Origin of the sequence: Curtobacterium sp. C1, assembly GCF_021049325.1 — a bacterium.
GTDB classification, from domain to species: Bacteria; Actinomycetota; Actinomycetes; order Actinomycetales; family Microbacteriaceae; genus Curtobacterium; species Curtobacterium citreum.
Genome location: NZ_CP088076.1, coordinates 3229382 through 3454366, shown reverse-complemented (window position 1 = coordinate 3454366; position 224985 = coordinate 3229382). Strand labels below are relative to the sequence as shown.

The 224985-nt window shown below is 72.4% G+C and carries 233 protein-coding genes and 1 pseudogene (1 of these 234 running past the window's edge); 154 read left to right on the top strand and 80 right to left on the bottom strand.

All coding sequences use genetic code 11. The features are described 5' to 3' along the window. Positions 1-123 precede the first annotated feature (123 nt). A complete protein-coding gene (gene dnaB / locus LQK89_RS16630; RefSeq protein ID WP_411914184.1) occupies positions 124-1488 on the top strand; it encodes a replicative DNA helicase in 1365 nt (454 codons plus the stop codon). Between the two features lie 159 nt (positions 1489-1647). Next, positions 1648-1770, top strand: coding sequence for a hypothetical protein (locus LQK89_RS18075; protein ID WP_269145907.1), 123 nt, complete (start codon positions 1648-1650; stop codon positions 1768-1770). 32 nt (positions 1771-1802) lie between these two features. On the opposite strand, the gene LQK89_RS16625 is transcribed toward LQK89_RS18075, so the two are convergent. Then, on the bottom strand, positions 1803-2438 hold the full coding sequence (locus LQK89_RS16625) for a helix-turn-helix domain-containing protein (protein WP_231049754.1): 636 nt from the start codon (positions 2436-2438) through the stop codon (positions 1803-1805). A gap of 144 nt (positions 2439-2582) precedes the next feature. Between LQK89_RS16625 and LQK89_RS16620 the strand changes: the two genes are divergently transcribed. The 7 genes from LQK89_RS16620 to LQK89_RS16590 all read left to right on the top strand — a co-directional run bounded on the left by LQK89_RS16620 (position 2583) and on the right by LQK89_RS16590 (position 8263). Further along, a complete protein-coding gene (locus LQK89_RS16620; RefSeq protein WP_231049753.1) occupies positions 2583-4001 on the top strand; it encodes a uracil-xanthine permease family protein in 1419 nt (472 codons plus the stop codon). Further along, entirely contained in the window at positions 3998-4714 is a 717-nt protein-coding gene (locus LQK89_RS16615; RefSeq protein ID WP_231049752.1) for a cysteine hydrolase family protein, read from the top strand. The genes LQK89_RS16620 and LQK89_RS16615 overlap by 4 nt, the downstream gene beginning before the upstream one ends. After that, positions 4669-5943: an MFS transporter gene (locus tag LQK89_RS16610; RefSeq protein ID WP_231049751.1), complete on the top strand. Its 1275-nt coding sequence runs from the start codon at positions 4669-4671 to the stop codon at positions 5941-5943. The genes LQK89_RS16615 and LQK89_RS16610 overlap by 46 nt, the downstream gene beginning before the upstream one ends. 84 nt (positions 5944-6027) lie before the next feature. Continuing rightward, positions 6028-6654, top strand: coding sequence for a TetR/AcrR family transcriptional regulator (locus LQK89_RS16605; RefSeq protein WP_231049750.1), 627 nt, complete (start codon positions 6028-6030; stop codon positions 6652-6654). Beyond that, positions 6651-7286 carry a zinc ribbon domain-containing protein gene (locus LQK89_RS16600; protein WP_058742836.1) on the top strand — a complete coding sequence of 212 codons (636 nt, stop codon included), beginning with the start codon at positions 6651-6653 and terminating at the stop codon, positions 7284-7286. Before LQK89_RS16605 ends, LQK89_RS16600 begins: the two co-directional genes overlap by 4 nt. A gap of 2 nt (positions 7287-7288) precedes the next feature. Then, positions 7289-7813, top strand: a complete 525-nt coding sequence (locus tag LQK89_RS16595; RefSeq protein WP_231049749.1) for a hypothetical protein — start codon at positions 7289-7291, stop codon at positions 7811-7813. A 243-nt stretch (positions 7814-8056) separates the two neighbouring features. Continuing rightward, the gene (locus tag LQK89_RS16590) at positions 8057-8263 is read left to right on the top strand and encodes a hypothetical protein (protein WP_231049748.1); all 207 of its coding nucleotides are present in this window, start codon (positions 8057-8059) and stop codon (positions 8261-8263) included. A gap of 10 nt (positions 8264-8273) precedes the next feature. Here LQK89_RS16590 and LQK89_RS16585 read toward each other — a convergent pair whose 3' ends face one another. The 7 genes from LQK89_RS16585 to LQK89_RS16555 all read right to left on the bottom strand — a co-directional run bounded on the left by LQK89_RS16585 (position 8274) and on the right by LQK89_RS16555 (position 13777). Beyond that, positions 8274-8492, bottom strand: coding sequence for a hypothetical protein (locus tag LQK89_RS16585; protein ID WP_231049747.1), 219 nt, complete (start codon positions 8490-8492; stop codon positions 8274-8276). Beyond that, a complete protein-coding gene (locus LQK89_RS16580) occupies positions 8489-9331 on the bottom strand; it encodes a hypothetical protein (protein ID WP_231049746.1) in 843 nt (280 codons plus the stop codon). Before LQK89_RS16580 ends, LQK89_RS16585 begins: the two co-directional genes overlap by 4 nt. Further along, positions 9328-10146 carry a heavy metal-binding domain-containing protein gene (locus LQK89_RS16575; protein WP_114849237.1) on the bottom strand — a complete coding sequence of 273 codons (819 nt, stop codon included), beginning with the start codon at positions 10144-10146 and terminating at the stop codon, positions 9328-9330. Before LQK89_RS16575 ends, LQK89_RS16580 begins: the two co-directional genes overlap by 4 nt. A gap of 24 nt (positions 10147-10170) precedes the next feature. Continuing rightward, a complete protein-coding gene (locus tag LQK89_RS16570; RefSeq protein WP_231049745.1) occupies positions 10171-11181 on the bottom strand; it encodes a heavy metal-binding domain-containing protein in 1011 nt (336 codons plus the stop codon). Positions 11182-11276: 95 nt separating this feature from the next. Next, positions 11277-12242: a helix-turn-helix transcriptional regulator gene (locus LQK89_RS16565; protein ID WP_231049744.1), complete on the bottom strand. Its 966-nt coding sequence runs from the start codon at positions 12240-12242 to the stop codon at positions 11277-11279. Positions 12243-12249: 7 nt separating this feature from the next. Further along, positions 12250-13179: an NADP-dependent oxidoreductase gene (locus LQK89_RS16560; protein ID WP_231049743.1), complete on the bottom strand. Its 930-nt coding sequence runs from the start codon at positions 13177-13179 to the stop codon at positions 12250-12252. 151 nt (positions 13180-13330) lie between these two features. After that, positions 13331-13777 carry a MarR family winged helix-turn-helix transcriptional regulator gene (locus LQK89_RS16555; protein WP_114849241.1) on the bottom strand — a complete coding sequence of 149 codons (447 nt, stop codon included), beginning with the start codon at positions 13775-13777 and terminating at the stop codon, positions 13331-13333. 151 nt (positions 13778-13928) lie between these two features. Between LQK89_RS16555 and LQK89_RS16550 the strand changes: the two genes are divergently transcribed. The 7 genes from LQK89_RS16550 (at position 13929) to LQK89_RS16520 (ending at position 19038) form a co-directional block, all read left to right on the top strand. Continuing rightward, complete coding sequence (locus LQK89_RS16550; protein WP_058742826.1) at positions 13929-14591, top strand: hypothetical protein; 663 nt, start codon at positions 13929-13931, stop codon at positions 14589-14591. A gap of 296 nt (positions 14592-14887) precedes the next feature. Continuing rightward, positions 14888-15772 carry a S26 family signal peptidase gene (locus LQK89_RS16545; RefSeq protein WP_175326790.1) on the top strand — a complete coding sequence of 295 codons (885 nt, stop codon included), beginning with the start codon at positions 14888-14890 and terminating at the stop codon, positions 15770-15772. Next, complete coding sequence (locus tag LQK89_RS16540) at positions 15769-16635, top strand: LamG domain-containing protein (protein WP_231049742.1); 867 nt, start codon at positions 15769-15771, stop codon at positions 16633-16635. The genes LQK89_RS16545 and LQK89_RS16540 overlap by 4 nt, the downstream gene beginning before the upstream one ends. Positions 16636-16828: 193 nt before the next feature. Next, the gene (locus LQK89_RS16535) at positions 16829-17266 is read left to right on the top strand and encodes an ester cyclase (RefSeq protein WP_175326792.1); all 438 of its coding nucleotides are present in this window, start codon (positions 16829-16831) and stop codon (positions 17264-17266) included. A 25-nt stretch (positions 17267-17291) separates the two neighbouring features. Next, entirely contained in the window at positions 17292-17927 is a 636-nt protein-coding gene (locus LQK89_RS16530; RefSeq protein ID WP_231049741.1) for a copper resistance CopC family protein, read from the top strand. Then, complete coding sequence (locus LQK89_RS16525; RefSeq protein WP_442874051.1) at positions 17924-18619, top strand: NUDIX hydrolase; 696 nt, start codon at positions 17924-17926, stop codon at positions 18617-18619. Before LQK89_RS16530 ends, LQK89_RS16525 begins: the two co-directional genes overlap by 4 nt. Positions 18620-18651: 32 nt before the next feature. Further along, positions 18652-19038 (top strand): DUF1304 domain-containing protein, encoded by a 387-nt coding sequence (locus LQK89_RS16520; RefSeq protein WP_058740640.1) that lies wholly within the window; start codon positions 18652-18654, stop codon positions 19036-19038. A gap of 25 nt (positions 19039-19063) precedes the next feature. Here LQK89_RS16520 and LQK89_RS16515 read toward each other — a convergent pair whose 3' ends face one another. After that, a complete protein-coding gene (locus tag LQK89_RS16515; RefSeq protein ID WP_058740639.1) occupies positions 19064-19465 on the bottom strand; it encodes an arsenate reductase ArsC in 402 nt (133 codons plus the stop codon). Positions 19466-19543: 78 nt separating this feature from the next. Between LQK89_RS16515 and LQK89_RS16510 the strand changes: the two genes are divergently transcribed. Next, entirely contained in the window at positions 19544-20068 is a 525-nt protein-coding gene (locus tag LQK89_RS16510) for an AAA family ATPase (RefSeq protein ID WP_175326795.1), read from the top strand. Positions 20069-20147: 79 nt separating this feature from the next. On the opposite strand, the gene LQK89_RS16505 is transcribed toward LQK89_RS16510, so the two are convergent. Continuing rightward, the gene (locus LQK89_RS16505) at positions 20148-20951 is read right to left on the bottom strand and encodes a DNA-formamidopyrimidine glycosylase family protein (RefSeq protein WP_231049740.1); all 804 of its coding nucleotides are present in this window, start codon (positions 20949-20951) and stop codon (positions 20148-20150) included. Between the two features lie 137 nt (positions 20952-21088). Next, the gene (locus LQK89_RS16500) at positions 21089-21478 is read right to left on the bottom strand and encodes a MerR family transcriptional regulator (protein ID WP_231049739.1); all 390 of its coding nucleotides are present in this window, start codon (positions 21476-21478) and stop codon (positions 21089-21091) included. Positions 21479-21571: 93 nt separating this feature from the next. Between LQK89_RS16500 and LQK89_RS16495 the strand changes: the two genes are divergently transcribed. Further along, a complete protein-coding gene (locus tag LQK89_RS16495) occupies positions 21572-22267 on the top strand; it encodes an SDR family oxidoreductase (protein WP_231049738.1) in 696 nt (231 codons plus the stop codon). Between the two features lie 79 nt (positions 22268-22346). Here the strand turns inward: LQK89_RS16495 and LQK89_RS16490 are convergent, their stop codons facing one another. Then, a complete protein-coding gene (locus LQK89_RS16490; RefSeq protein ID WP_231049737.1) occupies positions 22347-23048 on the bottom strand; it encodes an alpha/beta hydrolase in 702 nt (233 codons plus the stop codon). A gap of 85 nt (positions 23049-23133) precedes the next feature. After that, positions 23134-23775, bottom strand: a complete 642-nt coding sequence (locus LQK89_RS16485) for an SDR family oxidoreductase (RefSeq protein ID WP_231049736.1) — start codon at positions 23773-23775, stop codon at positions 23134-23136. Between the two features lie 98 nt (positions 23776-23873). Here LQK89_RS16485 and LQK89_RS16480 point away from each other — a divergent pair, with 98 nt between their 5' ends. Further along, entirely contained in the window at positions 23874-24362 is a 489-nt protein-coding gene (locus LQK89_RS16480; protein WP_231049735.1) for a DUF4126 family protein, read from the top strand. Between the two features lie 119 nt (positions 24363-24481). Next, entirely contained in the window at positions 24482-25453 is a 972-nt protein-coding gene (locus LQK89_RS16475) for an NAD-dependent epimerase/dehydratase family protein (RefSeq protein WP_231049734.1), read from the top strand. A gap of 136 nt (positions 25454-25589) precedes the next feature. Here LQK89_RS16475 and LQK89_RS16470 read toward each other — a convergent pair whose 3' ends face one another. The 4 genes from LQK89_RS16470 to LQK89_RS16455 all read right to left on the bottom strand — a co-directional run bounded on the left by LQK89_RS16470 (position 25590) and on the right by LQK89_RS16455 (position 29177). Then, entirely contained in the window at positions 25590-26783 is a 1194-nt protein-coding gene (locus LQK89_RS16470) for an MFS transporter (RefSeq protein WP_231049733.1), read from the bottom strand. After that, complete coding sequence (locus LQK89_RS16465; protein ID WP_231049732.1) at positions 26780-26998, bottom strand: hypothetical protein; 219 nt, start codon at positions 26996-26998, stop codon at positions 26780-26782. The genes LQK89_RS16470 and LQK89_RS16465 overlap by 4 nt, the downstream gene beginning before the upstream one ends. Continuing rightward, entirely contained in the window at positions 26995-27900 is a 906-nt protein-coding gene (locus tag LQK89_RS16460) for a helix-turn-helix transcriptional regulator (protein ID WP_231049731.1), read from the bottom strand. The genes LQK89_RS16465 and LQK89_RS16460 overlap by 4 nt, the downstream gene beginning before the upstream one ends. 71 nt (positions 27901-27971) lie before the next feature. After that, the gene (locus LQK89_RS16455; protein WP_231049730.1) at positions 27972-29177 is read right to left on the bottom strand and encodes a PQQ-dependent sugar dehydrogenase; all 1206 of its coding nucleotides are present in this window, start codon (positions 29175-29177) and stop codon (positions 27972-27974) included. Between the two features lie 133 nt (positions 29178-29310). Here LQK89_RS16455 and LQK89_RS16450 point away from each other — a divergent pair, with 133 nt between their 5' ends. Then, complete coding sequence (locus LQK89_RS16450; protein ID WP_231049729.1) at positions 29311-29976, top strand: SDR family NAD(P)-dependent oxidoreductase; 666 nt, start codon at positions 29311-29313, stop codon at positions 29974-29976. Positions 29977-30006: 30 nt separating this feature from the next. On the opposite strand, the gene LQK89_RS16445 is transcribed toward LQK89_RS16450, so the two are convergent. The 6 genes from LQK89_RS16445 to LQK89_RS16420 all read right to left on the bottom strand — a co-directional run bounded on the left by LQK89_RS16445 (position 30007) and on the right by LQK89_RS16420 (position 35127). Next, a complete protein-coding gene (locus LQK89_RS16445) occupies positions 30007-30762 on the bottom strand; it encodes an SGNH/GDSL hydrolase family protein (RefSeq protein ID WP_231049728.1) in 756 nt (251 codons plus the stop codon). 86 nt (positions 30763-30848) lie between these two features. Then, the gene (locus LQK89_RS16440; RefSeq protein WP_231049727.1) at positions 30849-31403 is read right to left on the bottom strand and encodes an ATP-binding cassette domain-containing protein; all 555 of its coding nucleotides are present in this window, start codon (positions 31401-31403) and stop codon (positions 30849-30851) included. A 249-nt stretch (positions 31404-31652) separates the two neighbouring features. Continuing rightward, positions 31653-32534, bottom strand: coding sequence for an aldo/keto reductase (locus LQK89_RS16435; protein ID WP_058740627.1), 882 nt, complete (start codon positions 32532-32534; stop codon positions 31653-31655). A gap of 166 nt (positions 32535-32700) precedes the next feature. Beyond that, positions 32701-34248: an FAD-binding oxidoreductase gene (locus LQK89_RS16430; RefSeq protein WP_231049726.1), complete on the bottom strand. Its 1548-nt coding sequence runs from the start codon at positions 34246-34248 to the stop codon at positions 32701-32703. Positions 34249-34257: 9 nt separating this feature from the next. Continuing rightward, the gene (locus LQK89_RS16425; RefSeq protein ID WP_231049725.1) at positions 34258-34827 is read right to left on the bottom strand and encodes an acyl-CoA thioesterase; all 570 of its coding nucleotides are present in this window, start codon (positions 34825-34827) and stop codon (positions 34258-34260) included. Between the two features lie 66 nt (positions 34828-34893). Then, complete coding sequence (locus tag LQK89_RS16420; protein ID WP_175326808.1) at positions 34894-35127, bottom strand: hypothetical protein; 234 nt, start codon at positions 35125-35127, stop codon at positions 34894-34896. Positions 35128-35224: 97 nt separating this feature from the next. Here LQK89_RS16420 and LQK89_RS16415 point away from each other — a divergent pair, with 97 nt between their 5' ends. Next, positions 35225-36211, top strand: coding sequence for an aldo/keto reductase (locus LQK89_RS16415; RefSeq protein ID WP_175326809.1), 987 nt, complete (start codon positions 35225-35227; stop codon positions 36209-36211). Between the two features lie 191 nt (positions 36212-36402). Further along, positions 36403-37800: a nucleobase:cation symporter-2 family protein gene (locus LQK89_RS16410; protein ID WP_231049724.1), complete on the top strand. Its 1398-nt coding sequence runs from the start codon at positions 36403-36405 to the stop codon at positions 37798-37800. A gap of 25 nt (positions 37801-37825) precedes the next feature. Here LQK89_RS16410 and uraH read toward each other — a convergent pair whose 3' ends face one another. From uraH to LQK89_RS16375, 7 genes and pseudogenes are all read right to left on the bottom strand, one after another. After that, the gene (gene uraH / locus LQK89_RS16405; RefSeq protein WP_058741990.1) at positions 37826-38146 is read right to left on the bottom strand and encodes a hydroxyisourate hydrolase; all 321 of its coding nucleotides are present in this window, start codon (positions 38144-38146) and stop codon (positions 37826-37828) included. Between the two features lie 18 nt (positions 38147-38164). Further along, positions 38165-38623 (bottom strand): annotated as a pseudogene (gene uraD / locus LQK89_RS16400) (2-oxo-4-hydroxy-4-carboxy-5-ureidoimidazoline decarboxylase); the annotation flags it as partial. A gap of 182 nt (positions 38624-38805) precedes the next feature. Next, entirely contained in the window at positions 38806-39288 is a 483-nt protein-coding gene (locus LQK89_RS16395; protein ID WP_204622033.1) for an FBP domain-containing protein, read from the bottom strand. A 181-nt stretch (positions 39289-39469) separates the two neighbouring features. Further along, positions 39470-40120 carry an SAM-dependent methyltransferase gene (locus LQK89_RS16390; RefSeq protein WP_231049723.1) on the bottom strand — a complete coding sequence of 217 codons (651 nt, stop codon included), beginning with the start codon at positions 40118-40120 and terminating at the stop codon, positions 39470-39472. A gap of 73 nt (positions 40121-40193) precedes the next feature. Next, positions 40194-41108, bottom strand: a complete 915-nt coding sequence (locus LQK89_RS16385; RefSeq protein ID WP_175326813.1) for a helix-turn-helix transcriptional regulator — start codon at positions 41106-41108, stop codon at positions 40194-40196. Between the two features lie 149 nt (positions 41109-41257). After that, positions 41258-42565 carry a hemolysin family protein gene (locus LQK89_RS16380; RefSeq protein ID WP_231049722.1) on the bottom strand — a complete coding sequence of 436 codons (1308 nt, stop codon included), beginning with the start codon at positions 42563-42565 and terminating at the stop codon, positions 41258-41260. Between the two features lie 138 nt (positions 42566-42703). Beyond that, positions 42704-43717, bottom strand: a complete 1014-nt coding sequence (locus LQK89_RS16375; protein WP_231049721.1) for a M23 family metallopeptidase — start codon at positions 43715-43717, stop codon at positions 42704-42706. Between the two features lie 162 nt (positions 43718-43879). Between LQK89_RS16375 and LQK89_RS16370 the strand changes: the two genes are divergently transcribed. Continuing rightward, a complete protein-coding gene (locus LQK89_RS16370; RefSeq protein ID WP_231049720.1) occupies positions 43880-44368 on the top strand; it encodes a hypothetical protein in 489 nt (162 codons plus the stop codon). Positions 44369-44415: 47 nt separating this feature from the next. Here the strand turns inward: LQK89_RS16370 and LQK89_RS16365 are convergent, their stop codons facing one another. Beyond that, entirely contained in the window at positions 44416-44781 is a 366-nt protein-coding gene (locus LQK89_RS16365; RefSeq protein ID WP_231049719.1) for a hypothetical protein, read from the bottom strand. 209 nt (positions 44782-44990) lie between these two features. Between LQK89_RS16365 and LQK89_RS16360 the strand changes: the two genes are divergently transcribed. Then, positions 44991-47201, top strand: coding sequence for an NADP-dependent isocitrate dehydrogenase (locus LQK89_RS16360; protein ID WP_231049718.1), 2211 nt, complete (start codon positions 44991-44993; stop codon positions 47199-47201). 237 nt (positions 47202-47438) lie between these two features. Here the strand turns inward: LQK89_RS16360 and LQK89_RS16355 are convergent, their stop codons facing one another. Beyond that, a complete protein-coding gene (locus LQK89_RS16355) occupies positions 47439-47894 on the bottom strand; it encodes a DUF3817 domain-containing protein (protein ID WP_175326818.1) in 456 nt (151 codons plus the stop codon). A gap of 61 nt (positions 47895-47955) precedes the next feature. Between LQK89_RS16355 and LQK89_RS16350 the strand changes: the two genes are divergently transcribed. Together LQK89_RS16350 and LQK89_RS16345 are read left to right on the top strand one after the other, a co-directional pair. Further along, on the top strand, positions 47956-48732 hold the full coding sequence (locus LQK89_RS16350; protein ID WP_231049717.1) for a ThuA domain-containing protein: 777 nt from the start codon (positions 47956-47958) through the stop codon (positions 48730-48732). Beyond that, positions 48729-49880: a GAF domain-containing protein gene (locus LQK89_RS16345; RefSeq protein ID WP_231049716.1), complete on the top strand. Its 1152-nt coding sequence runs from the start codon at positions 48729-48731 to the stop codon at positions 49878-49880. Before LQK89_RS16350 ends, LQK89_RS16345 begins: the two co-directional genes overlap by 4 nt. Before the next feature lie 15 nt (positions 49881-49895). Here LQK89_RS16345 and LQK89_RS16340 read toward each other — a convergent pair whose 3' ends face one another. The 6 genes from LQK89_RS16340 to LQK89_RS16315 are packed head-to-tail and all read right to left on the bottom strand — an operon-like array spanning position 49896 to position 56838. Further along, complete coding sequence (locus LQK89_RS16340; RefSeq protein ID WP_175326821.1) at positions 49896-50339, bottom strand: hypothetical protein; 444 nt, start codon at positions 50337-50339, stop codon at positions 49896-49898. 5 nt (positions 50340-50344) lie between these two features. Further along, complete coding sequence (locus LQK89_RS16335) at positions 50345-50971, bottom strand: hypothetical protein (RefSeq protein ID WP_231049715.1); 627 nt, start codon at positions 50969-50971, stop codon at positions 50345-50347. After that, the gene (locus LQK89_RS16330) at positions 50968-51975 is read right to left on the bottom strand and encodes an alpha/beta hydrolase (protein WP_231049714.1); all 1008 of its coding nucleotides are present in this window, start codon (positions 51973-51975) and stop codon (positions 50968-50970) included. Before LQK89_RS16330 ends, LQK89_RS16335 begins: the two co-directional genes overlap by 4 nt. After that, on the bottom strand, positions 51972-53636 hold the full coding sequence (locus LQK89_RS16325; RefSeq protein WP_231049713.1) for a GMC oxidoreductase: 1665 nt from the start codon (positions 53634-53636) through the stop codon (positions 51972-51974). The genes LQK89_RS16330 and LQK89_RS16325 overlap by 4 nt, the downstream gene beginning before the upstream one ends. Then, positions 53633-55636, bottom strand: coding sequence for a GMC family oxidoreductase (locus LQK89_RS16320; protein ID WP_058742926.1), 2004 nt, complete (start codon positions 55634-55636; stop codon positions 53633-53635). The genes LQK89_RS16325 and LQK89_RS16320 overlap by 4 nt, the downstream gene beginning before the upstream one ends. Further along, positions 55633-56838 carry a hypothetical protein gene (locus LQK89_RS16315; RefSeq protein ID WP_231049712.1) on the bottom strand — a complete coding sequence of 402 codons (1206 nt, stop codon included), beginning with the start codon at positions 56836-56838 and terminating at the stop codon, positions 55633-55635. Before LQK89_RS16315 ends, LQK89_RS16320 begins: the two co-directional genes overlap by 4 nt. 66 nt (positions 56839-56904) lie before the next feature. On the opposite strand from LQK89_RS16315, the gene LQK89_RS16310 reads away from it, so the two are divergent. From LQK89_RS16310 to LQK89_RS16275, 8 genes are all read left to right on the top strand, one after another. Then, complete coding sequence (locus tag LQK89_RS16310) at positions 56905-57570, top strand: ScbR family autoregulator-binding transcription factor (protein WP_083519857.1); 666 nt, start codon at positions 56905-56907, stop codon at positions 57568-57570. 118 nt (positions 57571-57688) lie between these two features. Then, on the top strand, positions 57689-58567 hold the full coding sequence (locus LQK89_RS16305; RefSeq protein ID WP_231049711.1) for an aminoglycoside phosphotransferase family protein: 879 nt from the start codon (positions 57689-57691) through the stop codon (positions 58565-58567). 58 nt (positions 58568-58625) lie between these two features. After that, the gene (locus LQK89_RS16300) at positions 58626-59249 is read left to right on the top strand and encodes a DUF6197 family protein (protein WP_231049710.1); all 624 of its coding nucleotides are present in this window, start codon (positions 58626-58628) and stop codon (positions 59247-59249) included. Continuing rightward, positions 59246-59941 (top strand): DinB family protein, encoded by a 696-nt coding sequence (locus LQK89_RS16295; protein WP_083519858.1) that lies wholly within the window; start codon positions 59246-59248, stop codon positions 59939-59941. The genes LQK89_RS16300 and LQK89_RS16295 overlap by 4 nt, the downstream gene beginning before the upstream one ends. A 207-nt stretch (positions 59942-60148) precedes the next feature. Beyond that, on the top strand, positions 60149-60796 hold the full coding sequence (locus LQK89_RS16290) for an ABC transporter permease (protein ID WP_058741302.1): 648 nt from the start codon (positions 60149-60151) through the stop codon (positions 60794-60796). Further along, positions 60783-62075 carry an ABC transporter ATP-binding protein gene (locus LQK89_RS16285; protein WP_114849277.1) on the top strand — a complete coding sequence of 431 codons (1293 nt, stop codon included), beginning with the start codon at positions 60783-60785 and terminating at the stop codon, positions 62073-62075. Before LQK89_RS16290 ends, LQK89_RS16285 begins: the two co-directional genes overlap by 14 nt. Next, positions 62072-62845 (top strand): ABC transporter permease, encoded by a 774-nt coding sequence (locus LQK89_RS16280; protein WP_174777277.1) that lies wholly within the window; start codon positions 62072-62074, stop codon positions 62843-62845. Before LQK89_RS16285 ends, LQK89_RS16280 begins: the two co-directional genes overlap by 4 nt. Then, positions 62842-63942, top strand: coding sequence for a glycine betaine ABC transporter substrate-binding protein (locus LQK89_RS16275; protein WP_231049709.1), 1101 nt, complete (start codon positions 62842-62844; stop codon positions 63940-63942). Before LQK89_RS16280 ends, LQK89_RS16275 begins: the two co-directional genes overlap by 4 nt. Positions 63943-64074: 132 nt before the next feature. On the opposite strand, the gene LQK89_RS16270 is transcribed toward LQK89_RS16275, so the two are convergent. Continuing rightward, the gene (locus LQK89_RS16270; protein WP_058741306.1) at positions 64075-64698 is read right to left on the bottom strand and encodes a TetR/AcrR family transcriptional regulator; all 624 of its coding nucleotides are present in this window, start codon (positions 64696-64698) and stop codon (positions 64075-64077) included. A 139-nt stretch (positions 64699-64837) separates the two neighbouring features. Between LQK89_RS16270 and LQK89_RS16265 the strand changes: the two genes are divergently transcribed. After that, positions 64838-65365: a GNAT family N-acetyltransferase gene (locus LQK89_RS16265; RefSeq protein WP_231049708.1), complete on the top strand. Its 528-nt coding sequence runs from the start codon at positions 64838-64840 to the stop codon at positions 65363-65365. Between the two features lie 74 nt (positions 65366-65439). On the opposite strand, the gene LQK89_RS16260 is transcribed toward LQK89_RS16265, so the two are convergent. Continuing rightward, positions 65440-65715 (bottom strand): hypothetical protein, encoded by a 276-nt coding sequence (locus LQK89_RS16260; RefSeq protein WP_231049707.1) that lies wholly within the window; start codon positions 65713-65715, stop codon positions 65440-65442. Between the two features lie 101 nt (positions 65716-65816). On the opposite strand from LQK89_RS16260, the gene LQK89_RS16255 reads away from it, so the two are divergent. From LQK89_RS16255 to LQK89_RS16245, 3 genes are read left to right on the top strand one after another with little or no spacing between them, the layout of a single operon-like run. Further along, positions 65817-66500 carry a hypothetical protein gene (locus tag LQK89_RS16255; RefSeq protein ID WP_175326833.1) on the top strand — a complete coding sequence of 228 codons (684 nt, stop codon included), beginning with the start codon at positions 65817-65819 and terminating at the stop codon, positions 66498-66500. Between the two features lie 35 nt (positions 66501-66535). After that, positions 66536-67981, top strand: coding sequence for a phytoene desaturase family protein (locus LQK89_RS16250; RefSeq protein WP_231049706.1), 1446 nt, complete (start codon positions 66536-66538; stop codon positions 67979-67981). 2 nt (positions 67982-67983) lie between these two features. Beyond that, a complete protein-coding gene (locus tag LQK89_RS16245) occupies positions 67984-68427 on the top strand; it encodes an SRPBCC family protein (RefSeq protein WP_231049705.1) in 444 nt (147 codons plus the stop codon). Between the two features lie 58 nt (positions 68428-68485). Here the strand turns inward: LQK89_RS16245 and LQK89_RS16240 are convergent, their stop codons facing one another. Continuing rightward, on the bottom strand, positions 68486-69304 hold the full coding sequence (locus LQK89_RS16240) for a shikimate 5-dehydrogenase (RefSeq protein ID WP_231049704.1): 819 nt from the start codon (positions 69302-69304) through the stop codon (positions 68486-68488). 86 nt (positions 69305-69390) lie between these two features. On the opposite strand from LQK89_RS16240, the gene LQK89_RS16235 reads away from it, so the two are divergent. Continuing rightward, positions 69391-70764 (top strand): L-serine ammonia-lyase, encoded by a 1374-nt coding sequence (locus tag LQK89_RS16235; RefSeq protein WP_141859447.1) that lies wholly within the window; start codon positions 69391-69393, stop codon positions 70762-70764. Between the two features lie 133 nt (positions 70765-70897). Here the strand turns inward: LQK89_RS16235 and LQK89_RS16230 are convergent, their stop codons facing one another. From LQK89_RS16230 to LQK89_RS16205, 6 genes are all read right to left on the bottom strand, one after another. Further along, positions 70898-71167: a GlsB/YeaQ/YmgE family stress response membrane protein gene (locus LQK89_RS16230; RefSeq protein WP_058741314.1), complete on the bottom strand. Its 270-nt coding sequence runs from the start codon at positions 71165-71167 to the stop codon at positions 70898-70900. Positions 71168-71487: 320 nt separating this feature from the next. Next, the gene (locus LQK89_RS16225) at positions 71488-72324 is read right to left on the bottom strand and encodes a class II fructose-bisphosphate aldolase (protein WP_231049703.1); all 837 of its coding nucleotides are present in this window, start codon (positions 72322-72324) and stop codon (positions 71488-71490) included. Next, positions 72321-73322: a 1-phosphofructokinase family hexose kinase gene (locus LQK89_RS16220; protein ID WP_231049702.1), complete on the bottom strand. Its 1002-nt coding sequence runs from the start codon at positions 73320-73322 to the stop codon at positions 72321-72323. The genes LQK89_RS16225 and LQK89_RS16220 overlap by 4 nt, the downstream gene beginning before the upstream one ends. Continuing rightward, on the bottom strand, positions 73319-74476 hold the full coding sequence (locus LQK89_RS16215; RefSeq protein WP_231049701.1) for an N-acetylglucosamine-6-phosphate deacetylase: 1158 nt from the start codon (positions 74474-74476) through the stop codon (positions 73319-73321). The genes LQK89_RS16220 and LQK89_RS16215 overlap by 4 nt, the downstream gene beginning before the upstream one ends. Next, entirely contained in the window at positions 74473-75453 is a 981-nt protein-coding gene (locus LQK89_RS16210; protein ID WP_269145906.1) for an ROK family protein, read from the bottom strand. The genes LQK89_RS16215 and LQK89_RS16210 overlap by 4 nt, the downstream gene beginning before the upstream one ends. After that, entirely contained in the window at positions 75453-76331 is an 879-nt protein-coding gene (locus LQK89_RS16205) for an SIS domain-containing protein (protein WP_231049700.1), read from the bottom strand. Before LQK89_RS16205 ends, LQK89_RS16210 begins: the two co-directional genes overlap by 1 nt. Before the next feature lie 131 nt (positions 76332-76462). On the opposite strand from LQK89_RS16205, the gene LQK89_RS16200 reads away from it, so the two are divergent. The 6 genes from LQK89_RS16200 to LQK89_RS16175 all read left to right on the top strand — a co-directional run bounded on the left by LQK89_RS16200 (position 76463) and on the right by LQK89_RS16175 (position 82598). Further along, positions 76463-77251, top strand: coding sequence for a DeoR/GlpR family DNA-binding transcription regulator (locus LQK89_RS16200; protein ID WP_231049699.1), 789 nt, complete (start codon positions 76463-76465; stop codon positions 77249-77251). Between the two features lie 142 nt (positions 77252-77393). After that, complete coding sequence (locus tag LQK89_RS16195) at positions 77394-78605, top strand: Gfo/Idh/MocA family protein (RefSeq protein ID WP_231049698.1); 1212 nt, start codon at positions 77394-77396, stop codon at positions 78603-78605. Between the two features lie 23 nt (positions 78606-78628). Then, positions 78629-79954, top strand: coding sequence for an ABC transporter substrate-binding protein (locus tag LQK89_RS16190; protein ID WP_231049697.1), 1326 nt, complete (start codon positions 78629-78631; stop codon positions 79952-79954). Positions 79955-79964: 10 nt separating this feature from the next. Next, a complete protein-coding gene (locus LQK89_RS16185) occupies positions 79965-80957 on the top strand; it encodes a carbohydrate ABC transporter permease (protein WP_231049696.1) in 993 nt (330 codons plus the stop codon). Next, positions 80954-81808 (top strand): carbohydrate ABC transporter permease, encoded by an 855-nt coding sequence (locus LQK89_RS16180; RefSeq protein WP_231049695.1) that lies wholly within the window; start codon positions 80954-80956, stop codon positions 81806-81808. The genes LQK89_RS16185 and LQK89_RS16180 overlap by 4 nt, the downstream gene beginning before the upstream one ends. A 40-nt stretch (positions 81809-81848) precedes the next feature. Continuing rightward, positions 81849-82598 (top strand): hypothetical protein, encoded by a 750-nt coding sequence (locus LQK89_RS16175; RefSeq protein ID WP_231049694.1) that lies wholly within the window; start codon positions 81849-81851, stop codon positions 82596-82598. Between the two features lie 40 nt (positions 82599-82638). Here the strand turns inward: LQK89_RS16175 and LQK89_RS16170 are convergent, their stop codons facing one another. Further along, positions 82639-82860: a hypothetical protein gene (locus LQK89_RS16170; protein WP_174777283.1), complete on the bottom strand. Its 222-nt coding sequence runs from the start codon at positions 82858-82860 to the stop codon at positions 82639-82641. 130 nt (positions 82861-82990) lie between these two features. On the opposite strand from LQK89_RS16170, the gene LQK89_RS16165 reads away from it, so the two are divergent. From LQK89_RS16165 to LQK89_RS16135, 7 genes are all read left to right on the top strand, one after another. Further along, positions 82991-83212, top strand: coding sequence for a hypothetical protein (locus LQK89_RS16165; protein ID WP_058741316.1), 222 nt, complete (start codon positions 82991-82993; stop codon positions 83210-83212). A 156-nt stretch (positions 83213-83368) separates the two neighbouring features. Further along, positions 83369-85054, top strand: a complete 1686-nt coding sequence (locus LQK89_RS16160; protein ID WP_231049693.1) for a bifunctional 3'-5' exonuclease/DNA polymerase — start codon at positions 83369-83371, stop codon at positions 85052-85054. A 96-nt stretch (positions 85055-85150) separates the two neighbouring features. Beyond that, entirely contained in the window at positions 85151-86041 is an 891-nt protein-coding gene (locus tag LQK89_RS16155; RefSeq protein ID WP_231049692.1) for a phosphatase PAP2 family protein, read from the top strand. Between the two features lie 10 nt (positions 86042-86051). Continuing rightward, positions 86052-87728 (top strand): serine/threonine-protein kinase, encoded by a 1677-nt coding sequence (locus LQK89_RS16150; RefSeq protein ID WP_231049691.1) that lies wholly within the window; start codon positions 86052-86054, stop codon positions 87726-87728. Positions 87729-87780: 52 nt separating this feature from the next. Continuing rightward, entirely contained in the window at positions 87781-90945 is a 3165-nt protein-coding gene (locus tag LQK89_RS16145) for a GH92 family glycosyl hydrolase (RefSeq protein ID WP_231049690.1), read from the top strand. A gap of 34 nt (positions 90946-90979) precedes the next feature. Then, positions 90980-91210 (top strand): hypothetical protein, encoded by a 231-nt coding sequence (locus LQK89_RS16140; RefSeq protein ID WP_231049689.1) that lies wholly within the window; start codon positions 90980-90982, stop codon positions 91208-91210. A 55-nt stretch (positions 91211-91265) separates the two neighbouring features. Continuing rightward, positions 91266-91469, top strand: a complete 204-nt coding sequence (locus LQK89_RS16135) for a hypothetical protein (RefSeq protein ID WP_141859439.1) — start codon at positions 91266-91268, stop codon at positions 91467-91469. Positions 91470-91600: 131 nt separating this feature from the next. Here the strand turns inward: LQK89_RS16135 and LQK89_RS16130 are convergent, their stop codons facing one another. From LQK89_RS16130 to LQK89_RS16110, 5 genes are all read right to left on the bottom strand, one after another. Further along, the gene (locus tag LQK89_RS16130; RefSeq protein WP_231049688.1) at positions 91601-92527 is read right to left on the bottom strand and encodes an aldo/keto reductase; all 927 of its coding nucleotides are present in this window, start codon (positions 92525-92527) and stop codon (positions 91601-91603) included. 208 nt (positions 92528-92735) lie between these two features. Further along, positions 92736-96152 carry a thioester reductase domain-containing protein gene (locus tag LQK89_RS16125; RefSeq protein WP_231049687.1) on the bottom strand — a complete coding sequence of 1139 codons (3417 nt, stop codon included), beginning with the start codon at positions 96150-96152 and terminating at the stop codon, positions 92736-92738. 46 nt (positions 96153-96198) lie between these two features. Continuing rightward, the gene (locus tag LQK89_RS16120; protein ID WP_141859433.1) at positions 96199-96873 is read right to left on the bottom strand and encodes a 4-phosphopantetheinyl transferase; all 675 of its coding nucleotides are present in this window, start codon (positions 96871-96873) and stop codon (positions 96199-96201) included. 82 nt (positions 96874-96955) lie between these two features. Continuing rightward, positions 96956-97567: a CG0192-related protein gene (locus LQK89_RS16115; protein ID WP_231049686.1), complete on the bottom strand. Its 612-nt coding sequence runs from the start codon at positions 97565-97567 to the stop codon at positions 96956-96958. Positions 97568-97592: 25 nt separating this feature from the next. After that, entirely contained in the window at positions 97593-98348 is a 756-nt protein-coding gene (locus LQK89_RS16110) for an SDR family NAD(P)-dependent oxidoreductase (protein WP_058740718.1), read from the bottom strand. Positions 98349-98383: 35 nt separating this feature from the next. Between LQK89_RS16110 and LQK89_RS16105 the strand changes: the two genes are divergently transcribed. Continuing rightward, entirely contained in the window at positions 98384-99202 is an 819-nt protein-coding gene (locus tag LQK89_RS16105) for a putative RNA methyltransferase (RefSeq protein WP_231049685.1), read from the top strand. Positions 99203-99338: 136 nt separating this feature from the next. Here LQK89_RS16105 and LQK89_RS16100 read toward each other — a convergent pair whose 3' ends face one another. Continuing rightward, positions 99339-99758, bottom strand: coding sequence for a VOC family protein (locus tag LQK89_RS16100; RefSeq protein ID WP_175326851.1), 420 nt, complete (start codon positions 99756-99758; stop codon positions 99339-99341). A 32-nt stretch (positions 99759-99790) separates the two neighbouring features. On the opposite strand from LQK89_RS16100, the gene LQK89_RS16095 reads away from it, so the two are divergent. The 15 genes from LQK89_RS16095 to LQK89_RS16025 all read left to right on the top strand — a co-directional run bounded on the left by LQK89_RS16095 (position 99791) and on the right by LQK89_RS16025 (position 118063). Continuing rightward, on the top strand, positions 99791-100774 hold the full coding sequence (locus tag LQK89_RS16095) for a helix-turn-helix transcriptional regulator (protein ID WP_231049684.1): 984 nt from the start codon (positions 99791-99793) through the stop codon (positions 100772-100774). Between the two features lie 93 nt (positions 100775-100867). Further along, the gene (locus LQK89_RS16090; RefSeq protein ID WP_167509948.1) at positions 100868-101005 is read left to right on the top strand and encodes a hypothetical protein; all 138 of its coding nucleotides are present in this window, start codon (positions 100868-100870) and stop codon (positions 101003-101005) included. Then, positions 101002-101091, top strand: coding sequence for a potassium-transporting ATPase subunit F (locus tag LQK89_RS16085; protein ID WP_058729515.1), 90 nt, complete (start codon positions 101002-101004; stop codon positions 101089-101091). The genes LQK89_RS16090 and LQK89_RS16085 overlap by 4 nt, the downstream gene beginning before the upstream one ends. Then, positions 101091-102800, top strand: coding sequence for a potassium-transporting ATPase subunit KdpA (gene kdpA, locus LQK89_RS16080; RefSeq protein ID WP_231049683.1), 1710 nt, complete (start codon positions 101091-101093; stop codon positions 102798-102800). Before LQK89_RS16085 ends, kdpA begins: the two co-directional genes overlap by 1 nt. Positions 102801-102829: 29 nt before the next feature. Continuing rightward, positions 102830-104926 carry a potassium-transporting ATPase subunit KdpB gene (gene kdpB / locus LQK89_RS16075; RefSeq protein WP_231049682.1) on the top strand — a complete coding sequence of 699 codons (2097 nt, stop codon included), beginning with the start codon at positions 102830-102832 and terminating at the stop codon, positions 104924-104926. A 4-nt stretch (positions 104927-104930) separates the two neighbouring features. Then, on the top strand, positions 104931-105533 hold the full coding sequence (kdpC, locus tag LQK89_RS16070; RefSeq protein WP_175326854.1) for a potassium-transporting ATPase subunit KdpC: 603 nt from the start codon (positions 104931-104933) through the stop codon (positions 105531-105533). 61 nt (positions 105534-105594) lie between these two features. Then, on the top strand, positions 105595-108087 hold the full coding sequence (locus LQK89_RS16065) for an ATP-binding protein (protein ID WP_231049681.1): 2493 nt from the start codon (positions 105595-105597) through the stop codon (positions 108085-108087). Further along, a complete protein-coding gene (locus LQK89_RS16060) occupies positions 108084-108800 on the top strand; it encodes a response regulator (protein ID WP_058740724.1) in 717 nt (238 codons plus the stop codon). The genes LQK89_RS16065 and LQK89_RS16060 overlap by 4 nt, the downstream gene beginning before the upstream one ends. Further along, positions 108781-109170, top strand: a complete 390-nt coding sequence (locus LQK89_RS16055; protein WP_231049680.1) for a GNAT family N-acetyltransferase — start codon at positions 108781-108783, stop codon at positions 109168-109170. The genes LQK89_RS16060 and LQK89_RS16055 overlap by 20 nt, the downstream gene beginning before the upstream one ends. A 102-nt stretch (positions 109171-109272) precedes the next feature. Beyond that, positions 109273-111408, top strand: a complete 2136-nt coding sequence (locus tag LQK89_RS16050) for a glycosyltransferase family 39 protein (protein ID WP_231049679.1) — start codon at positions 109273-109275, stop codon at positions 111406-111408. Positions 111409-111569: 161 nt separating this feature from the next. Then, positions 111570-112730: a GNAT family N-acetyltransferase gene (locus LQK89_RS16045; protein WP_231049678.1), complete on the top strand. Its 1161-nt coding sequence runs from the start codon at positions 111570-111572 to the stop codon at positions 112728-112730. Positions 112731-112732: 2 nt separating this feature from the next. Continuing rightward, positions 112733-113470, top strand: coding sequence for an alpha/beta hydrolase (locus tag LQK89_RS16040; RefSeq protein ID WP_231049677.1), 738 nt, complete (start codon positions 112733-112735; stop codon positions 113468-113470). A 320-nt stretch (positions 113471-113790) separates the two neighbouring features. Further along, positions 113791-114540, top strand: a complete 750-nt coding sequence (locus LQK89_RS16035) for an HAD family hydrolase (protein ID WP_144803805.1) — start codon at positions 113791-113793, stop codon at positions 114538-114540. Between the two features lie 63 nt (positions 114541-114603). After that, a complete protein-coding gene (locus LQK89_RS16030; protein WP_058740729.1) occupies positions 114604-117114 on the top strand; it encodes a glycoside hydrolase family 65 protein in 2511 nt (836 codons plus the stop codon). Between the two features lie 181 nt (positions 117115-117295). Next, positions 117296-118063 (top strand): SDR family NAD(P)-dependent oxidoreductase, encoded by a 768-nt coding sequence (locus LQK89_RS16025; protein ID WP_058740730.1) that lies wholly within the window; start codon positions 117296-117298, stop codon positions 118061-118063. A 10-nt stretch (positions 118064-118073) separates the two neighbouring features. On the opposite strand, the gene LQK89_RS16020 is transcribed toward LQK89_RS16025, so the two are convergent. Further along, entirely contained in the window at positions 118074-118469 is a 396-nt protein-coding gene (locus tag LQK89_RS16020; RefSeq protein WP_231049676.1) for a VOC family protein, read from the bottom strand. Next, positions 118466-118981, bottom strand: coding sequence for a DUF1697 domain-containing protein (locus tag LQK89_RS16015; protein WP_174777303.1), 516 nt, complete (start codon positions 118979-118981; stop codon positions 118466-118468). The genes LQK89_RS16020 and LQK89_RS16015 overlap by 4 nt, the downstream gene beginning before the upstream one ends. Before the next feature lie 97 nt (positions 118982-119078). Between LQK89_RS16015 and LQK89_RS16010 the strand changes: the two genes are divergently transcribed. The 5 genes from LQK89_RS16010 (at position 119079) to LQK89_RS15990 (ending at position 122300) form a co-directional block, all read left to right on the top strand. Next, the gene (locus LQK89_RS16010) at positions 119079-119651 is read left to right on the top strand and encodes an ArsR/SmtB family transcription factor (RefSeq protein WP_058740733.1); all 573 of its coding nucleotides are present in this window, start codon (positions 119079-119081) and stop codon (positions 119649-119651) included. Then, a complete protein-coding gene (locus tag LQK89_RS16005) occupies positions 119648-120910 on the top strand; it encodes an MFS transporter (RefSeq protein WP_231049675.1) in 1263 nt (420 codons plus the stop codon). The genes LQK89_RS16010 and LQK89_RS16005 overlap by 4 nt, the downstream gene beginning before the upstream one ends. A gap of 72 nt (positions 120911-120982) precedes the next feature. After that, a complete protein-coding gene (locus LQK89_RS16000; RefSeq protein ID WP_175326865.1) occupies positions 120983-121447 on the top strand; it encodes a prevent-host-death protein in 465 nt (154 codons plus the stop codon). 3 nt (positions 121448-121450) lie between these two features. Then, complete coding sequence (locus LQK89_RS15995) at positions 121451-121792, top strand: hypothetical protein (RefSeq protein ID WP_231049674.1); 342 nt, start codon at positions 121451-121453, stop codon at positions 121790-121792. A 43-nt stretch (positions 121793-121835) separates the two neighbouring features. Further along, on the top strand, positions 121836-122300 hold the full coding sequence (locus LQK89_RS15990; protein WP_058740737.1) for a hypothetical protein: 465 nt from the start codon (positions 121836-121838) through the stop codon (positions 122298-122300). A gap of 144 nt (positions 122301-122444) precedes the next feature. On the opposite strand, the gene LQK89_RS15985 is transcribed toward LQK89_RS15990, so the two are convergent. Continuing rightward, positions 122445-123917 carry an NCS2 family permease gene (locus LQK89_RS15985; RefSeq protein ID WP_174777305.1) on the bottom strand — a complete coding sequence of 491 codons (1473 nt, stop codon included), beginning with the start codon at positions 123915-123917 and terminating at the stop codon, positions 122445-122447. 150 nt (positions 123918-124067) lie between these two features. On the opposite strand from LQK89_RS15985, the gene folE reads away from it, so the two are divergent. The 5 genes from folE (at position 124068) to LQK89_RS15960 (ending at position 127806) form a co-directional block, all read left to right on the top strand. Next, a complete protein-coding gene (folE, locus tag LQK89_RS15980; RefSeq protein ID WP_231049673.1) occupies positions 124068-124691 on the top strand; it encodes a GTP cyclohydrolase I in 624 nt (207 codons plus the stop codon). After that, positions 124688-125626, top strand: a complete 939-nt coding sequence (gene folP / locus LQK89_RS15975; protein WP_114849312.1) for a dihydropteroate synthase — start codon at positions 124688-124690, stop codon at positions 125624-125626. The genes folE and folP overlap by 4 nt, the downstream gene beginning before the upstream one ends. Then, positions 125623-126366 (top strand): pyrimidine reductase family protein, encoded by a 744-nt coding sequence (locus LQK89_RS15970; protein ID WP_231049672.1) that lies wholly within the window; start codon positions 125623-125625, stop codon positions 126364-126366. The genes folP and LQK89_RS15970 overlap by 4 nt, the downstream gene beginning before the upstream one ends. A gap of 127 nt (positions 126367-126493) precedes the next feature. Beyond that, the gene (locus LQK89_RS15965; protein WP_231049671.1) at positions 126494-127147 is read left to right on the top strand and encodes an HAD-IA family hydrolase; all 654 of its coding nucleotides are present in this window, start codon (positions 126494-126496) and stop codon (positions 127145-127147) included. A gap of 113 nt (positions 127148-127260) precedes the next feature. Beyond that, complete coding sequence (locus tag LQK89_RS15960) at positions 127261-127806, top strand: type 1 glutamine amidotransferase domain-containing protein (RefSeq protein WP_231049670.1); 546 nt, start codon at positions 127261-127263, stop codon at positions 127804-127806. Between the two features lie 46 nt (positions 127807-127852). Here the strand turns inward: LQK89_RS15960 and LQK89_RS15955 are convergent, their stop codons facing one another. After that, the gene (locus LQK89_RS15955) at positions 127853-128404 is read right to left on the bottom strand and encodes a molybdenum cofactor biosysynthesis protein (protein ID WP_231049669.1); all 552 of its coding nucleotides are present in this window, start codon (positions 128402-128404) and stop codon (positions 127853-127855) included. Positions 128405-128508: 104 nt separating this feature from the next. Between LQK89_RS15955 and LQK89_RS15950 the strand changes: the two genes are divergently transcribed. From LQK89_RS15950 to LQK89_RS15930, 5 genes are all read left to right on the top strand, one after another. After that, positions 128509-130074, top strand: a complete 1566-nt coding sequence (locus LQK89_RS15950) for a DNA-3-methyladenine glycosylase 2 family protein (protein WP_231049668.1) — start codon at positions 128509-128511, stop codon at positions 130072-130074. A gap of 42 nt (positions 130075-130116) precedes the next feature. Continuing rightward, a complete protein-coding gene (locus tag LQK89_RS15945) occupies positions 130117-130629 on the top strand; it encodes a methylated-DNA--[protein]-cysteine S-methyltransferase (protein ID WP_231049667.1) in 513 nt (170 codons plus the stop codon). Positions 130630-130764: 135 nt separating this feature from the next. Next, complete coding sequence (locus tag LQK89_RS15940; protein WP_231049666.1) at positions 130765-131790, top strand: alpha/beta fold hydrolase; 1026 nt, start codon at positions 130765-130767, stop codon at positions 131788-131790. A 29-nt stretch (positions 131791-131819) separates the two neighbouring features. After that, entirely contained in the window at positions 131820-132692 is an 873-nt protein-coding gene (locus tag LQK89_RS15935) for a hypothetical protein (RefSeq protein ID WP_174777311.1), read from the top strand. Positions 132693-133016: 324 nt separating this feature from the next. Then, on the top strand, positions 133017-134486 hold the full coding sequence (locus tag LQK89_RS15930) for an APC family permease (RefSeq protein WP_231049665.1): 1470 nt from the start codon (positions 133017-133019) through the stop codon (positions 134484-134486). A 135-nt stretch (positions 134487-134621) separates the two neighbouring features. Here the strand turns inward: LQK89_RS15930 and LQK89_RS15925 are convergent, their stop codons facing one another. Then, positions 134622-135464, bottom strand: a complete 843-nt coding sequence (locus LQK89_RS15925; RefSeq protein ID WP_231049664.1) for a LysE/ArgO family amino acid transporter — start codon at positions 135462-135464, stop codon at positions 134622-134624. A gap of 70 nt (positions 135465-135534) precedes the next feature. Here LQK89_RS15925 and LQK89_RS15920 point away from each other — a divergent pair, with 70 nt between their 5' ends. Then, positions 135535-136461, top strand: coding sequence for a LysR family transcriptional regulator ArgP (locus LQK89_RS15920; protein ID WP_231049663.1), 927 nt, complete (start codon positions 135535-135537; stop codon positions 136459-136461). Between the two features lie 6 nt (positions 136462-136467). On the opposite strand, the gene LQK89_RS15915 is transcribed toward LQK89_RS15920, so the two are convergent. Further along, positions 136468-137013 carry a TetR/AcrR family transcriptional regulator gene (locus LQK89_RS15915; RefSeq protein ID WP_175326874.1) on the bottom strand — a complete coding sequence of 182 codons (546 nt, stop codon included), beginning with the start codon at positions 137011-137013 and terminating at the stop codon, positions 136468-136470. Between the two features lie 153 nt (positions 137014-137166). On the opposite strand from LQK89_RS15915, the gene LQK89_RS15910 reads away from it, so the two are divergent. The 4 genes from LQK89_RS15910 to LQK89_RS15895 all read left to right on the top strand — a co-directional run bounded on the left by LQK89_RS15910 (position 137167) and on the right by LQK89_RS15895 (position 143399). Beyond that, positions 137167-138201 (top strand): aldo/keto reductase, encoded by a 1035-nt coding sequence (locus LQK89_RS15910; protein ID WP_114849323.1) that lies wholly within the window; start codon positions 137167-137169, stop codon positions 138199-138201. A 441-nt stretch (positions 138202-138642) separates the two neighbouring features. Then, on the top strand, positions 138643-140601 hold the full coding sequence (locus tag LQK89_RS15905; protein ID WP_231049662.1) for a glycosyltransferase family 2 protein: 1959 nt from the start codon (positions 138643-138645) through the stop codon (positions 140599-140601). After that, complete coding sequence (locus tag LQK89_RS15900; protein WP_141859364.1) at positions 140598-141338, top strand: HlyD family efflux transporter periplasmic adaptor subunit; 741 nt, start codon at positions 140598-140600, stop codon at positions 141336-141338. The genes LQK89_RS15905 and LQK89_RS15900 overlap by 4 nt, the downstream gene beginning before the upstream one ends. Before the next feature lie 75 nt (positions 141339-141413). Continuing rightward, on the top strand, positions 141414-143399 hold the full coding sequence (locus tag LQK89_RS15895; protein WP_231049661.1) for a glycosyl hydrolase: 1986 nt from the start codon (positions 141414-141416) through the stop codon (positions 143397-143399). 119 nt (positions 143400-143518) lie between these two features. Here the strand turns inward: LQK89_RS15895 and LQK89_RS15890 are convergent, their stop codons facing one another. Continuing rightward, entirely contained in the window at positions 143519-144298 is a 780-nt protein-coding gene (locus LQK89_RS15890) for an Fpg/Nei family DNA glycosylase (protein ID WP_231049660.1), read from the bottom strand. A 41-nt stretch (positions 144299-144339) separates the two neighbouring features. Further along, positions 144340-149136, bottom strand: coding sequence for an ATP-dependent helicase (locus LQK89_RS15885; protein ID WP_231049659.1), 4797 nt, complete (start codon positions 149134-149136; stop codon positions 144340-144342). Positions 149137-149296: 160 nt separating this feature from the next. Between LQK89_RS15885 and LQK89_RS15880 the strand changes: the two genes are divergently transcribed. After that, entirely contained in the window at positions 149297-149959 is a 663-nt protein-coding gene (locus tag LQK89_RS15880; RefSeq protein ID WP_442874070.1) for a PadR family transcriptional regulator, read from the top strand. 237 nt (positions 149960-150196) lie between these two features. On the opposite strand, the gene LQK89_RS15875 is transcribed toward LQK89_RS15880, so the two are convergent. Further along, positions 150197-150817 (bottom strand): alpha/beta hydrolase, encoded by a 621-nt coding sequence (locus tag LQK89_RS15875; RefSeq protein WP_231049657.1) that lies wholly within the window; start codon positions 150815-150817, stop codon positions 150197-150199. A gap of 73 nt (positions 150818-150890) precedes the next feature. Between LQK89_RS15875 and LQK89_RS15870 the strand changes: the two genes are divergently transcribed. Then, a complete protein-coding gene (locus LQK89_RS15870) occupies positions 150891-151433 on the top strand; it encodes an NUDIX hydrolase family protein (protein ID WP_058742808.1) in 543 nt (180 codons plus the stop codon). 110 nt (positions 151434-151543) lie between these two features. Here LQK89_RS15870 and LQK89_RS15865 read toward each other — a convergent pair whose 3' ends face one another. Both LQK89_RS15865 and LQK89_RS15860 read right to left on the bottom strand, forming a co-directional pair. Further along, positions 151544-151747, bottom strand: coding sequence for a CsbD family protein (locus LQK89_RS15865; RefSeq protein ID WP_058742809.1), 204 nt, complete (start codon positions 151745-151747; stop codon positions 151544-151546). A gap of 140 nt (positions 151748-151887) precedes the next feature. Then, positions 151888-153510 carry a DEAD/DEAH box helicase gene (locus LQK89_RS15860; RefSeq protein WP_058742810.1) on the bottom strand — a complete coding sequence of 541 codons (1623 nt, stop codon included), beginning with the start codon at positions 153508-153510 and terminating at the stop codon, positions 151888-151890. A 271-nt stretch (positions 153511-153781) separates the two neighbouring features. On the opposite strand from LQK89_RS15860, the gene LQK89_RS15855 reads away from it, so the two are divergent. Continuing rightward, positions 153782-154675: an endo alpha-1,4 polygalactosaminidase gene (locus LQK89_RS15855; protein WP_231049656.1), complete on the top strand. Its 894-nt coding sequence runs from the start codon at positions 153782-153784 to the stop codon at positions 154673-154675. A gap of 157 nt (positions 154676-154832) precedes the next feature. On the opposite strand, the gene LQK89_RS15850 is transcribed toward LQK89_RS15855, so the two are convergent. From LQK89_RS15850 to LQK89_RS15835, 4 genes are all read right to left on the bottom strand, one after another. Continuing rightward, complete coding sequence (locus LQK89_RS15850) at positions 154833-155192, bottom strand: GntR family transcriptional regulator (RefSeq protein WP_058742823.1); 360 nt, start codon at positions 155190-155192, stop codon at positions 154833-154835. A gap of 34 nt (positions 155193-155226) precedes the next feature. Further along, positions 155227-155868 (bottom strand): DUF1684 domain-containing protein, encoded by a 642-nt coding sequence (locus LQK89_RS15845; protein ID WP_231049655.1) that lies wholly within the window; start codon positions 155866-155868, stop codon positions 155227-155229. A 64-nt stretch (positions 155869-155932) separates the two neighbouring features. Beyond that, a complete protein-coding gene (locus LQK89_RS15840) occupies positions 155933-156412 on the bottom strand; it encodes a hypothetical protein (RefSeq protein WP_058742811.1) in 480 nt (159 codons plus the stop codon). Between the two features lie 70 nt (positions 156413-156482). Then, on the bottom strand, positions 156483-157115 hold the full coding sequence (locus LQK89_RS15835) for a GNAT family N-acetyltransferase (protein ID WP_058742812.1): 633 nt from the start codon (positions 157113-157115) through the stop codon (positions 156483-156485). A gap of 110 nt (positions 157116-157225) precedes the next feature. Between LQK89_RS15835 and LQK89_RS15830 the strand changes: the two genes are divergently transcribed. Together LQK89_RS15830 and LQK89_RS15825 are read left to right on the top strand one after the other, a co-directional pair. Continuing rightward, positions 157226-157846, top strand: coding sequence for a hypothetical protein (locus LQK89_RS15830; protein ID WP_174777322.1), 621 nt, complete (start codon positions 157226-157228; stop codon positions 157844-157846). Between the two features lie 50 nt (positions 157847-157896). Next, positions 157897-158199, top strand: coding sequence for a DUF427 domain-containing protein (locus LQK89_RS15825; RefSeq protein WP_058742825.1), 303 nt, complete (start codon positions 157897-157899; stop codon positions 158197-158199). 26 nt (positions 158200-158225) lie between these two features. Here LQK89_RS15825 and LQK89_RS15820 read toward each other — a convergent pair whose 3' ends face one another. The 6 genes from LQK89_RS15820 to LQK89_RS15795 form a co-directional block, all read right to left on the bottom strand. Beyond that, a complete protein-coding gene (locus LQK89_RS15820) occupies positions 158226-159479 on the bottom strand; it encodes an Nramp family divalent metal transporter (protein ID WP_231049654.1) in 1254 nt (417 codons plus the stop codon). Between the two features lie 73 nt (positions 159480-159552). Next, positions 159553-160248 carry a CGNR zinc finger domain-containing protein gene (locus tag LQK89_RS15815; RefSeq protein WP_058742815.1) on the bottom strand — a complete coding sequence of 232 codons (696 nt, stop codon included), beginning with the start codon at positions 160246-160248 and terminating at the stop codon, positions 159553-159555. Positions 160249-160295: 47 nt separating this feature from the next. Next, a complete protein-coding gene (locus tag LQK89_RS15810; protein WP_058742816.1) occupies positions 160296-160757 on the bottom strand; it encodes a SprT-like domain-containing protein in 462 nt (153 codons plus the stop codon). Continuing rightward, the gene (locus tag LQK89_RS15805; protein WP_058742817.1) at positions 160754-161596 is read right to left on the bottom strand and encodes a hypothetical protein; all 843 of its coding nucleotides are present in this window, start codon (positions 161594-161596) and stop codon (positions 160754-160756) included. The genes LQK89_RS15810 and LQK89_RS15805 overlap by 4 nt, the downstream gene beginning before the upstream one ends. A 118-nt stretch (positions 161597-161714) precedes the next feature. Further along, the gene (locus tag LQK89_RS15800) at positions 161715-162461 is read right to left on the bottom strand and encodes a hypothetical protein (RefSeq protein WP_174777325.1); all 747 of its coding nucleotides are present in this window, start codon (positions 162459-162461) and stop codon (positions 161715-161717) included. A gap of 210 nt (positions 162462-162671) precedes the next feature. Continuing rightward, positions 162672-163514 carry a spermidine synthase gene (locus LQK89_RS15795; RefSeq protein WP_231049653.1) on the bottom strand — a complete coding sequence of 281 codons (843 nt, stop codon included), beginning with the start codon at positions 163512-163514 and terminating at the stop codon, positions 162672-162674. Between the two features lie 132 nt (positions 163515-163646). Here LQK89_RS15795 and LQK89_RS15790 point away from each other — a divergent pair, with 132 nt between their 5' ends. From LQK89_RS15790 to LQK89_RS15765, 6 genes are all read left to right on the top strand, one after another. Then, a complete protein-coding gene (locus LQK89_RS15790) occupies positions 163647-164147 on the top strand; it encodes a hypothetical protein (RefSeq protein ID WP_231049652.1) in 501 nt (166 codons plus the stop codon). Further along, complete coding sequence (locus LQK89_RS15785) at positions 164144-165313, top strand: sensor histidine kinase (RefSeq protein ID WP_231049651.1); 1170 nt, start codon at positions 164144-164146, stop codon at positions 165311-165313. Before LQK89_RS15790 ends, LQK89_RS15785 begins: the two co-directional genes overlap by 4 nt. Further along, entirely contained in the window at positions 165310-165963 is a 654-nt protein-coding gene (locus LQK89_RS15780) for a response regulator transcription factor (RefSeq protein WP_231049650.1), read from the top strand. Before LQK89_RS15785 ends, LQK89_RS15780 begins: the two co-directional genes overlap by 4 nt. Before the next feature lie 297 nt (positions 165964-166260). Continuing rightward, the gene (locus LQK89_RS15775) at positions 166261-166806 is read left to right on the top strand and encodes a hypothetical protein (RefSeq protein ID WP_231049649.1); all 546 of its coding nucleotides are present in this window, start codon (positions 166261-166263) and stop codon (positions 166804-166806) included. A gap of 336 nt (positions 166807-167142) precedes the next feature. Next, positions 167143-170631 (top strand): DNA-directed RNA polymerase subunit beta, encoded by a 3489-nt coding sequence (gene rpoB, locus LQK89_RS15770; protein WP_058741132.1) that lies wholly within the window; start codon positions 167143-167145, stop codon positions 170629-170631. 47 nt (positions 170632-170678) lie between these two features. Continuing rightward, positions 170679-174560: a DNA-directed RNA polymerase subunit beta' gene (locus LQK89_RS15765; RefSeq protein WP_058741131.1), complete on the top strand. Its 3882-nt coding sequence runs from the start codon at positions 170679-170681 to the stop codon at positions 174558-174560. A gap of 139 nt (positions 174561-174699) precedes the next feature. Here LQK89_RS15765 and LQK89_RS15760 read toward each other — a convergent pair whose 3' ends face one another. Then, positions 174700-175065: a VOC family protein gene (locus LQK89_RS15760; protein ID WP_058741130.1), complete on the bottom strand. Its 366-nt coding sequence runs from the start codon at positions 175063-175065 to the stop codon at positions 174700-174702. A gap of 317 nt (positions 175066-175382) precedes the next feature. On the opposite strand from LQK89_RS15760, the gene LQK89_RS15755 reads away from it, so the two are divergent. The 43 genes from LQK89_RS15755 to map all read left to right on the top strand — a co-directional run bounded on the left by LQK89_RS15755 (position 175383) and on the right by map (position 210272). Further along, entirely contained in the window at positions 175383-177053 is a 1671-nt protein-coding gene (locus LQK89_RS15755; protein WP_144804159.1) for a GspE/PulE family protein, read from the top strand. A 22-nt stretch (positions 177054-177075) separates the two neighbouring features. Continuing rightward, positions 177076-178752, top strand: a complete 1677-nt coding sequence (locus tag LQK89_RS15750) for a type IV pilus twitching motility protein PilT (RefSeq protein WP_331000559.1) — start codon at positions 177076-177078, stop codon at positions 178750-178752. Beyond that, positions 178752-179984: a type II secretion system F family protein gene (locus LQK89_RS15745; protein WP_231049648.1), complete on the top strand. Its 1233-nt coding sequence runs from the start codon at positions 178752-178754 to the stop codon at positions 179982-179984. Before LQK89_RS15750 ends, LQK89_RS15745 begins: the two co-directional genes overlap by 1 nt. Positions 179985-180182: 198 nt before the next feature. After that, positions 180183-180629, top strand: a complete 447-nt coding sequence (locus LQK89_RS18135; protein WP_204622126.1) for a type II secretion system protein — start codon at positions 180183-180185, stop codon at positions 180627-180629. A gap of 74 nt (positions 180630-180703) precedes the next feature. Continuing rightward, the gene (locus tag LQK89_RS15735) at positions 180704-182101 is read left to right on the top strand and encodes a type IV pilus modification PilV family protein (RefSeq protein ID WP_231049647.1); all 1398 of its coding nucleotides are present in this window, start codon (positions 180704-180706) and stop codon (positions 182099-182101) included. Further along, entirely contained in the window at positions 182098-182826 is a 729-nt protein-coding gene (locus tag LQK89_RS15730; protein WP_231049646.1) for a PulJ/GspJ family protein, read from the top strand. Before LQK89_RS15735 ends, LQK89_RS15730 begins: the two co-directional genes overlap by 4 nt. Before the next feature lie 44 nt (positions 182827-182870). Then, entirely contained in the window at positions 182871-184577 is a 1707-nt protein-coding gene (locus LQK89_RS15725) for a hypothetical protein (protein WP_231049645.1), read from the top strand. 5 nt (positions 184578-184582) lie between these two features. Further along, positions 184583-185401: a prepilin peptidase gene (locus tag LQK89_RS15720; protein ID WP_231050817.1), complete on the top strand. Its 819-nt coding sequence runs from the start codon at positions 184583-184585 to the stop codon at positions 185399-185401. A 23-nt stretch (positions 185402-185424) separates the two neighbouring features. Beyond that, positions 185425-186480 (top strand): type IV pilus assembly protein PilM, encoded by a 1056-nt coding sequence (gene pilM, locus LQK89_RS15715; protein ID WP_231049644.1) that lies wholly within the window; start codon positions 185425-185427, stop codon positions 186478-186480. Next, on the top strand, positions 186477-187256 hold the full coding sequence (locus LQK89_RS15710; protein ID WP_231049643.1) for a hypothetical protein: 780 nt from the start codon (positions 186477-186479) through the stop codon (positions 187254-187256). Before pilM ends, LQK89_RS15710 begins: the two co-directional genes overlap by 4 nt. 1 nt (position 187257) lies before the next feature. Then, complete coding sequence (locus LQK89_RS15705; RefSeq protein WP_231049642.1) at positions 187258-188013, top strand: hypothetical protein; 756 nt, start codon at positions 187258-187260, stop codon at positions 188011-188013. 172 nt (positions 188014-188185) lie between these two features. Beyond that, positions 188186-188812 carry a CBU_0592 family membrane protein gene (locus LQK89_RS15700; protein WP_231049641.1) on the top strand — a complete coding sequence of 209 codons (627 nt, stop codon included), beginning with the start codon at positions 188186-188188 and terminating at the stop codon, positions 188810-188812. Positions 188813-188870: 58 nt separating this feature from the next. Further along, entirely contained in the window at positions 188871-189323 is a 453-nt protein-coding gene (locus tag LQK89_RS15695) for a DUF6121 family protein (RefSeq protein WP_058742330.1), read from the top strand. Between the two features lie 100 nt (positions 189324-189423). Continuing rightward, entirely contained in the window at positions 189424-190554 is a 1131-nt protein-coding gene (locus LQK89_RS15690) for a hypothetical protein (protein ID WP_231049640.1), read from the top strand. A 337-nt stretch (positions 190555-190891) separates the two neighbouring features. Next, complete coding sequence (gene rpsL, locus LQK89_RS15685) at positions 190892-191260, top strand: 30S ribosomal protein S12 (RefSeq protein WP_058728453.1); 369 nt, start codon at positions 190892-190894, stop codon at positions 191258-191260. 5 nt (positions 191261-191265) lie between these two features. Beyond that, complete coding sequence (rpsG, locus tag LQK89_RS15680) at positions 191266-191736, top strand: 30S ribosomal protein S7 (RefSeq protein ID WP_058742332.1); 471 nt, start codon at positions 191266-191268, stop codon at positions 191734-191736. Between the two features lie 100 nt (positions 191737-191836). Beyond that, positions 191837-193951, top strand: a complete 2115-nt coding sequence (fusA, locus tag LQK89_RS15675; protein ID WP_058742333.1) for an elongation factor G — start codon at positions 191837-191839, stop codon at positions 193949-193951. Positions 193952-194088: 137 nt separating this feature from the next. After that, positions 194089-195276, top strand: a complete 1188-nt coding sequence (gene tuf, locus LQK89_RS15670) for an elongation factor Tu (protein ID WP_058742334.1) — start codon at positions 194089-194091, stop codon at positions 195274-195276. A gap of 136 nt (positions 195277-195412) precedes the next feature. Continuing rightward, complete coding sequence (locus tag LQK89_RS15665; RefSeq protein WP_058742335.1) at positions 195413-196390, top strand: DNA topoisomerase IB; 978 nt, start codon at positions 195413-195415, stop codon at positions 196388-196390. Positions 196391-196503: 113 nt separating this feature from the next. Further along, a complete protein-coding gene (locus LQK89_RS15660) occupies positions 196504-197319 on the top strand; it encodes a DarT ssDNA thymidine ADP-ribosyltransferase family protein (RefSeq protein ID WP_231049639.1) in 816 nt (271 codons plus the stop codon). A 517-nt stretch (positions 197320-197836) separates the two neighbouring features. Beyond that, positions 197837-198145: a 30S ribosomal protein S10 gene (gene rpsJ, locus LQK89_RS15655; protein ID WP_022903286.1), complete on the top strand. Its 309-nt coding sequence runs from the start codon at positions 197837-197839 to the stop codon at positions 198143-198145. A 13-nt stretch (positions 198146-198158) separates the two neighbouring features. Beyond that, entirely contained in the window at positions 198159-198812 is a 654-nt protein-coding gene (rplC, locus tag LQK89_RS15650) for a 50S ribosomal protein L3 (RefSeq protein WP_231049638.1), read from the top strand. Positions 198813-198814: 2 nt separating this feature from the next. Further along, on the top strand, positions 198815-199474 hold the full coding sequence (gene rplD, locus LQK89_RS15645) for a 50S ribosomal protein L4 (protein ID WP_058742337.1): 660 nt from the start codon (positions 198815-198817) through the stop codon (positions 199472-199474). Next, positions 199471-199770: a 50S ribosomal protein L23 gene (gene rplW, locus LQK89_RS15640; protein WP_058742338.1), complete on the top strand. Its 300-nt coding sequence runs from the start codon at positions 199471-199473 to the stop codon at positions 199768-199770. Before rplD ends, rplW begins: the two co-directional genes overlap by 4 nt. 18 nt (positions 199771-199788) lie before the next feature. Beyond that, positions 199789-200628 carry a 50S ribosomal protein L2 gene (gene rplB / locus LQK89_RS15635; RefSeq protein ID WP_022903282.1) on the top strand — a complete coding sequence of 280 codons (840 nt, stop codon included), beginning with the start codon at positions 199789-199791 and terminating at the stop codon, positions 200626-200628. 11 nt (positions 200629-200639) lie between these two features. Then, positions 200640-200921 carry a 30S ribosomal protein S19 gene (gene rpsS, locus LQK89_RS15630; protein WP_017885529.1) on the top strand — a complete coding sequence of 94 codons (282 nt, stop codon included), beginning with the start codon at positions 200640-200642 and terminating at the stop codon, positions 200919-200921. Positions 200922-200946: 25 nt separating this feature from the next. Beyond that, on the top strand, positions 200947-201339 hold the full coding sequence (gene rplV, locus LQK89_RS15625; RefSeq protein WP_058742339.1) for a 50S ribosomal protein L22: 393 nt from the start codon (positions 200947-200949) through the stop codon (positions 201337-201339). Further along, positions 201339-202136, top strand: a complete 798-nt coding sequence (rpsC, locus tag LQK89_RS15620) for a 30S ribosomal protein S3 (RefSeq protein ID WP_058742340.1) — start codon at positions 201339-201341, stop codon at positions 202134-202136. Before rplV ends, rpsC begins: the two co-directional genes overlap by 1 nt. 2 nt (positions 202137-202138) lie before the next feature. Next, positions 202139-202558, top strand: a complete 420-nt coding sequence (gene rplP / locus LQK89_RS15615) for a 50S ribosomal protein L16 (protein WP_022903279.1) — start codon at positions 202139-202141, stop codon at positions 202556-202558. Beyond that, positions 202558-202878 carry a 50S ribosomal protein L29 gene (gene rpmC, locus LQK89_RS15610; protein WP_058742341.1) on the top strand — a complete coding sequence of 107 codons (321 nt, stop codon included), beginning with the start codon at positions 202558-202560 and terminating at the stop codon, positions 202876-202878. Before rplP ends, rpmC begins: the two co-directional genes overlap by 1 nt. After that, on the top strand, positions 202878-203162 hold the full coding sequence (rpsQ, locus tag LQK89_RS15605; protein ID WP_058728266.1) for a 30S ribosomal protein S17: 285 nt from the start codon (positions 202878-202880) through the stop codon (positions 203160-203162). Before rpmC ends, rpsQ begins: the two co-directional genes overlap by 1 nt. 31 nt (positions 203163-203193) lie before the next feature. Then, positions 203194-203562 (top strand): 50S ribosomal protein L14, encoded by a 369-nt coding sequence (rplN, locus tag LQK89_RS15600; protein WP_017885523.1) that lies wholly within the window; start codon positions 203194-203196, stop codon positions 203560-203562. Between the two features lie 3 nt (positions 203563-203565). After that, positions 203566-203925 (top strand): 50S ribosomal protein L24, encoded by a 360-nt coding sequence (rplX, locus tag LQK89_RS15595; protein WP_058742342.1) that lies wholly within the window; start codon positions 203566-203568, stop codon positions 203923-203925. Beyond that, positions 203925-204515, top strand: coding sequence for a 50S ribosomal protein L5 (gene rplE / locus LQK89_RS15590; protein ID WP_058742343.1), 591 nt, complete (start codon positions 203925-203927; stop codon positions 204513-204515). Before rplX ends, rplE begins: the two co-directional genes overlap by 1 nt. Before the next feature lie 154 nt (positions 204516-204669). Continuing rightward, positions 204670-205068 (top strand): 30S ribosomal protein S8, encoded by a 399-nt coding sequence (gene rpsH / locus LQK89_RS15585; RefSeq protein ID WP_058725384.1) that lies wholly within the window; start codon positions 204670-204672, stop codon positions 205066-205068. Between the two features lie 6 nt (positions 205069-205074). Further along, complete coding sequence (rplF, locus tag LQK89_RS15580; protein ID WP_058742344.1) at positions 205075-205611, top strand: 50S ribosomal protein L6; 537 nt, start codon at positions 205075-205077, stop codon at positions 205609-205611. 2 nt (positions 205612-205613) lie between these two features. Next, positions 205614-205985, top strand: a complete 372-nt coding sequence (rplR, locus tag LQK89_RS15575; protein WP_231049637.1) for a 50S ribosomal protein L18 — start codon at positions 205614-205616, stop codon at positions 205983-205985. A gap of 5 nt (positions 205986-205990) precedes the next feature. Beyond that, positions 205991-206716 (top strand): 30S ribosomal protein S5, encoded by a 726-nt coding sequence (rpsE, locus tag LQK89_RS15570; protein ID WP_058742352.1) that lies wholly within the window; start codon positions 205991-205993, stop codon positions 206714-206716. Beyond that, entirely contained in the window at positions 206716-206901 is a 186-nt protein-coding gene (rpmD, locus tag LQK89_RS15565; protein WP_031273241.1) for a 50S ribosomal protein L30, read from the top strand. The genes rpsE and rpmD overlap by 1 nt, the downstream gene beginning before the upstream one ends. Further along, complete coding sequence (gene rplO / locus LQK89_RS15560; RefSeq protein ID WP_058728270.1) at positions 206898-207362, top strand: 50S ribosomal protein L15; 465 nt, start codon at positions 206898-206900, stop codon at positions 207360-207362. The genes rpmD and rplO overlap by 4 nt, the downstream gene beginning before the upstream one ends. A gap of 146 nt (positions 207363-207508) precedes the next feature. Continuing rightward, positions 207509-208831: a preprotein translocase subunit SecY gene (secY, locus tag LQK89_RS15555; RefSeq protein ID WP_058742353.1), complete on the top strand. Its 1323-nt coding sequence runs from the start codon at positions 207509-207511 to the stop codon at positions 208829-208831. Further along, entirely contained in the window at positions 208828-209418 is a 591-nt protein-coding gene (locus tag LQK89_RS15550; RefSeq protein ID WP_058742345.1) for an adenylate kinase, read from the top strand. Before secY ends, LQK89_RS15550 begins: the two co-directional genes overlap by 4 nt. Positions 209419-209441: 23 nt before the next feature. Further along, positions 209442-210272: a type I methionyl aminopeptidase gene (gene map, locus LQK89_RS15545; RefSeq protein WP_269145905.1), complete on the top strand. Its 831-nt coding sequence runs from the start codon at positions 209442-209444 to the stop codon at positions 210270-210272. A gap of 234 nt (positions 210273-210506) precedes the next feature. Here map and LQK89_RS15540 read toward each other — a convergent pair whose 3' ends face one another. Beyond that, on the bottom strand, positions 210507-211787 hold the full coding sequence (locus tag LQK89_RS15540; RefSeq protein WP_058742346.1) for an LCP family protein: 1281 nt from the start codon (positions 211785-211787) through the stop codon (positions 210507-210509). A gap of 303 nt (positions 211788-212090) precedes the next feature. Here LQK89_RS15540 and infA point away from each other — a divergent pair, with 303 nt between their 5' ends. From infA to LQK89_RS15505, 7 genes are all read left to right on the top strand, one after another. Beyond that, the gene (gene infA / locus LQK89_RS15535) at positions 212091-212312 is read left to right on the top strand and encodes a translation initiation factor IF-1 (protein ID WP_017885509.1); all 222 of its coding nucleotides are present in this window, start codon (positions 212091-212093) and stop codon (positions 212310-212312) included. Between the two features lie 70 nt (positions 212313-212382). Further along, positions 212383-212499 carry a 50S ribosomal protein L36 gene (gene rpmJ / locus LQK89_RS15530; RefSeq protein WP_022903266.1) on the top strand — a complete coding sequence of 39 codons (117 nt, stop codon included), beginning with the start codon at positions 212383-212385 and terminating at the stop codon, positions 212497-212499. Positions 212500-212638: 139 nt separating this feature from the next. Beyond that, positions 212639-213013 (top strand): 30S ribosomal protein S13, encoded by a 375-nt coding sequence (gene rpsM, locus LQK89_RS15525; protein ID WP_058742347.1) that lies wholly within the window; start codon positions 212639-212641, stop codon positions 213011-213013. Positions 213014-213022: 9 nt separating this feature from the next. Continuing rightward, positions 213023-213421 carry a 30S ribosomal protein S11 gene (gene rpsK / locus LQK89_RS15520; RefSeq protein WP_017885507.1) on the top strand — a complete coding sequence of 133 codons (399 nt, stop codon included), beginning with the start codon at positions 213023-213025 and terminating at the stop codon, positions 213419-213421. Positions 213422-213627: 206 nt separating this feature from the next. Further along, a complete protein-coding gene (locus LQK89_RS15515; protein WP_058742348.1) occupies positions 213628-214620 on the top strand; it encodes a DNA-directed RNA polymerase subunit alpha in 993 nt (330 codons plus the stop codon). A 60-nt stretch (positions 214621-214680) separates the two neighbouring features. Continuing rightward, positions 214681-215256 (top strand): 50S ribosomal protein L17, encoded by a 576-nt coding sequence (gene rplQ, locus LQK89_RS15510; RefSeq protein WP_144803868.1) that lies wholly within the window; start codon positions 214681-214683, stop codon positions 215254-215256. Positions 215257-215416: 160 nt separating this feature from the next. Then, complete coding sequence (locus LQK89_RS15505; protein ID WP_231049636.1) at positions 215417-216529, top strand: FUSC family protein; 1113 nt, start codon at positions 215417-215419, stop codon at positions 216527-216529. Positions 216530-216538: 9 nt separating this feature from the next. Here LQK89_RS15505 and LQK89_RS15500 read toward each other — a convergent pair whose 3' ends face one another. Beyond that, positions 216539-217693: a hypothetical protein gene (locus tag LQK89_RS15500; RefSeq protein ID WP_231049635.1), complete on the bottom strand. Its 1155-nt coding sequence runs from the start codon at positions 217691-217693 to the stop codon at positions 216539-216541. Positions 217694-217773: 80 nt separating this feature from the next. Here LQK89_RS15500 and LQK89_RS15495 point away from each other — a divergent pair, with 80 nt between their 5' ends. Next, complete coding sequence (locus LQK89_RS15495) at positions 217774-221046, top strand: BTAD domain-containing putative transcriptional regulator (protein ID WP_231049634.1); 3273 nt, start codon at positions 217774-217776, stop codon at positions 221044-221046. Between the two features lie 22 nt (positions 221047-221068). Here LQK89_RS15495 and LQK89_RS15490 read toward each other — a convergent pair whose 3' ends face one another. Further along, positions 221069-221902: an ABC transporter permease gene (locus LQK89_RS15490; RefSeq protein ID WP_231049633.1), complete on the bottom strand. Its 834-nt coding sequence runs from the start codon at positions 221900-221902 to the stop codon at positions 221069-221071. Further along, positions 221899-222900 (bottom strand): ATP-binding cassette domain-containing protein, encoded by a 1002-nt coding sequence (locus LQK89_RS15485; protein WP_231049632.1) that lies wholly within the window; start codon positions 222898-222900, stop codon positions 221899-221901. The genes LQK89_RS15490 and LQK89_RS15485 overlap by 4 nt, the downstream gene beginning before the upstream one ends. A 166-nt stretch (positions 222901-223066) precedes the next feature. Here LQK89_RS15485 and LQK89_RS15480 point away from each other — a divergent pair, with 166 nt between their 5' ends. The 3 genes from LQK89_RS15480 to LQK89_RS15470 form a co-directional block, all read left to right on the top strand. Further along, positions 223067-223984 (top strand): tRNA pseudouridine synthase A, encoded by a 918-nt coding sequence (locus tag LQK89_RS15480; RefSeq protein ID WP_058743223.1) that lies wholly within the window; start codon positions 223067-223069, stop codon positions 223982-223984. Further along, positions 223981-224727: an MBL fold metallo-hydrolase gene (locus tag LQK89_RS15475; RefSeq protein WP_058743224.1), complete on the top strand. Its 747-nt coding sequence runs from the start codon at positions 223981-223983 to the stop codon at positions 224725-224727. The genes LQK89_RS15480 and LQK89_RS15475 overlap by 4 nt, the downstream gene beginning before the upstream one ends. Positions 224728-224845: 118 nt before the next feature. Then, positions 224846-224985 carry the 5' portion of an ExeM/NucH family extracellular endonuclease gene (locus tag LQK89_RS15470; protein ID WP_231049631.1) on the top strand. It continues 2920 nt past the right edge of the window, so only the first 140 of its 3060 coding nucleotides appear in the window; the start codon lies at positions 224846-224848; the stop codon falls past the right edge of the window.

The window sequence follows — 224985 nt, the reverse complement described above, 5'->3', positions numbered from 1 at the left end:
GATAACTCTGTCCCCGTAGCTTGGCCCAGCGACTCGGCGATCCCGGGGGATGTCGGTCGCTCGGGGTAGGAAACCAGTGGGGCGGGCACGTCCCGAACCGTCGCAGACCAACAGGGAGTCCGTGTGTCGATCGCGCACCTCGATCCGTCCCCGCAGGACATGGCCGACCGTGGGATGGAGCGGACTCCGCCGCACGACCTCCTCGCCGAGCAGTCGACGATCGGTGGCATGCTGCTGTCGAAGGACGCCGTCGCGGACGTCATCGAGACCGCTCGCGGGGTCGACTTCTACATCCCGAAGCACGAGGTCATCTTCGACGCGATCCTGTCGCTGTACTCGCACGGCGAACCGACCGACGTCATCGCCGTCACCGACGAGCTGACGAAGACCGGTCTGCTGTCCCGAGCCGGCGGCGCCGAGTACCTGCACAGCGTCACGAGCATGGTGCCGACCGCGGCGAACGCCGGGTACTACGCCGCGATCGTCGCCGAGAAGGCCGTCCTGCGCCGCCTGGTCGACGCCGGGACCCGGATCGTGCAGATGGGCTACGCGTCCGAGGGTGAGGTCACCGACCTCGTCAACAGCGCGCAGGCCGAGGTCTACAACGTCGCCGGCGGCGTGCAGACCGAGGACTACGTCCCGCTCACCGACGCCATCGGCGCCGCGATCGACGAGATCGAGGCCGCGAAGGGCCGCGACGGGCAGATGACCGGCGTCCCGACCGGGTTCAGCGGGCTCGACGCCCTGACGAACGGCTTCCACCCCGGGCAGCTCATCATCGTCGCCGCACGACCCGCACTCGGCAAGTCGACGCTCGCGCTCGACCTGTGCCGTGCGGCCGCGCTCAAGCACGACCAGACGGCCGCGTTCTTCTCGCTCGAGATGGGTCGCGCCGAGATCGCGATGCGTCTGCTCTCCGCCGAGTCGAGCGTGCCGCTGCAGAACATGCGCAAGGGCACCGTGGACTCCCGCGACTGGACGACCATCGCGCAGACCCGCGGGCGGATCAACGATGCACCGTTCTTCATCGACGACTCCCCCAACATGACCCTCGTCGAGATCCGGGCGAAGTGCCGCCGGCTCAAGCAGCAGCACAACCTGAAGCTCGTCGTCATCGACTACCTGCAGCTGATGACCTCGGGCAAGAAGGTTGAGAGCCGCCAGCAGGAGGTCTCGGAGTTCTCGCGTGCGCTGAAGCTCATGGCGAAGGAGCTCGGCGTGCCGGTCATCGCACTGTCGCAGCTGAACCGTGGTCCCGAGCAGCGTGCGGACAAGAAGCCGATGATCTCGGACCTGCGTGAGTCCGGGTCGATCGAGCAGGACGCCGACATGGTGATCCTGCTGCACCGCGAGTCGGCGTACGAGAAGGACAACCCGCGCCAGGGTGAGGCGGACCTCATCGTGGCGAAACACCGCAACGGGCCGACGGACACGATCACGGTGGCGTTCCACGGGATGTTCTCGCGGTTCGTGGACATGCCGCAGTAGGGGTCGGGATCAGTCGCCGAGGGAGGACTCCGGTACCGCGACGATGAGCGACCGCTTCGGTTGGCGCGCGACCGGTCCGCGGAGGTGCGCTGGGCAGTACTGTTCCGCCCCGACCGCCCCAGGCGCGCCATCGAACTCATCGCCGAGGACAGCGACGAGATGAACCGACACCACGCTCGGATCGCCCTCGACGACGAGCGGAACATCAACGCGCCGGCGGTGACGCAGTGGACCCGCGAGGAACGTCGACGGGCGCAGCGTGTTCGCTCCTTCGGCGTCTGAAGGCAGGATGCGGACACCCTCGCGTCGAGGGGTCAGAGCCGGCGGAGGTTGATCCACACCGCCCGGGCGGGCCGATCGGACACGTTGCTCACGAGGTGCGCCCGACGAGCACTGAACTGGGCGACGTCCCCGGCGGCGGCGGAGAAGATCTCGCCGCCGAGCTGCAGCTCGAGCTCACCCTCGAGCACGACCCCGATCTCGTCGCCCGGGTGCTGCGACGGGGTCCGCGCGTGCGAGGTGTGCGGGTCGAAGTCGTCGACGTAGACCTCGATGCCGAGGTCGGCGCGGTAGGCCGCGGTCCGCCGGTGCAGGCCGCCGTCGGTGACGTCTCGGATCTGGTCGCGGAACTCGACGATCGGTGAGTCGTCCGCGCCGCTCTGCGCGAAGAGCGTCGTGATCTGGACCCCGAGGGCCCGTGCGATGGCGTGCAGGGTCCCGAGCGACGCGGTGGTCCGACCGCGCTCGACGGTGCTGAGCATCGACAGGCTCAGCGACGTGCGCTCGGCGAGGTCCTGGAGCGTGAGTTCGTTCTTCTGCCGCAGGGCCCGGATCCGCTCGCCGATGCCGACCACGACCGCGTCGAGGTCGTCGCCGTCCGGCACCGGGGCCGCGTCCGGTCCGGCACTGGTGGCGGACGCGTCCGCGCTGGTCGAGGTCGATGCCTGCATGCACCCATCATCGTCGGCGCGGCACCCCCGGAGCGACGGGTGCGTCAGTGTTCACACGCGGAAACACGGTTGCAACAATGTGAATGTAACTTTTCGCATCAGAGTGAAACACCCTGCTCGATCCCGATCCGCAGAGGACACCTGATGACCACCCACGCCGCTCCCCCGTCGCCGCCCAACAGCGCGCCCGCGCCCACCGTGCTCTCCGTAGGATTCGGTGAGCGACTGCCCGCCGGACGCAATGCGCTCTTCGCCGTCCAGCACCTGCTCGCCCTGACCGGCATCTGGGTGTTCCCGAACGTGATCGGCAGCGCGCTGAAGCTGTCGTCCGACGAGGTCGCCCTGATGATCCAGGCGTGCTTCCTGTTCACCGGCGTCGTGACGATCCTGCAGTCCAGCCGCGTGCTGAAGCTCCCGATCGTGCAGGGCCCGACGGCGGCGTTCATGGTCGCGATCATCTCGTCGGGCGCCGCCTACGGACTCGGGACGGCCTTCGGGTCGATGGCGGTCGCAGGGCTCGTCTTCATGCTGCTCACCGTCCCGCTCAAGCGCTTCGGACTGTTCGGGCACGTCAGCGCCTTCGTCTCCTCGCCCATCGTCCTCGGCACGCTGTTCGTCATCATCGGGGCGCAGCTCGCGTCCATCGGGGCCGGCGGCTGGTTCGGCACGGCCGGGACGCCGTCCTACGGGGTGCTCGCGCTCGTCGTGACGGTCGCCACCGGGCTGATCGTCCTGCTGTGCCTGGTCGTCGGCACCGGGATCCTCAAGCGGGGCGCGATCTTCTGGGGGATCGTCGGCGGAAGCATCGTCGCGCTCCTGGTGGGGCAGTGGTCGTTCCCCGACCTGTCCGCTGCGCCCCTGGTCGGGGCGCCGCACCTGCTGCCGTACGGCTTCGGGGTCTCCCTGCCCGTCGTGGTCCTGATGCTCGTCGCGTTCCTGCAGGCGGGCACCGAGTCCATGGGGATGTACACGATGATCGCCAGCTGGGGCGGTGAGACCGTCGACACCGCCCGGGTCAACCGCGGGCTGTTCGCCGAGTTCGCCGGCACGGTCCTGGGGGCGCTCTTCGGCGGCATCGGCACGACGTCGTACCCGGAGAACGCCGGCATCGTCCGGGTGTCCGGCGTCGGCAGCCGGTTCGTCACGATGACCGCCGGGGGCGTCGCCGTCGCCCTGGCCTTCTTCCCCCCGGTCAGCCTGTTCCTGGCGGGGATCTCCGGGCCGGTCCTGTCCGCGGCGACGACGATCCTGTTCGGGATCATCGCGGTCAGCGGCATCCAGATGCTCGCCGCGGTGCGCTGGGACGACCTGAACCTCGCCGTCGGCGCGACCGCGTTCATCGTCGCCCTCGGCGCACAGTTCATCCCGACCGCGATCTCGTCGGCGCTGCCGTCCTCGGTCGCCACGGTCGTGACCAGCCCGATGATGATGGGCATGTTCCTGCTGCTCGGGCTGCACGGGGCGGTGAACCACGGGCTGCGACCACTCCTCGCTCGTCGGGGTCAGCCCCGCCGGGTCGTCACCCCGCTCGTCCCCCGCACCGAAGGGAACACCCCCGCATGACCACGATCACCGTCCACGGCACTCAACGCACAGCCGACCCGAGCGGCCAGCTCCGTGACTGGTTCGACCCCGCCCACACCGCGATCGTGTCGATCGACATGCACGAGGGACACCTGTCCGAGGACCCGGCGTGCCCGTGCCCGGCTCCTCGCGGCCGTGCGATCGTCGGACCGATCGACGCGTTCCACCGTGCGGCCCGCGCGCTGGGGATCCCGGTCGTGCACGTCCGGTCCGAGCTCCGTGCCTCCGGCATCGACGACGTCCGCGGCACGTCGGACAGCGCGTGGCGCACGACCTTCCCGCAGCACGTCGGTCCGATCCCCGGTGCGGCGGACCACGCGCTCGCCGGGAGCCGGTGGACCCGGTTCGTCACCGAGGTCGAGCCGCAGGACGAGATCGTGACCGGCAAGAAGCGCCTCTCGGCGTTCTACCCGACCGACCTCGACTTCCTGCTCCGCCAGATGGGCGTCCGAGCGGTGGTCCTCGACGGGATCATGGCCGACTGCTGCGTGCTCAACAGCGCGTTCGACGCGTCGAACCTGGGGTACCGCGTGTCCGTGCCGGCCGACCTGGTGCGCGGCACCGACGAAGGGCTCGAGCGCGCTGCGCTGTCGATGGTGTCGCTGCACCTGGGGGTGGTGACCGAGTCGGCCGAGCTCCTCGCTGCGTGGACGTCCGCGACGGTGGGCAGCTCCGGGCACCCGACCGCGTGACGACGACCGAGGAGCACACCGCCCGCCCGGTGACCGGTCGGACCGTCCGCGGGGCGTCCCCCGTGCCCGCCGCGGTCGTCACAGTCGGCACGATGGCACTGGCGACCGTGCCCACGCCGCTCTACCCGGCGTACGCACGGGCGTTCGGCATCGACGAGACCGGCACCACGGTGCTCTTCGCGGTCTTCGCCCTGGGCGCCGTGGCCGGGCTGTCGATCGTCCGCACGCGGCGTTGCGCACGCTGGCCGGTCCGCGGGCGCATCGTCGCCGCCGCGCTGCTCGGGGCCGCGGCAGCCGTCGTGCTCGCGGTCGTCCCCGGTCTGCCCGCCTTCGCCGTCGGTCGGCTGCTGAGCGGCCTCGGTGTGGGGATCGCCGCCGCGAGCGCGGTCACCTTCGTGACCGACCGAGCCCGCGCGGCCGGACGGCACGTCCGGTTCTGGGCGACCGTGACGCCGGGGCTCGCGATGGCCGGTCTGGCCCTCGGCCCCGCGGTAGCGGGGCTCCTGGTCGGGACCGGCGCCCTCCCGCGGTGGGCGCTGTACGTCGCGGTGGCGACCGTCCTGACGACGAGCGCTGCCCTGCTCGCACCCCGTGCCTCCCGTCCGGTCGTGCCGGAGGCGACACACGGCGGACCGCCGCCGACGTCGGGTGCCGACACCCGGTCACGCGTCCCGCGGTGGCCTGATCGTCTCGGCGCGTGCGCGGCCTTCGCCGTCACCGGTTGCTTCGGCGCGTTGACGCCACACCTGCTCGCCGGCGGCGACCGTCAGCCCAGCGTGACGGAGGTCGGTGTCGTCGCCGCCCTGCCGTTCCTCGCGGGTGCGATCGGGGCCACCGTGCTGTCCGGACACGGTCGGTGGGCGTTCCCCTTCGTCGTGACCGGTTTCGTCCTGGTCGCGGTGTCGACCGCGACGGTCCCGGGGACGGTCACCGGTACCGCCACGTTCGCCGTCGGGGCCGCGATCGCCGGTGCCGGCGCGGGGATCGTGTTCAGCCGAGCGCTCGGGTCCGCGCTTCGGAACGCGAGCCCGGATCGGCGTGGTGCCGCTGCGTCCGACACGTTCACCTGCGCGTACCTCGGGCTCGCGGTTCCCGTCGTCGCGGTGGGGTCGCTCCTCGGCATCGTGCCGCAGACCGTCGTGATCGTCGGGTTCACCGTCGTCCTCGCCGGCGTCGGGACGGTCCTGGTGCTGCGGCCCGGCTCGGACCTCCGGGGCGCAGGACGGTAGCCGGTCGGTCGGACCCCTCGACAGCGCGCGTCCGTTCTGCCATCGTGTTATCGACCGATAACCAGACGGGAGGGCCGCCCCAGCATGAACGCGCGGCGTCTCCCTGCTCGGAACGACGAACTGCTCGCCGCCGCGGTGTCGGCGTTCGCCGCTCGTGGGTACTTCGGCACGACCACCGCGCAGGTCGCTGCGGAGATGGGCGTCTCGCAGCCGTACGTCATCCAGGCCTTCGGCTCGAAGCGGGAGCTGTTCCTCCGTGCACACGCGCACGCCGGTGCGCGCATCGTGGCCGCGTTCCGCGCCGCCGGTCGTGACGGCTTCGACCCGGCGCGGCTCGGCGCGGCGTACCTGCAGCTCGTCCGCACCGACCTGTCGGCCGTGCTCGTGCACGCCCACGCGTTCTCCGCGGCACCGGCGGAACCCGCGATCGCCGAGGAGGCGCGGCGCCTGTTCCGGGAGATCACCGCAGCCGTCAGGGCCTCCGGTGCGTCGGTGCCGGAGGCCGCCGCGTTCCTCAGCCGCGGGATGCTCATCAACAACCTGCTCCTGATGGACGCCGCCGGCTCATCCGAGGACGCCGACGTCCTGGCCGTCGCCGCGGCGATCCTCGGCCCGACGCCACCAACGGCACCGACTGCACCGACCGCACCGAAGGCACCGACCGCACCGACCGATCCCACCCGTCCACCGATCGAAGCAGGACCGAGATGACCGAACACGTCCCGTTCACCGACAACGTCACCGACCTCTCCAACGAGGACGGCTTCCAGTTCGAGTTCCGCTGCGAGCGCTGCGGCAACGGCTTCCGGTCCGCCTTCCAGCGTGACCTGCGCTCGACCGGGCAGAAGCTCGCGCGCGGACTCAGCGGGTTCCTGGGCGGCCCGCTCGCCCAGGCCGGATACATGGCGGACCGGCTGCTCGACCGCGGGACGAACTCGCCGGCGAAGGACGCGGCGCTCCGCACGGCGACCGCCGAGATCGCGCCCCGCTTCCACCAGTGCCGCGGCTGCGGTGACTGGGTCTGCGGTGACGGCTGCTGGAACACCGACGTCGGACAGTGCGTCCGGTGCTCGCCGGTCGTCGTCGAGGAGCTCGCCCGGCTGCAGGCGGAGGCCCGACGGAGCCAGATGCAGCAGCGGCTCGAGTCCGTCGACCTGGTCGGGAGCACCCCGCTGTCCCAGCAGGCGCAGCCGCGGTGCCCGTCGTGCGGTGCGCAGTCCCGCGGCGGGAAGTTCTGTGTCGAGTGCGGCGCATCCCTGGTGACCACCCGCGCCTGCTCCGGCTGCGGCACGGACCTGGCGCCGAACGCGCGGTTCTGCGCGGAGTGCGGGACGGCCGCCTGACGATGGATCTGCGAAGCGCGAGCCTGCTCGTCGTCGCGGTCGGTCTGGTCGTCGGACTGTCGGGGTGCGCCGGGACTGGTGCGGACGACGGGCCGACCGCCGGCACCACGCACGGCGCCTCGACGAGTGCGTCGCCCGAACCGTCTGCCGCTGGTTCCTCGGCCACCGCTGCCTCGGACGACGAGCGCGTCGCGTCCTTCTGCGCCGCGAACGCCGCGGCAGCGGAAGCCGTGCAGGGCGACGTCGCCGGGGACATCACGGCTCGACAGCGGCAGGCCGAGGCGACCCGGGCGCTCCTCCCGGTCCCCGGTGCCAATTCCGATGTCTCCGCCGGAGCCGAGAAGTTCGCCGCTGCGGCCGACGAGACGGTCGCGATCCTCCGGACCTTCCCGCCCGAGAGCAAGGTGTCCGACGTCGGGACCGATCCGCGGTTCCTGCAGTCCGACGCGATGCGGGCCGCCGCGAGCGACGCCGAGTACCGGGCGTTCCTGGCGTGGGTGCTGCAGACGTGCATGACGACGCAGTGAAGCGGGACCGGTCGATGCCCCCGGTTCTGGCTCCGATCTCAGTCCCTTCCTTCGAGAGGCATCAGCTCCCGGCGCCGTCACACGGGCGGTCGCCAGCTCCGCCCCGATCGTTCCGGTACTGTTCAGGACGTACGAGGGGCGCGTCCCTATCGGGGGACCTCGTCTGGTTCGATTTCCGGAGCGCTCCACCATTCCTCGAACGCTGTCGATCGCGTTCACCACCGCTCCGGCACACTCGAACCCATGCGTGAACTGGCTCTGTCGCTCTTCGTGATCGGCGCCGTGCCCTTCGCGACCGGGATCGTCTACTACCTCGTCGATGGTCATCGGACCGGCGTGCTGTTCCGGAAGAAACTGCCGTGGTTCCCGATCATCGCCGCCGGTTGGGCGCTCGCTGCCACCGGTGTCATCATCGGCATGGTGAGCTCCGGGCAACTCGGCCCGCGCTGACCGCGCTGCGTCAGTACCCGCGCCGGTACAGCACCCGGAACACGACGACCCACACGACCAGCACGACGAGCCCGCTCCCGCCGACCCACGCCCCGGCCGAGCTCCCGGCGAACAGCCCGACGAAGCAGCACCCCGCCAGGAGCCCGGTCACGACGGCGAGCGGGATCCTGTAGCGCACGGTCCAGGTCCGCTCCCCGACCCGTCGCAGGTCGTCGTCGTCCCCGCTCACCGCAGCTCCAACCCCTGGTCCGCAGCCCGGAACCGGTCCGCCAGGAACCGCCCGTTCACGACGACCGCCGCCGCGTCCCGCTCGACGGCCGCGTCGCGCATCCCCCTGGCGGCGGTCTCGAGCGCGTCGAGCTGCCGCCGGAGCGCCTCGAGCGGCGTGGAACCGTCGGACAGCCGGTGGGTGGCCGCCCAGTCCGCGGGCAGCGCCGCGTACGCCCGGAGCGTGTCCGGCAGGTAGACGGTCGCGGTGCGCGTGACGACGACCTCCGCGTCGCTCGCCAGGTCGCCGGCGACGCGCGTCAGCGCGTCGGTGAGCAGCTCCGCGATGCGGCCCACGGTGGCAGCGGCATCGGCCGGGAGGCGCGTGGCGACCGCCGCCGACAGCGCGGCCAGGCCGCGTGGGATGTCCGCATCCGCGACACGGAACGCGTCGACGGTCCGGATGCCGAGCCTCCCGAGTGATGCGGCGACCGCCGCGGTGTCGCCGGCCGCGTCCGCGGCGACCGCCGCGACCTCACCGGCGAACAGACCCAACCAGGTCCCGAGGGGCGGCTGCCGCCGGGCGATGGTGACCCCGCCGGACACCTGGGCGGCCTCGGTGACGAGTCGTCGGCCGTCGAGCCGCAGGGTGAGCGTCTCGCTCGCGCCCGTCAGGCGGAGCGAGCGGACGGCGCCGGGTCGACCGGCCAGGCGGTCGCCGAGTGACCGGGTGCGGTCGATCGCCAGGACCCGGTCGACGACCGCCGGCGGCAGGGCACGGACGGCTGCGGCGGCGAGTCCGTCGAGCAGTGCCTGCGGGTCGTCACCGGCATCGAGGGGTGCGATCGGTCCGTCGGTCATCGATCGGTGAGGGGCAGCACGAGCGTGGGGGTCTCGATGACGTGGTCGGGACGGAGCGAGCGCACGGCGGTGCCGATGGCGAAGAACTCTGTCGTGTGGCCACCCCAGCGGTGTGGGAGCGACAGGAGCTGCACGCCGACGATGCCCTCGGCGGCCAGGTGCTCGGCCTCGCTCTGCATCCGGCCCATCGCGAGCTCCCGCGCGTCGTAGAGCGCCTCGGTGTACTGCGGGATCTCGGTGTTCATCCCGAAGGTCGTCATCGACGCCATCATCCCGCGGTGGGCGATGTGGTAGACGCAGGTGCCCATCGTCAGGCCGAGCGGGGCGTAGCCGGCCTGGATCAGCGTCCAGAAGTCCTGCCCGGACAGGTCGGACGTGAACGGCAGGCGCTTCGCGTTCCGCCACGTGCCCGTGGGCGGCGGGGCGTCCGCGACGACGGCGGTGCCGACGGCGATGAACTCGGCGAGGTCGTTGCCGTACTCCTTGAACTCGATCTCGAGCCGGACCCCGACGATGCCGTCCGCGCCGAGCCGGTCGGCCTCGGCCTCCATCCGGGTCATCGCGAGCTCACGGGCGTGGTACATCGCCTGGCTGAGCTTGTCGAGCTCCATGTTCTTGGTCCAGCGCCCGGTCTGGATGCCCACGTGGTAGACGCTCGAGCCCAGGACGAGGCCGACCGGGCGGAAGCCGGCCTGGCGGACGAGCAGGAACTCGTTCACGGACAGGTCCGAGGTGAAGAGCCGTCCCGCGCCGTCGGCGAGCCGGGCGGTGGCGTCCGCGGGGAGCGGCACGCTGCCGAGGTCTGGGGTGCTCATGGTCGGGCCTCTCGTGGGTCGGGTTCAGCGGTGTCGGGATGCGGAGCGGACGCCGGGGTCGGTCAGCGGGATGACGGACGTGACGTCGCGCCGGGTGACGGCCTGCGCGGAGCGGTCGCGGAACGCGTGCATCGGCCCGGGGGCGATCGCCGTGCCGATGAACAGCGCCTCGGCGTGCAGGTCGACCTCCTCCCCGCACGAGGTCTCGAACTCGCCGATCGAGCTGCCGGTGACGACCAGGTCCGAGGCGCGGAGGGTGCCCGCGCGACGGCTGAGCTGTTGCCGGGCGTCGTCCCGGGCGGCCTCGAGCAGGTGGGTCAGGCCGTCGACCTCGGTGTTGCCGGCCCACGTCGAGCGCTGCTGCTGCAGGAGCGCGTCCTCGTGCTTCGTCGACACCGAGAGACCCAGGGCCATGCCGCGCGGGACGTACCCGGACTGCAGCAGGGCCGTGGTGTGCTCGGCCGAGAAGCCCGCGGTCCACGGACCGGTTGTTCCGGTCCGCGCGCCGCGTCCTCCCGCTCGTGGGCTGACGGACGTGTCGAGCGTCCGGACGGCGGTGCCGACGGCGGTGAACTCCCAGATCTGCCCGTCGAGCCGGCGGCGCCGGACCTGCACGCCGACCACGCCGTCGGCGGCGAGCAACCCGGCCTCGGCGACCATCCGGTCGTGGGCGCCGTGCCACGCCCGCGCGAAGGCCTGCACGTACGCGCCGAAGCCCGCGTTCCGCCCGCCGCGGCCACCCGTGGTGAGCACCGGCGACGTCCAGCCACCGAGCATCGCGCGGCCGAGAGCGCCCATCCCGCCCCCGCTGCCGGGTCCGAACGGGGACGACGTGGCCCAGACGCCGCAGCCGCCGCCGGCCCAGCCGAGCTGCACGACCAGGGACCCGAAGACCTCGCCGACGGGCTGCAGGGCGACGGAGCCGATCGCCGCGGCACCGGGAGCGGACAGCAGCGAGCCGGCGACACCGCTCTCCCGCTGGCGGGCGGCGCGGGCGTGCGCGGCCGGTGGGAGTCCGTCGGACCACGTCGCCATGCGCACCACCCCCGGGAGGCCGTCGTGCGTCGGATGCCGCACGTCGCTCAGCCTGGCACCGCCGGGGCCGGGTCAGGCGGTGGCTGTCGACAGTCTCAGTCGGCGCTGCGCTGTCGGGCCCGGCGCAGGGTCTCGCTCGGCTGCTCGCCGTACCGCTCGGCGTAGGACGCCGCGAACCGACCGAGGTGCGTCAGGTGCCACCGCCGGGCGGTCTCCGCGACCCGGACGCCGTCGCCCCCGGCCACGAGGTCGCGGTGCGCTCCCTCGAGGCGCTCGGTCCGGAGCCGTTCCATCGGGGACTCCCCGTAGGCCCGGCGCATCGCGCTCTGCACCCCGCGTTCGCTGAGGCCGACGGCGTCCGCGACGTCCCGCAGCGTCACCGCCTGCTGTGCGTGGTCGCGCAGCCAGGCGGCGGCCCGCGCGGCACTCGTGGTGGGCTCGGGCTCCTCGGCGTCGACGAGGGGGAAGGCGTCGATGACCGCGTCGGCGATCTCGGCGTTCAGGGCGAGGCGCTGGTCCTCGTCGATGCGGCCGTCCATGACCTGGGGCGCCCGGGTCCGGATGATCGCCCGGAGCGGTCCGAGGGCGACCTCGATGTCCGGCTGCTGGCCGAACACGAGCGGGCCCCGGACGAACCGGCCGCGGCGGGCGAGCGCCGCCCGGAGCACCCGGTCGGACAGGTGGAGGATCGTGATCTTGCGGGTGTCGGTCTCGAACGCGTACGACGACGAGGCGGAGAGCACGTAGGGGTGTCCGGGGACGGGGTGGAGCCGGGACCCGTCGCCCAGGTCCTCCACCACGGCGCTGCCATCGCCGATCCAGAACACGATGTGCTCGGCGCGAGCGTCCATGCGTCCGGCCCGGGTCCCCTCGACCTCGGCGCCCCGCATGGACACGTCGGCGTCCCCCGCCCCGACGTAGCGGAAGGTCTCGAGCGCACTGTCGACCCCGCCGCTGATCCCGTAGATGCCGTCGAGCTCGTCCCCGCGGTCCTCGCTGATCGCCTCGACGTGGAAGCGACGGAAGGACCGGGGCTCCCCCTGCTCCGGCATCGTGGACATGACGGCATCATGACAGCACGACGACCTTGCCCGCGATCCGACCCGCGGCGCCCTCGGCGTGCAGGGCGGGGAGTTCGTCGAGCGGGATGCGCCGCGTGACCTCGACGTCGAGCTCCCCGGCGTCGACGAGGGACACCAGCTCGGTCAGGCGACCGCGGTCCGGCCGGACGAACACCGTCGCCGCGCGGACGTCGCGGTCGTCGTCGCCCGGGGTGGCCATGAACGCCGTGGTGCTGACGACGGTGCCGCCGTCGCGGACGAGCGCGACGAGCGCCGCGAAGTCCTGCGGGTCGATCGGCGCGAGGTTGAGGAGCACGTCCACCGGCTGGTCGACCGCGTCGTGCAGGTCGGTGGTGGTGTGGTCGACGACCTGGTCGGCGCCGGCGGCACGGACGGCCGCTCCGCTCCGCGGGCTCGCGGTCGCGACGACGTGCGCCCCGAGGTGCTTCGCGAGCCGGACGGCGTACTTGCCGACGACCCCGCCGGCACCGACGACGAGCAGGCGCTGTCCGGCCGTGACGTGCCCGTCGTCGACGAGGGCCTGCCACGCGGTGAGTGCCACGGACGGCAGGGCCGCGGCGTCGACGAGCGGGATGCTGGTCGGGGCGGGGACCAGGGCCTCGGCCGGGGCGACGACGTACTCCGCGGCACCGCCGTCGCGCTCCATCGGGAGGAACCCGACGACCGCGTCGCCGACGGTGAGCCCGGTGACGCCGTCGCCGAGCGCGTCGACCGTGCCGGAGACGTCGTAGCCGGGGACGTGCGGCAGGACGACGGGGATCGGGAGGAACCCGCCCCGCATGCCGTTGTCCGCGGCGTTGTACGCCGATGCTGCGACCCGTACGCGGACCTCGCCCGCGGCGGGCTGCGGGACGGGGACGTCCTCGATCCGCAGGACCTCGGGTCCGCCGACCTCGTGGAACCGGACTGCCTTCATGGTGGTGCCTTCCGTCGTGTGCTTCGATTTCGAAGCATCTGACGATGACGGTACACCTGCTTCGAGTTCGAAGCAACAGGCGACCAAAAAAGGACGGGAGGCGCGAGGCGATGCCGCCACGCGCCTCCCGTCCGGACCTGGACCGGACCGCCTACCCGCGGTCGCCCATCGCGTGTGCCGCCTGGTCGTACAGGCCGGTCGCCAGGTCGTTGAGGACCTGGTGGAGCTCGCCGCCGTGTGACCCGTCGACGGTGCGGAGCATCGCGCCGTAGCGCGCTCGGTAGTCGTCGACGACGGCCTCGCCGTCGGGGAGCAGTCGCAGGAGCGACCCGCGCCGGTCCGAGGGGTTCGGTGCGCGCTCGACCAGCCCGGCCGCGCTCATCCGGTCGATCATGTTCGTCACCGCACCGGACGTGAGTCCGAGGTAGCCCGCGACCTCGGTCGGGGTCGAGTAGCCGGTGTCGCTGACGAGCACGAGCGCCCGGAGGGCGTTCTCGTGGATCCCGGCCCGTGCGCTCAGTTCGCCGACCAGGCTCGTGTTCGCGCGGACGACGGCGGCGAAGGCGGCCATCAGGTCGGCGTCCGTGGAGGGTGCCACTCGGGTCTCGTTCCGTCGGAGGGGGACGGCGTCCCCCGCTCTGGGGTAAGTGTACGACTGGCCAAGTTGGTCAACGGTTGATTATCTTGACGAGTGAAGCAAGTGGGCCCGAACCTCGTGCTTCACCGACTTCCGAACAGCAACCGAACCGATGAGGTACACCGTGTCCAAGCTCCGCACCTCCGCGATGAAGCGGGTCCGTTTCGCCCCCGTGGCCCTCGTCGCGGGCATCTTCGCCGCCGTCCTGCTCTCCCTCTCGCTCACCGGCACCCTCTCCGGGTTCGCCGCGAGCATCACGAACAGCGGGAACTCCGCCGCCTCCGGCACGCTCGTCATGCAGGAGCAGAACGCCGGCGCCACCGTCACGTGTCTCAGCACCGACGGCGGTTCGGTCTCCACCAACGCCGCGACCTGCTCGACGATCAACAAGTTCGGTGGCAGCACGACGATGACGCCGGGCAACACCGTCAACACCGCGATCTCGATCAAGAACACCGGCACCGCGAACGCCGCGACCTTCACGCTCACCCCCGGCGCGACCTGCACGCAGTCCGCGAACGGCGCCCAGAACGGCACCGCGACCGACCTCTGCGCCAAGATGAACCTCGTCATCACCTCGGGCTCGACCACCGTCTTCAGCGGCACCCTCGCCAGCTTCAAGGGCGCAGCTGCCTCCGCCTTCACGATGCCGCCGGCCCCGGCCGCCGGTGCCTCGGTGCCCTTCAACTTCGCGGTCACGCTCGACAGCAGCGCCGGCAACACCTACCAGGGCCTCGCGGCGTCCGTCCCGATGACCTGGACGTTCACGGCCTGATCCGGCTCCGGTCCGGTCCCGCCCTGATCCCGGGCCCGGGCCTGGTCCCCGGCCCGACCAGATCGCAGTTCCGGCCCGACCAGCATCCCGACCCGACCAGCATCCCGACCCCGGGAGCGGCGCACGACACCCGGCGCCGCGACCGGCCTCCCGGTCCCCCACCGGGACCCACCCCCGGCGGTGTCCGACCGATCCCCCCATCCGGTCGGGCACCGCCTCCCCCGTCCACCACCGCCGCGTGACACCACGCCACCTCGCACCACGTCACGCCACGTCTCGTCCGATCGGAGCAGCGCATGAGCCAGACCGCAGCCCTCCCGCTCAGCGGGACGCTCGACCGCCCGTTCCTGCGCGGTCGGCAGACCAGCCGCTCGGAGACGGTCGCCGCCTGGACGGTCGCGGTCGTCGCGGCCCTGCTGCTCGGCGCCGCGGTCCTGTTCCTCGCCGCCGGCGGTCGCTGGTTCGTCGTCGAGACCCCCTCGATGGGCGAGGCCGCGCCGGTCGGCACCCTCGTGCTCGACCTTCCGGTGGACGTGTCGACCCTGCGCGTCGGCGACGTCGTGTCCTTCGAGACCGCGGCGAACCGTGGTGTCGTCTACACGCACCGCATCATCGCGATCGACGCCGACGGCGGGCTCCACACCCGCGGCGACATCAACGGTGCGACCGACCCGTGGACGCTCCGCCAGGCCGACGTGATCGGCACCCCGGCGCTCCTCGTCCCGCACCTCGGCTGGCTCTTCCGCGCCGCGCCGATCCTGCTCATCGGCACCCTGCTCGTGTGGACCGTCACGAGCGTCTTCACCGACCGCGTAACCCGGAGCAGCCTGCGCATCGCCGGCGGCGCGCTCACCGCGTCTTACGCGGCGTTCGTCCTCAAGCCCTTCGTCAACGTGACGACGATCACGAACACGTCCAGCCCCACCGGGGTCGAGGCGACCATCGTCTCCTCCGGTGTCTTCCCCGTCCGGGTCGAGGCGCACGGCGGCAACACCCTGCACCTCGTCGACGGGCAGGTCGGCCGCGTGGTCATCCACGAGCTCACGGAGAACGGGCACTACCAGATGACGTCGAACATCGACCTCGACCCGGTCGGCTGGGCCGCGCTCATCGCCGTGTGCCTCGTCCCGCTCGTCCTCTGCCTGGCCGTGGGCCGCGTCGAGACGGTGCGTGCATCGTGACCGGCCTGCCCGCGCTCCGGCGCCTGCGCGACGGTCGGCTCGTCGCGGTGCTGCTCGTGGTGGCGCTCGCGGCCGTGGTGCTCCTCAACCAGTTCGCGCCGACCCGCTCGGCGTACAGCGCGGTCGTCACGGACTCCACGAACACCGCGGGTACGGCGCCGTACTTCACCTGCGCGGGAGCGGTCAGCGCGGACGCCTCCGGCGCGCTCTTCGCCTACCGCCTCGGCGAGGCCTCCGGGTCGCGGACGGCGGCCGACGCGTCGGGCAAGGCCGCGAACGGCACCTACCAGGGCAGCATGGTCGCGGCGACGCCGAACCCGAACGGGTGCGTCCGGGACACCGGGAGCGCGTACGTGCTCAACGGCTCGACGAGCTTCGTCTCGACGCCGCGCGCGTACGTCAACCCGACGACCTTCAGTGAGGAGGTCTGGTTCCGCACCACGGTCGCCGGGGGCCTGCTCATCGGCTTCGGCAGCAGCCAGACCGGGACCTCCGGCCAGCACGACCGCCAGACCTGGATCAACCCCTCGGGCCAGCTGATGTTCGGCGCCTACAACGGGACCACGCAGACGATCACGTCGCCACAGTCGGTCACCGACGGCGCGTGGCACCACGTCGTGTCGACGATGTCGCCCGGGAACGGGATGCGGCTGTACCTGGACGGATCGCTCGTCGCGTCGAACGCCGCCTACACGCAGCCCGAGAACGCCACCGGGTACTTCAAGATCGGGTACGACACGATCGCGTACTGGCCCGGTTCGCCGTCCAACTACTTCTTCACCGGTTCGATGCGCTTCGCCGCCGTCTACGGCACGGAGCTGACCGCGGCGCAGGTCGCCGCGCACGCGGCAGCCGGACGCTGACGTCGCGGCGGTCGCCGACCGGGCCACGACCGGACGGGAGGCGAGTGGCGGCAGCGCCCCGCGCCTCCCGTCCGTCCGCCGCTACCACCGACGGCCGGTGCGCCGACCGGACAGCCGTCCCGCGGACACTCCGTGTCCTCCGGGGCGGCGCGCGTACCAAGGACCCTCACCGATCCACACGGAGGGACCACGCATGAGCAAGGAAGCGAACGCCGCCACGCAGGAGACGCTCGGGGGCATCCTCGAGGCACGAGACTGGGGTCGGATGGCCGAGGCGTGGCACGAGGACGTCGTCGACCACGATCCCGCGCCGGGTCAGGCGCCTGGCCTGCAGGGGATCGTCGACTTCTGGCAGGAGTTCACGACCGCCTTCCCCGACGTCACGCTCGAGGCCGACCCGCTCGTCGTGACCGACGACTTCGTGACCGCGGTCTTCACGATCCGCGGGACCCACACCGGACCGTTCCAGGGGCACGAGCCGACCGGCCGCTCCTTCGAGGTCCGCGGCATCCAGGTGTCGAAGTTCGTCGACGGTCGCATCGCGGAGCGGTGGGGCTCGACGGACCAGCAGGGCATCGAGGAGCAGCTGCAGCTCGGTGCGTCCGACGTCGAGTTCGTCAGCAAGGACTGACGAGCACTCGGGTACGCTCGCGCTCGTGCGTCTCCGGGTCCTCCTCGCCTCCGTCCTCGTCGCTGCGACCCTGCCGGTGGTGCTCGTCGCGGGGCCCGCGTCGGCGCACGACGTCCTGGTGTCCTCGGACCCCGCGGCGGACTCGTCCGTGTCCGGCGACCTGGACCGGGTGACCCTGACCCTGTCGGAGCCGCCGCTGTCCGGCCTGCAGAGCGGGATCGTGATCAGCGTGACCGACGCCGGCGGGACCGAGCACGCGCGGGGGGACGTCAGCACCGACGGGAACACCATCGGCACCGCGGTGGACCTGACGGACGCCGGGTCGTACCAGGTGCGCTGGCGGAGCGTGTCCGTCGACGGGCACCCGATCTCGGGCGAGTACGCCTTCACGTCGACCGGGGCGACGGCGACGGCGCCGGCGCCGTCCGCGTCGGCGCCGTCTTCGTCGGCCACGGCCGGTACTCCCGCCGTCGGCCCGTCACCGTCGGCCACCGCCACGGAGGTCGCGGAGGCGCAGGCCCCCGCGACGCACCAGCACGGCGCCGCCACGACTATCTGGCTGCTCGCCGGACTCGTCGTCGTCGCCCTGCTCGCCGTGCTCGTCACCCGCCTGTCGCAGCGCCGGCGCGGCCAGGCGCCCACCGCCGAGGACGACCGGTGACGGCAGGCGCCGCCCGCGCCGCCCGCGCCGCGCTCGCCGCTCTCGCTGCGGACCCGGCGCCGATCGCCCCGGTCATGCCGACGACGGCCGACCCGCGCGCAGCGGCCGTGCTCATGCTCTTCGGCGAGCTCGACCACGTCCCGAGCACCCGTCCGGCGCGGGCCGCGGCAGTGCACCGGGACCTCGACGTCCTGCTCCTCGCCCGCGCCTCGACACTCCGGTCGCACCCCGGCGAGGTCGCCTTCCCCGGCGGACGGCTCGACCCCGGGGACGCGGACGCCCCCGCAGCGGCACTGCGCGAAGCCCGCGAGGAGACCGGGCTCGACCCCGCGGGTGTCGAGGTCCTCGGGACCCTGCCCGCCGTCCCGCTCGCGCACTCGAACCACCTGGTGCGGCCGGTGCTCGGCTGGTGGCGCGCACCGTCGCCGGTGCGGGTCGTCGACGAACGGGAGTCCGCAGCGGTCTTCCGGACACCCGTCGCGGACCTGCTCGACCCGGCGGTCCGTGGGGTGACGGTCCTGCGCCGCGACGGCCGGGAGTGGCGCGGGCCGGCGTTCGCGGTGCACTCGGAGCAGGGCGTCCACACGCTGTGGGGCTTCACGGCGATGCTGCTCGACGGGCTGTTCGACCGTCTCGGCTGGACCGAGCCGTGGGACCGGTCGCGCGAGCTGCCGCTGCCGACGGAGCGCTGACCCGCCGCGCCCCGAGGTCGTAGGGTCGTGGCATGACCGTCGTCGCGCTCGTGTTCGCCGCCCTCGCAGCGCTCCTACACGTGTACATCTTCGTGCTCGAGTCCGTCCTCTGGACCACGCCCCGTGCCCGGAACACCTTCGGCACCACCGCCGAGGAGGCCCAGGCCACCCGGCAGCTCGCCTACAACCAGGGCTTCTACAACCTGTTCCTCGCGGTGCTCGCGATCGTCGGCGTCGTCGTGGTCGCCGCCGGCGGCACCGCGGTCGGTCTCACGCTCGTGGTCGCGGGCACGGCGAGCATGCTCGGGGCCGCCCTCGTGCTGTTCGCGAGCGACGCCTCGAAGCGCCGCGCGGCGAGCACCCAGGGGGCCTTCCCGCTCCTCGCGCTGCTGTCGCTCGGCGTCGCCGCACTCGTCTGAACGAGCGCAGCCCGGGCGGCCCCGCTCAGTCCAGCGACGCGAGCAGCGCCTCGACCCGGCCCCGGATCTCGTCCCGCACCGGGCGCACCTGCTCGAGCGGCAGCCCGGCGGGGTCGGTCAGCGCCCAGTCCTCGTAGCGCTTCCCGGGGAACACCGGGCACGCGTCCCCGCACCCCATCGTCACGACGACGTCCGCCTGCCGCACGGCGTCGGTCGTCAGGACCGCCGGCTCGGCCCCGGCGATGTCGATGCCCTGCTCCGCCATCGCCTGCACGGCGACGGGGTTCAGCCGGTCCGCGGGCTCCGACCCGGCCGAGAACACGTCCACCCGGTCGCCCGCCAGGTGCCGCAGCCACCCGGCGGCCATCTGGGAGCGGCCCGCGTTGTGGACGCAGACGAACAGGACGGCTGGCTTGGTGTCGGTCACGTGACCATCCTGCCGCGGAAGCGGCGGGGCGGGGGTGCGCCGTGCCTCCCGGCAGGAGGGTGCGGTAGCGTCCGCGACGTGATCGTCTGGATCAACGGCACCCACGGGGCGGGCAAGACCACGACGGCGCGGCTGCTGCAGCCGCTCCTGCCGGACGCGCGCGTGCTCGACCCGGAGAAGATCGGCGAGGTCCTGATGGACGTCCGGCCGCCGCTGCCCGACCACGGCGACTTCCAGCACTGGGCCCCGTGGCGACCGCTCGTCGTCGAGACCGCGACCCGGCTGCTGGACCACGTCGGGGGCACGCTCGTGCTGCCGCAGACGGTCCTGGTCGAGGCGTACTGGCGGGAGATCGCGGACGGCTTCGCGGCGCGTGGGGTGCCCGTCCGGCACGTGGTCCTGGACGCCGACCAGGACACGCTGCGGGCGCGGATCGAGGGCGACACCGTCGTGGGCTACTCGCTGTTCCGGATGAGCCGGCTCGCGCCGTACGCCGAGGCGGCGCGCACCTGGCTGCACGACGCGGCCCAGGTCGTGTCGACGGTGGGGCGCGCACCGGAGGAGGTCGCGCGCGAGATCGCGCGCAGCGTCACGACTGGCTGATCGGCCTGTCGGTCCGGCCGGCCGTCGGTCCGGCCGTCGGTCCGTCGGTCCGGCCGTCGGCCTGGAGGATCGGGGCCGGTCAGGTGGACACGGCCGGCTGGCAGCGTGGGCACCACCACACGCGCCGTGGCGGGGAGCCGACCACCTCGACGTCGTCGCGTGCCCGGACGCGCGTGCCGCAGCGGAGGCACGGTCGTCCCGCCCGGCCGACCACCCAGTGCCGCTCGCCGCGGCGGAGGACACCCGTCGTCACCTGGTACGCGTCCGGCACCGTCGCGGAGTGCCGGAGCATCCGCTGCGCCGTGTCCACCAACGTCGGGACGTCGACGGTGCCGATCGGGCGGTCCGGGTGCAGACCCCGGACGAAGCCGAGCTCGTTCGCCCAGAGGTTCCCGAGCCCGGCGACCCGACGTTGGTCGAGCAGGGCACGGCGCACCGGCAGCCCCGGATCGGCGGTCAGGCGGCGGACGGCCTCGGCGCGGTCGAGGTCGTCGTGCAGCAGGTCCGGCCCGAGGTGCCCGACGGCGTGGTGCTCATCGCGGGTGGGCAGCAGCTCGACCACGGGCAGGTCGAGGCCCCAGACGGTCCGGCCGTCATCGAGGGCCATCCGCACCCGGGCCTGCTGCGCGGCGTGCACGGGGAGCCGGCGCCCTGCGGCGGTCACGGTCCACGAACCGGTCATCCGCATGTGGGTGTGCAGTGTCGTGCCGTCGTCGAACCGGGTGAGCAGGTGCTTGCCGTGGGTCGCGTGCCCGGTGATCCGGCGGCCGGTCAGCGGGGTGCCGGCCGCGTCGCCCCCGCGGAGCTCGCCCGAGCGGACACGGGCGCCGTCGACCGCGCGGAGGCGTGCCGCGAGTCGGTGGACGGAGTCACCCTCGGGCATGCGGCGACGGTAGCCCCGGCCGCCGACACCGGGACCGCGTGCGGTAGGTCGGTTCGTCCTGCCCGCGATGGAGCAGGAGACGTCGGGTGCTCGACCGGCGCCCGACGTCTTCTGCTCCACCGAGACGGCGGCGGGTCTCAGGCGGCGGTGGTCTGCGGGGTCCGGAGTGTCGGGCAGTGCTCCGGGGTGGGGTGCTCGGTGATCGCGATGACCTCGTCCAACCGGGCGCGCGCGGCCTCGAGCTCGGCGAGCTGCGCCGTGATCCGGTCCCGCTCGGCGACGAGCAGGGCGAAGGTCTCCGGCGTCGCCCGCCCCGCGTCGACGCACGGCAGCAGCTGCACCACGGTCCGACTGGGCAGGCCGGCGGCGAACAGCTGCTGGACCAGGCGCACGCGGTCGACCGACGACTCCGTGTAGGTGCGCTGACCGCCCGCCGTGCGGACCGCGGTCAGCAGGCCCTGCTCCTCGTAGTACCGCAGGGAGCGGACGCTCACCCCGGTCGCCGCCGCGAGGTCACCGATGCGCACGTCTTCTCCGATCCGGGCTTGCACCTGACACTGATGTGAGGTCTTAGCGTAGCCGAGCCGCCGCGGGAAGTGCCCGCCCGGCAGGAGGACACCATGGACATCGCCGGATCCGTCGCACTCGTCACGGGCTCGAACCGGGGCATCGGCCGCCGCTTCGTCGAACAGCTGCTCGAGCGCGGCGCGGCCAAGGTCTACGCGACCGCCCGCCGCCCCGAGCTGGTCGACGTCCCGGGCGTCGAGGTGCTGCCGCTCGACATCACCGACGAGGCGTCGGTCGCCGCCGCGGCCGCTGCGGCACCGGACGTCACCCTGCTCGTGAACAACGCGGGCATCGCCACGACCGGGTCGCTGCTGCGCGGGGACCTCGCCGACGCCCGCCGCGAGATGGACACGCACTACTGGGGCACGCTCTCGGTGCTGCGGGCGTTCGCGCCGGTGGTCGAGCGGAACGGCGGCGGGGCGATCGTCAACGTGCTGTCCGCCCTGTCGTGGTTCGTGTACCCGGGGTCCGGGGCGTACGCGGCCGCGAAGGCCGCGGAGTGGAACCTCACCAACGCCGTCCGACTCGAGCTCGCCGGCTCGGGCGTCACCGTGCAGGGCTGCACCTCGGGGCGGCGGACACCGACATCATGGCCGGGTACGAGGGGCCTCGACCCGGCCGAGGTCGCACGGGCGTCCCTGGACGGGGTCGAGCGCGGCGTCGCCGAGGTCCTGGTCGACGAGTGGAGCAGGGGCGTCAAGGCGTCGCTGCAGCACGAGCCGGAGGCGTTCTACCAGCAGTTCGCCTGAGCACGAGCCGGCCGAGCCCCGCCCGGCCGAGCCCCCGTCGGCCGGCGGTGCCTCCGGCACCGCTTCCGGCACCGCGGAGTCAGGCCACCAGCGGTGCGAGCACGTCGACGACCAGATCGGGACGGGTGACGAACGGGTGGTGTCCGGTCGGGAGCTCGACCACGTCCGAGGCCCGGGCGGCGTGCTCGCGCTGCAGCCCGGGGGTGGTGCTTCGGTCCTCGGTGCACACGACCGCCGTCGAGGGGACGTCCGCCCAACCGGTCCGGGTGGTCGGCGTCCCGAAGGCGGCGGCCGCCTGGGTCGTGGTCCGGGCGAACGCCTCGCGCTGGGTCGCCGCGTCCCCGTCCTGCAGGAAGCGTGCGCCGAACGAGTCGACGTCGTACCCGTCGAGGGCGATGCGGCCGTCCTCGACACGGATCGTCACCGGGTCGGGCTCTGCGCCCATGATCGAGCCCTGGGTGGCCCCGACCGGCGGCGTGTAGCTCGACACGAGGACGACGTGCCGGACGGCCGGGTGGGTGCCGGCCTCGGCGATGACCGTCCCGCCGTACGAGTGCCCCACGAGGACGACGTCCCGGTGGGCGTCGAGCACGGCTCGGAGGGCGGCGGCGTCGGCGGTCAGGTCGGCGTCGGGGGTGCCGGGCACCTCGCCGCAGGACGGCAGGGCGACGGCGACGCTCGGGCCCCCCGTGCGCTCGAGGAGCAGGTCGGCGGTGGGCTGCCACCACCACGCACCGTCGCGGACGAGGGCACCGTGGACGAAGACGACGGTCGAGGTCATGGTGCCGAAGGTAGGCAACCGCCTCGACCGTCGTCCGGTCCGTTCGCTGACAGCGACCGAGCGGGGGTCGACCCCGTCGACCCCGTCAGCCGCGCAGGAAGTCCGCGACCGGGGTCGAGCCGCCGTTGAACCGGATCGTCCGACCGGCCGTCGACGCGTCCTTGAGCACGTCGGCCACCACGTGGGCGACGTCCCCGCGCGGGACCTGCGACGACGAGCCGTCCCAGTCGACCCGGCCGGTGGGCTCGTCGTCGGTCAGCGTGCTCGGCGCCACCACGGTCCATCGCAGGTCGGAGTCGCGCAGGACCGCGTCGGCGATCATCTTCGACTGGGCGTAGGCGAAGAAGTCCTGGTCCTGCGGGATGCCGTGGTCGAGCTGCGACCCGGACCACGAGACCATCACGTACCGGTCGACCCCGGCGCGTGCCGCGGCCTGGACCGAGAGCACGGCGGCGTCGCGGTCGATCGCCCACGTCCGGTCGACCGATCCGCCACCGGCTCCGGCCGACCACAGGACGGCGTCGTGCCCGCGGACCAGGTCCTCGAGGTCGGTGAGGGACTGCTGCTGCACGTCGGCGACGCGCGGCTCCCCGCCGTGGGCACGGACGTCGCCCTCCTGCTCCGGGTTGCGGATGACGGAGGTGACGCGGTGGCCCCGGTCGGTGAGGATGCGGGTCGCGAGGAGGGCGACCTTGCCGTGGCCGCCGAACAGGATGATGTCGCTCATGCCGGGCACGGTACGCGTCACGGCTCCGAGGGGTCGTGGGCACCCGCGTCCCCCGAGGCTCCCCCGAGTACCGTCCGACGGGACACGACAGGAGCGTCATGAGCAAGCAGCAGCACGAGCAGCACACCCTCGTCCGGAGCCTCGCCCTCGGGGTCCTGAGCGGCGGACGGAGCAGCACCCCGCTCGCCGTCCTCGCCCTGAACCACGACAACAGGGCCGTCAAGGGTGACTGGCAGCAGTGGAAGGCGTTCAGCACGCCCCTCGGCCGCGGTCTCCTCGTAGCGTCCGCGATCGGCGAGCTCATCGGCGACAAGTCCCCGAAGGCCCCTGCCCGCATCTCCCCGATGGGCCTGGTCGGCCGCATCGCCGCCGGCGCGTTCGCCGGTGCCGCGCTCGGCACCACCGGCCGTCGCGACCTGCGCCTCGAGGGTGCGGTCCTCGGCGGCATCGGCGCGGTCGTCGGCAGCTTCGTCGGCTGGGCCGCCCGGAAGTCGCTCAGCGGCGCCGGTCTGCCGGACGCCGTCGGCGCGCTCGCCGAGGACGCCGCCGTCATCGCCGGCTCGGTCCAGGCCGTCCGCAGCGCCTGAACGCTTCTCGCCCGTCGGGCGGGAGGCGCGTGGCGGACCCCGCCCCGTGCCTCCCGTCCGCCCCGCGGGGCACGGACAGGGCCTGTCGGGGCCGACCCGACGCGCCTAGCGTGAGCACCATGCGCATCGTCGTCATCGGGGCCACTGGCCACATCGGCACGTTCCTCGTGCCCCGTCTCGTCCGCGCCGGCCACGACGTCGTGGCCGTGTCGCGGGGCACCAGCACCCCGTACGCCGACGCCCCGGAGTGGACGCGCGTCGAGCGCGTCGTCGCGGACCGGGAGCAGGAGGACCGCGACGGCACCTTCGGCGACCGGGTCGCGGCGCTCGCCGCGGACGCCGTCGTCGACCTCGTCTGCTTCACCGTCGAGAGCGCCGGACAGCTCGTCCGCGCGCTGCGCGGCAGCCGCACGCACCTGGTGCACTGCGGCTCGATCTGGCGGGCGGGCGTCTCGCACGTCCTGCCGATCACCGAGGCGACGATGACCCCGCCGTTCGGCGAGTACGGCGTCCAGAAGGACGCGATCGCACGGCTCCTGCAGGAAGAAACCGCCACTGGTGGTGTCGTCACGACGTCCGTCCATCCGGGGCACATCAGCGGACCGGGATGGATGCCGATCGGCCCGCTCGGCAACCTCGACCCGTCCGTCGTCACGAGACTGACCCGGGGCGAGACCGTCGAGGTGCCCGGCCTCGGTGCCGAGGCGATGGCCCACGTGCACGCCGACGACGTCGCCCAGCTGTTCCAGCTGGCGGTCGAGCAGCGAGACGCCGCGTCCGGCGGCGCCTTCTTCGCGACGGCTCCGACCGCGCTCACCGTGCGCGGGTACGCCCAGCTGGTCGCGTCGTGGGCCGGCCGGGAGGCACAGCTCGAGTCCGTCTCGTGGGACCGGTTCCGCGAGATCACGGCCCCGGAGCACGCCGAGGCGAGCTGGCAGCACCTGTCGCGCAGCCAGGTGTTCAGCACCGCCGAGGCGGAGCGGGTGCTCGGCTACGCGCCGGCGTGGACGGCCTCGGAGACCGTTCGGGACGCGCTGCGGTGGCAGGTCGAGCACGGCGGGCTCGAGGTAGGGGCGGGGACCACGATCTGACGTCGGCTCCTCCCGTGGTGGAGCAGACGACGTCGGGTTCTCCTCCCGTGGTGGAGCAGAAGACGTCTGGTCGCCCGGGCGCGCTCGACGTCGTCTGCTCCATCGTCGGGTGAACCGGAGGAGTGGGCGGTGGGCGTCAGGCGGCCGCGGGGTGCTCGGCGACGACCAGGGCCCGGCGTCGGTGGACGGCCCAGACCATCGTCGCGAAGCTGACCAGCACGGCGGCGCCGATCGTCACCGCCGTCCAGCCGCCCGCGCCCCACAGCACCGCGGCGACCGCGGAACCGATCGCACCCCCGACGAAGTTGCTCGTCACGAACGCGGTGTTGAGCCGGCTCCGCGCCGCGGGGTCGATCGCGAACAACCGCGTCTGGTTCAGCACGTTCGCCGCCTGCACCCCGACGTCGAGCAGCAGCACCGCGACGAGCACGAGGACGACCGACCGGCCGCCGAGCCCGGCGACCACGAGGGACACGAGGACGAGCACGAGCGCGCCGCCCGTGACCGGGACGGAGAGACCGCGGTCGTGCAGTCGTCCGACCCGCTGCGCCGCGACCGCACCGGCCAGGCCGACCAGGCCGACGGCACCGATCCCGGTCGTGGACCAGCCGTACGGCTCCGCGCTGAGCAGGAACGTCAGCGACGTCCAGAACATCGTGAAGACCGCGAACGTCGCCGAGCTGATCACGAGCGTCACCCGGACCGCGCGGTGCGCCCCGACCGTCCGGAAGACCGAGCCGATCAGCCGCGGGTAGGGCAGGTGCTCCCGGCGGGGCAGCTCCGGGATCGCCCGGCGCAGGAGCACGGCGAGGACGACCGCGGCCACGGCGGCGACGACGTACACGGTCCGCCACCCCGCGAGGCCGGCGATCACGCCGCTGACGGTCCGGCTCAGCAGGATGCCGGTCAGCACACCGGACGCGATCGTCCCGACGACCCGGCCGCGCGAGGCCGGGTCGGCCAGGTCGCCGGCGAGCGGGATGAGGAGCTGGCCGGCGACCGTCGTCGTGCCGACGAGGGCGAGCGCGACGAGCAGCGTCGCGAAGCCCGGCGCGACGGCGGCGCCGACGAGCGCGACGGCCGAGGCGAGTAGCACCCCGGGAACCAGGCGGCGGCGGTCGAGCACGTCGCCGAGCGGCACCACGAGCAGGATGCCGAGCGCGTAGCCGACCTGGGTCAGGGTGACGAGCAGCCCGGCGAGCGCGGTGGAGGTGCCGAGGTCGGCGGCGACGTCGTCGAGCAGGGGCTGCGCCCAGTAGAGGTTGCCGACGGCCGCCCCGCCCGCGACGGCGAACAGGACCGTGCGGCCCGTGGTCATCGTGGCGCTCACGCCCGCGGCTCCCGGGGTCGGCGGAACAGGAGCCCGATGTTCCAGGGACCGGGCTGCAGGCGGACGGCGGCCTCGGCGAGCACGCGCTCCTCGTGTGCGGGGTCGCGGGTGAGGTCGTGGATCTCCTGCTCGGCCCGCCAGCGGAAGCGCAGGCGCGCCCAGCGACCGGGGGCGTGCGCCGGGTGCGGGGTGGCGACGGAGGCGGTGTCGGTCATGCGTCCTCCCGGGTGGACGAGGTGCCGGTCGGGGCCGTCCCCGTCGCGGGCTCGGTCGCGGTCGTGCTCGCGGACAGGTTCGCGAGGAGCTGCAGCCGTTCGGCCGTGGGCGACCCCGGTTCGGCACCGTAGACGACGAAGGTCAGCCCGGTGTCGGTGACGAGCTCCATCGCCTCGTAGGTCAGGTCGAGGTCGCCGACGTCCGGGTGGTGCAGCCTCTTGACGCCCGTCCGGTGCCGGAGCACCTCGTGCACGGCCCACTTCCGCCGGAAGTCATCGCTCCGGGTCGACAGCTCGCCGATCAGGTCGGTGAGCCCGCGGTCGTACGGCGTGCGGGCGGCCTCGGCCCGCAGCACCGCCACCATGTCGGCCGTGACGGTCTCCCAGTCGCGCCAGAAGTCCCGTCCGGCCGGGTCGAGGAACGCGAACCGCGCGGTGTTCGGCAGCCCGGTCGGCGCCGTGAAGAGCGGCGAGTAGACCGCGCGGGCCATAACGTTGCCGGCGAGGAAGTCCGATCGTCCGTTGCGCACCCACGCCGGGGCGGCGACGGCGTCGAGCATCCGCTGCACGTTCGGGCGGACCCGGTTCGTCGGGGTGCGGCGCGGGGTGGTGGCCGAGGCGTTCTGCGTCCGGGCGAGGTCGAACAGGTGCGCGCGCTCGGTGTCGTCGAGCTGCAGCGCCCGCGCCAGCGACTCGAGCACCGCGTCGGACACCCCGGACAGGTTCCCGCGCTCGAGTCGCACGTAGTAGTCGACGCTCATGCCGGCGACGAGGGCGAGTTCCTCGCGCCGCAGACCGGCGACCCGGCGGACGCCCCCGAAGTCGGGCAGGCCGACCTGCTGCGGGGTGAGGCGGGCGCGGCGCGTCCGGAGGAAGTCGCGGACCTCGGCTGTCGTGTCCATGCCCGCCACGCTACGGGCGGCCGGCGGGGCGAGCCAGGTGCTGCCAGCACCCGTCAGCGCTGCCGTCCGCCTCAGTCGAGCTCGCGGAGCGGTACCGAGAGGATGCGGTCGTCGCCGTCCCGCGGGTCACCGCGGCCGTCGGTGTTGTTCGTGACGAACCAGAGCGTGTCGTCGGGACCGGCGAGCACCGTGCGGATCCGCCCGAACTCGCCGGCGAAGGACACCGTCGACGTCGTGGGCTCGGCCACCGGCACGGCCCGGACGGACTCGCCGCGCAGGTTCGCGACGTACACGGTGTCGCCGATCACGGCGAGGCCGCTCGGCGACGCGTCGTCGGTCGCCCACTGCTGCACGGGGTCGACGAAGCCGCGGTCCTCGCCGCCGACGCCCTCGACCTCGGGCCAGCCGTGGTTCTCCCCCGCGACGATGACGTTGAGCTCGTCCCAGGCGTCCTGCCCGAACTCCGCGGCGAACATCGTGCCGTCGGCCGCCCAGCCCATGCCCTGCACGTTGCGGTGGCCGAGCGACCACACCGGTGAGCCCGGGAACGGGTTGTCGTCCGGCACCGCCCCGTCCGGCGTCACGCGGAGGATCTTGCCGGCCAGGGAGTACCGGTCCTGCGCCGCTGGAGGGTCCCCGGCGTCCCCGACGCTCACGTAGAGCATGCCGTCCGGTCCGAACGCGATCCGGCCACCGTCGTGGAAGGTGTTCCGGGGCAGGCCGTCGAGCACGGTGGTGGCCGTGCCGAGCCGGTACGAGCCGGTGTCACCGGTCAGCGAGAAGCGCTGCACACGGTTGCCGGCATCGGCGGTCGAGTAGACGAACAGGTCGCCGTCGAGCAGGGCGAGCCCGAGCAGTCCGCCCTCGCCGCCGTGCCGGACGCCGGGGACGGTGCCGACCTCTCGGGTGGAGCCGTCCTCCCGCAGTTCGAGGACCCGGGCGGAGTCGCGCTCACTGATGAGCGCGTCGCCGGTGTCACCGACGGGGACGACCGACCACGGGGCGTCGAGTCCGGTCACGACCTCGGTCGTCGCCGCCGCGGTCGCCGGGCTCGTCCGGGACGGGGCGCTGCTCGAGCCGGACGTGCCGGTCCCACCGGTGCCGTCGGGGTCGCCGTCCGAGCAGGCGACGAGCGCCAGGGCCGCAGCCGCCGCGAGCCCGACCGCGGACCACGACCGACGGGCACGGCCGACGGACCGACGTCCGGGCTCGGGTTCGGCACGGCCTCCGGCGGAGCGAGCGCTGCGGGTCGTGCGGGTGCTGCGGGTGGTGTCCACGGTGATCCTCCCGGTTCGTCCCCCGAGTCCACACGACGCAGGCGGGAAAGCCCTGAGGGTTCCTGGCCGTGCCTCCCAGGACGCGGGACGTCGGCCTACCGTCGGCCGCACACCACCTCCGGAAGGACCATCCATGACCACCATCGCCATCGTCGGCGCCGGCAAGGGCCTCGGCGCCGCGGTCGCCGAGCGCTTCGGACGCGAGGGCTTCGCCGTCGCCCTGATCTCACGCAACCAGGACCGTCTCGACTCCCTCGCGGCACAGCTCGGCGAGTCCGGCGTGACCGCGAAGGGCTTCGCTGCGAACGTCCGGGACGGCGACTCGCTCCGTGCCGCGCTCGAGGCGGCCACCGAGCAGCTCGGCCCGATCGAGGTCCTGCAGTACAGCCCGCTGCCGGCGAAGGAGTACATGCGACCGGTCCTCGAGACGACCGCCGAGGACCTGGTCGGCCCCGTCGAGTTCTCGGTCTACGGCTCGGTGAACGCCGTCCGTCAGGTGCTCCCCGGCATGCGCGCGCTCGGCACCGGCACGATCCTGTTCGTCAACGGGGGCAGCGCGGTCCGTCCGGGCGCCCGCGTGACCGGCACGTCCGTCGCCTTCGCGGGCGAGAGCGCCTACGCGCAGCTCCTGCACGACGCCGTGGCCGAGGAGCACGTGCACGTCGGCCAGCTCATCATCCCGTTCGGCATCGACGACGGGCAGGACGCGCACTCGTCGGCGGCCGTGGCCGAGCAGCTCTGGACGATCCACACCGAGCGCGGCGACTTCCGGACGTACGCGGAACCCCTGCCCGAGTGACCCCGGGCCGGGCTGACAGCCCGGTCCGGGTCAGGCGGCGGTGCGGGTGATGGCGGCGGCCATCGCCCGCGCGACGCCCTGGTTCGCCTCGGCCGTCGGGTGGATGCCGTCCGGCGACGTGCCCGGCTTGTACGCGCCGTCCGCGGCACGCAGCGCCGTGAACGGGTCGACGAACGCCCACCCGTGCTCCGCCGCGTCGGTGCGCAGGGCGTCGGTGAGCACGATCTGACCGGTCCGACGGTCGGCGCCCCACCGGCTGTGGGTCCAGTCCGACGGCGGCCCGGCGACGACCAGGACGCGCTGCGCCCCGACCTTCCGGACGATCGCCCCGACGTTCGCGATCGTCGTCGCGGTCGGGACGGCCTGGTTGACGTCGTTCGTCCCGACCTCGACGACCAGGACCCGGGCGCTCGGCACGGGGCCGATCTGCTGCAGCACCTGGTCGGCGCGGTACCCGCTGTGCGCGTAGCCGCCGACGGCGTGCAGTTCGTCGTCGGTCTCGAGCTGGTGCAGCCAGGAGTCCGGCCGTGCCGTGATCGAGTCGCCCGCGTACGCGAACGGCACCGCTCCCGGCAGTGCGGGGGTGTCGAGCGCACCGGTCACGAACTGGTCGGGCGTCCGCGGGTCCGGCAGCGCGGTACCGGCGCGGTGTTCGGCGACGGCCGCCACGGGGCGGTCCTCGGCGCTCGCGGTGCGCGGCGTGGTGGTGACGAGGACGCCTGCGGTGACGAGGCAGGCTGCGAAGACGATGCTCGCCACGAGGACGAGCCGGCGGGTGCGGGACACGGGTACGAGCTTCTCCGGTGATCGGGGTGCGGGCCAGTCCCCCCAGCTGGGGAACGTGCGTTCTGGCTGAGGGTCCTCGCTGCTGTTCACAGGATCGCGGTCGGCGTCTCGACGAGGCGGTCGGCCCAGGTCGGTCGTGCATCAGCGGTGGTGCTGACGAGCACCCCGGCGCCGTCCGCAGCCAGGCGGCGGAGCAATCGTACGACGGCCGCGTCGCGCGGTTCGTCGGCGAGCACGAGCACCGGAGACGCGGCGATGCTCCGCGCGACGGTGACGAGCCGCTGCTCGGCCTCGGTCAGGTCGTCGGGGAGCGCGTCCGCCGGGGCGGTCACCCCGACCCGGGCGAGGGCGGTCGTCGCAGCGGCGATCGCTTCGCGGGCGTCCCATCCGTCGAGCTCGAGGGGCAGCGCGGTGTTCTCGAGCACCGTCAGCGAGGGGACGAGGCGGTGCTCGGTGCACACCGTCCCGACCAGCCGTCGTCGGAGCGCCGTCGCCTCGGCGACGGCCAGACCGTCGAGCGTGCGGTCGCCGATGCGCGGCGCGTTCCGGACCGACGTCATCACCGCGGAAGCGCCGTCCCCCGTGACGGCGACCACCTCACCCGCGTCGACTCGCAGGTCGGAACCACCATGAGTGGTCACCGCAACGACCGTCGCGGTCTGTCCCCGCCCCGTCCGGACGAACATGCCGCTGCCGGCATGCTCCGTCGCTGCACCCTGTGCCCCCACGTCGTCCCCCCAGTTCTGTCCATCGGACGCGACCAGTGTGCACCGGCCCCGCATCCGCGCGCGAGCGCCGTTGCCGAGTCGTGATGCAACGAACGGGAGGCACGGTGCCAGCTGGCACCGCGCCTCCCGTCCGGTGGGTGGTCGCGTCCGCGACCCGCCCGATCAGCCGTGCAGCTTCGACAGCTCCGCGAACTCGTCGTCGGTGAGCTCGATCGTCGCGCCCTGCAGGTTGTCCTCGAGGTGGTCGACGCTCGACGTCCCGGGGATCGGCAGCATGACCGGCGAGCGCTTGAGCAGCCACGCCAGTGCGAGCTGCGCCGGGGTCGCGCCCTTGCGCTCAGCGATCTCGGTCAGCGGGGAGTCCTCGCCCGTCAGGCCGCCGGTCGCGAGCGGGAACCACGGGATGAAGCCGATGCCCTGCTGCTCGGACCAGTCGAGGAGCTCCTCGGCGTCGCGCTTCTGCAGGTTGTAGAGGTTCTGGACGGAGACGATCGTCGCGACCTCCTGGGCGGCCTTGACCTCGTCGACCGACACCTCGGACAGGCCGATGTGCCGGATCTTGCCCTCGTCCTGGAGCTTCTTGAGTTCGCCGACCTGGTCCTCGAGCGGGACCTTCGGGTCGATGCGGTGCAGCTGGAACAGGTCGATGCGCTCGAGGCCCAGGCGGCGGAGGCTCATCTCGGCCTCCTGGCGCAGGTACTCCGGGCGGCCGACCGGCGGCCACTCGTTCGGGCCGGTGCGGGTGAGGCCGGCCTTCGTCGCGATGACGACGTCGTCGCCGTACGGGTGCAGCGCCTCGCGGAGCAGGTCCTCGGCGACGTAGGGACCGTAGGAGTCGGCGGTGTCGAAGAAGTCGACGCCGAGCTCGACGGCGCGCTTGAGGACGCGGATCGCCTCGTCGTGGTCCTTCGGCGGGCCCCAGACGCCGGGTCCGGTGAGCTGCATGGTGCCGTAGCCGAGGCGGTGGACCTCGAGGTCGCCGCCGATGCGGAACGTGCCCGAGGCGGCGGCAGGACGGTTCGTGGTGTCGGTACCGGTGGTCATGTCCCCGGTCTACGCCGTGCCCGTGTCCCATCCCTGAGCCGGTGTCCCCCGCGCCCGGCCTGGCCCGAGTCTCGGGCTGGGCGACGAGTTTCGGGTGCCGGGACCCGAGTCGTGTGGCCGACGGCGAGACTCGGGCCTGCGAAACCTGCGGGCGGCATGCCGAGGGTCAGACCCAGTGCGGCTGGTCGAACACCCCGTCCGGGTCCGCCTGCTCCGCGATCCGGTGCAGCCGCGAGGTGTTCACGTCGAAGTACGCCGTGGGGTCGGTGATCGCCGCGTCGCAGTAGTTCGCGTACGCGCCGTCGCCCCACGCCGGGGTCATCGCCTGCCGGAAGTCGCGGACGTACGCGTCGAACGGCGCCGGGTCCGCCCCGTCGGCGAACACCGCCGTGTACTGCACGGTCATCAGGGCGTCCCGCCACGGGAACGCCGAGTCCGTCCGCCCGACGTCGGCCACGACCCCGCCGAGCGCGTCGAGGGAGACCCCGCCCTCCCGGTTCCCGGCGACGTCCCCGGCCGCCGCGGCCCGTCGGACGAGCACGTCGACCTGGTCATCGGTGAGCTTCTGGCCGCCGATCGACGACGTCGCGGCCTCGGACACGCGCTGCGGCGCCCCGGCGAGCCGCACCATCGCGTCACCGTAGGACAGCTCGTCGGCGGTGTGCGACGTCGGCGTGGCCCCGGTGGCGGCGATGAACCCGTCGACGGACGCGTCCGCCCCGGTCTTCGCGCCGGTCCACACGCCGGTGACGGTGACCGTCGGGGCGGTGTGCCTGGTGCCGTTCAGGAGCTTCAGGGTCGACCAGAGCTGCGGGTCGGCGACCGGCGCCCAGTCCTGCCACGCCCGCACCACCGCGGCCGCGGCGGACCAGGGGAACACGATGCTGAACAGGAGCACGTCGGGGGCGGGCTGCGTCCGGAAGGTCATCGACGTGACGACCCCGACCGTCCCGCCGCCACCGCCCCGGCACGCCCAGAACAGGTCCGGCTCGGCGGTCGCGGAGACCTGGTGCACGGCGCCGTCGGGCGTCACGAGCGTCACCCCGGTGAGCTGGTCGCACGTCAGGCCGAACGACCGGACCAGGACGCCCACCCCGCCGCCGAGCGTCAGTCCGCCGATGCCGACGGTCGGGCACGACCCGGCGCCGATCGCCCGTCCGGCCCGGGCCAAGGCCGCGTACACGTCGGCCAGCCGGGCTCCCGGACCGATCGTCGCGGTGTCCCCGTCGACGCGGACGGCGTCCAGGTCCTGCGTGCTGACCACGAGCGAGCGGGGGACGTCGGTCCCGGGCGCACCGCCGGCGGACCAGCCCGTGTACGAGTGCCCGCCGGCCCGGAGCGCGACCGGCGTGCGGGTGTTCCGTGCGAAGGCGAGCGCGGCCTGCACGTCCGCGACGCCAGCGACGCGGAGCACCGCCTGCGGGTCGGCGTCGTCGTAGCGGGGGTTCTGCAGCTTCCGTGCGGCGTCCCACCCGGACGACCCGGAGCGCAGGAGCGTCCCGGTGACGGCCGCGGCCAGGGCGTCCCACGAGTCCGGCCCACCGGCGCTCGGGGTGGACGGTGCGCCCGAGGACGACGCGGACCCGGATGGCGACGGGCTCGGTGCCGGCCCCGACCGCGAGCACGCGGCGAGCACCCCGACCAGACCGAGTCCGACCCCGCCGGCCAGCACCGCACGTCGACCCGGCGTCCCGCTCCCCCGTCGCTCCTGCACCCGACCTTCCTACGCCGAGGCGCCCCGGGCCGTGCCGGTCGGCGCCGCGCTGCTGATCCGCACCGCGTCCGCCCACGCGTTCACCCAGCCGGGCAGGGTGAGGTCCCGCGGCGCCCCGCCGGCCGCGGCGACGAGCTCCTCGGGCGTGACCGTGCCGCCGGTCCGACGGAGGAACCGGGCCTGCACGACCGCCCGCGCGACGACCGATCCCCGCCGCTCGAAGGTCTGCTCGATGTACACGGCGCGGTCGTCGACGCCGAGCACCCGGGTGACGAGGGTGAAGCGCTGCCCGAGCGTCAGCGACCGCTTGTAGGTGATCGTCTGCGCCGCGACCACGGCGTACCAGCCGCGCCTCGAGGCCTCGTGCCAGAAGCCGGACCGCGTGAGCAGGTCGTACCGACCGAGGTCGAGCATCGACAGGTACTTGCCGTTGTTCACGTGCCGCAAGGGGTCGAGGTCGGTGAGCGCGACCCGGAACGGCGTCCGTCCCTCGTCCCAGAGCGACGGCCGTCGGCCCGGGCGGAGTCCCGCGAGACGGATGCGCACGGTCAGCAGGAACAGCCGCAGGTACAGGTTCACGGCACGATCGAACCACAGCCCGGCGCCGACACGACAGACCGGCCAGGACGCGTGGGACGAGCTGGCTCAGCCGAGCGGGCCGCCCCCGGCGCCGCTGATGCCCGGGTGCGCGGACTTGGCCTGTCCCTCCACGATCGCGTGCGCCGCCGAGGCCTCGGACATGGCCCGCTCCCCGATGCGCGGGTCGACCGGCTCCAGGTGCGCGAGCCTCCGACGACGGCGCACGTTCTGCACCTCGAGCACGACGAGCAGCGCGGCGATGGCCACGGCCACCCCGATGACGATCCCGATGACCAACACGGCGTCCCCCTCCGGTCCCGCGGACCCTGTCCGTCCCCGCAGCCTAGCCCCGTCGGTGCCTCCCGCACAGGGGGTCGGCAGGAGTAGACCTGCACCCATGCAGACACACACGCTCGCAGACCTGGAGGTCGGCGCCGTCGGCCTCGGCACCATGGGCATGAGCGCCTTCTACACGGGCGCCGGCACCGACGACGACGAGTCGATCCGCACGATCCACCGCGCGATCGACCTCGGCGTCACCCTGATCGACACCGCCGAGATGTACGGCCCGTACACGAACGAGGTCCTCGTCGGGAAGGCCCTGCAGGGGCGCCGCGACGACGTCGTGCTCGCCACGAAGTTCGGTCTCGTCGAGCACGTCCCCGGCGAGACCCAGCCGAGCACCGACCGCAAGCTCACGAGCGCACCGGAGTCCGTCCGCGAGGCGCTCGAGGGCTCGCTCCGCCGCCTCGGCACCGACCACATCGACCTCTGGTACCAGCACCGGGTCGACCCGAAGGTCCCGATCGAGGACGTCGTCGGCCAGCTCGCCGGCTTCGTGCAGGAGGGCAAGATCCGCCACTACGGCCTGTCCGAGGCGGGGTCCGAGACCATCCGCAAGGCCCACGCCGTGCACCCGGTGACCGCCGTCCAGAGCGAGTACTCGCTGTGGACCCGCGACCCCGAGGACGACGTGCTCGGGACGCTCCGCGAGCTCGGCATCGGCCTGGTCGCGTACTCGCCCCTCGGCCGCGGATTCCTGACCGGTGCGATCACGAAGCCGTCCGACCTGGACGCCGACGACTTCCGCCGCGACAACCCCCGCTTCCAGCAGGAGGCGTTCGAACAGAACGTCCGCATCGTCGACGAGGTCAAGGCCGTCGCGTCCGAGGTCGGTGGCACCCCGGCGCAGGTCGCGCTCGCGTGGCTCCTCGCCCAGGGCACCGACGTCGTCCCCATCCCCGGCACGAAGCGGGTCTCCCGCCTCGAGGAGAACGTCGGCGCCGCCGACCTGACCCTCTCGGAGTCCCAGCTGCAGCGCCTGTCCTCGCTGCCGGTCCCGACCGGCGACCGCTACCCCGACATGTCGAGCATCGGTCGCTGACGCGACCACAGGACGGACGGGAGGCCCGTGGCGGATCCGCCACGGGCCTCCCGTCCGTTCCGTCCCCACCTGTGGAACGCGCGTTCCGGCACGCGGTCGCGTGATCCGGGCGACCCACCGCCGACACGGCACGGAAACACCCGCTCCGTAGCGTCCGAGGAGACGAGTCCGACGACGCCGAGGGGGCACCCGTGACCGACACGAACCAGACGACCGACGCCCGTCGCGAGGACGGCGTCGACACCGTCCCGCCGCTCGCCCGGCTGCTGCCGCTCGGGCTGCAGCACGTCCTCGCGATGTACGCGGGGGCGATCGCCGTGCCGCTCATCGTCGGCGGTGCACTCGGCTTCGACCGGGCCGACCTGGCGTTCCTGATCAGCGCCGACCTGTTCGTGGCCGGCCTCGCGACGATCGTGCAGTCCGTCGGCTTCTGGCGCTTCGGGGTCCGGCTGCCCCTCGTGCAGGGCGTCACCTTCGCCGCGGTCGGCCCGATGATCGCGATCGGGACCGAGCACGGCATCACGGCGGTCTACGGCGCGACCATCGCGTGCGGCGTGTTCATGGTCGTCGTCGCCCCGTGGTTCTCGCAGCTCGTCCGGTTGTTCCCGCCGATCGTCACCGGCACCGTCATCCTGATCATCGGCCTGTCCCTGATGAGCGTCGCCGCCGGCTGGGTGACCGAAGGAGGGAAGGACGGCGCCGCCCGTCCGCTCGACGTCGCCTTCGCCGCCGGGGTGCTCCTGGCCATCGTCCTCGTGGAGCGCTTCGCGCCGCGGGGACTGGCGCGCGTCTCGGTGCTCGCCGGGCTGCTCCTCGGGACGGTCGTGGCGCTGTTCGTCCCGGGCATGGTGGACGGGTCCGGGATCGGCGACGCCGCCTGGTTCGCGGTCGTCACGCCGTTCCACTTCGGCCTGCCGACGTTCGACCTCGCGTCGATCGTGTCGATGCTCGTCGTCGGGCTCGTGATCATGACCGAGACCACGGGCGACATGGTGGCCGTCGGCGAGGTCGTCGGCCGACCGGTGTCGAAGCGCACCCTCGCGGACGGACTGCGGGCGGACGGGCTCGGCACGGTCGTCGGCGGGGTGTTCAACACGTTCCCGTACACGGCGTTCGCGCAGAACGTCGGCCTCGTCGCGCTGACCGGCGTGCGCTCCCGGTACGTCGCCACCGCCGCGGGCGGGATCCTCGTCGTGCTCGGCCTGGTGCCGAAGGTCGCAGCGGTCGTCGAGGCGATCCCGCACGCGGTCCTCGGCGGTGCCGGGGTGGCGCTGTTCGGCATGGTCGCGGCGAGCGGCATCCGGACCCTGTCGAAGGTGCGGTTCGACAACCGGAACGTGCTCGTCGTGGCGCTCCCGCTCGGGATCGCGCTGCTGCCGACCGTCGCGCCGTCGATCTACGCCGCGTTCCCGACGTGGTTCACGCTCGTGTTCGACTCGGGCATCTCGGCCGGTGCGGTCGCGGCGATCCTCCTCAACCTGCTGCTCGGGTCGCGGAGCGTCCGGGAGCGGTACGGCGACGACCCGGCGGTGGGGTCGTACGACGCGGTGCGGTCGACGGCGCCGATCGCGGTGCCGCCGCGGGGGTAGGCGGGGCGGGCGCCGCGCCCGCCGGTCAGCTGCCGCGGTAGGTGCTGTACGCGAAGGGGCTGAGCAGGAGCGGCACGTGCAGGTGTCCCGTCCCGGTGACGCTGAACGCCACGACGACGTACGGGTGGAAGGTGGGCGTCCCCGACGCGCGGTGGTACGCCCCGGTGTCGAAGCGGAGCTCCAGGTCGCCGCGGGGCAGCACGTCCGGCCCGAGCCCGGTCCGACCGTCGGCGTCGGTCTCCCCCGTCGCGAGCACCTCGCCCGCCGCGGTCCGCAGGGTCACGCCGACCCCCGCGGCCGGGCGACCGGATCCTGCGTCGAGGACGTGCGTGGTCAGGTGCGGCACGCCGAAGGTCGCACGGATCCGGTGCTGTGCGATGTCGGCCAGGGCGGCAGCGGCCTCGCCGACCTCGACCCCGGGGTCGTTGCCGAGCCGGCGCTCGAGCTCGGCCAGCAGCTCCTCCGGGGTCCGACCGGCGGCACGGACCAGGAACACCCGTCCGAACCGCTCCTCGTAGTCGGCGTTCCCCCGCGCGATCGCCGCCGTGACGTCGTCCGCCGCGGTCGCCATCGCCCCCTGCTCGCGCGCCGAGGACGCCTCGGTGGTGCGCTCGCCGATGCGGGGGTGGTGTGCGAGGGCCGCGTCGAGCTCGTCCGCGCCCCACTGTTCGGCGGACGTCGCCGCGGCCGAGGCCAGTGCGGCGACGGAGCGGTACGGCCGTCCGGCGACCAGGGCGTCGGCCCACACGGGGACGGCGGCCCAGTGCAGGGCGACGTCCCGGGCGTCGGCGTCCGGGGCGGTGTCGAAGTCACGGAGGTCCATCCGGCCACCCTAGGGACCGCCCGTTACCGCCGCGTTTCGGCGCCGCCCCCCACCCTCCTCCCGCAAAACGCAAGGTCGGCGGTTCCTCGCAGCGACATACCGCTGCGAGAAACCGCTCCCGTTGCGTTCCGCGGGAGCCAGCGCGACCCAGTAGGCAGGGCGCGGGGCGCAGGGCCCGGGGCTCAGAGCTCGGCGGCGAAGGACGCGATGCGGAGCTGCAGGTCCTCGATGCGCCGGAGCCGGGCACCCTCGACGTCGAACCCCTCGTATGCCGGGGGCAGCGGTCGCCGGACGTTCCGCGAGCACTGGAAGTCCTGGCACACCAGGGTCCCGACGGTGTTCCCGTTCCGACCGGCCTTCCCGGATCGCTTGGCGGCGTAGAACACGACGTCGTTCGGCAGCTTGACGTCCTGGCACCACGAGCACTGCGCCCGGGAGCGCGGCGACGCCTCGGCCTGCCGGAACAGGATCCCGACGAGGTCGCCCTCGAGCGTGGGTACGACGGCGTACGCGCGCCGGGAGGTCTTCGGGTCGCGCCAGCCGAGGAAGTCGAGCGACTCCCAGTCCAGCGTCTCGAAGTCGGTGGGCAGGGTGACGTCCCCGACCTCCTTGCGGGAGGCGTTGACGAAGGAGGAACGTAGGGTCTTCTCGCTGATGGGCAGCACGGTGTGGTCGCTTTCGGGAGTGCCCGGGCGCAGGGAAAGCGCCGCACGGGCGGAGGGATGGTCAGGGATCGACGACGGCGGCCGTGCCGAGGGGCACAGCCGGGGGCGTCACGCCCTGATGCCGGCGCTCAGCGCGCCGACCACCTCCTGCTGACTCACGGTTCCACCCTACGACGCGGTGTCAAGCCGACCGCAGGAGCACGACGGACCCGTCGTACGTCGGCTGGCGCCGCAGGTGTCCGTACCGTCGGTCCCACTCGCCCGTCTCGAGGGCGGTGCGCAGCGCGGCGACCGACCGGCGGGCTGTGAGGTCGTCGAGAGCGTCCCACGCCGGGTCCGCCGTCCGGGTACCCGGGTCCAGCAGTCGTTCCGGTCGGGCGTAGAACGCCTCGGGGAACCCCTCGACGCACGTGAAGGGGACGGGCAGCCGCGTGGTCTCGACCGTTCCGCCGAGCGCTGCGCCCAGGCTGTCGAGTCTCGGGTACCCATCGGCCCACCCGGCGCTCACGGCGGGGGCGTACTCGGTCAGCCAGTGGTCCTGCACGCGCTCGGGGTCGACCGTCAGCACGACGACCGGTCCCGCGACGGCACGGCGGACCTCGGCGAGCCGTGCCTGCACCGCGGGCCACGCGCCCAGGGACAGCGAGACCACCGCCGCGTCCGCCGACGGCAGCGGACCGTCGAGGCCCACGGCGAGGACCTCGCGGTCGGCCGGGGCGTACGGCGTCCCGTCGAGCGCGAGCACCGTGCGTGCGGGGCCGACGGCGGAGCGCACGGCCCGGGCGAACACGGGCTCGGGACGGCGGTCCCGGACGGAGGCTGCGCCGATCACGACGCCACCCTACGTGGGCGCGCTGCTGGCGTCGCTGCATGGTCTCCGGGGGATTCGCCGTCGTCAGCACCGACTAGCGGTCGCCCCGGTCGTCCTCGCCGTCCCCGGCACGCACCGCGGCGTACTGCTCCGCCCGCTCCGTCGCGGCCCAGGTCCCGAGCAGCGCCAAGGACCGCTCGGACTCGCTCCCGGGCTCGGCCGAGTACGAGAACATCGTCAGGCCGGGGTCCGCGACGAGCTCGAGCGCCTCGAAGTCGAGTTGGAGCTCCCCGACGATCGGGTGCGCGATCCGCTTCTTCCCGCGTCGGTTGAGGCGCACGTCGTGCGCCGCCCACCACGTGCGGAACTCCTCGCTCCGCGTCGACAGCTCGCCGACCAGGGTCACCAGGCCGGGCTCGCACGGGTTCGCGACGGCCGCCGCACGGAGGACCGCCACGGCGTCGCGCGCCGTCGCAGCCCAGTCCGGGAAGAACTCGCGAGCCGCCGGGTCGAGGAACGTGAAGCGCGCGGTGTTCACCGGCCGCCCGGGTCCGGCGAACATCGGGGCGTACAGCGCCCGGCCCAGCTCGTTCGTCGCGACGACGTCCCCGCGTTCATTCCGCACCCACGCGGGCGCACCGGTGATCGCGTCGAGCAGTCGCTGCACACCCGGACGCACCCGGGTCGGGACGTTCCGGTGCATGACCTTCACGCCGGCGTTCGCCAGCCGCGCGAGGTCGAACAGGTGCACGCGCTCGTCCTCGTCGAGCTGCAGCGCTCCGGCGAGGCCCTCGAGCACGCTGTCCGAGACGCCCTTCAACGAGCCGCGTTCGAGTCGCGTGTAGTAGTCGACGCTCACCCCCGCGAGCATGGCGACCTCGTGCCGCCGCAGTCCCGGCACGCGTCGGACCCCACCGCCGAACGACGGCATGCCGACCAGGTCCGGAGTGAGTCGCGCTCGCCGTGAGGACAGGAAGTCACGGATCTCGTTGCGCACGTCGATGCCCATGCATCGAGCCTACGTCGCGGGGCCGGCCCCGAGACAGGTACCGCCAGTGCCGGTGACGCCGGTCGGGACGGCTCGCGTCCGTCGCGGGGCGACCGACAGGCGGACGGGAGGCACGGTGCGGGCTGGCACCGTGCCTCCCGTCCGGTGGGTCAGGCCTGGGCGACCGGGGCGGGCGGCCCTGCCGACGCTGGCACGCGGGGGGTGATCCGGACCCGCGCGACACGGTGACCGTCCATTGCGGTGACCTCGAGACGGTGGTCCCCGGCCTCGACGACGTCACCGACGCGGGGCACCCGGTCGAGGCGGACCTGCACGAGTCCACCGACGGTCTCGTAGTCGCCGTCGGGCAGCTGCGGGCCACCGTCGGCGGCGAGGTCCTCGAGCACCGTCGCCCCGTCGATGCCGTCGGTCTCGGCAGCGGGCTCGTCGTACTCGGCCGTGTCCCATTCGTCCCTGATCCTGCCGACGAGGTCCTCGAGCAACGCCTCGAGCGTGACCATGCCGGAGCTGCCGCCGTACTCGTCGACGACGAGGGCGATCTGGTGTCCGTCGGTCCGCATGTCGGCGATCGCGCCGGAGAGCGACTTCGTCTCCGGCAGGGCGAGCACCGGCCGCACGAGCGTGGCGACGGATGCGGTCGGGTCGGCGGGGCGCAGGAGGTCGCGGAGGTGCACGAAGCCGGCGACGTCGTCGCGGGAGCCCTCGGTCACGAGGTACCGGGTGTGGCCGACCTCGATGGCGTGGTCCGTGGCGTCGGCGATCGTCATCGCGGCGTCGATCGTCGAGACGTCGTACCAGGGGCGCATCGACTCGCGGAGGATCCGGTCACCGGCGTCGAGGGCGCTCCGGGCGATCCGGCGTCCCTGTGCGTCGATGGCGTCGTGGTCCTCGACCAGGCCACGGAGCTCCTCGGTGCTCATCGACTCGCTGCGGGCGTCCGGGTCGCCACCGAGCAGGCGGACGACGGCGTTCGTGGTCTTCGACAGCACCCAGATGACCGGGCGCATGGCGGTCGCGAACCGGTCGAGCGTCGGGGCGACGGCCATCGAGAAGCCCTCGGCGCGCTGCAGGGCGAGCCGCTTCGGGACGAGTTCGCCGAACACGAGCGACAGGTACGCGATGACGAGGGTCATCAGCACGAGGGCGATCGCCTCGGCGGCGCCGCGGTCGAGCCCGAGCCCCATCAGCAGCGGGGCCACGTCCGGAGCGATCGACGACGCACCGTAGGCGGCCGAGAAGAAGCCCGCCACCGTGACGCCGATCTGCACGGCGGACAGGAACCGGTTCGGGTCCCGGCCGAGCGCGGCGACCCGGGCCCCGCGGGAGCCACGGCGTTCGAGTTGCTGCAGCTGGGACTCACGGAGCGAGACGAGGGCGATCTCGGCAGCGGCGAACACGCCGCCGACGAGCACGAAGAGGATGACGAGCCCGAAGGCGATCCAGGTGTCGGTGCCCATCAGCGGGACACCTCGACGGGTCGACGACGGGCGGGCGGTCTGTGGTGATCGTCCATGGCTGTGATCCTGCACAGGATCACTGGGACATCACCGCACCGGTGCTGCACGAGTGCTGTGCATGCGGGATGCGGCCCGCCGTCAGGTCGTGAGGGAGCGGCCGATCCGGGCTTCGAGCCACGCTTCGGGGTCGATCGGGGTGACGCCGTCCATCAGGACCTCGAGGTGCAGGTGCGCGCCGGTCGAGACGCCGGAGGACCCGACCTTGCCGATGAACTCTCCCGCCTCGACCGTGTCGCCTGCCTTGAGCGGCGACGAGCCCGGGATCATGTGCCCGTACAGCGTCGCGACCTTCCGGCCGTCGATGACGTGGTCGATGATGACCGCCGTGCCGTACGAGAAGTACGTGCCGGAGACCCGGACCTTGCCCGCGGCGACGGCACCGATCGGCGCACCCATGCCCGGGTTGAAGTCGAGCCCCTGGTGCAGGGACGAGCAGGCGCCGCACGGAGCGGAGCGGTACCCGAAGCCCGAGCTCATCCGCACCGGACCGGGGAACGGCGACCGGACCTCGCCGCCGTAGGACACCGACGTGCCGGGTGAACCGGCCGTGCCGCCGCCGACGGTGAACCCGTCACGGTCGAGACCGTTCGCAGCGACGGCCTGGGTCACCGCGTAGTCCTGCGTGCGGATGATCGGCGCGATGGTCGACGTCGCGGTCGAGGACCCGACGCTCGCGTGCGCCGGCATCGCCGACGCGGCGAACATCGCGAGGGCCGCTGCCGCACTGGTGAGCGTGATGCGGCTGGCGCGGTGGCTGCGGGTCGGGCGGGAGGCACGGGGGACGGCCGTCACGGGCGTCACGTTCCGGCGACGGACGACCTTGGTGATCCGGGCGTCCACGTGCTCGGTGGCGACGCGGGCGGCGGCGGCGCGCTCCCCCGCGCGCTTCGTGGTCGGCGTGGGGGTCGCACCTGCGGGGGTGGCGGTCGCAGCCGAGGGAGCGGAGGTGCTGGGGGCGTCGGGGCGGGGAGAGCGGGGGCGGCGTGCGGGCTTCCGGGCCGCGGCGCGCTCGGCCTCGAGGGCAGCGCGACGGGACAGGTGCACGACCGGGGTCCCCGGCTGCTGCTGGTCGTGGTCGTGTGTCGTCGTCATGGCCGCCCACCATTCTGCACGAGTCTGTCGCTTTGTACAGGCCCCGTCGTGATCTTCCCGTTACCGAACGGCTGGGAGGCTCCTGATCCGATCCGTGCGCTGCGTGCCGGCTGGGTGCGGGATCGGTAGTGTCCGAGTCCAGCGACCGGAAGGACCTGCGCCATGGCCCGAACGCCGCGGGAGCGACACGAACCGATCGACCTCGCGACCGCCGAGGTCGTGCTCGCGGGCTCCCAGGAGCTGCTCCCGGTGCTCCGCGTCGCGGCCGTGCGGGCCGGGGTGGACGCCACCCGGATGCGAGTCGTCGGCGTGGACGACCTGCCCGATCCGCACTGCTCCGCCGAGGCCGAGCTCGCCGTCATCGCGATCCGCCGCCCCGGCGAGGACCCCGCGTTCCACCGTGCCCACGAGGCCGCCGAGCTCATCGCGCCGCTGCTCGCGCAGAACGCGGTCCGCGTCGTGATCACCGTCTCCGGGGTGACCCGGCTGGCGCCGAAGGTCGAGCGGACCCTGACGTCCGAGGTCCTGCACCAGATCGGCGCCGCGTCGGCGTCGTCTGGCTTCGAGCGCCCCTTCCGGAACCTGCGGGACCGCCTGGGCGTCGCGGGCCTGCGTGCCTCGGGCGTCCGGGTCTTCCGGATCACCGCCTGATCAGCCACTCGCTCGGTCATGCGTCCAGGCTGGCGCGCCGCTCCGGTTCAGGAGGCGTCGTCCGCCGAGCTGTGGACGGCTGACGCCTGCACCCCCGGGTGTGGAGGAGCGTGGTGCGCCACGAGGGCGACGCTCCCCACGGCCAGGGCGAGCGCGAGCGCGCCGGCCGTCACGGTCGTCCCGAGTCGACGGAGTCGCGACGCGGATCCGCGGGAGCGTGGGGCGAAGCGCGCTGCCCCGCGCCGCGGCTCCGGGCCGACGAGCCACGGTCCGGACCCGTCGGGGTCGTACGAGAACGGCCCGGCGCCGTCCGGTGCGTACCGGTGCGGACCGCTGCCGTCCGCCGCGTAGGCCGACCGCAGGTCGTCAGCGGTCCACCCGAAGTCGTCCGGCGTCCGTCGTTCCCTGCCCATGTCACGCTCCTGTCGGTGCTGCGGGAGACCATGGAAGGCGATGAACCCAAGAGTGTCCGATGTTCCTCCCGGACATCCGCTGGACGTCTGCCGGAGGTGAGATGGACGCTGGTCGCAGGCGCGCCGGACCAGGTATCTTGATGTCGAGACATCCCGCACCCCGAGTAGCGTGGACGTACCGACGGTTGAACAAGGGAGTACCCGCCAGCATGGCCAAGATCATCTACACCCTCACCGACGAGGCACCGTTCCTCGCGACCCACTCGTTCCTCCCGGTCGTCGAGGCGTTCGCCCGCACGGCCGGCGTCGACGTCGAGACGCGGGACATCTCGCTGTCCGGCCGGATCATCGCCCAGTTCCCCGAGCGCCTCAGTGACGAGCAGCGCCTGGACGACGCCCTGGCCGAGCTCGGCGAGCTCGCGAAGACGCCCGAGGCGAACATCATCAAGCTGCCGAACATCTCGGCGTCGATCCCGCAGCTCAAGGCCGCGATCAAGGAACTGCAGGCGCAGGGCTACGACCTGCCCGCCTACCCGGACGAGCCCAGCACGGACGAGGAGCGCGACGTCCGCGCCCGCTACGACCGTGTCAAGGGCAGTGCCGTCAACCCGGTGCTCCGCGAGGGCAACTCGGACCGTCGCGCGCCGCTGTCGGTGAAGAACTACGCCCGGAAGCACCCGCACCGCATGGGCGCGTGGAGCGCCGACTCGAAGACGAACGTCGTGACGATGGGCGTGGACGACTTCCGCTCGAACGAGCAGTCGTGGATCGCCCCCGCCGACGACACCCTGACCATCGAGTTCGTCGGCCAGGACGGCGAGACCACGGTCCTGAAGCAGTCGATCCCCGTCCTCGCGGGCGAGGTCGTCGACGGCACGGTGCTGCACGTCCGGGCGCTCGAGGCGTTCCTCCGCGACCAGATCGCCGCCGCGCAGGAGCAGGGCGTCCTGTTCTCCGTGCACCTCAAGGCCACGATGATGAAGGTCTCCGACCCGATCATCTTCGGCCACGTCATCCGCGCGTTCTTCCCGTCCGTGTTCGAGCGCTTCGGCGCCGACCTCGCCGCCGCCGGCCTCAACCCGAACGACGGCCTCGGCTCGATCCTCGCCGGGCTGGACAGCGTGCCGAACGGCGCCGAGATCAAGCAGGCGTTCGCGGACGGCATCGACGCCGGCCCCGAGCTCGCGATGGTCGACTCGGACAAGGGCATCACGAACCTGCACGTCCCGAGCGACGTCATCGTCGACGCCTCGATGCCCGCGATGATCCGCACCTCCGGGCACATGTGGGGCCCGGACGGCGAGGAGCACGACACCCTCGCGGTCATCCCGGACTCGAGCTACGCCGGCATCTACCAGGCCGTCATCGAGGACTGCCGCGCGAACGGCGCCTTCGACCCGTCGACCATGGGGTCGGTGCCGAACGTCGGGCTCATGGCGCAGAAGGCCGAGGAGTACGGCTCGCACGACAAGACCTTCGAGGTCCCCGGTGCCGGTCGCGTCCGCGTGGTCACGAGCGCCGGCGAGACCGTCATCGAGCACGAGGTCGAGCAGGGCGACATCTGGCGCGCGTGCCAGACCAAGGACGTGGCGATCCGCGACTGGGTGAAGCTCGCGGTCACGCGTGCCCGCGCGACGGGTTCGCCCGCCGTGTTCTGGCTCGACGAGACCCGTGCGCACGACGCCAACCTGATCGGGCTCGTCCGCACGTACCTCGGCGACCACGACACCGACGGACTGCAGATCGAGGTCATGTCTCCCGAGGACGCGATGCGCTTCTCGCTCGAGCGCATCCGTCGCGGCGAGGACACCATCTCGGTCACGGGCAACGTCCTCCGCGACTACCTCACCGACCTGTTCCCGATCATGGAGCTCGGCACCTCGGCGAAGATGCTCTCGGTCGTCCCGCTGCTCGGTGGCGGCGGGCTGTTCGAGACCGGTGCCGGCGGCTCGGCCCCGAAGCACGTGCAGCAGCTCGTCGAGCAGGACTACCTGCGCTGGGACTCCCTCGGTGAGTTCCTCGCGCTCGCGGTGTCGTTCGAGCACCTCGCGGATGTGACGGGCAACGGGCGGGCGAAGGTCCTCGCGGACACGCTCGACCGCGCCACGGGCACGTTCCTCGACGAGAACAAGTCCCCGGGCCGCAAGATCGGCACGATCGACAACCGCGGCAGCCACTTCTACCTGGCGAAGTACTGGGCCGACGAGCTCGCCCGCCAGACCGAGGACGCCGAACTCGCAGCGGCGTTCCAGGGCCTCTCCTCGACGCTCGACGAGCACGAGCAGACCATCGTCGACGAACTCGTGGCCGTCCAGGGCAAGCCCGCCGACATCGGCGGGTACTACCGGCCGGACGACGCCAAGACGAGCGCCGTGATGCGCCCGTCGGCGACGCTGAACGAGGCGCTGGCCGCGCTGTAGACGCGCGCCGGGACGGACGGGAGGCACGGTGCCAGCTGGCACCGTGCCTCCCGTCCGTCTGTGCGTGCGCCCGGTGCCCCACCCGCCCGCTCGCGTCGCCCCGCTGGCCCGCCGAGCGGGCCATCTCTGTCACGCTCGGGGCCGAGCGTGACCGAAAGGGCTCACGTCGCGGACGTGAGCGGCATGTCGTGCCCGCTCGTGCGTGCGTGCGAGCGCCCGCGCCCGCGCCCCCGCGCCTCAGCCCCGCGACGGCACCGGCGGCCCGACCACCAGCAGCGCCGAGAACACGAGGGCCACTGCGACGACCCCGATGCCCGCCGCCACCGCGGGCCGGCGCACCACGAAGAACAGCAGGCGGTCCCACACGCCCGAGCGCCCGTCCGGCGAGCGGCGCCAGGGGCCCTCGAGCATCCCGCGCCGGGCGACCGCGACCTCGAACGGCACCGTGGCGTAGGGCACGACCGCACTCGCCCACCCGAGCACGAGCGCCCCCGCCGACCAGCGCTGGTTCACCGCGACGACCGTCGTCACGACCAGGTACGCCAGGAACACGAAGCCGTGCACGCTCCCGCCGATCCGCACTCCCCAGTCGCCGGCGTCGAGCCCGTACTTCAGGACCATCCCGGCGATGAGCAGCGTCCAGGTCACGAGTTCGGCCACCGCGGCGGCACGGAACAGGGATCGAGGAGTCATGCCGACATGCTCGTGCACGAACCGGGGAGACCGCCGACACGGGCACGGTAGCGTCGGGGACATGTCAGCGCCGACCGAGAACCGTCCCTTGAACATCGTCGTCTGGAACGAGAACGTGCACGAGAGCCGCGGTGACGAGACCGTGCTCGGGCACTACCCGGACGGCATGCACACCGTGATCGCCGCCGCCCTGCGCGAGCAGCACCCGACCGCCGAGGTCGCGACCGCGACGCTGCAGGAACCCGAGCACGGTCTGACCGCGGAGCGCCTGGCGTCAACCGACGTCCTGTTCTGGTGGGGCCACGTCGCCCACGACCAGGTCGCGGACGAGGTCGTCGACCGCGTGGTCGAGGCGGTGCACGCGGGCATGGGGCTCGTGGTGCTGCACTCCGGGCACTACTCGAAGCCGTTCACGCGCCTGATGGGCACGACGTGCTCCCTGAAGTGGCGGAACGACGGGGAGCGCGAGCTCGTCTGGACGATCGCACCGGAGCACCCGATCGCCGCCGGTGTCCCGCACCCGATCGTCATCGACCGCCAGGAGATGTACGGCGAGTACTTCGACATCCCGCGCCCCGACGAGGAGGTCTTCCTGTCGACGTTCGCCGGCGGCGAGGTCTTCCGGTCCGGCGTCGCCTACCGCCGTGGCCTCGGCCGGGTCTTCTACTTCTCGCCCGGCGACCAGGAGTACCCCGTCTACCACCACCCGGACGTCCAGCGGGTGCTCGGCAACGCCGCGGCCTGGGCGACCCCGACCTCGGCGCGCCGGACGCTCAGCGCGGACCCCCACCCGCGGGGCTGGTTCCTCGCCGACGCAGCGGGTACAACGGAGGGGTGACCGACCAGCTCGACGGTGCGGACCGGCGCACCGCCGTCATCGAGGCGCTCGACGTCCTCGGCGCGGGTCCGGAGGAGCGGTTCGACCGCATCACCCGGATGACGCACGAGGCGTTCGGTGTGCCCCTGACGTTCCTCAACCTCGTCCACCACGACGTCGTCACGACGCAGTCGACCTTCGGCTGGCAGCAGGGGACGAGCGTCCCGGCGAGCGAACAGTTCTGCGCGACGACGGTGCTCACACCCGAGCCGATGGTGATCCCCGACACGACGCTCGACCCGCGCTTCGCCCACACCGCCGCGGTCGCCGAGCACGGCATCCGCTTCTACGCGGGCGCCCCGCTCAGCACGCTCGACGGCACCCGGGTCGGCACCCTGTGCGTGATGGACGCGCAGCCGCGCGAGTTCTCGGCGGCGGACGTCGCCCTGCTCCGTGACCTCGCCCGCTGGGCGGAGCGCGAGCTCGTCCACTCGATCGAACGCGCGCGGGTCCAGCGGGTGCTCACGGGGCTGCTGCCGGAGCCGCTCGTGCTGCCCGGCGGGACCGTGGACGGACTGGTCGTCCCGCACGAACGCGGCGGGGACCTCGTCGACTGGCGGGTCGCGTCCGACGGTGCGCTGCACGCCACGGTCGGCTCGGTGGCTGCCGCCGGTCGTGCCGCGGCGCTCCTCGCGGCCTCGGCACGCGCCGCGGTCGTCGCCCGCACGGACGTCGCGGTGGACGCGGCGATCACCGGCCTGGAGGCACAGCTCGCCCCCGACCTGTCGGCTGCGGGGGCCGTCGGGTCCCTGCTGCACGTGCGGCTCGACCCGACGGACGGCCGCGTCACGTGGGCGGACGCGGGCCACGGGCTCGCCCTGCTCGCCCGTGCGGACGGGTCGGTGACGCCGATCCGCTCGACCGACCGACCGTTCGGCCTGCAGCGCACCGGGCACCGGCGCACCACGGGGTCGGCCGACCTCGGGCACGGGGACCGCGTCGTGCTGCTGACGTCCGGGGCGCTCGCGCTCGCCGGGGTGGCGGACGTCGAGGGCTTCGCCGACGTGGTGGCCGCGCACCCGGACGACCTGCTCGGACACCTGCGCGGCCTGCTGCCGGCGGACGGTGCCGGACGGGACCTGGCGGTCGTGCAGGTCAGCCGGACCTGACGCGCGCCGGGTCCGTCAGCGGACGGTGCTGCGCCGGGCGCGGTCCGGGCCGCCCGTGAGCGTGACGACCAGGAGCGTGCCGAGCAGCGCGAACCCGGCGAGCTCGACGCCGAGGCCCGCGGTCTTCCAGTACGCGCTGCCGACGACCTGCGGCTGCGTGATCGCGTCCGGCCACCACTGGTCGAGCGTCGGCACGGTGCCCGGGAACGGGTCGAGCCCCAGGACCACGAGCCCACCGAGCAGCAGCACGACCCCGAGGCCCGCCATCGCGGCCCGGGACCGGTGCAGCATGCGGACGACGAGCGCGGCGGCCATCCCGGCGAAGCCGACGACGGCCACCAGGAACGCGATCACGACGACGGGCTGGGGGGCCAGCGCGACCCAGTCGAGCACGGCGATCGGCAGCAGCAGCCACCGACCCGCTCGTGCCCAGGTCCGTGGGCTCCGCCATCGCTCCATGCCGGTCACCGTACGACAGCGCGCCGGAGGAACCCGGTGAGGAAGCCGAGGACGTCCCCGCGGAGCGACGTGCCCTGGCGGAGGAGCCCGCGGACCCGGAGGACCCCCGCGGCGACGACCTCGCCCGGGACGTCCCCTACCTCGAGCCGCCGCGTCCAGCCGCCCGCTTCGGTCCCGGACGCCCACGCCGACGGGTCGACCGCCACCACGACCGTGTGCAGGGTCGTCGTCGCTGTCCACGCGGTCCGCACCCCGCCCCGCACGGCCTTCACGCCGTCGACGACGACCGGGCGACCGCGGTGCAGGACGAGCACCCGGTAGTGCATCCGCCGGCCGCCGACCGACCGGGTGAGCAGGTCGGCGAAGCCGCACACGACCGGCAGCGATTCCGGACCGATCCCGTGCACGGTCCCCCGGTGCACGACGGCGCGGTAGCCGTCCCGGTCGGCGTCGGTCCCCGTGACGTGCACGTGCAGGTCGGCGAGGTCGAGCACCGAGTCTCGCGCCCCGACTGTCGTCCCGGCCACCCGCACGATGCCGTCCGCCGCCGCGGGGCCGCGCGGTCGGAGGACCCAGGGCTCGCGCGCCACGGCGCCGACGGGACCGACCATGCGCTCCCGGAAGCGGATCACCGGGACACCTGCTGCCGGACGAAGTCGACGAGGGCCGTCCGTGCGGCGTCCCCGACCGGCCAGGCCTCGAGGTCGATGCCGTGCCGTGCGTCCGGGAACCGTTCGAGCCGCACGTCGGCGCCGTCCCGCGGCGCCACGTCCCCTGCCCACGACCGCACGGCGGGGACGTCGACGTAGCGGTCCTCGGTGTCCCCGCCGACCTCGACGAGCACGGGGAGTCCGTCCGGCAGCGGCGTCGCGACGGCCACCCGTGCCTGGGCGACGAGCCGGACGGCGAACACCGGGTCGAGGAACGGGGACGCGGGCTGCGGCGGACCGGCGACGGGTGCGCGGAGGTCGTGCGTCAGCGCCCGGAGCCGGGACACCCCGTCCCCGCCGGCGAGCGGCAGGGGCACCACCGCGGGCGACTCGAGCGCGAGCGCGGCGATCGGCCGACCGAACGCGGCGCGCTGCACCGGGTCCTGCACGAAACGCGTCGCGAGGAGCCCGCCGAAGGACCACCCGGCCAGGACGAACGGGCGGTCGGGGTCATGCTCTGTGGCGTGCACGACCCGTGCCGCGAGGGCGGCGAGGTCGGCGGTGGACCAGCGGTCGATCGCGCCGGCGTCCGTCTCGCCGTGCGACGGCAGGTCGAAGGACACCACCCGGACCCCGGCTGCGGCGAGGTCCGCGAAGAGTGCCGCGTGGTTGTCGAGCCGGTCGGCGTGGCCGTGCAGGAACAGCAGGTCGGCGATCGGTTCACCCCGGGGGGCGACGACCCCGACGCGCACCCGGTGCGCGCCCCCGCCGAGGTCGGGGACCGTCAGCGTCCCGGTCTCCAGCCCGCGGACGGGTCCCGACGCCGGACGCAGGCGCAGCTCTGCGCCGATGTCGCCCGTCGCGGCCTCGGCCCGCAGCGCGGCCGTGGTGCGGGCCGCCTCGCCGACCGACGGGACGACGCCGGCGCCGAACGCGGTGACCGCCGCGACCAGCAGCGCGACGGAGGCGGTCCCGCGCGGCGTCACCACGATCCTCCCGTCCGCTCGCCCGCCGTCAGGCGTGCCAGGTCGCGGCCGACGAGGACGTCGGCGATCCGCTCCGCGAGCGAAGCGATCGTGAGCGACGGGTTCGCGCCCGTCGAGGTGGGGCAGAGGGCCCCGTCGACGACGTAGAGGCCGTCGTGGACGCCGCCGTCCGGGTGGTGCACGCGTCCGTCCCGGTCGCACACGCCGGTGGCGACGTCGTCGGCCATCACCGCACCGCCGAGGGGGTGCACGGTGATCGGGGTCGCCGCCGGGACACCTCGTTGCAGGAGTGCTCGGCGGGGGTTGCCGACGAAGCGCGCCTCGGCGCCCTCGGACAGGACCCGCAGGTCGGCGAGCTGCTCGGCGTAGACCGCCTGCCGTCCCGCGTCCGGCCAGGAGATCCCCGGGCGGCCACGGGGGTCGAGGTCGATCCGACCGGCGGACGAGTCGGTGCCCATCGCGAGCCAGACCTGCGAGTGCTCGAGCGCTCCGCACCCGGGTGGACAGCCGTTCGGCCGGAGGTCGCACCAGACACGGCTGTCGGCGGAGAGGGCGAACCGCAGGCCGAGGATCCGTCGGAGCACCTCGGCGACCGGGTACGGCAGGGCGCCGTCCTGGATCAGGTACCCGCTGCTGCCGTCGCGCAGGTCGAGCGCGGTCGTGATCGTCGGGCCGACGGCGACCTCGGGGTCGTGGGCGTCACGGGCGCCGGTCCCGGTGCGACGCCGGGTGCTGTTGTACGACACCGAGAGCGAGTCGGCGTTGCCCGAGAACCGCTCGCCCAGCCGGTCGCTGAGCGGGAGTCCTGCTGCGGCGCTCCGGAGCAGGATGCCCGCGGTGCCGACGGAGCCGGCCCCGAGCAGGACCACGTCGGCCTGCACCGTGAAGGGTGTCGTCCGACGGTGACCGTCGACCTCGTGGCGCTCGCCGTGCACGGTCCACCGCCGACCCGGCCCCGTGTTCCGTTCGACGCGGAGCACCTCGGCACGGGTCACCAGTCGGGCGCCGGCGCGGGCGGCGAGCGGCAGGTAGCTCGCCCACATCGTCGTCTTCGCGCCGACGTTGCAGCCCGAGACGCAGTTGCCGCAGCGGGTGCAGGTCGGCTGGTGGACCCCGGCCGCGTTCGGCCCGGGGTCACCGTGCAGCCGCACGGCGAGCGGGATGCGGCGCGGCTCGACGCCGTGGTGTGCGCCGAGGTGCGCCAGGGCGTCCGCCTTCGGGGTCGGACGGTCCTCGAGCTGGGGGCGGAGCACGGCGCGCACGCGGTCGGCGTACGGACGCAGGGCCGCGGCGTCGACGCCCGCGGGCCAGTGCTCGTCGAACACGGCCGGATCGGCCTCGAGCAGGACGTTCGCGTACACGAGCGAGCCGCCGCCGAGCCCGTTGGCCGTGAGCCGGTCGACGTCCGTGCCGAGCTGCAGGTCGAACAGCCCGAGCGGGTTCCGACGGCTCCGGAGTGCCGCGCGCATCGCTGTCGGGTCCTCGGGGAACTCGCCGGGCACCCACTCGCGGCCGCGCTCGAGGACGACGACGTCGCCGTCCCCGAGCGCCGGGGCGACGCGTGCGGCCGTGACGGCGGCGCCGAAGCCCGAGCCCACGACGACGACGGCCGCTTCGGTGGGCAGGTCCTCGGTCGCGAGGCGGACGGGTCTGGTGGTCATCGGGATCGCTCCTGTCCCGCACGGGTCCGGCGGTCGCGACGGGCATCGGCGAGGATGCGGTCGGCGGCGCGTTCGGACACGGCGAAGATCGTCATGAGGGGGAAGAGGGCCGGGATCGCGGGGAACACCGAGGCGTCGACGACCCGGAGGCCCGTCGTGCCGCGGACCCGGAAGTCGCTGTCGAGCACCGCGAGCGGGTCGCCGTCCCGGCCCATCCGCGCGGTGCAGCTCGCGTGGTGGCCCCACGCATCCGCGCGGACCACGTCGTCGAGGGCGTCGCCGTGCAGCGCGGACCCGGGGAAGACCTCGCGGTCGGTCGCGGCGTCGCCGAACCGGAGCCGGTGCGCGGTCGCGTTCACCCGCCGCGCCTGCTCGATGCCCTCGCGCACCGCGCGGAGGTCCTGCCGGACGCCGTCCGAGTCGCCGCCGTCGTCGAAGTACCGGAAGTTGATCGCCGGAGGCTCGGTCGGGTCCGCGCTGCGGAGGCGCACGGTGCCGTCCATGCTCCGCTGGTACCCACGGATCACGGCCCACGTGAAGTGGTCGCCGCCGCGGAGCCCGTCCTCGGCGAAGTCCGGCCGGTAGCCCGTGAAGTTCGACGGTGCCCCGAAGACGAACAGCTCCGGGTGCTCGCTGCCGTCCGTCACGCGACGCTTGATGCCGACGAGGATCCCGTTCGAGCGGTACAGCGCGTTCGGGTCCCCCGAGCGCCACTGCCGCATGCCCGGGTCGCCGGGCTCGCCGTACCTCTTGCCGTCGAGCACCGAGAACGGCCGGTCGTACTCGGTGACGACGGTCATCTCGTAGCGGTCCTGCAGGTTGCCGCCGACACCGGGGCTGTCGACCACGACGGGCAGCCCGTGCTCGCGGAGGTGCGCCGCGGGTCCGACGCCGGAGAGCATGAGGAGCTGCGGGGTGGTGAACGCGCCGGCGGCGACGACGACCTCCCGGCGTGCGGTGACCCGGACGCGTCGGCGGTCGCGCTCGCCGGGGGCCAGGCGCTGCCGGAGCGGGCTCGCGCCGTACTGGTACGGCGCGACGACGACGTCCACGCCGACCGCCCGGGGCTCCCGGCCGGCGGTGTCCTCGTCGTCGAACACGATCCGCTCGACCAGGGCGTCCGTCTGCACCGCGAGCCGCCCGTCGAGTCCGGGCGCCGCCTCGAGCAGCCGCTCCCGGGTGCCGTAGCGCCGACCGTCGCGGGACGACTGCGGGACGAGGAAGGTGCCCTCCCGGTACGCCTCGACCCCGCGGGGGTCGTTCGGGTCGAGGAGCGTGCCGCCCACGGTCCCGGTCGCGGCGTCGACGTCGGACACCGGCGGGGCGAGGTGCCCCGTCTCGACGAGCGCCGCCGTGACGATCCGCGCGAGCGTCGGGTCCTCGCTGAGGAGCGTCGCCGGCGAGGTCTCGATCGGCAACCACTCGCGCACGCGGTCCTGGTACCGCCGCATCGTCAGGGCGTTCCAGCTCGGGTCGTCGGTGCTCCGGCCGATGCGGTCCCAGTCGTCGGCCTCCGGCGCGAGCATGAGCAGGGCGTGGTGGGCCGTGCAGCCGCCGAGGGTCGAGGCGCGCGGGTACAGGACGCCGTCGCGCTCCGGCACGAACGCCGAGCCGTGGGCGGCGGCGTCCGAGTAGTGGCGCACCCAGAAGTCCCAGCTCATCTGTGGGTCGCTCGACGCGAACAGGTGGAAGGCCGGGACCGAGTAGACGTCCGGGTCGGTGGTCGCCGGGCCGGCCTCGAGCACGAGCACGGTGTGCCCGGCCTCGGCGAGCCGCACCGCCAGGGGCACGCCGCCCGCCCCGGCACCCACCACGACGTAGTCGTACTCGGTCCCGCGCAGCAGGGCGTCGGTGGGGACGGTCGGACGGCGCGGTCCGTCGGTGGGGTCCGTCGGCGGTGTGGGGCGCGCGGCGATCCCGGCTGCTCCGGCAGCAGCGGCCGCCGCGGCACCGAGCCCGCCCGCAAGGAAGCGCCGGCGGCTCGTGTCGGGGCCGGTCACCGCAGTGCTCCGGCGGACGCCGTGGGCGTGGCCTGCCGCGTCACCAGGACGGCCACGGTCCCCCCGACGACCACGAGGACGCCCGCGGTCACGAGTGCGGGCGTCCCGAGCAGGACGCACGCGGCCACCGGCAGCGCGAGCACCGCCGCCCAGGTCCACGGACGCAGGGTCCCGCGGGTCCGGACGAGGGACACCACCACGAGGGCGAGCAGGCCGACGGTGCCGACGAGCGTGCCGGCAGCGGGCCCGACCGCGACGGCGGCGACGACCTCGGCGAGCTGCAGCCCGGCGAGCACGAGCACGGTGGCCAGTCCCGGCCGGACGGGGCGGGCCACAGCGACGGCCGCACACGACAGGAGCACCGCGGCCGCACCGGCGACCGACGGCCAGGGTGCTGCGGGAGCCAGCGCCAGGGCGACCGCGGGGACCGCGCCGGCCAGCACCTGCGCGACGAGCACGGCGACCGCGGTGGTGCGGGTGACCGACCACACGGTCGTCACCGGTCGGCGCTGCCGGAGCACGGCCGACCACGTCACGGCTCCCCCGACGGCCGCGGTGAGGACGGCGACGTCGGCGGCGTCCACCACGGCGGACCCGTGCGTGAGCGGGTGCACGAGCAGGGCGACCGACACCGGGAGCAGCACCGTGGTCGACACGAGCACGCTCCGGGACGCGCCGACGGCCCCGGTCCACCAGACGCCGGCGAGCGCGAGCACGAGGAGCGCCCACGGCGGGGTGCCGTACAGGTGCGCGACGACGGCCCAGACCAGCCCCGTGCCCTGGACGGCGACGAGGTGCACCGGGGACCGGAACCAGAGCGCCACCCCGGCGTTCACGGCCACGGCGACGAGCAGGACGGCGACGAGCGCACCCCCGAACCCCGCGGCGTTCGTCAGTCCGAACGCCGCGGACGTGCCCGTCACCCCGGCCCACCCGGCCCACGCCCGGGCCGTCCCGGTGGACCCGGCCGCGGCGGCCCGTCGACCCGCGGCGAGGAACACGGCCGTCACCGCGACGAGCACGACCGGCAGCACCCACCCGTCCAGGAACGGCAGGGCCTCGGCCACGGCCAGGACGACACCGGTGGCGAGCACCAGGGTCGCCAGCGTGACGAGGACGGTCCGTGCTCGGGCGTGCGGGACGGCCCGGAAGCGCGGCGCTGCGTCGTCCGGGTCGTGGTCGGTTCGGATGGCGGTCGACACGGAACTCCTTGTGTGTGAAATATCGGTCGTACGGCTCAGTTCGGAGCGGTGGCTACGATCGACTGCATGGCGCAGGACGGCAGGGTTCGGCAGCAGCGTGCGGTGGCGACCCGGGCGGCCCTCATCCGGGCGGCCGCCGGCGAGTTCGACGAGCGGGGGTACCGCGGGGCGTCGATGGACGGGGTGGCCGAGCGCGCCGGGCTGACCAAGGGCGCGCTGTACTTCCACTTCCGCTCGAAGGCCGACATCGCCGGCGCCGTGATCGCCGAGCAGCACGAGGTCTCGCGTCGGTACGCCGAGCAGGCGGCGCTCCGCGGCACCACACCGCTCGAGTCGCTCATGTGGATGTCGCAGAGCGTCGCGACGCAGATGGTCCGCGAGGTCGTCGTGTCCGCCGGCATCCGACTGTCGACCGACGAGCACGCGGTCGACGTCCCCCGGCGCGACCCCTACACGGACTGGATGCACCACACCGCGACCGTCGTCCGCCGGGCGATCGACGCGGGCGAAGTCGACCCGTCGTGGGACCCGGAGCTCGTCGGGCGTGTGATCAGCCCCGCGTACACCGGGGTGCAGATGGTGTCGGACCTGCTGCACGACCGCGCGGACCTGTACGAGCGGCTCCGCGAGCTCTGGTCGGTCCTGCTCTCCGGGATCGTCACGGAGCAGACCCGCCCGGCGATCCCCCGCCTCGTCGCGATCATCGCACCGGACCCCGCCCCGGCCGACTGAGCGACGCGGGTCCCCCCAGGGACACCCACGTCGCTTCGTTGTGAGGATACCAAGGAGTACGTTTCCGCCCGATCCCCCGTTCACGGGGAATCGAGGATCGTTCCACTACCGTGACCGGATGCCCACCCCGCCCGCCGAACACGACGTCGACGTCGCACTCGTGGCGGCCCTGCTCCGGGACCAGCACCCCGACCTCGCGGACCTGCCGCTGCGGGTCGCCGCGAACGGCTGGGACAACGTGCTCGTGCGTGCCGGGGACGACCTGGCGGTGCGACTCCCCCGCCGCGCCGCCGCAGCCGTCCTCGTCGAGCACGAGCAGCGCTGGCTGCCGGACCTCGCGGCGCTCGTCGCGGACGTCGTCCCGGTCCCGGCGCCCGTGCGCACCGGCCGCCCCGCGCTCGGCTACCCGTGGTCGTGGAGCGTCGTCCCCTGGTTCGCGGGCACTCCGGCCGGACCGGTCGCGCAGGGCGAGCGGGTCGCCCGGGCGCTCGCCGCGTTCGTCCAGCGGCTGCACGTCCCCGCACCGGCGGACGCGCCCGTGAACCCGGTCCGTGCGGTGCCCCTCGCGACCCGGGACGCGGCGGTCCGCGCACGCCTGGACGGACCCGGCGTGCCGCGTGCCGCGGCCCTGGGCGAGGCCTGGCGGACCGCGGTGGACGCACCCGCGCACCACGGGCCTCCCGTCTGGGTGCACGGCGACCTGCACCCCTGCAACCTGCTCGTGACCGACGACGCCGACGGTGCACGCCGCCTGGCGGCGGTCGTCGACTTCGGCGACGTGACCGCGGGCGACCCCGCCGTGGACCTCGCGACCCGCTGGCTGACGCTCGACCGTCAGGCCCGTCGCACCTTCACGACGGCCGTCGCGGCCGACGACGCCACCTGGACGCGCGCCCGGGGGTGGGCGGTCGCCATCGCCTCGGCGCTCGCGACGAGCGACGAACACGCCTTCCGGACGGTCGCGGCACGGGCGATCGACGCGGTGCTGGACGACTGAGGTCGCACGGGCTTATCGTTCCCTCACCTGTCCGTGCACTGGAGATCGGAGGGGCCTGATGACCCTCGAGTTCCGCGTCCCGCACGACGTCGACACCGACGCCTCCCCCGCCCCGTCCGCCCCCGCCGCAGATCGTCCGCGGCACGGACTCCGTGCACTCCTCGACCGCTGGGCGGTCCGCCGAGCCGCGGCGCGCGACCGTCGGATCGTCGAGCACCTCCGTGAGCTCGACGACCTGCAGCGCCTGCTCACCACGGCGCGCGAGGTCGTCGAGCGCGGCTGGACCCAGCACGCGTGGTTCGCGTACCTCGACGAGCACGGACGGGTCCGCAAGGCCTCGAGTGCCGCGGGGATGGACGTCCAGGGCCGGCCGCTCGTCGCCGCGTGCCTGGTCGGCGCGGTCGTCTCCGCCGCCGGTGGTCCGCAGGCGGTGCACTCCCAGCCGGTGCAGCGGGCGCTCGACCTGGTGTGGCACGCACTGGCCCGTGACGAGGGACAGTCGGTCGCCTGGTGTCCCGCGCCGGACCTGCGGATGGCCCGGGTCCGCGACCTGACGAGCTGGAACGACGCCCCGACGCGCACGGCCGCCGAGGTCGCGTCGCTGCTCCTGACCGCGGAACGCGTCGCGGTGCACGAGTCGGAGCGCGTGCAGGCCCGACGGGTGGCAGCATCGGCGACATGACGAGTGCCGATCCGGTCCCCGAGGTCACGCCCGCCCAGCCGACGGAGTCGATCGCCGCGACCGGCCTGTCGTCGCTGTCCGCCGAGGGCACCACGCCCACGACGGACGCGGCGATGGTCAAGGACACGCTGCACCGGTACCTGCAGAAGCACCGCGCCGCGCTGCTCGCGAAGCTCGACGGGCTCGCCGAGCGACAGGCCCGGTGGCCGCTCACCCCGACCGGGACGAACGTGCTCGGCCTGGTCAAGCACGTCGCGGGCGTGCAGGCCGGGTACCTCGGGCTCGTGTTCGACCGGCCGCTGCCGGACGCCCCGGCCTGGCTCGACTCGTGGGACGGCGCCGACATGTACGCATCGCTCGACGAGTCGATGGCCGATGTGATCGCGTTCCACCACCGGAGCGCCGCGCACGCCGACGCGACGATCGCGGCACTCGACCTCGACGCCCGCGGGGTCGTCCCGTGGTGGCCCGAGGACCGCCGCGAGGTCACGCTCCACCGGATCCTCGTGCACATGGCGTACGAGACCGCCCGGCACGCGGGGCACGCCGACATCGTCCGCGAGATGCTCGACGGTCTGGCAGGCGACGGGGACGGCAACCTCGCCGCGAAGACCCCCTCGGAGTGGGCCGCCTGGCGTCAGCACCTGGTGGACATCGCCGAGCGCTCGGGTCTGCCCGGTCAGCACCAGTAGCCGAAGGTCGCTCGGTATCGTTACCGTTCTCCCAGGTTGACCGCTCCCTCCCGCCGCTGATCTGGGGTTCCCTGCTGGTGAAACGCGCAGGATCCGCGGGATATCGACGTTTGCCGTTGTACAAGCACGGGGTGCCCTGCGTACGGTCGGTCGGGTTCGTGCCCCGTCATGTGGGGCGTTCGACCGACCAGGGAGGGGCACCCGCCCGTGTTCCAGTACGTCTCGGAGCGATGGGACCAGATCTGGTTCTCGTCGTGGCAGCACTTCTCACTGGTGGTCCAGTGCACGGTGCTCGCGACGCTCATCGCCGTGGTGCTCGCCACGCTCGTCTACCGCAGTCCACGGCTCAGCTCGGCCGCCAACGCGATCTCGGCGATCGGCCTCACGCTGCCGTCCTTCGCCGTCATCGGCCTGCTCATCGTGCCGCTCGGCTTCGGCGTCGTGCCGTCCGTCGTCACGGTCGTCTTCTTCGCCACGCTGCCGATCCTGCGGAACGCCGTCGTCGGGCTCGCCGAGATCCCGCCGACCGTGGTGGAGTCCGCCCGCGGCATCGGGATGAGCCGGATCCGCACGCTCGTGCAGGTCGAGCTCCCGATGGCGTGGCCGATCATCCTCAGCGGTGTGCGGGTCTCCGCGCAGATGGTGATGGGCATCGCCGCGATCGCCGCCTACGCACTCGGCCCCGGACTCGGCGGCTTCATCTTCTCGGGCCTGTCCCGCCTCGGCGGGGCGAACGCCCTCAACTCGGTCGTCGTCGGGGTCGTCGGGGTCGTCCTGCTCGCCCTCGTCCTCGACCTGCTCCTCATCGGCCTCGGCCGCCTGACCACCTCGAGAGGTATCCGTGTCCAGCACTGACCACGCCACCACCGACCACGCATCCGGCACCGCGCCCGAGGGGGACGTGACCGGCCGGAGCATCCTGCTCGACGAGGTCACCAAGCGCTACCCGGGCCAGCAGAAGCCCGCCGTCGACGGCATCACGCTGGAGATCCCGGCCGGCAAGGTCGTCATGCTCGTCGGCCCGTCCGGCTGCGGCAAGACCACGACCCTCAAGATGATCAACCGGCTCATCGAGCCGACCGAGGGCCGCATCGTCGTCGGCGACGAGGACGTCACGAGCATCGACGGCGACGAGCTCCGCCGCCGCATGGGCTACGTCATCCAGGCCGGGGGGCTCTTCCCGCACATGACGGTCGCCGCGAACATCGCGATCGTGCCGAAGATGCTCGGCTGGTCGAAGGAGAAGATCGCGGCCCGCGTCGACGAGCTGCTCGACCTCGTCTCGCTCGACCCGGACACCTACCGCGACCGCTTCCCCCGCGAGCTCTCCGGCGGCCAGCAGCAGCGCGTGGGCGTCGCCCGAGCGCTCGCCGCGGACCCGCCCGTCCTGCTCATGGACGAGCCCTTCGGTGCCGTCGACCCGATCACCCGGCAGCGCCTGCAGGACGAGCTCCTGCGCATCCAGGAGGAGCTGCACAAGACGATCGTCATCGTCACGCACGACTTCGACGAGGCCGTGAAGCTCGGCGACTGGATCGTGATCTTCACCGAGGGCGCCCACATCGTGCAGTACGACACCCCGGAGCGGATCCTCGCGGAACCGGCCAACGAGTTCGTCGAGAACTTCATCGGCTCGGGCGCCGGGCTCAAGCAGCTCACCCTGAACCGTGTCCGCGACGTCGAGCTCGCCCCCGCGGTGACGTGCTCCGCCGGCGAGGAGACGAAAGCCGTGCTGCAGCGGATGGACGAGGCCGGCGGGCACCAGCACGCCGTCGTCGTCGACCGGCGCCAGCGTCCGGTGGGGTGGCCGACCCGCCGCCAGCTCGAGCGCCTGACCCGGGTGCCCGAGGGCATCGAGCCCGACCTGCCCGTCGTGGGCGAGGCCGCGACGCTGAACGACGCCCTCGACACCATGCTCGTGTCGAGCGCCGGTGCGGCGCTCGTCACCGGTCGCGGCGAGTCCTTCCGCGGGGTCATCACCGTGGAGACCGTGATGGACGCCATCACCCGGTCCCGCGCGGCCGCCGCGTCCGATCAGGCGTACGCCCCGGTCGGCACGAACACGAACCCGATCGAGACCCTGCCGTCCTCGCCGGCAGCGCCGACCATCGCTGCCTCCGGGGAGGAACTGTGACCGCGGTCGCCACCGGCCCGGCCACGGGCGCCGGGACCGCCGAACGCACCCCGTGGAAGGGCCTGCTCGTACAGCCGATCGCGATCCTGGTCGTCCTCGCCGGGTTCGTCGTCTGGCTCGCCACGGCGGACCTGACGGCGACCGAGCGCTCGACGCTCAACCCGAGCGGCATCCTGGACCTGACCGGGCAGCACCTCGTGCTCACCCTGCAGGCGACGGTGCTCGTGCTCGTGATCGGCATCCCGCTCGGCGTGCTGCTCACCCGCGGGCCGTTCCGCCGGGCGAGCACGGCCGTGATCGCCGTCGCGAACTTCGGTCAGGCGGCCCCCGCGGTCGGGCTCATCGTGCTGCTCGCGGCGTGGCTCGGGCTGAACAGCTGGTCTGCGGTCGTCGCCCTGGTGCTCTACGCGATCCTGCCGGTGCTCCGGAACACGATGCTCGGCGTGCAGAGCGTCGACGAGCGGCTCGTCGAGGCCGGGCGGGGCATGGGCATGAGCGCCTTCGCCGTCCTGCTCAAGGTCGAGCTGCCGCTGGCCGTGCCGGTGATGCTCTCCGGCATCCGCACGGCGCTCGTGCTGCTCGTCGGCACCGCGAGCCTGGCGACCTTCGTCGGCGCCGGTGGCCTCGGCCTGCTCATCACGACGGGCGTGAACCTGTTCCTGCCGAAGGTACTCGTCTCCGGGGCGCTCCTCGTGGCGCTCCTCGCCCTCACCATCGACTGGATCGGCCGTGTCGTCGAGACGGTCGCGCGACCGAAGGGACTCCGATGACCCCCGACAGCCCGACCCCCGACAGCCCGACCCCCGACAGCCCGACCCGCAGCTCGAGCCGAGCCGACGCTGCGGGCGCACCCCGTGCCTCCCGTCCGTCGGTCCGTCGCCGCGTCCTGACCGCCGCCGCCGTGGCGGGGGCGAGCGCCCTCGTCCTGACCGGCTGCGGCCTGCAGCCCGCCGCGTCCTTCGTCCCCGGTGCGGCACCCGGCTCGATCCAGCGGATCGACGACCTGCCCGACGACGCGCACCTGACGGTGACGTCGAAGAACTTCACCGAGCAGCTCGTGCTCGGCAAGATCGCGGTCCTCGCCGCGAAGGCCGCCGGGTTCGACGTCACGGACGAGACGAACGTGCCGGGATCGGTCGCGGTGCGCGAGCTGATGACCTCGCACGGTGCGGACTTCACGTACGAGTACACGGGCACCGCCTGGCTGACCTTCATGGGGCACGAGCAGGGGATCCCGGACAAGACCGAGCAGTGGCAGGCGGTCAAGCAGGAGGACGCGGGCAACGGGCTGACCTGGCTCGAGCCGGCGCCCATGAACAACACGTACGCGTTCGCGGTCCGGGACGAGGCCGTGTCCGAGCTCGGCGACGTGCAGACCCTGTCGGACATCACGAAGCTGCCGCTCGACCAGCGCACGTTCTGCGTGGAGTCGGAGTTCAACTCGCGTGCGGACGGCTTCAAGCCGATGCTCGAGAAGTACGGGCTGGAGCTCGGCGGTTCGGGGGAGAACGGCGTGCCGACCTCGAACGTCAGCATCCTCGACACCGGGACCGTCTACACGGCGACCGACCGGGGCAAGTGCAACTTCGGCGAGGTCTTCACGACGGACGGGCGCATCAAGTCGCTCGGGCTGACGGTGCTCGAGGACGACCGCGGGTTCTTCCCGGCGTACAACGTGGCCCCCGTGATCGACTCGGCGACGCTGCGCGAGTACCCGCAGCTCCGCGACGTGTACGACCAGATCTCGCCGAAGCTGACGGACGCCGTGCTGCAGGAGCTGAACCGGCAGGTCGACGTCGAGGGGCGGGAGCCCGCGGACGTGGCGTTCGACTGGATGGTGCGGGAGGGCTTCATCACGGAGCCGTAGCGGGCTGCGCGCGGGCGCGCGGGTTCGCGTGGGTGAGCAGAAGACGTCGGGTCATCGAAGGAGACCCGACGTCTTCTGCTCACCCACGGGATGCGACGGGTGCCGACGGACGGACTGGAGGCACGGGGCCGGTCAGGCCAGGCGGGTCGCGGTGTCGCGGATGGTCGCCACCAGGCGCGCGCGCACGTCGGCGGGGTCCGACCCGTCGCCCTTCGCGGCACTGCGGAGCCCGGTCATGCACATGCCGAGGAGCATCTCGGCGGCCTCGGGCGTCGCGGCGTCCGGACCCCAGGCCGGGTCGCGCGCGAGGATCGTGCGGACGGCCCCGGTCATCGCCTCGGCCACCAGGGTCATCCGGGCGACCTGCCGGCGCATGAGCTGGGGGAAGCGGACGACGACCTCCTTGCGGTCGACGCGCTCGGACTCGTCGCCGAACGAGTCGCCGAACACCAGGAACGCCAGGTCCACGACCGCCTCGACCACCGGACGCCCGGCCACGGCCTGCAGGTGCGCGTCGAGGGTCTCCGGGGACAGGTCGAGCTCGGTGTGCCCGAGGACCGCGTCCTCCTTGCTCTCGAAGTAGTTGAAGAAGGTGCGCGGCGAGACGTCCGCGCGCGCGGCGATCTGCTCGATCGTGGTGCGGTCGAGGTCGTGCTCGAGGGCGAGGGACCGGGCCGCCCCGGCGATGCGGCGGCGGGTCTCGAGGCGCTTGCGGTCGCGCAGGCCCATCGTGGGCACGGGCGCGGTGTCGGACATGGCTCGACTGTAATCGTCGGCGGGCTGCAGAAGTACAGTGTGTGCAAACTTGCAGGGACGCAGGGTGTTCTCCGGAGCGCGGCGGGTCCGTCGCGATCCGGACCGGACGGCGGGGCGACGCGTGCATAGTGTCGGACGCGTGGCGGCATCCGGACGGGACCTCGGGGACGGGTACAGGCTCACGCTCCGCGACCTGACCACGGTCGACGCCGTGCACGAGCTGGTACAGGCGAACCTCGACCGGCTCCGGACCGCCGAGCCGTGGGCGTGGGCGCCGACGAGCCGCGACGACATGCTGCGGTACACCGAGCAGCTGCTCGGGCAGTACGCCATGGACCGGGCGGTGCCGTGCGTCATCCGGTCGGCGGAGCGCGTCGTCGGGGTGGCGTCCCTGGCGGTCGACCCGTACCTCGGGCAGGCGTCGCTCGGCTACTGGATCGATGCCGACTTCGAGGGCCGGGGGATCGTGCGGCGTGCTGCGTCCGTGCTCGTGGGGGTGGCCCGCGAACGCCGGGCGGCGCGGGTGGAGATCCGGACCGGCGTCGACAACGTCCGGAGTCGTGCGCTCGCGGAACGCCTCGGCTTCGTGCACGAGGGGACCCTGCGGAGCGCGTTGCCGCTCGGGCCTCGGCGGATCGACGTCGCGGTGTACGGCCTGGTGTTCTGACGCTGCGTGGCTGCGTGGCTGCGTGGCTGCGTGGCTGCGCGGGCTCGTGCGGACGGGCCTGCGCGCGTGCCGGGTCAGCTGCCCTGGGTCGCCCCGGTCCACAGCGCGAAGGCGCCGCCGACCACCAGGAGCACGAGGAGCAGGACCCAGACCGCGAGCGCGACGAGGTTGAGCAGGATGCCCCACCCGGCGCGCCCGCGGGCCAGGGGCTCCCGGCTCCGCGACGCGATGCCCAGGCAGAGCCCGACGACCGGGGCGAGGAACGTCCAGCCGGCCAGGAGCGAGCAGATGCCGAGGACGAGGCTCGCGGTCCCGAGACCGGTGCGGGGGGAGTGCGGCGTGGTGTCCATGTCCTCGACGGTACGAGTCCGCCGACGGTCGTGCGTCCCTCCGTGGTGTGATCCCCGGGTCCCCCTGCGGACGGACGGCCGAGCGCCGGTATCGTCGGAGCATGGCCCTGTTCGGACGACGCAACAAGCACGACGTGCGCGACCGCCCCGTGAGCCAGGTGGAGTTGAAGCGTGCCGTGGACGAGGGGTTCCTCATCGCGAAGGCCGCGATCGTGGTCGCCGTGGCGAACCGGATCATCACGAACTCCCTGCGTGACCAGGGGTACTTCGACCACGCCGTGATCGCCGAGGCCACGCGCGAGGAACTGCACCGCATGGCCGAGGAGGAGCGCGGGGACGCCGCCCGGATGCGGGAGATCCGCGCGACCTCGAGCAAGCAGAAGGGCCGGTCGCGGCACCAGCACGACTACAAGCGCGGCGACGACCTGAAGCTCCGCACCCGTGAGGCCACGTACGAGCAGCTCGCGGCGATGCTCGACCGCCGCCGGGACGACCAGGGCTTCGTCGACGGGATCGTCCTGCAGGCGCGGGCACGGGCGTGGGACGACATCGGCACGACCGTCGTCGGGCGGCTCGGGTGGGCGCAGCGTCCGACCGAGGGCTACGAGGTCGGTCGGGACGAGCGCGTGCAGCAGATGCTCGACGAGGACTTCGCGGCGCTGCTCGCCGAGCACCCGCTGGGGGAGTCGCCCGCGACGACCCCGGCGGACGCCGACGAGCCGGACGACCTCGACGCTCCCGACGAGGGCACCGACCCGGCCGACGCGGACGCCGCTCGCCCCTGACCGCACCCGAGGCCACCGGTCCCTAGGCTCGACCCATGGTGGATGCTGTGGTCGTCGGAGCCGGACCGAACGGACTCGCGGCGGCGGTGACGCTCGCACGCGCGGGCCTGTCGGTCGAGGTCGCCGAGCGGAACGAGACGATCGGCGGCGGCGCCCGGACGGCCGAGCTCACGCTGCCGGGCTTCCACCACGACGTCTGCTCCGCCGTGCACCCGATGGCGCTGCAGTCCGAGTTCTTCCGGCTGTTCCGCATGGAGGACCGCATCGAGCTCCGGCTGCCCGAGGTGCAGTACGGGCACCCGCTCGACCGGGGTGACGCCGGCATCGCCTACCAGGACATCGACCGGACGGCGGCGGCCCTCGGGCTCGACGGGCCGGCGTTCCGGAACCTCATGGCACCCCTCGCGCGCAGCGCCGACCAGGTCGCGGACTTCGCCACGGACGCCCTGCTCCACGTCCCGCGGCACCCCCTCACCGTGCTGCGCTTCGGACTCCGGGCCCTCGAGCAGGGCTCCGCGGCCTGGAACGTGCGCTTCCGCGAGCAGGTCGCCCCCGCGATGGTGTCCGGCGTCGCCGCGCACTCGATCCAGCACCTGCCGTCGCTGTCCACCGCGGCCGCGGCCCTGTCGCTCGGCTCGTACGCGCACGCCCGGGGCTGGCCGGTGCCGATCGGCGGCAGCCAGGCGATCGTCGACGCGCTCGCCGCGGACCTGCTCGCCCACGGCGGGCGGATCGAGACCGGACGGGACATCCGGTCCCTCGGCGACCTCACCCCGGCCAAGGCGGTGCTCTTCGACACGAGCGTGCCTGGCATGCTGCGGATCGCCGGGAAGCAGATCCCCACGCCGAAGCGCGGGGCACTGCGGCGTTTCCGGTTCGGGAACGCGGCGGCCAAGGTCGACTTCGCCCTGTCGGACCCGGTGCCGTGGACGAACGCGGAGCTCCGGAAGGCCGGGACGGTCCACATCGGTGGGACCCGGTCGGAGATCGCGGCCGCCGAGCACGCCGTGGCGCACGGCCGGCACGCCGACCGACCGTACGTCCTCGGGAGCGAGCCGACGGTGGTCGACCCTGGTCGGGCCCCTCGCGGCAAGCACGTCTTCTGGGCGTACGCGCACGTGCCGGCGGGCTCGGACGTCGACCCGACCGAGGCGGTGGTGCGGCAGGTCGAGCGGTTCGCGCCGGGGTTCCGCGACACGATCCTGCAGTCGGCCAGCCGGACCGCCGTGCAGATGGCCGAGTACAACCCGAACTACGTCGGCGGGGACATCGCCGCCGGCGCCGCGAGCTTCTGGCAGCTCGTGAAGCGCCCCGTCCTGTCGAGCGACCCGTGGCGGATGGGCGGCGGCATGTACCTGTGCTCGGAGGCGGCCGCCCCCGGGCCCGGCGTGCACGGCATGGCGGGGTGGCACGCAGCCCGGAGCGTGCTGCGGCACACGTTCGGGCTGTCCGAGCACGTCGACCTCGCACCGGAGGAGTGACCATGGCCGAGAACGTCAGGAACCTGCGCTGCAGCCCGGAGGACGTCTTCGACGTGCTCCGCGACGGCTGGCTCTACCCGACCTGGGTGGTCGGCGCCTCGCGCATGCGCGGCCAGGACCCGGGCTGGCCCGCGGTGGGCACCGAGCTGCACCACTCGTTCGGCATCTGGCCGTTCCTGATCAACGACACGACGACCGTCCTCGAGGTCGACGAGCCCCGCCGCCTGGTGATCCAGGCGAAGGGCTGGCCCGTGGGCGAGGCCCGCGTCGAGGTCACGGTCGAGGAGCACCCGCGCGGCTGCCGGGTCACCCTGCGGGAGAACCCGGTCCGCGGTCCCGGGGCGCTCGTCCCGGGGTTCATCGCGCAGCCGGGCATCTGGATCCGGAACAACGAGAGCATCCGGCGGCTCCGCTGGGTCGCGGAGGGCCGGTCGCGGAACGGGTGACGTGACGGCCGGGAGGATCGTGGCGGGGCCCGCCCCGATCCTCCCGGCCGTCATCGGGTCACCCTTCGCGACTGAAGGCGCTCGCGCGCCGCACCTGGTCGTCCGTCAGGGCGACCCCGGTGTACCGCTCGAACTGGCGGGCCGCCTGGAGGGCGATGACCTCGGCCCCGGTGACGACCTGCTTGCCGGCCGCGCGTCCGGCGCGCACCAGCGGCGTCTCGGAGGGGAAGGCGACGACGTCGAAGACGGTCGTCGCGGCGTCGATCCGGTCCTGCTCGAAGGCGAGCACGTCCTGCTCGTCGCCCTGCATGCCGAGCGGTGTGACGTTCACCAGGACGTCGGCGTCCGGCGCGTGCTGCTCGGAGGCGACCCAGTCGAAGCCGTACTGCTCGGCCAGGGCGGGACCGGCCTCGGTGTTGCGCGCGACGACCGTCAGGCGCTCGAAGCCCGCGCCGCGGAACGCCGCCGTGACGGCCTTCGCCATGCCCCCGGAGCCGCGGAGCACCACACGGGACGCGCGGTCGACGCCGTGGGTGTCGAGCAGGGACGCGACGGCCTCGTAGTCGGTGTTCGACGCGGTGAGCACACCGTCGTCGTTCACCACGGTGTTGACGGACCGGATCGCCTCGGCGGACGGCTCGACGACGTCGACGAGGGGGATGACCGCCTCCTTGAAGGGCATCGACACCGAGCAGCCGCGGATGCCGAGCGCACGGATGCCCGTCACGGCGCCGGGCAGGTCCGTCGTGGTGAAGGCCTTGTAGGCGTAGTTCAGCCCGAGCTCGTCGTAGAGGAAGTTGTGGAAGCGGGTGCCGATGTTGCTCGGTCGTGCGGCCAGCGAGATGCAGACCTGCATGTCCTTGTTGAGGATGGGCATGGGTCGAGTGTCCCACGGACATGCCGATGGAGCGGTCCACTCTGCGCGCTGACCGCCTGCCCGTCCGGACGGGTTAGTGTGGCGGGGTGCCGGTCTCCGTCTTCGATCTGTTCAGCGTCGGGATCGGCCCGTCGAGTTCCCACACCGTCGGGCCGATGCGTGCCGGAGCGGCCTTCGCGGCCCGGCTGGCCGGGGCACCCGTCGCGACGCTCGACGTCCACCTGTACGGCTCCCTCGCGTCCACGGGGCAGGGACACGGCACGCTCGGAGCGGTCCTCGCCGGCCTGATGGGCTCCGACCCGGAGACGGTCGACCCGGACGCGATGGCGGCCGCGCTCGCCGAGCTCGAGCGGACGGGGGAGCTGCCGCTGGCCGGGGGACCGACCGTGCCCTTCCGGCAGGCCGACATCGTGCTGCACCCGCTCACCATGCTGCCGCGACACCCCAACGCGATGCGCCTGGGTGCCCGCGACGCCGCGGGCACCGTGCTCTCCGAGGAGACGTACTACTCGATCGGCGGCGGGTTCGTCACGAGCGACACCGAGGGCGCCGTGGCCGAGGCCGCCATCCCCGTCGACGACGCCGTGCCCCACGCGTTCTCGAGCGGCGCCGAGCTGCTCGCCGCCTGCGCCGCGACCGGCCTGCCCGTCAGCGGCATCGCGATGGCGAACGAGACCGCCTCGCGCACCGAGGAGCAGGTCCGGGCCGGACTCCTGCACGTGCACGACGTGATGCGCGCGAGCGTCGACCGGAGCATCCGCCGCACCGGGACCTTGCCGGGCGGGCTGACCGTCCGTCGGCGCGCCGCGAACTGGTACGAGCAGCTCACCCGCGACGACCCGCACCACGACCCGCTGTTCGCGATGGAGTGGGTCAACCTGACGGCGATGGCGGTCAACGAGGAGAACGCCACCGGCGGCCGGGTCGTCACCGCGCCGACGAACGGTGCCGCCGGGATCATCCCCGCGGTGCTGTACTACGCGCTCACGTACGTGTCCGAGGTCGCCCCGGACGAGCGCGACGACGCGGTGGTCCGCTTCCTGCTGACCGCCGGGGCGATCGGCTCGATCTACAAGGAGCGGGCGTCGATCTCCGGCGCCGAGGTCGGGTGCCAGGGCGAGGTCGGTTCCGCGGCGTCGATGGCGGCCGCCGGGCTCGCCGAGGTGCTCGGTGGGACGCCCGAGCAGGTCGAGAACGCGGCCGAGATCGCCATGGAGCACAACCTCGGGCTGACCTGTGACCCGATCGGCGGGCTCGTGCAGATCCCGTGCATCGAGCGGAACGCCATCGCGGCGAACAAGGCGATCAACGCGGCGCGGATGGCGCTGCGGGGCGACGGGGTGCACCACGTCTCGCTCGACCAGGTCGTCGAGACCATGCGGCAGACCGGCGCGGACATGTCGACGAAGTACAAGGAGACCGCGATGGGCGGGCTCGCGGTGAACGTCCCGCTCTGCTGACGCAGTGCCGCGCTGCCGCAGTGCCGCGCTGCCGCTGCTGCGCTGCCGCACTGCTGTGCCTCCGCCCTGCTGGGACCGGACGCACGAACGCCCCCACCGTTCCCGGTGGGGGCGTTCGACGGTCCTGCTGCGGTCAGGCGCGGCTACCGCGACGGCCCGTGATGAGACCCCAGATGACGAGCACGACGAGCGCGCCCAGGATCGCGATGATCCACGACTGGATGCTGAAGAAGCCGTTGTACCCCACGCCGAAGACGGCGCCGCCGATCCAGCCGCCGATGAGGGCACCGATCACGCCGAGCACGAGGGTGGCCAGCCAGCCGCCGCCCTGACGACCCGGGAGGATCAGCTTGGCGATGGCACCGGCGATGAGGCCGAGGAGGATGAAGCCGAGGAAGCTCATGGTGATGTCCTTTCAGACGAGGGGGTGGAGCGTGATGGGCCGGGGGAGCCGGCCCGGGGTGCGTCAGGACGCGAGGTCGACCGCGGGGACGAGCGGTTCGTTGCCCGGAGCCGACGACGTCTGGGCACGCAGGAGCGCAGCCATGTCGATCGGCTCGGTGGGGAGGTGTTCGGAACGCATTGCCTGTCCTCCGGTCGGATTGAGTAGTTTGCCTAACTAGTGTTACTCCCGACGCGCTGCAACAGTTCTCAGCAGGACATCTTGTGCGTTTCCAGGACTTTTCCTGGGTCTCCGGTGATGGACTCCGGGACCGCTCTCGGTCAGCCGTGCAGGAGGGTGAGGAGACGAGCGGCCTCCGCAGCGACGGCGTCCCGCCCGGCAGCGACGTACCGGCGCGGATCCACGACGTCGGGTCGTTCGTCGAGGACGTCCCGGAGCGCTCGCGTGAACAGCCCGTTGAGGTGCGTCGAGATGTTGACCTTCGTCATGCCCGCACGGACCGCGCCGCGCAGTTCGTCGTCGGACAGCCCTGAGGAACCGTGGAGGACGAGCGGGACCGGGACGGCTGCCCGCAGGCGTCCGACGAGCTCGCGGTCGACCGACGCCTCGCGCGTCTGCATGGCGTGTGAGGTCCCGACCGCGACGGCGAGGGCGTCGACGCCCGTGGCTTCGACGAACGCCGCGGCGTCCGTCGGGTCGGTCCGGACGCCCGGGGCGTGCACGCCGTCCTTCCCGCCGACCTCGCCCAGTTCAGCCTCGATCGCGACGCCCGCGGCGTGACACCGATCCGCGAGTCCGCGGGTGGCGATCTCGTTCGCGCGGGGCTCGAGACGCGAGCCGTCGTACATGACCGAGTCGACGCCGAGGTCGATGCCGGCGGCGACCAGGTCGGGGTCCTCGACGTGGTCGAGGTGGACGAGGACCTGCACGGTCGACGCGCTGGCGATCGCCCGGGTCGCGGTCGTGATCGGCGCCAGCCCGCCGTGGTAGCGGATGCAGTTCTCGCTGATCTGCAGCACGACCGGGAGCCCGGCCTGCTCGGCACCCTGGACGATCGCCTCGGCGTGCTCGAGCAGGACGACGTTGAAGGCGCCCACGCCGCGGGCGTCGGTCCGGGCGTGGTCGAGCAGGCCCGAGAGGGCGAGGTCGGTGATCATGGGGTGCTCCCGGTTCGGTGGTGGTGGTCGTGGTCGTGGTCGTGGTCGTGCTCGCGGCTGCCCGCGGGCTGGGGTGCTCGTCCGCTCGCGCGGGTGAACCGGCGGACGTCCTCCGGGTCCACCTCGCCCGCGACGGGGCGCAGCACCGCAGCGGCACCGAAGGCGGCGGCTGATCGGAGGGCTGCCCGCAGCACCGGCTCGGGCGCGCTGCCTCGATCGACGAGGGCGGTCACGAGTCCCGCCGTGGCTGCGTCGCCCGCTCCGGTCGGGTTGCCGCGCACCCCGGGAACGGCAGGCTCCGCGACCACGCCCGCGCGGGTGTGCGCCGCGATGCCGTGCGCACCGCGGGAGACCACGACGAGCCCTGCGCCCCGTTCCAGGAGGGCGAGGGCCCCGGAGCGCTCGTCCGCGGAGCCGGTCGCGGCCAGGAGCTCCTCGCGGTTGGGCTTGCAGACCGTGGCACCGGCGCTCGCGGCGGCGAGCAGGGCATCCGCTGCGCAGTCCACGATGCTCGGCACGCCGGCGTCGCGGGCGGCGTCGATCCAGTCGGCGAGCACCGTGGGGTCGGTGCCCGGCGGGAGCGAGCCCGACACGACCAGTGCCGTGGTGCCGGGGGCTCGACAGAGGTGGCGAACCGCCTCGGTGACCCGCCCCCACTCGTCCGACGTGACCGCGGGTCCGGGCTCGCCGAACATCGTCGGGTGTGCCACGTCGTCCACGACCGTCACCGTCGTGCGTGTGTCCTCGTCGAGGGCGACGTCGGTGTGGGCGATCCCGATCGCGTCGAGCTCGTCGGCGACCCAGGTCCCCGGAGCACCGCCGAGCGGGAGCACCGCGTGGGTGCCCGAGCCGACCGCTGCGAGCACGCGGTTCACGTTCAGTCCCTTCCCGCCCGGCCGACGGACCACGTCGACGACGCGCTGGGTCTCCCCGATGCGCTGTCGGGCGACCCGGTAGGTGATGTCGACCGCGGGGTTCGGGGTCACGACGACGATCACGGCGCCGCCACCCGATCGGCACCCGGGTCGAGCGGACGCCAGGTGCCGTCGTCGTCGACGACCACCACGTCCGCCGGCGATCCGGGGGTCAGGGGGACCGGTCGTCCGAGCAACCGGGACGGTCGGCAGGCGGTTGCGGCGACGACCTCGGTCAGGGGGGTCCCCGTCGCGAGGAGCCGGCGCGCCGCGTCGGCGACGGTGATGGTGCTCCCGGCCAGGGACGAGCCGTCCGCGGTGCGGGCGACCCCGCCGACGACCCGGACGGCCGAGCCGGCCACCTCGTGGTCTCCGTCCGGGCATCCCGTCGCGGCCATCGCGTCCGAGACCAACACCATGCGGCCGGGCGCGGCGCGCTGCACGAGCGCGAGCACGGTGTCGTCCAGGTGGTGGTCGTCGACGATGCACTCGAGCAGCAGCCGGTCGTCGGTCAGGGCGACGCCGATCGGTCCGGGCTCACGGTGGTGCAGGGGGGCCATCCCGTTCCACAGGTGGGTGACGAGCGTTGCGCCGGCCTCGACGGCGCGGCGGGTCTGTCGAGCCGAGGCGTCGGTGTGTCCGACCGCGACGACCACACCCGTGGCGACCAGACGAGCGACGGTGTCGAGTGCCCCGGGGAGCTCCGGGGCGATGGTCACGATGCGGAGGGCGTCCCCGGCGGCGTCGGTGCAGGCGCGGACCTCGGCCGGGGTCGGCGCGTGCAGCAGGTCCGGACGGTGCGCGCCCCGGCGTGCCGGGGACAGCCAGGGCCCCTCGAGGTGGATCCCCGCGAGCACGCCGTCCTCGACCAACGGTCGGAGGCGGTACAGGGCGGCGAGGGTGTCCGGCAGCGTGCCGGTCGCGACCGAGGCCACCAGGGCGGTGGTCCCGGCGGCGCGGTGGTGCTCGGCGGCGCGCAGCACGTCCTCGCTCGCCGCCGACGCGAAGTCGTGCCCGACGGCACCGTGGCAGTGCAGGTCGACGAGTCCGGGGACGAGCGTGCCGTCGACGTGTCGGACGGCGTCCGCGGCCGGAGCCTGCCCGGTGCGGGAGCCGGTTCCGGCGTCGACGACCGTTCCGGTGTCGACGACCGTCCCGGCGTCGTCGACGAGGAGCCAGGCATCCAGCAGGTCGGCGTGGCCGGTGACGATGCGCGGGGCGCGCAGCAGCAGGCTCACCGGAGCACGGCCCGCTGGGTCACGGCGGCGTCACGCGGCTCATCGGTGGTGGCGGTCCGGACGGCGTGCGCCTCGTCGGTGGCGGGCCGGACGGCGGCGCGGGCGAGCAGGCCGGCACCGACGGCACCGGCGGCGTCGCCGTGGCGCGCGGGCACGAGGGTCGGTGTCCGGAGGCCGGGCAGACGGCCGGCCACGGCGGTGCGGAGCGGGCCGAGGAGCAGCTCGCCCGTCTCGGCGAGCCCGCCGCCCACGACCACGGTGTGACAGCCGGTCACCGCCGCGGTCCACGCCAGCGCCTCCGCCAGGACGGCGACGCAGTCGGTCCACACGGTGACGGCCAGCGGATCGCCGGACCGCACCAGGTCGGCTGCGGCACGGGCGCTCGGACACCCGGTACGACGGGCGACGGCACCCGCGGACGCGATCTCCTCGACGCGGCGACCGGTGTGCGGGCCCGTCGTGAGCCTGACCTGACCGATCTCCCCTGCCCAGCCCTCACCGGACACGACCCGTCCGTCGACGACGAGCGCGCTCGCGAGCCCGGTGCCGACCGGGACGAACGCGACGGCGCCGGACGTCAGGGTCGCGTGGGTGCCGTCGTGGGCAGACGTCTCCGCGAGGGCGCCGGCCCGCACGTCGTGCCCGAACGCCACCGGGACGGACAGGCCCCGGTCGTCCAGGGCGCGACGAGCGATGTCGCGGACCGGCACCCCGTGCCACCCGAGGTTGACGGCGTCCCGGACGACCCCGGCGTCGTCGTCCACGACGCCGGGCACGACGAGACCGACCGCCTCGAGCGGATGTGTCGTGGCGGCCGTCGCCGCGAGGTCGGCCACGAGCCGGGTCAGACGCTCGGCCCCGGGGTCGTCCCGCGGGGTCGGGACGCGGTGCTCGGCGAGCACGTTCCCCGCGGCGTCGATCGTCCGCGCCTTGGTGGTCGTCCCGCCGACGTCGACCCCGAGCACCACGCCCGACATCAGGTGAGGATGACGGACCGCGTCAGGGAACGCGGGTTGTCCGGGTCGAGGCCGCGTCGCTCGGCCAGGGCCACGGCGAACCGGTGCACGACGACGAGCCCGGCCATCGGGTCCAGGTCGTGCTGCACGAAGCGTGCACCGGTCGCCGCGACCTCGTCCGCCAGGCCCTCGGGCGCCGGTCCGAGCGACCAGACGAGCCGTCCGGGCTGCGCGATCGCGATCGGGCCGTGCCGGTAGTCCATCGCGGGGTAGGACTCGGCCCAAAACTGCGCCGCTTCCCGCGTCTTCAGCGCGGCCTCGGCGGTGAGTCCCACGGCCGGCCCCCGACCGACGAAGGTCACCTGCTCGGCGTCGAGCAGGTCGTCGATCGGCTCAGCGAGGGCGGCCTCGGCCTGCACGGCGAGGGCGTCGACGTCGTCGCCGAGAGCAGCGCGCAGCAGCGCGAGCGTCGTCGTCGCGAAGCGGGTCTGCACGACGGACCGCTCGTCGGCGAACGGGAGCGCGACCACGTGCCGTGCCGCGTGCGTGGCCGGGCTGCCCGGTACCGCGGTCACGAGGACCGTCTCCTGCCCGTCGAGGGTGCGGAGGAGGTCGACGATCTCGGTCGTCGTCCCCGAGCGGCTGATCGTCACGACCCGGTCGTAGCGCCGACCCGTCGGGTACTCCGAGCCGGCGAAGGCGTCGGTCTCGCCCAGGCCTGCCTGTTCACGGGCCACCGCGTAGGCCGCTGCGACGAACCAGCTCGTCCCGCACCCGACCACGGCGACGCGCTCGCCCGGCCGGGGGAGCGCAGCGGCGACGTCCGGCAGGAGCGCCGCTGCCGCACGCCAGGTCTCCGGTTGCGAGGCCGTCTCGGCGCTCACGAAGGTGTCGGTCATGGCTGCCTTCCAGTCCAGGTCGATCCCAGTGATCGATGTCGGGCAGCGTAGCGAGCGATTGTGCGCAACGGAAGGGGAAAACATCATCGGTGATCACGATGCGCGTTCGGGCGGCCCGTAGGATTGCGCGCATGACCCCGCAACAGCGGCTGAACGCCCTGCTCGAACTCGTGAGCGAACGCGGCAACGTCTCGATCGCCGAGATCGGCGAGATGCTCGGGATCTCCCCCGCGACCGCCCGCCGCGACCTCGCGACCCTCGCCGAGCAGCGTCTCGTGACCCGGACGCACGGCGGCGCCGCCGCCCTCGGGGCCGGGTACGAGCTCCCGCTGCAGTACAAGATCGCCCGGCAGGCCGAGGCGAAGACCGCGATCGCCCGCGCCGCCGCGGCGCTCGTCGAGCCGGGCGAGACGGTGGGGATCAACGGCGGGACCACCACGACCGAGGTGGCTCGGGAGCTCGGCAAGAGCGACCGTTTCACGCGTGCGGACGGCGAGTTCGGCGTCACGATCGTCACCAACGCGCTCAACATCGGCTACGAGCTGTCCGTGCGCGCCAACGTCAAGATCGTCGTCACGGGTGGCGTGGCACGTCGGCAGTCCTACGAGCTCGTCGGGCCGCTCGTGCGGGACACGCTCGACGAGTTCGCACTCGACGTGGTGGTCCTCGGGGTCGACGGGCTCAGTGCGCAGTACGGCGCGACGACGGTGCACGAGGGCGAGGCCGACGTGAGCCGCCACTTCGCGTCGGTCGGTCGCCGCGTCGTCGTGGTCGCGGACTCGACGAAGATCGAGCGCGCGACCTTCGCGCGGATCTGCCCGCTCGACCGCATCGACGTGCTGGTCACCGACCAGCCGGTCGCACCCGCGTTCGCGACGGCGCTCGCGACGGCCGGTGTCGAGCTGGTCGTCGCCGACTGACCGTCCGGCCTCGCGCCGACCCGCCTGTTTCCACCATGTGAAATCACGCGGCCCCCTCTTGCCGTGAGCGATCCCTGATCGCCTATTGTGCATCCATGATCGATTGGGCATCATGGGCGTCACAATCACGCAAGGGAGCGAGATGAGCACGAGGCACGAGGACATCGACCGGCCGATCCGGGTGGGCGTCGTGGGCATGGGGCAGCGCGCCGCGATCGCGCAGCACGTCGCGGAAGCCGCCGCGGCGGCCCCCGACCTGGAGGCTCGGGTCACCGCCGTCGCGGACGTCACCGAGCAGGGTCGCGACCGGGCACGGGCCGCGCACCCCGACGCCGTCGTCGTGGACGACCACCTGGCGCTCGTCGGTCAGGTGGACGCCGCGATCGTCACGACGCCGGACTGGACGCACGCAGCGATCGCGATCGACCTCCTGCGCGCCGGGATCGCCGTCTACCTCGAGAAGCCGCTCGCCACGACCGTGGAGGACGCGGACGAGGTACTCGACACCGCCGCCGAGACCGGGACCCCGCTCTACGTCGGGCACAACTTCCGGCACGCGGCCGTCGTGCGCCTGATGCGCGAGATCGTGGACCGCGGCGAGATCGGCGAGGTGAAGGCCGTCTGGTGCCGGCACTTCGTCGGCAACGGCGGCGACTACTACTTCAAGGACTGGCACGCCGACCGCTCCAAGGTGAACTCGCTGCTGCTGCAGAAGGCGAGCCACGACCTCGACGTCGTCCACGCCCTGGCCGGTGGATCGACGAGCCGTGTCGTCGGCATGGGCTCACTGTCGGTGTACGGCGACGTCACCGACCGCCGGGACCGCAGCGGCGAGTTGATGGGCGACTGGTTCTCCCTCGACAACTGGCCGCCGCTGGCGCAGACCGGCCTGCACCCCGTCGTCGACGTCGAGGACGTCTCCATGGTGTTGATGACGCTCGACAACGGCGTCCAGGCGAGCTACCAGCAGTGCCACTTCACGCCGGACTACTGGCGCAACTACACGGTCATCGGGACCGAGGGGCGTCTCGAGAACATCGGTGACACGGGTGGCGGCGTCGTGAAGGTGTGGACGCACCGTCGCGGCTGGGACGTCGCGGGCGACCGTGAGTACCCGATCGCCGGGGTCGAGTCCGGCCACGCCGACGCCGACCTGCTCACGATGACCGAGTTCCTGCGCCACGTCGCACTCGGGGAACCGACGACCCTCTCACCGCTCGCCGCCCGGGCCGCGGTCGCCGCCGGCGCCCTGGCCACCCGATCGCTCCGCAACGGATCGGTCCCGATCGACGTCCCGCCGCTCCGGCCGTCGACGATCGCCCACTTCAGCACCACCCCGGCCGTCACCCGCTGACGGACTCGCGAAAGGACACCCCGATGCCCGCACCCACCTCCGCCCGGCGGCCCGGTCTCCGCCGCGCCCTGCTCGGCGTCCTGGCCGCCGTCAGTGCCACGGCGCTCCTCGCCGGATGCAGCACGTCCTCCGGCGCCGGTTCCGCCTCCGGCGACTACGAGCAGGCCGCGAAGGACACGAAGGCGACGCTGACCTACGCCGTCTGGGACGAGAACCAGGTCGAGGCGATCAAGGCCAACCTCGCCGGCTTCGCGAAGGAGTACCCAGACATCACGGTGAACGTCGACGTGACGCCGTTCGCCAACTACTGGACGAAGTTGCAGACCCAGGGCTCGAGCGACACCCTGCCCGACCTGTTCTGGATGAACGGCCCGAACTTCCAGCTGTACGCGGCCAACGGCAAGCTCGCACCGATCACCGGCGAGGTGCGTGCCGGTGCGATCGACCCGGCGAAGTACTCGTCCGCGCTGAACGACCTCTACACCTACGACGGCACGCAGTACGGCGTCCCGAAGGACTTCGACACGATCGGCGTCTGGATGAACAAGGCGCTGTTCGAGAAGGCCGGCGTGCCGATGCCGTCGAAGGACTGGACCTGGGACGAGTTCCAGGAGACCGGTGCCGAGTTGTCCCAGAAGCTGCGCGCTGACGGCGCGTACGGCGCAGCCGGCGGCATGGACGGACAGACCACCTACTACGACACGATCCTCCAGGCCGGCGGCAGCGTCCTCGGTGACGACGGCAAGAAGTCGGAGTACGACTCGAAGGCGTCGGAGGAAGGCCTGCAGTTCTGGACCGACCTCATCAAGTCGGGTGCCTCGCCCTCGATCAAGCAGCTCACCGACACCACGGCGGACCAGTGGTTCACCTCCGGCAAGCTCGCGATGTACCAGGGCGGCAGCTGGTTCCGTTCGGCCCTGACCGGCACCGACCTCGAGACGGACGTCGTTGTCTACCCGCTGCCCAAGGGCAAGGAGCAGGCCACCGTCATCCACGGCGTCTCCAACGTGGTGTCCGCGAACTCGAAGAACAAGGCGGCGGCCCAGGCGCTGCAGGTCTACCTCGCGAGCAAGGCCGCCCAGCAGCAGCAGGGCGACATGGGCGCGGTGATCCCGGCCTACGAGGGCACGCAGGACGCCTTCACCAAGACCATGCCGGACGCCGACCTCCAGGTCTTCCTGGACGCCGTGGACTACGCGAAGCCGCTGCCCGTCTCGAAGAACACCGCCGCCTGGAACACGCTCGAGACGAACCTGCTGCCGAGCGCCTTCGACGGCTCGACGCCCGTCGACCAGGTCGCGAAGGAGCTGACCGAGAAGATGGACGCTGCCCTCGCGAAGGAACAGTGAGCGGCCGACCGTGACCATCGACACCGAGCGGTCCCGCACCGCAGACGACGCCCCGCCCCGGACGCGCACCGCGTCCGGGGCCCGGGCCCGGAGCTCCCACGGGGTCCCGGCCCGACCCACGTCCGGTCCCGAGCATCGCTCCGACGGCGTCTGGCCCTGGCTGTTCGTCCTCCCGCTGCTCCTCGGCGTCGGGACCTTCTACATCTGGCCGATCATCCAGACCTTCTGGTTCTCGTTCACGACGTGGGGCGTGTTCGGCGGAGCGACCTTCAGCGGCCTCGCGAACTACGTGCGGCTCGTGTCCGACCCGCAGCTGTACCAGTCCCTGCTCAACACCGTCGTCTACACGGTCATCGTGCTCCTCGGCATCCCGATCGCGGTCTGGCTCGCGAGCCTGCTGAACACCCCGGGCCTGCGGTTCGCCCAGTTCTACCGCGTGCTGTTCTTCCTGCCCTACGTGGCGATGCCGGCTGCGATCGCGCTCGTCTGGCGGATCATGTTCAACGGCGACTACGGCATCGTCAACTGGTTCCTCGGACGGTTCGGCGTCGACGGCCCGTACTGGATCTCGACACCGGGCTTCGCGCTCGTCGCGGTCAGCCTCGTCGGACTGTGGTCGTCCCTCGGGTTCTCGATGATCATCCTCGGCGCCGGGCTCAAGGACATCCCGCCGGAGCTCTACGAGGCAGCCGAGCTCGACGGCGCCTCCCGGTGGCGCCAGTTCCGCTCGGTGACCGTGCCGCTGCTGCGACCGAGCATCTTCTTCGTGCTCATCGTCACGACGATCTCGAGCTTCCAGCTGTTCGACCTGCTCTACGCGATCCTCGGCAGCACCAACCCGGTCATCCCGAAGACGATGTCGCTCGTCTTCTACTTCTACAGCGCCGGGTTCATCGACAACGACAAGGGCTTCGCGGCTGCGATCGCGATGGTGATCTTCGTGCTCATCGGCATCGTCACCCTCGTGCAGTTCCGCGTGCAACGGAGGTGGGCGCAGTCATGACGACGACGACGATCCGGACCGGGCGGCGACCCGGACGCCGGCAGGGCAGTCACTGGTGGATCCACGTCGTGCTCGGCGTCGGCGGGTTCGTGATGGCCTTCCCGTTCCTGTGGCAGATCATCATGTCGTTGTCGACGAACGCGCAGGTGCAGTCGGTCACCCCGACGTTCTGGCCCGGGGTGCTGCAGTGGGGCAACTACGCGCAGGTCGTCGAGCGGCTCCCGTTCCTGAGTCAGCTCGGCACGTCGGTGCTGGTGACCGTCATCCGCACCGCCGCGCAGATCGTGCTCTGCACGCTCGCCGGGTACGCCTTCGCCAGGATGCGCTTCCGCGGCCGCGCGGTCCTGCTCGCGATCGTGCTGTCGATCCTGCTCGTGCCGTCGCAGGTGTACCTCATCTCGCAGTACCAGATCGTGCAAGGGCTCGGGTGGCTCGACACCCTCATGGGGATCGTCGCTCCGGGGCTGTTCAGCGCGTTCGGGACCTTCCTCATGCGGACGGCCTTCCTGAACATGCCGCCCGAACTCGAGGAGGCTGCGCGGATGGACGGCGCGAACCCCTTCCAGACGTTCTGGCGGATCATGCTGCCGCTCGCCCGGCCCTCGATCAGCGTGCTCGCGATCACGACGGTGCTCTGGTCGTGGAACGAGTTGCTCTGGCCCCTCGTGGTGTCGACCCGAGCAGAGGACATGCCGCTCGCGGCGGGGCTGGCGACCCTGTCGAGCGACCGGACGATCGACTACCCGGTGCTCATGGCTGCCAGCCTGATGGCGATGGCCCCGGTGCTCGTCATGTTCATCGTCCTGCAGCGTCGGGTGATCGACGGTCTCGCGTCGTCGGGGCTCAAGTGACGCCGGCCGTGCGGCCCGCGGCCCGGTGCGGGCCGTACGGGTGACCGCCGCCCCGGAGCGGGCCGCGCACGCGGTGCTGCTCGCCGCACTCGGCACCGTGTCGGACCCGGACCGGATCGCCGAGCAGCTCCGCACCGCGCTCGACCCAGTCCGGACGGAGGACCGGCACGACGCAACGGTCGCGGTGCTCCGAGCCGCACGTCCGGCGACGGCCGAGTGGTTGCGCGCGCACGGTCTCCCGGGCGCCGACGCCACGGCCTCGGTCGCGGACGTCGACCGCAAGCTCGCGCGGTACGGGCTGGACGGCACCGGTCTCGGATGGTTCTGCGCGGTGCTCTCCGGCCGGGTCGTGCAGATCGGTCGGTTGCAGTACGAGCTGGGTGACCGCACTGCGTCCGGCGACCCCGCGTGGGGTGTGCACGTCCCGGAGACCGGTCCGCTGGACCCCGCTGCCTGCGACCGGTCCTTCGCCGCCGCACCGGACCTGTTGCGTGCACTCTCGCCCGCTCACAGCGCGAAGCGGTGGCGGTGTCGCTCGTGGCTGCTCGACCCGGGGCTGCCCGAGGTGCTCGGAGCGGGGTCGAACACCGTGCGCTTCGCGCGACGGTTCCACCTGGATCCCCCCGGACCGGACGACGCCACGGAGGGCGACGCCAGCGTCGTGAAGTTCGTCCTCCGTCCCGGCGCCGGACCGGGGGCCGGCCGCCTGGTCGATGCCGTGCGCGAGCGCCTGGCGTCGGGAGGGCACTGGACGGCGCGGACGGGAACGGCTCCCGTGGCGGTCGGCTGAGCGGCGGTTCGCCAGCGTCGGGACCGACCGGAGGCGCCGGTCAGTCCTCGAGCATCTCCAGGCGGGTCGATCCCGGAGCGACGTGGTGCTGCCCGTCGTCGGCGCGCACGATGAGCGAGGGGCGGTCGCCGGCGTCGAGGACGTCCACCGCGGTGCCCGCGACCGTCCGCCCGCGGTCCCGGTAGCGGACCACGGCGTGGATCGGCACGTCGTCCGGGTCCACCGGCCGCCAGCCGAGCGGTCGCGCGGTGTTCGTTGCCATCCGGACATCATGGCGGCTGTCCACTTCACGCACCCAATCGACGAGCGCGGCTCACCTGCACGCGGCTGCCCCGCGCCCGGTCGCCCTGGGATCGGAGGGCGGTCGGCGGCTGGCGGGTAGCGTCCGCGCCATGAGCGAGCCCGACCGTGACCACCTGGACGACGGCGTCGACATGAGCTTCGAGGAGCGGCGCCAGGACACCCTCCGCCGGATGTCGGGCTCCGACGCGCACGACGCCGATCCGCGGGTCGCCGTCTCACGGGCCGAGGACGGAGACGTCCGGATCGACGTCGCCGACACCGCCGCGGTGCGTCCCGGCGACGCCGACGCGTCGGACCCACGAACCGACTGACCCGATCCGGACTCGCAGGACGCAACGACAGCGGTTCCTCGCAGCGCAGTACCGCTGCGAGGAACCGCCGACCTTGCGTTTCGCGGAACAGCAGCGGCGGCAGCGGCAGCGAGCGGACCGGCGGGGGAGGACGGTGGTGCGCGGCATGATCGAGGGGTGCACCTGGTCCTCCACCGCGTCGACGGCGGCGTCACCGCGACGCCCCTGACCGACGCGGGGGCGTCGGCGGGCGAGCCGACCCGCCTGGACGAGCCGCGCCTCCCGGCCTTCGTCGCGGCACACGACGGACCGGACGTCCGGTGGGTCTGGGACGACACCGCACGCTGGTACCCGGCCGTCCTACGGGCCGGCGGCCGCGTCGGCCGCTGCACCGACCTGCGCCTCGTGCGCCGCATCCTGCGCGGCGCGCTCGCGACACGGGGCACCGCGCTCGCGGCGGCTCCGCCCGACGCGTGGGACGACCCCGGCCAGGAGGCACGGGTCACCCGACCGACGCAGGCGTCGCTCTTCGACGACGCACTGTTCACGGTCGCACCGGCCGACGACGCGGCCGACCCGGTGGCCGAGCTGCGCGCGCAGCTCGACGCGGTCGCGACCTCCACCGCGCCGGGCGCCATGCGCCTGCTGACCACCGCGGAGTCGGCCGGTGCGCTGGTCGCCGCCGAGATCCTGCACGCCGGGCTGCCGTGGCGGGCGGACGTGCACGCCCGGCTGCTCGAGGACGCGCTCGGCCCGCGGGTCCCGCCGGGCGTCCGACCCCGTCGGCTCGAGGAGCTGGCCGTCGTGATCCGCGGGCACCTGGCGGACCCGACGCTCAACCCGGACTCGCCGACCGACGTGCTGCGGTCCCTCCGTGCGGCGGGCCTGATGGTCGCGAGCACCCGGAAGTGGGAGCTGCAGGAGCTCGAGCACCCGGTCATCGCGCCACTGCTCGAGTACAAGAAGCTGTCGCGGCTGATGACGGCGAACGGGTGGACCTGGCTCGACGAGTGGGTGCAGGACGGGCGGTTCCACCCGAAGTACCTGGTCGGCGGCGTGGTGACCGGGCGCTGGGCGGCGGACGGCGGCGGCGCCATGCAGCTCCCGAGGACGGTCCGGTCCGCGGTCGTCGCGGACGAGGGCTGGACGTTCGTGGTCGCTGACGCGGCGCAGCTCGAGCCGCGGGTCCTCGCGGCGATGTCCGGTGACCGGGCGATGGCGGCGGCGGGGGACGGCCGCGACCTGTACGACGGCGTGGTGGCCTCGGGTGCGGTCGAGACCCGGCAGCAGGCGAAGGGCGCGATGCTCGGTGCGATGTACGGCGCCACGCAGGGCGACGGCGGCCGGCTCGTGCCCCGGCTGGCGCGGGCGTTCCCGGCGGCGCTCGGACTGGTCGACCGGGCGGCCCGAGCGGGGGAGCGCGGGGAGCCGGTGACGACCCTGCTCGGACGGACCTCGCCGGTGCCGGACGCGGCGTCCGCGGCGGCACGGGCGCGGGCGTGGTCGGTGGACGGCACCCCGGCGCAGCAGCGGGCCGTCGAGTCGCGGGCGCGGAGCTGGGGGCGGTTCACCCGGAACTTCGTCGTGCAGGGCACGGCGGCGGAGTGGGCGCTCGCGTGGATGGGGTCCCTGCGCACCCGGCTCCTGACGCGGTTCCCGGGGCCGGTCACCGACGGGCCGCACCTGGTGTTCTTCGTGCACGACGAGCTCGTCGTGCACACCCCGGTCGAGCACGCCGAGTGGGTGGCCGAGCAGGTGCGTGCCGCCGCGGTGGACGCCGGACGCCTGCTGTTCCGGGACTTCCCCGTGGTGTTCCCGCTCACGGTGTCGACCGTCCGCGACTACGGGGCCGCGAAGGACTGACGACCGCGCCCGGGACGGCCGCACCCGGGACGGCCGCGCGCGGACGGCGCGGCCCGGGGCCGTGCGCTCGCAGGTGCGGGCGGGCAGGGTGGGTCGATGCAGCAGCAGCGAGACCACGAGGAGCCGGAGGGCACCGCCGACGCCGTCGCGCGTCGTGTCGTCGACGCCGAGCGCGCCGCCGCCCCGCAGGACCGGCACGTCGGTGTCGTCGACCTGACCTCGTGGCGGTCCCGCGCCGGGCACGCCGTCGCCGAGGCCTGGGCGGCGCTCGGCCGACGGTACGGGGCGCTGCCGCTCCTGGTCCTGACGCTCCTGGTCGGCATCGGGATCGCGGTCACGGCGACCTGGGCGGCGTCCGAGGTCTACGACGCCGTCCGCGAGCACGACGACGTCGCCGTGCTCGACCGTCCGGTGCTCGACTGGATGCTCACGATGCGCTCACCGGCGGCCGACCGGCTCGTCACGTGGTGGACCGACATCGCCGGCACGGTCGGGATGCCGATCGTCGCCGTGCTGTTCCTGGTCGGCTTCACGGTCCAGCGGCGCGCCTGGACGCCGCTCGTGCTGCTCGTCGCGGCGAGCGGCGGATCGCTCCTCATGACCATCGCGGGCAAGGACCTGATCGGCCGGGCCCGTCCGCCGCTCACCGACGCGGTGCCGCCGTACGAGCACTCGCCCTCGTTCCCGTCCGGTCACACGCTCAACGCCACCGTGGTCGTCGGCACGATCGTGTACCTGCTCATCCTGCGCCAGACGCGCACCGTGACCCGGGTGTGGACGATCGTCGTCGGCACCCTGTTCGTGCTGTCGATCGGCGTCTCGCGGGTCTTCCTCGGCCACCACTGGACCACCGACGTCCTGGCGGCGTGGGCCCTCGGGGCGGCCTGGCTGGCGATCGTGATCACCGCGCACCGGCTGTACCTGACGGCCCTGCACCGCGGCGCCGACCCGGTCCGCGGGTCGTCCCCGGTCAGGTCGTCACGGTAGGTTCCGGGGCATGGCAGAACGGGTCTTCGGCGGTCGGTACCGCGTCACCGGGACGCTCGGACACGGTGGCATGGCCTCCGTCTACCGGGCGGTGGACGAGCAGCTCGGCCGCGAGGTGGCGGTCAAGGTCTTCCGCATCGGTGCCGTCGACCACGGGGAGCGCGCCCGCGCCGAGGCCGAGATCCACACGCTCGCGGCGCTCCGCAGCCCCGCGCTCGTCACGCTCTACGACGCGGCGCTCGACGACGACGAGGGCGACTCGTACCTGGTGATGGAGCTCGTCCCCGGGAGCGACCTCGCCACCCGTCTGCACGAGGGCGTCCTCGACCCGGCGACCACGGCGCGCCTCGGTGCGCAGGTCGCCGACGGGTTGGCGGCGGTCCACGCGCAGGGCATCGTGCACCGCGACGTGAAGCCCGCGAACGTCCTGCTCGAGAGTGACGGCGAGCACGTGAAGCTCGCCGACTTCGGGATCGCCCTGCTCCGTGACGCCGCCCGGGTGACCGGCACCGGCACCGTGATGGGCACCGCCGCCTACATCTCGCCGGAGCAGGTCACGGGCCACGAGGTCACCGGCAAGGCCGACGTCTACGCGCTCGGCCTCGTGCTGCTCGAGTGCCTGACCGGGAAGCGGCCGTTCCCCGGCAGCGCGGTGGAGTCGGCGACCGCGCGACTCGCCCGCGGCCCGGAGATCGACCAGCACCTGCCGACGGCCTGGCGGACCCTGCTGCACGTGATGACGGCGCAGGACCCCGCCGACCGACCGAGCGCCGCCGAGGCCGCGCAGCGACTCCGTGCCCTGGGCCGTGACGACGCCGCGCCCGCCACGCAGCTGCTGCCGGCAGGGCCGGGGACGATGACCCGCGCGGCCGGTGGCGCAGCGGGGGCGGCCGCGGGTGCCGCCGGTGCGCTCCTCGGTGCCGGGGCCCCGGACGCAGCGCACGGCGACCAGGCGACGCAGGCGATGCCGACGGGCGGCACGGAAGCGCCCACGCAGGCGTACGACCGGACGGCCGTGCTCGGGCAGCCCGGTCGCGCAGCGGGGCAGGACGACGTCGCGACGACCGTGCTCGGAGCCCAGCGCGGCGGTGCGGGTGCCGGTGCGGCCGGGGCGGCGGCAGCCGGCGGTGCTGCGGCAGGCGGTGCTGCGGCCGGCGGTGCCGCCGCAGGGTCCGGCGCGGGCGGCGGCGGCGGGGCCGCCCGGCGGACGGACGACGACGGGCGACGCCGTCGCGGGCCGGTCATCGCGGCGGTGGTCATCGGCATCCTGGTGCTCGCCGGCATCGTCGTCGCGGTCGTCGCCCTGGGCGGTGGCTCGAGCACGCCGGCGCCGACGGAGTCCGGCCAGCCGACCCAGCAGTCGAGCGAACCGGCCGAGGAACCGAGCAGCGAGCCGTCGCAGGAGCAGTCCAGCGAGCCGGAGCAGCAGCCGAGCCAGCCCCAGGAGCAGCCGAGCGAGCCCGAGCAGCAGCCGAGCTCGCCGGCGGACGACCCGACCGTCGGACCCCAGCCGGGCGGGCCCGCCTCGAACCCGGTCCAGTCCCCGCAGGGCGGTACCGATCAGGGCAACGCCGGCCCCGGCAGCAACAGTGGGCCGGGGAACGACAACGGCAAGGGCAAGGACAAGAAGGACCCGGCCGACACGACGGTCGGCGAGACCCTGCCGACCACGCCGACCGTCGGCTGACGGCGGCTGCGCAGGGGTTTCGTCGACACCCTGGAGGAAATAGGGTCGTCGGGTGCGTGAACTGCGACGGAGCGGTGGCCCGACGACGGCGGTGGCGGCCCGGGGCGGGGTCGGTTGGGACTCCGCCGAGGCCTGGCTGCTCGAACGCCCGGCGGGGGAGACGACGGTCGAGGGGGTCCTGCCCGGCTTCGCCGGACGGGTGATCGCACCCGGAGACGAGCTGTCGTGGGTATGGTTCCCCGAGCGCACCCTGCCGGCCGGTCACGACGAACCCGACGAGGCGGACCTCGCGCACTTCTGGGACGCGACGGCCGCCGGCCTCGACGTCGTCCTGACCGACGGCCGACGGCTGAGCGACACCGCCCACGACCAGTACGGCGCCGGCCTGACGCCCGCGGCCCAGGCGGCGGCGAAGACGCAGTGGGTCGACCAGTGGAACCGTCGCGCGGTCGACCTCACGCCGTTCGCGGGTGCCGTCGTGGACCGCCTGGAGGCACGGCTCGGCGCCGCCGGACCGGCTGCGGACGACGACGGGGAGCGCCCGGCGCTGCGCGGTTGGTTCGACGCGGTCCGGATCGGACCGGCGCGCCCGGAGCCGGCACGGCCGATCGACCACGTCCGCACGACCCGCGGCACGCAGTCGTCGTCGCGGTCCTCGCGCGGCAACACCGCACCGGTCGTCGGGGTGCCGCACGGCGGGGTGCTCGGCCTGCCGATGACCGACGCGTCGAGCAGCCACTGGCCGTACGCGTACCAGGAGCACGCCCGGACGGAGCCGGACGGCCGCGTCCGGTCCGCGCTGCAGGGCTTCGCCACGAGCCACCTGCCGTCGCCCTGGATGGCCGACCGCGGGGTGTTCCAGCTCATGCCGTCCCCGCTCGACGAGCCGGACGTCGACCGGACCGCCCGGGCGCTGGGCTTCGACCACGACGACGAGCAGGACGGGCCGCACCGCTACCGCGTCGCCCTCGACCAGGGCGTCACCGCGACGATGACCGCGGGGGAGTTCGCCCTGGGGTTCCGGTTCACCGGCACCCGGGCCGTCGTCCTCGACCACCACGGCCGCGTCGACGACGTCTCGGTGACGATCGTCGACGGCACGGCCGTGGTGGAGTGCCTGCTCGACGACCGGCCCGGCACCCCGCCGCACCACCTGCACGTCCGGATCGCCGGAGCCACCGCGGACCGCACGGTCGTCCGGGACGGCATGCTCCGCGGCTGGGTGCAGGTCGACGGCGCCGCCGCGGGGCACACCGACGTGGTGCTCGGCATCTCGACGGTCTCGATCGAGGACGCCCGCGCGAACGCCCGTGCCGCCGGGGACGTCGACACGATGTGCGCGCGGGCCGAGGCCGCCTGGACCGCCGCCCTCGGCACGCTCGAGGTCGAGGGAGCGACACCGGACCAGCTCGTCTCGCTGTACTCCGGCCTGTACCGGCTCTTCCTGTTCCCGCTCACCGCGGGGGAGACCGCACGAGACGGCGTCCCGCGGTACCGCTCCCCGTACGGCGACGTCCTCGCCGAGCCGATCCGCGACGCCCCGGGCCCCGAGGTCGTCGAGGGCCCCCTCAGCACCACGAACGGGTTCTGGGACACCTACCGGACCGCCTGGCCGCTCCTCGCGCTCCTCACCCCGGACCGGGCGGGTGCGCTCGCCGAGGGGGTCGTCGGCCACTTCCGGGACGGCGGGTGGACGCCGCGGTGGAGTGCCCCCGGCGCCGAGGACTGCATGACCGGCACCACGAGTGACACGGTCTTCGCGGACCTCGCCGTGAAGGGCGTCACCGGCTTCGACCTGGCGACGGCGTACCGGAGCGCGGTGCGGAACGCGACCGTCCCGGCACGGGACGAGCGCGTCGGACGGAAGGGGATCCTCCCGGCCGTGTTCCGCGGCCACGTCGACACGGAGACGCACGAGGGCATGAGCTGGACCCTCGACGCGGCGATCAACGACTGGGGTCTCGCGGTGATGGCGGGCCTGCTCGCATCGCGGGCGACGACCGCGGACGACCTGGCCCGGTACGAGGCCGAGGCGGAGTGGTTCGCGCGCCGCTCGCTGCAGTACCGGAACGTGTTCGACGCCGAGCGCGGGTTCTTCGTCGGCCGCGACCCCGACGGCTCGTGGCGGGTGGGGACGGAGTTCGACCCGCGCGACTGGGGCGACGACTACACCGAGACCAACGCCTACGGGACGGCGTTCACCGCACCCCACGACCCGGCGGGCGTCGTCGACCTGCACGGCGGCCCCGAGCGCTTCGACACGGCGATCGACCGGTTCTTCGCGACCCCGGAGACCGGCGCGACCGTGCACTCGGGGTCCTACGGCTTCGCGATCCACGAGATGACCGAGGCGCGCGACGTGCGGATGGGCATGCTCGGGCTGTCGAACCAGCCCGCGCACCACATCCCGTTCTTCCCGATGGCCACCGGGCGCCACGACCTGGCGCACCGCGTCGTCCGGGAGTGCCTGGAGCGGTTGTTCGTCGGGTCGGACCTCGGGCAGGGGTACCCCGGCGACGAGGACAACGGCGAGATGAGCGCCTGGTACGTCCTCGCGACGATCGGGCTGTACCCGCTGACGCCGTCGACGGGGGCGTACGTGCTCGTGCCGCCGTCGGTCCGGCGGACGGTGCTGCGACCCGCTGGTGGGGCGTCGGGTGGATCGCCGACGGTGATCGAGGTCGCGGGTGACTCGTCGGGCCCCTACGTCGCGTCGGTGACGGTCGACGGCGAACCGTGGACGTCCGTGAGCATCCCGCACGCGGTCGTGGTCGGGGCGTCGCGGATCGTGTTCACGCTGTCCGGCGAGCCCACCGGGTGGGCGGCGGACACCCGGCCGCTGTCCGCGTCCGAGGTGCACGGGTACCGGGACGTGCCGTGGGACCTGCTGCCCGGCGGCGTGACGGGGGCTGCTGCCGCGTTGGCGGACGACACCGGGCGGACCGTGACGGCGCTCGCCGCAGGGTCCGGGGTCGCGTTCGCGGTGCCGGAGGTGCCCGCGTCGCTGTACACCGTCACGGTGGCGGAGCCGGGGTCGTACTCGTGGGACGTGTCGCTCGGCGAGGCCCGGGCGTCGGTGCGGGACGCCGCGTTCGCGTGGCCGGGGCAGACCCGGGTGTTCCGGTTGCAGAGCGTCGGCACGTCGTTCCGGTTCACCGCGGTGACCGACCTGCGCCTGACGCAGCTCGAGCTCGTCGCGGCGGACGGACAGCGTTGACGCGCCGTCCACCCGCCCGGAGCATGCTGCGACCATGTCGATGAGTTCACCGTTCGATCCGGAACAGCCAGGCGCCGACCTCCCCGTGGACGGTTCGGACGCGACCGAACTCGAGGTGGAGGAGGACCGCGGGGCCGACGTCGGTCCGGACGCGGCCGATCCCACCCGCGGGCCGGTCGACCACCACGAGGAGGACGAGGCCGGCGGCGGCCCGGTGTTCCGACGCCCGCAGGCGGGTGAGCGGCTGCACCCCGACGACCTCTGAGTCCCCACCGCGTGCTCCCCGCGGATTGCCAAGCGCGGCGGGCATGCTCTCCGGCATGTCGATTGCGAACTCGTTCGACCCGTCGCAGGGTCGCGCGATCCCCGAGGACCAGGTGGACGAGGACGGGCTGGAGCTCGACGCCGAGACGGCGGCCGCGCTCGGGATCTCGTTCGACGTGGTCGGTGGTGCGTCCGCCGACCCGACCCGGGTGTCACCCGTGGACGTCGCCGTGCCGAGCGCGCCCCGCGACGCGGACTGAGCCGGGCGCGGGGGCCCCGGCCGCCGGGTGGTTCGGCGTGCTCCCGCACGACCGGGAGCACGCCGCGCCACGGGATTCCGCGGTTCGGCGTGCTTCCGGTTGTGCCGAGCGCCGCCGACGCCCGGGCGCGCTCAGGGGACGGTGTGTCCCGCGGCGGTGAAGATCCGGTACCACTCCTCGCGGGAGAGCACGACGTCCGACCCGGCAGCGGCGTCCCGGACGCGCTGCGGGTTCGTCGTGCCGAGCACCACCTGGAAGTGCGCGGGGTGTCGGGTGATCCACGCCACGGCGATGCCCGTCGGGGTCACCCCGTGCGCGGCCGCGACCTCGTCGAGCACGTCGTTCAGCTCGGCGTACTGCTCCCGGTCGCCCAGGAACACGCCGTCGAAGAACCCCTTCTGGAACGGCGACCAGGCCTGCAGCGTCACGCCGGTCATCCGTGCGTGGTTCAGGATGTCGTTGTCCCGGTCGATGGACTGGTCGAGGCCGCCCATGTTGGCCGCGACCCCCTGCGCGATGACGTTCGCGTGCGTGATGCTCAGCTGCACCTGGTTGAACGCCAGCGGCTGCCGGACGTGCTGGCGGAGCAGGTCGACCTGACCGGGCGTGTGGTTCGAGACGCCGAAGTGGTGCACCTTGCCGGCGGCGTGCAGCTCGTCGAAGGCGCGGGCGACCTCCTCGGGCTCGACCAGGGCGTCGGGCCGGTGCAGCAGCAGGACGTCGACGTAGTCCGTCCGAAGCGCCTCGAGCGACTCGTGCACCGACTCGACGATGTGCTCGTACGAGAAGTCGAAGTACCCCTGCCGGATGCCGACCTTGGTCTGCAGCTGGATCGCCTCGCGCTCCGAGGACGACAGCGTGACGGCCTCGCCGAAGCGGGCCTCGCACCCGTGCCAGCCGCCGTAGATCGCGGCGTGGTCGAACATCGTGACGCCCGCGTCCCGCGAGGCCGTGTACAGCGACCGGACGTCCTCGTCGCTCATGTCGTTGATCCGCATGAGCCCGACGACGACGTCGGACGCGGTGAGGTCGGTCTGTGGCAACTCCAGTGTCTTCACGTGCTCGATCCTGCCAGCCGACCCGCTCCGCAGGCAGGCCCTGCGGGTGCCCGTCGGCGGTGCCGGTCGCGTCCGACGCGACCAGGCGACGGACGGGCGCGACCCGCTCAGCGGCAACGCGGAGCGTTGCGCGGGGCGCGCCGACCGAGCCTGCGAGGGAGGCGTGCCGGGCCGGCACCGTGCCTCCCGTCCGGTGGGGTGCGGCCCGTCAGCGCGCGCCGGCGCGTGCCGGCGAGAGCAGCCCCAGGAACGCGAGGTCGTCCGCGACCTTCGCGATGAGCGCGTGGTCGAGCGACGGGATGGTCGGGGAGCCGAGCGGCCGGACCCGGCGGACCGCGGCGGCGAAGCCGTCGGCGGGGATCGCGGAGCCGGCGTGCGGTGCCTCCGGGACGGCGAACGCGTGCATCAGCGGCAGCACCGATCGGGCGCGGTCCTCGTCCGGCAGGGCCGTCAGGGCCTCCCGGAACCGCGTGACCCACTCGGCGTGGTCCGCGATCCGCTCGACCGGGTGGCCGTCCTCGACCAGCCAGTCGACGAAGGTGTCGAGCGAGACGCCGTCGTCGTGCGGGTTCACGACGTTGTAGGTGTGGTGGCCCGAGGTGACCGCCGCGCCGATCGCGTCGATCGCGGCGGCCGTGAAGTCCGCGGGCAGCCCGTCGTAGTGCGACCGCTGCCGTGAGCCGTCCGGTGCGCGCTGCACGAACGACGCCGGCGCGAGGCCCGTCGCGAGCACGCTCCAGACCAGCCGCGTGAACACGTCGGGCAGGTTCACCTGGCCGCGCCAGCGGGGGTGCGCCAGGACCATGTCGGAGCGGAACACGGCGACGGGGACACCGTGGTGCTCGTGCGCCTCGCGGAGCAGCACCTCGCTCGCCCACTTGCTCGCGCCGTAGCCGTTCGCGTACTCGTCCGCGACCGTCCACTCCGGGATCGTCGTGCGGATGTCCGCCCGTTCGTCGAGCGCAGCCGGGGCGTCGGGTGCGACGTCCTCGGTGGTGCTCGGTCGGGCACCGCCGGCGACGGCGACGCTCGACACGAACGTGACCGGGACGCTCCCGGCGGCGATCGCGAGGCGCAGGACCTCGGCGGTGCCGACCACGTTCGGGCCGAACAGCGCGGAGTACGGCAGCACGTGGTTCACGAGGGCCGCGGCGTGCGCGACGAGGTCCACGCGGGCGGCGAGGTCCCGCCACCGGGCCTCGTCGAGGCCGAGCAGGTGCTCGCTGACGTCACCGGCGACCACCTCGAGCGCGCCGTCGAGCTCGCCGAGCCGCGCGACGAAGGCGGGGTCGGCGGCGAACGCGACCTCGAGGCGACGTCGGGCGTCCGCGTCGTCGGCACCGCGCACCAGGCAGACCAGGGTGCCGCCGACGGGGGCGAGCCGCTCGAGCCAGTCGATGACCGTGAAGCGTCCGAGGTAGCCGTTGCCGCCGGTGAGCAGGACGGTGCGGGTCCCCGCGTCGGTCCCGGCGTCAGCTGCCCGGTCCGCTGCCGGGTCCGCTGCTGCCCGGCTCGCCGTGGGCCGCCCGACCGGTTCGGGGACGGTGCCGAGCAGCCGGTCGAGGCGCAGGTCCGCCGCGCGCAGCACCGTCGGGTCGGCGCCGTGCACGCGGGCGAGGGTCGGTCGGTCGTCCGCGGCGGACCGCTCGACGAACGCGGCGACGGCGGCGAGGTCGTTTGTCGGGTCGGTGATCACGCCGACGGGGACCTCGGCGTCGAACACGTCCTCGAGGATCCCCGAGAAGGTCAGGGCGGAGAGCGAGTCGCCGCCGAGGTCCGAGAAGCGTGCGGCCGCGGCGGTCTCGGGGGACACCTCGGCGTGCAGGAACTCCTGCGCCGCACGGACCACCGTGTCGACGACCGGCTCGTCGGCCACGTGCTCGCGGAGGGCCGCGACGAGGGTGCCGCTCTGCTGCGCGTCGGCGGCGTCGTACACCGCGGCGAAGCGCTCGCCGTAGCGCTCGGTGAAGCGCGGGCGCAGGAGCTTCCGGGCGTCGGAGAGCATGCCGTTCTCGACCGTGAAGGGGTCCGGCTCGACGATCACGCCGCGGGGCACCTCGTACGGGGCGAGTCCGTGCTCCCGCGCGGTGCGCTGCAGGGCGGCGAGGACGTCGCGCTCGGTCGCCGCCGGGTCGGTGGGGACGACCACGGCGAGCAGGAACGCGTGCCGGCTGTCCCCGTGCAGGGCGACCTGGCGGACCTCGGGAGTGCCGCCGTAGGTCGCCTCGAGCGCGGCGACGGCGACGAACTCGCCCTGCGAGAGCTTGATCACGTTGTTCCGGCGGTCGAGGTACGCGTACGTGTCCGGCCCGGTCTGCGCCATCACGTCGCCGGTGCGGTAGAAGCCGTCCTCGTCGAAGACCGCGGCGGTGACGTCCGGGCGGCGGAAGTACCCGGGGATCACGGCCGTGCTCTTCACGAGCAGCTCGCCGCGCGGGTGGGGTCGGTCGGTGGTCCGGTAGCCGAGCTCGGGGACGTCGACGAGCTTGTGCTCGGTGACCGGCGGCTGCTGGACGACCCCGTCGCGCAGGATGCTGCCGGCCTCGGTCGAGCCGTAGAGGTCGTGCAGGGTCGTCCCGAGGCAGTCCTCGACGTACGCGCGGAGCTCGGGGGTCAGGGGTGCGCTCGCGCAGATCGCCTGCCGGATCCGTCCGCCGAGCGCTCGGACGCGCAGGTCGGCCTGCACGGCGGCGCGGACGGCGGCCGGGTCGGTCGCGTCCGCATCCGCCCCTGCCCCGGCCAGGCGGCGCTGTTCCTCGCGCTCGCCCTCCTGTCGGATCATCTCGGCCACGCGGGGCACGAGGACGAGCTCGGTCGGGGCGTACACCCGGAGGTCCTCGAACAGCGTCGACAGGTCGGTGGAGGTCGCGAGCGCCAGGGTCCCGCCGCGGCCGAGCGTGGCGAGCACGGCGGCGCGTCCGGTGAGGTGGCTCATCGGCAGGTAGGCGTACCCGACGACGTCGGCGGCCGGGGCGGCGGTGGTGTCCGGGGCGGTGCGGTCGCTGCGGTCGGGGCGCAGCGCGTGCCACAGCCGTTCGACCATCGCCCGCGTGTACATCGCGCCCTTCGGGGTGCCGGTGCTCCCGGAGGTGTAGAGCAGGAGCGCGAGCGGGTCCTCGCCCGCAGCCGGGTGCCACGGCGTCGGGCGGGACAGGTCGGTGCCCCGGCCGACGAGCGCGCCGAGCGTCGGCAGGCCTTGGTCCCCGTCCTCGTCGCCGGCGTCCAGCAGCACGGTGCGCACCGCGGCGTCCGACGTCGCGAGCACCGCCCGGGCCGTCGGCAGGTGCTCGGCCGCGACGCCGAGCCACACCGGCTCGGTCTCGTCGACGATCGCCCGGAGCGCCGACACCGGCGCGCTGGTCTGCAGCGGCACGGTCACCGCGCCGAGGATCCAGGCCGCGAGCTCGAGCGTCACGACGTCGGCGGTCGCGGCGCCGAGCACCGCGACCCGGTCGCCCGCCGAGACGGTCTCGCCCAGGACGGCCGCGACCGACCCGGCGCGGTCCCAGAGCTCCCGGAAGCTCGTGTCGGTGACGGTCGTGCCGTCCCGGTGCCGCAGGGCGGTGCGGTCCGCGTGCTGCGCGAACACCGCCTCGACCGACGTGTCGTCGTGGTGCTGGTCCATCGTTCGTCCCTTCGTCGTTCCTCGGGCGCGCCCCTGCGCGTCCGTCTCAGCGCTCGTGGAGCGCCGCCCCCGCCAGCGCCGCCCCCGCCAGTGCCGTCCCCCGGTCAACCGCCCAGTGGCCCGTCGCGGTGAACGCCGGCCCCCGGCGCTCGGTCGCGGTGAAGCTGCCGTCCCGGTGCAGCTCGACGGTTGCGCCGTCGATGCCGAACCAGCCGCCGTGCGCCGCGGTCCGCGCCTTCGCGACCGCCTCGGACGCGGCGAGCAGCACGCTGTCCGGACTCTCAACCCCGATCCGGCGCAGCGCACGCAGACCGGCCGTGACCGGCGTGCTGTCCAGGTCCGCGATGCGTGCGAGCACCCCCGCGGGCAGCGGTGCCGCCGGGGTCGCGTCGATGCCGATGCCGGCGTGCTCGTCGCGGCGTCCGACGGCGCACGCGCGGAGTCCGGTGCAGTGCGTGATCGTGCCGACGACCCCCTCGGGCCAGACGGGCGCGCCGTCCCGCGCGACCGGCAGGGTCCCCGCGCGGATCCCGGTCGCCGCCAGGGCGCGGCGGGCGAGCAGCCGTCCGGTCAGGAACTCCGCTCGGCGGGCGGGCAGCGCTCCTGCGACCGCGGCCGCCTCGTCGTCGGCGAGGGTCCCCTCGAGGTCCTGCGTCGCGGTCGCGACGACCACCGAGGCGGGCAGGAGCGCCGACCAGGGGGACCTCCGTCGAAGTTGCACATTGCAATCAGACGCCGGTTCCCTCGGAGTCCCCCGAACGGGGCACGTTGCCGGCGGGGTCGGGGAGCGTCCGCGACGTCGGTCAGGCGGGCAGCACCGCGACGACCACGTGCCGGTCGCCCCACGCCGCGGTCAAGGTCTCGCCTTCTGGGACCGGGAGACCGACGACCCGGAGCACCACGAGGTCGCCGTGGTCGGTCCGGACGGTCGTCTCGGTGCCGTCGGTGTGCGCCGCGACCGTCGTCACCGTGGGGGAGACCGCCGCCGTGCCGCTCCCGTGCGCCGTCGCCTCCTTGTCGAGGCGCCCGGTGCCGTCGGCACGCTCGAGCTCGGCCTCGTGGCCGCCCGTCGCGATCGCGCGCCGCACGACGTCGGCGTAGACCGGGTCACCGGCGGCGTCGTACACCCAGCGGCGACCGAGCACGGAGTGGTCCATCTCGGTGACGAGGTGCGCCCGAGCAGCGTCGAGCGGCGCTCCGCGGTACGTCAGCGGGGTGTGCAGGAGCCGGCCGTCCGGGGTCTGCACGAGGAGCACCTCGACGCCGACCTCGCCCGCGGGGTCGTCGAAGCGGAAGCGCGTCACGACCTCGACGGGATCGCCCGCCGTCAGGCCGCTCCACGGCTGGGCCGGGAGCCAGGCGGCGAGGGCCTCGGCCTTGGACGGTCGGAGTGTCGCGCGGTGGATGACGGCCATGGACCGACGCTACCGAGCCGTCGCCTCAGTGCACCGAGAACCCGCCGTCGACGGCGATCGACTGTCCCGTGACGTAGGCGGACCCGGGCCCGGCGAGGAAGACCGCCGCGGCCGCGAAGTCCGAGGCCTCGCCGTTCCGGCCGACGAGCGTGCGGGCCGCGAGCGCGGCGACCCGTTCCGGATCGGCGGAGAGCCGTCGGTTCAGCGCGGTCTGCACGAACCCGGGCACCAGGACGTTGGCAGTGACCCCACGGCCCGACCAGGCCTCTGCCTGCGACCGGACCAGTGCCTCCAGGGCGGCCTTGGAGACCCCGTAGGCGCCGCTCGCGGCGAACGGTCGGTGGGCCTGCTGCGAGCTGATGCCGATGATCCGGCCGTACCCGCGTGCCGCCATGCCCGGCGCGAGCCGCTGCCCGAGGACGAACGGTGCATCGAGGTTCACGGCCATCGTCGCGTCCCAGGTGGCCTCGTCGAGCTCCGGCATCGGCGGGCGCAGGTTGATCCCCGCCGAGTTGACCAGGACGTCGACCTCACCGACGGCATCGGCCAGGGCGTGGGCGCCGCCCCGGGTCGACAGGTCCGCGACGAGGCCCGCGGCCGATCCGCCCGCGTGCACGATCGCGGCGACGGCCTCGTCGATCGTGGAGCGGGTCCGGGCCGCGACCACCACGTGCGCCCCGGCGTCCGCCAGTGCCTCCGCGATCGCCCGCCCGATGCCCGAGCTCCCGCCGGTCACCAGGGCGCGACGCCCGTCCAGACCGAAGAGCTGCTCGAGCGACATCGGGCCAGGGTATCGACGCTGCGTACGCTGTGGGGGTGCGCGACGACCTGCTCCCCGTGCTCGCCTGCCCCGTCTGCGCCGAGCCGCTCGCCCGTGTCGCCGACGGCTCGGTGGGCTGCGCGACCGGACACCGGTACGACGAGGCGAAGCAGGGCCACCTGACGCTGCTGCCCGCGAAGCGCCGCGCGCTGACCGCGGACACGCCCGCGATGGTCGACGCCCGGCTGCGCTTCCTCGGCCGCGGGCACTACGCCCCGGTGGAGCGGGCGCTCGCCGCTGTGGTCGCCGAGGCGACGGCGCCCGGAGTCGTGCTCGACGTCGGGTCCGGGCCCGGCACGTACCTGGCCCACGCCCTCGAGACCGGGGCCGCGGCCGACCGCCTCGGCGTCGCGCTGGACCTGTCCGCCGTGGCGATCCGTCGTGCCGCGCGCATCCACCCGCGGGCGGGAGCCGTCGTCGGGGACGTGACCGAGCGCCTCCCGGCCGTCGACGACGCAGCCGCGGTCGTGCTGGACGTCTTCGCGCCCCGCAACCAGCGGGAGTACGCGCGGGTGCTGCACCCGGCGGGGGTCCTGGCGGTGGTGACCCCGCGGACCGGCCACCTGACGGAGCTCGCCGAGGCGACCATCGCGGTGGACCCGGAGAAGGAGCGGCGGCTGCACGACTCGTTGACACCGTCGTTCGTGCTGCGGAGCTCGGACGACCTGACGTGGTCGATGGAGCTGACCGCGGATGACGTGCACGACGTGGTGCACATGGGGCCGAGTCACCACCACGTGGACCCGGAGCGGACCTTCGCGTCGGCGACCGTCACGGCGGCGGTGACGGTGAGTACCTGGACGCCGGTGGGCTGAGGGCGCTGCGCGTCTGGTGCTCGGCCTCGGCGTTCGTGGAGCAGAAGACGTCGGGTCGCCGGAACGGACCCGACGTCTTCTGCTCCATCGACGACGCGCGCCGACGCAGCCGCGCCCGCGCGCCACCCGCCCCGCCTCAGCCCTGCGGTGCCGCCACGTCCAGCTGCCACACGACCCCGAACCGGTCGCGCAGCTGCCCGGCGAGCGGCGCCCACGGCGACGGCCCGAGCGGCTGCCGCACCTCGGCGCCCTCGGACAGCCCGTCCCAGTACCGGGTGACCTCGTCCGCGTCGTCGCCGTGCACGAAGACGTAGAAGCCGTTCGTGCCCTGGTCGTACGGCTGGTCCGGCCAGACGTCGAACGCCATGATGCGGAAGCCGGCCTCGGTGGCGACCTGGCCGAAGACGATCCGGTCGGCCCAGGCCGGGTCCTGCGACGCGCCCATCTGGCCGTAGGTGGTCGCCTGCACGGTGCCGCCGAAGGCAGCCGCCCAGAAGTCGAGGGCCTCGCGGGCCTGTCCGTCGAAGTTGATGTGGGTCGTGGTCTCGATGCTCATGGGACGAGGATGACGGGCATTGCGGTCAGATCATGACCGCTTCTCGCGGCATGATCGTCGACATGTCCGGTCCGTCCTCGCGCATGCTCGCGCTGCTCTCCCTGCTGCAGGTACACCGCGAGTGGCCGGGCGACGAACTCGCGACCCGACTGGCCGTCAGCCCGCGGACCCTGCGCCGCGACGTCGACCGGCTCCGCGACCTCGGCTACCGGGTCGAGGCCGTGCGCGGGCCGGCGGGCGGGTACCGCCTGGGCGCCGGGTCCGACCTGCCGCCGCTGCTCTTCGACGACGAGCAGGCCGTCGCGGTCGCCCTCGCCCTCGCCGTGGCGCCCGCCTCCGGTGCCGACATCGCCGAGGCGGCCGCCCGGGCGCTCACCACCGTCCGACAGGTCATGCCGGAGCACCTCCGGAACCGCGTGGACCTCGTGAACGCCGTCACCGCACCCGGTACGACGCGCGCGGACCCGGAGGTGCTGGTCGCCGTGAGCGCAGCCGTGCACCGCCACGAGGTCCTGCGCTTCGGCTACGGCGAGCGCGACACCCTGCACCGGGTCGAGCCGCACGCGGTCGTCGCGCGGAGTGGCCGCTGGTACCTGCTCGCGTGGGAGCCCGAGCGCGACGACTGGCGGACCTACCGCGTCGACCGGATCGCGCCGCGGATGCCGACCCGGCTCCCGTTCACCCCGCGTCCGGTGCCGGGCGGGGACGTCGCCGCGTTCGTGTCGGCGCGGTTCCGGGGCTCGGACCGCGACGACGCCTGGCCGTGCACGGGTTCCGTGCTGGTGCGCGCCGAGGACGCGGCGCGGATCGCCCCGTTCCTGCCGGAGGACGCCGTCGTCGAGGCGCTCGACGACGGCCGCAGCCGGATCACCCGCGGGTCGTGGTCCTGGGACGGGCTCGCGGGAGCGTTCGCCGCGTCCACCGTGCCCTTCGCGGTCGAGGAGCCGGACGCGCTCCGCGCCGCGGTCGCCGCGCTCACCGGTCGGCTGCAGGAGGCGATCGGCGACGGGCGTTAGGGCGGCGCATGCGTCCGTCAGCAGGCCGTCAGGATCCCGTTAGGACCGGCCTGGAGGCGCGTCACCGGATCCAGCATCGGTTCCGCACCACACGTGGTGCGGCCCGAACCGCCCGGCTCGGACCCCGCAGCAACCCTGGAGTCCCTCGTGTTCGACGTCTTCGTCGTCGCCGGTGTCCTCGCCGTGTTCGGCGTGGTGGCACTCATCGCCAAGGGGGTGGAGCGGCTGTGATCGTCGTCACCATCGCCGCAGCCGTCCTCGGCATCGCATCGGTCGTCTACCTGGTGTGGGCCCTGGTCCACCCGGAGCGCTTCTGATGGCGGGCTCCATCGCGCTGGGTTCATCAGCAGCGGAGTCGTGGGCCGGCATCGCCCAGGTCGCGACCCTCGTCCTGCTCCTCGTCGTCGCGTACCGTCCGGTCGGCGACTGGATGGCGCACGTGTACACCCCGACCAAGCACAGCCGCGTCGAGCGCGGTGTGTACCGGGTGATCGGGGTCGACCCCGACGCCGAGCAGTCCTGGCCCGCGTACCTGCGCGGCGTGCTGCTCTTCAGCGTCGTCGGGGTGTTCGTCGTCTACCTGCTGCAGCGCATCCAGGTCGTGCTGCCGGGCGACCTCGGGCTGCCGAACGTCGGGCCGTCGCTCGCCTTCAACACGGCGGCGTCCTTCGTCACGAACACGAACTGGCAGTCCTACTCGCCCGAGGCCACCCTCGGCTACTCCGTGCAGATGGCGGGCCTCGCGGTGCAGAACTTCCTGTCCGCAGCGGTCGGCCTCGCGGTCGCCGTCGCCCTGGTCCGCGGGTTCGCCCGCCGGAAGTCCGGCACGCTCGGCAACGTCTGGGTCGACGTGGTGCGCGGCACCGGTCGGCTGCTGCTGCCCGGCGCGTTCGTGTTCGCGATCGTGCTCATCGCGGGCGGCGTCGTGCAGTCCTGGGGTTCCGGGATCGACGTCACCACCCTCGCCGGAGGCACGCAGCACATCCCGGACGGCTTCGTCGCGTCGCAGGAGGCGATCAAGGAGCTCGGCACGAACGGTGGCGGCTACTTCAACGCGAACTCGGCGCACCCGTTCGAGAACCCGCAGGCGTGGACGAACCTCGTCGAGGTCTTCCTCATGCTCGTCATCCCGTTCTCGCTGCCGCGCACCTTCGGGCGACTGGTGGGCGACGACCGCCAGGGCTACGCGATCCTCGCCGTGATGGGCGCGATCTTCCTCGTGTCGCTCTCGGTGATGTCGATCGCCGAGCTCGCCGGCGGCGGGACCGCGACCCAGGCGGCCGGTGCCGCGATGGAGGGCAAGGAGGTGCGCTTCGGCATCCTCGGCACGACCCTCTTCGGGACGACCTCCACCGCCACGTCCACCGGCGCCGTGAACGGCATGTTCGACAGCTTCACGCCGATCGGCGGCATGATGGCGCTCCTCAACATGATGCTCGGCGAGATCAGCCCCGGCGGCGTCGGCTCCGGCCTGTACGGCATGCTCGTGCTCGCGGTCATCACGGTGTTCATCGGCGGACTGCTCGTCGGACGCACGCCGGAGTACCTCGGCAAGAAGATCCGCGCCCGCGAGATGACCTTCGCGGCGCTCTACATCCTCGTCACGCCGACCCTGGCGCTGCTCGGCACCGGACTGTCCCTGGCGATCCCCGGCGTCCGTGAGCAGGTCCTCGGCACGAGCCTGTTCAACCCCGGCAACCACGGCCTGTCCGAGCTGCTGTACGCCTTCACCTCGGGCGCGAACAACAACGGCTCGGCGTTCGGCGGCCTGACCGCGAACACGACGTGGATGAACTCAGCGCTCGGCGTCGTGATGCTGCTCGGTCGGTTCATCCCGATCGCGCTCGTCCTGGCGCTCGCCGGGTCGCTCGCCGCCCAGGACAAGGTGCCCGAGACCAGCGGCACGCTGCCGACCCACCGACCGCTGTTCGTCGGCCTGCTCGGCGCCGTCGCGGTGATCGTCACCGCCCTGACCTACTTCCCGGTCCTCGCCCTCGGACCGCTCGCAGAAGCACTCGCCCGATGAAAGCCCAGCCGATGTCCAAGGACACTGCAATGACCACCGCGACCGACGCGCCGGAGACGACCACCGCCTCCAGGCCGACCACCTCGTCCGCCTTCGGACCCCGACAACTGGCGGCGGGCCTCCCGGGTGCCCTGCGCAAGCTGGACCCGCGCCTGATGTGGCGCAACCCCGTCATGTTCATCGTCGAGGTCGGTGCCGCGCTCACCACGGTGACCGCCTTCGTCGAGCCGTCCGTCTTCACCGCCGCGATCGCGGTGTGGCTCTGGCTGACCGTCGTCTTCGCCAACCTGGCCGAGGCCGTTGCCGAGGGCCGGGGCAAGGCGCAGGCCGACACCCTGCGGAAGACCCGGTCCACCACGAGCGCGCAGCGCGTCCGTGGGTACGACGCGACCGGCGACCCTGCCGCCCTGCACGCCGAGACCGAGGAGCTCGCCTCCGTCGACCTCGCCAAGGGGGACGTCGTGGTCGTCGTGGCCGGCGAGGTCGTCCCCGGTGACGGCGACGTCGTCGACGGCATCGCGAGCGTCGACGAGTCGGCCGTCACCGGCGAGTCCGCGCCCGTCATCCGCGAGTCCGGCGGCGACCGCAGCGCCGTGACGGGCGGCACCCGGGTGCTGTCCGACCGGATCGTCGTGCGGATCACCTCGACCCCCGGCGAGACGTTCATCGACCGGATGATCCGCCTGGTCGAGGGGGCGGCTCGGCAGAAGACGCCGAACGAGATCGCGCTGAACATCCTGCTCGCGTCGCTGTCGATCGTGTTCGTGATCGTCTGCCTGACGATGCAGCCCATCGCCGGCCTGGTCGGCGCGACCGTCAGCGTGCCGGTGCTCATCGCCCTGCTCGTCTGCCTCATCCCGACCACCATCGGCGCGCTGCTCTCCGCGATCGGCATCGCCGGCATGGACCGGCTCGTGCAGCACAACGTCCTGGCGATGTCCGGCCGTGCGGTCGAGGCCGCCGGTGACATCACGACCCTGCTGCTCGACAAGACCGGCACGATCACGTACGGCAACCGCCAGGCCTCGCGCGTGGTGCCGGTCCCCGGGGTGCCCGAGCGCACGCTGCTCGAGGCCGCCGCGCTGTCGAGCGCCGCGGACAGCACCCCCGAGGGTCGCTCGATCGTGACGCTCGCAGCGGCCGACGGTGTCACGCCGGGCAACCCCGCCGGGGCGACCGAGGTGCCGTTCACCGCGCAGACCCGGATGTCCGGCCTCGACCTGGCCGACGGTGCGCAGATCCGCAAGGGCGCCGCGGCCGCCGTGCTCGCCTGGGCCGGGGACGCCGACCCCGCGGTCGTGGCCGCGGTGGACGCCACGGTCGCCGAGATCTCCGACCAGGGCGGGACGCCGCTCGTCGTCGGACGCCGGGACGCGTCGGGCGCCGTCGCCCTGCTCGGCGTCGTGCACCTGAAGGACGTCGTGAAGGACGGCATGGCAGCCCGGTTCGCCGAGCTCCGGAGCATGGGCATCCGCACGGTGATGATCACCGGCGACAACCCGCGCACCGCGAAGGCGATCGCCGCCGAGGCCGGCGTCGACGACTTCCTCGCCGAGGCCACCCCGGAGGACAAGCTCGCGCTCATCAAGCGGGAGCAGGAAGGCGGCAACCTCGTCGCGATGACCGGTGACGGCACGAACGACGCCCCCGCCCTGGCGCAGGCGGACGTCGGCGTGGCGATGAACACCGGCACCACCGCCGCGAAGGAGGCCGGCAACATGGTCGACCTCGACTCCGACCCGACGAAGCTCATCGACATCGTCCGGATCGGCAAGCAGCTGCTCATCACCCGCGGCGCGCTCACCACCTTCTCCATCGCCAACGACGTCGCGAAGTACTTCGCGATCATCCCGGCCATGTTCCAGGCGGCGTTCCCCAGCCTCGCGGCGCTCAACATCATGGGGCTGCACAGCCCGTCGTCCGCGATCCTGTCCGCGGTCGTCTTCAACGCCCTCGTCATCGTGGCGCTCATCCCGCTCTCCCTGCGCGGCGTGCGCTACCGGGCGGCCTCCGCGTCGTCCGTCCTCGGACGCAACCTGCTCGTCTACGGGCTCGGCGGCGTCATCGTCCCCTTCGTCGGCATCAAGCTGATCGACCTCGTCGTCGGTCTCATCCCGGGGTTCTAGTCCAATGGCATCCGTACGGTCCACCTTCCGCTCCACGGGTGTGGCGATCCGCCTCACCCTCCTGTCCACCGTCGTCCTCGGCGTCGCCTACCCGCTCGCGGTGTGGGGCGTCGGCCAGGCCGCCTTCCACGACCAGGCCAACGGCTCGATGGTCACCGACTCGTCGGGCAAGGTCGTCGGCTCGTCCCTCATCGGGCAGTCGTTCGACGGCAAGGACGCCGACCGTTGGTTCCAGTCGCGTCCGAGCGCCGCGGGCGAGAAGGGCTACGACGCGAACGCCTCGTCCGGCTCGAACCTCGGCCCGTCGAACCCCGACCTGACGAAGGCCGTCGAGGAGCGCCGCGCCGCGCTGGCGAAGGCCGACGGGGTGTCCGCCGCGGACGTCCCCGCCGACGCGGTCACGGCGTCCGGCTCCGGGCTCGACCCCGACATCAGCCCGGAGTACGCGCTCCAGCAGGTGTCCCGGGTGGCCTCGGCCCGCGGGCTGTCCGCCGACGCCGTCCGGAAGCTCGTCGACGAGCACACCGAGTCCCGGCAGCTCGGGTTCCTCGGTGAGCCGGTCGTCAACGTGCTCGAGCTGAACCTGGCGCTCGCCGCGACGCGCTGACCGTTCCCGATGGCACCGTGCGATCCACGGAGCACGCACCGAACAGCGAGAGGATGACCCCGTGAAGCGAGGCAAACTGCGGGTCCTGCTCGGCGCGGCCCCCGGCGTCGGCAAGACGTTCACGATGCTCGAGGAGGGGCACCGCATGCAGGCGGAGGGCCGCGACGTGGTGGTCGCCGTCGTCGAGACCCACGAACGTGCTGCCACCGCCGCCCTGGTCGACGGGCTCGAGGTCGTCCCCCGCCGGGTCGTCGAGCACCGCGGGGTGTCCCTCGACGACATGGACCTCGACGCCGTCGTCGCCAGGGCCCCCGACGTCGCGCTGGTCGACGAGCTCGCGCACACGAACGCCCCCGGCAGCCAGAACGAGAAGCGGTGGCAGGACGTCGAGGCGCTCCTCGCCGCGGGCATCAGCGTCATCTCGACCGTGAACATCCAGCACATGCAGTCCCTCGGCGACGTCGTCCGCGAGATCACCGGCACGGTGCAGCGCGAGACCGTCCCCGACGCCGTCGTCCGCGCCGCCGACCAGATCGAGGTCGTGGACCTCGCCCCGGCGTCCCTGCGCGAGCGGCTGTCGGACGGGCTGGTCTACCCGGCGGCCCGCATCGACGCGGCCCTGTCGAACTACTTCCGGCTCGGCAACCTCACCGCCCTGCGCGAGATCGCCCTGCTCTGGCTCGCCGACGAGGTCGACGACGCGCTCAAGGCCTACCGCGCCGAGCACGGCATCGACCACCGCTGGGAGACCCGCGAGCGCGTGCTCGTCGCCCTGACCGGCGGCCCCGAGGGCGAGACCCTGCTGCGCCGCGGTGCCCGCATCGCGGCCCGCAGCGCCGGTGGCGAGCTCGCGGCCGTGCACGTCACGACGAACGACGGGCTCCGCGTCCGGCACCCGGGCGCCCTCGGCAAGCAGCGCACCCTGCTCGAACAGCTCGGGGGGACGTACCACCAGGTCGTCGGCGACGACGTGCCGACCACCCTGGTCCGCTTCGCGAAGTCGATCGACGCGACCCAGATCGTCATCGGCGTCAGTCGGCGCACGCGGCTGGCCGCCGCCATCACCGGCCCCGGCATCGGCAACACGGTCATCCAGGAGTCCGGCGACATCGACGTGCACGTCGTCACGCACGAACGGGCCGGCGGCGGGTTCGCGCTGCCGAAGCTCGGCGGCAGCCTGTCCCGGGCCCGGATCGTCGCCGCCTTCGCGGTGTCCCTCGTGCTCGGGCCGCTCCTGACCTGGCTCCTGTCGTTCGGCAACGACCCGGACGCCATCACGGTCGACGTGCTGTCGTACCAGCTGCTCGTGCTCGTCGTCGCGCTCACCGGCGGGATGTGGCCCGCGGTCTTCACGGCGGTGTTGTCCGGGCTGAGCCTCGACTTCTTCTTCGTGCAACCCCTCTACATGGTCACCGTCCAGCAGCCGTGGCACCTCGTGGCCCTCGTGATGTACGTGATCAGCGCCGTGCTCGTCAGCTTCGTGGTCGACCGGTCCGCGCGCCGGAGCCGTGCGGCCCGTCGGGCGGCGGCCGAGTCGGGGCTCCTCGTCGGGATCGCCGGCAGCGTCCTCCGCGGCGACGACGCCCTGCAGGCGCTCCTCGACCGGACGCGCGAGGCGTTCGGGTTCACCGGCGTGCGGATCCGGCAGGGCGACGAGGTCCCGGCCACGTCGGGCACGTTCGCGGGCGCGCCGGACGCGACCACGAGCCTCCCGTCCGGTGCCGTCCTGGAGTTCTCCGGCGCCCCCGACGACCCGACCCAGCGCCGCCTGCTGCGGGTCGTCGAGCAGCAGCTCGACGCCGCCGTCGAGCACCGGGAGCTGACCCGCACCGCGGTCGACGCGGAGCGCATCGCGGCCGCGGACCGGGTGCGGAGCGCCATCCTCGCGGCGGTCGGCCACGACGTGCGACGGCCGATCGCGGCCGCGTCGGCGGCCGTGCAGACGCTGCACGCCGCCGACATCGAGCTGTCGCCGGCCGACCGGGAGGCCCTGCTCACCACCGCCGACGAGAGCCTGCGGCAGCTGGCGGGTCTGCTGGCCGACCTGCTCGACGTGAGCCGCGTGCAGGCCGGGGTGCTCGCCGTCACGCCGCTGCCGACCGCCCTCGAGACGGTCGTCGCACCCGCCCTCGACGAACTCGAGCTCGGACCGGACGACGTCGACCTCGACCTGCCGGGCGACCTGCCGCCCGTCCTCGCCGACCCCGTGCTGCTGCAGCGCGTCGTCGTGAACCTGCTCGCGAACGCGAGCCGCTACGCGCCGGACGGCACCCGTGTCCGCGTCGCCGCGAGCGCCTTCGGCGGCGGGGTCGAACTCCGCGTCGCCGACCACGGACCCGGCATACCCGAGGACCGACGCGACGACGTCTTCCAGCCGTTCCAGCGGCTCGGTGACACCGACAACGACACCGGCCTCGGGCTGGGACTCGCGCTCGCGCGCGGGTTCACCGAGGGCATGGGCGGCACGATCGAGGTCGACGACACCCCCGGCGGCGGCCTGACCGTCGTCGTGCGGCTGCCGATCGCCGGACACCTGGGAGTGGATGTCAAGTGAGCACGAAGGTCCTCATCGCGGACGACGACGCGCAGCTCGTCCGTGCGCTCTCGGTGACGCTCGCCGCCCGCGGGTACGAGGTCGCGACCGCCCGCGACGGCCGTGCCGCGATCGACGCCGTGATCACCGAGCGCCCGGACATCGTGATGCTCGACCTCGGCATGCCGCGGCTCGACGGCATCGGTGTGCTCGAGGGCATCCGCGCCTGGTCCCAGGTGCCCGTGCTCGTGCTCTCCGGGCGGACGGACTCGTCCGACAAGGTCGACGCACTCGACGCCGGGGCGGACGACTACGTGACGAAGCCCTTCCAGATGGACGAGCTGCTCGCCCGCCTCCGGGCCCTCGGCCGCCGGCAGGCCACCGCCGCGGCGACCGCCGGGGCGACCCCCACCGTGGTGATCGGGGAGCTCGTGGTGGACCTCGTCGCGAAGCAGGTCACCCCGCCGTCCGGCCCAGCGATCCGGCTGACGCCGACCGAGTGGCGGCTCCTCGAGGTGCTCGTGACGAACCCCGGGCGGCTCATGACCCGCGAGATGCTCCTGACCGAGGTGTGGGGTCCGACGCACGGGAACGACTCCGGGTACCTGCGGCTGTACATGGCGCAGCTGCGGCGGAAGCTCGAGCCCGAGCCGTCGCACCCGCGGTACCTGGTGACGGAGTCGGGGATGGGGTACCGGTTCGCGCCGAACGGGGGTGGGGGCCTTCCGTCCTGAGCTGCGCCCGACGCGCGTCGACGCGGCCGACGTCCCGGAGCTCCACGCCTTCCTGACCGCGTGCGACCTGACGGTCGCCGGACTCGCCGAACCCTCGGTCCGCCTGTGGGTGGTCCGGGACGCGCCCGGCTCCGTCGTCGCCTCCACCGGGTACGAGACGGGGTCGGACGGGAGGCACGTCCTCCTCCGCAGCGTCGCCGTCGGTCCGGCGCTCCGCGGCTCCGGCACGGGGACGGCGCTGGCAGGGTTCGCTCCCGCCGACCGCGAGGAGCTCGTCACCGTGCTCGCCGGGACGACCCAGGTCGAGCTGTTCCGTGCGAGCGGACAGCTCGGGCGCGAGGTGGCGTGGAGTCGGCCGCTCGGGCGGTGAAGCGGTCCCCGCCCTGCGTCGACAGCACCCGCCCGGCGGTCCCTTAGGCGCGTCCAAGGCAGCAGCGGGCGTCCGCGAACCTCCGCGCCGCACGCTCGGGACATGACCGAGACGATCCCCGCCGAGCGACCCCGCCTGCTGCCACCACCCACCCGCCCCCACGGTGTCCGGGAGCGCCTGGTCGGTCTCGTCCGGGGCCGGGCCGACGCCGCCCGGTGGGAGCGTCCGGCGTTCCTCGGCCTGCTGCTCGCGACGGGCGTGCTCTACGTCGTGAACCTCAGCGTGAACGGCTGGGCGAACGCGTTCTACACGGCGGCCGTCCAGGCGGGCAGCCAGAGCTGGGAGGCGTTCTTCTACGGGTCCTCCGACGCCGCGAACGCGATCACGGTCGACAAGCCACCGGCGTTCCTGTGGGTGATCGGCATCTCGGTGCGGCTGTTCGGGCTGAACTCATGGGCGGTCCTCATGCCGCAGGCGCTGATGGGGGTCGCGTCGGTCGCGGTCCTGTACCGGATCGTCCGGCGGCGGTTCTCGGCCGGGGCCGCGCTCGTCGCGGGGGCGGTGCTCGCCACGACGCCGGTGGCGACGCTGATGTTCCGCTACGACAACCCCGACGCGCTGCTCGTGCTGCTGACCGTCGGCGCGATCGCCCTGACCCTGCGCGGTGTCGAATCGGGCCGGATGCGCTGGGTGGTCTGGGCCGGGGTGCTCGTCGGGCTCGGGTTCCTGACGAAGCAGCTGCAGGCGTTCCTCGTGCTCCCGCCGCTCGTCGGCGTGTACCTCGTCGCGTCGCCCCGGCCGGTCCTCCGGCGGATCGGGCACCTGCTCGCCGCGGCGCTCGCCGTGGTGGTGTCCGCCGGGTGGTGGGTCGCGATCGTCGAGCTCGTGCCGGCGTCGGCCCGGCCGTACGTCGGCGGCTCGCAGACGAACAGCTTCCTCGAGCTGACCTTCGGCTACAACGGCCTCGGTCGGGTCACGGGCGACGAGACCGGCAGCGTCGTCCCCGGCGGTACCACCGGTGCGGGGTCGTGGGGATCGACCGGGCTGACACGGCTGTTCGGTTCGGAGTTCGGCACGCAGGTCACGTGGCTCCTGCCGACCGCGCTCGCCCTGTTCGTGGTCGCCCTCGTCGCGGTCGGGGTCCGGCGGCGGACCGACCCTCGGCTCGCGACCGTGCTCGTGCTGGGCGGGTCCCTGCTCGTCACGGGCCTGGTGTTCAGCTTCATGGGCGGGATCTTCCACCCCTACTACACGGTGGCCCTCGCGCCGTACATCGCCGGACTGGTCGGCGTCGGCGCCGGACTGCTCTGGCAGCGCCGGGGCGAGCTCGCCTGGCGCATGGTCGCCGCGGCCGTCGTGGCGCTCTCCGGGGCGTGGTCGTTCGCCCTGCTGTCCCAGGCGTCGTCGTGGCAGCCCTGGATCCGGTGGGTGGTCGTGGCCGCGACCCTCGCCGGGGCGGTGCTCGTCCAGCTGCCGCCGCGGGGTCGTGGTCTCGCCGGTGCCACGGTCGCCACCGTGCTCGTCGCGGCGTTGCTCGGTCCGACGGCGTTCTCGGTGCAGACCACCACGGTCGGGCACACCGGGGCGCTGCCGACGGCCGGACCGAGCGTCTCATCCGGCGGCTTCGGCGGCGGTCGAGGCGGTGCCCCCGGTGGGCAGGGCGGCCCCGGCGGCCAGGGCGGGCCCGGTGGGCAGACCGGGACCGGCGGCCAGGGCGGCCCCGGAAGCCAGAACGGGACCGGAACGGCTGGGCAGGGAGGCCCCGGCGGGGCGACGGGCGCGACGGTACCCGGCGGCCAGGCCGACGGCGGCTCGCAGACGCAGACGCAGGGCCAGGCACCCACCCGCGGCACCGGCGGCGGCATGAACCTGCTCGGCGGGTCCACCGAGGTGTCGGACGCCGTGGTGTCCGCCCTGAGCGCCGACGCCGACGACTACACCTGGGCGGCCGCCACGGTCGGGTCGAACAGCGCCGCCAGCTACCAACTCGCGACGGGCGACCCGGTGATGGCGATCGGCGGCTACAACGGCACCGACCCCGCGCCGACCCTGAAGGAGTTCCAGCGGCTCGTCGCGGCGGGGAAGATCCACTGGTTCGTCGGCGGCAGCTCGGGCGCCGGGGGCTCGAACAGCAGCGGGAGCGACGCCGCCGAGCAGATCGCCGAGTGGGTCGCCGCGCACTACGAGGCCGAGACGGTCGACGGCGTCACGATGTACGACCTGACGCCGACCTCCTGACCCGCACGGTGTCGCCCGGGTCCCGCGCGGCCCCATCGGTGGAGCAGAAGACGTCGGGTGGTCCAGGGCGCACCCGACGTCTTCTGCTCCACCACGGCCCGGGGGCGTCCAGGCCGGTGCTGCCGGCGGCGGCCCGGCGGTGGCGGCGGTACCGTCGAGCCGTGACGATCGCGCTCCGCCGGGTGACGGCCGAAGACTGGGCCACGTGGCGCCCCGTCCGGCTCGCCGCCCTCACCGACGCCCCGGAGGCCTTCGGCTCCCGGCTCGCCGACTGGCAGGACGCCCCCGAGGACCGCTGGCGCGGCCGACTGTCGCTGCCGGGCGCGGTCGACCTGCTCGCGGTCGAGCACGACCGGTCACCCGAGCAGGCGCCCGAGCGCACGCCCGAACCCGCGCCCGGCCGCCCCGTCGGCATGGCGACCGGCGTCCCGTCCGCAGAGGACCCCGCGGTCGCCGAGCTCATCTCGATGTGGGTCGCCCCGGAGGCCCGTGGTCGCGGCCTCGCCCGCACGCTCATCGACGCCGTCGCCCGAGCGATGGCCGAGCACGGTGCCGCTCGCCTCGAGCTCGCCGTGATGCCGGACAACCACCGCGCCCGACGGACCTACGAGCGCGCCGGCTTCACCCTGACCGACACCCCGGGCGACGAACTCCCGGACGGCCGGCACGAGCTCGTGATGGTCCGCGGGCTCGCAGCCGAGCGCACCCTGCTCGCCTACGAACGCGGAGCCGACCGCTACGCCGAGCGCACCGACGACCACCGCGCGGGCCTCGTCGACGACCTGCTGGCCCTGGTCCCCGCCGGGTCGCACGTGCTCGAGCTCGGGTCGGGCCCGGGTCGGGACGCGGACGCCCTCGAGGCCGCGGGTCTCCGCGTCGACCGCACCGACGGCGCCGCCGCCTTCGTCGACCGTCTCCGGGCGGCCGGACACGACGCGCGCCTGCTCGACGTCCGGGACGACGACGGCCCTCGCGACGCGGGCGGGGTCCCGACGCCCTGGGGCGGCCCGTACGACGCCGTGTTCGCCAACGCCGTCCTGCTGCACGTGGACCGGGACGACACCGGCCCGGTCCTCGACCGCGCCCGCCGCGCGGTCCGCCCCGGCGGCGTCCTCGCCGCCACGGTCAAGCGCGGCGACGGCGACGGGTGGAGCGACCGCAAGCTCGACGATCCCCGCTGGTTCACCTACTGGACCGAGGACGCCCTCGCCGCCGTGGTCACCGCCGCCGGCTGGCGCGGGGTCACCGTCCGCGAGACCACCCGTCCCGGCGCCGACGAGCGCTGGTTGACCGTCACGGCCCACAGGCCGGAGGAGGACTGACCGTGCACCGTGCCCGCAGGTGGACCGCCTGGACCCTGGCCGTCGTCGTGCTGCTCGCGGTGGTGTTCCTCGTGTACGCCAACACCGTCATGCAGGGCACCCGGAGCGCTGCGCTGCAGGTGTGGCGCGACGACCGCGTGGCGGTCCGTGACGTCGGCGACGCCGTGCTGATGACCCCGACCGGCACCGCGGACGGGACCGGCATCGTGTTCATCCCCGGCGCGAAGGTCGATCCGTACGCGTACATGGCGACGTTCCGGCAGGTCGTCGCCGCGGGGACGACGGTCGTCATCACGAAGCCGACGCTGAACCTGGCGTTCTTCGACACCCGCCCGCTCGCGACGTTCGAGGCGCACGCCCCGCGCGTCACGACGTGGGCCGTCGGCGGGCACTCCCTCGGCGGGGTCCGCGCGTGCCAGCTCGCGCAGGACGCCGACGGCCTGCTGCTCCTCGGCAGCTACTGCGCGAACGACATCGCCCGCTCGTACATCGACGTCCTCAGCGTCTCCGGGTCGCGGGACGGGCTGTCGACGCCGGACAAGGTCGCCGCTGCGCGCGACCAGCTGCCCACCACCGCGCGGATGGTCGAGGTCCAGGGCGCGAACCACGCCGACTTCGGCGCCTACGGCGACCAGCCCGGCGACCGGCCGGCGACGATCTCGCGTGCCGAGGCGCGCGCCCAGATCAGCGCGGCGATCGAGGACTGGGTGCGCACGCTCCGCGGCCGCACCCTGCGTTGACGCGACCGCTCGAGGCGAGCGGCTGACGGACGGGAGGTACGGGGCGGGGTCGACCCGTGCCTCCCGTCCGTCATCCACGCACCTTGGTGCGCGTTCCTGCCCATCGCACCCGACATGGGAGACCGATCCGCGCGTCGGAGGACGGGAGGAACGACGTTCGACGCGCGGAACGGCACCCGATGCGCGGAACGGCAACCGTCGCGCGGATCGGCACCCGGTGAACGGTTCTCCACACCTGCCCGGCGAGCCTGGGTGTCCGGGCTGGAGCGGTCCTAGACTCGATCCGAGCCGAACCGATCACCGCGAGCAGAGGATCCCCGATGACGATGCCGGACCGGCGCACCCCCGCGCGACTCGCCGACACGCGAGCGCTCCTGTTCGACCTCGACGGCGTCCTCACGCCGACGGCCGACGTGCACATGCGCGCCTGGAGCCGGCTGTTCACCCCGTACCTGGCCGCACACGGCGTCGCGCCGTACACCGAGCAGGACTACTTCGACTCGATCGACGGCAAGCCCCGCTACGACGGGGTCCGCTCGTTGCTCGCCTCGCGCGGGATCGAGCTGCCCGAGGGCACCCCGGACGACGCCCCCGACGCCGACACGGTGTGCGGGCTCGGCAACCGCAAGAACGCCGAGTTCACCGCCGAGCTGACCGAGCACGGCGTCGAGCCGTACCCGGGCTCCCTGCGCTTCCTCACCGCCGCGATCGACGCCGGGGTGCAGGTCGCCGTGGTGTCGAGCTCCGCGAACGCCACCCAGGTGCTCCGCACGGCGGGCATCCTCGACCGCTTCCAGGTCGTCGTCGACGGGCTCGTCGCGCGGCAGGACGGCCTCGCCGGCAAGCCCGCGCCGGACACGTACCTCGACGCCGCGGAGCGCCTCGGACGGACCGCCGCCGAGTGCGTCGTGGTCGAGGACGCCACGAGCGGCGTCGAAGCCGGCCGGAACGGTGCCTTCGGCCTGGTCGTCGGTGTCGACCGCGGCGCCGGCGCGGACGCCCTCCGCGCGCACGGTGCCGACGTCGTCGTCAGCGACCTCGACGAGCTCGTCGACCAGCTCCCCGCCTGACCACGCGACCCCATCGCGGCACCACCCCACCCACCCCGCACTCCCTCCCACGGAGCACACTGCATGAACCCCATCACCTCCGACCCCCTGGACCGCGTCCGCTACCCGGTGGACGAGTGGGCGCTCGTCGAGACCGAGTACGCCCCCGACGAGCAGGGCGTCGCGGAGACGAACTTCGCCGTCGGCAACGGGTACCTGGGCCTGCGCGGCAACCTCGACGAGGGCCGCGGCGGCGTCCAGTACGGCACGTACGTCAACGGCTTCCACGAGACGTGGCCGATCCGGCACGCCGAGGACGCGTTCGGCTTCGCCAAGACCGGACAGACCATCATCAACGCACCGGACGCCAAGGTGATCCGGCTCTACGTCGACGACGAGCCGCTCGTCCTGGCCGAGGCCGACATCCTGCGGCACACCCGGCGCCTCGACTTCCGCGGCGGGTACCTGTACCGCGAGACGGAGTGGTCGACGCCGTCCGGCAAGCGGGTGCTCATCCGCTCCCGCCGGCTGGTGTCCTTCACCGACCGGCACCTGGCGGTCATCGACTACGAGGTGACCGTGCTCGACGCGGACGCCTCGCTCCTGCTGTCGAGCCAGATCCTGAACCGCCAGGACGTCCAGGACGAGTACCACGCGGGCATGCGCGCCGCGGCGAACGCCTTCGACCCGCGCAAGGCCGAGGCGTTCACCGAGCGCGTGCTCGAGCCGAAGCTCAAGCGCAGCACCGCCGGCCGTTCCCTGCTGGGCTACCAGGCCGCGAGCTCGGGCATGACCATCTGCGTCGGGGTCGAGCACCACCTGGAGACCGACAACCACTGGGACGAGAGCTCCTCGATCGAGGACGACCTGGCCAAGCACGTCTACCGGGTGCAGGCACGCCGGGGCGTCCCGACGCGGCTGGTGAAGCACCTCGTCTACCACACGTCCCGCGGCGTGCCGGCGCGTGAACTCGGCGACCGCTGCGACCGGACGCTCGACCGGGCCCGCGCCGAGACGGTCGACCAGACGTTCGACAAGCAGCGCGCCTGGATGGACGACTACTGGACCCGCAGCGACGTCGAGATCCCCGGGCAGCCGGAGATCCAGCAGGCCGTCCGCTGGAACCTGTTCATGCTCGCGCAGGCGACCGCTCGGACCGACGGGCACGGCATCGCGGCGAAGGGCGTCACCGGGTCCGGGTACGGCGGGCACTACTTCTGGGACATGGAGATCTACGTCCTGCCGTTCCTGTCGTACACGGCACCGATCGCCGCCCGGAACGCGCTGCGCTTCCGCTACAACATGCTCGACGCCGCCCGCTCCCGGGCCCGCGAGCTGAACCAGCGCGGGGCCTTGTTCCCGTGGCGGACGATCAACGGCGAGGAGTCCTCGGCGTACTACGCCGCGGGTACCGCGCAGTACCACATCGACGCGGACATCGCCCACGCGCTCATGCAGTACGTGCGCGCCTCGGGGGACCGCGACTTCCTCAAGCGCGGAGCGATCGACATCCTGGTCGAGACCGCACGGCTGTGGGCGGACCTGGGCTTCTGGCGTTCGAACGGCGACAAGAAGTTCCACATCGACGGCGTCACCGGGCCGGACGAGTACACGACGGTCGTCGACGACAACCTCTACACGAACGTCATGGCCCGGGCGAACCTGTGGTTCGCCGTCAACGCCTGCCACGAGCTCGCCGTCGACGACCCGGAGGAGTACGGCCGCATGGTCCGGCGCACCGGCCTCGACCCGGCCGAGGTCGTCGAGTGGGAGCACGCCGCCGAGTCGATGGAGATCCCGTTCGACCCGCACCGCGGCATCCACCCCCAGGACGCCCAGTTCCTCGACAAGGAGCTCTGGGACCTCGAGAACACGCCCGACTCCAAGCGCCCCCTGCTGCTGCACTACCACCCGCTGGTGATCTACCGGTTCCAGGTGCTCAAGCAGGCGGACGTCGTGCTCGCGCTGTTCCTGCAGGGTCACGAGTTCACCGCGGCCGAGAAGCGCCGGGACTTCGACTACTACGACGCCCTGACGACCGGCGACTCGACCCTGTCCGCGGTCGTCCAGTCGATCATGGCGGCCGAGGTCGGCTACCACGACCTGGCGGCGCAGTACTTCCAGACGGCGCTGTACGTCGACCTCGCCGACCTGCACGGCAACACCGCGGACGGCGTGCACATCGCCTCGACCGGTGGCATCTGGGGTGCGCTCGTCAACGGCTTCGGCGGCATGCGCGACCACGGCGGACGGATGTCGTTCAACCCGCGCCTGCCGAAGGACTGGGACCGCCTGACCTACCGCCTGACGGTGCACGGCTCTCGGATCCGCGTCGACCTCGAGGAAGAGCAGATGACCTTCACGGTCGAGACCGGCGACGGCTTCACCGCGTGGGTGCACAACCAGCAGTGGGAGGTCCCGGCCGGCGAGCCGACCGTCGTCCCGCTGCCGCACCACGGGCCGCGGATGAGCGGGCACGCGCCGACGACCAGCGACATCCAGGGCACGTTGCGCGCGGACGGCTCGGTCATCACCGCGTCGATCCCGACCATCTCGCTCGACCGCGCGTTCGAGATCGACGAGACCACCGCCTGACGGCGGCCGGCACGACGGCGGCCGTACTGGAGGCGCGGTGCGGGTCCGTCCCGCACCGCGCCTCGTCCGTCGGGTCCGGCTGGCAACGCCCCCAGCCGTGCCCGGGCACCGTGGTCCCCCGTGCCCGCCCGGGCCGACGGCGTCTCCTGCGGCACTGACCGTGCAACGAGAGGAGACACACATGGACGAGCGGTTCGCGGGCAAGGTCGCGATCGTCACCGGAGCGGGATCGGGGATCGGGGAGGCCACCGCGCGCGCCTTCGTCGACGAGGGCGCCGCCGTGCTCCTGGTGGACAGCGTCGAGGAGAAGGTCCGGGCCGTCGCCGACTCGCTGCCGACGGGCCGCGCGGTCGCCGTGCGCGCCGACGTGGCCGACCCGGCAGCGTGGGAGACGATCGTGTCTGCAGCGGTCGACCGCTGGGACCGGGTCGACGTCCTCGTGAACAACGCGGGGACCTTCACCTCGGGCGACATCACCGACATCGAGCCGGACGAGTGGCGCCGGGTCATCGACACGGACCTGTCGAGCGTGTTCTACGGCACCCGTGCGGCGCTGCCGTTCCTCCGCGAGACGAAGGGCTCCGTCGTCAACACCTCGTCGGTGTCCGGGACGGACGCGGACTGGCGGATGAGCCCGTACAACGCCGCGAAGGGCGGCGTGACGAACTTCACGAAGGCCGCGGCGCTCGACAACGGGCAGTTCGGCGTGCGGGTGAACGCCGTCGCGCCCGGGCTCGTCTGGACGGACATGACCCAGCAGCAGGCGGAGGACGAGGAACTCCAGCACGCGTTCGCCGAGCGGGTGTCGCTCGGCCGCGGTGGGCGGCCCGAGGAGGTCGCCGCCGTGATCCTGTTCCTGGCGAGCGACGCCGCGAGCTACGTCACGGGCGCTGTGCTGCCCGTCGACGGTGGCACGACCGCGAGCAACGGCCAGCCCGCGCAGTCCTGAGCGCGGCGAATCAGTCCTCGACGTCGGCGACGACCTCGACCTTCACGCGCTCCGCGTCCTCGAGGAACGCCGCGTGGTGGTCGGGTCCACCGGCGTGCGGGTGCCGGTCCTCGTAGAGCCGTCGCCACCCGTGCCCCGGCGCCCCGGTCCAGATCCGTGCGACGTCGGCGGCGCTCCCGCCGTGCAGCGCGAGGTGGCTGAGGCCCGGCCGGCGTCGATCGTGTCCGCCGGGGAGCGGGGCGCGCTCCAGGACGAGGTACGTGTGGTCCAGTCGCCAGCTCCGGCCGTCCGGCCACTCCTGGAACGGCGCCCACCCGAGCGCGTCGAGCAGCCAGCCCCACGAGCGGACGGCGGCGTCGAGGTCCGCGACGCGGAACTCGACGTGGTGGAGACCGCGGCGGGTCACAGGAGCTTCCGGAGGGTGTTCGTGTTGCGGGTCGTCGTCGTGCGCTTGAAGCGTGCGGCGGCGGCCCGTCTCGCGAACGCGGTGTCGGTGCTGGAGCCCTTCGGGCACGACCAGTACACGACGCCGTCACCCCGCGCGACCCGTTCCACCGACTCGTCGACGGTCAGGTCCTCGAGCAGGGCGTCGAGCGCCGGGGCCGCTGAACCGAACACGACGTAGTCGTGCCGGTCGGGACCGGACGGGAACGGGAAGCCGTCGACGATCGCGGCGAGCCGGCCGTGCGGGACGAGCACGATCCAGGCGTCGTAGCCGAACCGGTCGCGCAAGGCCTGCTCGACGGCGCCCGTGACCGAGGCGGCGTCCCCGTCCGCGGTGAACACGACGTTGCCCGACGCGAGCACCGTGCGCACGTCCTCGTACCCGAGCTCGCGGAACAGCGCCGCGAGCTCCGCGCTCCGGATCGTGATCCCGTTGACGTTCACCCCGCGCAGCAGCGCGACCCACCTGGCCATGTCGGCACCGTAGCGCGCTCGACCGACGCGGGGCGATCCTCCAGTCCGATCCACAAGAAGTGTTGCGCAACGATTCTTGTGGATCTATCGTCGAGTCATGGACGTCCAGCGACTCGACGACGCAGCCCACATGCGGGCGCTCGCCCACCCGACCCGGCTGCGCATCGTCGGGCTGCTGCGCTCCGGCGGTCCGCAGACCGCTGCGATGCTCGGGGAGCAGGTGGACGAGGCGCCCGGGACGATCAGTTACCACTGCGGGCGACTCGCGACCGCGGGCTTCATCGAACCCGCGCCGGAACTCGGCACCGACCGACGTGAGCGCTGGTGGCGGGCCACGGCGCAGCACACGTCGTGGAACCTGGCCGACGCGTTCGACGACCCCGACCGGATGCTCGCCGCCACGGCGCTCGACCACACCGTCGCCCAGGCGTACGCCGACGAGTACCGGGCGTTCATCGACCACGTCCCGGCACTCGGTCGCGAGTGGGTCGCGGCCTCGAACAGCGGCGACCGGGTGCTCCGGCTGACGGTGGACGAACTGCGGGACCTCGGCGCCGAACTGCAGGGCGTGCTCGACCGGTGGGAGGCCGTCAGCGCCGACCACGTGGCGGGCGACGGCTCCGAGCGTGTGACGGCGGTCGTGCAGAGCTACCGGTCGGCACGGCCGTGAACGCGCGGTGGCGGCTGCGGTCGCTCCTCGCGGTGCAGGTCGTCTCGCGCACGGGCAACGTCGCGACGACCATCGCGGTGCCGTTCGTGGTGCTCTCGCGCGGTGGGTCCGCGACCGACGTCGGCATCGCGGCGTTCGCGGCGACGGTGCCGATCGTGCTCGGCGGGGCGTTCGGCGGCGTGCTCGTGGAGCGGTTCGGGTTCGTCCGGTCGAGCGTGGTGTCGGACCTCGTCAGCGCGGTGACCCTCGCCGCGGTCCCCCTCCTGGCGTGGACGGTCGGGCTGCCGTCGTGGGGACTGCTCGTGCTCGTGTTCCTCGGCGGCTTGTTCGACACCCCGGGGGAGTCCGGGCGACGGGTGCTCCTGCCGGGGCTCGCGACGGCCGCGGGTGTCCCGCTCGAACGGGCGGTCGGGCACTTCGAGGCGTCCGTCCGGTTCTCCGTGCTGCTCGGTGCGCCGGCTGCCGGGCTGCTCGTCGGGGCCGTCGGACCGCTGCCGGCGCTGGCGGTCACCGCGTCGGTCTTCGCGGCGGCGGCGGTGCTCGCGGTGCTGACGCTCCGCGGGGCGACGGTGCACCCGGCGCCGGACGCGGCGCCGGCCGAGCGTTCCGCGGGCTACTGGCGGGACCTCGGGGCCGGGCTGCGGTTCTGCGTGCGGGACCCGCTGTTCCGGCTCGTGATCGCCCTGGTGCTCGTGACGAACCTGCTCGACGCCGCACGGTCCACAGCGCTGCTCCCGCTCTACGCCGACCGGGTGCTCGACGGCGCACAGTCGCTCGGCATCGTCAGCGGGACCTACGGCGGGGCGGCGTTCCTCGGGTCGCTCGCGTTCGGGTACGTGGCGCACCGGCTGCCGCGCCGGATCACGTTCGTGGTCTGCTTCGTGCTCGCCGGCGGGCCGTCGCTCGTGGTGCCGGCACTCGGGCTCGGGCTGCCGTGGATGCTCGGTGCGTGCGCGGTGTCCGGGCTCGCGGCCGGGGCGCTCAACCCCATCCTCGGCGCGGTCGAGCTCGAGCGGATCCCGGGGCCGATGCGGGCCCGGGTGTTCGGGTTGCTGTCCGCGGGGTCGTGGGCGGGCATCCCCCTCGGCGGGCTCTTCGGCGGGATCGCGGCGGACGGCATCGGCGTTACGGCGACGTTCGGTGTCGTGGCGGTGGTCTACACGGTGGTCACGCTGTCGCCGTTGCTCGGGGGGTCGTGGCGGTTGATGGAGCGGCGTGCGGCCGAGGCCCCAGCGCGGCTGCCGGTGCCGACGGCATGAGGTGGCGAGTCTCCTCCACGGCCGGGCCGGCAGCCGCTTGTGTTCAGAACGTGTTCTGAATACTGTTGCTGCATGACCCTCACCGCGCCCGTGCGCCGACGTCGCTCCGTCCAGTCCTCGGACCTGTCCCGGCACGCCAAGGACGTCTTCGCCGCGGCGGAGACCGAGCCGCTCGAGGTCACCCGTCGCGACGGCAAGCCTCTCGTCCTCACCACCAAGGAGCGTTCCGACGACGACGAGGCCGTGCTCGACATCGCTGCACAGCTGATCGCAGCGATCACCGTGGACGACCGACTGCCCCTGCACGACCGCCTGGCGATCCCGTACCCGTGGATCAAGCTCCTCAGCGGCGAGGACCAGAAGCGGTTCGCGAAGGAGATCGTGGAGATCGCCCGCGGCTCGTTCTCCCTCCGGCAGCCCCGGGCCCTGCTGCTCGAGATGCAGGCGTGGCGCAACTCGGCCGAGGCCATCGCGGCCGGGTGGGACCGATCGGTCCCGGACCCCCTCGACGAACCCATCGCGGTCGACCGTCCCTGAGTCGTGGCGCGCCGCAGTGCCGTCCCGCGCCCGGTCCGGACGACGGAGTACACGATCGTCTTCGCCACGAGATCGGCGGAGTCCGGCTGGCGAGACCTCGTCGCCACCCAACGGAACGCGGTCGCCACGGCCTGGGACCGGCTGTCCGCCGATCCGCTGACGGAGGACCTGGCGTGCCACGCGCTCCGCGGGGAGCTCGGTACCGTCGCGCACGCGGGTCGCTCGTGGACACGACGGCAGATCGAGCTCAAGCGCGGTGCGCGGATCTGGTTCGTCGTCGACGAGACCGAGCGGGTCGTGCACCTGCTGGACGTCCACACCCACCACCCGAACGCCACGAAGTGACTCGCTCGGAGCGCCCCGAGCACCGCTCCGGTAGACGGGGTGCATGACTGACGAGCGACACGACGACGGCCAGGGTCCCGACGACGCGCACCAGGTACCGGAGGGGGTGTCCGAGGCGACCGTCGAGGCCCTCGGCACGCTGTCGGCCGCCCTCGAGGTGCTCGAGCACGCCCGTGGCCTGCTCTACGGGTTCCACCGGCTGACGGGGACGGCGGACCTCAACCTCGGGGACGCAGTCGAGCAGCTCCGGAAGGCGGGTCACACCGAGCTCGCGGAGCGGATCGACACCGAGCTGGTGGGGCGGAACGTCATCGACGGGCGGTGGACGTTCCAGATCGTCGAGGACTACGACGACAACTACTACGCGCTCGCCAAGGAGCTCGAGCAGACCGCTCGCGACCAGCTCGTCGGTGGGAAGCGCCACCTGTACGAAGCGAGCATGAAGGAGGACCGGCGCACGGACGGCCGGCGCCGCCACGAGGCCAAGCCGGCGGACCTGCGGGACTGACCCCGAGCCTCCAGGCCGGACTGCCGGACGGTCTCTTCGCGAAACGCAACGTGGGCGGCTCCGCGCAGCGGAATGTCGCTGCGAGGAACCGCCCACGTTGCGTCTTGCGGGAACGAGCCGGGACGAACCGGCGAGCCGGCCCCGCTACCCCACCCCGAGCAGGGCCTCGAGCGGGCCGCGCGCGAAGTACAGCAGGAAGCCCGCGGCGACGACGTAGAGCAGCCACGAGACCTCGCGCCCGCGGCCGGACAGCAGCTTGATGAGCACCCAGCTGATGAAGCCCGCACCGATGCCGTTCGCGATCGAGTACGTCAGCGGCATCACGACGATCGTCAGGAACGCCGGCAGCGCCGCCCCGAAGTCCGTCCACTCGATGTCCTTCACCTGCGCCACCATGAGCGCACCGACGACGACGAGCCCGGCGGCCGCGACCTCGAGCGGCACGACCTGGGTCAGCGGCGTGAGGAACATCGACGCCAGGAACAGCAGCCCCGTCACGACCGAGGCCATGCCCGTGCGGGCGCCCTCGCCGATGCCCGACGCGGAGTCGATGAACACCGTGTTCGACGACACCGAGGCACCACCGCCGGCGATCGCCCCGGCGCCCTCGACGACGAGCGCGGACTTCAGGCGCGGGAAGGTTCCGTCGGGCTTCGCGACCCCGGCGGCCTTCGCCAGCCCGGTCATCGTGCCCATGGCGTCGAAGAAGTTCGTGAACACGAGCGTGAAGACGAGCATCGACGCGGCGACCGGACCGATGCGGGTGAACGCCCCGAACACGTCCGCGTGCCCGACGAGCGACAGGTCTGGCAGCGCGAAGAACGCACTCGGCAGCCCCGGTGCGTTGAGGTTCCAGCCGGTCGGCGAGTCCACCGAGGTCGGGACCTTGAAGATCGCCTGCAGGACGATCGCGACGATCGTCGTGCCGATGATGCCGATGAGCAGCGCACCCTTGACCTTGCGCGCCATGAGCGTGCCGATGACGACCAGGCCGATCAGGAACACGATCGTCGGCAGGGCCGCGACGGAGCCGTCCTCGCCGAGCTGCAGCGGCGGCGACGCGTTCTTCGTGGTGCGCACGAAGCCCGAGTCGACGAGCCCGATGAAGGCGATGAACAGGCCGATGCCGACCGTGATCGCGGCCTTGAGCTGCGCGGGCACCGCCGTGAAGATCATCGTCCGGATGCCGGTCAGCGCCAGGATGACGATCACCACGCCGTTGATGACGACCAGGCCCATCGCCTCGGCCCAGGTCACCTGGTGCACGACGCTCACGGCGAGGAACGAGTTGATCCCGAGCCCCGCTGCGATGCCGAACGGCAGGTTCGCGACGAGTCCCATCGCGATCGTCATGACCCCGGCCACGAGGCCGGTGGCCGCGGCGACCTGGGCGTTCTGCAGCCAGCCACCGAGGACGTCGTGCGGCGCCTGGTCCTGGCTGAACCCACCGAGGATGAGCGGGTTGAGGATGACGATGTACGCCATCGTCACGAACGAGACGAGGCCACCACGGACCTCGCGGGGGATGCTCGACCCGCGCTGCGTGATCGAGAAGAAGCGGTCGAGGCCGGATGCGAAGCGGTTCCGGGGCGGGGTGTCGGTCTGCTGGGCGCTCACCGAAGGAGTTTACAGAACGCTGGGAGTGCGGCGGGTCGCGCTGGTACGGCGGTCACCGATCCGGCCGGGAGGCACGCCCCACCTGGACGGGGTACGGCACCCCGGGTGCCGGGTCGCGTTCTGCGGCCAGACACGGTGTTGGATGAACAGGTGAACGAACGTCTGGACCGCGCGCGCATCGAAGCCGCCGTGCGCGAGCTCCTCCTCGCCGTGGGCGACGACCCCGACCGCCCCGAGCTCGAGCGGACGCCGGCCCGCGTCGCCGACTCCTACGCCGAGTTCTTCGCCGGCATCGGGGTCGACGCGACCGCGATCGCCCGGGACGGCGCCGTGCACTCCGAGGACGGCGAGCGCGGCCAGCTCGTGGTCGTCCGCGAGGTCCGGTTCCGCTCGATGTGCGAGCACCACCTGCTGCCCTTCATCGGGGTCGCGCACCTGGCGTACGCACCGGGGGAGCAGCTCATCGGCCTCGGCACCCTGTCCCGCGTCCTCGACGCCGTGGCCTCGCGCCCGCAGCTGCAGGAGCGGCTCGGCGAGCAGGTCGCGGCGGCCGTGGCCGAGGGGCTCGACGCCGCGGGCGTGCTCGTCGTGCTCGACGCCCGGCACCAGTGCGTCACCGCGCGGGGCGAACGGCAGTCGGGGTCGTCGACGGTGACCGTCGCGGCGACCGGCAGCCTCGCCGAGGCCGCGGGCCGTGCCGAGGCGATCGCGCTCATCGGCGCGGGTGCGGGCGCTGCCATGGCTGCCGGGACCGACCACGGGGCGGACGCATGACGACCGAGCAGCCGGCCACGAGCCTCCCGGCCGTGTCCACCGCACCCGGCTGGGTGGTGCCGGACCTGCGCGACCCGATCCGCACCATCGGCCGCCGCACCTTCGACTTCGACCACCGCGTCGCCGTCATGGCGATCGTCAACCGCACGCCGGACTCGTTCCACGACAAGGGCGCGACCTTCGCGCTCGACCGGGCCGTCGAGGCCGCCGTGCGCGCCGCCGACCAGGGCGCCGACTGGGTGGACATCGGCGGGGTGAAGTTCGCACCCGGCCCGGAGCTGTCCGCCGCGGACGAGCTCGACCGCGTCCTGCCGGTCGTGTCCCAGCTCGCGCAGCAGTCCGACGTCGTCATCTCGGTCGACACCTTCCGACCCGAGGTCGCCGCGGCGACGATCGCGGCCGGGGCCAGCGTCGTCAACGACACGACCGGACTCTCCGACCCGCGGATGGCGTCCGTGGTCGCGGACTCCGACGCGACCATCGTCATCACGCACTCGACCGCGCCGCCCCGGCAGCACCTGCCAGAGCCGCCGACGTACGCGGACGTGACCGCCTCGGTGGTGGCGTTCCTGCAGGAGCGCGTGGACCGGGCACTCGCCGCGGGCATCCCCGAGTCGCGGATCATCGTCGACCCGGGGCACGACCTCAACAAGAACACCGTGCACACGCTCGAGGTCACGCGGCGGCTGCCCGAGGTCGTCGCGCTCGGCTACCCGGTGCTCGCTGCGGTGTCGAACAAGGACTTCGTGGGGGAGTCGCTCGGACGCCCCCGTGGCGAGCGCCTGCCCGGATCCCTGGCTGCCGCGACCGTCAGCGCGATGCTCGGCGCCCGGATCGTCCGGATGCACGACGTGGTCGAGAGCGTCGACGCCATGCGCATGGTCGAGGCGGTCCTCGGCTGGCGCGAACCCGTGGAAGCGAGGCACAACACGTGACCGTCCTGCCCCCGTCCGTCGCGGACCTGTCCGACGACGACCTGCTCGAGCTCTACACCGCCTCCGTGCCCGAGGGGCCGTGGCTGCGCGTGAACTTCGTGGCGACGCTCGACGGGTCGGCCTCCGCCTCGGGCCGCACCGCCTCGCTCGGCGGGGACGACGACCTGCGGGTGTTCGACCTGCTCCGCCGGACCGCCGACGTGGTGCTGGTCGCCGCGGGGACCGTGCGCGACGAGGCGTACGGCCCGATGGTGCTGCAAGACGCCGACGTGGCGTGGCGCCGGGCGCACGGGATGCCCGACCACCCGGTCTTCGCGATCGTGACGAACTCGGCGTCGATGGACGCGTCGTCGCGGGTCTTCACCGAGGCGCCGGTGCGACCGATCGTGCTGACCTCTGGGTCGGGAGCCGCGTCGTCGTCCGGGAAGGCCCTGGCGTCCGTCGCGGACGTGGTGGAGTGCGGCTCCACTGCTGTGGACGTGGATGCGCTGCGGGACGCCCTGGCTGCGCGGGGGCTGGACCGGATCCACTGCGAGGGCGGGCCGTCGTTCCTCGGGGCGCTCGTGGCGGCGGACGCGGTGGACGAACTGACGCTGACGATCGACCCGTCGCTCGAGGGCGGGGAGGGGCCGCGGATCGCGACCGGGTCCTCGCCGGAGCTGCGGCGGATGCGGCCGGCGCACGTGCTGCTCGGCGACGGCGGGGTGCTGCTGACGCGGTGGGTGCGGGCGCGGGGGTGACGCGGGGCGGCACGCGGGTGGGGCGGTGCGCTGCGGTGCCGAGTCTCGTGGTGGCGGACACGACTCGCGCTCCGGGACGCGAGTCTCGTCCGCCGGGCCGAGTCTCGGCGCGGCTAGGGTCGACGGTGTGATCGACGTCGTGGTGTCCGGGGTCCTGTTCGACATGGACGGGACGCTCGTCGACTCGACCACGGTGGTCGAGGCCGCGTGGACGAGGTTCGGCGAACAGCACGGAGTGGACCCGGCCGAGATCCTCGGCTTCTCGCACGGTCGGCAGACGATCGACACCGTGCAGCGCTTCCTGCCGCACCTGTCGCCGGAGGACCAGCGCGCGATCGTCGCGACGATGATCGCCGCCGAGATCGACTCCACCGACGGCATCGTCGAGGTCCCCGGCGCCGCCGCCTTCGTCCGGCGACTGCTCGACGCGGGGGTCCCGATCGCGCTCGTGACGAGTGCCCCGCGGGACCTCGCCGTGAAGCGCATGGTCGCCGCCGGGGTCCCCGTGCCCGACGCCCTCGTGCCGTCGGAGGACGCCGAGCGGAGCAAGCCGCACCCCGAGGGGTACCTGCGCGGTGCCGCCCTGCTCGGGGTCCCCGCCGAGCGGTGCCTGGCGTTCGAGGACGCTCCCGCCGGGGTCGAGGCCGCGCTCGCGTCCGGTGCCACCACGGTCGTCGTCGGGACCCTCTCGGCGCCGGTGACCGAGGGGCTGCCGCGCATCGCGGGGTACGACGGGCTCACGGTCGAGCGTGAAGGGGCCGGTTTCCGCGTCCGCGGCTGAACGTCGGCTCCGGACTGCGAACGCGTCCAGCGCTCCCCGACGACGGTGGTCGTTGCGGTCAGGACCCTCGACCGCAGGTGTGGCCGGACGATCCCGGCCCGGAAGGAGCGACCATGGCAGCCCTCGACGGCAAGAAGATCCTCGTCATCGCGACGAACTACGGTGTGGAGCAGGACGAGATCGTCGTCCCCACCGACCAGCTCCGTGAGCGCGGCGCGGACGTGACCGTCGCCGCGCAGGAGTCCGGCTCGATCGAGACCCTCGTCGGCGACAAGGACCCGGGCAAGTCGGTGTCCGTCGACACCACCATCGGCAGTGTCAACGGAGCAGGCGACTACGACGCGCTCGTCGTCCCCGGCGGCACGATCAACGCCGACACCATCCGCCAGGACGCGGACGCGGTCGCCCTCGTCAAGGCGTTCGCCGAGGCCGGCAAGCCCGTCGCGGCGATCTGCCACGGCCCGTGGACGCTCATCGAGGCGGGCGTGGTCTCCGGCAGGACGATCACCTCGTTCCCGTCGCTCCAGACCGACGTGCGGAACGCCGGTGCGGAGTGGGTCGACCAGGAGGTCCAGGTCGACGGCGGCCTCATCACCTCGCGGAACCCCGACGACCTGCCCGCGTTCGTCGACGCGATCGAGCAGGCGCTCACCGCCTGAGTCGAGGGCACGTCCGCCCGTCTGACCGCCGCGTTCGTCCGCGCGCTCAGCGCGGCGGCGCGGGCAGCGGCACGGGGCGGGTCGTCCGGAGCACCGCGGGTCCGAGGGTCAGCACCCCGTCGGACTCCGGGTCGCACCGGACCCCGCCCCGTCCCCGCATCGCACGGAACGCCCCCGGTGCGACCTCGTGGTCCATCCAGGCGCACGGGTTCGCCGGGCGGTACCCGCGGAACAGCACGGGCTCCTCGCCGGGGACCTGGAGCGAGAACGGCTCCCCGCGCAGCGCCTCGACGTCCGCGCCGCGGAGCCCCACGTTCCGCCGGGTCGCCGCCGGGTCCACCGCCGCGCCGAGGGAGCGGCCGACCTCCTCGAGCCCCTCGACGCCGATGACCGTCACGGTGGCGTGCACGTGGGCCCGGGCGGCGAAGTACCGGTCGCCGACGATGCCCAGTCCCGCCCGGAGCTCGATCCGATCGCGGAGCTCGGGACCGTCGGCCGGCAGCGCCCCGTCCGCCGGGCGCCCCTCGTAGCGGTGCCGGGGTGACGCGAGGAGCAGGACGACCTCCACGGGTGTCTCGACGCGCAGGTCCTCGGCCACGCGCCCACCGTAGTCGTCGTGGCCGTGGCGAGCGCTCCAGCGGCCGTCGCTGCCGTGTCCGATTCCCGCCAGTCACTGTCGCCGGCCCGTGTCAGGGTTGCCGCATGACCAGCACCGCGGACGACACCCTGCACGCCGAGCGCTACCGCGTCGTCGCCTCCCGCGACGCGCGGTTCGACGGTCAGTTCGTCACCGCCGTGCACTCGACGGGCATCTACTGCCGACCGTCCTGCCCCGCCCGCACCCCGCGCGCGTCGGGGGTCACCTTCTTCCGCACCAGCGCTGCGGCGCACCTCGCCGGGTACCGCGCGTGCAAGCGGTGCCTGCCGGAGGCGACGCCGGGCAGCCCCGAGTGGGACCTGCGCGAAGACGTCGCCGGCCGGGCCATGCGGCTGGTGCTCGACGGGGTGGTGGAGCGCGAGGGCGTCCCCGGCCTCGCCGCTCGCGTCGGCTACTCGGAACGGCAGCTCGGTCGCATCATGACGACCGAGCTCGGTGCGGGACCGAAGGCGCTCAGCCGGGCACACCGCGCGCAGACCGCCCGCGCGTTGCTCACCTCGTCCGACCTCTCCGTTGCGGACGTCGCCTTCGCGGCGGGCTTCGCGAGCGTCCGACAGTTCAACGACACCATCCGCGAGGTCTTCGCCGTCACCCCCTCGCAGCTCCGCGCTCGCCGCGTGCTCCGCCCGGTCGAGGACGGCTGGCTGCACGTGCACCTGCCGGCCCGTGCACCGTTCGACGCACAGGGCCTGCTCGACTGGCACGCGCTCCACGCGCTCGCCGGGCTCGAGCAGGTGGAGCGCGACGACACCGGACGGGTCACCTCGTACGGGCGGCTGGTCGACCTGCCAGGAGGCCCGGCTCGCTTCACGGCGTCGGCCTCGGCCACGCGGCCGGCCGGCCCCGCCGCGGGGCGGACCGGCATCGACCTGCGGGTGCGACTCACCACCCTGTCCGACCTGCCGACGCTCGTCGCGCGGGTGCGCTCGCTGTTCGACCTCGACGCCGATCCGGAGGCGGTGGACGCGGTCCTCGCGGCCGTCCCGGAGCTCGCACCGGCGGTGGCCCGTGTCCCGGGGATCCGGCTGCCGGGGCACGCCGACGCGGACGAGGTCCTGTTCCGCACCCTCATCGGCCAGCAGGTGTCGGTCGCCGCCGCACGTACGGCGCAGACCCGACTCGTGGCCGCGCTCGGCGCACCGGTGCCCGACGACCTGGTGCCGGGCGGTCGACTGTTCCCGACGGCTGCGGTGATCGCGGAGCACGGTCGCGAGGTCCTCCGGGGCCCGGCGGCGCGCGTGGACACCATCATCCGGGTGGCCGAGGCGCTCGCGGTCGGCACGCTCGTCGTCGACGCCGGGCAGTCCCTCGACGAGCTCCGGGACGGGCTCCTCGCGGTGAAGGGCATCGGCCCCTGGACCGCCGACTACGTGGCACTGCGGGTCCGGCACCACCCCGACGTGTTCCTCCACAGCGACCTCGCCGTGCGGAACGGTGCACAGGAACTCGGACTGCCCGGTGCGGCGCGCGAGCTCTCCGTACGGTCGGAGCAGGTGGCGCCGTGGCGGAGCTACCTGACGATGCACTGCTGGCGGCCGATCGTCGACCGGGCGGCCGCCGTCGCCGAAACGAGCGCGCGGGCCGCGGCGACAGCCGCCGAACGAAGCTGACCAACGAGCCAGCTCGACGCTGATCAACGAGGAGGACGACCGATGACCGACGCCATCATCCAGACACTGGACACGCCAGACGGGTCCTTCACCGTGCTCGAGGACTCGGAGGGCCGCGTGCTCGCCTCGGGGTGGACCGACGACGCCGAGCGCATCGTCGCCCGGCTGGCCGACCGACACCGACCCGAGCGCGTGGTCGACGGCACCGTCCGCGCTGCCGAGGCGGTGGACGCCTTCTACGACGGGCAGGTCGAGCACGCCATGCAGGTGCCCGTGCGGCAGTTCGGCACGGACCTCTTCGCCGAGGGGTGGCGACAGCTCCGGGCGATCCCGGCCGGGTCCGTGCTCACCTACACCGAGCTCGCGAGTGCCATGGGTCGGCCCGACGCGATCCGAGCTGCCGCGAGCGTGTGCGCACGGAACGCCCCGGCGCTGTTCGTGCCGTGTCACCGGGTCCTCCGGTCGGACGGCACCCTCGGCGGGTTCGCGTGGGGCCTCGACGTCAAGCGGTCCCTGCTCGAGCGGGAGTCGGTGGGCGCGACGGCGCTGGTGTGACGGGTACTGGCCGTCCTCCCCCTGCTTGCGGGTGGTGACGCGGACCGGGGCGCCTGCCATGCTCTCGGTACCGACACCAGCACGGTCCGTCCCGAGGACCCGACGCAGCGCCGTCGCACCACCCCGAGGACACCCATGCACGACGACCGTTCCCGCACCCCCGAGCACGCGGTGGGGCCTCCCGGAGTGCCCGGCGCCCCGGGGAGCGCCATCGCGCCGGCCCAGCTCCCGGCCGGGCACCTCTCGCCCGGGCACCTCTCGCCCGGGCAGCCCTCGGCCGGGCAGCCCTCGGCCGGGCAGCCCTCGGCCGGACACTTCTCGGTCGGGCACCTCGACCGGATCGTGCACTCGGCGGACGGCACGCCGCTCGCCGTCTCCGAGGCCGGCTCCGGTCCGACCCTGCTCGTCGTCGGCGGCGCCTTCGACCACCACGGCACGCCGACGGTGGACCGGCTCGTCCGGGCACTCCGCGACCGCTACCGGGTCGTCACGTACGACCGGCGCGGCCGGGGCGCGAGCGGGGACACCGCCCCGTGGTCGATCGAGCGCGAGATCGAGGACATGGCGGCGGTCGTCACCTCGGTCCCCGGTCCCGTCGACGCGCTCGGCACGTGTGTCGGTGCGGGCCTCGTCCTCCGTGGACTCGCGGCCGGCGTCCCGCTCCGGCGCGCGGTGCTCTGGGAACCGCCGTACCGCGCGACCGTCGACCCGCACGCCGACGACGTCCTGCTCGCGGACGTCCTCGACGAGCACGTCGCCGCGGGCCACCGCGGGCAGGCGGTGCGGGCGTTCCTCGCCCAGGTCCTCGGCCTGCCGATGGGCCAGGTCACCGCCGCGCGGCTCCGACCGCGGCTGTGGCGGGCCCTCCTCGCCGACGCCCACGTGCTCTCCCGCGACGTCCGGGTCCTCGGCGGACTGGCGGTCCCGCAGCGCGTCGCCGAAGCGGTGGGCGTCCCGGTGCTCGTCGCCGCGGGGGACGCCGGGGTCGAGTGGATGCGTGCAGCAGCTGCGGCGCTCGCCGAGGCCGTGCCGGGTTCGCGGTCCCTCGTCGTCCCGGGACAGGGGCACGTGCCCGACCCCGTGGTCCTCGGGCACCTGGTCGACCGCTTCACGGGAGTCGACGCACCGAGCGTCGATCCAGGGGACACCGACGCGCACTGACCGACCGGCTGCTGCGAGAGGATGGTGCGGTGACTGCTCCCCGCCTCGGCCTGCTGCTCGACGTCGACGGACCGATCGCCAGCCCGGTGACCCGGACCATCGCGATCCCGTCCATCGTCGAGGACCTCGTCGCCCTCGCCGCCGAGGGCATCCCGATCGTCTTCAACACCGGTCGGAGCGACGCCTTCATCCGGCAGGAGGTCGTCGGTCCGCTGCTCGCCGGCGGTCTGGCCGAGGGTACCCGGGTGCACGCCGTGTGCGAGAAGGGCGCCGTCTGGTGCTCCATCGGACCGCAGTACGACGGCGGCATGGGTGAGCTGACGGTCGCCGAGGACCTCGCGCTCCCACGCGACTTCGCGGACGAGATGCGCGAGCTCGTCCGGGCCGAGTACGCCGACCTGGTGTTCTTCGACGAGACGAAGCGCGCGATGGTGTCGATCGAGCAGCGCGTCGAGGTGCCGAACGCGACCTACCTGGCACGCCAAGCCGACTTCGACGCACAGGCGATGGCGGCGCTCGTGCGTCGGGGCCTCGGCGTGCGCCGCCTCGACGACGTCCGGCCGGACGCCGACGGTGCCGTGCAGTGGCGCATCGACCCGACGATCATCTCGACCGACGTCGAGTCGGACCGGTCCGGCAAGGACCTCGGCGCGGAGCGGTCGCTCGAGCTGCTGTCGGCGGACGGCGAGCTGCCGGTCACCTGGCGGACGGTCGGGGACTCGCGCAGCGACTACGCGATGGCGGACTGGCTGCACGCGAACGGCCACGAGGTCGCCCACGTCGACGTCCGACCCGCCGACGGGGTCCTCGCGACGCCGTACCCGGTGCTCACCGCTCCGGACGGGATCATCCACGACGAGGCGGGCGCACGCTTCCTCACGGAATGGCGCCGCGCCGCTTGACCGGTCCCGCGTGGGGCTGCAGCCGACGCGCCCACCCGGCCCCGTGCAGGACCGCAGCCGACGCGCCCACCCGGCCCCGTGCCTCCCGTCCGAGACGCCGTCGTCTCCGCGAGACGCCCCGCTCGAGCCGAGACGCCGCCCCGTCCCACGGCGTCTCGCCGGCTTGGCGGCGTCTGGCCGACCTGGCGGCGTCTCGCCGACCTCGCGTGGCCCGACCGCCGCCGCCCAACCCCCGCCCCGCGAGGCCCGGACCGTTTGCGGACCGGGGTGGTACACCAGTACCCTTCCGGGGTCCACCGCCAGACCGATGACGGGAACCCCCCCATGGCACTCCGCACCAAGTCGATCGAGGCCTCGCTGGCCGACTCCGAGGAGCAGGGCCGGTCACTCAAACGGTCCCTCAAGACGTTCGACATCGCCGCGATGGGCATCGCGGTCGCGGTCGGCGCCGGCATCTTCTCCGTCGGCGCGAACGCCGCCGCCAACTTCGCCGGACCGAGCGTCATCATCTCGTTCCTGCTCGCCGCCGTCACGTGCGGCCTGGCGATCATGTGCTACGCCGAGTTCGCGTCGACGATCCCGGTCGCCGGCTCGGCGTACACGTTCACCTACGCGACCATGGGCGAGCTCCTCGCCTGGATCGTCGGGTGGGACCTCATCCTCGAGACCCTCACCGCGAGCGCCGTCATCGCGAAGTACTGGGGCATCTACCTCAGCACCGCGTTCGGGGTGTTCGGCATCGACCTGCCCGACACGATCCAGCTCGGCCCGATCGGCTTCACGTGGGGGCCGGTGCTCATCGTCGGCCTGTTCACCGTGCTGCTGGCGTTCGGCACGCGCCTGTCGAGCCGGGTGTCCGCCGTCATCACGGTCATCAAGGTCGCGATCGTCGTCTTCGTCATCGTCGCCGGGGCGTTCTTCGTCAAGGCCGCGAACTTCGCGCCCTTCGTCCCGCCGGCCGAGCCGACCAAGGGTGCCGAGGGCGGCGTCCTGACGCAGTCGCTCGTGTCCTTCGTCACGGGTTCCGCGCCCGCGCAGTACGGGGTGTTCGGCCTGCTCGCTGCGGCCTCGCTCGTGTTCTTCGCGTTCATCGGCTTCGACGTCGTCGCGACGAGCGCCGAGGAGACCGAGAACCCGCAGAGGACCCTGCCCCGCGGCATCTTCATCGGGCTCGGCATCGTCACGCTGCTCTACGTCGGCGTCAGCATCGTCATCACCGGCATGGTCTCGTACCGGCGCCTGGCGGAGGAGGACGCCCCGTCCCTCGCCTCGGCCTTCGACATCGTGGGCCTGCCGTGGGCGGCGGGGATCATCGCGATCGGTTCGCTGATCGGCCTCACCACCGTCGTGATGGTGCTGCTGCTCGGCCTGTCGCGCATCGTGTTCTCGATGAGCCGTGACGGCCTGCTGCCCCGTTGGTTCTCGAAGACGAACCCGAAGACGCAGACCCCGGTCCGGGTGCAGGTCGTCGCGGGTGTGGTCGTGGCGTTCATCGCCGGGTTCACCGCGGTCGAACGTCTCGAGGGCATGATCAACATCGGCACGCTCTCCGCCTTCGTCCTCGTGTCGATCGGCATCGTGGTGCTCCGCAAGACCCGTCCGGACGCGCCTCGCGCCTTCCGGGTGCCGTGGTCGCCGGTGCTCCCGATCATCTCGGCGGTGCTGTGCTTCTGGCTCATGCTCAACCTCGAGGTCGAGACGTGGCTGCGGTTCATCGTGTGGCTGGCGATCGGCTTCGCGATCTACTTCGGGTACAGCCGTCGGCACAGCCGGGTGGGCAAGGGCCTGCAGTAGGCGGCGCCTGCGACTCGTGCTCGGCACAACGCGAAGCACTCCGCGCCACGGGTTTCCGTGGCGCGGAGTGTTTTCGGTTGTGCGGGCGCACGACACGCCGCCGCCCGCCACGCGGCGCGCTGCGGTCGGCCCGCGCTACGCGCCGACGGCCAGCGCGACGCCGAACGACAGCATCACGACGGCGACCAGGCCGTCGAACACGCGCCAGGTGAGGGGCCGGGCGAACAGCGGCCGCAGCAGCCGCCCGCCGAACCCGAGCGCACCGAACCACAGGCAGCTCGCCGCCGCGGCCCCGATCGTCCACCACCAGCGGTCGTCGACGCCCTGCTGGTTCGCCACCGACCCGAGGAACACGAGCGTGTCGAGGTACACGTGCGGGTTCGCCCACGTGAACACGAGCATGGTCAGGACCGCGGCCCGCATCGTCGGTGCGGCCGGGCGCGTGGTCACCCCACCCCGGCCGGGAGGCACGACCCCCGTCGGCCCCGCCGGCTCGGCCGTCGGGCTGGTCGCCGACGCGCTGGTCGCGGACGTGCTGGTCGCGGACGTGCTGGGCGCAGTCGCGCTGGGCGCAGTCGCGCTGGGCGCCGGGATGCTGGTCCGGGTCTGCCCGGCGGGTGCCGCTGCCGGTGCCGGCACCCCGTCGTCGTCCGCTGCCTGCTCGACGCGCATCGCGTCCCCGGACGGCCGCAGCGCCCGCTTCGCCGCGAGGACCCCGTAGGTCAGCAGGAACGCCGCCCCCACGAACCGGATCACGACGACCGCGAGCGGGAAGCGCTCGACGACCACCCCGACGCCGAGCACGCCCGCCAGGATGAGCACCGCGTCCGACGCCGCGCACACCACGACGGCGGCCGCGACCACCCGGACCGACGCAGTCACCGCCAACCGGAGCAGGTAGGTGTTCTGCACGCCGATCGCCACGATCAGCGCGAGTCCGGTGCCGAGGCCGGCGAGCAGGGGGAGGAGCGCGTTCACCCGTCCGACGCTAGGGCTGCGACGCCCTGCAGGCCAGCTCACGTTCCTGCGGCACCGTAAGCTCAGCTGCATGCTCCGGCTGCAGCGCGACCACCTCGAGACCCTGCTCGCCGCGGTCGACCACGGCACCCTCGACGCCGCGGCACGGGCGCTGTCGATCACCCCGTCGGCGGTGTCGCAGCGGATCAAGGCGATGGAGCAGCAGCTCGGCCGGGTCCTGCTCCAGCGGACGACCCCGGTGGCGCCGACCGCCGACGGCGAGGTCGTCCTCCGGCACGCGCGGCAGGCGCGGCTGCTCGACGACGAGACCGCACGGGCGCTCGGGGTGGGTCCCGGCGGGGACGCAGCGCTGCCGGTGGTCCCCTCCGTCGCCCTCGCCGTGAACGCCGACTCCCTCGGCACGTGGTTCCTCGACGCGCTCGCCCTCGTCCGTGCGGACGCCGAGGTGGTGTTCGACCTGCACCGCGAGGACCAGGACCGCACCGCCGAGCTCCTGCGTGCCGGCACCGTGATGGCGGCGGTCACCGCCGAGGCCGACCCGGTCCAGGGCTGCTCGTCCGTGCTGCTCGGCGTCGACCGGTACCGCGCCGTGGCGTCCCCGGCCTTCGTCGCCCGGTACCTGGACGGCGCGGACACCGAGCGACGGATGACCGACCGGCTCGACCGGGTCCCGCTCGTCGACTACGACCGCGACGACGACCTGCAGCAGGGGTACCTCCGCCGGGTCCTCGGGCACGCCCCCGGCGGTCCGCGCCACTTCGTCCCGACCTCGGCCGACTTCGCCCGCGCGGTGACGCTCGGGTTCGGCTGGGGGATGCTCCCGGAGGCGCAGTGCCTGCAGGGTCTGCGGGAGGGCTCGCTCGTCGAGCTCACCCCGGGTCGGCGCGCCGACGTGGCGCTCTGGTGGCAGCGGTGGAACCTGGCGTCCCCGTTGCTCGAGCGCGTGACGGACGCGGTGCGGACGACCGCGCGGGAGTGGCTGCACCAGCCCGCCTGACGGGGCTCAGGCGGTCGCGCGCCAGCGGAGCCCGTCGACGAGCAGGCCGACCAGGTACTGGCTCTGCTCGACGGTGGGGGCGCCGTGGCACAGGTCGGCGACCGCGCGGAGCAGCTGGGTCGCGTCGAGGTCGCTCCGGATGGTTCCAGCGGCCGAGGCGGCGTCGAGCAGCCCGGTCAACGCGCCGCCGAGCCGGTCGATGAACCACGGGTGCAGGCCCTCGAACGCCGGGTCCCCGGACTGCAGGGCGGCCGCGAGTCCGCGCTTCGTGGCGACGAACCCGGTGAAGCGCAGCAGCCACCGGGCGAGCGCCTCGTCCGGCTCGTGCTCGGCGCTGAGTTCAGCAGCAGCGTCCGCGCAGTCCTCGACGGCCTGCCGGAACACCGCCACGACCAGGTCGGACCGCTGGGGGAAGTGCCGGTAGAGCGTGCCCACACCGACCCCGGCGCGTTCGGCGACCACCCGGGCGGGGGCGTCGACGCCCTGCTCGGCGAAGACCGCACGGGCGGTGTCCACGAGGGCGTCGAGGTTGCGGCGGGCGTCGGCGCGCACGGGGCCTCCGGTCGGTGGGTGTCGGGATGCGCGGTCCGACCGCGCGGGGCTTGCGGAAACGGAACAACGTTCCGTATGGTTCCGGAAGAGCGTTCCGGTTCCGTCCACGATACGGCACGGGAGCACCGGGCGCCACGGACAGGAGGCACTCCCATGCAGTACCGCACCCTCGGCCGCACCGGCATCCAGGTCAGCCCCTTCGCACTCGGCGCGATGATGCTCGGCACGGACGGCCGGATCGGCAACGGCGACGAGCAGGACTCGATCCGCATCGTCCACCGCGCCCTCGACGCCGGCATCAACCTCATCGACACCGCGGACCGCTACTCACAGGGCGGGTCCGAGACGCTGATCGGCAAGGCGATCGCGGGCCGCCGGGACGACGTCGTGCTCGCGACGAAGTTCAACGGCCCCATGGGCGACGACCCCAACCGGCGCGGCAACTCCCGACGCTGGATCACCCGCGCGGTCGAGGACTCGCTCCGCCGACTGCAGACCGACCACATCGACCTGTACCAGGCGCACCGCCCGGACGACACGGTCGACCTCGAGGAGACCCTGTCCGCCCTCACCGACCTCGTGCGGAGCGGCAAGGTCCGGGCGATCGGCAGCTCGGACTTCCCGGCGTCGATGCAGGTCGAGGCACAGTGGACCTCGGAACGCCGCGGCCTCGAGCGCTTCCGCTCCGAGCAGCCGACCTACTCGATCCTCAACCGCGGCATCGAGCGCGAGGTGCTGCCCGTCGCCCAGCGGTACGGGATGGGCGCGCTGGTGTGGAGCCCGCTCGCCGGCGGCATGCTGACCGGACGCTTCCGGAAGGGCCAGCAGAGCGACCTCGCCCGCGTCGGGATGTTCCGGCACAACCAGGACGCGCGCCGGATCGACGCCGTGGAGCAGGTGGCGGCGCTGTCCGAGGACACCGGCATCCCGATGACGCACCTGGCGCTGGCGTTCGCGATCGCCCACCCCGGGGTGACGAGCGCGCTGATCGGCCCGCGCTCGACGGAGCAACTCGACGACCTGCTCGCCGCGGCCGACGTCGCACTGTCCGACGAGGTCCTCGACCGCATCGACGCGATCGTCCCGCCCGGGGCCGACGTCTCCCGGCTCGACCAGCAGTACGAGCCGCCGGCGATCACCCGGCAGGAACTCCGGCGCCGCCCGCTCGCCGAACGCTCCGCCGCCTGACCCCTCCCTCCCTCGCAAGACGCAACGTCGGCGGATGCTCGCAGCGCGATACCGCTGCGAGGATCCGCCGACGTTGCGTTTCGCGGAACGCGCCGCCGCGGAACGCCGGCCCGCCCGACACGCGCGCCCGGCGCCGGGGCGTGCGGGAATGCGGGAAACCGCAAGGATCGGCGCTCCGGTGCCGAGTTCACCCGCTGGACACACGGCGCGGCCGATCGGCTCGTAGTGTCGACCAGACCGACGGCGACGGGCCGTCGCCGCACGACCGCTCACGACACACCGAACAGCGCGTCCGCACCCTCGGACGCCGTCCCCCCGATGCCGGGTCCCTAGCCCAGGCACCGAACCCATGTCGCCACAGTCGCCGACGCCCGTCTCGCGTACCGTCGGCGTCCCCGCCTGCCGGTCGCGAGTCTCTCCCGACCCGACAGGAGAACCGCCATGTCCGCACCCACGGACCTCCGCCGACCGCGCCCGGACGCGGTGCCGAACCCGCCGTACCGGCGGAACTCGCCCCCGCGGTCGCCCGACGTCGGCGAACCCGCGGACACGGCCGCGGCCCCGAGTGCGGGCGCGACCGCCGCGCCGAACGAGTCGCGCACGACGGGTGCTCCGTTCCTGTCCAGCACGCCCCGCGACCGGGTCCGTCGCCGCGCCCAGGGCGAAGTCGTCCCGCACGTGCGCCCCCGCTCCGAGAGCCGCGCGCACAGCCCGGTCATGGTGCTCATAGTGCTCGTGGCGACGCTCGGCGTCATGGCGTACGCGGTGTTCCTGCTCGACCCAGCCAACCGCGGCGACTTCCTGCCGTACGGCCTGGTGATCGTCGCGGAGAGCGTCCTCGTCGGCCAGGCCCTGCTGTCGATGTGGACGATCCTGTCCGGCGGCGCCGACCCGCGCGACTTCGGGTTCCACCACACCCAGGACACGCTGTTCGACCGCGACGCCGTCGCCCGTGACGGCCTGTCCGACCAGCCGCACCGCTGGCCGATGCACGTCCGCGGCCGCCGGGTCGAGGTCGACGTGTTCATCACGGTCTACGGCGAGGAGCTGTCGAAGATCGCCGCGACCGTTCAGGCCGCCCTCGCGATGCGCGGCGAGCACCGCACGTGGGTGCTCGACGACGGCCGGAGCGACGAGGTGCAGGCGCTCGCCGCCGAGCTCGGCGCCCGCTACGTCCGCCGCCTGTCCTCGCACGGGGCGAAGGCGGGCAACATCAACCATGCCCTGACCCTCGCGAAGGGCGACTACTTCGCGGTGTTCGACGCCGACTTCGTGCCGAAGCCCGACTTCCTGTTCGAGACGGTCCCGTTCTTCGCGGACGACGGCATCGCGTTCGTGCAGACGCCGCAGACCTACGGCAACCTGCACAACCTGGTGTCCCGCGGCGCCGGCTACATGCAGACCGTGTTCTACAAGTTCATCCAGCCCGGCCGGAACCGCTTCAACGCGGCGTTCTGCGTCGGCACGAACGTCGTCTTCCGCCGCAGCGCGATCGACGAGGTCGGCGGCATCCACACCGACTCGAAGTCCGAGGACGTCTGGACCAGCCTGATGCTCCACGAGCGCGGGTGGAAGTCCGTCTTCATCCCGATGACCCTGGCCGTCGGTGACGCCCCGGAGACCATCGAGGGCTTCACGAAGCAGCAGCTCCGCTGGGCCACCGGCGGGTTCGAGATCCTGCTGACGCACTTCCCGTTCAACCCGAAGCACCGGCTGTCGATGGACCAGCGGCTGCAGTACCTCGTCACCGCGAGCTTCTACCTGACGGGCATCGTCCCCGGGCTGCTGCTCCTCGTGCCGCCGCTCGAGATCTTCTTCGACCTGCGCCCGATGAACCTGTCGATCGGCCCGGGCGAGTGGGTGCTGTTCTACCTCGGCTTCTACCTGATGCAGGTGCTGCTCGCGTTCTACGCCCTCGGGTCGTTCCGGTACGAGACGCTGCTGCTCGCGGCGGTGTCGTTCCCGATCTACGCGAGCGCCCTCTGGAACGTCCTCTGCGGCAAGGAGCAGGCCTGGCACGTCACGGGCGCGAACCGCGGCCGGACCCCGTCGCCGTTCAACTTCATCGTGCCGCAGGTCCTGGTGTTCGTCTTCCTGGCGCTGACGAGCGTGGTGGCCGTCTGGCGCGACCTGCACAACGGACAGCTCACGCTCGCCACGGCCTGGAACATCACGAACACCCTCGTGTTCCTCGCCTTCATCGTCGCCGCGTTCCGCGAGCAGGCCCGGAACCGCGTCGCCGACCGCGAGCGCGCCCGCGGCGGCGTCGCCCGCCCGGCCCTCCCGCTGGCGCAGGCCCCCGCCAGCCCGGTCCGGACGACCGTCGTCCGACCCGACACCCTCGAACCCCAGCGCGCCGCGATCGCCGGCGTCGCGACGCAGGACGGACACCGCGCATGACCTGGACCAACCGACTCCGACTCTTCGGCGGCCTGCTGGTCGTCCTGGTGGTCGTCGCCGCCTGCACGCTGGTGTTCAACCAGCGGCAGAGCGCCGTCGCCAGCACCTCCGCCGCGATCGCCGCGCAGGAGTACGCCGTGGGCACCGACTACGGCGGCACCGTGACGCAGGAGTACGTCGAGGAGGGCGACACCGTCCAGAAGGGCGCGAAGCTGATCCAGGTGCAGAGCCTGCAGCTCGCGCAGGACATCCGGAAGGGCGTCGTCGGGGCGGACACCCAGACGAGCGCCTACGACATCGGCGAGGACGGGCTCATCACCTTCAAGGCCGAGGTCTCCGGCACGATCGCGAAGATCGACGTGAAGACCGGCGGCTACGTGCAGGCCGGTTCCGAGCTCGGCACGATCCACAAGGCGGACAGCCTGTTCGTGACGTCGAACTTCACCGTCACGCCCCGCGACTACGGCCGCATCCGCAACGGTGCCGAGGTCGAGCTCCGCCTGCCCGACGACCGCACCGTCACGGGTCGTGTCAAGAGCGTCAGCGTCGAGACGAACGCCGACGGCCAGGCGAAGACCACCGTCGACGTGGAGAGCCGCGAGCTGTCCGCCTCGCCGTCCTCGGGGATCACGAGCCCCGGCACGCCCGTCGACGCGACGCTGCACCTGCAGGACGACGGCGAGCTCGCCGGGGTCACGGACATGGTCCGGGACTTCTCCCGCCAGATCGGGCTGTAGCCGGTGCGCCCCGCGTCCCGGACCGACGGGGCGGGCCCGACCCGTGCCTCCCGTCCGGTCCTGCTGGTCACCCTGGTGACGGCCGTCACCCTCCTGGTCACCGCGTGCACCGGGCCGGGAGGCACGGATCACCCGACCCCGTCGGCCTCTGCCACCGACGCGGCGGCCCAGGCGCGCGCGGTCGCCGCCCTGGGTGACGTCACGTCCTCCACCGCGGGGACGATGCGCCTGGCGGACGGGCTGTTGCCCCCGACGAACCGGTGGTTCTCCGGGCTCGTGTTCGGCGCGGCACCGCAGCCGGTGTTCCCGTCACCGATCTCGTGGCAGGTCACGAGCGGCGGGTTCGCCGCCGGGCTGCCGGACGTCACCGCGACCGAGAAGACCATCGCGGGCGGCGCCGTGCCGCAGGTCGGCTTCGACCTCGGCGCGACGAGCACCCTGGTGTCGGCGTACGACGCGGTGTCGGTGACCGTCGAACACCGCGACGGCGACACCGTGCTCGGCCACTCCGTCGTCGCCGAGGGCTCACCGCTCGTGACCTACACGGCCGCACGCGACGGGCAGCTCGGCGCCACCACGCCGCTCACCCGCACCGGTGACGGCACCGCGACCATGACCGGCGGCGGCCGCACCTGGCAGGTCGTCGTCCGCGACGGCACCGTCGACACCTCCGGGATCGCGCTGCGGAAGGGCGGCTCGGTCGTCCTGCTGCCGACCCCGGACGGGGCGAGTGCGTCCCAGGTCGCACGGCTCGTCGCGGCCGCGCGGCCCCTCGTCGGCACGACCCTCGAACGCAGCGCGACCCGGTCCACGCAGCGCACCACGCTCGGCTACGACTTCGGCGGCGGTGCGGGCGTCCTCGTCCCGCAGGCCGGTCAGGGCACGTCCGGCCTGTCGTGCACCGGGCTGGAGGTCGCGACCATCACCGGGCCCGCCCCGGTCTGCACCGGCACCGCCCTCCGGTTCGCGGCGGAGACCGTGCAACCCGACGACCGTCTCGACCTGTCCGGGCTCTCCGCGGCGGACCGCGCGACGCTCACCGACCAGGTCCGCGAGGACGCCGCCGGGGTCGACCCGTCGTCGTACGCCGCCGACACCTACGGCGGCGGCAAGGACCTGTACCGCGTCGCGACGCTGTACCGGCTCGCGGTCGGGCTCGGTCTCGACGACCAGGCGGCGGCGCTGAAGTCGTCGATCGTCAGCGAGCTCGACCAGTGGTTCGACGCGTCCGGCTGCGGCGACCGCAGCGCCCGGTGCTTCCGGTACGACCCGACCGTGCACGGGCTCGTCGGGCAGCAGCCGTCCTTCGGGTCCGACGAGTTCAACGACCACCACTTCCACTACGGCTACCTGCTGTCCGCGGCGGCGATGGTCGCGGACGGGGACGACGCGCTCGTGTCCCGGTGGCGGACGGTCGCCGACCTGGTCGCGGCGGACATCGCCTCGCCGACGCAGACGACGTCGTTCCCGGCGCTCCGCGTCTACGACCCGTACGCACAGCACTCGTGGGCGTCGGGGTACTCGCCCTTCGCGGACGGCAACAACCAGGAGTCCGCGTCCGAGGCCGTGTCCGCCTGGAACGGCGTCGCCCGCTGGGGCACGGTGTCCGGGTCGGCGTCCCTGCGCTCGGTCGGCACCTGGCTGCTGTCGAACGAGGCGGCGTCGGCGCAGCGCGACGTCCTCGACCCGGACCTGTCCGCCTTCCCGGGCTTCACGCACCGGGTGGTGTCCCTGAACTGGGGCGGCAAGCGCGACCACGCGACGTGGTTCAGCGCCGCGGCGGCGGCTCCGGCGGGGATCGAACTCATCCCGATGCCCGCGATGGCGGGGGAGTACGCCGGCGCCGGTGGTCGGGCGCAGATCCAGCGGGTCCTCGACGAGGCGGTGCCGGACGGCCGCTACGACGTGCAGTTCGGCGACTACCTGCTCATGTACCGGGCGCTCGGCGGGAAGTCGGACGCGGCGGCGGCGCTCGCGGCGGCGAAGCGGTTGCCGGACGCGGTCGTCGACGCGGCGAACTCGCGGTCGTACCTGTACGCGTGGATCATGACGCGGACGTGACACTGACGTGACGCGGCGGGCCCGCTCGGGCCGGAGCTGCCTGTGCGGGACGGCTCGGCCCGTGTGGGCCGGAGTTGCCCGTGCGGGCCGGCTCGGGCCGGCACTGCTGGCCGCTCCGGCTACGTCTGGCAGCGTGGGCACCAGTAGGTGTCGCGCAGGGTCAGCTCGGAGTCGCCGAGCTCACCGTGCCGGATCGGCGTCCCGCACCGCAGGCAGGGCTTGCCGGCCCGTCCGTACACCCAGAAGCGCCGACCCGGGCGGTCGACGCCCGTCGTCACGCGGGCGTTGCGGTCGCGGTTCGCCAAGATGAGCCGGCTCGCGAGCGCGATCGTCCGCGCCGGGTCCTGCACCTGCCCGACCGGCCGCGTCGGCAGCACACCGCGCAGGAAGCACAGCTCGTTCCGGTACACGTTGCCCAGTCCCGCGAGCACCCGCTGGTCGAGCAACGCCAGACCGACGGGGCGGTCCGGGTCGGCCGTGAGGTTCGCGAGCGCCCGGTCGGCGTCCCAGTCGGGGCCGAGCAGGTCCGGCCCCAGGTGTCCGACGACCTCGGACTCCTGGTCGCGAGGGACCACCTCGAGCACCCCGAGGGTGAAGCCCACAGTGGACACGTCCTCGGCGTCCAGCACCACGCGTGCCTGGTGCGCCGGCCGTCGCCAGCGCTCACCCGGGGCGTAGACGTCCCACCGCCCCTCCATCTTCAGGTGCGAGTGCACGGTCAGGTCGCCGATCCGATGGAGCAGGTGCTTGCCGCGCGGGACGACCTCGTCGACGGTCCGACCGACCAGGTCGAGCGTCGCGAACGCGGGCACCCGGAAGTCCGAGCGGGTCAGGACCTTGCCGGCGAGGGCGGTGTGCAGGCGTCGGGCGGCCCGGAAGACGGTGTCACCCTCGGGCATGGCACACCGTCCCGCTCGGAGTCGCGCCGGTCGTGCTCGGTTCAGACACGGAGCCGCACCCCCTGCGGGGTCGCCGTGAAGCCCGCCTCGCGCAGGGCGCTGCCGAGCGGGCTCTCGAGGACGAACTCCCCGTCCACGCGTTCGACCGCGAGCTTCCGGAGCCCCGAGCGCACCACCGCGGCGATGGACCGGGCCGCCGCGAGCAGGTCCGCCGGGTCGTCGGTGAACGTCAGGACGGACTTCCCGCCCCGTTCGACGTAGACCACCAGGCGGCCGTCGACGGTCGTGACCAGCGCGCCGGCCTTCCGTCCGGGACGGTGCCCGCGGGTCTTGCCCGTGCCGGTGGAGGCACCTGCGGCTCGCACCGTGCTGGTGCTGGTGCTGGACCCGGCGGCCGCGGCGTCGGAGCCGTCGGCCGCGCCCGTGGTGTCCGCCGGGTCGCCGTCGGACGGCCACGGCAACGCCGCACCGTACGGGTTCGCGGGGTCGGTCGCGGCGAGGGTCAGCGCCTGGCGCTCCCGGTCGGCGTCGGCACGCTCGTCGTCGTCCAGGTCCCGCGCGTACGTCCGGAGCCGGTCGACCGTGGGGCTCGTCGCGAACTGCGCCGCCCCGAGTCCCTCGACGAAGTACCCGCGGCGGGCCCGACCGGACTCCTCGAACCGGCTGAGCACCCGGTACACGCCGGCGAATCCGCCCCGCACGCCCTCGACCTGCACGGCACCCCGGGTCACGACGCCGTACCGCTCGAGCAGCTGCTCCGCGGTCGCGGCGGCGCGGACGGTGCCGTCGGACTCCGCGAGCGGCAGCAGCGACCACCGGCCGCCGACCGACGGCGGACCGGACTGCGTCGGGAGCGTCGGGCGTCGCCGGCCGCGGTACGGCCGGGAGCGCGGCGCGCTCGTGCTCTTCGCCTTCCCGCCGAGCATCGCGCGGAGCGGGGCGAAGGTGTCGTTCGTGATCTGTCCGGCCCAGACGAGGTCCCACAGCGCCGTCGCCAGGGCGGTGTCGTCCGTACTGCCGACCGCCTGGCCGAGCTGCCGGAAGAAGTACGCGCCGCCGCCGGCGAGTGCGCCGAGCACGTCGCGCTGCAGCTCGGTGGTCTCGTCGCCCGAGGGCTCGGCGAGCGTCGTCTCCGCCGTGTCCGCCAGGTGGAGGCGGACCCACCCGTCGTTGCCGGGGAGCGTGCCACCGCCGGACCACAGGACCTCGCCCGTGGCGGTGAGCTCGTCGAGCATGCTCGTCGAGTAGTCGCTGACCCGGGCGGGCAGCACGAGGGTCTCCCACGCGCTCGCGGGCAGGGCGACGCCGGCGAGCTGGTCGATCACCTGCAGGACACCGTCCACGCCGCGCAGCCCACCGCGGGTCCCCGGGGTGTGCACGTGCTGCCACGCGGGCAGGAAGCGCGCGAGGGTGTCCGGCGACACCGGCTCGACCTCGTGCCGCAGGGCCGCGAGCGACTTCGTGCGGATGCGGCGGAGCACCTCGGCCTCGCACCACTCCGCGCCCTGTCGGTCCGGCCGGAACTCGCCCTCGACGACCCGGCGGTCGGCGACGAGTCGGCGCAGGGTGTCCTGGACGACCGCGACGCCGAGCCCGAGGCGCCCGGCGGCGTCCTGCAGCGAGAACGGTCCGTGCGACCGCGCGTACCGGCCGACCAGGTCGCCGAGGGGGTCGGCGACGGGCTCGACGAACGCGGTCGGGACGCCGATCGGCAGCGGGACCCCGAGGGCGTCCCGCAGGCGCGAGGCGTCCTCGATCACCGCCCAGCGGGTCGTCCCGGCCTGGCTGAAGGAGAGCACCCGCCGGTCGCGCTCGAGCGACTCGAGGGCGGTCCGCACCGTGGCTTCCGCCGCCTGCTGGTCGGCCGCGTCGGCGAGCCAGCTGCGTGCCGTCAGCTCCGGCAGGTCGAGCGCACCGACGAGCCGGAGCACGTCGACGATGCCCTCGGCGTCCCGCGCACGACGGTCGGGCGACAGCCGCTGCAGGTCACGTTCGACGGAGGCGATCACCTCGGGGTCGAGCAGCTCCCGGAGTTCGGCGCGCCCGAGCAGCTCGCCGAGGAGCGTCGAGTCGAGCGACAGCGCCGCGGCCCGGCGCTCGGCGAGCGGGGAGTCGCCCTCGTACATGAACGCCGCGACGTACCCGAACAGGATCGACCGGGCGAACGGTGACGGCTGCTCGGTCTCACGCTCGACCAGGCGGATGCGGCGCTCGCCGATCTGGTCCGCGATGCCGAGCAGCGCGGGGACGTCGTACACGTCCTGCAGGACCTCGCGTACGGTCTCGAGGACGATCGGGAACGTCGGGTACTTCTGCGCGACCTCGAGCAGCTGCGAGGCGCGCTGGCGCTGCTGCCAGAGCGGTGACCGCTGCCCGGGGTTCCGGCGCGGCAGCAGCAGGGCGCGCGCCGCGCACTCGCGGAAGCGCGCGGCGAACAGCGCCGAGCCGCCGACCTCGTCCGTCACGACGGCTTCGAGGTCGTCGCGCTCGAACACGAACAGGTCGGCCCCCGGCGGCTCGGCGTCGGTCTCCGGGATCCGGACGACGATCCCGTCGTCGGCGGCCATCGCGTCGCCGTCGATCCCGTGCCGCTCGCGGAGCCGGGCGCCGACGGCCAGGGCCCACGGGGCGTGCACCTGCATGCCGTACGGCGAGTGCAGGATGAGCCGCCAGTCGCCGAGCTCGTCACGGAACCGCTCGACCACCAGGGTCGTGTCGTTCGGGACGTGTCCGGTGGCCTCGCGCTGCTCGCGGAGGAAGGTCAGCAGGTTCGTGACGGCGCGGTCGTCCAGGCCACCGGCGGCCACCCGTGCTCGGGCGTCCTCGTCCGAGGCGCCCTCGACCTCGCGGACGAACGCACCCGTCGCCTTGCCGAGCTCGGCGGGCCGGCCGATGCCGTCGCCCTTCCAGAACGGCACGCGTCCCGGCTGCCCGAACGCCGGGCTGACGAGCACCCGGTCGTGGGTGATCTCCTCGATGCGCCAGCTCGTGGCCCCGAGTGCGAACACGTCGCCGACCCGGGACTCGTAGACCATCTCCTCGTCGAGCTCACCGACGCGGGACGCCTTCTCGCCGACCATGAACACGCCGAACATGCCGCGGTCGGGGATCGTGCCGCCGCTCGTGACCGCGAGCCGCTGCGCCCCCGGTCGCCCGGTCAGGGTGCCGTGCACGCGGTCCCACACCAGACGCGGTCGGAGCTCCGCGAACTCGTCGCTCGGGTAGCGCCCGGTCACCAGGTCGAGCGTCGCCTCGAACGCGGAGCGCGGCAACGAGCTGAACGGGGCACTCCGCCGGACGAGCTCGAACCAGTGCTCGACGTCGACGGTGTCGATCGCACCGGCGGCGACGGTGTGCTGGGCGAGGACGTCGAGGGGGTTCGCGGGGACCGAGATCGACTCGATCTGCCCGGAGACCATGCGCTCGACGGTGACCGCGCTGTTGACCAGGTCGGCGCGGTGCTTCGGGAAGAGCACACCGCGGGAGATCTCACCGACCTGGTGTCCCGCGCGGCCGACGCGCTGCAGGCCGCTCGCCACGGACGGCGGTGCCTCGACCTGCACGACGAGGTCGACCTCGCCCATGTCGATGCCGAGCTCGAGTGAGCTCGTCGCGACGACGCAGCGCAGGCGTCCGGACTTCAGATCGTCCTCGATGATCGCGCGCTGGTCCTTCGACACCGAGCCGTGGTGCGCCCGGGCGAGCACCGGGACCGCCGGGTCGGACCCGCCGCCGTCCGTCTGCCCGGACTGCCCGATCACCTGCGCCGGCGGCCGCTTCGGCTGCGCGACGGGGGCGTGCGCAGATGCACGGCCGGGAGACTGCGTGACCGGCCCGGCCCCAGCACCGCCCGGTCCGGCCCCAGCGCCGGCAGCACCGACGGTCGCCGGTTCGCGGACGTCCCGCGCCGCCAGCACCCGTTCCTCGTGGATCTCGTTCAACCGCGCGGTCAGGCGTTCGGCGAGCCGTCGGGAGTTCGCGAACACGATCGTCGACCGGTGCTCCTCGACCAGGTCGACGACCCGTTCCTCGACGTGGGGCCAGATCGAGCCGTTGGTCGGCGACTCGGTGGCGTCGGCACCGACCGGGGGAGCACCGAGCTCGGTCATGTCGTCGACCGGCACGACGACCCGTAGGTCGAAGGTCTTCTGCGCGGGCGGCGCGATGATCGTGACGGGTGCCCGGCCGCCGAGGAACCGAGCGACTTCTTCCGCGGGCCGCACGGTCGCGGACAGACCGATGCGCTGCACGGGCTCGTCGAGCAGGTCGTCGAGCCGCTCGAGCGACACGGCGAGGTGCGCCCCGCGCTTCGAGGACGCGACCGCGTGCACCTCGTCCACGATCACGGTGTCGACGTTCACCAGGGTCTCGCGCGCCGCGGAGGTGAGCATGAGGTACAGCGACTCGGGCGTCGTGATGAGGATGTCCGGCGGCTGGCGGAGCAGGCGCTGCCGGTCGGCGGACGGGGTGTCCCCGCTCCGGACGCCGACGGTGACCTCGGGCGGCTCCGTGCCGAGCCGCCGGGCCGTCTGCGTGATGCCGACCAGCGGACTGCGGAGGTTCCGCTCGACGTCGACCCCGAGGGCCTTGAGCGGCGAGACGTAGAGCACCCGCGTGCGCTGCTTGGCGGGTGGACGGTCCGTCGCGCTGATGAGCCGGTCGATCGACCACAGGAACGACGCCAGGGTCTTGCCGGACCCGGTCGGGGCGATCACCAGCGCGTGCTGCCCGGTCGACACGGCGTCCCAGGCGCCGGCCTGCGCGGCGGTCGGGGCGGCGAACGCACCGCGGAACCACTCCGCGGTCGCGGGGGAGAAGCGCTCGAGGACGTCCGTCATGGTCCGTCCCATCCTGCCCGCGGCCACCGACAGCGGGCCGAGGAAGACCGGTGCTTGACATCGCGATAGTTAGCGATCTATCGTTGACGCATCGCGACACGCACACAACAGATCGCGAGCCCACTTCACCCGACACAGAGAAGGAGTCCTCATGCACACCATGCACGACGACCAGATGCACGACCGCCGCGACCAGCGCGGCACCGGTCCGCGCGGCCCTCGCTTCGGCGGCGCGCGGCAGCACCACGGGCACGGCTTCCCCGGCCGCGACCGCGGTGACCACGACCACGGCGGACGCGGTGGCTTCGGTCCCGGGTTCGGCGGACGCGGTTTCGGCCCGGGCTTCGGTCCCGGGTTCGGCGGCGGCCCCGGCTTCGGCCGCGAACGCCGTCGTCGCGGCGACGTCCGTCTCGCGATCCTCGGCCTCCTCGCCGAGGGCCCGCAGAACGGCTACGCCGTGATCAAGACCATCGCCGAGCGCACTGGCGGCGCCTGGAAGCCGAGCCCCGGCTCGGTCTACCCGACGCTCCAGCAGCTCGTGGACGAGGACCTCGTCGTCTCGACCGGCGACGGGCGCAAGACGCTGTTCGAGCTCACCGAGGCGGGCAGGGCCGAGGCCGCGGCCAAGGCGGACGAGATCGCCGCGGCGTTCGACGCCGCCCCGGGCATGCCGGACACGCAGCGTGCGTTCGTCGAAGCACTCCGGAAGACCATGGGCGTGCTGCACGTGTACCGGTCGAGCGCGACCGACGAGCAGACGAAGGCGGCCACCGCGAAGATCGACCAGCTCCGCAAGGACCTGCTGCAGATCCTCGCGGACTAGCGGCTCGCGTCCGACGCGACACGACGACGGCCGGGAGGCACGTGGCGGGCCCGCCACGTGCCTCCCGGCCGCTTCCCGTCACCCGCGCAACGTCACCCCCTCGCCCCGTCACCCCCTCGCCCCGTCACCCCCTCGCCCCGTCGATGGAGCAGAAGCTGTCGAGTGCACGGAGGCGACCCGACGTCGTCTGCTCCATCGACGGGGCGGGCGGAGCGGGCACGACCTCCGCTGCCCGCGTCAGTCGGCGTCGACGAAGGCGGCGACGTCGGCGAGCTCCGCGGCCGACACCGCGTGTGCCAGTCCCGCGTACGTGCGGTCGGTGACGTCCGTGTGCGCGGCGGCCCACGCCTGCGTGCGTGCGGTCGCCTCCGCCGGGATCACCGGGTCCAGGTCGCCGTGCCCCAGGAACACCCGGGGGCGGACCGTCGCCACGGCCTCGTCGCGGGAGTCCGCGACCCCCGGCACGACGAAGCCGGACAGCGACACCGCGAACGCGAACGCCCCCGGTCGCGCGCGCAGGAGCTGCAGCGCCATCGAGCCACCCTGCGAGAACCCGAGCAGTCCGATGCGGGGGTGGTCGGCCGCGACGTCGTCGATCCACGCGAGGACCTCGTCGACGGCATCGTCCACCGGACCGACCGCGGGGGACCCCGGCGTCCCGAGCGGGTACCAGGAGAACCCGGGACCCCACGGCATCGGCGCGCGCAGCGACGCGGCCGTCCACGCGGGCGGGAGCACGGGTGCGATCCCGAGCAGGTCCCGCTCGTTCGAGCCCACCCCGTGCAGCAGGACGAGCAGCGGCGTCCCCGCCCGCTCGTCGGCCGGCCGGGTCCACTGCACGACGTCCGCATCGATCACGTGGACGACGCTAGCCGTCCACGGCGACCGCGGCGTGCGCCGAACTCGCCGGGGCGACTGGTAGACACGGTGCATGGCCTCGCTGCGCACCCCCGACCCCGACTCCGGCTGGCTGTCCGACGAGGAGCTCGCGAACATCCGCCGGCGCCTGCCGATCTGCTACGTCGAGGCGCTGCCCGTCCGCACCGACGGCCTCGGCGTGGTGACCGAGGTGGGCGTGCTGCTGCGCGTCTCGCCGAGCGGGTCGATCGCCCGGACGCTCGTCTCCGGCCGCGTGATGTTCGGCGAGTCGATCCGGACCGCGCTGTTCCGGCACCTCGAGAAGGACCTCGGTCCGATGGCGTTCCCGCAGCTCCCCGCGAGCCCGACGCCCTTCACGGTCGCCGAGTACTTCCCGCTCCCCGGCGCCTCGGTGTTCACCGACGAGCGGCAGCACGCGATCTCCCTCGCGTACGTCGTGCCCGTGACGGGGACGTGCGAGCCGCGTCAGGACGCCCTCGAGCTCACGTGGATGAGCCCGATCGAGGCGGCCTCCGACGCCGTCGCCGAGGAGATGGAGGGCGGTCGCGGCGCCCTGCTCCGTGCGGGCCTGGCGTCCGTCGGGGCCCTGCACTAGCGGGACCCGCCCGCTGCCCGCGCGGCCTCCGCCCGCCGCACCCGCACACGACGAAGCCCCCGGGACCGATCGGTTCCGGGGGCTTCGCAGCGCGGTCGCTGGGACCGGCTTCAGTGCTTGTCGTTGCGGAGGCTGTCCGCGACGCCGTGCGCCGCGTCCTTGACGTCGTCGACGCCCTGCTTGGCCGACGCCTTGGCCTGGTCGGTCTGACCCTCGGCCTTCAGCTTGTCGTTGCCGGTCAGGTTGCCGAGGCCCTCCTTGACCTTGCCGACGAGCTTCTCGCCGGTGTGGTTGTTGTCTTCGCTGCCAGCCATACGGTCTCCTTCCAACGACGGACGATTCCCCGTCAGCCGCTCGCGCGGCGTCCGGTGCAGGAGAACCTACGCCGCCGGACGACCGGGCTCGCACCCGGCGTCCAGGTTCGGACCGAAGGAGTCAGTCAGCGGCGGTCAGCTCAGTGGCGGTCGGCCGACCCCGCGGGACGCGAGGCCCGACGCGAGCCGCTGCGACGCCGCGCGCCGCCCGACTCCGAGCCGGCGCTGCGCCCACCGACGTACCCGCCCTCGGACGACCACACGGCGCTCGACCCGCCGCGCACGACGTCGCTCGAGGCACGACGACCGGAGCCGCCGCGACGCTGCCCACCGGTCGCCGGGGCCGCGCTCGCCGGAGCCGCGGCGGCACCGCGACCCGAGGCCGACCGGCCGCCGCGCCCGTTGCCGGACCGGCCCGACGTGCCGGACGCACCGGTCGAGGCGGGCTGGGCCGCGCCTCCCGACCGTCCGCCGCGACCACGGCGACGACCGCCGCCCTCGCTGCCGGAGCCGGCCGACTCAGCACGCGGCGCGCGCTGGCGCTGCTGCTGCTGGACCGGCTGCTCCTCGACGTGCCGGATCGGTGCGACCTCGCCGACGAGCTCGGTCACCGCGGGGGACGTCGCCGTCACCTGCTGCGGCTTCACCGAGATCGCGGCCGCGCGCATCATCTGCGCGACGTCGCGGCGCTCGGCCGGCAGCGTCACGGTCACGACGTCTCCGGAGGAACCGGCACGCGCGGTGCGGCCCGAGCGGTGCAGGTACGCCTTGTGCTCGGTCGGCGGGTCGACGTGCACGACGAGCTCGACGTGGTCGACGTGCACGCCACGGGCGGCGACGTCGGTGGCGACGAGCACGAGGGCCTCGCCGGACGAGAACTTCGCGAGGTTCCGCTCCCGGGCGCCCTGCGACAGGTTGCCCTGCAGGTCGACGGCCGGGATGCCCTGGCTGGTCAGCTGCTTGGCGAGGCGCTTGGCGTGGTGCTTCGTGCGCATGAATAGGATGCGGCGACCGGTGCCCGAGGCGAGCGTGCGGACGAGGTCCTTCTTCGCGTCGGCGTCGGCGACCTCGAACAGGTGGTGGGTCATCGCCTCGACCGGGCTGGTCTCGTCGTCGACGGAGTGCATGACCGGGCTGTGCAGGAACTTCTTGACGAGCTTGTCCACGCCGTTGTCGAGCGTCGCCGAGAACAGCAGGCGCTGCCCCTGCTCCGGCGTCGCCTGCATGATCTTCGTCACGCCGGGCAGGAAGCCCATGTCGGCCATGTGGTCGGCCTCGTCGAGGACGGTGACCTCGATGCCGTCCAGGTGCACGTGGCCCTGCTGCATGAGGTCGGCGAGGCGACCGGGGCAGGCGACGACGACGTCGACGCCACCGCGGAGCGCGTCGACCTGTCGGCCCTGGCCGACACCGCCGAAGATCGTGGTGGTGTTCAGGCCCATCGCCTTCGCCAGCGGGGCGAGGGTCGCGTCGATCTGGGTCGCGAGCTCCCGCGTCGGGGCGAGCACGAGCGCACGGGGGCGACCGGCGCGACGCCCGCGGGGCGAGGCCGCCAGGCGTGCGGCGAGCGGGATCGCGAACGCGATCGTCTTGCCGGAACCGGTGCGGCCGCGGCCGAGCACGTCCTTGCCCCGCAGGGAGTCGGGGAGCGTGTCGACCTGGATCGGGAACGCCGTCTCCTTGCCCTGCTGGACGAGGACGTCGACCATCGGCGCCGGGACGCCCAGGTCGGAGAAACGGACGGAGGAGGGGGATGCGGTCATGGTGACCTTTCGGGCCGGCACGTGCCGGCCGTGGGCGCGCTCGTGGTCGGCGCGCGGGCGGGATCCCCGCATCAGCGTGGCTGACGCGGTCGCCGCAGCAGAGAGCCTGGCACCGGATGTGACGGTGCGTGATCATCGACCGGATGAGGGTCGGGAGTCCGGGGCGTCCGTACGACGCACGAGGCGATCGGCGCCTCGAGTACCCCCAGCATAGCGGGCGGCCCGTGATCGCGGGGATGGCCGTTCGCCGAGCGCGTGCGATGATCCCGGAGTGCGCCCCCGCAGGACCCCGCTGACCCCGACCAAGGCCGCCGTCGCCGCGGTGGTGACGGCCGTCCTCGTCGCCCTCGGTGCGACGGCCTGCGCGGGCGGTGGTGCCCCGACCGCGACCGCGCCGATCGGTCGGGCCCCGGCTCCCACCGGGTCCGCGGCGGTCCGGGCCTTCCCGACGTCCGGGCTGCCGGACTACCAGCTCGGCGGTCCCTACGCGCCCCCGGCCGGCGTGACGATCGTCGAGCGCGACAGCACCGCGCACCCGGCGGCCGGCACGTACTCGATCTGCTACGTGAACGGCTTCCAGACCCAGCCCGACGAGACCGACGCCTGGCTGTCCGACCACCCGGACGCGGTCCTCCGGGACGACGACGGCGAGCCCGTCTCGGACCCCGGCTGGCCGGACGAGGTGCTCCTCGACACCACCACCGCCGCGAAGCGTGCCGAGGTCGTGGGTGTCCTGCGGCGTGACGTCGCGCGGTGTGCCGACCGCGGGTTCGACGCCGTCGAGTACGACAACCTCGACTCGTGGACCCGCTCCGGGAAGCGCCTGACGCGGGCGGACAACCTCGCGCTGGCGTCGGCGCTCGTGCGGCTCGGGCACGAGCACGGCCTGGCGGTCGGGCAGAAGAACACCCCGCAGCTCGGGGCGTCGGGACGCACGGCGACGGGCTTCGACTTCGTCGTCGCCGAGGAGTGCATCCAGTACCAGGAGTGCGGCGCGTACACGGCGGCCTACGGGGACCGCGTGCTCGACGTCGAGTACGCGGACACGCTCGACCGGTCGTGGTCGTCGGTGTGCGCGATGCGCGACCGTCCGCCGATGACGATCCTGCGGGACCGCGACCTGGTCACCCCCGACGACGACGCGTACGTCTTCGAGCACTGCTGACCGCGCCGGTCCCGTCCGCTTCCGTCCCGCAAGACGCAACGTGGGCGGTTCCTCGCAGCGCGATGTCGCTGCGCGAAACCGCCGTGGTTGCGTCGTGCGATCGGGAGTGCGGGTGACGGCCTGGAGGATCGGGGCCGGGTCGCGCAGACCGGTCGCGTCAGGCGGGCCAGGCCTCGCGCAGGGCGGCTGCCGCCTGGTCGGCGGACAGGCCCGCCTCGCGCGCCACGGCCACGAGGGCGCGTGCGGCCTCGGCGACGCTGTCCGGCACGGCCGCCGGGCGCACCACCCGGGTCCCGGCGCCCCGTGCGGTGTGCACGAGACCCGCCTCCTCGAGCAGCTGGTACGCCCGGGCGACGGTCCCGGCGGCCAGCCCGAGCTCCTCGGCCAGCGCCCGGACGCTCGGCAGCCGCTCGCCGTCCACCAGGTAGCCGGCCCCGATCTGGGCCGCGATCTGCGACCGCACCTGCTCGAACGGCGGCACCCGGCCGCCTGCGTCCAGGGCCACGAGTCCCGTCATGCGCTCCACCCTTGCGTCCCGTCCCTGCGTTCGGTCAGAAGTCGTACTGCTCGCCGACCGGGATCGGCACGGCGACGGTGTTCCCGGGCGGCGCGAGCGGGCACGCCCACGCCGGGTCGTACGCGCACGAGGGGTTGTACGCGAAGTTGAAGTCGAGCACGAGCTCGCCGTCGTCGCCCCCGAGGTCCGCGCCCTTGATCGTGTCGAGCAGGTACCGGCCGCCGCCGTAGGTCCCGCGCGCACGACCGGCGCTCGCGTCCTTGACCGGGACGAACACGCCGCCCGCGTAGCCGCCGTGCGACCACACGTCGAGCGACCCGATGCCGGGGAGCCGGACGACGCCGAGCCGGTCGAAGTGCACCGTGCCGTCCGTCCCCGTCTCGACGTCCATCGCCAGTGCCTCGGCGGGCTCGATGCGGGCCCGGAAGCGCCATTCGGGGTCGTAGTCCGGCACGGGCAGGGCCTCGAAGTCGCGGGCGTCCTCGTCCAGCAGCGGACTCGCCGGGTGCTCGCCGAACATGGCGTCCCGGGTCTCCCGCCACATCGCGTGCGCGGTCTCCGGGTCCGAGGTGGCGCGGACCCGCCGGTAGAGGTCGAAGGTAATCCGCCGCCAGTCCACGGTGGCCAGCGTGCTGTGCACGCGGTCACGGGCCCTCGGCTCCTGCGTCTGGCTCACGGGTCGAGCGTACGCCGCGGTCCGTCGACGGTGCCAGCGCCGCGGCGACCTCGGGCGGCGATCGTCAGCGCGGGGCCCGCCAGGTCGGTGCGAGCTGTCGCATCCGGAGCGCCCGCCACTGCCAGATCACCCACATGCCCGGCCAGAGCGCGAGCCCGAGGATCGCCGGACGCATCCGGTAGGTCAGGCGGTCGAGCAGCAGGGTCCGGCCGTCGCCGAGGTCGACCGTGGCCATCCGGTGTGCCATGTCCATCCGGCCGAACAGTCCGGACACGCCGCCGCCGTTGTCCCGCTGCACCGGGACGCCCTGGACCTCGTACAGGTCGATGTCGACGTGCGTGTCCCCGCTCGGCACGACGCCGAACGCCGCGGCCGTGATCGGCTCGGCCCTACCAGGGGTCCAGCGCTCCGGGAACCCACCAGCCGCGCGCGACCGGTAGACCAGGAACGGCTTCGTGACGGCGACCATCACCGACGGCGACAGCAGGGCGTCGCGGACGGCGTCGACCGGGGCGTCGAGGACGATGCGGAGACCGACGTGCATGCCGGTGACGGTACGCGGCGACGCTGGGACGCCGGGGTCGGGCCGGCACCGGCCTTCGGAGGAGCCGGGGTCAGGCGTGTCGGGCAGCGCGGCGACGCGAGCCCTCGGCACGGTCCCGGGTGCGCAGCCGCTCGGACAGGGCGAGGCGCACGGTCGGCCACTCGGCCGCGGTGATCGAGAACACCACGGTGTCGCGGAGCGTGCCGTCGCGACCGATCGAGTGACTGCGGAGGACACCGTCCTGCTTCGCTCCGAGCGAGGCGATCGCCGCGCGTGACTGGTGGTTGTGCCAGTGCGTACGGAACTCCACCGCGATGCACTGCCAGGCGTCGAACGCGTGCGAGAGCAGGAGCAGCTTCGCCTCGGTGTTGATCCCGGTGCGCTGGGCCGCCCGGGCCAGGAACGTGTGGCCGATCTCGACCCGGCGGTTCACGGTGTCGACGTTCATGAAGGTCGTCGCCCCGACCACGCGCCCGGTCGGCCGGTCCCGCACGGCGAAGGGCAGCATCCGCCCCGCGGCGTGCTCGGCGAGACGACGCTCGATCTCGGCGTCGACCGCGTCGGGGGCGGGCACCGACGTGTACCAGGTGCGCCAGAGGTCGCCGTCCGAGACCGCCGTCCGCAGGTCCTCCGCGTGCTCGGCCTCGAGGGGCTCGAGGGTGACGCGGTCGCCGTGCAGGGTGGGGACGGTGGCGATCTCCATGGTCACCGATCCTACGGTCGGGCGATGGGTGCCGAGGCTGCTCGACCACACCTGTGGAGACCGGGCCTGTGGGAACGGACAGCCGGACCGCGGCCGCTATCGTGTCGCGGGTGGCAGCACGCATGCAGGAGCAGTACCAGGTCCGGTTCGCGTGGGGGACGCCCGGCGCCGAGCGCATCGCCCGGGACGCGCACCTCGTCGTCTGGGTGGACGTCCTCCCGGACCGCCGCGGCACCGCACCCGTCGAACGGCTGCGCGCCCTGCGCGCCGCGGTGACGGGCGTGCCGGACGGCCCAGAGGTCGTGCTCGGCCACCTCGGCGACGCGACCGCCGTCGCGGAACGCGTGACGCGCCTCCAGGCCGAGCGTGGTGACCGGTGCGTGGTCGCGATCGTCGCCGCCGGGCGCACGCACGCGCATCCCGACGCCGCCGACGACGCGGGCGAGACGGCGGACCGCGCTGATGCACCCGACCAGGCCGTCGAGGACCTGCTGGCCGCCGGTGCCGTGGTCGACGCCCTCGTCGCGGTCGGCATCGACCACACCTCACCGGAGGCCGCCGCCGCGTGTGCCGCGTTCACGGGACTGCGCCGAGCGGTCCGGCACCTCGTCAGCGCGGCCGAGGGGGCCGCGGTCCTGGACCCGGAGGACGTGCGGACGGCGCTCGCCGCCGGACCGGACCTCGTCACGCTGCGACCGGCCGCGCAGCGGGAATCGGGTCCGCGCGCGTAGCGTTCCCGATCGCAGGCGTCGACCGGGCGCCGTGAGTGGAGGAGCACGTCATGAAGGCAGTCGTCGGCGACACCGTGATCGCGGAGGCCCCGCAGGAGGACCTCATCCAGATCGAGGGGAACTGGTACTTCCCGCCGTCGAGCGTGAAGCCCGAGTTCTTCAGCGAGAGCGACACCCAGTACCACTGCCCGTGGAAGGGCGACACGCAGTACTACACGGTCACCGTGGACGGGCAGCCGCTCCCGGACCGCGCCTGGTCGTACCCGACGCCGATCCCGTCGTCCTTCGACCGCGTCGGCAAGGACTACTCCGGGTACTACGCGTTCTGGAAGGACGTCCGCGTCGTCGACTGACGCGGTGTCCGAGCCGCTGGTCGCGCTCAGCCGGTGACGGTGAGCGCGACCAGTGTCACGTTCAGGGCCACGATCACGAGCGCGATGACCGCTGCGACGACCCGGGTCGCCACGGCGTTGACGTCGGTCCCCATGACGCTCCGCCGCGAGGTGTAGACGACCAGCGGCACGATCGCGAACGCGATGCCGAAGCTCAGGACGACCTGGCTCACCACGAGCAGCATCGTCGGGTCCACCCCCGCCGCGAGCAGGACGAGCGCGGGCACCAGCGTCACGAGCCGACGGACCGGGAGCGGCACGCGGACGTGCAGCAGCCCGTGCATGATCTCGGCGCCGGCCATGCAGCCGACCGAGGTCGAGGCCAGCCCGGACGCCAGGAGCCCCACCGCGAACAGCACGCCGACGACCGGGCCGACGTTCGTCTCGATCGCCCGCTGTGCACCGGGGATGGTGTCCGTGCCGGCGACCCCCGGCAGCGTCGCGGCGGCGAGGACGAGCATGCAGATGTTCACGCCGCCGGCCACCACGAGCGCGAGGGCGACGTCCCACCGCGTCGCGACGAGCACCCGGCGTCGCTCGGGTCCGGCCGGGACGTCGCCGTGGCGGTCCCGGGCGAGAGCCGAGTGCAGGTACACGGCGTGCGGCATCACGGTCGCGCCGAGCATCGACGCCGCGAGCAGCACCGAGCCGGAGCCCTCGAAGCGCGGGACGAGCCCGCCGAGCAGCTCCGTCGGGGACACCGGCGCGACGAGCAGCCCGGCGCAGAAGCCGACCGTCAGGATGGCGAGCATCGTCGTGACGACGGCCTCGAAGGTGCGGGTGCCGCGGCGGCTGTGCAGCGTCAGGATGAGCATCGAAACGATCCCGGTGACGAGCCCGCCGGCGACGAGCGGCAAGCCGAAGAGCAGGTGCAGGGCGAGTGCCCCACCGATCACCTCGGCCACGTCGGTCGCGGCGGCGACGACCTCGGCCTGGGCCCAGAACAGCAGCCGAGGGGTGCGGCGCATCCGGAGGCCCAGGTGCTCCGGGAGGGACCGCCCGGTCACGACGCCGAGCTTCGCGGACAGGTACTGCACGACGACGGCACTCGCGTTCGCGGCGACGAGCACCCAGAGCAGCAGGTAGCCGTACTGCGCCCCGGCCGTGAGGTTCGCGGCGACGTTGCCGGGGTCGACGTAGGCGATGGCGGCGACGAACGCGGGGCCGAGCAGCGTCAGGCCGGCGGCGCGCTTCGCGGGCGTGCGCTCAGCGGCACGCGGCGGGGTCGAGACGTCGGACATGCCCCCAGCATGCCAGAGGATTCGGCGTGCCGAATCTTTTTGTTCGGACTGCGTTCTGGTGGCTCAGGCCGGGTCAGGCCGCCGCGCGCCGTGCCCGGTGCGCCCGAACCTTCGCCCGGTTGCCGCACCGCTGCATCGAGCACCAGCGCCGGGTCCCGCCGCGCGAGGAGTCGTAGAACACCAGGCCGCAGTCGTCGGCCGAGCACCGGCTCAGCCGGGTGGCCTGCCCGTCCGCCGCGAGGTCGTCGAAGCCCACCTCGGTGAACAGGGCGACCGCATCCCGCGCGACGCTCGACAGCGCCTGCGCCAGTCGGACCCGGTTCGCGCCGGCGCGACGACGCCCGCCGGGCAGGCTCGGCGGCACGTCGGGCAGCGCGGCGAACAGGTTCACGGTGTCGATGTCGTCCGGGGCCGGACGGGTCCGACCGGTGCCCGCGCGGAGGCCGGCGCCGATCGCGGTCCGCTCGGCGGCGGTGGACGCGGGGGCCGGAGCGGCGGCGACCGCGAGGCGGCCGATCGCGGCCCGGAGTGCCCGGGCGTCCTGCAGCTCCCGCGCGGTCGCGCCGACGTCGATCGGCTCGGTGTGGTCGCCGAGCCACTCGTCCAGGTCGGCCGGGGTCACGAGCAGCTCGCCGAGCCGGGCACGGGGGCGCCGGGCGTCGGGGTCGTCCGCGAAGCCGCCGGTGTGCGCGAAGTCCAGGGCGATCCGACCGGCGTCGAAGAACCACGACGACCCGCTGTCCGTCCGGATGTGCTGCCCCGTGTGCATCCGTCCAGGCTAACGGCTCCCCGGCGCGCCTCCACCGGTGGACCCGATCATGCGGTAGCCGCGCGGCGCTCCCACGTGATGAGGTTCCGCGGGTCGAACCGCCGGGAGCACGTCGCGCACGCGAGCGGCCGGGTCGGGGTGCGGTACCGGAAGTGCTCGTGCCCGGCGGGGCACGTGCCGACCCACGGCGCGAGCTCCGAGGCCACAGGCCCGGCGTACAGCCGCGATCCGGTGTACCCGATGCCGGCGGCCGTCCGGCGCCAGGTGGGGCCGTGCCCGGCCCGGGGTCCGGCCAGGGCGTGCGCGACCTCGTGGAGCAGGACCTGCTCGACGTCGGCGTCCGACACCCGTGCGGTGATGTGCCGGCTCACGGTGATGCGGTGCCGGCCGAAGTCGCACTGTCCGGCCCGGGTCTTCGCGTGGTCGAACGCGAACGTCCACGTGCCGTGCCCGAGGTGGGCGGCGATGAGCTCCTCCGCCCGCCGTCGGACGACGTCGGGCGCGGTCACCGCAGGTCGTCGCCGCGGTCGTCCCGCGGTGCCTGGCCCTTCTGCGCGGCCTTCGCGGCGATCCGGCCCCAGATGTCGTCGGCGTCGGTCCGGGCGGCGTCGGGAGCGCCGAGCACCCGGCGGCGCACCGGGGGCACCTGCTTCACGGGCTCGGCGACGCGGGTGGTGGGCGTCTCGTCCTCGGCCCGGCGTGCGGCGACCTCACGGGCCGTGCGGGGCTGCTCCGTCTGCTCCCGCGGCTGCGCGGCGACCGCGCGGAGCGCCGCCTCGATCGCCGTCTGCAGGGCGTCGGTGCGCTCGGACGGGGCACCGGCCTGCCGGAACGCCTGGTACGCCCGGGACAGTGCGGACCGGGCCTCGTCGAACCGCGAGAGCTCGAACAGCGACCAGCCCTCGAGCTCGGCGGCGGCGCCCTCGAGCTCCGGCCACTCCTCGGTCCTGGCGGTGTCCCGGGCCATGGCGGCCTCGGACGCGGCACGCTCGTAGCGCCCGAGGTCGTGCAGCACGTGGGCACGTCGGATCCGCGAGGCGACCTTGTCGGACCGCTCCCCGGTGAACATCGTCAGCCGGAAGACCTCCTCCGCGACCACGAGGGACTCGTCGAGCCGCCCGAGCAGCCGGAGGAGCTCGGCACGTTCGGCGAGCGCCTCGGTGCTGCGGCTCTGCCCGAGGTCACGGAGGCGCTGCTGCACGGCCTCGGCGTCGACGGCGGGGCGCAGGCTGATCGGCGCGAAGGTGCTCCCCGGGCTGACCCCGGCGGTCACCGGAGCGGCATGGCGGGGCTCCCGGGCGCTGTCGGCGCGGTCGGGCTGCTGGCGGTCGTCGGGCGGGAGGGACATCGGTTCGAGGGTAGCCGCGGCACCCCGAGAGCGGGCGGTGCCACGCGCACGGGGGGCACGAGACACGACGACGGCCCGCCCTGCGCGCGCAGGACGGGCCGTGGTCTCGCGGTCCGGGTCAGGTCAGCTGCGAGCCGAGCGCCACGGCGAAGACGATGTACAGCACCACCGGACCCAGGACGGCGAGGACCACGGCGACGACGCCGAACGCGCGCCCGCGCTTGGTGACGATGGCGATGATGCCCTGCACCAGCGCCCAGAGCCCGAGCACCGTGCCGATGAGGATCGCGATGCCGGCACCACCGCTGCTGGTGAGGATCGTCGGGTCGTTCATCAGCTGGCGCTGCAGGTCCTCCTGCCCCGACTGGGTCGCCGCGGACCCGTTCAGGATCGCGTCGCGGATGGCGCTGTTCGCGCCGAACGCAGAGCCGAACACCGTGCCCGCAACGACCGCGAGGACGACGGCCACGAGGGCGAGCACGAACGCCACGACGCCGACGGTCTTCTTCTTGCGCTTCGGCTCGTCGTACGACTGCCACGCCGGGGCGTTCGCGCTGGTCGGTGCGGCCGCGGCGGCGTAGGGCTGGTGCGACCCGTGCTGCTCGCCCCACGTGGGGGAGTCGGCCGGGCGGCCGTCACGGTCGCCGTGCTGCTCGCCCCACCGCGGCGCATCGGACCGCTCGCCGTACCGCGGAGCGTCCGCTCGCTCGTCGCTGCGCTCCCCGTACCGCGGGGCGTCGTCGCGCTCGCCGTAGCGGGGCAGGTCCCCGGCGCGGTCGGCCGACCCGTGCTGCGGTGCCTCGCCCCAGCTCGGTGCGCGGCCGTCGCCCGTCCGGTCCTCGTTGCTCCGGTCGTCGTTCGTCATCAGGGGACTCCCTTGCTCGGTCGCGCTGCTGCGCGGTCGTGTCCCCCATCCTGGCAGCCGACGTCCGCCCGCGACCGGATCCGTCCGACCGGACGCGCGGACCGTGTCCCCCGGGTGGTCCGGCCGGTACCGCCACCCACCGCAGCGGCATCCGCCGCCCCGGCCTGGAGGATCGTGGCCGCGCCCCCCGCCGCGCGCGCCCACCCGGCGTCAGCCCCCGAACACGCTCCGGTTCGGCTCCGGCGACGCCACCGCCGTCTGGTCCGTGACGACCGGTGCCCCGGCCGTGAACGCCCGGAGCTCGGCCCCGTGCACGACCTTCGACGGCAGCGGGTCGGACGAGTACCGGCGGGGCATTTCGGCCACGGGCAGCTCGGACGGCGAGCCGAGCAGCACGATGTTCCCGAACCGCCGGCCCTTGAGCATCCCGGTGTCCGCGACGGCCGCCACCGAGGGCAGCACCGCCTGCAGGGTCGCCGCCTGCCCCCGGGCGAAGGCCAGCCCGGCGCCGTCCGCGACGTTCACCGCGACGATCCCGGTGGGCGACAGGAACTCGGCGACCGACCGGTAGAACTCGACACTCGTCACGTGCGCCGGGATCCGCGAGCCGCCGAAGACGTCGACGACCGCCAGGTCCACGGTGCCGCGGAGCCCGGCGGGCAGCTTGCCCACGACCTCGCGGGCATCGCCGTACCGGACGCGGATCGACGCCCCTCGGGGGAACGGCAGGGCCTCGCGGACGTGGTCCACCAGGTCCCGCTCGAGCTCGACGACCTGCTGCCGGGACCCCGGCCGGGTCACCGCGACGTAGCGGGGGAGCGTCAGGGCGCCCGCGCCGAGGTGCAGCGCCGTGATCGGCCCACCGGGGAGCAGGTCGATCGCGTGCCCGATCCGCCGGATGTACTCGAAGGCCAGGTGCGTCGGGTCCTCGAGGTCGACGTGCGACTGCGGCGTCCCGTCGACGACGAGCGTGAAGGACCCCGGGCGGTGCCGGTCCGGCTCGACCGAGGCCCACCCTGCACCGATCCGGAACCCGTCGAACGCATCTGCCATGCCCCCATGGAACACCACCGCCGATCCCCACCCGGACCACCACCCACGGGTGGTGTGCTCGCCGCCGTCCGCTCGCGAGGCTGGTGTCACCGGTCGGGGACCCCCGCCGGTCGACCACCGGAAGGGGACACCGTGTCCGTCCAGCTCCTCGCGAACATCGTCATCGGCCTCGCCCTCGTCGGGTTCCTCGCGTACCGCCAGGCCACCTGGCAGTACCTCGACCCGGCCCGGGTCTGGCGGACGCCGCTCGTCCTCGGCGTCGTCGGGATCGTGGTGCTCGCGCAGTCCGCCGCCGCGGTGACGACGCTCGACGTGCTGTTCCTGGGCCTCGAGGCCCTCGTGAGCGTCGCCGCCGGCCTGGCGATGGGCGGCATGACGCGCTTCCGGACCGCCGCTGTAGCCGACGACGAGGGCCGCACGCTGCAGGCCCGCACGGGCTGGGCCGGGGCCGGGCTCTGGCTGCTGCTCATCGTCGTCCGGGTCGGTCTCGACGTGCTCGGCGGCCACCTCGGCGCGCACCTGCTGACCTCCACGGGTGCGATCCTCCTGGTCCTCGCGCTCAACCGGGCCGCCCGTGCCCTGGTCGTCGACCAGCGGATCCCGCGTGCCGCCCGCGGCATGATGGTCCGGTGACCGCCGGACCCGGACCCACGAGGACCGCCGCCCGGACCGACCCCGTGCGGGGCCGGTCCGGCTCCGCGCTCACCCGCGTCCTCAACCTGTCCGGCATCGTGGTCGTCGGGTACTGGTTCGTCCGCGCCGTGCTCGATGACGGAACCCCCGCGTGGGTGTTGATCCTCGGGGTGGTGGCGCTCGCCGCGTGGCTGCTGCGGGTCGTCGCCCGGACCGAGCGGGTGCTCCTCGTCGCGACCTGGTGCATGGTCGTCGCCGGCTCCGCGGTCGTCGTCCCCTCGCGCACCGTGATGATCGCGATCCCGCTGGTCGCCGTCGTCGTGATCGGCGCGAGTCGGCTGCAGCCGGTGTGGGCCGGTCCGGTCGCGGCGGTCGTCGCCGTGGTCCTCGTCGCGGGGACCGCCGCGGCACTCGCCGCCCCGGTCTCGGTCGTCCTCGGCACCGGCGCGGGCGTGCTGCTCGCCGCCGTGGTCGGCTTCAGCCGCCGGCAGCTCCGGGTCGCCGAGGAGCGCACGCGCCAGGCCGAGGCCGAGCAGCAGCGCGCTCAGCTCCTGGCGGACCGGGCGCGCACCGCGCGGGACGTGCACGACGTGCTCGCCCACTCGCTCGGCGGGCTCGTGCTCCAGCTCGACGCGGTGGAGGCCCTGCTCGAGGCCGGCCGCGTCGACGAGGCCACCCGACGCGCGGGAGCCGCCCGCGCCCTCGCCGCGAGCGGGCTCGCCGAGGCCCGCCGGGCCGTGCACGCGCTGCGCGACGACACCGTCCCGCCCGCCCCGGAGCTCCCTTCGGACCTGCCCGCCCTGGTCGCGGCGCACCGCTCCTTCGGCGGGACCCTCACCACGCACGGCGACCAGGCGCTCGCCGCCGTCGACGCGGCCCACCGGCACGTCGTGGTCGCGGCCGTCCGGGAGGCACTGAGCAACGCCCGCAGGCACGCCCCCGGCCGACCCGTGGTGCTGTCGGTCGACCGGGACGGCTCCGCCGTGCGGGTCACCGTGACGAACCCCCTCGACCCCGCCGGGGGAGCGGGCGGTCCCGGCGACGGACACGGGCTCGCCGGGATGCGGGAGCGCTTCGCCGAGCTCGGCGACGACTCGGCGGTGGAGGCCGGTGCGGCTGGTCCCGAGTTCGTCGTCACGATGCGGGTGCCGGCGGTGACCGCGTGACGATCCGGGTGCTCGTGGTGGACGACCAGGCGATCGTGCGGGACGGTCTGGTGACGGTGCTGTCGCTCGTCCCCGACCTGCAGGTGGTGGGCGAGGCCGCGGACGGCGCCGAGGCGATCGCGATGGTCGCCGCCGACCCGCCGGACGTCGTGCTCATGGACCTGCGGATGCCCGGGACGGACGGCCCGACCGCGACGGCGTCGATCGCCCGGTCGCACCCGGGCGTCGCGGTGCTCGTCCTGACCACCTACGCCGACGACGACTCCATCGTCGGCGCGCTCCGCGCCGGTGCGCGCGGGTACCTGACGAAGGACGCCGGACGCGCGGAGCTCGCGACGGCGATCCGGGCGGTCGCGACCGGGCAGGCCACCTTCGACGCCGAGGTCGGCGCGCGCCTCGTCGCCCAGCTCGCCGCCCCGTCCCCGACCGCCCCGAGTACGCACGCTCCGACCGGGCTGCGGGACCGCTTCCCGGAGCTGACCCCGCGCGAGGCGGACGTGCTCGAACGCATCGCGGCCGGCCGGACGAACCCGGAGATCGCCGCCGAGCTGTTCCTGACCGTCCCCACCGTGAAGTCCTACGTCAACCAGGTCTTCGCGAAGCTCGGCGTCCGCACCCGCGCGGAGGCCGTCGCACTCGTCCTGCGCTGACCCCGGCGCGACACCACGGCCGACCCAGCCGACGTCAAGGGTCGTCACGTACCGTTCACCCGGTCGTCACCCGACAGGTGTCGAGCAATCCGCCTGTCGACGTGACCACGACGCGGCCAGGACCCCCACCGCACGCCACCCTCCCCACGCGGGTGCCGCACGGACCGGCCCTCCCCGCGCCGCCGGCGTGCGCCACGCGTGCGCCGCCCCCCTCGACGTGCGACGGCGCACCGCCCCACGCGTGCGCCGAGCTCCCCCTGCGCGGCACGCGACCGGCCCCACCCGCAGGAGTACCCCGTGACCGACACCGTGAACGTCCCGACGTTCCGCCTCGCCGAGGCGACCCGACCCACCCGGACCACCCGTGCCTCCCGGCCGACCACCACCCACGCGCCGGTGGCCGCCGACGGCGAATCAGCACCCACCTGGATGCGCGCGCTCGGCGCGGTCCTGCTGCTCGGCGGCGGTGCGCTGACCGCTGCCGTGCTCGGCTGGCCCGGTGACGCACCGGAGGTCGCGCTCCTGGTGCCCGGTGTCGTGGCGCTCGTCGGCGGTGCCCTGTTGCTCCTCGCGCGGACGCGCATCGCGGTGACCGACACCGAGGTCGTGCTGCGCTTCCGGCCCCTCCCCGCACGCCGGATCGACCGTCGGCGGATCGCCGACGTCGCGGTCGTCGAGGCGGACGCGGCCACCTACGGCGGGCTCGGCCTGCGCGTCCGACGAGGCGTCCGTGCCCTCATCCTGACGCCGGGACGGGGTGTGCGCATCACGGACGACCGCGGCCGCGTGACGTTCGTGCGGGCCGCGGAGCCGGAGCGCGTCCTGCACGCGCTCGACGACTGAGATCGGGCCCTGCGCCGGGTGGCCGGCGCCTTATACACGCCTGCGACGAATCCGGTCAAGCCAGGACTGGACAGCGCGGGTCAGGGCGACCTATGATTGCAGTTCGCGCTCCCTGGCATTCGTGTGTCGTCATATTGCGGTCGAACACGCGCCCTGGTGCAGCCGGTCCCGTATATGGCGGCGGGTCCCGCTCACCGATCTTCGCACAAGTCCAACCGGACGCTCGTCCGGCTGTGCACCGTGTGTCGGTCCCGGGGTCGCGCCGAGCGATCAATCCACTCACCTACGTGCTGCTCGTCAGTACCGGCCCGACGGGGCCTACCGGAGGTCACACCCTTGGCTGCTGCGCCCAACGCATCCACCAACCCCAAGAACGGTCGCAACCACTCGCGACTCTCGTTCGCCAAGATCACGGACACGCTCACGGTCCCTGATCTGCTCGCACTCCAGACGGAGAGCTTCGACTGGCTCGTCGGCAACGACGTCTGGAAGGCCCGCCTGGCCGAGGGACAGGAGCAGGGTCGCACCGACCTCGCACTGCACTCCGGCCTCGAGGAGATCTTCGAGGAGATCTCCCCGATCGAGGACCTCGGCGAGACGATGCAGCTCTCGTTCACGTCCCCGGAGCTCGAGGACCCGAAGTACTCCATCGACGAGTGCAAGGAGCGCGGCAAGACCTACGCCGCTCCGCTCTACGTCAACGCCGAGTTCATGAACCACATGACCGGTGAGATCAAGACGCAGACCGTCTTCATGGGCGACTTCCCGCTCATGACCGAGCGCGGCACGTTCATCATCAACGGCACCGAGCGCGTCGTCGTCTCGCAGCTCGTCCGCTCGCCGGGCGTGTACTTCGAGCGCCAGCAGGAGAAGACGTCCGACAAGGACATCTACTCCGCGCGCATCATCCCCTCGCGCGGTGCCTGGCTCGAGTTCGAGATCGACAAGCGCGACCAGGTGGGCGTGCGCATCGACCGCAAGCGCAAGCAGTCCGTGACCGTCTTCCTCAAGGCCCTCGGCCTGACGAGCGAGGAGATCATGGAGGAGTTCCAGGGCTTCGCCTCGATCGAGTCGACGCTCGAGAAGGACGCCGTCCTGACGAAGGAAGAGGCGCTCAAGGACATCTACCGCAAGCTGCGTCCGGGCGAGCAGGTCGCCGCCGAGGCCGCGCGTGCGCTCCTCGACAACTTCTACTTCAACCCGAAGCGCTACGACCTGGCCAAGGTCGGTCGCTACAAGCTCGACCGCAAGCTCGGCATCGACGCGCCGCTGTCGGACTCGGTGCTCTCCGTGCAGGACATCGTCCGCACGATCAAGTACCTCGTCTCGCTGCACGCCGAGAAGACCACGCTCGACGGTGTCCGCGACGGCGAGCCCGTCCAGCTCCGCCTCGACGTGGACGACATCGACCACTTCGGCAACCGTCGCATCCGCGCGGTGGGCGAGCTCATCCAGAACCAGGTCCGCACGGGTCTGTCCCGCATGGAGCGCGTCGTCCGCGAGCGCATGACCACGCAGGACATCGAGGCCATCACGCCGCAGACGCTCATCAACGTGCGTCCCGTCGTGGCTGCGATCAAGGAGTTCTTCGGGACGTCCCAGCTGTCGCAGTTCATGGACCAGAACAACCCGCTCGCGGGTCTGACGCACAAGCGTCGCCTGTCGGCCCTCGGCCCGGGTGGTCTGTCCCGTGAGCGTGCCGGCGTCGAGGTCCGCGACGTCCACCCGTCGCACTACGGCCGCATGTGCCCGATCGAGACCCCGGAAGGCCCGAACATCGGCCTGATCGGCTCGCTCGCGTCCTTCGGTCGGATCAACTCGTTCGGCTTCATCGAGACGCCGTACCGCCGGGTCGTGAACGGTCAGGTCACCACCCAGATCGACTACCTGACGGCATCGGAAGAGGACGACTTCGTCGTCGCCCAGGCCAACGCGCCGCTCACCGACTCCTTCCACTTCGCGGACGACAAGGTCCTCGTGCGGAAGAAGGGCGGCGAGGTCGAGCTCGTCGGCAAGGACGAGGTCGACTACATGGACGTCTCGCCGCGCCAGATGGTGTCGGTCGCGACCTCGCTCATCCCGTTCCTCGAGCACGACGACGCGAACCGCGCCCTCATGGGTGCGAACATGCAGCGCCAGGCCGTGCCGCTCCTGCGTTCCGAGTCGCCGCTCGTCGGCACCGGCATGGAGGGCTACACCGCCATCGACGCCGGTGACGTCGTCACCGCCGACAAGGCCGGTGTGGTCTCCGAGGTCTCGGCCGACGCCGTGACCCTGCAGCTCGACGAGGGCGGCACGCAGACCTACTACCTGCGCAAGTTCGACCGCTCGAACCAGGGCACGAGCTACAACCACCGCGTCATCGTCTCCGCAGGCGAGCGCGTGGAGCAGGGCGAGGTCATCGCCGACGGCCCCGCGACGGAGAACGGCGAGCTCGCGCTCGGCAAGAACCTCCTCGTCGCGTTCATGCCGTGGGAGGGCTACAACTACGAGGACGCGATGATCCTGTCGCAGAACCTCGTGAAGGACGACACGCTCTCCTCGATCCACATCGAGGAGTACGAGGTCGACGCCCGCGACACCAAGCTCGGCAAGGAAGAGATCACCCGCGACCTGCCGAACGTCAGCCCGGACCTCCTGGCCGACCTCGACGAGCGCGGCATCATCCGCATCGGTGCCGAGGTCCGCCCCGGCGACATCCTGGTCGGCAAGGTCACGCCGAAGGGCGAGACCGAGCTCTCCGCCGAGGAGCGCCTGCTCCGTGCGATCTTCAACGAGAAGTCGCGCGAGGTGCGCGACACCTCGCTGAAGGTGCCCCACGGTGAAGAGGGCACGATCATCGGCGTCAAGGTCTTCGACGCCCAGGACGGTGACGACGAGCTCGGCTCCGGTGTGAACCAGCGCGTGGTCGTCTACATCGCCCAGAAGCGCAAGATCACCGCCGGTGACAAGCTCGCCGGTCGTCACGGCAACAAGGGCGTCATCTCGACGATCCTGCCGGTCGAGGACATGCCGTTCCTGGCGGACGGCACCCCGGTCGACATCGTGCTCAACCCGCTCGGCGTCCCCGGCCGCATGAACTTCGGCCAGGTCCTCGAGATCCACCTCGGGTGGCTCGCGAAGCAGGGCTGGAACGTCGAGGGCATCCAGGAGTGGGCGTCCGCCCTCCCCGAGGCCGCCCGCCACGCGGAGCCCGGCACGAAGGTCGCCACCCCGGTGTTCGACGGTGCGTACGAGCGCGAGATCGAGGGCCTCCTCGACTCCACGCTCCCGAACCGCGACGGGGAGCGCCTGATCGGCTCCTCCGGCAAGGCGCAGCTCTTCGACGGCCGCTCCGGCGAGCCGTTCCCGGAGCCCGTCTCGGTCGGCTACATGTACATCCTCAAGCTGCACCACCTGGTCGACGACAAGATCCACGCCCGTTCGACCGGTCCGTACTCGATGATCACGCAGCAGCCGCTGGGTGGTAAGGCGCAGTTCGGTGGCCAGCGATTCGGTGAGATGGAGGTGTGGGCGCTCGAAGCGTACGGCGCCGCCTACGCCCTCCAGGAGCTCCTGACGATCAAGTCCGACGACATCCTCGGCCGCGTGAAGGTCTACGAGGCGATCGTCAAGGGCGAGAACATCCAGGAGCCGGGCATCCCCGAGTCGTTCAAGGTCCTCATGAAGGAGATGCAGTCGCTCTGCCTGAACGTCGAGGTCCTCTCGGCCGACGGCCAGGCGGTCAGCCTCCGCGACACGGACGACGAGGTCTTCCGTGCCGCTGAAGAGCTCGGCATCAACATCTCCTCGCGGTTCGAGTCGTCCTCCGTCGACGACATCTGATCCCCGCCCGCACCGACACGTCTCGAACTCAGCAAGAGAGAAGAACATTGCTCGAAGCAACTTCCTTTGACGCCATCCGGATCGGTCTCGCGACCGCCGAGGACATCCGTCAGTGGTCGTACGGCGAGGTCAAGAAGCCGGAGACCATCAACTACCGCACCCTGAAGCCCGAGAAGGACGGTCTGTTCGGCGAGCAGATCTTCGGTCCGTCCCGGGACTGGGAGTGCGCCTGCGGCAAGTACAAGCGCGTGCGCTTCAAGGGCATCGTGTGCGAGCGCTGCGGCGTCGAGGTCACCAAGTCCTCGGTCCGTCGTGAGCGCATGGGCCACATCGAGCTCGCCGCCCCCGTCACGCACATCTGGTACTTCAAGGGCGTCCCGTCGCGCCTCGGGTACCTCCTCGACATGGCGCCGAAGGACCTCGAGAAGGTCATCTACTTCGCGGCGTACATGATCATCGACATCGATGAAGAGGGCCGTCACGCCGACATGCCCGGTCTCGAGAACGAGATGCGCCTCGAGATCAAGAACCTCGAGGGTCAGCGCGACTCGATCATCGCCGACCGCCTCAAGAAGCTCGAGGACGACCTCGCAGCGCTCGAGGAAGAGGGCGCCAAGGCCGACGTGAAGCGCCGGACCAAGGACACCGCCGAGAAGGAGATGTCCCAGGTCCGCAAGTCCTTCGACGAGGACATCACCCGCCTCGAGCGCGTGTGGGAGGACTTCCGCAACCTCAAGGTGGGCGACCTCAAGCCCGAGGACGCCGTCTTCCACGAGCTCCAGGACCGCTTCGGGATCTACTTCGACGCCTACATGGGCGCCGAGGCGATCAAGCTGCGGCTCGAGGCGTTCGACCTGGCCGCCGAGGCCGAGGCGCTGCGCCTGCAGATCGCCGAGGGCAAGGGCCAGAAGAAGATCCGCGCGATCAAGCGTCTGCGCGTCGTCAGCTCCTTCCTCGCCACCGGCAACTCGCCGGCCGCGATGGTGCTCGACGTCGTGCCGGTCATCCCGCCGGAGCTCCGCCCGATGGTGCAGCTCGACGGTGGCCGCTTCGCCACGTCGGACCTCAACGACCTCTACCGTCGTGTGATCAACCGCAACAACCGTCTCCGCCGCCTGCTCGACCTCGGTGCCCCCGAGATCATCGTGAACAACGAGAAGCGCATGCTGCAGGAAGCGGTCGACGCGCTGTTCGACAACGGTCGTCGTGGTCGTCCGGTCACGGGTACCGGCAACCGCGCCCTGAAGTCCCTGAGCGACATGCTCAAGGGCAAGCAGGGTCGTTTCCGCCAGAACCTGCTCGGCAAGCGCGTCGACTACTCGGGCCGTTCGGTCATCATCGTCGGCCCGCAGCTCAAGCTGCACCAGTGCGGTCTGCCGAAGCAGATGGCGCTCGAGCTGTTCAAGCCGTTCGTCATCAAGCGCCTGATCGACCTGTCGCACGCGCAGAACATCAAGTCGGCCAAGCGCATGGTCGAGCGTTCGCGTCCGCAGGTGTGGGACGTGCTCGAGGAGATCATCCGCGAGCGCCCCGTGCTGCTGAACCGTGCGCCGACGCTGCACCGTCTGGGCATCCAGGCGTTCGAGCCGCAGCTCGTCGAGGGCAAGGCCATCCAGCTCCACCCCCTCGTGTGTGCTGCGTTCAACGCGGACTTCGACGGTGACCAGATGGCCGTGCACCTGCCGCTGTCGGTCGAGGCCCAGGCCGAGGCCCGCATCCTGATGCTCGCGTCGAACAACATCCTCAAGCCGTCGGACGGCCGTCCGGTGACCCTGCCCGCACAGGACATGATCATCGGTCTGCACCACCTGACGACCGTCCGCGAGGGCGCCGTCGGTGAGGGCCGTTCGTTCTCCTCGGTCGCCGAGGCGATCATGGCGAAGGACCAGAACACGCTGGACCTCAACGCGATGGTGAAGATCCGCATGTCGGGTGTCCACTTCGCCGAGGGCGAGGCTCCCGAGGGCTACGAGGTGGGTCAGTCGATCCTCCTCGAGACCACGCTGGGCCGCGCGCTCTTCAACGAGACCCTGCCGGCGGACTACCCGTTCGTGCAGCGCGTCACCGACAAGGGCACCCTCTCCGCGATCGTCAACGACCTCGCCGAGCGCTACTCCAAGACCGAGACGGCCGCCGCGCTGGACCGGATCAAGGACGCGGGCTTCTACTGGGGCACGCGCTCCGGTGTGACCGTCGCTCTCTCCGACGTCGTGACGCCTCCGCGCAAGAAGGAGATCATCGCGGGCTACGAGGTCCAGGCCGCCAAGGTCCAGGGCGAGTTCGACAAGGGTCTGATCACCGACGCGGAGCGCCGCGCCGACCTGATCAAGATCTGGACCGAGGCCACGAACGAGATCGCGCAGGAGATGCGCGACAACTTCCCGATCGACAACACCATCAACCGCATGGTCTCGTCGGGTGCTCGTGGTAACTGGCTGCAGGTGCGCAACATCGCCGGTATGCGTGGTCTGGTGAACAACCCGAAGGGTGAGATCATCGCCCGCCCGATCATCAACTCGTACCGCGAGGGCCTGACCGTGGCGGAGTACTTCATCGCCACGCACGGTGCGCGCAAGGGTCTGGCGGACACGGCTCTCCGTACCGCCGACTCGGGCTACCTGACGCGTCGTCTCGTCGACGTCTCGCAGGACGTCATCATCCGTGAGGACGACTGCGGCACGACCCGTGGCCTCGAGCTGCCGATCGCGACCAAGGGCGAGGACGGCAAGCTCGTCCGCGACCCGCGCGTCGAGAACACGGTGTACTCGCGCACCCTGGCCGTCGAGGCCGTGGACGCGAACGGCACCGTGGTGGCCGAGGCCGGTTCGGACGTCGGCGACGTCCTGCTGGACACGCTGCTCGAGGCCGGTGTCGAGAGCATCAAGGTGCGCTCGGTCCTGACCTGCGAGTCCGCCGTCGGTGTCTGCGCGAAGTGCTACGGCCGTTCGCTCGCCACGGGCAACCTCGTCGACATCGGCGAGGCGGTCGGCATCATCGCCGCCCAGTCCATCGGTGAGCCCGGTACCCAGCTGACGATGCGTACCTTCCACACGGGTGGTTCGGCCTCGGCCGACGACATCACGCAGGGTCTGCCCCGCGTGACCGAGCTCTTCGAGGCCCGCACCCCGAAGGGCGCGTCCCCGATCGCCGAGGCCCCCGGCCGCGTCACGATCGAGGACACGGACAAGGGCCGTCGGATCATCCTCACGCCGGACAACGGCGACGAGCCGTTCATCTACCCGGTGCTCAAGCGTGCGACCCTCCTCATCGAGGACGGCCAGCACGTCGAGCTCGGCGAGCAGTTCATCGCCGGCACGGTGGACCCGAAGGAGGTCCTCCGGGTCAAGGGTGTGCGCGAGGTCCAGAAGCACCTCGTCAACGGCGTGCAGGACGTGTACGGCTCGCAGGGCGTGCCGATCCACGACAAGCACATCGAGGTCATCGTCCGCCAGATGCTCCGCAAGGTCACCGTCGTCGACCACGGCGACACCGACCTGCTGCCGGGTGAGCTCGTCGACCGGTCGCGCTACAACGCGCTGAACCGTGCGGCGCTGCAGGAGGGTCGCAAGACCGCCTCGGCTCGCCAGGAGGTCATGGGCATCACGAAGGCGTCCCTCGCGACCGAGTCGTGGCTGTCCGCCGCGTCCTTCCAGGAGACCACCCGCGTCCTCACGCAGGCGGCCATGGAGGGCAAGCAGGACCACCTCGTCGGCCTCAAGGAGAACGTCATCATCGGTAAGCTCATCCCCGCCGGGACGGGCCTCAGCCGGTACCGTGACGTGGACGTCGCCGCGACCGAGGAAGCCAAGGCGGAGCGGTACCCCAACCGCATCTTCGCCGACGACTCCTCGTTCTCGGACGCCGACCTGAGCTTCGTCGACTTCGACAGCTTCTCGTCGGACGACTTCACGCCCGGGACCTACAACTGAGCCTGAGCTGAACCCGGAAGGCCCCCGCATCCTCGGATGCGGGGGCCTTCCTCGTTGTCGGACCGGAAGTCACGTCTTCGGATCGGGAGACGGACTGGAGGATCGTGGCGGGCCCCGCCACGATCCTCCAGTCCGCCGGTCAGGCCGTCCGGCCCTTCTCGTCGACGAGCGAGTACAGGCTGAGCACGTTCCCGTCGGGGTCGCGGACGTCGAACCAGTCGACGGCACCGTCGACGCACTCGACCGGGCCGACGTCGATCCCGAGGGACCCGATGCGCGCGTGCTGCGCGCGCACGTCGTCGACGCCGAAGCGGACGGTCGCGGGGCGCTGCTCGGCGTCCGCGGCGGCGTACAACTGCAGCCAGATGCCGCCGATCTCGTACTCGACGACGCCGTCCTCCGGCTCGAGGTCGGGATCGGTGCGCTGGAACACGGCGCCGTACCAGAGGCACGACGCCTCGACGTCGCTGACGGGCAACCCCACGGTCACGCTCGTGATGTCCATGTCTCATCATGTCCCGCGGGTCCGGTCCGCGTCGAGGGTCGGACGCTGAACGTTCCTCCACAGCCGGGTGCTCGGCGCCGTCCGTCCACAGACCGCAGGCGGGGGTCACCGTCGCGTGGTCCGCCACCGCAGGATCGACGCATGGACGTCACCCGACAGCACCCGGCACCCCTGCTCTGGGGCCACCGGACACCCCGTCGCCCCCTCGTTGTGGGACTGCGGTCCCCGCGTTCCGCGGCCCTAGCGTGGACGAGCGCCGCGACGTCGCTGCGCCGACACCCGAACCCGAGCTCGACCCGAAGGAGTTCCCGGGGCACATGGCCACGCTCTCCGAGATCCTCATCCTCAACGGCGCCCTGCCGATCGAACACCTCGACTCCATGACCGGAGACGAGGAGATCGACGAACGGTCCATCCGCGCGCTCGTCGACCAGGGCGTCGTGAGCGAGGCGCAGTACATCACCGCCCGCGCCGCGTCGCACAACTCCCGCACGGTCCCGCTCACCGACTACCCGGTCGACGGCACCGCGGTGTCGATGCTCCCCGCGGCGCTCTGCCGGCGGCACGGCGTGCTCGGCATCGGGTTCGAGGGCGAGACCCTCGTGCTCGCGATGGTCAACCCGACGAACGTGCTCGCGATCGACGACGCCCGCACCGCGTCCGGCCGGACCGTGAAGCCGCTGCAGGTCGACGAGCGCGAGCTGCAGTCGGCGCTCGACCGCTACCTGCGCGCCGACGACGAGCTGAACGACCTGACCTCGTCCCTCGAGGAAGAAGCCTCCGCGCAGGCGAACCAGCAGGTGGACCTGACCGACGGTGCGCTCGACGACGTCCCGATCGTCCGGTTCGTGAACCTGCTCGTGTCCCAGGCGATCCAGGACCACGCCTCGGACATCCACATCGAGCCCGGGGAGCACGAGGTCCGGGTGCGCTACCGCATCGACGGCGTGCTGCACGAGATGGCACCGGCGCCGAAGAACATCCAGAACGGCGTCATCAGCCGGCTCAAGATCATGAGCGACATCGACATCGCCGAGCGTCGGAAGCCGCAGGACGGTCGCATGTCGGTGCGGCACGGCGGCCGGCAGATCGACCTGCGCGTGGCGACGCTCCCCACGGTGTGGGGCGAGAAGGTCGTCATGCGGATCCTCGACAACACGAACACGTCGATGACCCTGACCGACCTCAACCTGCTCGAGCAGAACTTCGCGGCGTACCAGCGGTCCTACTCGAAGCCGTACGGCATGATCCTGGTCACCGGGCCCACCGGCTCGGGCAAGTCGACCACGCTCTACACGACGCTCAACGCCGTCGCCCGTCCGGAGATCAACGTGATCACGGTCGAGGACCCGGTCGAGTACCGGATGGCCGGCATCAACCAGGTGCAGGTCAACCCGAAGGCCGGGTTGACCTTCGCCTCGGCGCTGCGGTCGATCCTGCGTTCCGACCCGGACGTGGTGCTCCTCGGCGAGATCCGTGACCACGAGACGGCGCAGATCGCGATCGAGGCGTCGCTGACCGGCCACCTCGTGCTCTCGACCCTGCACACGAACGACGCCCCGTCGGCCGTCACGCGGCTCACCGAGATGGACATCGAACCGTTCCTGGTCGGGTCCGCGCTCGACTCCGTCGTCGCGCAGCGCCTCGCCCGCCGGCTCTGCGACCGCTGCAAGGCGCCCGCGCAGTACACGCCGGCGCAGCTGCAGGCGCTCGGGTTCCTCGCGTCGGACGTCGACACCGTGCCGGAGTTCTTCGGGCCGGTCGGCTGCGCCGTCTGCTCGAACACCGGGTACCGGGGCCGCATCGCCCTGCACGAGGTCATGACCGTCACCGAGGAGATCGAGCGGCTCGCGGTCGCGCGGGCGTCGAGCGCCGAGATCAGCCGGGTCGCGCAGCAGCAGGGCATGCTCACGCTCCGCCAGGACGGGTGGGAGAAGGTCTTGCGCGGGATGACGAGCGTCGACGAGATCCTCCGCGTGGTCGCGTAGGCGGAGCAGGGACGACAGGACGATGGACGAATCCGTGTACGACATCGAGGCGGGGGACGACCCCGTCGCCGGCTGGCACCCCGGGCAGCCGGGCAACGAGGTCGGCGGCCGCCGTGCCGCACGCCTCGCCGCGGCGGCGGCGGAGGCGGCCGCGTGGACCCCGACGTCCCCCGACGTCGTCGCGCCCGCTGCCCCGGTCGCCGGCGGCGCGGTGTACGACCTGTCCGCAGAGCTCCACCCGTCGGACGAGCAGCCCTGGTACGTGCCCGGGAGCACCGGCGGCGGCGCGGCCGGTGCCCCGGGGTCGAGCTCGCTCGTCGGAGGTGCCGCCGCGGTGCCGGTGGCGCAGCCGCAGGCTGCGCCGGCAACGCCGCCGGCGGCCGTTCCCGCCTCGACGGCGTCGTACGGGTACCCCGACGCGGCGACCCAGCACCTGCCGGTGGTGCCCGCGGAACCGACCACGATCCTCCCGGCCGTGCCCGTCGCGCACCAGTCGGCCGTCGGCGGCGTCGCGCACACCGAGATCGGCTTCACCCGCCACGCACGCGAGGTCGCGGACGCCGACCTCGTGACCGCGCTCGCGCAGGTGGTCTACCAGGACGCCTCCGACCTGCACGTCACCGCGGACGCGCCACCGACCGTCCGCGTCGACGGGTCCCTCCGTCCCGCCGTCCCCGGCGGACCGTGGTCCCGCAACAAGGTGATCGCTGCGCTGAAGACGCTCCTGACCCCCGAGCAGGCCGGCCAGTTCGACCACGAGCAGGAGCTCGACTTCGCGTACTCGCTGTCGCCGGAGTACCGCTTCCGTGTGAACTACTACCAGCAGCGGGGCAACTGGGGCGCGGCCTTCCGCATCATCCCCACGCAGATCAAGACGCTCAAGCAGCTCGGCATCCCCGACCACGTCGGCGCGTTCGCGAAGCTCCCGCGCGGCCTCGTGCTCGTCACCGGACCGACCGGCTCCGGCAAGTCGACGACCCTCGCGGCGCTCATCGACCTGGTCAACGAGACCCGCGCCGACCACATCGTGACGGTCGAGGACCCGATCGAGTTCATGCACGACCACAAGAAGGCGATCATCAACCAGCGCGAGGTCGGTGCCGACACGCACTCGTTCGCCGCCGCGCTGAAGCACGTCCTCCGGCAGGACCCCGACGTCATCCTGATCGGCGAGCTCCGCGACCTCGAGACCATCTCCGTCGCGCTGACCGCCGCCGAGACCGGACACCTGGTGTTCGCCACCCTGCACACGCAGAGCGCCCCCGGCACGATCGACCGCGTCATCGACGTCTTCCCGCCGCACCAGCAGGGCCAGATCCGGACGCAGCTCGCGGCGACGCTCGAGGGCGTCGTCTGCCAGACGCTCGTGCCGAAGGCCAACGGCTCCGGCCGCGTCGTCGCCACCGAGATCATGCGGACCACCCCGGCCATCGCGAACCTTGTCCGCGAGGGCAAGACCTACCAGATCACCTCGGCCATGCAGGCCGGGCGGGACAGCGGCATGCACACCATGGACCAGGACCTCGCCGAGCTCGTCAACGTCGGCACCATCACGCGCGCCGCCGCGATGGAGAAAGTGCAGGACGAGGACGGCTTCGACCGCCTGGTGCAGCGCGTGGAGTCGCCGTCCGACTCGTCCGCGGCGGCGATCGCCGCCTCGGAGATCGACTTCGGCGACAAGTTCTCGGGGGGCCACTGATGTCGCTCGCGTACGACTACCGGGGACGGGACGGCAACGGGAAGCTCGTCAAGGGACGGCTCGACGCCGCGTCCGAGGGGGCCGTGGTCCAGCGGCTCCGAGGGATGGGCGTCTCGCCGATCGCGATCACCGAGGCGAAGCCGGGCACCGGGCTGCAGACCGAGATCAAGATCCCGGGCTTCGAGCGGGGCGTGAAGCTCAAGGACCTGGCGATCATGGCCAGGCAGGCCGCCACCATGCTCTCGTCCGGGCTCTCGCTCTTGCGTGCACTGACGATCCTGGCAGAGCAGACGCAGTCGCCGAAGCTCCGCGAGATCCTGGAGCGCGTCCGAGACGACGTCGAACGCGGCGTGGCGTTCTCGGATGCAGTCGCGAAGTACCCGGTCGAGTTCCCGCCGATCATGATCAACATGATCCGAGCCGGTGAGACCGGCGGGTTCCTGGACCAGGCGATGGCGTCGATCGCGACGAACTTCGAGAAGGAACACAAGCTCAAGACGACCATCAAGTCCGCGATGACCTACCCGGTGGTGGTCCTCGTCATGTCGCTGCTGAGCGTGGTGATCATGCTCGTCTTCATCGTCCCGATCTTCCAGAAGATGTTCCAGGGGCTCGGCAGTGATCTCCCCCTCCCGACGCAGGTGCTCGTCTCGCTCTCCCAGTCAATGGCCTACGTCGGACCGGTCCTCGCGGTAGCGCTCGTTGCGTACGTCTTGTGGTGGCGAGCGAACAAGAACCGCGACGCGGTCCGGGCGTTCTTCGACCCGATCAAGCTCCGGCTGCCGGTGTTCGGACAGTTGAACAAGAAGATCGTCATCGCCCGGTTCGCTCGGAACTTCTCGAACATGATCGGCGCAGGCGTGCCGATCCTGCACGCGTTGCAGATCACAGGCCAAGTGTCCGGCAACATCGTCGTCCAACGGGCGCTCGAGCGTGTCGGCGAGTCGGTTCGGAAAGGCAGTTCCATCGCCGATCCACTCGTCGCGGAAACAATCTTCCCGGCGATGGTCTCGCAGATGGTCGCGGTCGGCGAGGACGCCGGTTCGATGGAATTGATGCTCGAAAAGATCGCGGATTTCTACGACGAAGAGGTGACGGCGACGACGGAGTCGTTGACGTCACTCATCGAGCCACTGTTGATCGCATTCCTCGGCGTTGTGGTCGGTGGGATGATCATCGCCTTGTACATGCCGATCTTCCAGATCTCCTCGGTGATCCAGCACTCCGGTTGAGGCCCGAGACGGACCCTGTCCCCGGGAGTGGGGTCATCAGCTCGTGCGCTGACCCCGATACTGGGGGCATTTCACTCGAGGAATCACCCCCGTTCTCGGGATTATGCCGTCATTGCACCCTCCTTATTGTTGTCCCCGGCGGCAGAGCATGGCCCTTCCCCCAATTCCCACCACATTTCCCGAATGGATGGAAAACCTATGTACTTCGCTCTCATGGGCAAGCTGGACGCTCGCCGCAAGGGCCTGCTCGAGCAGGATGAGAAGGGCTTCACGCTCATCGAGCTCCTGGTCGTCGTCATCATCATCGGTATCCTCGCGGCGATCGCGATCCCGGTGTACCTCGGCATCCAGTCGAGCTCGAAGGACGCGGGCGTCAAGTCCGACCTGACGAACGCGAAGACCGCGGTCATCGCCTACACGACGGACAACCCGTCGGCCACGACGGTCACGCTGGACAACACCACTCTCGGCAAGTACGGCTTCCCGTCCAACACCCAGTCGACGATCACGTTCGCGAAGCCGTTGGCCAGCGGGGCGTTCTGCCTGAAGGCCAACGCCGCGAGCGACAGCTCCAAGCAGTTCTGGGTGACGGACTCCAGCTCCGTGCAGGGCCCGACGGCAACTGCGCCCGCCGGCTGCAGCTGAAACGGCTGACGCGGGGCGGATCGACCGATGTCGATCCGCCCCGCGTCCCTGTCCCGCACGACCGAGGAGGAACCATGATCGTCATCCGACGAGCGCTCGAGCGCGTCCGCCGGTCCGACGACGGCTTGTCCCTCGTCGAGGTCGTGATAGCCCTCCTGATCTTCACCGTGATCGTGCTCGGTGCGATCGCGTCGACGGCCGTGGTGCTCAAGATGACCTCGGACAACCGCGGTCGTGTCGAGGCGGCGAACCTCGCGCAGCAGTACATCGACGTCGCGCGTGTGGACGGCCAGAAGGATCTGAGCGGCCTGGCGAACAAGACCTACCCGACCGTGACCGTGGACGGGATCGGGTACACCGTGACCCGGACCGTCTCGTGGATCACGACGAACGGGACCGACACCGGCTGCACGGTGAACGGCGTCTCGGGGAACGGGTCGCTGTTGTTCCGCCGCGTGAACATCCGTGTCTCTTGGGCGAACCAGACCGCAGCGTCGCAGGACATCGCGGCCGACACCGTGCTCGCTCCGACGAGCAAGATCAACGACCCCTCGCTGGGCACGGTGCTCATCTCGGTCACCAGCATCAACGGCGGAGGCACCGCGAACGTCACCGCGAAGCTGGCGCCGGACGCGTCCGTACCTGGCAACACTGCACAGGTGCTCGATGCGTCCACGCAGCCAGCGCCGACGAACGCGGACGGCTGCACGGTCGCCAACAAGGTCGCTCCGGGAACGTACACAGTGACGCTCAGCCCGCCGTCCGGGCAGTACCGCGACCAGGCTCAGGCGGCGAACCCGGTGAAGTCCGTGACCGTCGCAGCCGGCGACTCCGGCGGCGCTGCGTTCACGTACGATCCGGCATGGGACTTTCAGAACCAGTACAGTTCCGGCGTCGCGGCCAGCTTGCCGAACAACCTCTCGACGTCCTACGTGAGCACGCTCGGCGTGCTGCAGACCGCGTCGACGGTCAGCGATCAGTACCTCAGTCCGATCGCCTCCGGGTACGCGGTCTACGCGGGTAAGTACGCCCCGGCGGGCACGGCGGGCGGATCCTGCCTCTCGACCGACCCGACCTCGTGGCCCAAGAGTGCCGACAACCGGACAGGGAAGGCTCCTGTGCAGTCGGCCCCGCCGACCGGAGCATCGATCGCCACACCGACCGTCGCCATGGGCGCGGTCACCATCAACGTGAGTGCGGCGACGACCACCATCCGTGCCACCACGACCTCGGCGGCGAACGGCGACCCGGGCTGCAGCGCGGGCCAGACGTACACCTTCACGAGGGCCGCGACGGCGAAGGACGGCACGATGACGATCGCCCTTCCTTGGGGCACCTGGGCTGTCTCGCAGAGCTCCAACGCAATCAACTTCAATCCGGTGTCGCTCGGAACCATCGTCGGTTCATTGCTCGGGGTGCTCGTGCCCGGGACCGGCAACGTCGTCACCCTGGACCCGAGGACACCCGGATGACCGCGCCGCTTCAGCGAGTCCTCGAGCGTCTGCGTCGAGATGATCGAGGGCTGAGCCTCGCCGAGCTCCTCGTCACGATCATGGTCTTCGCGATCGTCCTCGCCGTCGTGTCGGGCACCTTCGTGTCGCTCAGCCGCGCGACGAGCTTCGCGAACTCGACCGACACGAACGTCCGCTCGGCGTCCTCCGCGATGAACGAGATGACCAGGCTCCTGCATGCAGCGATGAACAACCCGCAGCAGAACGCGGCTGATGCGCCAGCCTTCGCCGTTGCGACGAACGAGTCGATGACCTTCACCACGGCGGTGGACCTGAGCGGGGCGGCACCCATCGCGAACAACGGACCTGACCCGCGGCCGGAGCAGGTGACGCTGTCGCTGGACTCGTCCCGTCGTCTCGTGGAGACCATCGTTCCGGGCCGCCCCGTCGTCGCGGGCTCCACCTACTACGGGTTCGCCGGAGCATCGACCTCGCGGACGCTGGCGCCCGCGGTCTCGACCGCTGCAGCTGGTCAACCCGCATTGTTCGTGTACTACGACGCCTCGAACCGCGCGCTCATCCCAGACGCCACCGGAGCGCTGAACACCGGTCAGATGAAGTCGATCGTGAGTGTCGGGATCACCCTGCGATTGACGAACAGTGGATCGACCGCGGACAACAGTGTCGTTCTGAGCAACCAGGTCGGCCTCTCGAACCTCTTGACGACAGGGACGGTCGGCACGTGATCAGGCTGCGCGGAATGTTCTCCCGGGAGGATGGCGAGCGGGGCATGGCAATGGTAATCGCCCTCATCTTCGGGATGGTGATCGTCGCGCTGGTGGCGACCTCGCTCTCGATCGCGACCTCCGGCAGGGTCAAGGCGAACAACGACCAGAACTTCAACGCTGCGCTCAGTGCGGCCTACGCGGGCATCGCGGACTACCAAGCGCGACTGTCCAACGACAACAGCTACTTCCAGTACGGCAACCCGGCGTCGCCGTACAGTTCGGGGAGTTCGGTCGCGCTTCCGCCGAGCGCGAAGACCAACGCCGCGTTCGGAGTGGGGGCGACCGGCACGTGGGCGAAGGTGCCGGTCACGGCTCCGGACACTCCGACTTCCTACTACCGCTACGAAGTCAACACCGCGCAGTACGCGGCGACCGGGACCATCAAGGTCCGGTCGACCGGACGGGTCGGTAGCGCAGTGCGCTCCGTCGTCGCATCCATCCGGCAGCAGGGTTTCATGGACTTCCTCTACTTCTCGGATCTCGAGATCCAGGACCCCCAGATCTCGAACGACGACCCTGACACGTGCATCAAGTACGCGTACCAGGGCAGGCCGACCACCGGGTGCGACGAGATCGCCTTCGGCGGCGGTGACGTGATCAACGGGCCCGCCCACTCGAACGACACCATGCGCATCTGTGACGCGACGTTCAAGCAGACGCCCACTTCGGCCTACGTGCCCACAGCCGGGAAGCTGCGCTACACCGCTCGCAACTCGCTCAACACGGCCTGCTCCGGTCAGGTGTTCCCCGCTGGGGTGAACCAGCCGGCCTTCGCATCGTCCATCGGGATGCCCGCGACCAACGCGCAGCAACTCCAGGAGACCCGGTCGGACCTGCCGACGACGGTTCCCCGCCCCGGCTGTCTGTACACCGGCCCGACGGACATCGTGTTCAACGCGAACGGCACGATGACCGTGAAGTCACCGGGCACGAAGTACACGAACACCTCGGGGACAGGTGCGACCAGCGGCTCGAATCCGTCGCAGTGCGGTCAACCGGGAACCTCATCCGGGCAGTTGGGCGCGCCGAACGGCGCGACCTTCGCCGTCCCGTCGAACAACATCGTCTACGTGCAGAACGTGCCGTCCGACTCGTCGAACGTGAACACCACGTCGAGCACAGCCCTCGCGGGCGGGTGCGGGAACAACCGCGTCGGGTACCCGCTGGCAGGGGAGTCCGTGCCGAGCCTCGGGTCCGCACCGTGTGCCTACGGTGCCCGCAACGGCGATGCCTTCGTCAAGGGCGACTTCCACGGTCAGCTGACGATCGCCGCGCAGAACTACCTCTACGTGACGGGCGATCTCGACTACGTCGACTCGAGCGCCGACCTGCTCGGTCTCACGGCCACGAACGCGGTGTGGGTGTGGAACCCGTACGGCAGCACCTCGACGTGGCGGAGCGGGGCGATGCTCAACGACTACAACCGCGAGATCGACGCTGCGATCATCTCCGCCGCCCACACCTTCCAGGTGCAGAACTACGATCGCGGCGGCTCCCGTGGCATCCTCACCGTCCAGGGCGCGATCGCGCAACGCTTCCGAGGGATCGTCTCATCCGGGAGCAACGGCTACGTGAAGAACTACCAGTACGACGCACGGCTCAAGTACACGGCTCCGCCGAAGTTCCTGAGCCCGGTGACCACGAGCTACGGCATCACCACGATCGGCGAGGTCAAGGCCGCGTTCGCGACGAGCGGGGCGAACTCGTGAGCGGGATGGTGCTCGTGGCGGCGTTGAGCGGTGTGCTGGGCCTCGCGATCGGCTCGTTCCTCAACGTCGTGATCCACCGAGTTCCCGCGGGGCTGTCCGTCGTTCGCCCGCGGAGCGCCTGTCCGACCTGTCGTTCCCCCATCCGTTCTCGGGACAACGTGCCCGTCGTGTCCTGGCTCGCACTCGGCGGACGATGCCGCGATTGTCGGACGCCCATCTCGATCCGCTACCCGCTCGTCGAGACGAGCACGGGCCTGCTCTTCGCCATCGTCACGGTCTGGGTCTTCCGTGGGGTGGTAGAGGGACTGACCGCTCCGATCTCCGCGGTGCTCCAGATCGCCGCGCTCCTGTATGTGGCCGCGATCAGCGTCGCGCTCACCATGATCGACCTCGATACTCACCGCCTGCCCGACGCTGTCGTGCTGCCGTCGTACCCGATCTTGATCGTCCTCCTCGCGGTCTCGAGCGCATCCGGGGGTGACTGGGGCGCGCTCGGACGAGGGCTCATCGGTATGGTCGGACTCGCCAGCATCTACCTGCTTGCCGCGATCGTGGTCCCCGGAGGGATGGGGATGGGGGACGTCAAGCTGGCGGGCATCATCGGGCTCGTGCTGGCGTACCTCGGTTGGGGACCCCTCGCAGTGGGTTCTTTCGCCGCGTTCCAGCTCGGCGGTACCTTCGCGATCGTCCTGGTCACCCTCCGTCGGACTGATCGCAAAGGCGGCATCCCGTTCGGCCCCTGGATGGTCTCCGGAGCGTGGGTCGGTGTGTTCTTCGGCACCGGACTCTGGAACGCCTACCTCGCCCTCATCGGCCTCGCCTGAGGCCCGGAACGGAAACCAGCTTCATGGGAAAGAACATCGTCGGCCTCGACATCACCGCGCGATACATCCGTGCGGTGGAGGTGGCGGACGCCGACAAGGCTCGACCGGTCGTGGTGCGCTTCGCTGAGGTGCCGACGCCCGACGACGCGGTCTCGCGCGGAGAGGTGCTGGAACCGAACACCGTGGCCAGTGCCGTTCGCGGGCTGTGGTCCTTCGGGAAGTTCCGGTCACGCGACGTCGTCCTCGGCATGGGGAACCAGCGTGTGCTCTCCCGCGACCTGACCGTTCCGCGGGCACCGCTGTCCCAGGTCCGGGAATCGCTGCCGTTCCAGGTCCAGGACATGCTGCCCGTACCGGTGATCGATGCAATCCTCGACTTCTACCCGACGTCGGAGGGTGTCCAGGACGGCGCCCCTGTGCTCCACGGCTTGCTCGTGGCGGCCGTGAAGGACGCCGTGCTCAACAACGTCCGCGCCGTCCAGCTCGCCGGTCTCAACCCCGTCGGCGTCGATCTGATCCCGTTCGCGCTCAGCCGTGTCGTCGCGACGCGTCGCGCGGTCGTCGGGACGATCGCGGTCGTGGACCTCGGTGCGGAGACGACATCGGTCGTCATCCTCACCGACGGTGTACCCCAGTTCGTCCGCATCATCCCGACCGGCGGTGACGACGTGACGAAGACCCTGGCGGCGCGCCTCGACATCACCGTCGACGAAGCCGAGATCGTCAAACAGCACCTCGGCCTGGGCGCGTCGGCGCAGACCCCGGATGATCACCGCGCCGCTGCTGTCATCGGCGAATCGGTCCAGGAGCTCTACACGAGCCTGCGGAACACGGTGAACTACTTCGTCAACACCCACCAGGAGCACCCGGTACGAGGAATCGTCCTCGCCGGAGGCGCGGCGCAACTCAATGGTCTCGCCGCGGGTCTCCAATCGGTCATCCGGCTCCCGGTCTCGGTCGCGTCGGCCTTCGAAGGCGTCGCGACCGCCCGCTCCGTCGCGGCGTCCGACCTCGTCAGCCGGGGTTCCTCGATCGCGGTCGCCTACGGCCTCGCTGTGGGAAGGAGAGCGGCGGCATGACCAGCGCAGACGCAGCCGCGGGCGGCGCGGCACCCGTGAAGCGCCCCTTCCGCCGACGGCCGTCGGGGACAGCGTTCGGTGGTGACCGAAGTGTACGGCCCGACTCCGGGCGCAACGATCGGCGAGCGGCAGTCGCCGTCGGGTACGAGCCTCGCGTCGATCTCCTGCCGCTCGAGGTGCGCCAAGACCGGAAGCAACGCGCGGCAGTGCGGCGAGCATGGCTCGCCGTCATCCTCGTCGCGGTACTCGTGATCCTCGCGTCAGGGGCTGCCTACAGCGCATCGACCAGTGCAGCCGCGGAGATGACAGCCGTGCAGGGCCAGACGGTCGTGCTCCTCCGCCAGGAGCAGAGCTACGCCGAGGTCAAGCAGGTCCAGGCGCAGACAGCTCTCATCGAAGCCGGTCAGGAAGTCGGCGGAGCCACCGAGATCGACTGGGGCACCACCCTTTCGACAATCCAGACATCCTTGCCTGCGGGTGTCACGATCACCGGGGTGCAGATCGACAGCGCCACGCCCCTGCAGAGCTTCACACAGGCGACGGCACCGTTGCAGGGTGCGCGCGTCGCAACGGTGACGATCACCGCTGCGAGTGCTGAGCTCCCCGCGATACCTGTGTGGATCACTTCCCTGGGCCAGGTCCCGGGCTTCGTCGACGCCAACGCGAACTCGGTGACGCTCAGCACCGACGAGGCTGGCGGCTACACGACCAACCTCACGATCCATCTCGACACCGACGCCTACGACGGCAAGTACACGGGCAAGAAGGGCGAGTGACGTGTCCCGCAACCGACTCATGATGCTCCTCGCGATCACAGCAAGCGTCGTCGTCGCCCTCGCGGGCTTCTTCATCGGCGTCGCCCCCCAGCTGTCGAGCACCCACGCAAGCGAGGACCAGCGTCGATCGTCCGAGCAGGACAACGTCGCGACGCAGCAGCGCATCGGCAAGCTCGCCGAGGAGAACAAGACCCTGTCGCAGCAGCAGGCGCAACTCGCAGTGCTCCAGGGCTCGATCCCTGCCACGCTCGATCAATCGAGCTTCTACAGCGAGCTCACCGATCTGGCATCGACGAGCGGGGTGACGATCGCGTCGTTGACGACGTCCGATGCCCAGGCCTACGCGCCGCCGCAGTCCGCGGGCGCCGGAGCGCCCGCGACTCCGAGTGCATCGGCGACCCCGGGTTCCACGGCGACCCCCAGTACTCCGCAGGCTCCCGCTGCGAAGACCAACGCCTCCATCACGAGTGCGAACTTCTCCGCAGTGCCGGTCTCGGTCGGTGTCAACGGTTCGTTCGAGCAGGCGATCGCGTACATGAAGGCGGTTCAGAGCGGGAAGCGGCTGTTCCTCGTCACGTCCATCGTGTCGTCGTCGTCCTCGACGTCGGGGTCGGAGACGAAGGGTTCGACAGGACCCACGACCTGGACCCTGAGCGGCTTCATCTACGTCCTCCAGGACGCGGCAGCCACGCAGGCGCAGCAGGCCACCGCGGCACCCGCCGCGACCCCCTCCGCCACCGCCACCCCCGCCGGCTGACACCCCCTCGGAACCCACCCCGCGAAGTAGGTGCGCCACGCCACGCCGCACCCACTTCCGCGACACCCGTCGGTGTGCCTACGATGCTCCCGAAGTCGCACTCGCGACTGCTCACCCCCCTCTCGGACGGTCGCCTCTGGACGGCCGTTCCTCGTCGTGCCCGGAGTCGCGCGTGTTGGTCGAAATCGTGGAGTTCCTCGGCTGGTTCGGAGCCGTAAGCGTCCTTGCTGGTTACCTGTTGTTCTCGCTCGGGAAGATCCCCAACGGGCCGCTGTACCAGGTGTTCAACCTCGTCGGAGGACTGTCGGTGGCGATCAACGTCGCCGCCCACCACGCGATCCCGTCGACCATCGTGAACGGCATCTGGGCGGTCGTCGCGGTCGTCGTGCTGGTCCGGATGGGTCGCGCGCGCCGAGCCCGGGTGCGTGCCGGCCGGACCGCTGTCGAGCCCGCCGTCCTGCACGCGGAGCCGCCGACGACGACCGCGGTCCTGCCGGTCGTCGGACCCGCGCTCCGCGACCACGAGGTCCAGCCGCACACGCCCGCCCAGGCCGAGCCGCGCCTCCAGACCGAGTCCGCGCACACCGTGCCGATCACCGGGTCCATCCCGGTGATCACCGCGACCATCGCGCTCGCCCTCGTCGCCGCAGCGAACGAGCAGGCAGCGCAGTACCAGGCGACCCAGGAGCAGGACCAGGCGACCCAGGACGAGGCGCCTCAGGGGCAGGGCCACGCGACCCAGGATCAGGACGGAACCGCACGGGCGCCGATGCCGGCCGACCAGCCCGCCCGCGCCTGACCCGGCCCGATCGCGCAGCCGGACGCCCCAGCAGGCGGCCCGGCGGTACGATCGCCCCATGTCCCGGTGGCTGATCGCGACGATGACGTCGGTCCTCTTCATCGCGCTCGTCATCGCGGTGACGGGCTTCGAGGCCCTGCTCGCCGACGTCGAGGCGATCCCCCAACCGGACGCGACCGCGTACCTGGGCCCGGCGATGGTCCTCGGGGCCGGCGTGGTGGTCTTCGTCACGACGGCCGCCGGCATCCGCGAGGGCAACCCCGGTGTGACCGGACTCGTGGCCGCCGCATCGACGTACCTCGTGATGCTCGCGGTCGGTTCGGTCGGCTACTCCATGGTCCGCGGTGACGCGACCGAGCTCCTCGTGTTCCCGGCCGGCTCGGCGCTGAGCCCCTTCGTCGTCGGCTCGGTCGTCGTGGCGCTGCTCTGCGTCGTCGGCGGCATCGCGGCGGCGCGACACCAGGCCCGCACCGCACCCCAGCAGGCGCCGGCGGACCGCGACCACCGCTGACGGGCGAGGACCGGGTGCGCGGAGACCGCACCCCGGTCCGACGTCGTCCCCCGGCGGTAGGATCCCGGAGCACGCACGCACCAGGCACGACGGGGGACGCATGAATGAGCAGCGACAGGTGGCCGACTGGGCCGCGACACCGCACGTCGACACCATCCGGGGCACGGCCGAGCAGCCGGTCGCACCCCGACCGGTGCCGCCCAGACGGCGCCTCGGCCGCGGTCCGCTCATCAGCATCATCGCCGGCGGGGCGGCGATCGTGCTGCTGGCCGTCGCCGGGATCGTCGGCTACTCCGTCGGCACCTCCTCGCACTCGCCCGACCGTCCGGTCCGTGCCTTCCTCGACGACCTGACCGCCGGTCGTGTGGACGACGCCCTGTCGGCCGCGGGCATCGAGCACGGCAAGGACGACGTGCTCCTCACGGACGCTGCGTACGCCAAGGCCTCCGGGCGGGTGACCGGCTACCGGATCGCCGCGACCGACACGGCCGGCGACACCGCCCGCGTCCGCGCCTACCTGAAGCAGGGCGGCCGCGACGTCGCCGCGACGTTCACGCTCGACAAGACGGGCACCGACTGGGGCGTCTTCCCGGTCTGGGACCTCGAGGCGCCCCGCCTCGGACAGGTGCAGGTGGCGGTGAGCGGCCCCAGCGGCACCGCGGTCCGCGTCGCCGACCAGAAGGTCGCGACGTCGAAGGACGGCATCGCGACGCTCAAGGCCCTGCCGGGGGAGTACTCGATCGCCGTCGACGGCGGCAAGTGGTTCACCGCGGACGCCCAGCGCACGACCGTGTCGGGCTTCGGCGGTGCCGGGGGATCGGTGCCGGTCACGCTGCAGACGACCCTCACCGACGCCGGCCAGCAGGCCGCGAAGGACGCGGTCGACAAGTGGGTCGACGGCTGCATCGCCTCGACCGAGACGGCGCCGCCCGGCTGCAGCTTCTACGCCTACGGCGAGGACCCGGCCTACACGTACACGAACCAGAAGTGGACGCTCGAGTCCCGTCCGGTCGTCGCGGTCAGCGACTGGGTCTCCCGCGGCTGGCTGGTCTCGACCACCACCAACGGGCGCGCGAAGTTCACGGCGGACATCTCGAACTCCGCCGGCACCGGCACGGCCTCGGCGGGTCCGATGAACGTCAACGCGAGCGGCTACATCACGGGCTTCACCGACCAGGGGGCGACGTTCGTCTCGGCCGTCGGCAACGGCTCGTCGGACTCCGGCTCCTGACCCGGCACCCGTCCGGCGGGTGGTCGGGTCCCCGGCCTGGAGGCACGACCCACCCCCGCGGATCGGCTCGCCTCCGCCGTCGGGCGGGCAACCGACCGACCGTACCCGCTCCGGCGCGCAGGTGGTGCGCGCCACGACGCGCCCGGATTGATTTCGCCCGACCGCGCGGGTAGGCTCTCCTGGGTGTGCGCCCTCGGGCGCGCCCGAAATCCCGGGTCGGCATCGTCGGCTCGGACATCCATCCCCGCCCCCTCCGCCGTCAGGCGGCGATCGGCGTGGGATGAGGAAGCCAGCGGAACGCGCTGGCCAGAGCACGAGCGAAGAACCAGGAGAACAGTTGCCTACCATCCAGCAGCTCGTTCGCAAGGGCCGCACGCCGAAGGTCGTCAAGACCAAGGCGCCGGCACTGAAGGCGAACCCCCAGCAGCGTGGTGTCTGCACCCGCGTCTACACCACCACCCCCAAGAAGCCGAACTCGGCCCTGCGCAAGGTCGCTCGTGTCAAGCTCTCGAACGGCACCGAGGTCACGGCCTACATCCCCGGTGAGGGCCACAACCTGCAGGAGCACTCGATGGTGCTCGTCCGCGGCGGTCGTGTGAAGGACCTCCCCGGCGTGCGCTACAAGATCATCCGTGGTGCCCTGGACACCCAGGCCGTCAAGAACCGTAAGCAGGCCCGCAGCCGCTACGGCGCGAAGAAGGGTTGAGTTAGATGCCTCGCAAGGGTCCCGCCCCGAAGCGTCCCGTCGTCGCCGACCCGGTGTACGGCGCGCCGATCGTGTCGCAGCTCGTCAACAAGATCCTCCTGGACGGCAAGAAGGGCCTCGCCGAGCGCATCGTCTACGATGCACTCGAGGGCGTCACCGCCAAGAACCAGCAGGATGCCGTCGCGACGCTGAAGAAGGCGCTCGACAACGTCCGTCCGACCCTCGAGGTCCGCAGCCGCCGCGTCGGTGGCTCGACCTACCAGGTGCCGGTCGAGGTCAAGCCGCACCGCGCGAACACCCTCGCGCTCCGCTGGCTCACCTCGTACGCCAAGGCCCGTCGCGAGAAGACGATGACCGAGCGTCTCATGAACGAGATCCTCGACGCGTCGAACGGTCTCGGTGCCGCGGTCAAGCGCCGTGAGGACACGCACAAGATGGCCGAGTCGAACAAGGCCTTCGCCCACTACCGCTGGTAAGTCCGGCCGGTAGTCCCGGCACCGGGAGGGCGTCGGCGGTCAAGAACCCCGGCGCCCTTCCCGGACGCCAACCTCTCCTACAACTCTTCCGGAGGAACCTGTGGCACAGGACGTGCTCACCGACCTGAACAAGGTCCGCAACATCGGCATCATGGCGCACATCGATGCCGGCAAGACCACGACGACCGAGCGCATCCTGTTCTACACGGGCATCACGCACAAGATCGGTGAGGTCCACGACGGCGCCGCGACGATGGACTGGATGGCGCAGGAGCAGGAGCGCGGCATCACGATCACGTCGGCCGCGACGACCTGCTTCTGGGACAACAACCAGATCAACATCATCGACACCCCCGGTCACGTGGACTTCACGGTCGAGGTGGAGCGTTCGCTCCGCGTCCTCGACGGTGCCGTCGCCGTCTTCGACGGCAAGGAGGGCGTCGAGCCCCAGTCCGAGACCGTGTGGCGTCAGGCGGACAAGTACGACGTCCCCCGCATCTGCTTCGTCAACAAGATGGACAAGCTCGGCGCGGACTTCTACTTCACCGTCGACACGATCATCAACCGCCTCGGCGCTGAGCCCCTCGTGCTCCAGCTCCCGATCGGTGCCGAGAACGACTTCGTCGGCGTCGTCGACCTCATCGAGATGCACGCCAAGGTCTGGCCCGGCGATGCCAAGGGTGACGTCACCATGGGCGCCCAGTACGAGGTCCAGGAGATCCCCGCGGACCTCCAGGCCCGTGCCGAGGAGTACCGCGCGAAGCTGATCGAGCGCGTCGCCGAGACCGACGACGCCCTGCTCGAGAAGTTCTTCGGTGGCGAGGAGCTCACCAAGGCCGAGATCAAGGGCGCGATCCGCAAGCTCACGATCGCCTCCGAGGTCTACCCGGTCCTCTGTGGTTCGGCGTTCAAGAACCGCGGTGTCCAGCCGATGCTCGACGCGGTCATCGACTACCTCCCGTCCCCGCTCGACGTGCCGCCGATGATCGGCCACGACGTCAAGGACGAAGAGAAGGAGATCATCCGCAAGCCCGACGCCACCGAGCCGTTCTCGGCGCTGGCGTTCAAGGTCGCGGTGCACCCGTTCTTCGGTCGTCTGACCTACGTCCGCGTGTACTCCGGCTCGATCGAGTCCGGTGCCCAGGTCGTCAACTCGACCAAGGGCAAGAAGGAGCGCATCGGCAAGATCTTCCAGATGCACTCCAACAAGGAGAACCCGGTCGACAACGTCACCGCCGGGCACATCTACGCGGTCATCGGCCTCAAGGACACCACCACCGGTGACACCCTGTGCGACCCGACCAACCAGGTCGTCCTCGAGTCGATGACGTTCCCGGAGCCGGTCATCGAGGTCGCCATCGAGCCGAACACGAAGGCCGACCAGGAGAAGCTCTCCACGGCCATCCAGAAGCTCGCCGAAGAGGACCCGACGTTCCGCGTCGAGCTCAACGCCGAGACCGGTCAGACGACGATCAAGGGCATGGGCGAGCTCCACCTCGACATCCTCGTCGACCGCATGAAGCGCGAGTTCAAGGTCGAGGCCAGCGTCGGCAAGCCGCAGGTCGCGTACCGCGAGACCCTGACCAAGGTCGTCGAGCGCTACGACTACACGCACAAGAAGCAGACCGGTGGTTCCGGCCAGTTCGCGAAGGTGCAGATCGCCCTCGAGCCGATGGAAGTCACGGCCGAGAAGGTCTACGAGTTCGAGAACGCCGTCACCGGTGGTCGCGTCCCGCGTGAGTACATCCCCTCGGTCGACGCCGGTATCCAGGACGCCATGCAGGTCGGCATCCTGGCCGGGTACCCGACCGTCGGCGTGAAGGCCATCCTCAAGGACGGCGCGGCGCACGACGTCGACTCGTCCGAGATGGCGTTCAAGATCGCCGGTTCCATCGCCTACAAGGAGGCCGCCCGCAAGGCCGGCCCCGCCATCCTCGAGCCGATCATGGCCGTCGAGGTGCGTACTCCGGAGGAGTACATGGGCGACGTCATCGGTGACCTCAACTCCCGTCGTGGCCAGATCGCCTCGATGGAGGACGCCTCGGGCGTCAAGGTGGTCCGCGCGAGCGTTCCGCTGTCCGAGATGTTCGGCTACGTCGGGGACCTGCGGTCCAAGACCTCTGGTCGTGCGGTCTACTCGATGACCTTCGAGACCTACAGCCAGGTCCCGGCCAAGGTCGCCGAGGAGATCATCGCGAAGAACAGCGGAGAGTAACGCTCCGGCGTTCTCTCCACAGGCGAGGGTGCCCGGCGACGGGCCCCTCGCCACCAAGTACAGTAATGACACACACCCTGCACGCCAACGGTCTCGCGACCGGGGGCTTGCTCTCCGAGTCCTGAGGAGGACCCACAGTGGCCAAGGCCAAGTTCGAGCGGACCAAGCCGCACGTCAACATCGGAACCATCGGTCACGTCGACCACGGCAAGACCACGCTCACGGCGGCGATCACCAAGGTTCTGCACGACCAGTACCCGGACCTCAACGAGGCCCGTGACTTCGCACAGATCGACAGCGCTCCCGAGGAGCGCGACCGCGGCATCACGATCAACATCTCCCACGTCGAGTACCAGACGGAGAAGCGTCACTACGCTCACGTCGACGCTCCGGGTCACGCTGACTACGTGAAGAACATGATCACGGGTGCGGCGCAGATGGACGGCGCGATCCTCGTGGTCGCCGCCACCGACGGCCCGATGCCCCAGACGCGTGAGCACGTGCTGCTCGCCCGCCAGGTCGGCGTCCCCTACATCGTCGTCGCGCTGAACAAGTCCGACATGGTGGACGACGAGGAGATCCTGGAGCTCGTCGAGCTCGAGGTCCGTGAGCTCCTCGGCTCGCAGGAGTTCGACGAGGACGCCCCCGTCGTGCAGGTCTCGGCGCTCAAGGCGCTCGAGGGCGACGAGAAGTGGGTCAAGTCCGTCCAGGACCTGATGGCCGCCGTCGACGAGAACGTCCCGGACCCGGTGCGCGCCACCGACCAGCCGTTCCTCATGCCGATCGAGGACGTCTTCACGATCACCGGTCGTGGCACCGTCGTCACCGGTCGTGTCGAGCGTGGCACGCTCGACCTCAACTCCGAGGTCGAGATCGTCGGCATCCGCCCGACGCAGAAGACCACGGTCACGGGCATCGAGATGTTCCGCAAGCTGCTCGACAAGGCCGAGGCCGGTGACAACACCGGTCTGCTCATCCGTGGCCTCAAGCGCGAGGACGTGGAGCGCGGCCAGGTCGTCGTCAAGCCGGGTTCGGTCACGCCGCACACGGACTTCAAGGCGAACGCCTACATCCTGACCAAGGACGAGGGCGGCCGTCACAACCCGTTCTACGCGAACTACCGTCCGCAGTTCTACTTCCGCACCACGGACGTCACCGGCGTCATCACGCTGCCCGAGGGCACCGAGATGGTCATGCCCGGCGACACCGTCTCCATGACCGTCGAGCTGATCCAGCCGATCGCCATGGAGGCCGGCCTCCGCTTCGCCATCCGTGAGGGTGGTCGTACGGTCGGCGCCGGTACGGTCGAGGAGATCATCAAGTAACTCCGTCCAACGGAGTACTGCGCAAGCGGGGTCGGGCCTTCGGGTCCGGCCCCGCTTCGTCGTTCCGAGGGCATCTGCTGGTAGGGCGGTCGCTGTCCGTGGTCCGTCCCAGGTGTGCACGTGTTGCATCGGTGCGGTGACCCGTCTCCGCCGATCCGCGACCAACGGCCGCGGCTACCACCGTGTCCGCAGCGGCCGCGGCTTCTCGTACCGCGACCCGGACGGCAACACCGTCACCGACCCCGAGGTGCGCCAGCGGCTCGAGGACCTCGTGATCCCGCCGGCGTGGGACGACGTCTGGATCTCGCCGTACGAGAACGGGCACGTCCTCGCGACGGGCATCGACGGAGCCGGCCGCCGGCAGTACATGTACCACCCGTCGTGGCGGGAGCGGATGGACCGGATCAAGTACGACCGGGCCCTCGCGCTGGCGGAGTCACTGCCCGGCGCGCGTCGGATGGTGACGCAGGACCTCCGCCGACCGGAGCCCGACCGTCGACGCGCACTGGCCGCGGCGTTCCGGATGCTCGACCAGGGATCGCTCCGGGTGGGCTCGGAGCGCTACGCGACCGAGCACGGGAGCCGTGGGCTCTCGACGCTCCTGTGCGCGCACGCCCACGTCTCGGGGAACGACATCGAGCTCGACTTCCCGGGCAAGAGCGGGCAGGAGTGGTCCTCGACGATCCACGACGCCGACCTGGCGCGGGTGATCGCCGGGATGAAGCGCCGCGGGGCGAACGCCCGGCTGCTGGCCTTCCGGGAGCGTCGCGGCGCCGAGTGGGAGCCGCTCGCCGCCGAGGACATCAACGAGTACGTCAAGGAGCGCGCCGGCGACGCGTTCACCGCGAAGGACTTCCGGACCCTGCACGGGACCGTGGCGGCAGCGGTCGACCTGGCGAAGACCGGCACGCAGCCCAGCCAGGCGAAGCGGAAGAAGGCGGTGTCGCACGCGGTGAAGGCCGCCAGCGAAGAGCTCGGCAACACCCCGACCGTGTGCCGGCAGAGCTACATCGACCCGCGGCTGCTCGATGCGTACGAGCACGGCGAGACGATCGACCCGGCGCGGCTGCACGCAGCGGAGTCCGAGGTGCGCGCCCTGCTCTACCGCCAGTGACGCCGTCCCGCCCTGACGACGACGGGCGGTGACCGCGTGCGCCGGATCATGACGTACGGTTGGACACCGTGCCCGACCACCCCCACACGGGCACGGAAGGACCCTCCCCAGTCGTGACCGACGAGTGCATCCACGGTTTCCCCACCGAGCTCTGCGACATCTGCTCCCCCCGCCAGCGCGAGACGCCGGCGGTCCCCACCACGCCGGCGCCCCGCCGGACCCGCATCACCACCGACCTCCGATCCACCCCCGCGCCCGCGCGCGGCTCCTCGTCGCTGCGGTCGCCCGCTGCGCCCGAGCTGCCGGAACCCCGTGACTTCGCGTCGCTCCGGGCGCACCACGCCACCCACGTCGACAACCTCGCGTCGATCGTCGCCGAGGGCGCGATCCTCGCGGCCGACGCGGCGACACCCGCGCTCGACGTCAGCTCCCCGGCCACCCGCGCCGCACGTGCGGACGCGTCCGCGCCGGACGGCGGTCCGGTGTCCGGGCACGTGACGTTCTCGCTCTCGCCCGACGCCACGCGGTGGGACGAGCTCCGCCGCGGCGCCGAGGGGGAGCGGTGGTCCGACGCCGCCCGACGCACACGTGCGGTCGAGTACGTCGTCCTCGTCGTGCCCGTCTCCGCCTTCGGCGCCTCGGTGATCGTCGCCGACCAGGACGCCGACGCCGAGGACGTCCGGTTCGCCGTCGGCCCCGCGGCCGCGACGAACCTCATCCGCCGCACGGACTTCACCGACCCGGAGATGCACGGCCTCGAACTGCTCGCCGGGCCGCGCGTGCCGCTGTCCTCGGTCGCCGTGATCGGCGTCCCGAACGACCGCGTCCGCCAGCAGGTCAAGACGCTCCTGGCCGAGCAGGGGGGCCGCGCGCCCCGCGTCGCGGTGTTCCCGCCGTGGTTCGTGCCGCCCGTGGTGGACGCCGACTAGGCGTCCGGAGCATCGCCAGCGCACCCTCCCGACCACGTCGGGAGGGTGCGCTGCGTGACGGGGGTGATCCGATCCTCCAGGCCGGTCCGAAGCCCGCGGATCCGGGCCCGTGAGCCGGCCGCGACACGCCACGAATTCGCGACACGCCCGGGTTGCACGCTTGGCGTGCCTGTGCGAGACTTGTCCGGTTCCGAATTCCGCGGGCGTTCGCGCGCGCAGGATCACTGCTCTGGCAGTGCACAACCCCTCCGTCCAGCGGAGCTGGGTTGGGCCGCAGGCAGCAGAACACGATCGAATCCCCACCACGGTGTGCGGCACTGCTGTGCCACGGCGCCGGGGAAGCGACATGCCCACGCTGGACGGCCCCGGTCGCCCTGCGCGGTTGACAGGAGAACAGCGGTCATCCCCAGCGGATGCGGCCGGTTGGTTCAGGAAAACAGCCAAGCCCTGCAGGAATGCACGGCACGGCGGCGTCAGGCGGCCCGAGGGTGCGCGGCGCAGAGAGGACAAGAGACACATGGCGGGACAGAAGATCCGCATCCGGCTCAAGTCGTACGACCACGAGGTCATCGACACGTCGGCCCGGAAGATCGTCGACACGGTGACCCGTGCCGGTGCGACCGTGGTCGGCCCGGTGCCGCTCCCCACCGAGAAGAACGTGGTCACCGTGATCCGTTCGCCCCACAAGTACAAGGACTCGCGCGAGCACTTCGAGAAGCGCACGCACAAGCGGGTCATCGACATCGTCGACCCGACGCCGAAGGCCGTCGACTCGCTCATGCGACTCGACCTCCCGGCGGACGTCAACATCGAGATCAAGCTGTAAGGGGGCTGGACTGATGGCGAACGCAACCAAGACCGTCAAGGGCCTCCTCGGCAAGAAGCTCGGGATGACCCAGGTGTGGGACGAGAACAACAAGTTCATCCCCGTCACCGTGATCGAGGTCGGCCCGAACGTGGTCACCCAGATCCGCAACGTCGAGCGCGACGGCTACGAGGCGATCCAGATCGCCGCCGGTGCGATCGACCCGCGCAAGGTCAACAAGCCGGCTGCCGGCCACTTCGAGGCTGCTGGTGTGACCCCGCGTCGCACCCTCACCGAGATCCGCACCAACGACTCCGCCGAGTACTCGCTCGGCCAGGAGCTCACCGTCGACACCTTCGAGGCCGGCCAGAAGGTCGACGTCGTCGGGACGTCGAAGGGCAAGGGCTTCGCCGGTGTCATGAAGCGCCACGGCTTCGCCGGTGTGTCCGCTTCGCACGGTGCGCACCGCAACCACCGCAAGCCCGGTTCGATCGGTGCCTCGTCGACCCCGTCGCGTGTCTTCAAGGGCATGCGCATGGCTGGTCGCATGGGTGGCGAGCGCGTGACCGTCCTCAACCTCACGGTGCACGCCGTCGACGCCGAGAAGGGTCTGCTGCTCGTCAAGGGCGCCGTCCCCGGTGCTCGTGGCCGCTCCGTCTTCGTCCGTACCGCCGTGAAGGGTAAGTGATCATGGCCACCGAGACCGCAACCACGATCGACGTCCTCGACGCGACCGGAGCCGTCGCCGGCAGCATCGAGCTGCCCGCCGAGCTCTTCGACGTCGAGACGAACGTCCCGCTGATCCACCAGGTCGTCACCGCGCAGCTCGCAGCCGCGCGTCAGGGCACCCACAAGACCAAGAACCGCGGCGAGGTCCGCGGTGCTGGTCGCAAGCCGTTCAAGCAGAAGGGCACCGGCCGCTCCCGTCAGGGTTCGGTCCGCGCACCGGAGCACACCGGCGGTGGCGTCGTCCACGGACCGACCCCGCGCGACTACTCGCAGCGCACCCCGAAGAAGATGATCGCCGCTGCTCTGCTCGGCTCGCTCTCGGACCGCGCCCGCGGTGGCCGCATCTCCGCTGTGGAGGGCTTCGTCGCGGCTGAGACGCCGTCGACCAAGACCGCCCGCACGCTCATCGAGAAGGTCGCGCCCGTCAAGAACGTGCTCGTCGTGCTCGAGTCGGACGACGAGCTCACGCTCAAGTCCGTCCGCAACCTGCCGAACGTCCACGCGCTCTCGTACGGCCAGCTCAACGCCTACGACGTACTCAAGGCCGACGCCCTCGTCTTCAGCAAGAGCGCCCTCGACGCATTCATCGCGTCGAAGACCGCGAAGGAGATCTCCGCATGAGCGGCTTCAACAAGGACCCGCGCGACATCATCATCTCGCCGGTCGTCTCGGAGAAGAGCTACGGCCTGATCGACCAGGGCAAGTACACGTTCATCGTGGACCCCCGTTCGAACAAGACCGAGATCAAGCTCGCCATCGAGAAGATCTTCGACGTCAAGGTCGCGAGCATCAACACGCTGAACCGTCCGGGCAAGACCCGTCGCACGAAGTTCGGCCTGGGCAAGCGCAAGGACACCAAGCGTGCCATCGTGACGCTCAAGTCCGGTTCGATCGACATCTTCACGGCTGTCGGCTGAGGACCAGAGGGATAAATCATGGCTATTCGTAACTACAAGCCGACGACCCCTGGTCGTCGCGGCTCGTCGGTCGCCGACTTCGCTGAGATCACCCGTTCGACGCCGGAGAAGTCGCTGCTTCGTCCGCTGCCGAAGACCGGTGGCCGCAACAGCTCCGGCCGCATCACGACCCGTCACATCGGTGGTGGCCACAAGCGCCAGTACCGCGTGATCGACTTCCGTCGTCACGACAAGGACGGCGTCGACGCCAAGGTCGCGCACATCGAGTACGACCCGAACCGCACGGCGCGCATCGCGCTCCTGCACTACGTGGACGGCACGAAGCGCTACATCATCGCGCCGAACAAGCTCAAGCAGGGCGACGTCGTCGAGCAGGGTCCCGGCGCGGACATCAAGCCCGGCAACAACCTGCCGCTGCGCAACATCCCGGTCGGTACCGTGATCCACGCGATCGAGCTCCGTCCCGGTGGCGGCGCGAAGATGGCCCGGTCCGCCGGTGCCTCGGTGCGTCTCGTCGCCAAGGACGGCCCCTACGCGCAGCTCCGTCTGCCGTCGGGCGAGGTCCGCAACGTCGACGCCCGCTGCCGCGCCACCATCGGCGAGGTCGGCAACGCCGAGCAGTCCAACATCAACTGGGGCAAGGCCGGCCGCATGCGTTGGAAGGGCGTCCGCCCGACCGTGCGTGGTGTCGCGATGAACCCGGTCGACCACCCGCACGGTGGTGGTGAGGGCAAGACGTCCGGTGGTCGTCACCCCGTCAGCCCCTGGGGCCAGGCCGAGGGTCGCACGCGCAAGCCGAACAAGCCGAGCGACAAGCTCATCGTCCGTCGCCGTAACGCCGGCAAGAAGCGCAAGTAGGAGTTCAGAAGATGCCACGCAGTCTGAAGAAGGGCCCCTTCGTCGACGAGCACCTGCTCCGCAAGGTCGTCACGCAGAACGAGGCCAACACCAAGAACGTGATCCGTACGTGGTCGCGTCGCTCGATGATCGTCCCGAACATGCTCGGACACACGATCGCCGTGCACGACGGCCGCAAGCACATCCCGGTGTTCGTCACCGAGTCGATGGTCGGTCACAAGCTCGGCGAGTTCGCGCCGACCCGCACCTTCCGTGGTCACGTGAAGGACGACAAGAAGGGCCGTCGCCGCTAACGCGGGGACGCAGAGGAGGAACGAAATGGTGGAGTCGATCGCACGCGTGCGACACATCCGCGTCACGCCTCAGAAGGCCCGTCGCGTCATCGAGCTGATCCGCGGCAAGCAGGCCCACGAGGCGCTCGCCATCCTGAAGTTCGCCCCGCAGGCCGCTTCGGAGCCCGTGTACAAGCTGGTCGCCTCGGCGATCGCGAACGCCCGGGTGAAGGCGGACTCGACGAACAGCTTCCTGGACGAGCGCGACCTCTACGTGAGCCGCGTCTTCGTCGACGAGGGAACGACCCTGAAGCGGTTCCAGCCGCGCGCCCAGGGCCGCGCCTTCCGGATCAACAAGCGCACCTCCCACATCACGGTCGTCCTCGCGACGCCGGATGAGGTCGAGGCTGCCGCCACGAGCAAGAAGGCGAGCAACTAATGGGCCAGAAGGTCAACCCGTACGGTTTCCGTCTCGGGATCACGACGGACCACGTCTCGCACTGGTTCACCGACAGCACGAAGGCCGGTCAGCGCTACGCCGACTACGTGGCCGAGGACATCAAGGTGCGCGAGTACCTGAAGAAGACCCTCGACCGCGCCGGTGTCGCCCGCATCGAGCTCGAGCGCACCCGTGACCGCGTCCGCGTGGACATCCACACGGCGCGTCCGGGCATCGTCATCGGCCGCCGCGGCGCCGAGGCGGAGCGCGTCCGCAGCGAGCTGGAGAAGCTCACCAAGAAGCAGATCCAGCTCAACATCCTCGAGGTCAAGAACCCCGAGACCGAGGCCCAGCTCGTCGCGCAGGGCATCGCCGAGCAGCTCTCCGCTCGTGTCGCGTTCCGTCGCGCCATGCGCAAGGGCCTGCAGGGTGCACAGCGCGCCGGCGCCAAGGGTGTCCGGATCCAGGTGTCGGGCCGCCTCGGCGGCGCCGAGATGTCCCGCTCGGAGTTCTACCGCGAGGGCCGCGTGCCCCTGCACACGCTCCGCGCGAACATCGACTACGGCTTCTACGAGGCTCGGACCACCTTCGGCCGCATCGGCGTGAAGGTCTGGATCTACAAGGGCGACATCACGAACAAGGAGCTCGCTCGCGAGCAGGCGAACCAGCGTTCGTCGCGCCCGGAGCGTCGTGGCGGCCCCCGTGGCGAGCGCGGCGACCGCCGTGGCGGCGACCGTGGCGGCCGTCAGCAGCAGGCCCCGCAGGACGCGCCGGCCGGCGCAGGAGTTGAGGCGTAACCATGCTTATTCCCCGTCGAGTCAAGCACCGCAAGCAGCACCACCCGAAGCGCTCGGGTCAGGCCACCGGCGGTACCAAGGTCAGCTTCGGCGACTTCGGTATCCAGGCCCTCACCCCGGCCTACGTGACGAACCGGCAGATCGAGTCCGCTCGTATCGCCATGACGCGTCACATCAAGCGTGGCGGCAAGGTGTGGATCAACATCTACCCGGACCGTCCGCTGACCAAGAAGCCGGCTGAGACCCGCATGGGTTCCGGTAAGGGCTCGCCCGAGTGGTGGGTCGCCAACGTCAAGCCGGGTCGTGTGCTCTTCGAGCTCTCCGGCGTCAACGAGGACATCGCCCGCGAGGCGCTGACCCGTGCAATCCACAAGCTGCCCCTCAAGGCACGCATCATCAAGCGCGAGGAGGGCGACGCGTAATGGCGATCGGTTCCAAGGAGCTCCGTCCGACGGAGCTCGACACGTTCGAGAACGAGCGTCTCGCTGACGAGCTCAAGAAGGCCAAGGAGGAACTCTTCAACCTCCGCTTCCAGTCGGCCACCGGCCAGCTGGAGAGCCACGGTCGTCTCCGTGCCGTCAAGCGCGACATCGCACGCATCTACACCGTCCTCCGCGAGCGCGAGCTCGGCATCCGTGCCACCCCCGCGCCCGTCGAGACCGCCACCAAGGCCAAGAAGACGACGAAGAAGGCTGACAAGGCCGCCGAGTCGACCGAGGCCGCTACCGCCGAGGAGAACTGATGGCGAACGAAGAGAAGAACTCCGCCGCCTCGACCCGCGGCTACCGCAAGACGCGTCGCGGCTACGTGACGAGCGACAAGATGGACAAGACCATCGTGGTCGAGGTCGAGGACCGCGTGAAGCACGCGCTCTACGGCAAGATCATCCGCCGCACGTCCAAGGTGAAGGCCCACGACGAGCTCGGCACCGCGGGTGTCGGCGACCTCGTCGTGATCAGCGAGACCCGTCCCCTCAGCGCCTCCAAGCGCTGGCGCCTGGTCGAGATCCTCGAGAAGGCCAAGTAGGCCCCGGCCTGCTTCGGAATAGGAGACAGCAGTGATTCAGCAGGAATCCCGCCTGAAGGTCGCCGACAACACGGGTGCCAAGGAGATCTTGACCATCCGCGTGCTCGGTGGCTCGGGTCGTCGCTACGCCGGTCTCGGTGACGTCATCGTCGCCACGGTGAAGGACGCCATCCCCGGCGGCAACGTGAAGAAGGGTGACGTCGTCAAGGCGGTCATCGTTCGCACCAAGAAGGAGACCCGTCGCCAGGACGGCTCCTACATCAAGTTCGACGAGAACGCGGCAGTGATCCTCAAGGCCGACGGCGACCCGCGCGGTACGCGCATCTTCGGTCCGGTCGGTCGTGAGCTCCGTGACAAGAAGTTCATGAAGATCATCTCGCTCGCGCCGGAGGTGCTGTAAGCCATGGCGAACATCAAGAAGGGTGACCTCGTCCAGGTCATCACGGGCGCCAAGCAGGAGCGTGGCGGCGACCGTGGCAAGCAGGGCAAGGTCATCGAGGTCCTCAAGGACAAGAACCGGGTCGTCGTCGAGGGCGTGAACTTCGTCACGAAGCACGTCCGCGTCGGCCAGACGCAGCGCGGTTCGAAGACCGGTGGCATCGAGCAGCACGAGGCTCCGATCCACGTCTCGAACGTCGCGATCGTCGACCCGAAGACCAAGAAGCCGACCCGCGTCGGTTTCCGTACCGAACAGGTGGAGAAGGACGGCGTCACCAAGACCGTCCGCGTCCGCTACGCCAAGAAGTCGGGTGAGAAGCTCTGATGACCGACACGACTGCCGCGCCGGAGACCAAGGTCGAGCCGCGCCTCAAGCAGAAGTACAAGAACGAGATCAAGGCTGCCCTCACCGAGCAGTTCGGGTACGCGAACGTCAACCAGGTCCCCGGCCTGGTCAAGGTCGTCGTGAACACGGGCGTCGGCGAGGCGGCTCGCGACTCGAAGATCATCGAGGGGGCCGTCAAGGACCTCACGGCGATCACGGGTCAGAAGCCGGTCGTGACCAAGGCCCGCAAGTCCATCGCGCAGTTCAAGCTGCGTGAGGGCCAGGCCATCGGCGCGCACGTCACCCTCCGCGGTGACCGCGCGTGGGAGTTCATCGACCGCCTCGTCACCCTCGCCCTGCCCCGCATCCGCGACTTCCGCGGACTCAGCGACAAGCAGTTCGACGGCAACGGCAACTACACGTTCGGTCTCACGGAGCAGTCGATGTTCCACGAGATCGACCAGGACCGCATCGACCGCGTGCGTGGCTTCGACATCACCGTCGTGACCACCGCGAAGACGGACGACGAGGGCCGCGCGCTGCTCCGCCAGCTCGGGTTCCCGTTCCGTTCTGCCGAGCAGACGGTCTAAGATACTTCGGGCGGTGCGGGCCGGAGGATTCACGTCCTCCGGCCCGCACCCTTGAACACACCGATCCCGGGGAACCGCTCCGGGATCACCCCGATCGCTCAGGTCGGCATTCGTGGAACGGGTGTCGAAACCAGGCGAAGAATGGACGACCATCATGACGATGACCGATCCGGTCGCAGACATGCTGACCAGATTGCGGAACGCGAACTCGGCGCACCACGACGCCGTCTCGCTTCCCAGCTCCAAGCTGAAGAAGAACATCGCCGAGATCCTCAAGCGCGAGGGTTACATCAGCGAGTGGAAGATCGAGGACGCCCGCGTGGGCCAGACCCTCACGATCGACCTCAAGTACGGCCCCGAGCGCGAGCGTTCGATCGCCGGCATCAAGCGCGTCTCGAAGCCCGGTCTCCGGGTCTACGCGAAGTCGACGGAGATCCCCCAGGTCCTCGGTGGCCTCGGCGTGGCGATCCTCTCGACCTCCTCGGGACTGCTCACCGACCGTGAAGCCGAGCAGAAGGGCGTGGGTGGGGAAGTCCTCGCCTACGTGTGGTGATCGACAATGTCTCGAATCGGACGTCTCCCCATCGACATCCCCGCCGGCGTCACCGTCTCCATCGACGGCCAGACCGTGGCGGTCAAGGGCCCCAAGGGTGAGCTCGCGCTCACCGTTGCCGAGCCCATCCAGGCCAAGGTCGAGGAGAACCAGGTCCTCGTCACCCGCCCGGACGACGAGCGTGAGTCCCGTGCCCTGCACGGCCTGACCCGCACGCTCATCGCGAACAACATCCTCGGCGTGACCCAGGGCTACTCCAAGGGCCTCGAGGTCGTCGGCACCGGTTACCGCGTGCAGGCCAAGGGCAGCAACGTCGAGTTCGCGCTCGGGTACTCCCACCCCATCACGGTCGAGCCGCCGGCGGGCATCAGCTTCGCCGTCGAGGGCAACAACAAGCTCACCGTGTCGGGCATCGACAAGCAGGCCGTCGGCGAGGTGGCTGCCAACATCCGCAAGCTGCGCAAGCCCGAGCCCTACAAGGGCAAGGGTGTCCGCTACGCCGGCGAGATCGTGCGCCGCAAGGCCGGAAAGTCAGGTAAGTGATCATGGCTCTCGGTATCCGAGGAAAGAGCAAGTCGGCCGCCAAGGCGCGCCGTCACAACCGTCTCCGCAAGAAGATCACCGGCACCGAGTCGCGTCCGCGTCTCGCTGTCTTCCGGTCGTCGCGTCACGTGTTCGTCCAGGTCATCGACGACGCGCAGGGCCACACGCTGGCCAGCGCCTCGACGATGGAGGCCGACCTCCGTTCGTTCGACGGCGACAAGACGGCCAAGGCCCGTCGCGTCGGCGAGCTCCTCGCCGAGCGCGCGAAGGCCGCCGGCGTCGAGGCCGTGGTCTACGACCGCGGTGGTAGCAAGTACGCCGGTCGCGTCGCCGCGATCGCCGATGGTGCCCGTGAAGGAGGGCTGAACCTGTGAGCGACATCGCGAACAACAACGAAGCGGCCGAGACCAAGGCCCCGGCAGCCGACGCTGCTGCGGTCGCCGAGCGTCCGGTCGAGACCGCCGCGGGCTCTGCGTCCAACAACCGCGACAACGCCGACCAGCGCGGCCGTCGTGGCGGCGGGCGTGACCGTCAGCAGGGTCGTGACCGCAACAACCGCGGTGGCGACAGCCAGTTCCTCGAGCGCGTGGTGACCATCAACCGCGTCTCGAAGGTCGTCAAGGGTGGTCGTCGCTTCAGCTTCACGGCGCTCGTCGTCGTCGGTGACGGCAACGGCCTCGTCGGTGTCGGCTACGGCAAGGCGAAGGAAGTCCCGACCGCGATCTCGAAGGGCGTCGAGGAGGCGAAGAAGAACTTCTTCCGCGTCCCCCGCGTCGGCAACACCATCCCGCACCCGGTGCAGGGTGAGGCCGCTGCCGGTGTCGTCCTGCTGCGTCCGGCCGCTGCCGGTACCGGTGTCATCGCCGGTGGTCCGGTCCGCGCCGTGCTCGAGTGCGCCGGCATCCACGACGTCCTGAGCAAGTCGCTCGGTTCGTCGAACACCATCAACATCGTGCACGCGACCGTCGAGGCGCTGCAGCAGCTCGAGGAGCCCCGCGCCGTCGCGAGCCGTCGTGGCCTCGACGTCGACCGGGTCGTCCCGGCTCGTCTGCTCCACGCCGAGGCCGCGGCCCTGCGTGCCGCGACCGAGAAGGCAGGTGCGTGATGGCGATGCTGAAGATCACGCAGACGAAGTCCGTTATCAGCGAGAAGCAGTACCAGCGCGACACCCTGCGCAGCCTGGGCCTCAAGCGCATCGGCCGTACGGTCCTGCGTGAGGACAACGCCCAGAACCGCGGGTACATCGCGACGGTCGCGCACCTCGTGAAGGTCGAGGAGGTCGACGCATGAGCGACGAGAAGAACGAGCGCGTGCAGGTGCTGAAGCTGCACCACCTCCGCCCCGCTGCGGGCGCCAAGAAGGACCGCACCCGTGTGGGTCGCGGTGAGGGCTCGAAGGGCAAGACCGCCGGCCGTGGCACCAAGGGTCAGAAGGCCCGCTACCAGGTCAAGGTCGGCTTCGAGGGTGGGCAGATGCCGCTGCACATGCGCACCCCGAAGCTCCGCGGGTTCAAGAACCCGTTCCGCGTCGAGTACCAGGTCGTGAACCTGGACAAGATCGCGGAGCTCTACCCCAACGGTGGCGACGTCACCGTCGCGGACCTGGTCGCCAAGGGCGCCGTCCGCAAGAACGAGAAGGTCAAGGTTCTCGGTCAGGGTGACATCAGCGTGAAGCTCACGGTCTCGGTCGACAAGGTCTCGGCGTCCGCCGCCGAGAAGATCGTGGCTGCTGGCGGCACCGTCTCCCAGTAACCCCCGTCGGCGGCCCGTGCGTTTGCGCACGGGCCGCCGTTACGGTTTCCTTGACAGTGGCCGTCGTCCGACGGCCGGGTCGGCGCTGCCGACCGAACCGTGACGAGCCCGCTCGGGCCGTGCGGTCCCAGAAGTTCGGAGTCCTCGTGTTCAGAGCGGTCGCGCGCATCATGCGCACCCCAGATCTTCGCAAGAAGATCGGCTTCACCCTCGCGATCATCGCGCTGTTCCGCCTGGGGTCGTACATCCCCGCACCGTTCGTCGACTACGCCTCGGTGCAGAGCTGCCTCGCGAGCGCCTCGTCCTCCGGCGGGCTCTACGACCTGATCAACCTGTTCTCCGGTGGCGCGCTGCTGAAGCTCTCGGTCTTCGCGCTCGGAATCATGCCGTACATCACGTCGTCGATCATCGTGCAGCTGCTGCGCGTCGTGATCCCGCACTTCGACGCCCTCTACAAGGAGGGCCAGTCCGGCCAGGCGAAGCTGACGCAGTACACGCGCTACCTCACCATCGCGCTCGGCGTGCTGCAGTCCACGACGCTCATCACGGTCGCCCGCTCGGGTGCCCTGTTCGGCACGAACGCCTCGGCCTCCTGCTCGTCGATCATCTCGAACGACAGCTGGTACGCGATCATGCTGATGGTCGTCACGCTGACCGCCGGCACCGGCCTCATCATGTGGATGGGCGAGCTCGTCACCGAGCGCGGCATCGGCAACGGCATGTCGCTCCTCATCTTCACGTCGATCGCGGCGCAGTTCCCGTCCGCGCTCTGGGCGATCGAGCAGTCGCAGTCGTTCGAGCTGTTCCTGTTCGTCATCCTCGTCGGACTGGTCATCATGATGGCCGTCGTGTTCGTCGAGCAGTCGCAGCGACGCATCCCCGTCCAGTACGCCAAGCGCATGGTCGGTCGACGCACCTACGGCGGCAACAACACCTACATCCCGATCAAGGTGAACATGGCTGGCGTCGTGCCCGTCATCTTCGCCTCGTCGCTGCTGTACCTGCCGGCCCTGGTCGCGCAGTTCAACCAGCCGTCCGACGGCTCCGAGCCGGCGGCCTGGGTGACCTGGATCCAGAACAACCTGACCTCGGGTGACAACTGGTTCTACATGGTCCTGTACTTCCTGCTCATCGTCGGCTTCACGTACTTCTACGTCGCGATCACCTTCAACCCCGAAGAGGTCGCCGACAACATGAAGAAGTACGGCGGCTTCATCCCGGGCATCCGGGCCGGCCGTCCGACGGCCGAGTACCTCGACTTCGTCCTGACCCGGGTGACGTTGCCCGGCTCGCTCTACCTCGGTCTCATCGCGCTCATCCCGCTGGCAGCACTGGCGCTGTTCGGCGCGAACCAGAACTTCCCGTTCGGCGGCGCGAGCATCCTCATCATCGTGGGTGTCGGTCTCGAGACCGTGAAGCAGATCGACTCGCAGCTGCAGCAACGTCACTACGAAGGGCTTCTCCGTTGAGCGCACGCCTCATCATCGTCGGACCTCCCGGAGCCGGGAAGGGCACCCAGGCCGGTCGCATCGCCGAGTCGTTCGGCATCCCCGCGATCTCGACGGGTGACATCTTCCGTAAGAACGTCTCCGAGGGCACGCCGCTCGGTGTGCAGGCGAAGGCGATCATGGACGCGGGCAACTACGTCCCGGACGAGCTGACCAACGAACTCGTGAAGTCCCGGCTGTCCGAGTCCGACGCCGAGCAGGGCTTCCTGCTCGACGGGTACCCCCGCACGGTCGGCCAGGTCGCGTACCTCGACGCGCTGCTCGCCGAGCAGGGCACCGGGATCGACGCGGTCGTGCAGCTCGTCGCGGACCAGGACGAGCTCGTGGGCCGGCTGCTCAAGCGCGCCGAGGACCAGGGTCGCAGCGACGACAACGAGGAGACCATCCGCCGTCGGCAGGAGGTCTACACGAACGAGACCGCCCCGATCGTGGCGACCTACGCCGACCGCGGTCTCGTGGTCGAGGTGGACGGTCTCGGCGGCATCGACGAGGTCGGCGACCGCATCCAGTCCGCGCTCGTCTCGCGCGGCCTCGGCGCCGGCGTCTGACCCGCGGGCGTCTGACCACCCTCGTGCGTCGTCGCAAGCCGTCGATCTACAAGACCCCGGACGAGCTCCGGGCGATGGTGCGCCCCGGTCTGCTGACCGAGGCGGCCCTGACAGCCGTCCGTGCGGCGATCCGTCCCGGCGTCACGACCGGTGAGCTCGACGCGATCGCCGAGCGCACCATCCGGGACGGCGGCGGCGTCCCGAACTTCCAGCTCGTGCCGGGGTACCGGCACACGCTCTGCGTCTCGGTCAACGACGAGGTCGTCCACGGCATCCCGGGGGAGCGCGTCGTCCAGCCCGGCGACATCGTGTCGGTGGACGCCGGCGCCGAGGTCGACGGGTGGAACGGCGACAGCGCGTTCACGCTCGTGGTGCCCGGGGGCGACGCGGCGCGCACGGCCGCTCGGCAGACGCTCTGCGACACGACGGAGCGTGCGCTCTGGCACGGGATAGCGGCCCTCGCGCACGCTCGGAACCTCAACGAGGTGGGCGCGGTCGTCGAGGACGCCATCGACGAGACCGGTGCCTGGGGCATCATCGAGGACTTCACCGGGCACGGCATCGGCCGGTCGATGCACGAGGACCCACCCGTCTTCAACTACCGGGTCCGCGGCGCTGGTCCGGCGGTCCGGCCCGGTCTCGTGGTCGCGATCGAGCCGATGGTCACCGCCGGCACGATCGACAGTTCGACGGACGACGACGACTGGACGATCCGCACGCTCGACGGCTCGGACGCGGCGCACTGGGAGCACACCGTCGCGGTGCACGCCGACGGCATCTGGGTCACGACTGCCTCGGACGGCGGTGCGGCCGGTCTCGAGCCGCTCGGCGTGACACCGGTCCCCGTCCCGTAGCGCGGCTCGCCCCCGACTCTGGTCCGGCGACGGCCTGGAGGCACGTCCCACCCGGCGCGCGCCCGCTGCGGTCCGCCGGCGTCCGCGGCTCGCGGCGTGCGGTGTCCCTCGGGCGAGTCTCGGCCCGACGGACACGACTCGCGCTCCGGGAGGCGAGTCTCGTCCGTCAGCGCGAGACTCGCGCCCGTCCGTCCGCCGCCCGCTCGGCCGGAGGACGCCCCCCGACCGGTGCGGTCAGTTGCCCACGGAGCAGGTCTGCTCGGAGGCGCTCTGCCCGGTGATGCTCGAGGGCAGCGGGGTCGCGCTCGGCGTCGACGTCGCGGCGGTCCCGCCCGTGGCCGGTGCGGAGGACGATCCGGTGGCCGGTGCTCCCGTCGCCGGGGCCTCGGTCGGTGTGGGTGTCGAGCCCGCTGCCGGGGTCCCGCCCGCGTCGGGGGCCTCGGCGGACGCGCGGCCCGTGGTCGAGTCGGTCAGCGAGGTCTTCTGGTCCTGCTGCAGCGCGACGTTGAGCGCGTGCGCGGGTTCCTCGGACACGAGCACGTGCGCGGAGTCCGACGGGTCGTCGACCACGGGGTACTGCACGAACAGCATGTTCGACGTGCTCATGCCGCGGAGGGTCGAGGCGAGCCCGACGAGGGTGCGGGTCTGCGCGAGGCCGTCGGACAGGGTCATGTTCGACAGGGCCGCCCCGGCGAGCTTGTAGAGCAGGATCGGGTTCGAGAGCGTGCCGTCCGAGGTCACCTTGCGCAGGAGCGCGGACAGGAAGACCTGCTGCGAACTGATCCGGGCGAGGTCACTGCCGTCGCCGACACCGTGCCGGCTGCGGAGGAACGCGAGCGCGTCCTGGCCGGCGAGCGTGTGCTGGCCGGCGGAGAGCTGCAGCCCGGTGTAGGTGTCGTCGATCGGCTTCGCGACGCAGACGTCGACGCCGCCGAGCGCGTTCGACATCTCGATGACGCCGTCGAACGTGATGAGGCCGGCGTACGGGATGGTCAGGCCGGTCAGGTTCTCCACCGTGTCGACCACGCACGAGACGCCGCCGTGGCCGAGGGACTCGTTGATGAGCTCGCTGCTCGCGGCGGGGTACGTCGTGCCGGTCTGCGGGTTCGTGCACGCCGGGATCGGCACCTTCAGGTCGCGGGGGAAGCTGACGGCCGTGAGCTGCTGGTGGTCCTGCGAGATGTGGACCAGGATCGTGACGTCGTTCCGGGCGCCCTCGACGTCCTCGTCCGAGTCGAACTGCCCGATCCGGGTGTCGCTGCCGATGAGCAGGATGTTCGCGCCGCCCTTGATCGCGGTGATGTCCGCGACCTTCGCCGTGTTCTGGTCGTCCTTGCTCAGCTGCACGGTGTGCGGCGCGGTTGCGAGCTGTGCTCCCGCGATCGCCGCCACGCTCGTCCCGCTCACGAGCACCACCGCCAGGGCCGAGGCGACGACGGTGGCGGCGGTCGCCCACCCGCGACGGCGCGGCAGGCGCCCGTGGCTGGCGATGGGGCGGCGGGGCGCGTTCGGCACGTGGTCTCCGTTCGGTGGTCCGGCGTCGGCAGCGGCCGCGCGACCGGGTCGTCGGCCAGGCTACGGTCGGGACCGTCGCCGGGACCCCGGAGCGGCCCGTCAAACCACTGTGGAACGCTCAGGGAGCCAGCGGAAGCCCCACTCGTGGGGTCCGCGCGTGCGGGCCTGCCGTGCTGCACTTGGCAATCGCGGGTCTATCACATAAGGTTGATCTTTGGTGTGCCATGCCCAGCGGCGTGGCGCCCGACCCGCAGACCGGCTCGGGGATCACACCGGTTCATCCAACCAAGCGACAGTGAGGCTATGGCCAAGAAAGACGGCGTCATCGAGATCGAGGGCTCGGTGCTCGAAGCTCTGCCCAACGCGATGTTCCGCGTTGAGCTGACCAACGGACACAAGGTCCTCGCGCACATCTCCGGGAAGATGCGCCAGCACTACATCCGCATCCTCCCCGAGGACCGCGTGATCGTGGAGCTGAGCCCGTACGACCTGACCCGCGGCCGGATCGTCTACCGCTACAAGTGATCCGCGAGCTGGAAAGGAACGGCTCGGCGAACCCGCCGGGCACGAAGCCAGCGAGCACGAGGAAACAACCATGAAGGTCAACCCCAGCGTCAAGCCCATCTGCGAGCACTGCCGAGTGATCCGCCGGAAGGGCCGCGTCATGGTGATCTGCAAGAGCAACCCGCGCCACAAGCAGCGCCAGGGCTGAGCTCCCAGCAGGACCCACAACTCAACACTGAACACGCAGTACCAGATCCCGCGGCTCCGGCCACGGGGGACACCTCGGGGCGGAGGCCCGGGCACCGGTACTGCGCCACACCTCCATCGACAACAGGAGCAGCCAGCACATGGCACGTCTAGCAGGCGTCGACATCCCGCGCGAGAAGCGCGTGGAGATCGCACTCACGTACATCTACGGCGTCGGCCGTACCCGCGCGGTCCAGGCACTCGCCGAGACCGGTATCTCCGGTGACATCCGCGTCAAGGACCTGACCGACGACCAGCTCGTCGCCCTCCGTGACTTCATCGAGGGCAACTACAAGGTGGAGGGTGACCTCCGCCGCGAGGTCGCCGCCGACATCCGCCGCAAGGTCGAGATCGGTAGCTACGAGGGTCTCCGCCACCGTCGTGGTCTCCCGGTGCGCGGTCAGCGCACCAAGACCAACGCGCGTACCCGCAAGGGACCGAAGCGCACCGTGGCAGGCAAGAAGAAGGCCCGATAGGAGATCATCATGGCTACCCCCAAGACTGCCGCGCGCAAGCCGCGTCGCAAGGAGAAGAAGAACGTCGCCGTGGGCCAGGCCCACATCAAGAGCACGTTCAACAACACCATCGTCAGCATCACCGACCCGTCGGGTGCCGTCCTCAGCTGGGCGTCCTCGGGTGCCGTGGGCTTCAAGGGTTCGCGCAAGTCGACGCCGTTCGCGGCGCAGCTCGCCGCCGAGTCCGCTGCCCGTCAGGCGCAGGAGCACGGTGTCAAGAAGGTCGACGTCTTCGTCAAGGGCCCGGGCTCGGGTCGCGAGACCGCGATCCGCTCGCTCCAGGCCGCTGGCCTCGAGGTCGGCTCGATCAACGACGTCACCCCCCAGGCGCACAACGGCTGCCGTCCGCCGAAGCGCCGCCGCGTCTGACGCGAGGAGCAACCGGCCGTCCCCCGCTCGTGCCCGCAACGGGAGCGAGCGGGGCCGGCCATTCCTGGTCGTTCGATCGCACACGCCGGGCCCTCCCGGCCCGACCGTGCGCGTGATCACAACTCAACAGACCCGTCGGGGCCCGGTCGGCCCCGTCGTACCGCCGAGTGTCATATAGCGGACACTCCGCCGAAAGGAATCCCACAGTGCTCATTGCACAGCGCCCCACCCTGACCGAGGAGTCGATCTCCGAGTACCGCTCGCGCTTCGTCATCGAGCCGCTCGAGCCGGGCTTCGGTTACACCCTCGGCAACTCGCTGCGCCGCACGCTCCTCTCCTCGATCCCCGGCGCGGCCGTCACCAGCATCCGCATCGACGGTGTCCTCCACGAGTTCAGCACCGTGCCCGGTGTCAAGGAAGACGTCACCGAGATCATCCTCAACATCAAGAGCCTCGTCGTCTCCTCGGAGCACGACGAGCCGATCACCGCGTACCTGCGCAAGCAGGGTGCCGGTCAGGTCACCGCAGCGGACATCTCCGCTCCGGCCGGTGTCGAGATCCACAACCCGGACCTCGTCATCGCGACCCTGAACGACACCGCGCGGTTCGAGCTCGAGCTGACGATCGAGCGTGGCCGTGGCTACGTGTCGGCCACGCAGAACCGTTCCGAGTTCAGCGAGGCCGGTCAGATCCCGATCGACTCGATCTACTCGCCGGTCCTCAAGGTCACCTACCGCGTCGAGGCGACGCGTGCCGGTGAGCGCACGGACTTCGACCGCCTGGTCGTCGACGTCGAGACGAAGCCGGCGATCTCGCCGCGCGACGCCATCGCGTCGGCCGGCCGCACGCTGGTCGAGCTGTTCGGTCTCGCTCGCGAGCTGAACACGGCGGCCGAGGGCATCGAGATCGGCCCCGCGCCGGTCGACGCGGTGCTCTCGAACGAGCTGCAGACCCCGATCGAGGACCTCGACCTGTCGGTCCGCAGCTACAACTGCCTCAAGCGGGAGGGCATCAACACGGTGTCCGAGCTCGTCGCCCTGTCGGAGACGCAGCTCATGAACATCCGCAACTTCGGTCAGAAGTCGGTGGACGAGGTCAAGGACAAGCTCACCGAGCTCGGCCTGTCCCTCAAGGACACCGTCCCCGGATTCGACGGCGCCCACTTCTACAGCGGGTACGACGAGGACGAGTCCAACTGACCTCGCGCGAACGCGCACGCGCGCTGACGCGCGCACCACTTTCACCACTGGAGAACTGACATGCCGAAGCCCACCAAGGGCCCCCGCCTCGGTGGCGGTCCCGCCCACGAGCGCCTGCTGCTGAGCAACCTCGCCAACGCCCTGTTCACGCACGGTCGCATCACGACCACCGAGACGAAGGCCAAGCGCCTCCGTCCCGTCGCCGAGCGTCTCATCACGTTCGCGAAGCGTGGCGACCTGCACGCGCGTCGTCGCGTGATCAGCATCCTGCGCGACAAGTCCGTCGTGCACACGCTGTTCACCGAGATCGCCCCGCAGGTCGAGGACCGTCAGGGCGGCTACACCCGCATCACGAAGCTCGGCTTCCGCAAGGGTGACAACGCGCCGCTCGCCTCGATCGAGCTCGTGCTCGAGCCGGTCTCGGGCAAGCCCGCTCCGGTCAAGCGCGACGCCGCCCCGGCTGCTGCCGCGCCGGCCGCCGCCGAGACCCCCGCCGAGGAGGCCCCGGTCGAGGAGACCGAGACCACCGAGGAGTCGGCCCCGGTCGAGACCGAGAACGAGACCGCGGCTGCTGCCGAGGTCGAGGACGACGCCGCCGCCAAGGGCGACGACGCCGAGGCTGACGACACCAAGTAAGGCACCGCACCTCACCGAGGAAGCCCCCGCGACGCACGTCGCGGGGGCTTCCTCGCGTTCCGGCGGTGACCGCAGGGCGGACGGGAGGTCCGGGGCGGGCCCGCCACGTGCCTCCCGTCCGGACGGGTTCACAGCGCCCCGCACGTACCGTGGCCGCGTCATGGCACGAGCAGAGCGGATCACGGGCGCGGGGCGCCGCGTGTGGCAGTGGAGCCGCGACTCGGGGACGCAGCCGCGGCTGCTGCTCGCGGCGAAGGCCGCGCTCGCGGCCGTGATCGCGTGGACGCTGGCGAAGTACGCCCCCGGGGTCGCGGCCGAGTACCCGTACTACGCACCGCTCGGAGCGATCGTGGCGATGCGGACGACCGTGTTCGCCGGCATCCGTGCGGGGGTGCAGACACTCGTGGGGATCACGCTCGGGATCCTCATCGCCGGGTTCACGATGCTCGTCGGCGACCCCGGGGTGATCGCCGTCGCACTCGTGGTCGGGCTCGGGGTGCTCGTGAGCGGGTTCCGGGTCCTCGGCGAGGGGTACTCGTGGGTGCCGATGGCGGCGCTCTTCGTGCTGCTCGTCGGCGGGGGCAACGCCGAGAACTACTCGTTCGCGTACGTCGTGCAGATGGGCATCGGGATCGCCATAGGCCTCGCGGTGAACTTCGCGATCGTGCCGCCGCTGCACTTCTGGGACGCGGAACGGCGCATCGACCAGGTGAACGGGGTCCTGGCGGAGCACCTGGACGACCTCGCCGACGTCCTCGACGAGGGCGAACCCGACGTGCACGCGTGGGACCGGCAGCAGGCGAAGCTCGACCGGGCGATCGCGGACGTGCGGGACCGGGTGTCGGTCGCGCAGGAGAGCCGCCGGATGAACCCGCGCTCGGCCCTCCGCGGCTCGCGGGCCCGGCTCGCCACCGACGGTGCCCGGTTCCGTGCCCTGGAACGAGCCGCTTGGTACACGACGGATCTCACCGAACTCGTGGCCAGCTCGGGTCCGGTCGCGGACAGCCTCGGGCGCCCGGACCCGGCGTTCGCCGAACCGTTCGCGGCGGCGCTCCGCCAGGTCGCCTGCGTGGTTCGCGGAGAGTGCCCGGAGGACGAGGGTGACCGTGCGATCGCGCGGCTCGAGGAGGCGCTCGACGCCAGCCGCTCGAACCCCTCGCACGTGACCGTCACCTCGAGCGCGATCATCGCCCTGCGTGGGGTGCTCGAGTCGGAGAAGCGCGCGACCGAGGACGTCGACACGAAGACGGGACCGTTCGGCCGGAAGCGGTGACGCGCTCCGTCAGACCCGGAAGGACGACTCCGCCCACCGCAGGACGGCCTCGCTCGTGTTCGGGGCGACACGACGCTGCAGGAAGTACTGCGTCCAGGTGCCGTCGTGGACGACGTCGATCGAGCACGCGGTGTCGTCGCAGGTCCGCCACGCGCCGTCGCCGTCGCCGAGTCCTGGCAGATCGACGCGGTCGGCGCGGTCGACCAGCCCCGCGCCGAGTCGCTGCTCGACGAACCACCCGGCACGGGGTGTGGTGGACCAGGCCGCGTCGACCGACTCCCAGCCGGATCCGCTCCCGAACACGCAGTGCTCGCCGCCGGCCCGGGTCGTGGCGGCCTGCGCGAGCCAGGGGACGGTGTCGGTCCGGTGGTACGGGTCGCGGAGCGTCACCGTGGTCACCGCGTTCACGCGGTCCGGGGAGCACGGGGTGAAGGACGCATCAGGCGAGTCCGGGCCGGTCTGGGTCCCGGCGGGCGACGCCGCGACGGCCGCCCGGACGCGCTCGAGGAGCGTCCGGTAGGCCGGTTCGATCGCCTCGGGGGTGGCGTCGGCGTCGTCCTGCAGTCGTGTCACGGCCACGGAGACCCAGGCGTTCTGGGCGAGCACGTCGCCGCGGCAGTACACGCGGGCCGCGTCGCTGGCGTCGCACGTCGGCTCGAGCGGTGCGTCCTGCAACTGGGATGCTGCCGTGGTCGCCGCGTCCAACGCCGCCGCTGCGCGGGGGAGCACCGACACCGAGATGCCCTCGAACACCGGGTCGCCCTGCTCGGTGGGGGTGACGACGTCGAGCGGGGAGACGCCGTTGGTCGCCCAGCACTCCGTGCCGCCGTCGACACGGATCGACGACCAGGTGCCGTTGACGTGCGCGGCGTCGGTGAGCAGGTCCGTGCCGGTGGCCCCGGGGACGATGACGTCCACCAGGTCGCTCGGTAGGAGCGTCGAGCACGGCGGGGCGGTGGCCTGCTCCGGCGCGGGGCCGAAGTCGACGGTCGTGCTGCGCTCCGCCGCGACCTCGGTCGGACTCGACGTCGGGTCCGACATCGGCGTCGGCGTCGACGTCGTCGCCGCGCGTGGCGGTGCGCCGTCGGTGGAACAGGCGGCGAGTCCGGTCGCCGCCGCGGCCAGGAGCGCGAGCCCCACGACCCCCCTCGTGAACGTGTGCATGTGCTCAGGTTAGGGCTGCGAGGCGTCCACGGAACCTGGCGGACATCTCGATCCGACAACGACGTCCGTAGACTCCGACCGTGCCGAACGACTGCCGGATCAGCGTGCTCGGGCCCGTGTCGGTCGCTGATCGGTCCGGGGTGCCGACGGCCGTGCCGGGTGCGCTCGCGCGGGTGTTCCTCGTCGCGCTGGTGCTCGCCCGGGGGCAGACCCTGACGACCGAGGCGCTCATCGACGAGCTGTGGCCGGAGGAGCGTCCCCGGGGCGCCCGTGCGGCCCTGCAGACGCTCGTGTCCCGGCTCCGCCGGAGCGTGGCGGACGGCCTGGTCGTCTCGACGAGTACCGGGTACGCGCTCGGTGGCGGCGATGACGGCGACGTCGATCTCCTCCGCGCCGAGCGTGCGGCTGCGAGCGACGATCCGGCCGCCATCCGTGCGGCGCTCGACGCCTGGCGTGGCGACCCGGGATCGGACGTCGAGGGAACTGCGGGCGAGGAGCTCGCCGAGCGTGCGGCCGCGGTGCGTCGTGCGCTCCGACGACGGCTCGCGGGGCTCCTGCTCGACGCCGGCGACACCGCCGAGGCCGCCGCGGTCTGGCTCGCCGAGGCCACCGCGGACCCCTTCGACGAGGTGGCGGTGGCCGGGTGCATGCACGCCCTCGCCGCGGACGGCCGGGTGACCGAGGCGCTCGCGGTGTTCGCGGCGCACCGGGACCGCCTGGTCGAGGAGCTCGGTGCCGATCCCTCCGCCGAGCTCGTGCGACTGAACGCCGACCTGCTCCGCCGCTCAGTCCCGACCGCAGGGGCCGCGCGACGGATCGGCCTCCGGGCCGCGCCGAACGCCCTGGTCGGGCGCGAGGCCGACCTCGCCGCCGTCACGGACCTGCTGGCGCACCACCGGCTCGTCACGGTGCTCGGTGCCGGCGGTCTCGGCAAGACCCGGCTCGCGCAGGCCGTCGCCGCGGGACTCCCCGCGACGACGGCGGTCGTGGTGTGCGAGCTCGCCCCGCTGACCGACGCCGACGACCTGCTGCCGACGCTCGCGGCGCTGCTCGGCATCGCCGAGGTGCGCTCGGCGCGGTCGATCCGGGACGCCGTCGCCACGGACCTGCGCAGCCGCGTCGTCGGGGTGCTCGACGACGGGCCGACCGTGCTCGTGCTCGACAACTGCGAGCACCTCGTCGCCGGGGTCGCACGGCAGACCGCCGAGCTGCTCGCCGCGGCGCCGTCGCTCCGGGTGCTCGCGACCTCGCGCGCACCGCTCGCCGTCGCCGGCGAGGTCGTGGCCCCCCTCGCCCCGCTCCCCGTCGCCGAGGACGGGGCCGCCGTCCGGCTCTTCACGGACCGTGCCCGCGCGGCCCGCCCCGGAGCGATGCTGCCGGTCGACGCGGTCCGGCGCATCTGCACCCGGCTGGACGGGTCCCCGCTCGCGATCGAGCTCGCCGCCGCACGCGTCCGCGGCATGAGCGTCGAGGAGGTCGAACGCCGGCTCGACGACCGGTTCGCCCTGCTCCGCGGCGGCGACCGCAGCGCCCCCGAACGGCACCGCACGCTGCTCGCGGTGATCGAGTGGAGCTGGCGGCTCCTCGACCCCGGGGCGCAGGAGCTCCTGACCCGGCTCGCGCTCTTCCCGGACGGGGTCCCCGTCGACGCCGTGCAGGCCGTGGCGCCGGGCGGGGACGACCTCGCGGCGTTCGACGACCTCGCCGAGCTCGTCGAGCAGTCCCTCGTGCAGCTCGTCGAGACCGAGGGCGAGCCGGTGCGCTACCGGCTGCTCGAGACCGTCCGCGAGTTCGGGGCCGCACGGCTGACCGACCGTGGCGCGATCGACGACGTCCGCGCCGCGATGACGTCCTGGGGTCGCGGGTTCTCGGCGGCGCGGAACCTGTTCGCCACCTCCGGTCCCGCGCAGCTCGTCGCGTTCCGGGAGGTCCGGCGGGAGGCCGAGAACCTCGTGACGCTGCTCCGGTGGGCGCTGCGGGACGACGACGTCCCGACGGTCGCGCACGTGTTCGCGGCGCTCGCCGGGTACTGGACGTTCCGCGGTACCCACGGCGAGGTCGTCGCCGCCGCCCCGGACGTCGTGGCCCTGCTCCGCGACCGACCCGTCGCGCCGGACGCCCGCGCGGCGACCGTCGTCTCGCTCGTCCTCTGCGGCGCCTCGGCGGCGTTCGGCGACCTGCGGACGAGCGCCCGGGCGATCTCGACGCTCCGACGGCTGCGGCGGACCGGCACGACCGGGTTCCCGGTGCTCGACGCCGAGACCGACCTGCTCCTGTCACTCGGCCGACCGGTCGAGGGGTCGGCCCTCCTCGCGCGCCTGCGGGAGGACCGCGACCCCGGGGTGGCCTGCCTCGCGCACATGCTCAGCGCACCGCTCGCCGAGAACGCCGGGGAACCGGAGGCGGCCTTCCGTTACGCCCGTCGCGCCGCCGAGCTGTCGGCCGTGACCGGGGACGCGTGGACGAGCGGCTCGGCGGCGGTGACGCTCACGCAGCTGCACGCCCAGGGCGGCCGCTACGCCGAGGCCCTCGCCACCGCCGGGGCGGCCCGCGAGCAGCTCGAGCGGTTCGGCGCCGACGACGACCTGTACGAGATCAGCTGGACGGTCGGGCTCGCCTCGGCCGCCACCGGCGACCTGCACCGGGCCCGCACGATCGCCGAGGACCTGCGCCTGCGCCCGGTGACCCTCCGGGGTGGACCGCAGGACGGTGCGGCGCAGGTGGGGGTGCTCGCGCTCGCGATCGACGCCGAGTGTGCGCGGTGGGCGGGCGAACCGGACCGCGCGGCCGCGGCGTACACCGCGGCGTGGGACCTGCTGCGGGACCCCCGCACGCGCGCGGTGCACTGGCGACTGATGGCCGGCGCGGCCCGCATCGCCGCCGTCGACGAACGCGAACGAGCACGCGAACGCGAGCACGAACCCGAACGCGACCGCGGAAGTGGACCCGACCGCGCCGCCGACGCGAGCCGGTCCGACGGGGCCGGCACGCGCCTCCCGGCCGGCGAACGCGACGTCGCACGCCGTCTGCGGACCGGAGCCCTCGTCCAGCTGCGCCTGCGGTCCGCGTGGCTCGACATGCCGGTCGTCGGGACCGCCCTGCTCGGCCTGGCGATCGCGCTGCTGCGGGACGGCCGCACGGCGGACGCGGCCCGCTGCTGGGCGGTCGCCACGCGGGTCGGCACCCGGCAGGACTACGCCGTCCTCGCACACGCACGGGTCCGACCGCTCCTGGTGGCCGGTGTCGGCGAGCAGGCACTGGCGGACGCGGAGACGACCTCGTCCGGTTGGGGGCCGGACGAGGTCGTCGTGCGGACGCGAGCGCTCCTCGAGGGGCTCCGCGTCGGGCGGTGAGGCGCACCGGGCAGCGGGGGCCTCAGGCCTTCCGCATGTAGGCGCGGACCGTCAGCGGCGCGAACACCGCGACGATGACCGCGGCGCCGAGCAGGCTCAGCCACAGGTCGCCGCTGACGGTACCGTGGTTCACCAGGTCGCGGACCGCGGTGATCAGGTGCGAGACCGGGTTGACCTCGGTGAACCACCGGAGCCACGCGGGGAGCGTGTTCGTCGGGACGAACGCGTTCGACAGGAACGTCAGCGGGAAGAGCACGAGGTTCGCGATGCCGGACACGCTCGACGCGGTGCGGGCGATGACGCCGAAGTACGCGAAGACCCAGCTGATCGCCCACGCGACCGCGATCACGAGCAGGGCGGCGAGCAGCACCGCACCGAGGCCGCCGGCCGGGCGCAGGCCCATCACGATGCCGACCACGAAGGTGATCGTCGTGGCGATCGCGTACCGGACGGTGTCGGCGAGCAGGGCGCCGGCCAACGGGGCGATGCGGGCGATCGGCAGCGATCGGAAGCGGTCGAAGACGCCCTTGTCCATGTCCTCGCGGAGCTGGACACCGGTGACGACCGACGACGTGATCGCCGTCTGCACGAGGATGCCGGGGATGATCACGGGCAGGTAGCTGCCGACGTCGCCGGAGATCGCGCCGCCGAAGATGTACGTGAACATCACGGTGAAGACGATCGGCATGAGCGTCACGTCGAACAGCTGCTCGGGCGTCCGACGAATCTTGACGAGGCCGCGGTACGCCATCGTGAACGACTGGCGGACCGTGGCCGCGAGGCCGGAGCCGCCGACGCCCGGACGCGGGGTGACCCGGGGCGCGGCGGTGGTGCTGGGTTCGAGGACGGTGGTCATGCGAGGCTCCCTTCGAGCGCGCGCTCGGTCTCGGCCTGGTCGTCCGGGGACGACGGCGAACCGGTGATGGTGAGGAACACCTCGTCGAGCGTCGGCTTCTGCACGCTCATCTCGGCGAGGGAGACACCCGCGTCGCGGAACGACACGAGCAGGTCGGTGACGCGGTCGGGCGCCGTCATCGGTGCGGTCAGGCGCGCGCCCTCCGGGCTGACCACGGCCGGCGTGCCGAGCACCCGCTCGACGAGCGCGGCCGCCGTCGCGAGGGACCCCGGGTCGGCGTCCGCCAGGCGCAGCTGCAGCGAGGCCGTGCCGACCGAGGACTTCAGGTCGTCGGCGGTGCCCTCGGCGACGACGCGGCCGTGGTCGATCACGGCGATGCGGTCGGCGAGCTGGTCGGCCTCGTCGAGGTACTGCGTCGTGAGCAGCACGGTCGACCCGGTCGCGACGAGCTCCCGGATCGTGTCCCACATCTGCGCGCGGGTCCGCGGGTCGAGCCCCGTGGTCGGCTCGTCGAGGAAGATCAGCGGCGGCTGCGCGATCAGGCTCGCCGCCAGGTCGAGGCGCCGACGCATGCCGCCGGAGAACGCCTTGAGGGGACGGGAGGCCGCCTCGGTCAGGCCGAACCGCTCGAGCAGCTCGGTCGCCCTGCGCTTCGCGTCGCCGCGGGACAGGCCGAGCAGCCGCGCGAAGATGACGAGGTTCTCGGTGGCGCTGAGGGTCTCGTCGACGCTCGCGTACTGCCCCGTCACGCCGATCAGGGAGCGGACGGTCTGCGGCTCGCGGCGGACGTCGTGGCCGAAGACGCGGGCCTCGCCGCCGTCCGGCTTGAGCAGGGTCGCGAGCATCGAGATGGTGGTCGTCTTGCCGGCGCCGTTCGGCCCGAGCACGCCGTAGACGGTCCCGGCCTCCACACGGAGGTCGACGCCGTCCACGGCGCGGTTCGACCCGAAGGTCTTGACGAGGCCGGTTGCCTCGACCGCGAGGGGGGTGGTGGTCATCGGGATGGTCCTTTCGTCGATGTCGAAGTCGATGGTGCCGAGGGGCGCTCACGCGCCACTGACGTGGCACTGACACGGGCTGACACGCGCTGACACCGGCTCGCGGTCGCGCGGCACGGCGACCGCCGGACGGGAGGCGCGCCTCGCCCCCGGTACGCTCGCTCGCGTGGACGAGACGGTCGGTTCGGCAGCGGTGCGGGTGCGCCTGGACGTCGCGTACGACGGAGCCGCGTTCTCGGGGTGGGCCCGGCAGCCGGGCCTGCGGACCGTGCAGGGGGCGCTCGAGGACGCACTCGCGACGGTGTTCACCCGGTGGGGCGCGCCGCCGCTCCTGACCGTCGCGGGACGCACCGACGCGGGGGTGCACGCGACCGGCCAGGTCGCGCACCTGGACCTGTCGGCGGAGCAGTGGGGGGCGCTGACCCGACCCCGCCGGTCGGCGCCGGACGGGCCGCCGCGGACGTCGCTCGACGGGCTCGTCAAGCGGCTGAACGGGCTCGCCGGGCGCACCGGGGACGTCGTGGTGACGCGGGCGTCGGTCGCGCCGGACGGGTTCGACGCCCGCTTCTCCCCGCTCTGGCGGCGCTACGAGTACCGGGTCGCGGACGCCGAGGCCGGTCGCGATCCGCGTCGTCGGGGGCACACGCTCTGGCACCCGACGCGGCTGGACCCGGTGGCGATGGAGCGCGGTGCGCTGACGCTGCTCGGCCTGCACGACTTCGCGACCTTCTGCAAGCCGCGCGAGGGCGCGACCACGATCCGGACGCTGCAGGAGTTCCGCTGGGACCGCGAGCCGGACGGCGTGCTGGTGGCGCGCCTCCAGGCCGACGCCTTCTGTCACTCCATGGTGCGCGCGATGGTCGGCGCGACCATCGCCGTGGGGGAGGGCCGCTTCGGCCCGGACCGGCTCGAGGAACTCCGGGTCGCCGAGCAGCGGACCAGCGCCTTCGCGGTCGCGCCCGCCGTCGGACTCACCCTGACCGAGGTCGGGTACCCGGCCGACGACGAACTCGCGGCCCGCGCGTCGCAGACGCGTGCGCGGCGGACGGACGACGAGCCGGACGCCGGTACCGTCGGGGCATGAGCTCCCGCGAACCCCGGTCCGTCGTCTCCGTCGCCCCCGGGGTCGTCTTCGTCGAGGGACCGGTCTCGAACTGGGTCGTGCTCGCGGAGGAGGACGGCGTCGCCCTCATCGACGCGGGCTACCCGGCGGACAGCGACCTCGTGCTCGAGACCGTGCGCTGGGCCGGGCACGACCTCGCCGACCTGCGGCGTGTGTACGTCACCCACGGGCACGTCGACCACGTCGGTGGGATCCCGGGCATCCTCGAGCGGCACCCGCACGTGCAGGTCCTCGCGCACGCCGACGAGCTCGACAACGTCCGCGGACCCGAGCGGCAGCAGGTGACCCCGGCCGAGATCGGGGGACGGCTCGCCGCACCCCGGACGCTCCGCTGGCTCGCCCGCGCCCTGCGCTCCGACGCCCTCCGCCCCACGACCGTGCCGTCCGTCCGCGCCTTCACCGGGGCCGACTTCGCCGGGCGGGCGATCACGCCGCTGCCGGCCGACGGGCACACCGACGGGTCGACGGCCTACCTGCTGCCGGCGGCGGACGCGATCGTCACGGGCGACGCCGTCGTGTCGCACCACGACACGCAGCCCGCATCGTGGTCGCCCCGGCCGCGGATGATCACGCCGTTCTTCACCGCCGACCAGGAGCGTGCGCTCGAGTCGGCGCGGGCGCTGCCGATGCCGGGCGTGCTGCTGCCGGGGCACGGGCCCGCGGTGCACCGGGTCGGGCGGGAGTGGGTGCCGGTCGCACACTGACCGCGCGGCGGGGTGGCCCCCGGCGAGGGGTGGACCGGATCGTTCACCTGCCGGAAACCTGAGCGACCCGACAGGTGGCTAGCGTGCTGGGGTCCCCCTCCTCCTCCCGAAGGTCAGCATGCCCAAGACCCTGCGGCGCACCGTGTTGTGCGCCACCGTGGCGGCGACGCTCGTCGCCGCTCCCCTCGTGTCCGTCTCGACCGCACTGGCGAACCCCGCCGGCACCGGGCTGGTGATCGGCGAGGCGTACCTGAAGGG

What these genes read in the sequence shown, in the direction of transcription:
- kdpC (WP_175326854.1), top strand. Translation starts at nt 104,931, where the DNA reads ATGGCATCCGTACGGTCCACCTTCCGCTCCACGGGTGTGGCGATCCGC.
- LQK89_RS15690 (WP_231049640.1), top strand. Translation starts at nt 189,424, where the DNA reads ATGAATGAGCAGCGACAGGTGGCCGACTGGGCCGCGACACCGCACGTC.
- rpsG (WP_058742332.1), top strand. Translation starts at nt 191,266, where the DNA reads ATGCCTCGCAAGGGTCCCGCCCCGAAGCGTCCCGTCGTCGCCGACCCG.
- LQK89_RS16195 (WP_231049698.1), top strand. Translation starts at nt 77,394, where the DNA reads ATGAGCACGAGGCACGAGGACATCGACCGGCCGATCCGGGTGGGCGTC.
- rplR (WP_231049637.1), top strand. Translation starts at nt 205,614, where the DNA reads ATGGCTCTCGGTATCCGAGGAAAGAGCAAGTCGGCCGCCAAGGCGCGC.
- rpmJ (WP_022903266.1), top strand. Translation starts at nt 212,383, where the DNA reads ATGAAGGTCAACCCCAGCGTCAAGCCCATCTGCGAGCACTGCCGAGTG.
- LQK89_RS16100 (WP_175326851.1), bottom strand. Translation starts at nt 99,758, where the DNA reads ATGAGCATCGAGACCACGACCCACATCAACTTCGACGGACAGGCCCGC.
- LQK89_RS16550 (WP_058742826.1), top strand. Translation starts at nt 13,929, where the DNA reads ATGAGGTACACCGTGTCCAAGCTCCGCACCTCCGCGATGAAGCGGGTC.
- rplV (WP_058742339.1), top strand. Translation starts at nt 200,947, where the DNA reads ATGGTGGAGTCGATCGCACGCGTGCGACACATCCGCGTCACGCCTCAG.
- LQK89_RS15820 (WP_231049654.1), bottom strand. Translation starts at nt 159,479, where the DNA reads ATGTCCGACGTCTCGACCCCGCCGCGTGCCGCTGAGCGCACGCCCGCG.
- rpsQ (WP_058728266.1), top strand. Translation starts at nt 202,878, where the DNA reads ATGGCGAACGAAGAGAAGAACTCCGCCGCCTCGACCCGCGGCTACCGC.
- LQK89_RS16435 (WP_058740627.1), bottom strand. Translation starts at nt 32,534, where the DNA reads ATGACCACCGGTACCGACACCACGAACCGTCCTGCCGCCGCCTCGGGC.
- LQK89_RS16260 (WP_231049707.1), bottom strand. Translation starts at nt 65,715, where the DNA reads ATGGACACCACGCCGCACTCCCCCCGCACCGGTCTCGGGACCGCGAGC.
- LQK89_RS16230 (WP_058741314.1), bottom strand. Translation starts at nt 71,167, where the DNA reads ATGAGCTTCCTCGGCTTCATCCTCCTCGGCCTCATCGCCGGTGCCATC.
- LQK89_RS16355 (WP_175326818.1), bottom strand. Translation starts at nt 47,894, where the DNA reads ATGACTCCTCGATCCCTGTTCCGTGCCGCCGCGGTGGCCGAACTCGTG.
- LQK89_RS15910 (WP_114849323.1), top strand. Translation starts at nt 137,167, where the DNA reads ATGCAGTACCGCACCCTCGGCCGCACCGGCATCCAGGTCAGCCCCTTC.
- LQK89_RS15805 (WP_058742817.1), bottom strand. Translation starts at nt 161,596, where the DNA reads ATGTCCCTCCCGCCCGACGACCGCCAGCAGCCCGACCGCGCCGACAGC.
- LQK89_RS16570 (WP_231049745.1), bottom strand. Translation starts at nt 11,181, where the DNA reads ATGGCGACGTGGTCCGACGGACTCCCACCGGCCGCGCACGCCCGCGCC.
- LQK89_RS16050 (WP_231049679.1), top strand. Translation starts at nt 109,273, where the DNA reads ATGACCGAGACGATCCCCGCCGAGCGACCCCGCCTGCTGCCACCACCC.
- rplP (WP_022903279.1), top strand. Translation starts at nt 202,139, where the DNA reads ATGCTTATTCCCCGTCGAGTCAAGCACCGCAAGCAGCACCACCCGAAG.
- LQK89_RS15475 (WP_058743224.1), top strand. Translation starts at nt 223,981, where the DNA reads ATGAGCTCCCGCGAACCCCGGTCCGTCGTCTCCGTCGCCCCCGGGGTC.
- LQK89_RS16325 (WP_231049713.1), bottom strand. Translation starts at nt 53,636, where the DNA reads ATGACCACCAGACCCGTCCGCCTCGCGACCGAGGACCTGCCCACCGAA.
- LQK89_RS15880 (WP_442874070.1), top strand. Translation starts at nt 149,297, where the DNA reads ATGCACGACGACCAGATGCACGACCGCCGCGACCAGCGCGGCACCGGT.
- LQK89_RS15730 (WP_231049646.1), top strand. Translation starts at nt 182,098, where the DNA reads ATGACCGCGCCGCTTCAGCGAGTCCTCGAGCGTCTGCGTCGAGATGAT.
- LQK89_RS16560 (WP_231049743.1), bottom strand. Translation starts at nt 13,179, where the DNA reads ATGAAGGCAGTCCGGTTCCACGAGGTCGGCGGACCCGAGGTCCTGCGG.
- LQK89_RS16270 (WP_058741306.1), bottom strand. Translation starts at nt 64,698, where the DNA reads ATGTCCGACACCGCGCCCGTGCCCACGATGGGCCTGCGCGACCGCAAG.
- LQK89_RS16115 (WP_231049686.1), bottom strand. Translation starts at nt 97,567, where the DNA reads ATGGCCGTCATCCACCGCGCGACACTCCGACCGTCCAAGGCCGAGGCC.
- LQK89_RS15960 (WP_231049670.1), top strand. Translation starts at nt 127,261, where the DNA reads ATGGCAGCCCTCGACGGCAAGAAGATCCTCGTCATCGCGACGAACTAC.
- rpsC (WP_058742340.1), top strand. Translation starts at nt 201,339, where the DNA reads ATGGGCCAGAAGGTCAACCCGTACGGTTTCCGTCTCGGGATCACGACG.
- LQK89_RS16305 (WP_231049711.1), top strand. Translation starts at nt 57,689, where the DNA reads ATGCCCACCCCGCCCGCCGAACACGACGTCGACGTCGCACTCGTGGCG.
- LQK89_RS16225 (WP_231049703.1), bottom strand. Translation starts at nt 72,324, where the DNA reads ATGATCACCGACCTCGCCCTCTCGGGCCTGCTCGACCACGCCCGGACC.
- LQK89_RS16505 (WP_231049740.1), bottom strand. Translation starts at nt 20,951, where the DNA reads ATGCCCGAGGGTGACTCCGTCCACCGACTCGCGGCACGCCTCCGCGCG.
- pilM (WP_231049644.1), top strand. Translation starts at nt 185,425, where the DNA reads ATGGGAAAGAACATCGTCGGCCTCGACATCACCGCGCGATACATCCGT.
- LQK89_RS16245 (WP_231049705.1), top strand. Translation starts at nt 67,984, where the DNA reads ATGGCCGAGAACGTCAGGAACCTGCGCTGCAGCCCGGAGGACGTCTTC.
- LQK89_RS15695 (WP_058742330.1), top strand. Translation starts at nt 188,871, where the DNA reads ATGTCCCGGTGGCTGATCGCGACGATGACGTCGGTCCTCTTCATCGCG.
- LQK89_RS15950 (WP_231049668.1), top strand. Translation starts at nt 128,509, where the DNA reads ATGACCAGCACCGCGGACGACACCCTGCACGCCGAGCGCTACCGCGTC.
- LQK89_RS15795 (WP_231049653.1), bottom strand. Translation starts at nt 163,514, where the DNA reads ATGGCAGATGCGTTCGACGGGTTCCGGATCGGTGCAGGGTGGGCCTCG.
- LQK89_RS15945 (WP_231049667.1), top strand. Translation starts at nt 130,117, where the DNA reads ATGACCGACGCCATCATCCAGACACTGGACACGCCAGACGGGTCCTTC.
- LQK89_RS16035 (WP_144803805.1), top strand. Translation starts at nt 113,791, where the DNA reads ATGACGATGCCGGACCGGCGCACCCCCGCGCGACTCGCCGACACGCGA.
- LQK89_RS15990 (WP_058740737.1), top strand. Translation starts at nt 121,836, where the DNA reads ATGACTGACGAGCGACACGACGACGGCCAGGGTCCCGACGACGCGCAC.
- LQK89_RS16385 (WP_175326813.1), bottom strand. Translation starts at nt 41,108, where the DNA reads ATGGGCATCGACGTGCGCAACGAGATCCGTGACTTCCTGTCCTCACGG.
- LQK89_RS15860 (WP_058742810.1), bottom strand. Translation starts at nt 153,510, where the DNA reads ATGACCGCATCCCCCTCCTCCGTCCGTTTCTCCGACCTGGGCGTCCCG.
- rplO (WP_058728270.1), top strand. Translation starts at nt 206,898, where the DNA reads ATGAGCGACGAGAAGAACGAGCGCGTGCAGGTGCTGAAGCTGCACCAC.
- LQK89_RS16125 (WP_231049687.1), bottom strand. Translation starts at nt 96,152, where the DNA reads ATGGACCAGCACCACGACGACACGTCGGTCGAGGCGGTGTTCGCGCAG.
- LQK89_RS16575 (WP_114849237.1), bottom strand. Translation starts at nt 10,146, where the DNA reads ATGAGCACCCCAGACCTCGGCAGCGTGCCGCTCCCCGCGGACGCCACC.
- LQK89_RS16380 (WP_231049722.1), bottom strand. Translation starts at nt 42,565, where the DNA reads ATGGGCACCGACACCTGGATCGCCTTCGGGCTCGTCATCCTCTTCGTG.
- LQK89_RS15865 (WP_058742809.1), bottom strand. Translation starts at nt 151,747, where the DNA reads ATGGCTGGCAGCGAAGACAACAACCACACCGGCGAGAAGCTCGTCGGC.
- LQK89_RS16590 (WP_231049748.1), top strand. Translation starts at nt 8,057, where the DNA reads ATGCGTGAACTGGCTCTGTCGCTCTTCGTGATCGGCGCCGTGCCCTTC.
- LQK89_RS16625 (WP_231049754.1), bottom strand. Translation starts at nt 2,438, where the DNA reads ATGCAGGCATCGACCTCGACCAGCGCGGACGCGTCCGCCACCAGTGCC.
- LQK89_RS15870 (WP_058742808.1), top strand. Translation starts at nt 150,891, where the DNA reads ATGGCCTCGCTGCGCACCCCCGACCCCGACTCCGGCTGGCTGTCCGAC.
- LQK89_RS16620 (WP_231049753.1), top strand. Translation starts at nt 2,583, where the DNA reads ATGACCACCCACGCCGCTCCCCCGTCGCCGCCCAACAGCGCGCCCGCG.
- LQK89_RS16165 (WP_058741316.1), top strand. Translation starts at nt 82,991, where the DNA reads ATGAGCGAGCCCGACCGTGACCACCTGGACGACGGCGTCGACATGAGC.
- LQK89_RS16415 (WP_175326809.1), top strand. Translation starts at nt 35,225, where the DNA reads ATGCAGACACACACGCTCGCAGACCTGGAGGTCGGCGCCGTCGGCCTC.
- LQK89_RS16150 (WP_231049691.1), top strand. Translation starts at nt 86,052, where the DNA reads ATGGCAGAACGGGTCTTCGGCGGTCGGTACCGCGTCACCGGGACGCTC.
- LQK89_RS16255 (WP_175326833.1), top strand. Translation starts at nt 65,817, where the DNA reads ATGGCCCTGTTCGGACGACGCAACAAGCACGACGTGCGCGACCGCCCC.
- LQK89_RS16600 (WP_058742836.1), top strand. Translation starts at nt 6,651, where the DNA reads ATGACCGAACACGTCCCGTTCACCGACAACGTCACCGACCTCTCCAAC.
- LQK89_RS16155 (WP_231049692.1), top strand. Translation starts at nt 85,151, where the DNA reads ATGCAGCAGCAGCGAGACCACGAGGAGCCGGAGGGCACCGCCGACGCC.
- LQK89_RS16535 (WP_175326792.1), top strand. Translation starts at nt 16,829, where the DNA reads ATGAGCAAGGAAGCGAACGCCGCCACGCAGGAGACGCTCGGGGGCATC.
- LQK89_RS18075 (WP_269145907.1), top strand. Translation starts at nt 1,648, where the DNA reads ATGAACCGACACCACGCTCGGATCGCCCTCGACGACGAGCGGAACATC.
- LQK89_RS16095 (WP_231049684.1), top strand. Translation starts at nt 99,791, where the DNA reads ATGACCGCTTCTCGCGGCATGATCGTCGACATGTCCGGTCCGTCCTCG.
- LQK89_RS16365 (WP_231049719.1), bottom strand. Translation starts at nt 44,781, where the DNA reads ATGGGCAGGGAACGACGGACGCCGGACGACTTCGGGTGGACCGCTGAC.
- LQK89_RS16605 (WP_231049750.1), top strand. Translation starts at nt 6,028, where the DNA reads ATGAACGCGCGGCGTCTCCCTGCTCGGAACGACGAACTGCTCGCCGCC.
- rplD (WP_058742337.1), top strand. Translation starts at nt 198,815, where the DNA reads ATGGCCACCGAGACCGCAACCACGATCGACGTCCTCGACGCGACCGGA.
- LQK89_RS16475 (WP_231049734.1), top strand. Translation starts at nt 24,482, where the DNA reads ATGCGCATCGTCGTCATCGGGGCCACTGGCCACATCGGCACGTTCCTC.
- rpmC (WP_058742341.1), top strand. Translation starts at nt 202,558, where the DNA reads ATGGCGATCGGTTCCAAGGAGCTCCGTCCGACGGAGCTCGACACGTTC.
- LQK89_RS15920 (WP_231049663.1), top strand. Translation starts at nt 135,535, where the DNA reads ATGCTCCGGCTGCAGCGCGACCACCTCGAGACCCTGCTCGCCGCGGTC.
- LQK89_RS15930 (WP_231049665.1), top strand. Translation starts at nt 133,017, where the DNA reads ATGGCACTCCGCACCAAGTCGATCGAGGCCTCGCTGGCCGACTCCGAG.
- rplB (WP_022903282.1), top strand. Translation starts at nt 199,789, where the DNA reads ATGGCTATTCGTAACTACAAGCCGACGACCCCTGGTCGTCGCGGCTCG.
- LQK89_RS16580 (WP_231049746.1), bottom strand. Translation starts at nt 9,331, where the DNA reads ATGACCGACGGACCGATCGCACCCCTCGATGCCGGTGACGACCCGCAG.
- LQK89_RS15900 (WP_141859364.1), top strand. Translation starts at nt 140,598, where the DNA reads ATGACCTGGACCAACCGACTCCGACTCTTCGGCGGCCTGCTGGTCGTC.
- LQK89_RS16015 (WP_174777303.1), bottom strand. Translation starts at nt 118,981, where the DNA reads ATGGCCAGGTGGGTCGCGCTGCTGCGCGGGGTGAACGTCAACGGGATC.
- kdpB (WP_231049682.1), top strand. Translation starts at nt 102,830, where the DNA reads ATGACCACCGCGACCGACGCGCCGGAGACGACCACCGCCTCCAGGCCG.
- LQK89_RS16300 (WP_231049710.1), top strand. Translation starts at nt 58,626, where the DNA reads ATGACCCTCGAGTTCCGCGTCCCGCACGACGTCGACACCGACGCCTCC.
- LQK89_RS16275 (WP_231049709.1), top strand. Translation starts at nt 62,842, where the DNA reads ATGACCCCCGACAGCCCGACCCCCGACAGCCCGACCCCCGACAGCCCG.
- LQK89_RS15755 (WP_144804159.1), top strand. Translation starts at nt 175,383, where the DNA reads ATGGCCACGCTCTCCGAGATCCTCATCCTCAACGGCGCCCTGCCGATC.
- LQK89_RS15840 (WP_058742811.1), bottom strand. Translation starts at nt 156,412, where the DNA reads ATGCACGTCGGTCTCCGCATCGTCCTCGACGCCCCGGTCGACGCCGTC.
- LQK89_RS15725 (WP_231049645.1), top strand. Translation starts at nt 182,871, where the DNA reads ATGGCAATGGTAATCGCCCTCATCTTCGGGATGGTGATCGTCGCGCTG.
- LQK89_RS16545 (WP_175326790.1), top strand. Translation starts at nt 14,888, where the DNA reads ATGAGCCAGACCGCAGCCCTCCCGCTCAGCGGGACGCTCGACCGCCCG.
- LQK89_RS16030 (WP_058740729.1), top strand. Translation starts at nt 114,604, where the DNA reads ATGAACCCCATCACCTCCGACCCCCTGGACCGCGTCCGCTACCCGGTG.
- LQK89_RS18135 (WP_204622126.1), top strand. Translation starts at nt 180,183, where the DNA reads ATGTACTTCGCTCTCATGGGCAAGCTGGACGCTCGCCGCAAGGGCCTG.
- LQK89_RS16340 (WP_175326821.1), bottom strand. Translation starts at nt 50,339, where the DNA reads ATGGAGCGATGGCGGAGCCCACGGACCTGGGCACGAGCGGGTCGGTGG.
- LQK89_RS16375 (WP_231049721.1), bottom strand. Translation starts at nt 43,717, where the DNA reads ATGACGACGACACACGACCACGACCAGCAGCAGCCGGGGACCCCGGTC.
- rplX (WP_058742342.1), top strand. Translation starts at nt 203,566, where the DNA reads ATGGCGAACATCAAGAAGGGTGACCTCGTCCAGGTCATCACGGGCGCC.
- LQK89_RS15800 (WP_174777325.1), bottom strand. Translation starts at nt 162,461, where the DNA reads ATGACGAACGACGACCGGAGCAACGAGGACCGGACGGGCGACGGCCGC.
- LQK89_RS16000 (WP_175326865.1), top strand. Translation starts at nt 120,983, where the DNA reads ATGACCCTCACCGCGCCCGTGCGCCGACGTCGCTCCGTCCAGTCCTCG.
- LQK89_RS15505 (WP_231049636.1), top strand. Translation starts at nt 215,417, where the DNA reads ATGGCACGAGCAGAGCGGATCACGGGCGCGGGGCGCCGCGTGTGGCAG.
- rplC (WP_231049638.1), top strand. Translation starts at nt 198,159, where the DNA reads ATGGCGAACGCAACCAAGACCGTCAAGGGCCTCCTCGGCAAGAAGCTC.
- LQK89_RS16595 (WP_231049749.1), top strand. Translation starts at nt 7,289, where the DNA reads ATGGATCTGCGAAGCGCGAGCCTGCTCGTCGTCGCGGTCGGTCTGGTC.
- LQK89_RS16490 (WP_231049737.1), bottom strand. Translation starts at nt 23,048, where the DNA reads ATGACCTCGACCGTCGTCTTCGTCCACGGTGCCCTCGTCCGCGACGGT.
- LQK89_RS15750 (WP_331000559.1), top strand. Translation starts at nt 177,076, where the DNA reads ATGGACGAATCCGTGTACGACATCGAGGCGGGGGACGACCCCGTCGCC.
- LQK89_RS15745 (WP_231049648.1), top strand. Translation starts at nt 178,752, where the DNA reads ATGTCGCTCGCGTACGACTACCGGGGACGGGACGGCAACGGGAAGCTC.
- LQK89_RS15735 (WP_231049647.1), top strand. Translation starts at nt 180,704, where the DNA reads ATGATCGTCATCCGACGAGCGCTCGAGCGCGTCCGCCGGTCCGACGAC.
- LQK89_RS16250 (WP_231049706.1), top strand. Translation starts at nt 66,536, where the DNA reads ATGGTGGATGCTGTGGTCGTCGGAGCCGGACCGAACGGACTCGCGGCG.
- LQK89_RS15760 (WP_058741130.1), bottom strand. Translation starts at nt 175,065, where the DNA reads ATGGACATCACGAGCGTGACCGTGGGGTTGCCCGTCAGCGACGTCGAG.
- LQK89_RS16205 (WP_231049700.1), bottom strand. Translation starts at nt 76,331, where the DNA reads ATGACCGACACCTTCGTGAGCGCCGAGACGGCCTCGCAACCGGAGACC.
- LQK89_RS15850 (WP_058742823.1), bottom strand. Translation starts at nt 155,192, where the DNA reads ATGACGGGACTCGTGGCCCTGGACGCAGGCGGCCGGGTGCCGCCGTTC.
- LQK89_RS16360 (WP_231049718.1), top strand. Translation starts at nt 44,991, where the DNA reads ATGGCCAAGATCATCTACACCCTCACCGACGAGGCACCGTTCCTCGCG.
- rpsJ (WP_022903286.1), top strand. Translation starts at nt 197,837, where the DNA reads ATGGCGGGACAGAAGATCCGCATCCGGCTCAAGTCGTACGACCACGAG.
- kdpA (WP_231049683.1), top strand. Translation starts at nt 101,091, where the DNA reads ATGGCGGGCTCCATCGCGCTGGGTTCATCAGCAGCGGAGTCGTGGGCC.
- LQK89_RS16480 (WP_231049735.1), top strand. Translation starts at nt 23,874, where the DNA reads ATGAGCAAGCAGCAGCACGAGCAGCACACCCTCGTCCGGAGCCTCGCC.
- LQK89_RS16615 (WP_231049752.1), top strand. Translation starts at nt 3,998, where the DNA reads ATGACCACGATCACCGTCCACGGCACTCAACGCACAGCCGACCCGAGC.
- infA (WP_017885509.1), top strand. Translation starts at nt 212,091, where the DNA reads ATGGCCAAGAAAGACGGCGTCATCGAGATCGAGGGCTCGGTGCTCGAA.
- LQK89_RS16180 (WP_231049695.1), top strand. Translation starts at nt 80,954, where the DNA reads ATGACGACGACGACGATCCGGACCGGGCGGCGACCCGGACGCCGGCAG.
- LQK89_RS16310 (WP_083519857.1), top strand. Translation starts at nt 56,905, where the DNA reads ATGGCGCAGGACGGCAGGGTTCGGCAGCAGCGTGCGGTGGCGACCCGG.
- rpsS (WP_017885529.1), top strand. Translation starts at nt 200,640, where the DNA reads ATGCCACGCAGTCTGAAGAAGGGCCCCTTCGTCGACGAGCACCTGCTC.
- LQK89_RS16295 (WP_083519858.1), top strand. Translation starts at nt 59,246, where the DNA reads ATGACGAGTGCCGATCCGGTCCCCGAGGTCACGCCCGCCCAGCCGACG.
- rpsH (WP_058725384.1), top strand. Translation starts at nt 204,670, where the DNA reads ATGACGATGACCGATCCGGTCGCAGACATGCTGACCAGATTGCGGAAC.
- LQK89_RS16190 (WP_231049697.1), top strand. Translation starts at nt 78,629, where the DNA reads ATGCCCGCACCCACCTCCGCCCGGCGGCCCGGTCTCCGCCGCGCCCTG.
- LQK89_RS16110 (WP_058740718.1), bottom strand. Translation starts at nt 98,348, where the DNA reads ATGTCGCTCGAGCAGCTCTTCGGTCTGGACGGGCGTCGCGCCCTGGTG.
- LQK89_RS15485 (WP_231049632.1), bottom strand. Translation starts at nt 222,900, where the DNA reads ATGACCACCACCCCCCTCGCGGTCGAGGCAACCGGCCTCGTCAAGACC.
- LQK89_RS15890 (WP_231049660.1), bottom strand. Translation starts at nt 144,298, where the DNA reads ATGCCCGAGGGTGACACCGTCTTCCGGGCCGCCCGACGCCTGCACACC.
- LQK89_RS16485 (WP_231049736.1), bottom strand. Translation starts at nt 23,775, where the DNA reads ATGAGCGACATCATCCTGTTCGGCGGCCACGGCAAGGTCGCCCTCCTC.
- LQK89_RS16135 (WP_141859439.1), top strand. Translation starts at nt 91,266, where the DNA reads ATGTCGATTGCGAACTCGTTCGACCCGTCGCAGGGTCGCGCGATCCCC.
- rplF (WP_058742344.1), top strand. Translation starts at nt 205,075, where the DNA reads ATGTCTCGAATCGGACGTCTCCCCATCGACATCCCCGCCGGCGTCACC.
- rpsM (WP_058742347.1), top strand. Translation starts at nt 212,639, where the DNA reads ATGGCACGTCTAGCAGGCGTCGACATCCCGCGCGAGAAGCGCGTGGAG.
- LQK89_RS16565 (WP_231049744.1), bottom strand. Translation starts at nt 12,242, where the DNA reads ATGTCCACGATGCCGGAGCAGGGGGAGCCCCGGTCCTTCCGTCGCTTC.
- LQK89_RS16210 (WP_269145906.1), bottom strand. Translation starts at nt 75,453, where the DNA reads ATGTCGGGCGTGGTGCTCGGGGTCGACGTCGGCGGGACGACCACCAAG.
- LQK89_RS16170 (WP_174777283.1), bottom strand. Translation starts at nt 82,860, where the DNA reads ATGGCAACGAACACCGCGCGACCGCTCGGCTGGCGGCCGGTGGACCCG.
- LQK89_RS15500 (WP_231049635.1), bottom strand. Translation starts at nt 217,693, where the DNA reads ATGCACACGTTCACGAGGGGGGTCGTGGGGCTCGCGCTCCTGGCCGCG.
- LQK89_RS16350 (WP_231049717.1), top strand. Translation starts at nt 47,956, where the DNA reads ATGTCAGCGCCGACCGAGAACCGTCCCTTGAACATCGTCGTCTGGAAC.
- rplE (WP_058742343.1), top strand. Translation starts at nt 203,925, where the DNA reads ATGACCGACACGACTGCCGCGCCGGAGACCAAGGTCGAGCCGCGCCTC.
- LQK89_RS16370 (WP_231049720.1), top strand. Translation starts at nt 43,880, where the DNA reads ATGGCCCGAACGCCGCGGGAGCGACACGAACCGATCGACCTCGCGACC.
- LQK89_RS16450 (WP_231049729.1), top strand. Translation starts at nt 29,311, where the DNA reads ATGACCACCATCGCCATCGTCGGCGCCGGCAAGGGCCTCGGCGCCGCG.
- LQK89_RS16495 (WP_231049738.1), top strand. Translation starts at nt 21,572, where the DNA reads ATGGACATCGCCGGATCCGTCGCACTCGTCACGGGCTCGAACCGGGGC.
- LQK89_RS15815 (WP_058742815.1), bottom strand. Translation starts at nt 160,248, where the DNA reads ATGCACACGGGGCAGCACATCCGGACGGACAGCGGGTCGTCGTGGTTC.
- rpmD (WP_031273241.1), top strand. Translation starts at nt 206,716, where the DNA reads ATGGCGATGCTGAAGATCACGCAGACGAAGTCCGTTATCAGCGAGAAG.
- LQK89_RS15835 (WP_058742812.1), bottom strand. Translation starts at nt 157,115, where the DNA reads ATGGAGATCGCCACCGTCCCCACCCTGCACGGCGACCGCGTCACCCTC.
- LQK89_RS16010 (WP_058740733.1), top strand. Translation starts at nt 119,079, where the DNA reads ATGGACGTCCAGCGACTCGACGACGCAGCCCACATGCGGGCGCTCGCC.
- LQK89_RS16460 (WP_231049731.1), bottom strand. Translation starts at nt 27,900, where the DNA reads ATGGACACGACAGCCGAGGTCCGCGACTTCCTCCGGACGCGCCGCGCC.
- rplQ (WP_144803868.1), top strand. Translation starts at nt 214,681, where the DNA reads ATGCCGAAGCCCACCAAGGGCCCCCGCCTCGGTGGCGGTCCCGCCCAC.
- LQK89_RS16465 (WP_231049732.1), bottom strand. Translation starts at nt 26,998, where the DNA reads ATGACCGACACCGCCTCCGTCGCCACCCCGCACCCGGCGCACGCCCCC.
- LQK89_RS16140 (WP_231049689.1), top strand. Translation starts at nt 90,980, where the DNA reads ATGTCGATGAGTTCACCGTTCGATCCGGAACAGCCAGGCGCCGACCTC.
- LQK89_RS15710 (WP_231049643.1), top strand. Translation starts at nt 186,477, where the DNA reads ATGACCAGCGCAGACGCAGCCGCGGGCGGCGCGGCACCCGTGAAGCGC.
- LQK89_RS15940 (WP_231049666.1), top strand. Translation starts at nt 130,765, where the DNA reads ATGCACGACGACCGTTCCCGCACCCCCGAGCACGCGGTGGGGCCTCCC.
- LQK89_RS15720 (WP_231050817.1), top strand. Translation starts at nt 184,583, where the DNA reads ATGGTGCTCGTGGCGGCGTTGAGCGGTGTGCTGGGCCTCGCGATCGGC.
- rplW (WP_058742338.1), top strand. Translation starts at nt 199,471, where the DNA reads ATGAGCGGCTTCAACAAGGACCCGCGCGACATCATCATCTCGCCGGTC.
- rpsK (WP_017885507.1), top strand. Translation starts at nt 213,023, where the DNA reads ATGGCTACCCCCAAGACTGCCGCGCGCAAGCCGCGTCGCAAGGAGAAG.
- LQK89_RS15905 (WP_231049662.1), top strand. Translation starts at nt 138,643, where the DNA reads ATGTCCGCACCCACGGACCTCCGCCGACCGCGCCCGGACGCGGTGCCG.
- folP (WP_114849312.1), top strand. Translation starts at nt 124,688, where the DNA reads ATGACGACCGAGCAGCCGGCCACGAGCCTCCCGGCCGTGTCCACCGCA.
- LQK89_RS16200 (WP_231049699.1), top strand. Translation starts at nt 76,463, where the DNA reads ATGACCCCGCAACAGCGGCTGAACGCCCTGCTCGAACTCGTGAGCGAA.
- LQK89_RS15825 (WP_058742825.1), top strand. Translation starts at nt 157,897, where the DNA reads ATGAAGGCAGTCGTCGGCGACACCGTGATCGCGGAGGCCCCGCAGGAG.
- LQK89_RS15885 (WP_231049659.1), bottom strand. Translation starts at nt 149,136, where the DNA reads ATGACGGACGTCCTCGAGCGCTTCTCCCCCGCGACCGCGGAGTGGTTC.
- LQK89_RS16520 (WP_058740640.1), top strand. Translation starts at nt 18,652, where the DNA reads ATGACCGTCGTCGCGCTCGTGTTCGCCGCCCTCGCAGCGCTCCTACAC.
- LQK89_RS15490 (WP_231049633.1), bottom strand. Translation starts at nt 221,902, where the DNA reads ATGACCACCGTCCTCGAACCCAGCACCACCGCCGCGCCCCGGGTCACC.
- LQK89_RS16240 (WP_231049704.1), bottom strand. Translation starts at nt 69,304, where the DNA reads ATGCCCATCCTCAACAAGGACATGCAGGTCTGCATCTCGCTGGCCGCA.
- LQK89_RS16025 (WP_058740730.1), top strand. Translation starts at nt 117,296, where the DNA reads ATGGACGAGCGGTTCGCGGGCAAGGTCGCGATCGTCACCGGAGCGGGA.